Annotated in this window: 203 protein-coding genes, 7 tRNA genes, 1 other RNA gene, 2 pseudogenes and 1 riboswitch (1 of these 214 running past the window's edge); of the genes and pseudogenes, 110 read left to right on the top strand and 103 right to left on the bottom strand. The window is 71.0% G+C overall.

Annotation, left to right across the window (positions count from 1 at the left end):
* Positions 1–13 precede the first annotated feature (13 nt).
* From NAMU_RS08300 to NAMU_RS08310, 3 genes are read left to right on the top strand one after another with little or no spacing between them, the layout of a single operon-like run.
* Positions 14–1,114 carry an iron ABC transporter substrate-binding protein gene (locus NAMU_RS08300; protein ID WP_015746957.1) on the top strand — a complete coding sequence of 367 codons (1,101 nt, stop codon included), beginning with the start codon at positions 14–16 and terminating at the stop codon, positions 1,112–1,114.
* Positions 1,114–2,661, top strand: a complete 1,548-nt coding sequence (locus NAMU_RS08305; RefSeq protein ID WP_015746958.1) for an ABC transporter permease — start codon at positions 1,114–1,116, stop codon at positions 2,659–2,661. The genes NAMU_RS08300 and NAMU_RS08305 overlap by 1 nt, the downstream gene beginning before the upstream one ends.
* On the top strand, positions 2,642–3,766 hold the full coding sequence (locus tag NAMU_RS08310) for an ABC transporter ATP-binding protein (RefSeq protein ID WP_015746959.1): 1,125 nt from the start codon (positions 2,642–2,644) through the stop codon (positions 3,764–3,766). Before NAMU_RS08305 ends, NAMU_RS08310 begins: the two co-directional genes overlap by 20 nt.
* Here the strand turns inward: NAMU_RS08310 and NAMU_RS08315 are convergent.
* The 6 genes from NAMU_RS08315 to NAMU_RS08340 form a co-directional block, all read right to left on the bottom strand.
* The gene (locus NAMU_RS08315; RefSeq protein WP_015746960.1) at positions 3,739–4,521 is read right to left on the bottom strand and encodes an ABC transporter ATP-binding protein; all 783 of its coding nucleotides are present in this window, start codon (positions 4,519–4,521) and stop codon (positions 3,739–3,741) included. The genes NAMU_RS08310 and NAMU_RS08315 overlap by 28 nt on opposite strands.
* Complete coding sequence (locus NAMU_RS08320) at positions 4,514–5,380, bottom strand: ABC transporter permease (RefSeq protein ID WP_015746961.1); 867 nt, start codon at positions 5,378–5,380, stop codon at positions 4,514–4,516. Before NAMU_RS08320 ends, NAMU_RS08315 begins: the two co-directional genes overlap by 8 nt.
* Positions 5,377–6,459, bottom strand: coding sequence for an ABC transporter substrate-binding protein (locus NAMU_RS08325; protein ID WP_015746962.1), 1,083 nt, complete (start codon positions 6,457–6,459; stop codon positions 5,377–5,379). Before NAMU_RS08325 ends, NAMU_RS08320 begins: the two co-directional genes overlap by 4 nt.
* A riboswitch (TPP riboswitch) is annotated at positions 6,453–6,547 on the bottom strand. Its footprint overlaps the gene before it by 7 nt.
* A gap of 54 nt (positions 6,548–6,601) precedes the next feature.
* Complete coding sequence (gene epsC, locus NAMU_RS08330) at positions 6,602–7,186, bottom strand: serine O-acetyltransferase EpsC (protein ID WP_015746963.1); 585 nt, start codon at positions 7,184–7,186, stop codon at positions 6,602–6,604.
* Entirely contained in the window at positions 7,186–8,121 is a 936-nt protein-coding gene (gene cysK, locus NAMU_RS08335; RefSeq protein WP_015746964.1) for a cysteine synthase A, read from the bottom strand. The genes epsC and cysK overlap by 1 nt, the downstream gene beginning before the upstream one ends.
* An 87-nt stretch (positions 8,122–8,208) precedes the next feature.
* Complete coding sequence (locus tag NAMU_RS08340) at positions 8,209–9,468, bottom strand: CpaF family protein (protein WP_015746965.1); 1,260 nt, start codon at positions 9,466–9,468, stop codon at positions 8,209–8,211.
* Between the two features lie 153 nt (positions 9,469–9,621).
* On the opposite strand from NAMU_RS08340, the gene NAMU_RS08345 reads away from it, so the two are divergent.
* Together NAMU_RS08345 and NAMU_RS08350 are read left to right on the top strand one after the other, a co-directional pair.
* Positions 9,622–11,118 carry a hypothetical protein gene (locus tag NAMU_RS08345; RefSeq protein WP_015746966.1) on the top strand — a complete coding sequence of 499 codons (1,497 nt, stop codon included), beginning with the start codon at positions 9,622–9,624 and terminating at the stop codon, positions 11,116–11,118.
* Between the two features lie 4 nt (positions 11,119–11,122).
* Entirely contained in the window at positions 11,123–12,025 is a 903-nt protein-coding gene (locus tag NAMU_RS08350) for an alpha/beta fold hydrolase (protein ID WP_015746967.1), read from the top strand.
* Positions 12,026–12,070: 45 nt separating this feature from the next.
* On the opposite strand, the gene NAMU_RS08355 is transcribed toward NAMU_RS08350, so the two are convergent.
* Complete coding sequence (locus tag NAMU_RS08355) at positions 12,071–13,069, bottom strand: phosphotransferase family protein (protein ID WP_015746968.1); 999 nt, start codon at positions 13,067–13,069, stop codon at positions 12,071–12,073.
* Positions 13,070–13,170: 101 nt separating this feature from the next.
* Here NAMU_RS08355 and hisN point away from each other — a divergent pair, with 101 nt between their 5' ends.
* The 5 genes from hisN to ssrA all read left to right on the top strand — a co-directional run bounded on the left by hisN (position 13,171) and on the right by ssrA (position 16,826).
* Complete coding sequence (hisN, locus tag NAMU_RS08360) at positions 13,171–13,983, top strand: histidinol-phosphatase (protein WP_015746969.1); 813 nt, start codon at positions 13,171–13,173, stop codon at positions 13,981–13,983.
* Between the two features lie 130 nt (positions 13,984–14,113).
* Positions 14,114–14,803, top strand: coding sequence for a cell division ATP-binding protein FtsE (gene ftsE / locus NAMU_RS08365; protein ID WP_015746970.1), 690 nt, complete (start codon positions 14,114–14,116; stop codon positions 14,801–14,803).
* Positions 14,804–14,908: 105 nt separating this feature from the next.
* Positions 14,909–15,811: a permease-like cell division protein FtsX gene (gene ftsX, locus NAMU_RS08370; RefSeq protein WP_015746971.1), complete on the top strand. Its 903-nt coding sequence runs from the start codon at positions 14,909–14,911 to the stop codon at positions 15,809–15,811.
* A gap of 81 nt (positions 15,812–15,892) precedes the next feature.
* Entirely contained in the window at positions 15,893–16,396 is a 504-nt protein-coding gene (smpB, locus tag NAMU_RS08375; protein WP_015746972.1) for an SsrA-binding protein SmpB, read from the top strand.
* Between the two features lie 58 nt (positions 16,397–16,454).
* Positions 16,455–16,826, top strand: a transfer-messenger RNA (tmRNA) gene (gene ssrA / locus NAMU_RS28130).
* Between the two features lie 77 nt (positions 16,827–16,903).
* On the opposite strand, the gene NAMU_RS08380 is transcribed toward ssrA, so the two are convergent.
* Together NAMU_RS08380 and NAMU_RS08385 are read right to left on the bottom strand one after the other, a co-directional pair.
* Complete coding sequence (locus NAMU_RS08380; RefSeq protein ID WP_015746973.1) at positions 16,904–17,470, bottom strand: DUF1003 domain-containing protein; 567 nt, start codon at positions 17,468–17,470, stop codon at positions 16,904–16,906.
* Positions 17,463–18,758, bottom strand: coding sequence for a magnesium transporter MgtE N-terminal domain-containing protein (locus NAMU_RS08385; RefSeq protein WP_015746974.1), 1,296 nt, complete (start codon positions 18,756–18,758; stop codon positions 17,463–17,465). Before NAMU_RS08385 ends, NAMU_RS08380 begins: the two co-directional genes overlap by 8 nt.
* Before the next feature lie 181 nt (positions 18,759–18,939).
* On the opposite strand from NAMU_RS08385, the gene NAMU_RS28135 reads away from it, so the two are divergent.
* Positions 18,940–20,016, top strand: a complete 1,077-nt coding sequence (locus NAMU_RS28135) for an FKBP-type peptidyl-prolyl cis-trans isomerase (protein ID WP_015746975.1) — start codon at positions 18,940–18,942, stop codon at positions 20,014–20,016.
* Between the two features lie 102 nt (positions 20,017–20,118).
* Here the strand turns inward: NAMU_RS28135 and NAMU_RS08400 are convergent, their stop codons facing one another.
* Together NAMU_RS08400 and NAMU_RS08405 are read right to left on the bottom strand one after the other, a co-directional pair.
* Entirely contained in the window at positions 20,119–20,349 is a 231-nt protein-coding gene (locus NAMU_RS08400) for a hypothetical protein (protein ID WP_015746976.1), read from the bottom strand.
* A gap of 10 nt (positions 20,350–20,359) precedes the next feature.
* Entirely contained in the window at positions 20,360–21,523 is a 1,164-nt protein-coding gene (locus NAMU_RS08405) for an inorganic phosphate transporter (RefSeq protein ID WP_015746977.1), read from the bottom strand.
* Between the two features lie 98 nt (positions 21,524–21,621).
* On the opposite strand from NAMU_RS08405, the gene NAMU_RS08410 reads away from it, so the two are divergent.
* The 6 genes from NAMU_RS08410 (at position 21,622) to NAMU_RS08435 (ending at position 27,296) form a co-directional block, all read left to right on the top strand.
* Positions 21,622–22,122: a MauE/DoxX family redox-associated membrane protein gene (locus tag NAMU_RS08410; protein ID WP_015746978.1), complete on the top strand. Its 501-nt coding sequence runs from the start codon at positions 21,622–21,624 to the stop codon at positions 22,120–22,122.
* 69 nt (positions 22,123–22,191) lie between these two features.
* Complete coding sequence (locus NAMU_RS08415; protein ID WP_015746979.1) at positions 22,192–23,115, top strand: DsbA family protein; 924 nt, start codon at positions 22,192–22,194, stop codon at positions 23,113–23,115.
* Between the two features lie 54 nt (positions 23,116–23,169).
* Positions 23,170–23,242, top strand: a tRNA-Ala gene (locus tag NAMU_RS08420).
* Between the two features lie 211 nt (positions 23,243–23,453).
* On the top strand, positions 23,454–25,226 hold the full coding sequence (gene ctaD / locus NAMU_RS08425) for an aa3-type cytochrome oxidase subunit I (RefSeq protein ID WP_015746980.1): 1,773 nt from the start codon (positions 23,454–23,456) through the stop codon (positions 25,224–25,226).
* Positions 25,227–25,230: 4 nt separating this feature from the next.
* Entirely contained in the window at positions 25,231–26,430 is a 1,200-nt protein-coding gene (gene serB, locus NAMU_RS08430) for a phosphoserine phosphatase SerB (protein WP_041368603.1), read from the top strand.
* A 5-nt stretch (positions 26,431–26,435) separates the two neighbouring features.
* The gene (locus tag NAMU_RS08435; RefSeq protein WP_015746982.1) at positions 26,436–27,296 is read left to right on the top strand and encodes an aminoacyl-tRNA hydrolase; all 861 of its coding nucleotides are present in this window, start codon (positions 26,436–26,438) and stop codon (positions 27,294–27,296) included.
* 10 nt (positions 27,297–27,306) lie between these two features.
* Here the strand turns inward: NAMU_RS08435 and NAMU_RS08440 are convergent, their stop codons facing one another.
* Positions 27,307–29,226 carry an alpha-amylase family protein gene (locus NAMU_RS08440; protein ID WP_015746983.1) on the bottom strand — a complete coding sequence of 640 codons (1,920 nt, stop codon included), beginning with the start codon at positions 29,224–29,226 and terminating at the stop codon, positions 27,307–27,309.
* A 150-nt stretch (positions 29,227–29,376) separates the two neighbouring features.
* Here NAMU_RS08440 and NAMU_RS08445 point away from each other — a divergent pair, with 150 nt between their 5' ends.
* Positions 29,377–30,402 carry a LacI family DNA-binding transcriptional regulator gene (locus NAMU_RS08445; RefSeq protein WP_015746984.1) on the top strand — a complete coding sequence of 342 codons (1,026 nt, stop codon included), beginning with the start codon at positions 29,377–29,379 and terminating at the stop codon, positions 30,400–30,402.
* Between the two features lie 41 nt (positions 30,403–30,443).
* On the opposite strand, the gene NAMU_RS08450 is transcribed toward NAMU_RS08445, so the two are convergent.
* Together NAMU_RS08450 and NAMU_RS08455 are read right to left on the bottom strand one after the other, a co-directional pair.
* Complete coding sequence (locus tag NAMU_RS08450) at positions 30,444–31,079, bottom strand: isochorismatase family protein (RefSeq protein WP_015746985.1); 636 nt, start codon at positions 31,077–31,079, stop codon at positions 30,444–30,446.
* Positions 31,080–31,083: 4 nt separating this feature from the next.
* Positions 31,084–32,400, bottom strand: coding sequence for a nicotinate phosphoribosyltransferase (locus tag NAMU_RS08455; protein ID WP_015746986.1), 1,317 nt, complete (start codon positions 32,398–32,400; stop codon positions 31,084–31,086).
* Positions 32,401–32,520: 120 nt separating this feature from the next.
* On the opposite strand from NAMU_RS08455, the gene clpS reads away from it, so the two are divergent.
* From clpS to rdgB, 9 genes are all read left to right on the top strand, one after another.
* Positions 32,521–32,808, top strand: coding sequence for an ATP-dependent Clp protease adapter ClpS (gene clpS, locus NAMU_RS30890; RefSeq protein WP_041370127.1), 288 nt, complete (start codon positions 32,521–32,523; stop codon positions 32,806–32,808).
* A 4-nt stretch (positions 32,809–32,812) separates the two neighbouring features.
* Positions 32,813–33,358: a DUF2017 domain-containing protein gene (locus NAMU_RS08465; protein WP_015746988.1), complete on the top strand. Its 546-nt coding sequence runs from the start codon at positions 32,813–32,815 to the stop codon at positions 33,356–33,358.
* A gap of 71 nt (positions 33,359–33,429) precedes the next feature.
* Positions 33,430–33,819 carry a Mov34/MPN/PAD-1 family protein gene (locus NAMU_RS08470; RefSeq protein WP_174299019.1) on the top strand — a complete coding sequence of 130 codons (390 nt, stop codon included), beginning with the start codon at positions 33,430–33,432 and terminating at the stop codon, positions 33,817–33,819.
* Positions 33,820–33,923: 104 nt separating this feature from the next.
* On the top strand, positions 33,924–34,229 hold the full coding sequence (locus NAMU_RS08475; RefSeq protein WP_015746990.1) for a MoaD/ThiS family protein: 306 nt from the start codon (positions 33,924–33,926) through the stop codon (positions 34,227–34,229).
* A 16-nt stretch (positions 34,230–34,245) separates the two neighbouring features.
* On the top strand, positions 34,246–35,199 hold the full coding sequence (locus NAMU_RS08480) for a PLP-dependent cysteine synthase family protein (protein WP_015746991.1): 954 nt from the start codon (positions 34,246–34,248) through the stop codon (positions 35,197–35,199).
* 61 nt (positions 35,200–35,260) lie between these two features.
* Positions 35,261–35,977: a rhomboid family intramembrane serine protease gene (locus tag NAMU_RS08485; protein WP_015746992.1), complete on the top strand. Its 717-nt coding sequence runs from the start codon at positions 35,261–35,263 to the stop codon at positions 35,975–35,977.
* 124 nt (positions 35,978–36,101) lie between these two features.
* Positions 36,102–36,905 (top strand): glutamate racemase, encoded by an 804-nt coding sequence (murI, locus tag NAMU_RS08490; RefSeq protein WP_138180647.1) that lies wholly within the window; start codon positions 36,102–36,104, stop codon positions 36,903–36,905.
* A gap of 45 nt (positions 36,906–36,950) precedes the next feature.
* Entirely contained in the window at positions 36,951–37,691 is a 741-nt protein-coding gene (gene rph, locus NAMU_RS08495) for a ribonuclease PH (RefSeq protein WP_015746994.1), read from the top strand.
* On the top strand, positions 37,688–38,302 hold the full coding sequence (gene rdgB, locus NAMU_RS08500; protein WP_015746995.1) for an RdgB/HAM1 family non-canonical purine NTP pyrophosphatase: 615 nt from the start codon (positions 37,688–37,690) through the stop codon (positions 38,300–38,302). Before rph ends, rdgB begins: the two co-directional genes overlap by 4 nt.
* A gap of 13 nt (positions 38,303–38,315) precedes the next feature.
* Here the strand turns inward: rdgB and NAMU_RS08505 are convergent, their stop codons facing one another.
* The 3 genes from NAMU_RS08505 to bcp form a co-directional block, all read right to left on the bottom strand.
* A complete protein-coding gene (locus tag NAMU_RS08505) occupies positions 38,316–39,071 on the bottom strand; it encodes a hypothetical protein (RefSeq protein WP_015746996.1) in 756 nt (251 codons plus the stop codon).
* A 222-nt stretch (positions 39,072–39,293) separates the two neighbouring features.
* A tRNA-Leu gene (locus NAMU_RS08510) sits at positions 39,294–39,367 on the bottom strand.
* A gap of 13 nt (positions 39,368–39,380) precedes the next feature.
* Positions 39,381–39,869, bottom strand: a complete 489-nt coding sequence (bcp, locus tag NAMU_RS08515; protein WP_015746997.1) for a thioredoxin-dependent thiol peroxidase — start codon at positions 39,867–39,869, stop codon at positions 39,381–39,383.
* Between the two features lie 92 nt (positions 39,870–39,961).
* On the opposite strand from bcp, the gene NAMU_RS08520 reads away from it, so the two are divergent.
* The 3 genes from NAMU_RS08520 to NAMU_RS08530 all read left to right on the top strand — a co-directional run bounded on the left by NAMU_RS08520 (position 39,962) and on the right by NAMU_RS08530 (position 42,990).
* Complete coding sequence (locus tag NAMU_RS08520) at positions 39,962–40,183, top strand: DUF3618 domain-containing protein (protein ID WP_015746998.1); 222 nt, start codon at positions 39,962–39,964, stop codon at positions 40,181–40,183.
* A gap of 183 nt (positions 40,184–40,366) precedes the next feature.
* Positions 40,367–41,641 (top strand): L,D-transpeptidase, encoded by a 1,275-nt coding sequence (locus NAMU_RS08525; protein WP_245544873.1) that lies wholly within the window; start codon positions 40,367–40,369, stop codon positions 41,639–41,641.
* 35 nt (positions 41,642–41,676) lie between these two features.
* Positions 41,677–42,990, top strand: a complete 1,314-nt coding sequence (locus NAMU_RS08530) for an amidohydrolase (RefSeq protein WP_138180024.1) — start codon at positions 41,677–41,679, stop codon at positions 42,988–42,990.
* Here NAMU_RS08530 and ppk2 read toward each other — a convergent pair.
* The 5 genes from ppk2 to NAMU_RS08555 all read right to left on the bottom strand — a co-directional run bounded on the left by ppk2 (position 42,987) and on the right by NAMU_RS08555 (position 47,409).
* The gene (gene ppk2, locus NAMU_RS08535; RefSeq protein ID WP_015747001.1) at positions 42,987–43,832 is read right to left on the bottom strand and encodes a polyphosphate kinase 2; all 846 of its coding nucleotides are present in this window, start codon (positions 43,830–43,832) and stop codon (positions 42,987–42,989) included. The genes NAMU_RS08530 and ppk2 overlap by 4 nt on opposite strands.
* A gap of 104 nt (positions 43,833–43,936) precedes the next feature.
* Positions 43,937–44,806 carry a DUF1206 domain-containing protein gene (locus tag NAMU_RS08540; RefSeq protein ID WP_015747002.1) on the bottom strand — a complete coding sequence of 290 codons (870 nt, stop codon included), beginning with the start codon at positions 44,804–44,806 and terminating at the stop codon, positions 43,937–43,939.
* Positions 44,803–45,039, bottom strand: coding sequence for a hypervirulence associated TUDOR domain-containing protein (locus NAMU_RS08545; protein WP_015747003.1), 237 nt, complete (start codon positions 45,037–45,039; stop codon positions 44,803–44,805). Before NAMU_RS08545 ends, NAMU_RS08540 begins: the two co-directional genes overlap by 4 nt.
* 55 nt (positions 45,040–45,094) lie before the next feature.
* A complete protein-coding gene (locus NAMU_RS08550; protein ID WP_217180788.1) occupies positions 45,095–45,781 on the bottom strand; it encodes a hypothetical protein in 687 nt (228 codons plus the stop codon).
* A gap of 26 nt (positions 45,782–45,807) precedes the next feature.
* A complete protein-coding gene (locus NAMU_RS08555) occupies positions 45,808–47,409 on the bottom strand; it encodes a glycoside hydrolase family 31 protein (RefSeq protein WP_015747005.1) in 1,602 nt (533 codons plus the stop codon).
* Positions 47,410–47,523: 114 nt separating this feature from the next.
* Between NAMU_RS08555 and NAMU_RS08560 the strand changes: the two genes are divergently transcribed.
* The gene (locus NAMU_RS08560; protein WP_015747006.1) at positions 47,524–50,127 is read left to right on the top strand and encodes a PEP/pyruvate-binding domain-containing protein; all 2,604 of its coding nucleotides are present in this window, start codon (positions 47,524–47,526) and stop codon (positions 50,125–50,127) included.
* An 8-nt stretch (positions 50,128–50,135) separates the two neighbouring features.
* Complete coding sequence (locus NAMU_RS08565; RefSeq protein WP_217180789.1) at positions 50,136–50,747, top strand: TetR/AcrR family transcriptional regulator; 612 nt, start codon at positions 50,136–50,138, stop codon at positions 50,745–50,747.
* A 10-nt stretch (positions 50,748–50,757) separates the two neighbouring features.
* Here the strand turns inward: NAMU_RS08565 and NAMU_RS08570 are convergent, their stop codons facing one another.
* The 4 genes from NAMU_RS08570 to NAMU_RS08585 form a co-directional block, all read right to left on the bottom strand.
* Positions 50,758–51,837: an NADH:flavin oxidoreductase/NADH oxidase gene (locus NAMU_RS08570; RefSeq protein ID WP_015747008.1), complete on the bottom strand. Its 1,080-nt coding sequence runs from the start codon at positions 51,835–51,837 to the stop codon at positions 50,758–50,760.
* A gap of 120 nt (positions 51,838–51,957) precedes the next feature.
* A complete protein-coding gene (locus NAMU_RS08575; RefSeq protein WP_015747009.1) occupies positions 51,958–53,130 on the bottom strand; it encodes an RtcB family protein in 1,173 nt (390 codons plus the stop codon).
* A gap of 135 nt (positions 53,131–53,265) precedes the next feature.
* Positions 53,266–54,063, bottom strand: a complete 798-nt coding sequence (locus NAMU_RS08580; protein ID WP_015747010.1) for a PIG-L family deacetylase — start codon at positions 54,061–54,063, stop codon at positions 53,266–53,268.
* Between the two features lie 11 nt (positions 54,064–54,074).
* A complete protein-coding gene (locus NAMU_RS08585) occupies positions 54,075–55,028 on the bottom strand; it encodes an NAD(P)/FAD-dependent oxidoreductase (protein ID WP_015747011.1) in 954 nt (317 codons plus the stop codon).
* Positions 55,029–55,095: 67 nt separating this feature from the next.
* Between NAMU_RS08585 and NAMU_RS08590 the strand changes: the two genes are divergently transcribed.
* From NAMU_RS08590 to NAMU_RS30405, 4 genes are all read left to right on the top strand, one after another.
* Entirely contained in the window at positions 55,096–55,710 is a 615-nt protein-coding gene (locus tag NAMU_RS08590; protein WP_015747012.1) for a helix-turn-helix domain-containing protein, read from the top strand.
* Between the two features lie 90 nt (positions 55,711–55,800).
* Positions 55,801–56,364: an HD domain-containing protein gene (locus tag NAMU_RS08595; RefSeq protein ID WP_015747013.1), complete on the top strand. Its 564-nt coding sequence runs from the start codon at positions 55,801–55,803 to the stop codon at positions 56,362–56,364.
* Positions 56,365–56,442: 78 nt separating this feature from the next.
* A complete protein-coding gene (locus tag NAMU_RS08600) occupies positions 56,443–57,429 on the top strand; it encodes a C45 family autoproteolytic acyltransferase/hydolase (RefSeq protein ID WP_015747014.1) in 987 nt (328 codons plus the stop codon).
* 42 nt (positions 57,430–57,471) lie between these two features.
* The gene (locus NAMU_RS30405; RefSeq protein ID WP_217180790.1) at positions 57,472–57,744 is read left to right on the top strand and encodes a hypothetical protein; all 273 of its coding nucleotides are present in this window, start codon (positions 57,472–57,474) and stop codon (positions 57,742–57,744) included.
* Positions 57,745–57,757: 13 nt separating this feature from the next.
* On the opposite strand, the gene NAMU_RS08610 is transcribed toward NAMU_RS30405, so the two are convergent.
* Positions 57,758–58,351: a trimeric intracellular cation channel family protein gene (locus tag NAMU_RS08610; protein ID WP_217180791.1), complete on the bottom strand. Its 594-nt coding sequence runs from the start codon at positions 58,349–58,351 to the stop codon at positions 57,758–57,760.
* Between the two features lie 337 nt (positions 58,352–58,688).
* On the opposite strand from NAMU_RS08610, the gene NAMU_RS08615 reads away from it, so the two are divergent.
* Both NAMU_RS08615 and NAMU_RS08620 read left to right on the top strand, forming a co-directional pair.
* Positions 58,689–59,282: a hypothetical protein gene (locus NAMU_RS08615; RefSeq protein WP_015747018.1), complete on the top strand. Its 594-nt coding sequence runs from the start codon at positions 58,689–58,691 to the stop codon at positions 59,280–59,282.
* A gap of 102 nt (positions 59,283–59,384) precedes the next feature.
* Complete coding sequence (locus tag NAMU_RS08620; protein WP_015747020.1) at positions 59,385–60,803, top strand: flotillin family protein; 1,419 nt, start codon at positions 59,385–59,387, stop codon at positions 60,801–60,803.
* A gap of 28 nt (positions 60,804–60,831) precedes the next feature.
* On the opposite strand, the gene NAMU_RS08625 is transcribed toward NAMU_RS08620, so the two are convergent.
* From NAMU_RS08625 to NAMU_RS08635, 3 genes are read right to left on the bottom strand one after another with little or no spacing between them, the layout of a single operon-like run.
* The gene (locus tag NAMU_RS08625; RefSeq protein WP_015747021.1) at positions 60,832–62,712 is read right to left on the bottom strand and encodes an acetyl/propionyl/methylcrotonyl-CoA carboxylase subunit alpha; all 1,881 of its coding nucleotides are present in this window, start codon (positions 62,710–62,712) and stop codon (positions 60,832–60,834) included.
* Positions 62,713–62,717: 5 nt separating this feature from the next.
* Entirely contained in the window at positions 62,718–64,295 is a 1,578-nt protein-coding gene (locus tag NAMU_RS08630; RefSeq protein WP_041368615.1) for a carboxyl transferase domain-containing protein, read from the bottom strand.
* A gap of 8 nt (positions 64,296–64,303) precedes the next feature.
* A complete protein-coding gene (locus NAMU_RS08635) occupies positions 64,304–65,494 on the bottom strand; it encodes an acyl-CoA dehydrogenase family protein (protein ID WP_015747023.1) in 1,191 nt (396 codons plus the stop codon).
* 101 nt (positions 65,495–65,595) lie between these two features.
* Between NAMU_RS08635 and NAMU_RS08640 the strand changes: the two genes are divergently transcribed.
* Entirely contained in the window at positions 65,596–66,186 is a 591-nt protein-coding gene (locus NAMU_RS08640) for a TetR/AcrR family transcriptional regulator (RefSeq protein ID WP_015747024.1), read from the top strand.
* Between the two features lie 18 nt (positions 66,187–66,204).
* Here NAMU_RS08640 and NAMU_RS08645 read toward each other — a convergent pair whose 3' ends face one another.
* Positions 66,205–67,962, bottom strand: coding sequence for a CocE/NonD family hydrolase (locus NAMU_RS08645; protein ID WP_015747025.1), 1,758 nt, complete (start codon positions 67,960–67,962; stop codon positions 66,205–66,207).
* Between the two features lie 104 nt (positions 67,963–68,066).
* Here NAMU_RS08645 and NAMU_RS08650 point away from each other — a divergent pair, with 104 nt between their 5' ends.
* On the top strand, positions 68,067–68,708 hold the full coding sequence (locus NAMU_RS08650; protein ID WP_015747026.1) for a TetR/AcrR family transcriptional regulator: 642 nt from the start codon (positions 68,067–68,069) through the stop codon (positions 68,706–68,708).
* Positions 68,709–68,711: 3 nt separating this feature from the next.
* Here NAMU_RS08650 and NAMU_RS29145 read toward each other — a convergent pair whose 3' ends face one another.
* The 3 genes from NAMU_RS29145 to NAMU_RS08660 form a co-directional block, all read right to left on the bottom strand.
* Entirely contained in the window at positions 68,712–68,891 is a 180-nt protein-coding gene (locus NAMU_RS29145; protein ID WP_015747027.1) for a hypothetical protein, read from the bottom strand.
* A gap of 55 nt (positions 68,892–68,946) precedes the next feature.
* Positions 68,947–69,417, bottom strand: a complete 471-nt coding sequence (locus tag NAMU_RS08655) for a DUF6325 family protein (protein WP_015747028.1) — start codon at positions 69,415–69,417, stop codon at positions 68,947–68,949.
* 70 nt (positions 69,418–69,487) lie between these two features.
* A complete protein-coding gene (locus NAMU_RS08660; RefSeq protein ID WP_015747029.1) occupies positions 69,488–69,913 on the bottom strand; it encodes a DUF7144 family membrane protein in 426 nt (141 codons plus the stop codon).
* A gap of 179 nt (positions 69,914–70,092) precedes the next feature.
* Between NAMU_RS08660 and NAMU_RS08665 the strand changes: the two genes are divergently transcribed.
* Complete coding sequence (locus NAMU_RS08665) at positions 70,093–70,287, top strand: hypothetical protein (RefSeq protein WP_015747030.1); 195 nt, start codon at positions 70,093–70,095, stop codon at positions 70,285–70,287.
* A 21-nt stretch (positions 70,288–70,308) separates the two neighbouring features.
* Here NAMU_RS08665 and NAMU_RS08670 read toward each other — a convergent pair whose 3' ends face one another.
* Positions 70,309–71,238: a hypothetical protein gene (locus NAMU_RS08670; protein ID WP_015747031.1), complete on the bottom strand. Its 930-nt coding sequence runs from the start codon at positions 71,236–71,238 to the stop codon at positions 70,309–70,311.
* A 254-nt stretch (positions 71,239–71,492) separates the two neighbouring features.
* Between NAMU_RS08670 and NAMU_RS08675 the strand changes: the two genes are divergently transcribed.
* The 10 genes from NAMU_RS08675 (at position 71,493) to NAMU_RS31385 (ending at position 86,583) form a co-directional block, all read left to right on the top strand.
* Complete coding sequence (locus NAMU_RS08675; RefSeq protein ID WP_015747032.1) at positions 71,493–71,804, top strand: metal-sensitive transcriptional regulator; 312 nt, start codon at positions 71,493–71,495, stop codon at positions 71,802–71,804.
* Positions 71,805–71,862: 58 nt separating this feature from the next.
* Entirely contained in the window at positions 71,863–72,837 is a 975-nt protein-coding gene (locus tag NAMU_RS08680) for a hypothetical protein (protein WP_015747033.1), read from the top strand.
* A 59-nt stretch (positions 72,838–72,896) separates the two neighbouring features.
* A complete protein-coding gene (locus tag NAMU_RS08685) occupies positions 72,897–73,118 on the top strand; it encodes a heavy-metal-associated domain-containing protein (RefSeq protein WP_015747034.1) in 222 nt (73 codons plus the stop codon).
* 67 nt (positions 73,119–73,185) lie between these two features.
* On the top strand, positions 73,186–75,468 hold the full coding sequence (locus NAMU_RS08690) for a heavy metal translocating P-type ATPase (protein WP_015747035.1): 2,283 nt from the start codon (positions 73,186–73,188) through the stop codon (positions 75,466–75,468).
* Between the two features lie 52 nt (positions 75,469–75,520).
* A complete protein-coding gene (locus tag NAMU_RS08695; RefSeq protein ID WP_015747036.1) occupies positions 75,521–77,848 on the top strand; it encodes a heavy metal translocating P-type ATPase in 2,328 nt (775 codons plus the stop codon).
* 43 nt (positions 77,849–77,891) lie between these two features.
* Positions 77,892–80,063, top strand: a complete 2,172-nt coding sequence (locus NAMU_RS08700; protein WP_015747037.1) for a sensor histidine kinase — start codon at positions 77,892–77,894, stop codon at positions 80,061–80,063.
* A complete protein-coding gene (locus NAMU_RS08705) occupies positions 80,056–81,300 on the top strand; it encodes a sensor histidine kinase (protein WP_015747038.1) in 1,245 nt (414 codons plus the stop codon). The genes NAMU_RS08700 and NAMU_RS08705 overlap by 8 nt, the downstream gene beginning before the upstream one ends.
* A complete protein-coding gene (locus NAMU_RS08710; protein WP_015747039.1) occupies positions 81,297–81,965 on the top strand; it encodes a response regulator transcription factor in 669 nt (222 codons plus the stop codon). Before NAMU_RS08705 ends, NAMU_RS08710 begins: the two co-directional genes overlap by 4 nt.
* On the top strand, positions 81,962–82,324 hold the full coding sequence (locus NAMU_RS08715) for a response regulator (protein WP_015747040.1): 363 nt from the start codon (positions 81,962–81,964) through the stop codon (positions 82,322–82,324). Before NAMU_RS08710 ends, NAMU_RS08715 begins: the two co-directional genes overlap by 4 nt.
* 215 nt (positions 82,325–82,539) lie before the next feature.
* On the top strand, positions 82,540–86,583 hold the full coding sequence (locus NAMU_RS31385) for an RICIN domain-containing protein (protein WP_015747041.1): 4,044 nt from the start codon (positions 82,540–82,542) through the stop codon (positions 86,581–86,583).
* Positions 86,584–86,673: 90 nt separating this feature from the next.
* Here the strand turns inward: NAMU_RS31385 and NAMU_RS08725 are convergent, their stop codons facing one another.
* On the bottom strand, positions 86,674–88,284 hold the full coding sequence (locus tag NAMU_RS08725; RefSeq protein WP_217180792.1) for a phospholipase C: 1,611 nt from the start codon (positions 88,282–88,284) through the stop codon (positions 86,674–86,676).
* A gap of 204 nt (positions 88,285–88,488) precedes the next feature.
* Here NAMU_RS08725 and NAMU_RS08730 point away from each other — a divergent pair, with 204 nt between their 5' ends.
* From NAMU_RS08730 to NAMU_RS08740, 3 genes are all read left to right on the top strand, one after another.
* Positions 88,489–89,202, top strand: coding sequence for an HAD family hydrolase (locus NAMU_RS08730; RefSeq protein ID WP_015747043.1), 714 nt, complete (start codon positions 88,489–88,491; stop codon positions 89,200–89,202).
* Positions 89,203–89,238: 36 nt separating this feature from the next.
* Entirely contained in the window at positions 89,239–90,108 is an 870-nt protein-coding gene (locus NAMU_RS08735; RefSeq protein WP_015747044.1) for a hypothetical protein, read from the top strand.
* A 143-nt stretch (positions 90,109–90,251) separates the two neighbouring features.
* Entirely contained in the window at positions 90,252–90,515 is a 264-nt protein-coding gene (locus tag NAMU_RS08740) for an SHOCT domain-containing protein (protein ID WP_015747045.1), read from the top strand.
* Position 90,516: 1 nt separating this feature from the next.
* Here NAMU_RS08740 and NAMU_RS08745 read toward each other — a convergent pair whose 3' ends face one another.
* The 6 genes from NAMU_RS08745 to NAMU_RS08770 all read right to left on the bottom strand — a co-directional run bounded on the left by NAMU_RS08745 (position 90,517) and on the right by NAMU_RS08770 (position 97,180).
* Positions 90,517–91,128 (bottom strand): ANTAR domain-containing protein, encoded by a 612-nt coding sequence (locus NAMU_RS08745; RefSeq protein WP_015747046.1) that lies wholly within the window; start codon positions 91,126–91,128, stop codon positions 90,517–90,519.
* A 155-nt stretch (positions 91,129–91,283) separates the two neighbouring features.
* Entirely contained in the window at positions 91,284–92,123 is an 840-nt protein-coding gene (locus tag NAMU_RS08750; RefSeq protein ID WP_015747047.1) for a GAF and ANTAR domain-containing protein, read from the bottom strand.
* A gap of 249 nt (positions 92,124–92,372) precedes the next feature.
* Positions 92,373–93,743: an IS1380-like element ISNml1 family transposase gene (locus NAMU_RS08755; protein WP_015745776.1), complete on the bottom strand. Its 1,371-nt coding sequence runs from the start codon at positions 93,741–93,743 to the stop codon at positions 92,373–92,375.
* Positions 93,744–93,863: 120 nt separating this feature from the next.
* A complete protein-coding gene (locus NAMU_RS08760; protein ID WP_015747049.1) occupies positions 93,864–95,519 on the bottom strand; it encodes an ABC transporter permease in 1,656 nt (551 codons plus the stop codon).
* Entirely contained in the window at positions 95,516–96,436 is a 921-nt protein-coding gene (locus tag NAMU_RS08765) for an ABC transporter ATP-binding protein (RefSeq protein ID WP_015747050.1), read from the bottom strand. Before NAMU_RS08765 ends, NAMU_RS08760 begins: the two co-directional genes overlap by 4 nt.
* 45 nt (positions 96,437–96,481) lie before the next feature.
* Positions 96,482–97,180, bottom strand: a complete 699-nt coding sequence (locus NAMU_RS08770; RefSeq protein ID WP_015747051.1) for a TetR/AcrR family transcriptional regulator — start codon at positions 97,178–97,180, stop codon at positions 96,482–96,484.
* Positions 97,181–97,444: 264 nt separating this feature from the next.
* Here NAMU_RS08770 and NAMU_RS08775 point away from each other — a divergent pair, with 264 nt between their 5' ends.
* Positions 97,445–98,605, top strand: a complete 1,161-nt coding sequence (locus NAMU_RS08775) for a L,D-transpeptidase (protein WP_245544874.1) — start codon at positions 97,445–97,447, stop codon at positions 98,603–98,605.
* Positions 98,606–98,662: 57 nt separating this feature from the next.
* On the opposite strand, the gene NAMU_RS08780 is transcribed toward NAMU_RS08775, so the two are convergent.
* Together NAMU_RS08780 and NAMU_RS08785 are read right to left on the bottom strand one after the other, a co-directional pair.
* Positions 98,663–99,226 carry a Clp protease N-terminal domain-containing protein gene (locus tag NAMU_RS08780; protein ID WP_015747053.1) on the bottom strand — a complete coding sequence of 188 codons (564 nt, stop codon included), beginning with the start codon at positions 99,224–99,226 and terminating at the stop codon, positions 98,663–98,665.
* Position 99,227: 1 nt separating this feature from the next.
* Positions 99,228–99,452: a helix-turn-helix domain-containing protein gene (locus tag NAMU_RS08785; RefSeq protein ID WP_015747054.1), complete on the bottom strand. Its 225-nt coding sequence runs from the start codon at positions 99,450–99,452 to the stop codon at positions 99,228–99,230.
* A 207-nt stretch (positions 99,453–99,659) separates the two neighbouring features.
* Here NAMU_RS08785 and NAMU_RS27165 point away from each other — a divergent pair, with 207 nt between their 5' ends.
* From NAMU_RS27165 to NAMU_RS08805, 4 genes and pseudogenes are all read left to right on the top strand, one after another.
* A complete protein-coding gene (locus tag NAMU_RS27165; RefSeq protein WP_015747055.1) occupies positions 99,660–101,096 on the top strand; it encodes an OmpA family protein in 1,437 nt (478 codons plus the stop codon).
* Between the two features lie 3 nt (positions 101,097–101,099).
* Entirely contained in the window at positions 101,100–101,711 is a 612-nt protein-coding gene (locus tag NAMU_RS08795; RefSeq protein ID WP_015747056.1) for a hypothetical protein, read from the top strand.
* A gap of 204 nt (positions 101,712–101,915) precedes the next feature.
* The gene (locus NAMU_RS29150; protein ID WP_138180033.1) at positions 101,916–102,146 is read left to right on the top strand and encodes a hypothetical protein; all 231 of its coding nucleotides are present in this window, start codon (positions 101,916–101,918) and stop codon (positions 102,144–102,146) included.
* A 591-nt stretch (positions 102,147–102,737) separates the two neighbouring features.
* Positions 102,738–104,119, top strand: a pseudogene (locus NAMU_RS08805) (ISL3 family transposase).
* A gap of 566 nt (positions 104,120–104,685) precedes the next feature.
* Here NAMU_RS08805 and pyk read toward each other — a convergent pair.
* The 12 genes from pyk to NAMU_RS08865 all read right to left on the bottom strand — a co-directional run bounded on the left by pyk (position 104,686) and on the right by NAMU_RS08865 (position 121,893).
* Positions 104,686–106,104, bottom strand: coding sequence for a pyruvate kinase (gene pyk, locus NAMU_RS08810; protein WP_015747058.1), 1,419 nt, complete (start codon positions 106,102–106,104; stop codon positions 104,686–104,688).
* Between the two features lie 94 nt (positions 106,105–106,198).
* Positions 106,199–107,581, bottom strand: a complete 1,383-nt coding sequence (locus tag NAMU_RS08815) for a UTP--glucose-1-phosphate uridylyltransferase (protein WP_015747059.1) — start codon at positions 107,579–107,581, stop codon at positions 106,199–106,201.
* A 92-nt stretch (positions 107,582–107,673) separates the two neighbouring features.
* Positions 107,674–108,831, bottom strand: coding sequence for a galactokinase (gene galK / locus NAMU_RS08820; protein ID WP_015747060.1), 1,158 nt, complete (start codon positions 108,829–108,831; stop codon positions 107,674–107,676).
* A complete protein-coding gene (gene galE, locus NAMU_RS08825; protein ID WP_015747061.1) occupies positions 108,828–109,790 on the bottom strand; it encodes a UDP-glucose 4-epimerase GalE in 963 nt (320 codons plus the stop codon). The genes galK and galE overlap by 4 nt, the downstream gene beginning before the upstream one ends.
* A 226-nt stretch (positions 109,791–110,016) precedes the next feature.
* The gene (locus NAMU_RS08830; protein ID WP_015747062.1) at positions 110,017–111,564 is read right to left on the bottom strand and encodes a glycoside hydrolase family 31 protein; all 1,548 of its coding nucleotides are present in this window, start codon (positions 111,562–111,564) and stop codon (positions 110,017–110,019) included.
* A complete protein-coding gene (locus tag NAMU_RS08835; protein ID WP_015747063.1) occupies positions 111,561–113,804 on the bottom strand; it encodes an alpha-galactosidase in 2,244 nt (747 codons plus the stop codon). Before NAMU_RS08835 ends, NAMU_RS08830 begins: the two co-directional genes overlap by 4 nt.
* 90 nt (positions 113,805–113,894) lie before the next feature.
* Positions 113,895–115,094: an ROK family transcriptional regulator gene (locus tag NAMU_RS08840; RefSeq protein ID WP_138180035.1), complete on the bottom strand. Its 1,200-nt coding sequence runs from the start codon at positions 115,092–115,094 to the stop codon at positions 113,895–113,897.
* Between the two features lie 114 nt (positions 115,095–115,208).
* Entirely contained in the window at positions 115,209–116,606 is a 1,398-nt protein-coding gene (locus NAMU_RS08845; RefSeq protein WP_015747065.1) for an ABC transporter substrate-binding protein, read from the bottom strand.
* Positions 116,607–116,755: 149 nt separating this feature from the next.
* Positions 116,756–117,721: a carbohydrate ABC transporter permease gene (locus tag NAMU_RS08850; RefSeq protein WP_015747066.1), complete on the bottom strand. Its 966-nt coding sequence runs from the start codon at positions 117,719–117,721 to the stop codon at positions 116,756–116,758.
* A gap of 9 nt (positions 117,722–117,730) precedes the next feature.
* Positions 117,731–118,660: a carbohydrate ABC transporter permease gene (locus tag NAMU_RS08855; protein ID WP_015747067.1), complete on the bottom strand. Its 930-nt coding sequence runs from the start codon at positions 118,658–118,660 to the stop codon at positions 117,731–117,733.
* 89 nt (positions 118,661–118,749) lie between these two features.
* Positions 118,750–120,906, bottom strand: a complete 2,157-nt coding sequence (locus NAMU_RS08860) for an alpha-galactosidase (RefSeq protein WP_015747068.1) — start codon at positions 120,904–120,906, stop codon at positions 118,750–118,752.
* A gap of 914 nt (positions 120,907–121,820) precedes the next feature.
* Positions 121,821–121,893, bottom strand: a tRNA-Lys gene (locus tag NAMU_RS08865).
* Positions 121,894–122,141: 248 nt separating this feature from the next.
* Between NAMU_RS08865 and NAMU_RS08870 the strand changes: the two genes are divergently transcribed.
* From NAMU_RS08870 to trpS, 5 genes are all read left to right on the top strand, one after another.
* Entirely contained in the window at positions 122,142–123,524 is a 1,383-nt protein-coding gene (locus tag NAMU_RS08870; protein WP_015747069.1) for a GAF domain-containing protein, read from the top strand.
* Positions 123,525–123,865: 341 nt separating this feature from the next.
* On the top strand, positions 123,866–125,155 hold the full coding sequence (locus tag NAMU_RS27170) for a glycoside hydrolase family 26 protein (RefSeq protein ID WP_015747070.1): 1,290 nt from the start codon (positions 123,866–123,868) through the stop codon (positions 125,153–125,155).
* Between the two features lie 146 nt (positions 125,156–125,301).
* Positions 125,302–126,825 (top strand): acetaldehyde dehydrogenase ExaC, encoded by a 1,524-nt coding sequence (gene exaC / locus NAMU_RS08880; protein WP_015747071.1) that lies wholly within the window; start codon positions 125,302–125,304, stop codon positions 126,823–126,825.
* A gap of 11 nt (positions 126,826–126,836) precedes the next feature.
* Complete coding sequence (locus tag NAMU_RS08885; protein ID WP_052307867.1) at positions 126,837–127,271, top strand: DUF779 domain-containing protein; 435 nt, start codon at positions 126,837–126,839, stop codon at positions 127,269–127,271.
* A gap of 298 nt (positions 127,272–127,569) precedes the next feature.
* A complete protein-coding gene (gene trpS, locus NAMU_RS08890) occupies positions 127,570–128,625 on the top strand; it encodes a tryptophan--tRNA ligase (protein ID WP_015747073.1) in 1,056 nt (351 codons plus the stop codon).
* 88 nt (positions 128,626–128,713) lie between these two features.
* Here the strand turns inward: trpS and NAMU_RS08895 are convergent.
* Together NAMU_RS08895 and orn are read right to left on the bottom strand one after the other, a co-directional pair.
* Positions 128,714–128,786: transfer RNA gene (locus tag NAMU_RS08895), tRNA-His, on the bottom strand.
* A 44-nt stretch (positions 128,787–128,830) separates the two neighbouring features.
* Positions 128,831–129,469 (bottom strand): oligoribonuclease, encoded by a 639-nt coding sequence (orn, locus tag NAMU_RS08900; protein ID WP_015747074.1) that lies wholly within the window; start codon positions 129,467–129,469, stop codon positions 128,831–128,833.
* A gap of 71 nt (positions 129,470–129,540) precedes the next feature.
* Between orn and NAMU_RS08905 the strand changes: the two genes are divergently transcribed.
* The 3 genes from NAMU_RS08905 (at position 129,541) to NAMU_RS08915 (ending at position 133,364) form a co-directional block, all read left to right on the top strand.
* Positions 129,541–131,208: a helicase HerA-like domain-containing protein gene (locus NAMU_RS08905; protein ID WP_015747075.1), complete on the top strand. Its 1,668-nt coding sequence runs from the start codon at positions 129,541–129,543 to the stop codon at positions 131,206–131,208.
* Positions 131,209–131,299: 91 nt separating this feature from the next.
* On the top strand, positions 131,300–132,073 hold the full coding sequence (locus tag NAMU_RS08910; RefSeq protein WP_015747076.1) for a hypothetical protein: 774 nt from the start codon (positions 131,300–131,302) through the stop codon (positions 132,071–132,073).
* Between the two features lie 91 nt (positions 132,074–132,164).
* Positions 132,165–133,364, top strand: coding sequence for a low temperature requirement protein A (locus tag NAMU_RS08915; RefSeq protein ID WP_015747077.1), 1,200 nt, complete (start codon positions 132,165–132,167; stop codon positions 133,362–133,364).
* 45 nt (positions 133,365–133,409) lie between these two features.
* Here NAMU_RS08915 and NAMU_RS08920 read toward each other — a convergent pair whose 3' ends face one another.
* A complete protein-coding gene (locus tag NAMU_RS08920; protein ID WP_015747078.1) occupies positions 133,410–133,709 on the bottom strand; it encodes a DUF3040 domain-containing protein in 300 nt (99 codons plus the stop codon).
* Between the two features lie 161 nt (positions 133,710–133,870).
* Here NAMU_RS08920 and NAMU_RS08925 point away from each other — a divergent pair, with 161 nt between their 5' ends.
* Positions 133,871–134,848, top strand: a complete 978-nt coding sequence (locus tag NAMU_RS08925; RefSeq protein WP_015747079.1) for a siderophore-interacting protein — start codon at positions 133,871–133,873, stop codon at positions 134,846–134,848.
* Here NAMU_RS08925 and NAMU_RS08930 read toward each other — a convergent pair.
* On the bottom strand, positions 134,808–137,588 hold the full coding sequence (locus tag NAMU_RS08930; protein ID WP_052307868.1) for a hypothetical protein: 2,781 nt from the start codon (positions 137,586–137,588) through the stop codon (positions 134,808–134,810). The genes NAMU_RS08925 and NAMU_RS08930 overlap by 41 nt on opposite strands.
* Before the next feature lie 345 nt (positions 137,589–137,933).
* Here NAMU_RS08930 and NAMU_RS08935 point away from each other — a divergent pair.
* Positions 137,934–138,007, top strand: a tRNA-Arg gene (locus NAMU_RS08935).
* 7 nt (positions 138,008–138,014) lie between these two features.
* Here the strand turns inward: NAMU_RS08935 and NAMU_RS08940 are convergent.
* Positions 138,015–139,046: a helix-turn-helix transcriptional regulator gene (locus NAMU_RS08940; RefSeq protein WP_086008569.1), complete on the bottom strand. Its 1,032-nt coding sequence runs from the start codon at positions 139,044–139,046 to the stop codon at positions 138,015–138,017.
* A gap of 90 nt (positions 139,047–139,136) precedes the next feature.
* Between NAMU_RS08940 and NAMU_RS08945 the strand changes: the two genes are divergently transcribed.
* Positions 139,137–139,538, top strand: a complete 402-nt coding sequence (locus NAMU_RS08945; RefSeq protein ID WP_015747082.1) for a VOC family protein — start codon at positions 139,137–139,139, stop codon at positions 139,536–139,538.
* 429 nt (positions 139,539–139,967) lie between these two features.
* On the opposite strand, the gene NAMU_RS08950 is transcribed toward NAMU_RS08945, so the two are convergent.
* The gene (locus NAMU_RS08950) at positions 139,968–140,507 is read right to left on the bottom strand and encodes a hypothetical protein (RefSeq protein WP_138180041.1); all 540 of its coding nucleotides are present in this window, start codon (positions 140,505–140,507) and stop codon (positions 139,968–139,970) included.
* Between the two features lie 109 nt (positions 140,508–140,616).
* Here NAMU_RS08950 and NAMU_RS29155 point away from each other — a divergent pair, with 109 nt between their 5' ends.
* Positions 140,617–140,907, top strand: a complete 291-nt coding sequence (locus NAMU_RS29155) for a hypothetical protein (protein WP_015747084.1) — start codon at positions 140,617–140,619, stop codon at positions 140,905–140,907.
* 94 nt (positions 140,908–141,001) lie between these two features.
* Here the strand turns inward: NAMU_RS29155 and NAMU_RS08955 are convergent, their stop codons facing one another.
* Entirely contained in the window at positions 141,002–141,832 is an 831-nt protein-coding gene (locus tag NAMU_RS08955) for a class F sortase (RefSeq protein WP_015747085.1), read from the bottom strand.
* Complete coding sequence (locus tag NAMU_RS08960; protein WP_217180794.1) at positions 141,832–142,611, bottom strand: LPXTG cell wall anchor domain-containing protein; 780 nt, start codon at positions 142,609–142,611, stop codon at positions 141,832–141,834. The genes NAMU_RS08955 and NAMU_RS08960 overlap by 1 nt, the downstream gene beginning before the upstream one ends.
* Before the next feature lie 508 nt (positions 142,612–143,119).
* On the opposite strand from NAMU_RS08960, the gene NAMU_RS08970 reads away from it, so the two are divergent.
* The gene (locus NAMU_RS08970) at positions 143,120–143,716 is read left to right on the top strand and encodes a hypothetical protein (protein ID WP_015747087.1); all 597 of its coding nucleotides are present in this window, start codon (positions 143,120–143,122) and stop codon (positions 143,714–143,716) included.
* Positions 143,717–143,818: 102 nt separating this feature from the next.
* Positions 143,819–144,292 (top strand): Hsp20/alpha crystallin family protein, encoded by a 474-nt coding sequence (locus NAMU_RS08975; RefSeq protein ID WP_015747088.1) that lies wholly within the window; start codon positions 143,819–143,821, stop codon positions 144,290–144,292.
* Between the two features lie 75 nt (positions 144,293–144,367).
* Here the strand turns inward: NAMU_RS08975 and NAMU_RS08980 are convergent, their stop codons facing one another.
* Together NAMU_RS08980 and NAMU_RS08985 are read right to left on the bottom strand one after the other, a co-directional pair.
* Positions 144,368–144,841 carry a PNPOx family protein gene (locus NAMU_RS08980; protein ID WP_015747089.1) on the bottom strand — a complete coding sequence of 158 codons (474 nt, stop codon included), beginning with the start codon at positions 144,839–144,841 and terminating at the stop codon, positions 144,368–144,370.
* 37 nt (positions 144,842–144,878) lie between these two features.
* Positions 144,879–145,358, bottom strand: a complete 480-nt coding sequence (locus NAMU_RS08985; RefSeq protein ID WP_015747090.1) for a universal stress protein — start codon at positions 145,356–145,358, stop codon at positions 144,879–144,881.
* 209 nt (positions 145,359–145,567) lie between these two features.
* Between NAMU_RS08985 and NAMU_RS08990 the strand changes: the two genes are divergently transcribed.
* Complete coding sequence (locus NAMU_RS08990) at positions 145,568–146,176, top strand: CBS domain-containing protein (protein WP_015747091.1); 609 nt, start codon at positions 145,568–145,570, stop codon at positions 146,174–146,176.
* 92 nt (positions 146,177–146,268) lie between these two features.
* Here the strand turns inward: NAMU_RS08990 and NAMU_RS08995 are convergent, their stop codons facing one another.
* A complete protein-coding gene (locus NAMU_RS08995) occupies positions 146,269–147,162 on the bottom strand; it encodes a universal stress protein (protein WP_041370161.1) in 894 nt (297 codons plus the stop codon).
* Positions 147,163–147,385: 223 nt separating this feature from the next.
* On the opposite strand from NAMU_RS08995, the gene NAMU_RS09000 reads away from it, so the two are divergent.
* Together NAMU_RS09000 and NAMU_RS09005 are read left to right on the top strand one after the other, a co-directional pair.
* Positions 147,386–148,507 carry a universal stress protein gene (locus NAMU_RS09000; protein ID WP_015747093.1) on the top strand — a complete coding sequence of 374 codons (1,122 nt, stop codon included), beginning with the start codon at positions 147,386–147,388 and terminating at the stop codon, positions 148,505–148,507.
* Positions 148,508–148,574: 67 nt separating this feature from the next.
* Positions 148,575–149,615: a DUF2157 domain-containing protein gene (locus NAMU_RS09005; protein WP_015747094.1), complete on the top strand. Its 1,041-nt coding sequence runs from the start codon at positions 148,575–148,577 to the stop codon at positions 149,613–149,615.
* On the opposite strand, the gene NAMU_RS09010 is transcribed toward NAMU_RS09005, so the two are convergent.
* A complete protein-coding gene (locus tag NAMU_RS09010; protein ID WP_015747095.1) occupies positions 149,604–150,041 on the bottom strand; it encodes a hypothetical protein in 438 nt (145 codons plus the stop codon). The genes NAMU_RS09005 and NAMU_RS09010 overlap by 12 nt on opposite strands.
* Positions 150,042–150,133: 92 nt before the next feature.
* On the opposite strand from NAMU_RS09010, the gene NAMU_RS09015 reads away from it, so the two are divergent.
* Positions 150,134–151,675, top strand: a complete 1,542-nt coding sequence (locus NAMU_RS09015) for a hypothetical protein (RefSeq protein WP_041368636.1) — start codon at positions 150,134–150,136, stop codon at positions 151,673–151,675.
* Between the two features lie 14 nt (positions 151,676–151,689).
* Here the strand turns inward: NAMU_RS09015 and NAMU_RS09020 are convergent, their stop codons facing one another.
* The 4 genes from NAMU_RS09020 to NAMU_RS09035 all read right to left on the bottom strand — a co-directional run bounded on the left by NAMU_RS09020 (position 151,690) and on the right by NAMU_RS09035 (position 155,185).
* Positions 151,690–152,688 (bottom strand): zinc-dependent alcohol dehydrogenase family protein, encoded by a 999-nt coding sequence (locus NAMU_RS09020; protein WP_015747097.1) that lies wholly within the window; start codon positions 152,686–152,688, stop codon positions 151,690–151,692.
* 97 nt (positions 152,689–152,785) lie between these two features.
* Positions 152,786–153,922 carry a universal stress protein gene (locus NAMU_RS09025; protein WP_138180045.1) on the bottom strand — a complete coding sequence of 379 codons (1,137 nt, stop codon included), beginning with the start codon at positions 153,920–153,922 and terminating at the stop codon, positions 152,786–152,788.
* A 91-nt stretch (positions 153,923–154,013) separates the two neighbouring features.
* Positions 154,014–154,274: a hypothetical protein gene (locus NAMU_RS09030; protein ID WP_015747099.1), complete on the bottom strand. Its 261-nt coding sequence runs from the start codon at positions 154,272–154,274 to the stop codon at positions 154,014–154,016.
* Positions 154,271–155,185 (bottom strand): universal stress protein, encoded by a 915-nt coding sequence (locus NAMU_RS09035; protein WP_015747100.1) that lies wholly within the window; start codon positions 155,183–155,185, stop codon positions 154,271–154,273. Before NAMU_RS09035 ends, NAMU_RS09030 begins: the two co-directional genes overlap by 4 nt.
* 160 nt (positions 155,186–155,345) lie before the next feature.
* Between NAMU_RS09035 and NAMU_RS09040 the strand changes: the two genes are divergently transcribed.
* From NAMU_RS09040 to NAMU_RS27175, 3 genes are all read left to right on the top strand, one after another.
* Positions 155,346–157,511, top strand: coding sequence for a cytochrome c oxidase assembly protein (locus NAMU_RS09040; RefSeq protein ID WP_138180047.1), 2,166 nt, complete (start codon positions 155,346–155,348; stop codon positions 157,509–157,511).
* On the top strand, positions 157,508–158,044 hold the full coding sequence (locus NAMU_RS09045; RefSeq protein ID WP_015747102.1) for a GNAT family N-acetyltransferase: 537 nt from the start codon (positions 157,508–157,510) through the stop codon (positions 158,042–158,044). Before NAMU_RS09040 ends, NAMU_RS09045 begins: the two co-directional genes overlap by 4 nt.
* A 272-nt stretch (positions 158,045–158,316) precedes the next feature.
* Positions 158,317–158,883, top strand: coding sequence for a single-stranded DNA-binding protein (locus NAMU_RS27175; RefSeq protein WP_015747103.1), 567 nt, complete (start codon positions 158,317–158,319; stop codon positions 158,881–158,883).
* Between the two features lie 94 nt (positions 158,884–158,977).
* On the opposite strand, the gene NAMU_RS09055 is transcribed toward NAMU_RS27175, so the two are convergent.
* The 3 genes from NAMU_RS09055 to NAMU_RS09065 all read right to left on the bottom strand — a co-directional run bounded on the left by NAMU_RS09055 (position 158,978) and on the right by NAMU_RS09065 (position 162,287).
* Complete coding sequence (locus NAMU_RS09055; RefSeq protein WP_015747104.1) at positions 158,978–159,724, bottom strand: GntR family transcriptional regulator; 747 nt, start codon at positions 159,722–159,724, stop codon at positions 158,978–158,980.
* A gap of 156 nt (positions 159,725–159,880) precedes the next feature.
* Positions 159,881–160,618: an aspartate/glutamate racemase family protein gene (locus NAMU_RS09060; protein ID WP_015747105.1), complete on the bottom strand. Its 738-nt coding sequence runs from the start codon at positions 160,616–160,618 to the stop codon at positions 159,881–159,883.
* A 166-nt stretch (positions 160,619–160,784) separates the two neighbouring features.
* The gene (locus NAMU_RS09065) at positions 160,785–162,287 is read right to left on the bottom strand and encodes an NCS1 family nucleobase:cation symporter-1 (RefSeq protein ID WP_052308162.1); all 1,503 of its coding nucleotides are present in this window, start codon (positions 162,285–162,287) and stop codon (positions 160,785–160,787) included.
* Positions 162,288–162,403: 116 nt separating this feature from the next.
* Between NAMU_RS09065 and NAMU_RS29160 the strand changes: the two genes are divergently transcribed.
* Positions 162,404–162,730, top strand: a complete 327-nt coding sequence (locus tag NAMU_RS29160; RefSeq protein WP_138180049.1) for a hypothetical protein — start codon at positions 162,404–162,406, stop codon at positions 162,728–162,730.
* 125 nt (positions 162,731–162,855) lie between these two features.
* Here the strand turns inward: NAMU_RS29160 and NAMU_RS09070 are convergent, their stop codons facing one another.
* Positions 162,856–164,145: an alpha/beta fold hydrolase gene (locus NAMU_RS09070; protein WP_015747107.1), complete on the bottom strand. Its 1,290-nt coding sequence runs from the start codon at positions 164,143–164,145 to the stop codon at positions 162,856–162,858.
* A gap of 228 nt (positions 164,146–164,373) precedes the next feature.
* Here NAMU_RS09070 and ettA point away from each other — a divergent pair, with 228 nt between their 5' ends.
* On the top strand, positions 164,374–166,053 hold the full coding sequence (ettA, locus tag NAMU_RS09075; RefSeq protein WP_015747108.1) for an energy-dependent translational throttle protein EttA: 1,680 nt from the start codon (positions 164,374–164,376) through the stop codon (positions 166,051–166,053).
* A 64-nt stretch (positions 166,054–166,117) separates the two neighbouring features.
* Here the strand turns inward: ettA and NAMU_RS09080 are convergent, their stop codons facing one another.
* Positions 166,118–166,321, bottom strand: a complete 204-nt coding sequence (locus tag NAMU_RS09080) for a hypothetical protein (RefSeq protein WP_041368642.1) — start codon at positions 166,319–166,321, stop codon at positions 166,118–166,120.
* Between the two features lie 59 nt (positions 166,322–166,380).
* Here NAMU_RS09080 and NAMU_RS09085 point away from each other — a divergent pair, with 59 nt between their 5' ends.
* The 4 genes from NAMU_RS09085 to NAMU_RS09100 all read left to right on the top strand — a co-directional run bounded on the left by NAMU_RS09085 (position 166,381) and on the right by NAMU_RS09100 (position 173,372).
* Positions 166,381–167,118: a (2Fe-2S)-binding protein gene (locus NAMU_RS09085; protein ID WP_015747110.1), complete on the top strand. Its 738-nt coding sequence runs from the start codon at positions 166,381–166,383 to the stop codon at positions 167,116–167,118.
* A 179-nt stretch (positions 167,119–167,297) separates the two neighbouring features.
* Positions 167,298–172,223, top strand: coding sequence for an NAD-glutamate dehydrogenase (locus tag NAMU_RS09090; protein ID WP_015747111.1), 4,926 nt, complete (start codon positions 167,298–167,300; stop codon positions 172,221–172,223).
* Positions 172,224–172,302: 79 nt separating this feature from the next.
* Positions 172,303–172,755: an acyl-CoA thioesterase gene (locus NAMU_RS09095; protein WP_015747112.1), complete on the top strand. Its 453-nt coding sequence runs from the start codon at positions 172,303–172,305 to the stop codon at positions 172,753–172,755.
* Entirely contained in the window at positions 172,743–173,372 is a 630-nt protein-coding gene (locus tag NAMU_RS09100; RefSeq protein ID WP_015747113.1) for a hypothetical protein, read from the top strand. The genes NAMU_RS09095 and NAMU_RS09100 overlap by 13 nt, the downstream gene beginning before the upstream one ends.
* A gap of 28 nt (positions 173,373–173,400) precedes the next feature.
* On the opposite strand, the gene NAMU_RS09105 is transcribed toward NAMU_RS09100, so the two are convergent.
* The 3 genes from NAMU_RS09105 to NAMU_RS09115 are packed head-to-tail and all read right to left on the bottom strand — an operon-like array spanning position 173,401 to position 175,940.
* On the bottom strand, positions 173,401–174,462 hold the full coding sequence (locus NAMU_RS09105) for a polysaccharide deacetylase family protein (RefSeq protein ID WP_015747114.1): 1,062 nt from the start codon (positions 174,460–174,462) through the stop codon (positions 173,401–173,403).
* A gap of 51 nt (positions 174,463–174,513) precedes the next feature.
* The gene (locus NAMU_RS09110) at positions 174,514–174,909 is read right to left on the bottom strand and encodes a globin (RefSeq protein ID WP_041370173.1); all 396 of its coding nucleotides are present in this window, start codon (positions 174,907–174,909) and stop codon (positions 174,514–174,516) included.
* A 38-nt stretch (positions 174,910–174,947) separates the two neighbouring features.
* A complete protein-coding gene (locus tag NAMU_RS09115) occupies positions 174,948–175,940 on the bottom strand; it encodes a mechanosensitive ion channel family protein (RefSeq protein WP_015747116.1) in 993 nt (330 codons plus the stop codon).
* Positions 175,941–176,192: 252 nt separating this feature from the next.
* Here NAMU_RS09115 and NAMU_RS09120 point away from each other — a divergent pair, with 252 nt between their 5' ends.
* The 3 genes from NAMU_RS09120 to NAMU_RS09130 all read left to right on the top strand — a co-directional run bounded on the left by NAMU_RS09120 (position 176,193) and on the right by NAMU_RS09130 (position 177,565).
* Positions 176,193–176,795: an HNH endonuclease gene (locus tag NAMU_RS09120; protein WP_015747117.1), complete on the top strand. Its 603-nt coding sequence runs from the start codon at positions 176,193–176,195 to the stop codon at positions 176,793–176,795.
* Positions 176,796–176,886: 91 nt separating this feature from the next.
* Complete coding sequence (gene ctaJ / locus NAMU_RS09125) at positions 176,887–177,120, top strand: aa3-type cytochrome oxidase subunit CtaJ (RefSeq protein ID WP_015747118.1); 234 nt, start codon at positions 176,887–176,889, stop codon at positions 177,118–177,120.
* Between the two features lie 25 nt (positions 177,121–177,145).
* Positions 177,146–177,565, top strand: coding sequence for a DUF5130 family protein (locus NAMU_RS09130; protein WP_041368644.1), 420 nt, complete (start codon positions 177,146–177,148; stop codon positions 177,563–177,565).
* A 75-nt stretch (positions 177,566–177,640) separates the two neighbouring features.
* Here NAMU_RS09130 and pepN read toward each other — a convergent pair whose 3' ends face one another.
* On the bottom strand, positions 177,641–180,202 hold the full coding sequence (gene pepN, locus NAMU_RS09135) for an aminopeptidase N (RefSeq protein ID WP_015747120.1): 2,562 nt from the start codon (positions 180,200–180,202) through the stop codon (positions 177,641–177,643).
* Positions 180,203–180,363: 161 nt separating this feature from the next.
* Here pepN and NAMU_RS09140 point away from each other — a divergent pair, with 161 nt between their 5' ends.
* Together NAMU_RS09140 and NAMU_RS09145 are read left to right on the top strand one after the other, a co-directional pair.
* Positions 180,364–181,029, top strand: coding sequence for a mycothiol-dependent nitroreductase Rv2466c family protein (locus tag NAMU_RS09140; RefSeq protein WP_015747121.1), 666 nt, complete (start codon positions 180,364–180,366; stop codon positions 181,027–181,029).
* Between the two features lie 119 nt (positions 181,030–181,148).
* Positions 181,149–181,712, top strand: a complete 564-nt coding sequence (locus NAMU_RS09145; RefSeq protein WP_015747122.1) for a universal stress protein — start codon at positions 181,149–181,151, stop codon at positions 181,710–181,712.
* Between the two features lie 68 nt (positions 181,713–181,780).
* On the opposite strand, the gene NAMU_RS27180 is transcribed toward NAMU_RS09145, so the two are convergent.
* Both NAMU_RS27180 and NAMU_RS09155 read right to left on the bottom strand, forming a co-directional pair.
* On the bottom strand, positions 181,781–182,284 hold the full coding sequence (locus NAMU_RS27180) for a hypothetical protein (RefSeq protein WP_015747123.1): 504 nt from the start codon (positions 182,282–182,284) through the stop codon (positions 181,781–181,783).
* Between the two features lie 211 nt (positions 182,285–182,495).
* Positions 182,496–183,716: a pyrophosphate--fructose-6-phosphate 1-phosphotransferase gene (locus tag NAMU_RS09155; protein ID WP_041370177.1), complete on the bottom strand. Its 1,221-nt coding sequence runs from the start codon at positions 183,714–183,716 to the stop codon at positions 182,496–182,498.
* 602 nt (positions 183,717–184,318) lie between these two features.
* Here NAMU_RS09155 and NAMU_RS09160 point away from each other — a divergent pair.
* The 3 genes from NAMU_RS09160 to NAMU_RS09170 all read left to right on the top strand — a co-directional run bounded on the left by NAMU_RS09160 (position 184,319) and on the right by NAMU_RS09170 (position 189,209).
* Positions 184,319–186,094, top strand: coding sequence for a glycosyltransferase family 2 protein (locus NAMU_RS09160; RefSeq protein WP_015747126.1), 1,776 nt, complete (start codon positions 184,319–184,321; stop codon positions 186,092–186,094).
* Between the two features lie 180 nt (positions 186,095–186,274).
* Entirely contained in the window at positions 186,275–186,997 is a 723-nt protein-coding gene (locus tag NAMU_RS09165; RefSeq protein WP_015747127.1) for an HlyD family efflux transporter periplasmic adaptor subunit, read from the top strand.
* A 112-nt stretch (positions 186,998–187,109) separates the two neighbouring features.
* Positions 187,110–189,209 (top strand): glycosyl hydrolase, encoded by a 2,100-nt coding sequence (locus NAMU_RS09170; RefSeq protein WP_015747128.1) that lies wholly within the window; start codon positions 187,110–187,112, stop codon positions 189,207–189,209.
* A 273-nt stretch (positions 189,210–189,482) separates the two neighbouring features.
* Here the strand turns inward: NAMU_RS09170 and NAMU_RS09175 are convergent, their stop codons facing one another.
* The 7 genes from NAMU_RS09175 to NAMU_RS09205 form a co-directional block, all read right to left on the bottom strand.
* The gene (locus NAMU_RS09175; RefSeq protein ID WP_015747129.1) at positions 189,483–190,259 is read right to left on the bottom strand and encodes an SDR family NAD(P)-dependent oxidoreductase; all 777 of its coding nucleotides are present in this window, start codon (positions 190,257–190,259) and stop codon (positions 189,483–189,485) included.
* Positions 190,260–190,328: 69 nt separating this feature from the next.
* Positions 190,329–193,010, bottom strand: a complete 2,682-nt coding sequence (locus NAMU_RS09180; protein WP_015747130.1) for an MGH1-like glycoside hydrolase domain-containing protein — start codon at positions 193,008–193,010, stop codon at positions 190,329–190,331.
* A 2-nt stretch (positions 193,011–193,012) separates the two neighbouring features.
* Positions 193,013–194,260 carry an MFS transporter gene (locus tag NAMU_RS09185; RefSeq protein WP_015747131.1) on the bottom strand — a complete coding sequence of 416 codons (1,248 nt, stop codon included), beginning with the start codon at positions 194,258–194,260 and terminating at the stop codon, positions 193,013–193,015.
* Between the two features lie 5 nt (positions 194,261–194,265).
* Positions 194,266–195,870, bottom strand: a complete 1,605-nt coding sequence (locus tag NAMU_RS09190; RefSeq protein WP_015747132.1) for a GMC oxidoreductase — start codon at positions 195,868–195,870, stop codon at positions 194,266–194,268.
* A 106-nt stretch (positions 195,871–195,976) separates the two neighbouring features.
* Positions 195,977–197,272 (bottom strand): NAD(P)/FAD-dependent oxidoreductase, encoded by a 1,296-nt coding sequence (locus NAMU_RS09195; protein WP_015747133.1) that lies wholly within the window; start codon positions 197,270–197,272, stop codon positions 195,977–195,979.
* A gap of 109 nt (positions 197,273–197,381) precedes the next feature.
* Positions 197,382–198,398 carry a cytochrome d ubiquinol oxidase subunit II gene (gene cydB / locus NAMU_RS09200; protein WP_015747134.1) on the bottom strand — a complete coding sequence of 339 codons (1,017 nt, stop codon included), beginning with the start codon at positions 198,396–198,398 and terminating at the stop codon, positions 197,382–197,384.
* An 11-nt stretch (positions 198,399–198,409) separates the two neighbouring features.
* Positions 198,410–199,825: a cytochrome ubiquinol oxidase subunit I gene (locus NAMU_RS09205; RefSeq protein WP_015747135.1), complete on the bottom strand. Its 1,416-nt coding sequence runs from the start codon at positions 199,823–199,825 to the stop codon at positions 198,410–198,412.
* Positions 199,826–200,079: 254 nt separating this feature from the next.
* Between NAMU_RS09205 and NAMU_RS09210 the strand changes: the two genes are divergently transcribed.
* The gene (locus NAMU_RS09210) at positions 200,080–201,366 is read left to right on the top strand and encodes an alpha-amylase family glycosyl hydrolase (protein WP_083785773.1); all 1,287 of its coding nucleotides are present in this window, start codon (positions 200,080–200,082) and stop codon (positions 201,364–201,366) included.
* 108 nt (positions 201,367–201,474) lie between these two features.
* On the opposite strand, the gene NAMU_RS09215 is transcribed toward NAMU_RS09210, so the two are convergent.
* Positions 201,475–201,948 carry a MarR family winged helix-turn-helix transcriptional regulator gene (locus NAMU_RS09215; protein WP_015747137.1) on the bottom strand — a complete coding sequence of 158 codons (474 nt, stop codon included), beginning with the start codon at positions 201,946–201,948 and terminating at the stop codon, positions 201,475–201,477.
* 84 nt (positions 201,949–202,032) lie between these two features.
* On the opposite strand from NAMU_RS09215, the gene NAMU_RS09220 reads away from it, so the two are divergent.
* Positions 202,033–202,659 (top strand): FMN-dependent NADH-azoreductase, encoded by a 627-nt coding sequence (locus NAMU_RS09220; protein ID WP_015747138.1) that lies wholly within the window; start codon positions 202,033–202,035, stop codon positions 202,657–202,659.
* A gap of 17 nt (positions 202,660–202,676) precedes the next feature.
* Here the strand turns inward: NAMU_RS09220 and NAMU_RS09225 are convergent, their stop codons facing one another.
* Positions 202,677–203,693 carry a LacI family DNA-binding transcriptional regulator gene (locus NAMU_RS09225; protein WP_015747139.1) on the bottom strand — a complete coding sequence of 339 codons (1,017 nt, stop codon included), beginning with the start codon at positions 203,691–203,693 and terminating at the stop codon, positions 202,677–202,679.
* Positions 203,694–203,830: 137 nt separating this feature from the next.
* On the opposite strand from NAMU_RS09225, the gene NAMU_RS09230 reads away from it, so the two are divergent.
* A complete protein-coding gene (locus NAMU_RS09230) occupies positions 203,831–204,853 on the top strand; it encodes a Gfo/Idh/MocA family oxidoreductase (protein WP_015747140.1) in 1,023 nt (340 codons plus the stop codon).
* A 47-nt stretch (positions 204,854–204,900) separates the two neighbouring features.
* A pseudogene (locus NAMU_RS09235) lies at positions 204,901–205,658 on the top strand (TIM barrel protein).
* Between the two features lie 7 nt (positions 205,659–205,665).
* Here the strand turns inward: NAMU_RS09235 and NAMU_RS09240 are convergent.
* A tRNA-Gly gene (locus NAMU_RS09240) sits at positions 205,666–205,739 on the bottom strand.
* A 120-nt stretch (positions 205,740–205,859) separates the two neighbouring features.
* Here NAMU_RS09240 and NAMU_RS09245 point away from each other — a divergent pair.
* From NAMU_RS09245 to clpX, 5 genes are all read left to right on the top strand, one after another.
* A tRNA-Pro gene (locus NAMU_RS09245) sits at positions 205,860–205,936 on the top strand.
* 264 nt (positions 205,937–206,200) lie between these two features.
* Positions 206,201–207,742, top strand: a complete 1,542-nt coding sequence (tig, locus tag NAMU_RS09250; RefSeq protein ID WP_015747141.1) for a trigger factor — start codon at positions 206,201–206,203, stop codon at positions 207,740–207,742.
* A 317-nt stretch (positions 207,743–208,059) separates the two neighbouring features.
* On the top strand, positions 208,060–208,662 hold the full coding sequence (locus tag NAMU_RS09255; protein ID WP_041370185.1) for an ATP-dependent Clp protease proteolytic subunit: 603 nt from the start codon (positions 208,060–208,062) through the stop codon (positions 208,660–208,662).
* Positions 208,663–208,729: 67 nt separating this feature from the next.
* Positions 208,730–209,371 (top strand): ATP-dependent Clp protease proteolytic subunit, encoded by a 642-nt coding sequence (locus NAMU_RS09260; protein ID WP_041370187.1) that lies wholly within the window; start codon positions 208,730–208,732, stop codon positions 209,369–209,371.
* A gap of 253 nt (positions 209,372–209,624) precedes the next feature.
* Positions 209,625–210,893: an ATP-dependent Clp protease ATP-binding subunit ClpX gene (gene clpX / locus NAMU_RS09265; RefSeq protein ID WP_015747144.1), complete on the top strand. Its 1,269-nt coding sequence runs from the start codon at positions 209,625–209,627 to the stop codon at positions 210,891–210,893.
* 102 nt (positions 210,894–210,995) lie between these two features.
* Here clpX and NAMU_RS09270 read toward each other — a convergent pair whose 3' ends face one another.
* From NAMU_RS09270 to NAMU_RS09280, 3 genes are all read right to left on the bottom strand, one after another.
* Entirely contained in the window at positions 210,996–211,604 is a 609-nt protein-coding gene (locus NAMU_RS09270; protein ID WP_015747145.1) for a hypothetical protein, read from the bottom strand.
* 139 nt (positions 211,605–211,743) lie between these two features.
* A complete protein-coding gene (gene fdhD, locus NAMU_RS09275) occupies positions 211,744–212,571 on the bottom strand; it encodes a formate dehydrogenase accessory sulfurtransferase FdhD (protein ID WP_015747146.1) in 828 nt (275 codons plus the stop codon).
* Positions 212,572–212,603: 32 nt separating this feature from the next.
* Positions 212,604–213,086 carry a GNAT family N-acetyltransferase gene (locus tag NAMU_RS09280; RefSeq protein ID WP_015747147.1) on the bottom strand — a complete coding sequence of 161 codons (483 nt, stop codon included), beginning with the start codon at positions 213,084–213,086 and terminating at the stop codon, positions 212,604–212,606.
* Between the two features lie 278 nt (positions 213,087–213,364).
* On the opposite strand from NAMU_RS09280, the gene recO reads away from it, so the two are divergent.
* The 4 genes from recO to NAMU_RS09300 are packed head-to-tail and all read left to right on the top strand — an operon-like array spanning position 213,365 to position 216,967.
* Positions 213,365–214,111: a DNA repair protein RecO gene (gene recO / locus NAMU_RS09285; protein WP_015747148.1), complete on the top strand. Its 747-nt coding sequence runs from the start codon at positions 213,365–213,367 to the stop codon at positions 214,109–214,111.
* Complete coding sequence (locus NAMU_RS09290; RefSeq protein ID WP_015747149.1) at positions 214,108–214,929, top strand: isoprenyl transferase; 822 nt, start codon at positions 214,108–214,110, stop codon at positions 214,927–214,929. The genes recO and NAMU_RS09290 overlap by 4 nt, the downstream gene beginning before the upstream one ends.
* The gene (locus NAMU_RS09295; RefSeq protein ID WP_015747150.1) at positions 214,926–215,954 is read left to right on the top strand and encodes a permease; all 1,029 of its coding nucleotides are present in this window, start codon (positions 214,926–214,928) and stop codon (positions 215,952–215,954) included. The genes NAMU_RS09290 and NAMU_RS09295 overlap by 4 nt, the downstream gene beginning before the upstream one ends.
* A gap of 32 nt (positions 215,955–215,986) precedes the next feature.
* Positions 215,987–216,967 carry a TIGR03943 family putative permease subunit gene (locus NAMU_RS09300; protein WP_015747151.1) on the top strand — a complete coding sequence of 327 codons (981 nt, stop codon included), beginning with the start codon at positions 215,987–215,989 and terminating at the stop codon, positions 216,965–216,967.
* 9 nt (positions 216,968–216,976) lie between these two features.
* On the opposite strand, the gene NAMU_RS09305 is transcribed toward NAMU_RS09300, so the two are convergent.
* The 5 genes from NAMU_RS09305 to lpdA form a co-directional block, all read right to left on the bottom strand.
* Positions 216,977–217,369: a type II toxin-antitoxin system death-on-curing family toxin gene (locus NAMU_RS09305; RefSeq protein WP_015747152.1), complete on the bottom strand. Its 393-nt coding sequence runs from the start codon at positions 217,367–217,369 to the stop codon at positions 216,977–216,979.
* The gene (locus NAMU_RS09310) at positions 217,366–217,569 is read right to left on the bottom strand and encodes a ribbon-helix-helix protein, CopG family (RefSeq protein ID WP_015747153.1); all 204 of its coding nucleotides are present in this window, start codon (positions 217,567–217,569) and stop codon (positions 217,366–217,368) included. Before NAMU_RS09310 ends, NAMU_RS09305 begins: the two co-directional genes overlap by 4 nt.
* A 41-nt stretch (positions 217,570–217,610) precedes the next feature.
* Positions 217,611–218,492 carry a TIGR01777 family oxidoreductase gene (locus tag NAMU_RS09315; protein ID WP_015747154.1) on the bottom strand — a complete coding sequence of 294 codons (882 nt, stop codon included), beginning with the start codon at positions 218,490–218,492 and terminating at the stop codon, positions 217,611–217,613.
* Between the two features lie 102 nt (positions 218,493–218,594).
* Entirely contained in the window at positions 218,595–220,337 is a 1,743-nt protein-coding gene (sucB, locus tag NAMU_RS09320; RefSeq protein ID WP_015747155.1) for a 2-oxoglutarate dehydrogenase, E2 component, dihydrolipoamide succinyltransferase, read from the bottom strand.
* 128 nt (positions 220,338–220,465) lie between these two features.
* Positions 220,466–221,842, bottom strand: a complete 1,377-nt coding sequence (gene lpdA / locus NAMU_RS09325; protein ID WP_015747156.1) for a dihydrolipoyl dehydrogenase — start codon at positions 221,840–221,842, stop codon at positions 220,466–220,468.
* Positions 221,843–222,120: 278 nt separating this feature from the next.
* Here lpdA and NAMU_RS09330 point away from each other — a divergent pair, with 278 nt between their 5' ends.
* Positions 222,121–222,504, top strand: coding sequence for a hypothetical protein (locus NAMU_RS09330; RefSeq protein WP_015747157.1), 384 nt, complete (start codon positions 222,121–222,123; stop codon positions 222,502–222,504).
* A 58-nt stretch (positions 222,505–222,562) separates the two neighbouring features.
* Here NAMU_RS09330 and NAMU_RS09335 read toward each other — a convergent pair whose 3' ends face one another.
* A complete protein-coding gene (locus tag NAMU_RS09335) occupies positions 222,563–224,080 on the bottom strand; it encodes a leucyl aminopeptidase (RefSeq protein WP_015747158.1) in 1,518 nt (505 codons plus the stop codon).
* A gap of 193 nt (positions 224,081–224,273) precedes the next feature.
* Here NAMU_RS09335 and gcvT point away from each other — a divergent pair, with 193 nt between their 5' ends.
* Positions 224,274–225,380 (top strand): glycine cleavage system aminomethyltransferase GcvT, encoded by a 1,107-nt coding sequence (gcvT, locus tag NAMU_RS09340; RefSeq protein ID WP_015747159.1) that lies wholly within the window; start codon positions 224,274–224,276, stop codon positions 225,378–225,380.
* A gap of 89 nt (positions 225,381–225,469) precedes the next feature.
* A complete protein-coding gene (locus tag NAMU_RS09345) occupies positions 225,470–226,591 on the top strand; it encodes a branched-chain amino acid aminotransferase (RefSeq protein ID WP_041368654.1) in 1,122 nt (373 codons plus the stop codon).
* Positions 226,592–226,715: 124 nt separating this feature from the next.
* Here the strand turns inward: NAMU_RS09345 and rpmB are convergent, their stop codons facing one another.
* A protein-coding gene (gene rpmB / locus NAMU_RS28145; protein WP_015747161.1) for a 50S ribosomal protein L28 crosses the window boundary here: on the bottom strand, positions 226,716–226,724 show its end. Its footprint extends 183 nt past the window's final position; only the last 9 of its 192 coding nucleotides appear in the window; the start codon falls outside the window, past its right edge; its stop codon occupies positions 226,716–226,718.

A 226,724-nucleotide genomic window follows, 5' to 3' on the forward strand; every position in this document is an offset into this window, starting at 1 on the left:
GACGGGGAGTGCGATGCGCGTCTTGACCCACCGCCCACGAGGACGCCGGCTGCTGCAGGCGGCCGGCGCGATCGGCCTGGCCGCCCTCCTGGCCGGTTGCGCCTCCAGCTCGACCGGGGCGGCCGGATCGGGCACGGCCAGCTCCACCGCCGGGTCGGCGTCCGCCGCACCGAGCGAGACCGGCGGCACGCTGGTGGTCTACTCCGGCCGGAACAAGGACCTGATCGGCCCGCTGTTGGATCAATTCAGCGCGCAGACCGGGGTCGCGGTCGAGTTCCGCGCCGGTGATTCCGGCGAGCTGGCCGCCCAGCTGCTGACCGAGGGCGACGCCTCCCCGGCGGATGTCTTCTTCTCCCAGGACGCCGGCGCCCTGGGCGCGGTCGCGCAGGCCGGCCTGTTCACCTCCCTGCCGGCGGCGACGGTCGAGGCGGTTCCCGCGGCCTACGCCGCGACCGACGGCAGCTGGGTGGGCGTGTCCGGGCGGGCCCGGGTGATCGTCTACAACCCGACGCTGGCGCCGAACCCGCCGGACACCATCGACGGGTTGCTGGACCCGCAGTGGAAGGGCCAGATCGGGTTCGCCCCAACCAACGCGTCCTGGCAGGCGTTCGTCACCGGGCTGCGGGTGCTGCGCGGGGAGGACGGGGCCCGGCAGTGGCTGACCGCGTTCGCCGCCCAGGAGCCCAAGGCCTACGAGCGCAACGGGGCGGTGCGCGACGCGGTGAACAGCGGCGAGATCGCCCTGGGCCTGGTCAACCACTACTACCTGTACGAGAAGATCGCCGCCGACGGGGCGGACGCCGTGGTCGCCCAGAACCAGTACCTGGCCGCGGGCGACCCGGGTGGGCTGCTGAACGTGGCCGGGGTCGGCGTCCTGGCCTCCGCGCCGCACGCCGAGCAGGCCCAGGTCTTCGTGGACTACCTGCTCTCGCCGGCCGGCCAGGAGTACTTCGCAGCCAAGACCAAGGAGTTCCCGCTGGTGCCGGGCACCGCCGCGGCCGCCGAGGTGCCGCCGCTGAGCGAGCTGAGCCCGCCGCAGATCGACCTGTCGCAGCTCAGCTCGCTGGAGCAGACCCAGCAGCTGCTGTCCGAGGTGGGGTTGCTGACCCGGTGATGCGCACCGCGGTGGGCCGGCGGCCACCCTGGCCGCTGGTCACCGCCGCCGGCCTGATCACCCTGATCACCCTGGTGCCGGTGCTCTACCTGGGCGAACGGGCCGTCGACCGGGGCTGGGCGTTCGTCATCGACGAGCTCGTCCAGGCCCGGACGGCGGCCCTGGTCGGCCGCAGCCTGGCCCTGGTCGGCGTGGTCACCGCAGCCTGTGGCCTGCTCGGCACCGCCCTGGCGGTGCTGGTCACCCGGACCGACCTGCCCGGCCGCCGGCACTGGTCGGTGCTGCTGGCCCTGCCGCTGGCCGTGCCCAGCTACGTGGCCGCCTACATCTGGATCTCCGAGTTCCCCGGGCTGGCCGGCTTCTGGGGGGCCGCGATCGTGCTGACCATCGTGTCCTACCCCTACGTCTTCCTGCCGGCGGTCGCCGCGCTCTCCCGGCTGGACCCGGCGCAGGAGGAGGTGGCCCGCTCGCTGGGTCGTTCCGGGGCGGCCGTGCTGTTCGGGGTGACGCTGCGCCGGGCCCGCGCGGCCATCGCCGCCGGCTGCCTGCTGGTCGCCCTGTACGTGCTCAGCGACTTCGGGGCCGTGGCCACCATGCGCTACGAGGCCTTCACCTGGGTGATCTATGGCGCCTACCGGGCCGGGTTCAACCCCTCCCGGGCGGCCATCCTGGCCATGGTGCTGCTGTTCTTCGCGGTGCTGCTCATCATCGCCGAGGCCCTGGCCCGCGGCCGGGCCTCGGCCTACCGGGTCGGCGCCGGCGTGGCCCGGCCGGCCCCCTTGATCCGCCTGGGCCGGGCCGGCCGCGGGGTCGCGTTCGCCACGGTCGGCGTGGTGCTGGCCGCCGGCCTGCTCTTCCCGCTGGGCACCCTGCTGCTGTGGGTGTCCCGCTCGGTGCGGGCCTCGATCGACCTGGCCGAGCTGGCCGCCGCGTTGAGCGCCTCGATCGGCTACTCGCTGGCCGCCGCGGCCGTCACCCTGGCGATGGCCGTGCCGGTCGCGCTGCTCGCGGCGCGCTACCGTGGGCCGGCGGTCAGCGTGATCGAGCGCACGACGTTCCTGACCCATGCCTTGCCCGGCATCGTGGTGGCCGTCGCCGGCGTGTACCTGGGAGCGCGGGTGCTGCGGCCGTTGTACCAGAGCTCGCCGATGCTGGTGCTGGCCTACGTGGTGCTGTTCCTGCCGCTGGCCGTCGGATCGATCCGGGCGGCGGTGGAATCGTCCCCGGCGCGGTTGGAGGAGGTGGCGGTGTCGTTGGGTCGCTCGTCCCCCCGGGCGTTCTTCGCGGTGACCGCGCCGCTGGCCGCCTCCGGCATGGCCGCCGGCGCCGCGCTGGTGTTCCTGGCCACCATGAAGGAGCTGCCGGCCACCCTGCTGTTGCACCCGACCGGGACGCAGACGCTCGCCACCGGACTGTGGCAGTACACGACGGTCAGCGACTACGGCCGAGCCGCGCCCTACGCGGCCGCGCTGGTGCTTTTCGCCGCCGTGCCGACCGCGATCCTGGGTCGCTGGAGTGGACGGGCGGGTGAGATCCGTGGTCATTGAGCAGTTCTCGGCCCGAGCGCGCGGGCGAGGGGCGCTGCCGCATCCGGTGGTCGCCGGGGCCGACGGCGGCCTGGTCGTGCAGGGGTTGAGCAAGTCGTTCGGCCGGCAGCGAGTGCTCACCGACGTCGCCCTGACCGTGCCGCCCCGATCGATCACCGCCGTCCTGGGCCCGTCCGGCTGCGGCAAGACGACGATGCTGCGGATCCTGGCCGGATTCGAGACGGCCGACGCCGGGGTGGTCCGGCTGGCCGGCCGGGAGCTGCTCGGGCCGGGCGCCTGGGTGCCGCCCCAGCAGCGCCGGATCGGCCTGCTGCCCCAGGAGGGCGCGTTGTTCCCGCATCTGACGGTCGGCGGCAATGTCGGCTTCGGCCTGCCGGCCGGCCGGGACCGGGCCGCCGCCGTCGCCCGGTGGCTGGAGCTGGTCGGGTTGCCGGGCACCGAGTCCCGGCGGCCGGAGGAACTCTCCGGGGGGATGCAGCAGCGGGTCGCGCTGGCCCGGGCACTGGCCGCCGACCCGGCGCTGATCCTGCTCGACGAGCCGTTCTCGTCGCTGGACGCGGCGCTGCGGGCCAGCGTGCGCGAGGAGATCGCCTGGGTGCTGCGCGACGCCGGCACGACGGCGGTGCTGGTCACCCACGACCAGGGCGAGGCGCTCTCGTTGGCCGACACCGTGGTGCTGCTGCTGGACGGGCGGGTGGCGCAGATCGGCCCGCCGGCCCAGCTCTACCACCGGCCGGCCACGCTGGCCGCGGCCGCGTTCGTGGGGGAGATCGTGGAGCTGGCCGGTACCGCGCGGGCCGGCCGGATCGACTCGGCCCTGGGTCACCGCCCGGCCCGGCTGCCGGTGCCGGACGGGCCCGTCGTGGTGGCCCTGCGGCCCGAGCAGGTCACCCTGCACGACGCGGCGACCGAGGGCGGCATCCGCGCCCAGGTGATCGAGCACCGCTACTTCGGACCGGACACGGTCATCCGGGCCCGGCTGGCCTCCGGCGAGGTGGTCGCCGTGCGCAGCCCCGGCTACCAGCCGGTGGCGGCCGGGACCGCGGTCGAGCTGGCCGTCCGGGGGGACCTGCTGGCCTACCCGGCGCCGCGGGCCGGGGAGTGAAGCAGGTCGACCAGTTCTGCCTCCAGCGCGACGAACTCCGGGGCGGCGAGCAGGCCGACCTCGCGGGGACGGGGCAGCGGGACGGGCAGGTCGCGCACGATGCGGGCCGGTCGGGGGGAGAGCACCAGCACCCGGTCGGCCAGGTAGACCGCCTCCCGGATGTCGTGGGTGATCATCAGCACCGTCCAGTCGTGCTGCGCCCACACCCGCTGCAGCCAACCCTGTAGCTCGGTCCGGGTCAGCGAGTCCAGCGCGCCGAACGGCTCGTCCAGGGCGACGATGTCCCGGCCCTGTACGACGGTGCGCAGTAGGGCGGCCCGCTGCCGCATCCCGCCGGACAGCTCGGCCGGGTAGGCGTTCTCGAACCCGGTCAGGCCGAACTGGGCGAACAGCTCGGCCGCGCGCCGGCGGCCCTGGGCCCGCGGCACGCCCTGCACGTCCAGGCCGAGCACCGTGTTGTCCAGGATGGTGCGCCAGGGCATCAGCAGGTCGCGCTGCGGCATGAAGGCGCAATGGCCGACCGTGCCGGTGATGTCCTCGCCATCCAGTCCGACCCGGCCGGCGTCCGGCCGTTCCAACCCGGTCAGCACCGAGAACAGGGTGCTCTTGCCGCAGCCGCTGGGCCCGATGACGGCAACGAACTCCCCGCGGCGCACCGTGGCGGTGACCTCGTCCAGGACGGGCAACGGGCCGCTCGGGGTGGCGAAGCTCTTGGTCAGCCCGGTGAATCGCAGGCTGCCGGTCGGGTCAGCCACCGCCGGTCTCCCGGTGCGGACGGGACGCCCGCTGCCAGGGGCAGACCAGGCGCTCGAGAAGGAAGGTCAACGCGAACAGGGTGATCGAGATGATCGCCGTGACGCCGACCGCGGCGAGCACCAGGTCGGTGCGGAAGGAGTTCTTCTGCATGCTCATGTAGATGCCCAGACCGCTGGTGGCGCCGACGTACTCGGCGAAGATCGCGGCCACCACCGCGTAGGTGATGCCGATCCGCAGCGCGGTGAAGAACCGGGGCATGGCGCCGGGCAGCCGCAGGTACCGGAACTGCTGACCGCGGGAGGCGCCCATCGAGGCCAGCAGCCGCCCGGTCTCCCGGTCCGCGCTGGAGAAGCCCTCGATCAGCCCGATGGCCACCGGGAAGAAGGTGGTCAGGATGATCACCAGCACCTTGGGCAGCAGTCCGAAGCCGAACCAGATGATCATCAGCGGGGCGATCGCGATGATCGGCAGGGTCTGCGACCCGACCAGCAGCGGCACCAGGGCCCGGCGCAGCCACGGCACGAAGTCGACCGTGATGGCGACGGCCCAGCTCACCGCGAGCGAGACGGTGAACCCGACCAGGGTGACGCCCAGGGTGGCCAGGCCGTGCCGGGTCAGGTCGTCGCGGTTGAGCCAGCCCTGCTGCACCACCCGCAACGGCGAGGGCAGGATCTGCGGCCGGGCGTCGGTCAGCACCACCGCGAGCTGCCAGCCGACCAGCAGCAGCGCGACGATCAGGGCGGCCGGGCCGACCGTGGCCAGTAGCCGCCGGCCGCGGGACCGGGCGACCGGCCCGACCGGCGCCGCCCCCGCGGCGGCGACGCCGGCGCGGGGCAGCGATTCGGACCGAGCGGTCATGACGAGAGGTACTCGTCGGTGAACAGGGTCGAGTAATCCGGCTCGGCGGTCAGCGGGGCGCCGTCCGGGCCGATCAGCAGCCCGTTGTCGTAGAGGAACGAGCCGTAGGCCGCCCACTGGGCCTGCGTCTGCGGCCCGACCGTGCCGGTGTCGTTCTTCATGTATTTCGTGGCCAGCAGCTGCTGGCTCTCGGTGACCAGCGACTCGTCCGGGAAGGCCCCCGGGTTGGCCGCAATGAGCAGCGCGGCCGCCTCGTCCGGCTGGTCGGCGGCGAACTGGTAGCCGCGCTGCAGCGTCTGCACGAAGGCCTTGGCCACGTCCGGGTGCTCGGCCAGCCAGCTGCGGTTGCCGATGATCACCACCGAGTACGCGTCCGGGAAGCCGTAATCGGTGTACTTGAAGTACTTCATCGGCGTGCCGTTGTGCTCGGCCTCGATGCCCTCCCAGGCCAGGAAGGGGATGGTGAAGTCGACGTTGCCCGAGTACAGCGCCTCGTAGGCCGAGGTGCCCAGGGTGACGGTGGTGAACTCGCCCGTGCCGCCGTCGTCGCGGATGACCGTCTTGAGCAGCGGCTCCTCGGTCGGGCCGCCGAATCCGGCGTAGGTCTTGCCGTCCAGGTCCTTGGGCGAGTTCAGGTCGGTGCGGTCGGCCCGCACGCCGATCCCGGTGGCCCAGTGCTGTAGCACGGCCAGCACCGAGACGATGTCCGCGCCGGCGGCCTGGGCGACGGTAGTGCTGTCCTGGAAGCTGACGCCGAACTCGGCATTACCGGCGTCGACCAGGGTCTCGGGCAGGGCGGTGTTGTACGGCAGGATCTGCAGGTCGATGCCGGCCTGCTCGAACCAGCCCTGCTGCTGGGCCACGTACAGGCCGGTGTGGTTGGTGTTGGGGGTCCAGTCCAGCGCGAAACGGACCGCGGTCCGCTCGCCGGCCGGAGCCGATCCCGACCCGGACGCGGCCGCCGATGATGGCGTGCCGGTCCCGGATCCGGCGGACGCGCCCGAGGAGCAGGCGACGAGCGCGGTGAGCAGGACGAGCAGGGGTGCAACGAGCGATGCTCGCCGCAGGGGCGTGCGCATGGAAGCGACAATCCCTTCGCTAGTACGAACTAGATCAGGTTCAACGGGTTTTCTCTCAGCCCCGGTGGGGGCACCCCGTGTCGAGAGCCCACCCTACTCCAGCTCGTACCGCGCTCGATCCGGCTCGATCCGGCTCGCCTCCTCAGATGTAGATGGCCGGGTCGTCGGCGTAGGCGAGAGGGCTCACGGTGCCCGGGAGGGGCCGCAGCTTGGCCGGGATGCCGACGGCCAGGAACTCGGCGGGCACGTCGGTGATGACCACCGCGTTCGCGCCGACCTGGGCCCCGTCACCGATGGACACCGGGCCCAGGATCTTGGCCCCGGCGCCGACGGTCACCCGGTCGCCCAGCGTCGGATGCCGCTTGCCCGGCCGCATGGACCGGCCGCCCAGGGTCACCCCGTGGAACAGCAGCACGTCGTCGCCGACCTCCGCGGTCTCGCCAATCACCACGCCCATGCCGTGATCGATGAACAGCCGCCGGCCCAGCCGGGCCCCGGGGTGGATCTCGATCCCGGTGATCGCCCGCGCCAGCTGCGAGAGCAGCCGGGCCGGCAGCCGCAGGCCCGGGGTGTGCCACATCCGGTGCACCAGCCGGTGGCACCAGACGGCGTGCAGACCGGGGTAGCCCAGGGCGATCTCCACCAGCGAGCGTGCCGACGGGTCGCGTTCCCGGGCGGCCTGCAGATCCTCGCGGAGCAGGCCGACCGCGTCGGACAAACCGCCCATCAGTCCATCAAGTCTGAGTACAGCACCGAGGTGAGGTACCGCTCGCCGAAGGACGGGATGATCACCACGATCAGCTTGCCGGCGTTCTCCGGGCGGCCGGCGACCTGGATCGCCGCGTGGATCGCGGCGCCGGAGGAGATGCCGACCAGCAGTCCCTCCCGCTTGGCGGCGTCCCGGGCCACGGCCACGGCGGTCTCGGCGTCGACGTCGATGATCTCGTCGTAGACGGTCCGGTCCAGGATCTCGGGCACGAAGTTGGCGCCGATGCCCTGGATCTTGTGCGGGCCGGGGGCGCCGCCGTTGAGGATGGGCGACTCGGCCGGCTCGACGCCGATGATCTGCACCCCGGGCTTGCGCGCCTTGAGCACCTGTCCGACGCCGGTGATGGTGCCGCCGGTGCCGATGCCGGCGATTAGGATGTCGACCGCGCCGTCGGTGTCGTTCCAGATCTCCTCGGCCGTGGTGCGCCGGTGGATCTCGGGGTTGGCCGCGTTGGCGAACTGGCGGGCCAGGATCGCGCCGGGCCGCTCCGCGGCGATCTCCTGGGCCTTGTCGACGGCGCCCTTCATGCCCAGCGCGCCCGGGGTCAGGATCAGCTCCGCGCCGTAGGCCCGCAGCAGCGCCCGCCGCTCCTTGGACATCGTCTCGGGCATGGTCAGCACGACGTTGTAGCCGCGGGCCGCGCCGACGAAGGCCAGGGCGATGCCGGTGTTGCCACTGGTCGCCTCGACGATCGTGCCGCCGGGCGGCAGCTCGCCGGACTGCTCGGCCGCGTCCACGATGGCGACGCCGATGCGGTCCTTGACCGAGCTGGCCGGGTTGTAGAACTCCAGCTTGGCCACGACGGTGGCCCCGACCCCCTCGGTCAGCTTGTTGATCCGGACGAGCGGGGTGTTGCCGATCAACGCGGTGACGTCGTCGTAGATCTTTGCCATGAATCCTCCTGCGCCGCGCCGGCGGGGTGAGTGAGGCTGAGTGGAGCGGGGGGCCCGGTCAGGGCCCTGACCAATTTACGTGAATGGTCAATTGACCGATCGCGCGGCTGCGCGGGCCGGCGGGTCGCCGGCCAGCAGCGCGACCAGGTCGATGTCGTGCCGGGCGAACCGGTCCGGGTGCGGCGGGAAACCCTGGGCCCGGACCAGCGCGCCGGCGCGGGTGGTGAAGATGTCCTCGGTCTCCACCACGCCGCCCTCGACCCGGCCGGGCAGGGCGACGATCTCCCGGATCCGGCGCGAGCCGTCCGGCTCGACCCCGACCTGGACGACCAGATCGATGCAGGCGGCCACGGTCGGTACGACGAACGCGTCGGTGACGTTCTCGCCGGCCAGCAGCGGCAGCGTGCACAGCTTGACCACCGCCTCCCGGGCCGAGTTGGCGTGCACCGAGCACATCCCCGGCAGCCCCGAGTTCAGCGCGATCAGCAGATCGAGGGACTCCTCCTGGCGGACCTCGCCGACGATCAGCCGGCTGGGCCGCATCCGCAGCGCCTCCTTGACCAGCCGGCGCAGCCGGATCTCGCCGTGCCCCTCCAGGTTGGGCTGGCGGGTCTGCATGGCCACCACGTCGGGCAGATTGGGGCGCAGCTCGAACACCTCTTCACAGGTGATCACCCGCTCCCGGGCCGGGATCGAGTTGATCAGGGTGTTGAGCAGGGTCGTCTTCCCGGCCTGGGTGCCGCCGGCGACGATGATGTTGAGCCCGGCAGCAACCGCGCCCTCCAGGAACCGGGCCGCGTGCGGGGTGATGGTGCCCAGCGCGACCAGGTCCTCCAGGCCGTTGGCGGCGACCACGAACTTGCGGATGTTCAGACTCAGGTGCTCGCGGGTGATGTCCGGGATGACCGCGTGCAGCCGGCTGCCGTCGGGAAGCAGGGCATCGACGAACGGCGAGGACAGGTCCAGCCGGCGGCCCGAGGGCTTGAGCATGCGCTCGACCAGGTCGCGGACGTCCTGGGCGGAGAGCACGACGGTGGTCAGCTCGGAGCGGCCGTGCCGGGCGATGAACACCCGGCCGGGCTGGTTGATCCAGATCTCCTCGATCGCCGGGTCGTCGAGGAACTTCTGCAGCGGGCCGAGCCCGGCCAGGGCGTCGAACACGTGCCGCATGGTGCCGCTGCGGTCCAGCAGCGGCGGCAGCGCCGAGACCGGGACGCGTTCCTCGTAGTGGGCGACCACCTCGTCGATCAGCAGCCGGGTGGCCCGGTGGTCGGTGACCGGGTCGATGCCGCGGCGCCGGATCAGCTCGCGCACCTCGTCCTGGATGTGGTCGGTGGCGGTCAGCACGGCCGTGACGTCCCTTCCCCGGTGGATGCGCGACGCGCACGACGGTAGCCGGTACCGGCCGGGCCCGGCTCGAGTTGTCCACACCGAGTTGTCGCTACCGAGTTGTCCACACCGGGCCGGGCACCCGGGAGGCCGGCATGCCAAGGTGCTGCCATGACGCTGGCCGAACTTCCGGACGGGCTGGACCGGCTAGCCCGTGCGCTGCACCACTCCTATGTGCGCCGGCACGCCCGCGGGGCGGTGCGCCGGGGCCGGTGGGCCGTGCTGACCCGCAGCGCGGTGGGCCTGCTGATCGTGGGGCTGCTGGTGGTCGGGCTGGCCCAGGATCCGCCCGAGCAGTGCGCCCCGGTGCAGCTGGAGGTGCAGGCCGGCGACGATCAGAGCGCGGCCGCGGCGGCCGGGTCGGTGGTCCTGGTGCTGCTGTGGTGGGTGGCGGCGATCGTCGTCGCGTTCCTGGCGATCCGCCGGGTGGTGCGCAGCGGCCAACGACGATCGCTGTGGACGTCGGCGAACTGGCACCGGCGAATCCAGGGCGCGGTCGCCTCGATTGTCGGCAAGACGCTGCTGATCGGTGTGCTGGTTGCGGTGCTGGGGGTCACCGCCGCCGGCCGCTGCGAGGTGCCGGACTGGTTCGGGGTCATCCTGTCCGGCGCGATGTTCGTGGGTCTGCTGCTGGCCGTGCTCGGCTCGGCGGTGGCCACCGAGGCCGGCTGGGTCGGCTTCGCGCTGGTGGTGGTCGTCGACCTGCTCAGTGCCGCGTTGCTGGCCGGGTACGCGGTGCTCGACCCGGACGGGGCCGGCCTAGCGCTGGTCGGGGCGGTGGCCTTCACCATCCACGCCAGCTGCACCGCGGTCGCCACCCGGTGGTCGTTCGTCGTGGCCACTACCCCGGGGGCGCGGGTCGACGACCGGGCCAAGGCCGGCGAGACCGGCCGCTCGCTGTGCGCGTTGTGGGTGCTGCTGCTGATCGCCACGCTGGTCGTCATCGTCAACGAGTCGCTGCTGGATCGGGCACTGTCCTTCCTGACCAGCCCGGTGATCGTCGCGCTCACCCTGGGCGCGCTGGCGGTGACCCTGGGCGGCGGTCACACCAAGTTCGTCGAGGGCCGCGAGGCGGCCCGCCGGCGGGCCCGGGATCGGCGGGCGTCGGCGTGCACGCCGGACCGCCGGGAGGATCTGATCCCGCGGATTGCCGCCCGGATGATCGCCGCCTGCGGCCCGTTGCCGACCCGCGAGCTGGCCGCCGGGATCAACCGGGTGGCCGATTTCCGGTTGGGCGACCGGCAGCTGCGCCGTGAGCTGGCCAGCGACCTTCTCGCCCGCGGGCACGCCGACGGGCCGGCCGACCGGCCCGCCGACAGCTGGACGTTGCGCCCGGAGACCGACCCGGCCGCGGTCGGCTGGCCGACCGACCGGGCGCTGCTCGCGCTGGTCGAGCGGGCCGGCCGGCCGAGATTCGGCCGGGCCGAGCTGGCCGGGTTACTGGAACGGGCCGGCTACCGCGGCCTGGACGACGGCGACTACGCGGTGGACACCCATCCGCTGGTCCGGCCGCACGGCCGGCGGTGGCGTCGCACCTACTCGGTGCTCGACGTCACAGACCGCGGGCCGGCCGGCGCGGGCGGACCGCCGGCCGGGTTGATTCACTGACCGGGTGGACGAGAGCCGCGACACGATCGGCCGGGCCTCGGTGAACGGAATCACCCTGGCCCACCAGAGCTTCGGCGATCCCGGGGACGTGCCGATCCTGCTGGTCATGGGCCTGGGCACGCAGATGCTCGGCTGGCCGGACGAGTTCTGTGCGCTGCTGGCCGCGGCCGGGCATCACGTCACCCGGTTCGACAACCGCGACGTCGGGCTGTCCACCCATCTGGACGAGCTGCCGCCCGGCCAGCCGGTCTCCGCGTTCCTGGGCCGGCGCCCGCCCTACCGGCTGACGGACATGGCCCAGGACGCGGCCGAGCTGATCGGCGCGCTCGGGCACGCGAGCATGCACGTGGTCGGGCTGTCCATGGGTGGCTGCATCAGCCAGGTGCTCACCCTGGAACACCCGCACCGGGTGCGCAGCCTGACCTCGATGTCTTCGACCACCGGGTCCCGGCGGGTGGGTCGCCCCCGGTTGGACATCGCCCGCCGGATGGTCGCCCAGAAGCCGGCGGCGACCCGGGCGGAGGTGATCGAGCTGGCCCTGACCAACTGGCGGCAGACGGGATCACCCGGGTACCCGTTCGACGAGCACCGGCAGCGCCGCCGGGCCGCGCTGTCCTACGACCGCTGCTACGACCCGGCCGGCGGGGCCCGTCAGTTCGCGGCGTTGCTGGCCGCGCCCGACCGGACCGCGGCGCTGGCCGGGGTCGGCGTGCCCACCCTGGTGCTGCACGGCGAGGCGGACCCGCTGATCGGCGTCTCCGGCGGCCGGGCCACGGCCGCGGCGGTGCCGGGAGCGCGCCTGGTCACCTTCCCCGGGATGGGCCACGACCTGCCCGAGGCGTTGTGGCCGGAGTTCGTCGCGCAGATCGGCCGGACCGTCGCGCAGGGTGAGGCGGACCGGGCCTGAGCGGCGTCGGCCAGGGAGCTCAGCCGGCCAGCTCAGTCGGCCAGCTCACTCGGCCAGGTAGTGCTGCGCGTCCAGCGCCTCGTGCTCCCACCAGGCCAGCTCGTCGTCGTACCCGCCGAGCGCCTTCTCCCATCCGAACTGGACCAGGGCGCCGAGCAGGCACAGCCCCAGCTGCCGGTCCCACCACGGTTCGGTGTCCACCCCGTGGGCGGTCAGGGCGGCCCGGTAGTCGCCGATCGCGGCCCGCTTGGACTGCGGCAGGCGGCGGCAGTTGATGGCCAGGTACCAGGCCAGATCGCTGCAGGCGGCGCCGATCCCGGGCAGCTCCCAGTCCAGCAGCACGGTCCGGCCCCGGTCGTCGAGCCCGAGGTTGTCCAGCTTCCAGTTGCCGTGCACGAAGGTGCGCGGGGTCCGGGCCAGGGCGGCGACCAACGGTCCGGGGTCCAGGGCCAGCGGGCCCACGATCGCCGCCGCTCGCGGGGCGACCTGGGGCAGCGCCCGCCACCCCCGCTCGATCAGCCGCGGCACGAGCGCGTCGGCGCCGATCGCGGCCTGCGCCTGCGCCGTCCACGGTGACAGCTCCAGGTACCGGTGCAGCTCGGGCACGATGGCGAACTCCGGGCCGGGCGCCCACAGCGAGGCGTGCAGGGCGGCCAGGTGGGTCAGTTGCCGTTGGTGCACGCTCAGCGGGATCGGGCTGTCCACCGCCGGCACCAGCCACCGCCCGACGTCGTGCATCAGCACCGCGGTTCGCCACCGGCCCCAGGTTCCTTCGTGGGCGACCCCGACGATGGGCTGGTTGAGGCAGTCGGGCAGCCGGTCCAGGATCCCGCGCCGCCACAGCGGCACCACCGGGCCGCCGAGCACCCCGGAGGCCTGCTGGGTCCAGTCGGAACGCTCGTCGATGATCTTGACGACGTACGGCACGCCGTCGCGGGTGCCCCGGCTCAACCGCGCCCCGGACTTGCCGGGGGCGTCGGCCAGGGGCTCCAGGTCGTGCAGGCCCTGGAGCAGCTCGGCGATGCGAGTCAGGACGACGGGCATGACCGGCCTCCGGCAGACTGGACCGCGCGCTGGGGAAAACGGCTAAACGGACAAATTTTGTGGTTTCAGACTAGCCCGAGCGGCACCTTTACAGTGACCCGGTGCCCGTGACTGACGATGTGGACCGCGATCTGGCCCTGGCCCTGGACCTGGCCGATCTGGCCGACGAGATCAGCCTGCCCCGCTTCGGGGCGGCCGACCTGCAGGTCACCGCCAAGCCGGACCTGACCCCGGTCTCGGACGCGGATCTGGCGGTGGAGACCGCGCTGCGCGAGCGGATCGCGCGGGAGCGGCCCGACGACGTCGTCGTCGGCGAGGAGTTCGGCGGAGCCGACCGCCCGGCCACCGGGCGCCGCTGGATCATCGACCCGATCGACGGGACCAAGAACTTCGTCCGCGGGGTGCCGGTGTGGGCGACGCTGATCGCCCTGATCGACCCGGCCGTGCACGCGGACCGGCCGGCGGTGGGTGTCGTGTCCGCGCCGGCGCTGGCCCGGCGCTGGTGGGCGGCCGCCGGCGGGGGTGCGCACGCCCGGTTCGCCGGCGGGCCGGCCCGGCGCTGCCGGGTGTCCGGGGTGAGCCGTCTGGCGGACGCGTCGCTGTCGTATTCCGAGCCGGGGGAGTGGCAGGCCGCGGGCCGGCTGCGGCCCTTCCAGACCCTGGTGCAACGCTGCTGGCGGACCCGCGCCTACGGCGATTTCTGGTCCTACCTGCTGGTCGCCGAGGGAGCGGTGGACATCGCCGCCGAACCCGACCTGAGCCTGTGGGACGTGGCCGCGCTGATCCCGATCGTGGTCGAGGCCGGGGGTCGATTCACGGCAATCGACGGTCAGCCATCCGGCGGCAGCGGCGGGAGCGCCTTGGCCACGAATGGCCTCCTGCATCCGGAGGTCATCTCGCTGCTGACCGGGTGAACCACACCCGGGTGGGTGATGCGGCGAGGCGAAGAAATCGTCGCAACGGCGGATCGACGACGAAAGTCACTTGTCGTTTTGGTGGTGCGATCACAGACCGATAACTCTTTTGCCTTTAGACTCCGTCGTTGTGATTCATGCGTCCAAGGTCAGCAAGCAGTACAAGGCCTCGACCCGGCCTGCGCTCGACGAGATCAACATCGACGTCGACAAGGGTGAGTTCGCCTTCGTCATCGGCCCGTCCGGCTCGGGCAAGTCGACGCTGCTGCGCCTTCTGATCAGGGAGGACGTGCCCACCGGGGGCGAACTCGAGGTCAACGGCGAGGACCTGGTGCACATGCGCCGGGGCAAGGTCGCCGCGCACCGGCGCAAGCTCGGCTGTGTCTTCCAGGACTTCCGGTTGCTGACGAACCGGACGGTCGAGCAGAACGTCGGGTTCGCGCTGGAGGTGATCGGCCGGTCCCGGGCCTCCATCAAGCAGACGGTGCCCGAGGTGCTGGAGATGGTCGGGCTGGAGGGCAAGGCCAACCGCATGCCCAACGAGCTCTCCGGCGGCGAGCAGCAGCGGGTGGCGATCGCCCGGGCGTTCGCCAACCGGCCCATCCTGCTGCTGGCCGACGAGCCGACCGGCAACCTGGACCCGGACACCAGCGCCGACATCATGCTGTTGCTGGAGCGGATCAACCGGACCGGCACGACGGTGCTGATGGCCACCCACGACAACACCATCGTGGACTCGATGCGCCGGCGGGTGATCGAACTGCAGCTGGGCAAGGTCGTGCGGGACGAGGCCCGCGGCGTGTACGGCGTCGGCCGCTAGGCCCGCCCACCGCCGCCCCGCCCCCCGCCCCCCGCCCACCTGGCCCCGCCTCACCGAACCGCCAGCACCCAGCCTGCAGCACTGCGCCGCAGACGAGAGGAACCCATGCGCGCCGGATTTGTCGTCACCGAAGTCCTCGTCGGATTTCGGCGCAACATCACCATGACCATCGCGATGATCCTGACCACCGCGATCTCCCTCGGCCTGCTCGGCGGCGGCCTGATCATCGCGCGGATGACCGACCAGATGCGCGACATCTACGGTGACAAGGTCGAGGTGACGATCTACCTCACCCCCGACATCTCCGCGCAGGACCCGGATTGCCGGCAGTCGCCCTGCCAGGACATCAGCCAGGCGCTGCAGGCCAACAGCGACGTCGAGACCGTCGACTTCGAGAGCCAGGCCGCCGCCTACGAGCGGTACAAGCAGCAGTTCGCCGGCCAGCCCGAGCTACTGGAGATCGGCTCGCCCGAGGCGCTGTCCGCGTCCTTCCACGTCAAGCTCTACGACCCGCAGCGCTACCGGGTCATCTCCGAACAGTTCTCCGGCCAGCCCGGCGTGCAGTCGGTGGCCGACCAGAGCGCGTTCCTGGACCGGCTGTTCAGCCTGCTCAACGGCGTGCGCAACGCGACCATCATCGTCGCCCTGATCCAGGCGCTGGCCGCCCTGCTGCTGATCTCCAACATGGTTCAGGTCGCCGCCTACACCCGCCGGACCGAGACCTCGATCATGCGGTTGGTCGGGGCGTCCCGCTGGCGCACCCAGCTGCCGTTCATGCTCGAGGCGGTCATCGCCGGTGTGGTCGGCGCGGCTTTGGCCATCGGCGGGTTGGTGGCCGCGAAGTTCCTGTTCGTGGACCAGGCCCTCGGGCCGGTGATCCGGTCGGGGATCCTGCCGGAGATCGACACCGCCACCCTGGTCTGGGTCTCGCCGATCCTGCTGGCCGCCGGTGGCGGTCTGGCCGCCATCTCCGCGTACGTCACCCTGCGGCTGTACGTGCGGTTGTAGCGACCGGGGAGCGGGGCGAGGTGCGCTGTGGGCTAATCCGGTGTCCGCCCGGGCCCCGGTCCGCCTACTGTTGACGGCGCCATGAACAAGATCGCCAAGACCCAGAGCAGCAACCGGCCGACCGGCCGGCAGATCATCGCGTCCAATCGCAAGGCCCGGCACGACTACGAGATCCTGGACACCTACGAGGCCGGGATCTCGTTGACCGGCACCGAGGTCAAGTCCTGCCGGGCCGGCCGGGCGACCCTGGTCGACGGCTACGCCACGATCAGCGAGGACGAGGTGTGGCTGCGCGGGGTGCACATCGCCGAGTACGCCGAGGGCACCTGGACCAACCATGCGCCGCGCCGGGCCCGCAAGCTGCTGCTGCACCGCTCCGAGATCCTCAAGCTGACCAGCAAGATGCGCGAGAGCGGAACCGCGTTGATCCCGCTGTCGCTGTACTTCAGCAACGGCCGGGTCAAGGTCGAGCTGGGCCTGGCCCGCGGCAAGCGCGAGTACGACAAGCGGCAGAGCATCGCCAAGCGGGACGCCGACCGGGAGCTGGAGCGTTACGCCGGCCGCCGGGCCAAGGGCCGCGTCTGAAATCGAGCCGCCGCCGGCCCGGCCACCAGGTAGACTGGAGCACGCTGTTCCTCCCCTCGGGGGTGATCGGTTTCGACAGCGTGAGTCGAGTGAGGTGAAGCGGGCCGAGGAAGGCAACGATGATCTCGTTAACCATCCGTTGCAAAAAAATCAAGTGCCGATTCCAAGCGCACTGAGTTCGCCCTCGCCGCCTGAGCGAGTAAGAACTCCGTCAGACCGGGAGTCCTCCGACCCGGAGCCTGACGTCAGCTAGGAGGATCACCGAGAGGCCCGGTCGCGGGGCCTTGAGGGACATCAAACAGCGACTGGGCCCGTCACACCGTGGTGTCCGTGACAGCGGTGGGGTCAAGTAGAGACATAACGGACTGCGCCCGGAGAAGCCCTCGCAAGGCCACGGTGGACGCGGGTTCAATTCCCGCCACCTCCACGTGTGATGCACGTGACGACAAGGGCCCCGCCTGATCAGGCGGGGCCCTTGTCGCGTTCCGGGATCAGTTCGGCTCGGGGTCAGGCCGGCGGCTCGGCCCGCTCCCCAGGGGGCTTGGGCCGGCTCTTGCGCTTGTCCGGCCGCTTGCCGGTCTTGTCCCGCGGCGGATCGCCGCGCTCGGGCTCCTCCAGGTCCTCCCGGAGCCGTTCCAGCTCGCCGCGCAGGTAATCCCGGGTGGCGACCTCACCGATGGCCACCCGCAGGGCGGCCAGCTCACGGGCGATGAACTCGGTGTCCTCCTTGGTCTGCGCGGCGCGCGAGCGGTCCTCCTCCAGCGAGATCCGGTCCCGGTCGTCCTGCCGGTTCTGGGCCAGCAGGATCAGCGGCGCCGCGTAGGCGGCCTGCGTGGAAAAGGCCAGGTTGAGCAGGATGAACGGGTAGGGGTCCCACTGGTAGCTGACCGCGAACAGGTTCAGCGCGATCCAGATGATCACCACCAGGGTCTGCCAGAACAGGAACGTGCCGGTGCCCAGGAACCGGGCCAGCCGTTCGGAGAGCCGGCCGAAGGTCTCCGGGTCGATCTCCATGGAGAACCGGCGGCTGCTGCGCGGCTGGTCCAACCGGCGCCGGGTCGGTGATTCAGCCATTGCCCACCCCGCGCGCGGCCGGCGCCGGCTCGTCCTCGTCCAGCCCGTCGTCGCGCCAGTTGTCCGGCAGCAGGTGATCGAGCACGTCGTCCACGGTGACCGCGCCGAGCAGGTGTTCCTCGTCGTCGACCACCGGCGCGCAGACCAGGTTGTAGGAGGCGAAGAACCGGGTCACGTCGGCCAGCGAGGCGTCGGGGCGCAGCCGCGACATCTCCGCGTCCAGGGCGCCGGCAACCAGTTCGAACGGTGGCTCGCGCAGCAGCCGCTGGGTGTGCACGCAGCCCAGGTACCGGCCGGTGGGGGTGGCCTGCGGGGGGCGGGCGACGAAGACCATCGAGGCCAGCGCGGGGGTCAGGTCGGGGGAGCGGACCCGGGCCAGCGCCTCGGCGATCGTGGCGTCGGGGGTGAGCACCACCGGTTCGGGGGTCATCAGACCACCGGCCGACTCGGAGGAGTACTGCAGCAGCCGGCGCACCGGGGCCGACTCCTCGGGCTCCATCAGGCCCAGCAGTCGCTCCTGGATCCCGGCGGGCAGTTCGGAGAGCAGGTCGGCGGCGTCGTCGGGTTCCATCGCCTCCAGGATGTCCGCGGCCCTGGCCTCGTCCAGGTGGGCCAGGATCTCCTTCTGGTCGTCCTCGGACAGCTCCTGGATGATGTCGGCGAGCCGGTCGTCGTCCATCGCGTCGGCGACCTCGTAGCGCAGCGCCGCGTCCAGCTCGCGCAGGATCACCGCGGCGTCGGCGGCCCGCAGGCCGTCCATCTGGGCCAGCACCTGCTGGGAGCCGCGGATCGCCTGCCCGGTCAGCTCGGCCGGCCCGAGCCCGCGCAGATCCTGCCAGCCGACCACCTGGATGGGGGCGCGCCGCACGATCCGCCGGGTCTTCTCGCGCACCGCGACCCGGGAGACTACCCAGTCCCGGCTCCGGGTGCGTTCCATCGCCGCGTCGACCACGACGGCCGCGCTGGCGGTCGTGGTCAGCTGGACCGGGACGCCGAGCAGCTGGCCGATCAACCGCAGCTCCAGCGGCCGCTGCTCGAACCGGCGCATGCTCACCGATCCGCTGGACAGGGCCACCGCGTGCGACTCCAGGCTGCCCACCCGCAACATCGGCACGAAGATCGGGCGGCGGGTGAGCAGCTCGACGACCAGGCCGAGCACCCGGGGCGGCTTGCGGTCCAGGCGCAGCGCCACCACGATGTCGCGCACCTTGCCGATCGATTCGCCGCCCGGCCCGAATACCGGCAGTCCGGCCAGCTGGGCGACGAAGACTCTGGTGGAGGGTGGCACGTGCTCAGGTTAGGGGCCGCCGCGGCCGACGCCGCACGGCCCCTGAATCCACGGCGGTGCCGCGGCGATTCCCAGCGTCCTCACATGGCGGGCCCACGCCGGGCGGACAGCTCAGATCAGTAGGGTGGCCTGTTGCCGCCTGCGGCTCGATTCCCTGACTCCTGACCTGAGGAAGACCCCGATGCGCCTCCGCGTCCTTGTCCTTGCCCTGCCCCTGGCGGTCGGCGTCCTGCTCGCCGGCTGTGGTTCCGGGTCGGACACGACGTCGTCGCCCAGCGCGTCGGCCTCGACCACGGCGGCCACTCTCGGCCCGACGGTGCCGGCGGCCACGGCCGTGGCCGCGGCCGTGCCGGCCGATCAGCTGCCCACCGCCAGCGGCGCGTTCGGTGAGAAGCCGACCATCACCTTCCCGTCCTCCTACCCGCCGCCGAGCCTGCAGCGGGTCATCCTGTCCGAAGGCACCGGCCCGGTCACCCAGAGCGGTGACTGGCTGATCACCAACTACCTGGGTCAGGTGTGGGGCGGGTCGGTCTTCGACAACTCCTACGACCGCGGGGCCACCTCGGCCTTCCAGATCGGCGTCGGCAAGGTGGTGCCCGGGTGGGACGTCGGCCTGGTCGGCGTTCCGGTGGGCAGCCGGGTGATGCTGTCCCTGCCGCCGGCCGACGGCTACGGCAGCAAGGGCAACAGCAGCGCCGGCATCACCGGCACCGACACCCTGGTCTTCGTCGTTGACATCGTCGACGCGGTCGGCGCCGCGGCCTCCGGGCAGGCCGACGCCGAGGTCCAGCCGGCCCCGGCGAACGCGCCGCAGGTCAGCGGCGATCTGGGCGGTCCGGCCACGGTGAGCGTGCCGGCCGGCACCCCGGAGCCGACGACGCCGACGGTGACCGTGCTGGCCAAGGGCACCGGGGCGCCGATCCAGCTCGGCCAGGTGCTGGTCCAGTACTCCGCGGTGACCTGGACCGGTGAGGACGCCGGGTCGACCTGGACCACCGGGGCCGCCGCCGGCGGTGGGCCGCAGGAGCTGCCGGTCGCCACCGGGGGACCGTTCGAGGGGCTGACCGGCGTGCCGCTGGGCAGCCGGGTGCTCGTGCAGATCCCGGGCCAGACCGACGCCTCCACCGGTCAGGCCCAGCCGGCCATCGCCGCGGTGGTCGACGTGCTGGTGCAGACCACGGTGACCCCGGCCACGGCGACCTCCGGATCGGCCGCGCCCAGTAGCGCGGCGAGCGGCAGCGTGGCCCCGACCAGCTGACCCGCGCCGGACCGGCCTCGGCCCCGGCCCCGACCGGGGTCGGGGCCGGCCCGGGGCTCGGCGGCGCGGCCGGGACTCACTGCCGGGCCTCACTGCCGGGACTCAGTGGAAGATCGGCACGATCAGGTAGATGCCGTACAGCGCGATCAGCCCGGCCACGCCCAGACAGGCGTAGCCGGCGACCCGGGCCAGGCCGGCGGACCGGCCCGCGCCGGTGGTGGTCTGGGCGTGGGTGAGCGCGGCCACGCCGAGTGCGAAGATGCCGACGATGGACACCGCGGCCACCACGGTGGTGACGGCGACCAGGGCCAGGGACGACCAGTCGATCTTCATGCCGCCGCCCTCATCCGATGACCTCCGGGGAGCGCGGCGTGGACTCGCCCTCGCCCGGGTTGATCACCACGTCCCGGGCGTCGTTGACGTTGTCGGCCGAGACCGGGGCCCGGCGGGAGATCGCGTAGATGGCGGCCGAGCCGGCGACCAAGCCGGCGAAGACGATGACCAGGCCCAGGGTGCCGGTGCCGGCGATCGCCGCGGAGGCGCCCCCGGCCAGCGCGGCCGCCGGCAGCGTCAGCAACCAGCCGTAGACCATCCGGCGGGCGGTGCCCCAGCGGACGTCGGCGAGCTTGCGACCCACTCCGGAACCGAGGATCGAGCCGGCACACACCTGCGTGGTGGACAGCCCGAAGCCCATGTGCGACGAGGCCAGGATCGCCGCCGCCGAGGTGGTCTCCGCGGCCAGGCCCTGCGGCGACTTGATCTCCACGATGCCCTTGCCCATCGTGCGCATGATGCGCCAGCCGCCCGAGTAGGTGCCCAGGCCGATGGCCAGGCCGGCGGTGACGATCACCCAGAACTGGGGTCCGGTGCCCGACTCCTGGTACCCGGCGGTGATCAGCACCAGGGTGATCACGCCCATCGTCTTCTGGCCGTCGGAGGTGCCGTGGGCCAGCGCGATCATCGAGCCGGACACGGTCTGCCCGCGGCGGAACCAGCCGGCGGCCGGCTCCTGATCGGCCCGGTGCAGCCACTTGTAGACCAGGAACGTGGCCAGGCCGGCGGCCAGCCCGGCCACCAGCGGCGCCATCAGCGCGGGCAGCACGATCTTGGACACGATGACCGAGAAGTTCACCCCGGCGGTGCCGGCGCCGACCAGGACCGCCCCGATCAGGCCGCCGAACAGGGCGTGCGAGGAACTCGACGGCATGCCGAACAGCCAGGTGGTCAGGTTCCACAGGATGGCGCCGACCAGCCCGGCGAAGATCATCGTCGGGGTGACCACGGCATCGTTGACGATGCCGCCCGAGATGGTCTTGGCCACCTCGGTGGACAGGAATGCGCCGATCACGTTGAGCACGGCGGCCAGCAGGACCGCGACCCGGGGGCGCAGCGCGCCGGTGGCCACCGAGGTGGCCATCGCGTTGGCGCTGTCGTGGAAGCCGTTGGTGAAGTCGAAGACGAGCGCGGTCACCACGACCAGCGTCACCACGAACAGCGTCGTCGTCATTCCCATCTTTCCTGTGTGGGGGGCGGGTGATCCATGCGCAAAGCGCGGGAAGCTTTCCGGAACGGGAGGTGTTCAAACGGGGTCGTTAGGGTGAACAGGTGACCACGCGGACAGTATCTCGGCCCGAGCGAATCCGCGACGCCGTCGGTGTCCTGGCCCGGCTGATCCTGGCCGGCGTCTTCCTGGTCTCCGGCGGGCTCAAGGCCTGGGACGCCCGGGAGACCATCGTCGCGGTCCGGGCCTATCAACTGCTGCCCGAGTCGCTGGTGGGTCCAGTGGCCGCGATCCTGCCCTATTTCGAGCTGGCCCTTGGCCTGTTGTTGCTGATCGGGCTGGCCACCCGGCTGGCCGCGGTGCTGGCCGCCGTGGTGATGGTGATGTTCATCGCGGCGGTGGCCTCGGCGGCGGCCCGGGGCTTGTCCATCGACTGCGGGTGCTTCGGCGGCGGGGGTCAGGTCGAGCCCGGCCAGACCGCCTACACGGCGGAAATCCTGCGCGACGCGGGCCTGCTGGCGCTGGCGGTGTACCTCGCGATCAGGCCGGACACCCCCTGGTCGGTGGACCGGTTCGCCCATCGGCGGGCAGCGCACGCGGCATAGTGGTGACGCAGAGTCGCGCCGGTCGGCGCCGGCGGACGGTCGGGGACCGGGCGATCGGGGGACCGGCCGATGAATGGATACGGAGAGGACAGCGCAGTGGCGCAATCGGGCAGTAAGAGTCCGGGCAAGGGTTCGACCAGCGGCGGCAAGGCCGCCAACGGCAAGTCCACCACCGGCAAGGCCGGCGGCGGCTCGGCCGGCTCGGCGGGCAAGAGCGGCCGGACGACGGCGCCGGCGGGCAAGTCGCGCCAGTCGGTGGCCGCGGCCCGCCGATCGAGCCCGAGCAACAACCGCACCCAGCTGATCATCGGTGGCATCGCCATCGTGGTCATCATCGGCATCGTGGTGTTCGGTGTCGTGCTGAACCGGCAGCAGACGGCCACCCAGGCCGAGGGCTACGGCGCCTCCACCCAGTCGGTGGCCACCGCCTCGGCCGACGGGGTGGTGACCGTGAGCAAACCGGGCAGCACCCCCAAGGCCACGATCGACGTCTACGAGGACGCGATGTGCCCGGCCTGCGCCGAGCTGGAGCGTCAGTACGGTCAGCAGATCAACCAGCAGCTGGACAACGGCAACCTGACCGTGAACTACCACATGGTCAACTTCCTCAACCCGCGCTCGCCGTCGGGCGACTACTCGACGCGGGCGGCCGGCGCGCTGCTGTGCGTCGCCCAGAACTCCGGCAGCCAGCCCGGGGTGTACATGGCCTACCACTCCGCCCTGTTCTCCCCGGACCACCAGCCCGAGGAGGGCGGCTCGTCCGACCTGACCAACCAGCAACTGGCCGACCTGGCCACCTCGGTCGGGGCCAACGAGGCGGCGGCCGGGTGCATCTCCCTGGGTCAGCAGACCCAGGCCGCGGCCACCGCGGCGACCGCCTTCCTGGCCACCTTGAACCAGGTCACGGGCGGTCAGGCGCAGACCCCGACGGTGGTGCACAACGGGGCTCCGCTCTCGCTCACCACCAACTGGCTGAGCACCCTGGTGAGCTGACAACGGGCCGATTAGGTCTGGCCGTGGTCCCTTGGTAACCTGTTCCGGCAGCTTGGGGCTGTGGCGCAGCTGGTAGCGCACCACACTGGCAGTGTGGGGGTCAGGGGTTCGAGTCCCCTCAGCTCCACCGACAAGGGCCGGTCGTTCCACTAGGAACGACCGGCCCTTTTGGCGTTCCGGGGCTGGTTCGAACGGCCCGATCACGGCTTCCGGGACGGCTCGGCCAACAAACCCACCCCCTCGCGCGGTGTTCTACGCCTCGTCGGATTAAGCTCCTGTGGTCACGGCATGTGCGTGACGTGTGTAGCGAGCGCGCCGAAACCGCTGGAGGCTCAACTGTGACCGCAGTAGCACCCCGTCCCGTGGTGTCCCGGCCGTACCCGGTACAGCGGGCCCCGCGTGGGGCGAAGTTCCTGCAGTACCTGCACACCACCGACCCCAAGGTGCTCGGGGTCATGTACATCGCCACCTCGTTCGCCTGGTTCATGCTCGGCGGGCTGATGGCGTTGTTCATGCGGGCCGAGCTGGCTCAGCCGGGCATGCAGTTCCTCTCGCCCGAGCAGTACAACCAGCTGTTCACCATGCACGGCACGATCATGCTGCTGTTCTACGCAACGGCCGTGGTGTTCGGCTTCGCCAACTTCGTGCTGCCGCTGCAGATCGGCGCGCCCGACGTCGCCTTCCCGCGGCTGAACGCGCTGTCCTACTGGCTGTACTTCTTCGGCGCCCTGATCGCCGCCTCCGGCTTCTTCACCCCGGGCGGCGCGGCCGCGTTCGGCTGGACCGCCTACACCCCGCTGTCGCTGGCCGAGAACTCGCCGGGCGTCGGTGGTGACCTGTGGATCATGGGCCTGGCCGTGTCCGGTCTGGGCACCATCCTGGGCGGCGTCAACATGATCACCACGGTGATCTGCATGCGCGCCCCGGGCATGACCATGTGGCGGCTGCCCATGTTCACCTGGGCCATCTTCATCACCTCGATCCTGATCCTGATCGCGTTCCCGATCCTGACCGCGGCGCTGATGGGCATGGCCTCGGACCGACATTTCGGGTCCCACGTGCTCGACCCGGCCAGCGGCGGCGCGATCCTGTACCAGCATCTGTTCTGGTTCTTCGGACATCCCGAGGTCTACATCATCGCCTTGCCCTTCTTCGGGATCATCTCCGAGGTGATCCCGGTGTTCAGCCGCAAGCCGCTGTTCGGCTACCGGGGCATGGTCTACGCGCTGATGGGCATCGCCGCGCTGTCCGTGGCCGTGTGGGCGCACCACATGTTCGCCACCGGTGCCGTGCTGCTGCCGTTCTTCAGCTTCATGACGTTCCTGATCGCCATCCCGACCGGTCTGAAGTTCTTCAACTGGATCGGCACCATGTGGCGCGGTCAGGTGAGCTTCGAGACGCCGATGCTGTTCGCGGCCGGCTTCCTGGTCACCTTCCTGTTCGGCGGGCTGACCGGCGTCATCCTGGCCGCGCCGGCGCTGGACTTCCACGTCTCCGACTCGTACTTCGTGGTCGCGCACTTCCACTACGTGCTCTTCGGCACCATCGTGTTCGCCACCTACTCGGGCATCTACTTCTGGTTCCCGAAGATGACCGGACGGTTCCTGGACGAACGGTTGGGCCGGCTGCACTTCTGGACGACCTTCATCGGCTTCCACACCACGTTCCTGGTCCAGCACTGGCTGGGCGACATGGGCATGCCCCGCCGGTACCCGGACTACCTGCCGACCGACGGCTTCACCACGCTGAACACCGTCTCCACCATCGGCGCGTTCGTGCTCGGGTTCTCCACCATCCCGTTCATCTGGAACGTCATCCGGTCCTGGCGGTACGGCGAGATCACCACCGCCGACGACCCCTGGGGTTACGGCAACTCGCTGGAGTGGGCGACCAGCTCGCCGCCGCCGCGGCACAACTTCACCTCGCTGCCGCGCATCCGTTCCGAGCGGCCGGCGTTCGAGCTGCACCACCCGTACATGATCGAGCGGATGCGTTCGGAGGCCCACCCCAAGCGGGGCTGGAAGCCGCTGGACGAGGCCGAGGCCAGCCCGCACCTGAAGATCCCGCAGGGCGACGGCTCCGGCTCCGCCACCGCGCCGTTCGGAGAGTGACCGGCTGTCCACAGTTCTGGTCACCGTCACCGGGCAGGATCGGCCCGGGGTCACCGGTGAGTTGTTCGCCGCGCTGGGCGCCCATCGGGTCGAGGTCCTGGACATCGACCAGGCGGTCATCCGGGGTCAGCTGACCCTGGGCGTGCTGGTCCGGACCACCGAGGACCCGCAGCCGATCCGGGCCGACGTCGAACGGGCCATGCAGGCCAAGGGGATGGCCGTCGGGGTCGGGATCGACCAACCCGGGGACGATCGCCGGCGGTCCTCCACGCACGTGGTGGTCATGCTCGGCCGCCCGCTGCAGGCCGCCGCCATCGGCGAGCTGGCCCTGCGGCTGGGCGACCTGGGCGTCAACATCGACACCATCCACCGGATCGCCGACTACCCGGTGACCGGCCTGGAACTGTCGGTCAACGCCCCCGACGACGACGCCCTGCGATCGGCCGTGGTGGATGTGGCCGCCGCCGCCGGGGTGGACATCGCGGTCGAGCGGATCGGCATCGCCCGCCGGGCCAAACGGCTCATCGTGTTCGACGTCGACTCCACCCTGATCACCGGCGAGGTGATCGAGATGCTCGCCGACCACACCGGCACCCGGTCTCGGGTCGAGGAGATCACCGCCGCGGCCATGCGCGGCGAGCTGGACTTCGCCGAGTCCCTGCGGGCCCGGGTGGCCATGCTCGAGGGACTGGACGCGGCCGTGCTCGACGAGGTCGGCGCCGCGCTGGTGCTCACCCCCGGCGCCCGCACCACCATCCGCACGCTCAAGCGGCTCGGCTATCGCTGCGGCGTGGTCTCCGGCGGGTTCACCCAGGTCACCCGGCACCTGGTCGAGGAGTTGGATCTGGACTTCGCCGCCGCCAACACCCTGGAGGTGGTGGACGGCCGGCTGACCGGACGGGTCGTCGGTGACATCGTCGACCGCGCCGGCAAGGCCACCGCGCTGGCCCGGTTCGCCGGTCAGTTCGGCGTTGACATGGCCCAGACGGTCGCCGTCGGCGACGGTGCCAACGACATCGACATGCTCTCCGCGGCCGGGTTGGGCATCGCCTTCAACGCCAAGCCGGTGGTGGCCGGCTTCGCCGACACCACACTGAACCAGCCGTTCCTGGACCCGGTGCTGTTCATCCTGGGCATCTCCCGGGACGAGATCGAGGCCGCCGACGCCGCCGACGGCACGCTGCGCCGCGTCCCGCTGGACTGACCGGCATGAGTGAGGCCGGCCGGTCGAACCATCAACGCATGCACGAGGGCGCGGTGCTCGCGCCGCTGGCCGACCGGTACGCGCGCTGGTTGGGCATGGACGCCGCCCAGGTGCTGGCCGACCGGGACGAGGCCGCCCACGACATCCGGGCCATGCAGCTGATCCTGCGCATGGAACGAGCCACCCCGCCGTCCTGGCACCGGGCCGTCGCGCTGGCCGCGGCCGGCGCCACCGCACTGTGCCTGGACGAGCGCAGCGCGCCGGGCGGCGAATGGCACGACGCGGTCGCCGCCTACGTCCGCGGCCACATCCGCAAGGTCACACGCCGCGCCCGCGGCGCGCACTGGGCCGCCGCGCAGGAGCTGCCCGGCCTGACCCTGGAGGCCGACGGCACCCAGGTGCGGGTGCTCGTGCCCGGTCCGGTGGTCGAGCTGGATCCGCGCATCGGCCGGTTGCAGGTGGGCGGCACGGACGTGCCGCCGGACGTGCCGCCGGACGAGCCCGGGGCGGCGTCGGGCGCGCTGCGGCTCTGGATTCCCGAGGCCTTGCCGATGACGGTGGGCAAGGCGATGGCCCAGGCCGGCCACGCCGGGATGATCTGCGCGGCCCTGCTGGCCCGTGACGACGCCCCGCCGGCCGACCGGGAGCGGTTGGCCGGCTGGCGGGAGGCCGGTTTCCCGGTGACGGTGCGCCGGGTCGACGCGGCCCAGTGGGCCCGGCTGGCGCAGCCGGTGGCCCGCGACCAGGACCTCGCCTGGCGGTCCGAGGGCCGGCTGGCCGTGCGCGACGCCGGATTCACCGAGGTCGAGCCGGGCGCCATCACGATCATCGCGACCCGGCCCGACCCGTCGCCCCGGTCGAGCTAACGGGCCCGGCTCACTCCGGCACCAGCCAGAGCACCCCGTACGGGTGCAGCCAGACGTTGCCGTCGCTGCCCGGGTAGATGTGCTCGCCGGACAGCGCGTCCCGGGCGCCGGTCAGGCCGTACTCGGCCAGCCGCCAGCCCGGGAACGGGCGCCAGTCGGCGGTCACGTTGAACAGCTCCAGCAACGGGCCCAGCGGGTGCCGGCGCAGCACCGGCAGCACCCCGGGGTCGGACAGCAACGGCACTTCGGCGGCCACCGAGGCCTGCAGGTGCGGCAGCGCCGACCGGGTGCGCACCAGGTGCCGCAGGCCGGCGAACACCCGGCCCGGCACCGTCGAGGAGTCGCCGCGCTGCTGGGCCCGGTCCCAATCCATCCGCGGCCGGTGCGCCCACCGGTTGTCGTCGCCGTGCCCGGGCTCCTCGGCCCAGTGCGGGTCGTTGGACATCGCGATCTCGTCGCCCATCCAGACCACCGGGATGCCGCCCCAGCCCATGATGATCGCGTGGGCCAGGAACAGCCGGCCGACCACCAGGTCCGCGTCGGCCGGTGCGGTCATGGCGTCCAACCCGGACAGGCTGGCCGCGGTGCCGCTGATCCGGCGGTCCCCGGTGTCCGGGTTCTCCTGGAAGACCAGGCCGCGGGCCGGAGAACCCGGATACAGGCCCGAGTAGTAGTCGGACAGGAACCGCTGGTGCTCGAACCCGTTCAGGCCGACCGCGGCGGCGTCGGCCGCGTCGATGGCCCAGCCGATGTCGTCGTGGCACCGGGCGTAGGTGACCCAGGTGGTGGTCGCCGGCACCGGCGGGATGGCCCGCAGCGCGTGCGCGGCCAGGGTGGCGTCCTGGGCGGCCAGCATCGACCAGATCTGCACCATCAGGCTGTTGTGGTAGGCGATGTCGCTGACCTTGCCGTGGTGGGCGCCCTGACCCAGGTAGTGCACCAGATCCTGCGGGGCGACGATCGCCTCGGCCTTGAACAGCACGGCCGGGCAGGCGATCCGGGCGACCGCCCGCAATGCCTGGGTGATGGCGTGCACCTCGGGCTGGTTCTGGCAGTTGGTGCCCATGCGTTTGAACACGAACGCGATCGCGTCCAGCCGCAGCACCTGCACGCCCTGGTTGGCCAGGAACAGCACGATGTCGGCGTACTCGGCGAAGACGTCCGGGTTGGTCCAGTTGACGTCCCACTGCCAGGAGTTGAAGGTCGTCCACACCCAGCCGTCCAGCTCGGGGGAGTGGGTGAAGCTGCCGGGGGCGAAGTCCGGGAAGACCTCGGGCAGCGTCTGCTCGTACCGGTCGGGCTCGGTCCGGTCGGGGAAGACGTAGAAGTAGTCGCGGTAGTGCGGGTCGCCGTCGCGGGCGGCCTGGGCCCAGGCGTGCTCGGCGGCCACATGATTGAGCACCAGGTCCATCACCAGGCTGATGCCGGCCTTGCGCAGCTCGGCGGCCAGGGCCTGCAGGTCGTCCATGGTGCCCAGATCGGTGCGGACCCGGCGGTAATCGGCCACCGCGTAGCCGCCATCGTTGTCACCGTCACGCGGCTGCAGCAGCGGCATCAGGTGCAGGTAGGTGACGCCGAGCTCGCGCAGGTAGTCGATCTTGCCGGCGACGGCGGTCAGGTCGCCGGCGAAGCGGTCGGCGAAGCAGGCGTACCCGAGCATCGACTCGTCCTGGAACCAGCCCGGGTCCAGCGTGCGCTGCAGGTCCAACCGGTGCAGGTCGGGGCTGCGCTCGGCGAACGCGGTGGCCGCCATCCGCACCAGCCGCCGCTCCAGATCGGCGGCCGCGGGGCCGTAGACCGCGGTCAGCGCGTCGTCCAGGTCCTGCCACCATCGATCGAGCCGCAGCTCGAACAGCTCCACCTGGTGGCGGGGTTGGTCACGGAGAACGTGGTGGGCTTCGGCGTGCAGCTCGGGCGGCGCGGGTCGCATGGCGCATGATTCTGCCTGACTGTGGCTGAGCCCACATCGGACCGCACCCGCACCCTGCTGAACCGGTTTGGCCGGTCCCCGGGCCGCCCCGCCCGGTGGCCGACCACGCGGGAGGATGCGAGAGTCATTTCGTGGACAGGACCCCGCGCGATGGCTGAACGGTTGCGTCGGCCGACCATGAACGATGTGGCCCGGGCCGCCGGCGTCAGCCTCAAATCCGTGTCCAGGGTGATCAACGATGAAGTAGGGGCGTCCCCGGAAACCCGCGAACGGGTGCTGGCCGCCGCCAACCGTCTGGGCTACCGGCGCAACGACGCCGCGCACGCCCTGCGTCGCTTCGACGGCCGGTCCGCGTCGGTCGGCCTGGTCCTGGAAGACGTCAGCAACCCGTTCGCCGCGGTGCTCAACCGGTCGGTCGAGCGGGTGGCCGGCCAGGAGGGCAGCCTGGTGCTGGCCGTGAGCACCAACGCCGACCCCGACCGGGAGGAATACCTGATCCACCGGCTGCTGGCCCGGGCGGTCGACGGCCTGGTGATCATGTCCTGCCGCCGGGATCATGCGTTCCTGGCCCCGGAGGTGGAACGGGGCCTGCCCGTGGTGTTCGTGGACCGGCCGCCGCGGCGGCTGGCCGGCCCGACGGTCCGGGTCGCCAACGGCAAGGGCGCCCGGGACGCGACCTGCCACCTGATCGAACGCGGGCACCGCCGGATCGCCTTCCTCGGCGACCGGCTCGGGCTGTACACGGCCGAGGAGCGGCAGCGCGGCTGGTCCCGGGCGCTGCGCGAGGCCGGGCTGGCCGCGGACCCCGAGCTGGTCTGGCGGGGTCAGGCGGACCCGCAGCAGGCCGAGTTGGCGATGGCGGCGATGCTGGACCTGCCCGACCCGCCGACCGCGGTCTTCGCCGCGCAGAACCTGCTCACGGTCGGGGTGGTCGCCGCGTTGCGCCATCGGGGCGCCGGGCAGCGGATCGCGGTGGTCGGGTTCGACGACCTGGATCTGGCCGCGGTGGTCGACCCGCCGCTGACCGTGGTGGCCCAGGACCCGGAGGCGATCGGCCGGATCGCCGCCGAGGCCGTCTTCGCCGGACTGGCCGGCACGCCGATGACCAAGGACGTGGTGCTGCCGGTGCGGCTGGTCGCCCGCGGGTCGGGGGAGATCCCGGGCCCGCTGGCCTGACCGGGACCGGTCCGACCGGCCCCGCGCCCCGTCGTCCCGGATCAGTCGGCCTCGATCACCTGCACGCCGGCTTGCCGCATGGCCTCGATCGCGGCCTCGGTGTCACCCGGGTTGAGCTCGACGAACCGGGTCAGGGCCAGCGGCACGAGGGTGCGGTAGCCCAGCCGGACCGCGTCGATGGCGGTGGACTTGACGCACCAGTCGCCGGCCAGTCCGACGACCGTCACGGCCATGACGCCGTTCTCGTCCAGGATCGCCGACAGGTCGGTCTCCCGGTTCTGCCCGGTCGGCAGGTGCAGCACGCTGAACCCGCTGTAGCCGTCCTCCGGGCCGGAGCCCTTGTGCACGACCGGCCCGTCGACCGTGATCCCGGGCAGGAACTCGGCCCCGGCCGATTCGATGACGCAGTGCGCCGGCCACAGCCCGCCGTGCTCGGCAAAGTGCGGGGTCACCTCCGGGTGCCAGTCCCGGGTGTAGACCACCAGGTGGCCGGCGGCCAGGGCCTGTTCGATGGCCCGGTTGATCGGCTCGACGATGTCCGGGGCGCCCTGGACGAACAGCGAGCCCTCCGGGTGACCGAAGTCGTGCTGCATGTCGACCACCAGCAGCGCGTGGTCGGGTCCGTGGGTCCAGGTCGGGGTGCTGGTCGGGGCATCGGGCGTCGGTGAATGGGTCATGGGATCAGTCTTTCGCGGCGGGTGGCTGGGTCAGTTGGGTGCTGGGGATGGCCGGTTCGCCCTCGGACAGGGTCAGGCCCTCCCACGGCAGGGTGGTCAGCGCGTGGCGCAGGTGGTCCCGGCTGGCGCTCAGGTCGGGTCCGTCGGCCAGCCGCCGGCCCGCGCGCACCAGCGGCACCGGCACGATCCGGTCGTGCGGCCCGGCCGCCGCCCGGGCGTCGTCCGCGGTGCCGCGGAAGATGACCTCCTCGGTGATGGTGCCGCTGTCCTTGGCCCGGCGGATCACCGCCTTGCGGCCGCCCAGGGAGACCTTGTCCTTGCTGCGCTTTTCCACCGGCCGGCCGTCCACCTCGACGAGCTTGTAGACCATGCCGGCGGTGGGCGCCCCGGATCCGGTGACCAGCGAGGTGCCGACGCCGTAGACGTCGACCGGGTCGGCCCGCAGCGCGGCGATGGCGTACTCGTCCAGGTCGCCGGAGAGCACGATCTTGGTGTTCGCGGCACCGAGCTCATCGAGCTGGCGGCGGGCCGCCCGGGTCAGCGCGGCCAGGTCACCGGAGTCGATGCGGACCGCGCCCAGGTCGGGACCGGCGACCTTGACCGCCGTCTCGATGCCCTGGGTGATGTCGTAGGTGTCCACCAGCAGGGTGGTGCCCACCCCCAGGGCGGCGACCTGCGAGGCGAACGCCGCCTCCTCGGTGTCGTGCAGCAGGGTGAAGGCGTGCGCGGCGGTGCCGGCGGTCGGGATGCCGTACCGGCGGCCCGCCTCCAGGTTCGAGGTGGCCGAGAACCCGGCCAGCCAGGCGGCGCGGGACGCGGCGACCGCCGCCTCCTCGTGCGCGCGCCGGGTGCCCATCTCGATGAGCGGGCGGTCGCCGGCGGCGGTGGCCATCCGGGCGGCCGCGGCGGCGATCGCGCAGTCGTGGTTGAGGATCGACAGGATCAGCGTCTCCAGGATGACGGCATTGCCGAAGGTGCCGGTGACGGTCATCACCGGCGAACCGGGGAAGAACAGCTCGCCTTCGGGGTAGCCGTCGATGTCGCCGGTGAACCGGTAGGCGGCCAGGTACTCCAGGGTCGGCGGGTCCAGGAACGGCTCCAGCTGGGCCAGTTCGGACTCGCCGAAGGTGAAGTCGGCCAGGGCGTCCAGCACCCGGCCGACGCCGGCGACCACGCCGTAGCGGCGCCCCGGGGGCAACCGGCGGGCGAAGGTTTCGAAGACGCAGTGCCGGTCGGCCGTGCCGTCCGCGATGGACGCGGACAACATGGTCAGCTCGTACCGGTCGGTGAACAGGGCGGTCGACCCAGTGGTGGTGGCCATCACAGGAGCCTATGCAGACGGGCCCGGCGACCCGCACCGGTGTCGAGCGTTGGCCGGGCCGCGGATCGGTGCGAAAATGGACTCGTGGGTGGTGTGGTGAAGGTTTCGGCAGTGCGCGCGGTGACGGCTCCGGCCCCGGAGAAGACCGGGTCGACCGAGACCGTGACGACCCCCGAGGCGCCCTGGGTCACCATCGTCTGGAACGACCCGGTCAATCTCATGTCCTACGTCACGCTGGTCTTCCAGAAGCTGCTCGGCCATCCGCGGCCCAAGGCCGAGGCGCTGATGCTTGATGTTCACCACAAGGGTCGGGCCACCGTGTCCAGCGGACCGCGGGAAAAGATGGAGGCCGACGTCGCCAAACTGCAGGCGGCCGGCCTGTGGGCGACCATGGCCAAGGACAGCTGAGCTGATGCGCCCGTTCCACCGCCGCTTCGGCAAGTACAGCGCGTCCTTCGAACCGGCCGAGGCGACGCTGATCGCCGACCTGGTCGATCAGGTCCGGCAGTTGCTCGCCGGGCGCCGGGCCGAGGCCCCCAGCGACCCGTTGGCCCAGCTCACCGGGATGACGATGGGCCCGGCCAGCAAACCGCAGGACCCGGCGGTGGCCCGGTTGCTGCCCGACTTCCACGCGCAGGACGAGCAGCTCTCGTCCGGCCTGCGGGTGTTGCACGAGCCGGAGCTGATCGCCACCAAGGATGCGGCCGCCGTCGCGCTGCTGGACACCCTGCCCCGGGGCGGCGGACCGGTCCGCCTGGACGACGACGCGGCCGCGGCGTGGAGTTCCGCGCTCAATGACGTCCGGCTGGCCCTGGGGGTGCGGCTGCAGATCACCGAGGACGACAGCCCGCCGCCGGGTGTCGACGATCCGGACAGCCCGCAGGCGGCCATGTATGCGACCTACCGGTGGCTCTCGGCGGTCCAGGATTCGCTGGTCAGTGCCATGCTCGACGCCTGAGCGCAACCCATCGGGGCGGCGGCGCCGACCCGGACCATTAGGCTGTTCGGGTGCTGCGTATTCCCGCCGCGATGATCGACGAGATCGTCGCCCACGCCCGGGCCGATCACCCCGACGAGGCCTGCGGCATCATCGCCGGCCCGATCGGCGCCGACACCCCCACCCGGCTGGTCCGGATGCTCAACGCCGAGCGGTCGCCCACCTTCTACCGGTTCGACTCCGGCGAGCAGCTGCGGCTGTACCGCCAGCTGGACGCCGCCGACGAGGAGGTCGTCGTCGTCTATCACTCGCACACCGGCACCGAGGCCTACCCGAGCCGCACCGATATCGCCTACGCCGGCGAGCCCCAGGCCCACTACCTGCTCGTCTCCACCCGGGAACCGGACACCGAGGAGATCCGTTCCTACCGGATCCTCGACGGCGTGGTGACCGAGGAGCCGGTGGAAATCATTTCGGCCTGACTCGGCGTTGCACGAGTGGGCGCACATGTCCGTCACAATGACCCAGTCACGTCGAACAACGACGCCTGCGCGGGGACGCGCAGGACAGCTATGAGGAGCTTTCGATGAGCGTTTCGGTGTCCGTGCCGACGATCCTGCGACCGGTCACCAAGGGGGAGAAGACCGTCTCCGCCGAGGGTGCCACCCTGGCCGAGGTGATCTCCGACCTGGACAGCCGGTACACCGGCCTCGGCGATCGGCTGATCAAGAACGGATCGCTGCACCGGTTCGTCAACATCTACGTCAACGACGAGGACGTGCGGTTCACCGGTGGCCTGGAGACCGCGGTGGCCGAGGGTGACAACGTGACGATTCTGCCCGCCGTCGCCGGAGGCGACAATCGGGCGACCGTCGCCGGCGGGGCGTCCTGATCGGTCGTTCGAGGTCATGACGCGGTACTCGAGCCTGGTCGACGCGGTCGGCGGCACGCCTCTGGTGGGTCTGCCGCGGTTGTCGCCGTCCCCGTCGGTCCGCCTGTGGGCCAAGCTCGAAGACCGCAATCCGACCGGTTCGATCAAGGACCGGCCCGCGCTGGCGATGGTGGCCAAGGCCGAGACCGACGGCCTGCTCCGGCCCGGCTGCACGGTCATCGAGCCGACCAGTGGCAACACCGGCATCTCGCTGGCCATGGTCTGCCGGGTCAAGGGCTACCGGCTGATCTGCGTGATGCCGGAGAACACCTCCGAGGAGCGCCGGCTGCTGCTGCGCGCCTACGGAGCGCAGATCATCTCCTCGCCGGCCGCCGGCGGCTCCAACGCCGCGGTCGCGATGGCCAAGGAACTGGCCGCCGACCACCCGGACTGGGTCATGCTCTACCAGTACGGCAACCCGGACAACGCGCGGGCGCACTACGAGACGACCGGCCCGGAGCTGCTGGCCGACCTCCCGACGATTACCCACTTCGTGGCCGGCTTGGGCACCACCGGCACGCTGATGGGAGTGGGTCGCTACCTGCGGGAAAAGGTGCCCGACGTCGGCATCGTGGCCGCCGAACCCCGGTACGGCGAGCTGGTCTACGGGCTGCGCAACCTGGACGAGGGTTTCGTGCCCGAGCTGTACGACGCGTCCGTGCTGACCTCCCGGTTCTCGGTCGGGCCCGACGACGCGGTCCGCCGCACCCGCGAGCTGCTGGAGGTCGAGGGCATCTTCGCCGGCATCTCCACCGGGGCGATCCTGCACGCGGCGCTGGGCATCGCGGCCCGAGCCGTCCGGGACGGCATCGAGGCCGACATCGCCTTCGTGGTCTGTGACGGTGGCTGGAAGTACCTGTCCACTGGCGTGTACGACGCCGGTGACGACGCGCTCGCCGCGACCGGGCTGGAGGGCCAGCTCTGGGCCTGAGCGCGCGCTCAGGGTTTTCCCCCGATCCCCGGCGGCGAGTGTCGTCGGTAGCCTCGAGGTCATGAGCACGCCGTCGCAGTTCGGCTCGTCCGATTACGGCTCGTACACGCCGCCCGGGTACGGCCTCACGCCGTCCGGATCCGCGGCCCCGGCCAAGAAGTCGGTGCTGCCGGAGAACCTGAAGACCGCCATCATCGTCGTCGGCTCGCTGGCCGCGGTGATGGTGATCGTGCAGGTCGTGAACTGGGCGATGGACTACCGCCTCGACCAGTTCGGCATCGAGCCGCGTACCTGGTCGGGCCTGTGGGGGGTGCTGGCCGCCCCGTTCATCCACGGCTCCTGGGCCCACCTGTGGTCCAACCTGATCCCGCTGGTGGTCATGGGCGTGCTGATCACCGTCGGCGGCCTGCGCCAGTTCTTCGCGGTCACCGTGCTGGTCTGGCTGGTCTCCGGGCTCGGGGTCTGGCTGGTCGCGCCGTCGGCCAGCGTCACCGTCGGCGCCTCCGGTGTGGTCTTCGGCTGGCTGACCTTCCTGATCGTGCGCGGCATCTGGACCCGCACCTGGCAGCACATCCTGCTCGGCCTGGTGCTGCTGGTGCTCTACGGCAGCCTGTTCTGGACCGGCATCGTGCGGGTGGCGGCGTCGGATGTCACAGCCATCACCTCCATCCAGACCGTGTCCTGGCAGGCTCATCTGTTCGGCGCGCTCGGTGGCCTGCTGGCCGCCTTCCTGGTCGGCCGGGCCGACGCGGGCCGCCGCCGCGCGGTCACCGCCTGAGCCGGGCGGTAGCGTCGAGGGCGTGAGTGCGTCCCTCGTCCCCGGGTCGGTCAATACCGCTTCGATCAACGCCGCTTCGATCAACGCCGCTTCGATCAACGCCGCTTCGATCAATACCGCGTCGATCAACACCGCGCCGATCGGCATCTTCGACTCCGGAGTCGGCGGCCTGACCGTCGCCCGCGCGATCATCGATCAGCTGCCCGGCGAGCGGGTCCGCTACGTCGGGGACACCGCGAACGGGCCGTACGGCCCGTTGCCGATCGCCGAGGTCCGCCGGCACGCCCTGGCCGTCGGTGACCGATTGGTCGACAGCGGTGTGAAGATCCTGGTCATCGCCTGCAACACCGCCTCGGCGGCCTGCCTGGCCGACGCCCGCGAGCGGTACGACGTGCCGGTGGTCGAGGTCATCCGGCCGGCCGTGCGGCGGGCCATCGCGGCCACCCGGACCGGCGAGGTCGGCGTCATCGGCACCTCCGCGACGATCGCCTCCGGTGCCTACCAGGACGCGTTCGACGTCAACCCGGGGGTCCGGGTGCACGCCGTGGCCTGCCCGTCGTTCGTCGACTTCGTCGAACGCGGCATCACCTCCGGCCGCCAGGTGATCGGCCTGGCCCAGGCCTACCTGGGCCCGCTGCAGCGCACCAACCTGGACACCCTGGTGCTGGGCTGCACCCACTACCCGCTGCTGACCGGGGCGCTCTCGCTGGTGATGGGCGATCAGGTCACCCTGGTCTCCAGCGCCGACGAGACCGCCAAGGACGTCTACCGCAAGCTCACCGAGCTGGACCTGCTGGCCCCGGGCACCCGGCCCAGCGCGCCGCACGAGTTCCTGGCCACCGGGGACCCGGCGCCGTTCACCAAGCTGGGCCGCCGGTTCCTCGGCCCGGAGATCGGCTCCGTGGTCGAGCTCGGCGCCCCGGTCTGACCCGGGTTCGTTCGCCCCACCCGGCGGCCAACTAGCCTGCAGGGCATGAACCGAGCAGACGGCCGCGCCGACCACGAACTTCGCCCCGTGACCTTCACCCGGGGTTTCCAGCAGCATCCGGCCGGGTCGGTCTTGGTCGAGTTCGGTGGCACCAAGGTGCTGTGCGCGGCGTCGGTGACCACCGGCGTGCCGCGCTGGCGCAAGGGTTCGGGCCTGGGCTGGCTGACCGCGGAGTACGCGATGTTGCCGTCGGCCACGCACGAGCGCAGCGACCGCGAATCGGTCAAGGGCCGGGTCGGCGGGCGCACGCACGAGATCTCCCGGCTGATCGGCCGGTCGCTGCGGGCCTGCCTGGACCTGCGCTCGCTGGGGGAGAACACCATCGCGGTCGACTGCGATGTGCTGCAGGCCGACGGCGGCACCCGCACCGCGGCCATCACCGGCGCGTATGTCGCGCTCGCCGACGCGGTGGCCTACCTGCGCGAACGTGGCCAGCTGGCCGACCCGCAGCCGCTGTCCTGCCAGATCGCGGCGGTCTCGGTGGGAGTCGTCGGCGGCCGGGTCCGGCTGGACCTGCCGTACGAGGAGGACGCGCGGGCCGAGGTGGACATGAACGTGGTCGCCACCGACGTGGGCACCCTGGTCGAGGTGCAGGGCACCGCGGAGGGGGCCACCTATTCCCGGTCCACCCTGGACGCGATGCTGGACAGCGCGCTGGCCGGGATCGCCACGCTGACCGAGATGCAGCGGGCCGCGCTGGCCGGGCCGTCGGGCCGGTCGGCATGAGCCGGGTGGTGCTGGCCACCCGCAACGCCAAGAAGCTGGGGGAGCTGGCCCGGATCCTGGGCGGCGATGTGCAGGTGCTCGGGCTGGCCGACGTGCCGCCGTTCCCGGAGCTGCCGGAGACCGGCGCCACCTTCGAGGAGAACGCGACCGACAAGGCGCGGCAGGCGGCCACCGAGACCGGCGAGATCGCGCTGGCCGACGACTCGGGGCTGGCGGTGGATGCGCTCAACGGGATGCCGGGCGTGCTGTCCGCGCGCTGGTCGGGCCGGCACGGCGACGACCCGGCCAATACCGCGTTGCTGCTGGGTCAGCTGGCCGATGTGCCGGACGAGCGGCGGGGCGCGGCGTTCGTCTGCGCGCTGGCCCTGGCCACCCCGGACGGCCGGGTGCAGGTGGTGCGGGGGGAGTGGCGCGGGCGGATCGACCGGGCCGGGCGGGGGACCAACGGGTTCGGCTACGACCCGGTCTTCGTCCCGCAGGAGAGCGACGCGGCCGGTGACGGCCGGAGCTCGGCCGAATTGAGCCCGGCCGAGAAGGACGCACTGTCCCATCGCGGCCGGGCCATTCGGTTGATGCTGCCGGTCCTGCAGGAGTTGCTGGGCCGGTCCTGACGGACGGTCGAGGTCAGGCCAGCGGGCGGCGGCGGCCGGCGGCGCGGGAGATCACGACGGCGAAGCTGGCGCCGAGCAGCACCAGGCCGAGCACCAGCAGCCAGCCGGTGATGCCCCAGACGACCATCTCCGGACGGGCGAAGAGCTGATCGAGGAAGCTGGCGACCCGGTCGGCGCCGTCGTACCAGGCCAGCGACCAGATGCCGGCGGCGGTCAGGACAGCCCCCGGGATCAGGGTCGCCCACGGCGACCAGCCGTTGAGCACCACGGCGACGAAGATCAGGGCAGCGCCGACCGAGGTCCAGGTGATGTCCCAGCCGGAGGGCTGCCCGCCGCCGTTGAGCATGGCCTGGAAGATCCCCATGCCGAACTCGCCGATCAGGTACAGGCCGGACCCGACGAGCAGGGTGCCCAGGATAGCGCTGAACAGGCCGGCGATGGCCCGCTGCTTGGTCTGCCGGCCACCGGTGGCCCGCTCGTCCCGGTCGGCCGTGGCCGAGGGCGGCGGCGGCACGTAGGTGGGGCTGGCCGTGTCGGAGGCACCGTAGGCGGACGGGTAGGAGTTGAGCGAGGTCTCCGAGTCCAGGGGCTCGTAGGGGCTGCCGCTCCAGGCCGAGCCGGACGACTTGGACGACCCGTACGGGCTGTCGGGGGAGTCGTCCGAGAACGGCGAGGCGGCCGAGTACGCCGACGACACCGTGGTCACCCCTCCCGAGGATTCCGTGTGCTCGGCACTGCTGTCGGACTTGGAGTTCTCCGGTCCACTCATCGATCTCGCCCCTCTGTAGAGCATCTAGAACCACTGGCTAGCACGACTGGCGCAAGCATCCGGCTGGGGCACCTGGCGGCCCCGGCACCGCTCGCGATGCCGGCTCGTTCATCGTCCTTGTTCTGCGACGTCGGGTGTGGTACTTCGCGCCGCGTGTCGCCAGACGGCAAGAGCCACGTCGGTGACCGTCACGGTCGCCGACGTGGCTCTTGTTCTCACCCGTAGGGCCGATGGGACTCGAACCCACACTGGCACGGACCTAAACCGTGTGCCTCTGCCAATTGGGCTACGGCCCCAGGATCGCCGGGGTCAGCTTGCCAGACCCAGTTCCTTGAGCACGCGGGCGACATGGCCGGTGGCCTTGACGTTGCGCCAGGCCTGCTCGATCCGCCCGTCGGCGCCGATCACGAAGGTCGACCGGATGACGCCCTGGACCGTCTTGCCGTACTGCTTCTTCTCGCCGTAGGCGCCGTAGGCGTTCATCACCGAACGGTCGGCGTCCGAGAGCAGGACGATCGAGAGGTCTTCCTTCTCGCGGAACCGGGCCAGCTTGTCCGGCTGGTCGGGGGAGATGCCCAGCACCGTGTACCCGCCGCCGTCGAACGACCCGCGGGCGGAGGTGAAGTCGCAGGCCTGGGTGGTGCAGCCGGGGGTCATCGCGGCCGGATAGAAGTAGAGGATGACCGGCCGGCCGGCGAAATCGGACAGCGAGACCGGGTTGCCGTCGGCGTCGGGCAGGGTGAACCCGGGCGCGGGATCGCCGGTAGCGACAGGTGGGCCGAATTGGGTACTGGTCATACGGCTAGGGTAAACACCCGCGGGACCGCTTCCGGCCCCGCGGGCCCAGCCGGCCAGACACCAGACCCTTCGGAGCAGGAACGGGAGGCGCCGTGGTCCGCGACGCGGAGACCATCCAGGCGGAAATCGAACGCGCGCGGGACTCCTTGGCCGCCGCGGTCGACGAACTGACGACCCGGGCCAACCCCAAGCGCGTCGTCGATCAGGGCCGGCAGACGCTGACCGCCACCCTGGCCGAGCCGAAGGTCAAGTACTCGCTCATCGCGGTCGGGGCCCTGGTCGGCCTGGTCGTGCTGCGCCGGCTGCTGCGCTAGTCGCCCGGGCCGGGCGAGCCCGAACCGTCCCGATGTGAGGACCGACTCCAAGGTCACTGCGCGCGCTTCACACCGGACGCACCGTGCTGATCGTTACCCTGGGGGGCAGCCGTGCGTGATCGGCTGCCGTGGCGGGGGAAGGTGCCTGCCCGTGGAATCCGGGAGTGGACGAATTTGACCAGGTTGAACCCTGCACGGCGGACGACGATCGGCGCGTTGGTGATGGCGTTGATCGGCCTGCTGGTGCTGTCGGCGTGTAGCAGCGGGACGCTCGGGGCCGAGACGGTCACCTCGACCGTCGGCGCCACCGGCGGGGTGTCCGGCTCCAGCTCCAGCTCGGACTCCTCCTCCAGCCAGGCCAGCACCACGCGCGAGGTGCCGCCGGTCGCCACGGTGGCCGCGACCCCGGCGTTCGGCACGCAGGGGCTGTCCCCGATCGAGCCGCTGACCCTGGTCGTGGACAAGGGCACCATCGACGACGTGTCGATGACCAACCCGGACGGCAAGGTCGTCGCCGCGACGATCGCGGCCGACCGCAAGAGCTGGACGGTCGCCGAGCCGCTGGGCTTCGGCAAGACCTATACGGTCACCGGAACGGCCACCGGCACCGACGGCAAGCAGGTGCCGATCCAGGGCACCTGGGACACGGTCAGCGCCGACACCCAGACCCGCAACACCATCAACCCGGGGGACAACGTCGAGGTCGGCGTGGCCGCCCCGATCAGCGTGAGCTTCGGGGCCGAGCCGCAGGACCGCGAGGCGGTGGCCAAGCGGATCTCCATCACCACCACCCCGGCGGTCGAGGGGGCGTGGGCCTGGGTCAAGCACGACGACAGCCGCTGGGCCCTGGACTTCCGGACCAAGGACTACTGGCCGGCCGGCACCAAGGTGCACGTCGACGCCAAGCTGTACGGGGTCAAGCTGGACGACACCTCCTACGGCGCGGCCGACATCACCAGTGACTTCACCATCGGGCGCAACCAGGTGGTCGTCGCCGACGTGAACTCGCACGAGCTGGTGGTCAAGCAGAACGACCAGGTCGTGGCCAGCTACCCGGCGTCGTTCGGCCGGGGCAGCGACAACGGCGACCCGGAGCTGGTGACCCGCTCGGGCATCCATGTGGTGACCGAGAAGGCCCAGGACTACCTGATGAACAACCCGCGCTACGGCTATACCAACAGCCTGCAGCACTGGACGGTCCGGATCAGCAACAACGGCGAGTTCATCCACGCCAACCCGGCCAGCGCCGACGCGCAGGGCAACAGCAACGTCACCCACGGCTGCGTGAACCTGTCCATGGCCGACGCCGAGACTTACTACAACTCGGCGATCTGGGGCGACCCGGTCGAGGTCAGTGGCACCAACGTGCAGTTGAGCGCGATGGACGGCGACATCTACATCTGGGGCCTGAGCTGGGACGAGTGGAAGGCCATGTCGGTGCCGGTCGGCACCGCCTGATCGGCGGACCGACCCGGCTGGGCGAAGATGCCCGGATGAGTCAGGAACGACGGGTGGTCGGCGCGACGATCGTGGCCGACCCGACCACTGTGCACCGCGAGGCCGAGCTGGCCTGGTCGGGCGTCACCGGCCGGATCAGCTACCTCGGCCCGGTGCGTGGCCCGGCCCGCCCGGGCGACCTGGTCGGGGCCGGGCGGCTGGTGCTGCCCGGGCTGGTCAACGCGCACACCCACGCCGGCATGTCGCTGCTGCGCGGCTACAGCAACGAGGAGCCGCTGCACCGCTGGCTCGAGCGGGTCCGCGCGTTCGAGGTGCGGATGACCCGGGCCGACATCCGGGCCGGCCTGCGGCTCTCGCTGGTCGAGATGATCCGCTCCGGCACGGTCGCCTTCGCCGACATGTACCTGTGGGATTCAGGTTTGCTGGCCGACGTGCACGACGCCGGGTTGCGCGTGCTGGCCGCGACCGCGGTCTTCGGCTACGACGCCGTCGCCTACCCGGCGGCCAGCCCGCAGACGGGGGCGCAGGTGCTGGACGGCACCCCGGCGCTGGCCGCCGAGTTCGCCGGGGACGAGCTGGTGCAGGTCACCTTCGGGCCGCACGCGCCCTACACCTGCGGGGCGCAGCTGATGGCCGACGTCGCCGGTCGGGCCGCCCGGCACGATCTGGCCGTGCACATCCACCTGTCCGAAACAGCCCGCGAGCTGGCCGAAAGCCGGGAGCGGCACGGCTGCTCACCGATCGAGCTGGCCGCCTGGACCGGGCTGCTCGCCGGGCCGGTGCACATCGCGCACGCGGTGCATCCGGACGATGACGACACCGCCCGGCTGGCCGCCCGCGGGGTCACGGTGGCGCACTGCCCGGTCTCCAACCTCAAGCTCGGCGCCGGCATCGCGCCCGTCCCGCAGTACCTGACCCGGGGCGTCACCGTCGGCCTGGGCACCGACTCGATGGCCTCCAACAACACCGCCGACCTGTTCGAGGAGATCAAGACGGCCGCACTGGTGGCCCGCGGGGTGGCCCAGGACCCGACCGCGGTCGGGGCGGCGGACGCGCTGCGGATGGCGACGCAGGGCGGCGCGCGGGCCTTCGGTGGCCGGTTGTCCGGACGCCTGGCGGTCGGGGAGCCGGCCGACCTGGTGCTGCTGGACGTGACCGCCGCGCACGCCACCCCGATGCCGGACCCGGTGGCCCACCTGGCCTACGGGGCGCGCGGCGCCGACGTCACCGACGTGGTGGTCGCCGGCCGGCCCCTGCTGGTGCAGGGCCGGCTGACCACCCTGGACGAGGACGGGATCCGGGACGAGGCGAACCAGCGGGTCGCCCGGATCCTGGGTCAGGCGGACTAGATCGCCGGCTTGACCAACGACGCCGCGTGATCCTTGACGTACTTGAATTCCTCCCGCGGCGGGCGGACGTAGGTGCGCGACGGCGGCCGCTCCGGGATGGTGACCTTCTCCGGTTCCAGGTGCTCGTAAGGCACCTGGGACAGGATGTGCGAGATCACGTTGATCCGGGAGCGCTTCTTGTCCTCGCTCTCCACGGTGTACCAGGGCGCCTCGGGAATGTCGGTGTGGATGAACATCTCGTCCTTGGCCCGGGAGTAGTCCTCCCAGCGGCTGATGGACTGCACGTCCATCGGGGACAGCTTCCACCGGCGCATCGGGTCGGTCAGCCGGGAATGGAAACGGCGTTCCTGCTCCACGTCCGAGACCGAGAACCAGAACTTGAACAGCAGGATCCCGTCCTCGACCAGCAGCCGCTCGAAGATGGGCGCCTGGTGCAGGAATCGCCGGTACTCATCGGTGGTGCAAAAGCCCATGACCCGTTCGACACCGGCCCGGTTGTACCAGGAGCGGTCCATTAGCACGATCTCGCCGGCCGCCGGCAGGTGTTCGATGTAGCGCTGGAAGTACCACTGGGTGCGTTGCCGTTCAGTGGGCGCGGGCAGCGCCACGATGCGGGCGGTGCGCGGGTTGAGGAATTCGGTGATCCGTTTGATCGCCGAGCCCTTGCCGGCGGCGTCGCGGCCCTCGAAAATCGCGACGATGCGGGTGCCCGATTCCCGGACCCACTGCTGCATGGTGACCAGCTCGGTCTGCAGGCGTCGGAGTTCGGCCTCGTAGACCGCCTTCTTGATCTTGGGCGGACGTTCCGGATTGGCCGGCGCCGACTTGTGCTTCTCACTCACGGCGGTGCTCCTCGACATGACTGGGATCCCGGCGCGGCGGGCGCCGCCGCGTCGGGATAGCTTGTCATGCCCTCAGCGCCGTCGCAGCGGCACCCTCGGAACGCTCAGCGGTCGGCGGTATTCGGGCTCGCCGCGATCTTCGGGTGCCGAGCCCAGAAGAAGCAAAAGACGCCGAAGCAGACCAGACCCAGGGCCACCACGGTGAGCAGCACCGAACCCAGCGGCGCGGAATTGATGGTGCGCAGGGCATCGTCCAGGCCGCCGGCCTTGCTGGCGTCGTAGGTCAGGGCCGCCCAGCCGAACAGGCCGCCGATGACGACCATCGCGACCCCCTTGCTGATGTAACCGATCTGGCCGAGCCGCTGCACCCCGGCGGACACGCCGCCGGACAGATCCTCGGTGAACTTGCGTTTGACGCCCTTGATCACCTGGCGCACCGCCAGGACGATGATCACCACGCCCACCAGGGCGACCAGGATCCGACCGAACGGCATCCCGAGCAGCCGGGCCGTCCAGCCCTCCTGCTTCTGATCGCCGGACTGGGACGCCCCGCGCAGGGCGGAGATGGCGGCCAGCGCGATGGCCGCGTAGGTCAGTGCCCGCCCCACCGACGCCAGCCGTTTGCGGATCCGTTTGAATCCTTCCGGCCTGTCCCGGTGACCCCAGGCCGCTTCGGCCGCCTGCCATGCCGTCATCGCGAACAGGCCGAGGACGGTCAGCCACAGGATCACCACGCCGACGGGCTGCTGGGCCAGCTCGGCCAGCGCCCCCTGCTGCGAGGCCTCGCCCGACCCGCCGCCCAGGCCCCAGGCGATCTGCAGCGCGATCCACCCGACCAGGATGTGCACGATGCCGTAGGTGATCAGCCCGACCGTGACCAGGATCCGGAACGGCCGGCTGTTGACGGCGCGGTCGCCGGCCTGCTCGGCCGAGTCCTTGGCCGAACGAGCGGCGCCGGCGGCGTTCGCGGTCATGACCGGGCCTGGCTCTCGTCGGCGTCCAGCGCGTCCGGTTTGTGGACCGCCGTCCGGCCCGACTTGTCGCTGCGGACCAGGTACTGCGGATCGTCCTCGGACGCCCGCACGGTGCGGCCCGCGGCCTCGGTGTCCTTGGTGATCACCTTCTCGACACGGCCGTGGGTGGTCGTCCCGTGGGTCTGCCAGGAGACCTCGTCGCCCGGTTCGAAACTGCCCTCACCCTTGCTCACGGGTCCGCCTTTCATGGTCGCTGCCCGGGTCCGGAGTTCCCGGTCGCCGGGTCGGTCAATCGCCGGTCCGGGCCGGCGGCCGAGTCCGCGTCGAGGGGACCCGGCCGGCCAGCACCAGGGCGGCGTCGTCGATCTGCACCGGGTACCCGGCGGCCAGGGCGGTGACGGTGGCCGGTGGGGTCAGCACGGCGGCCCGGCCGGTGTGCGGGCGGCGCACGGCCCGTCGATAGGTTCCGCCCGCCCACTCGACCAGGGCGTCACCCACCAGCACGGCCGGGCGATCCGGCCAGCGGACGAAGGTGCCGTCCGGCAGCTCGGGCCAGGCCCGCGCGGACCGCTGCGGGTCGTCCGCGGGCACCCGTCGCTGGGCGTGCAGCAGGCGGTCCAGGTTCGGCGCCCGGAGGGCGCCCGGTGGGTCCACGGCCTCGACGAACGCTCGGAAGGCCGGCCGACGGCACAGGGCGCACGGCCGGTGGCCGGCGGCCAGTGCGACCGCCTCGTCGGTGAAGAACAACGGGGTGTAGTGCCCGGGGGCCCACTGCGGGATCCGCCGGCCGCGGAACTCCAGCGCACAGATGATCCAGGCGATCCCAGCCCAGGGCCGCACGATCTCGGTGCCCCGGTGCAGGATGCCGCGATTGCCGGTCCAGGCGCCGCGGGCGGCGATCGCCACGATCCGGCCCTCCGGGTCGACCCGGTTGCGGCGGGGCCGGGCGGTTTCAGCCGGGTGGTCCTCGGGCATGCCGCCCATGATGCGCGGCGCGCCGGTCAGACCCGGCGGAACCAGGGCAGCGTGCTCAGGTCCACCGGCACGGTGATCCGGGTCGGCCCGGCCAGCACGGTGCGATCGGCGCCGTCCCATTGCGCCTGCCAACGACCCGGCGGCAGCCGGATGCTGCGGGTCTGACCGCGGGTCGGAACCGAATGCGGCGACGCGGGTTCGAGCACCGGGGCGACGAGCAGGTCGGAACCGAGCAGGAACTGATCGGCCGGACCGGGATCGTCCGGATCCAGCCAGGCCAGTGACCGCAGGATCGGCTCGCCGGTGCGGGCCGCGTGGTCGACCAGGGCCAGCAGGTCGGGCAGCAGCCGCTCGCGCAGGGCGACGGCGGCCCGGACGATGGCCAGGTGCTCGGCGTCGAGCACGCGCTGGGGGGCCCGGGAGAACTGCATCATCGGGTGCAGCGCGGCGACCTGGGCGTAGCGGACGAACAGCTCCTGGTCGACCTCGTCCTCGGCCCCCCACAGATCGCCGCCGCCGATCATGTCCGGGCAGCTGAAGGGATGGCCGATCAGGCCCTGGGCGATCGACTCGGGGATGAGCGAGCCCAGCCCCCGCTCGTCCCAGGTGGCCGGCTTGTCGTGCAGCCGCTGGGCCAGCGGGGCACCGCCGGAGCGCCAGCAGGCCCGGAACTCGTTGTAGGCGTAGCGCTGTCCCAGTTCGGCCCAGGCCTGGCACAGGTCGACCGGCTCGGCTCCACCGAGGGTGACGTCGTCGCTGCGGTAGTCGCGCACGTCGCCCGCGTCGAACTTGAACCCGTCGATGCCGTGCTCGTCGCGCAGCGTGTCCAGCTCCCCGCACAACCAGTCCACGGCCGCCGGGTTGGTCAGGTCGAGCATCGCGCTGAACCCGTTCCACCACTCGCGGATGGCGATCCGGCCGCTCCGCCGCCGGATGAGCAGGCCGCGCGGCCGCACCGCCCGGAAGGCGCGGCTGTCCGGGCTGATGAACGGGACCACCCAGAGCAGCACCGGGCAGCCCCAGTCGTGCAGCTGGGCAACCATCGCGGTGGGGTCGGGGAAGGCGCTCCGGTCGAACTGCCAGCTGCCGTAGTCCTGCGCCCACAGGTCGTCGATCATCACCGGACCGGGCGGCAGTCCGGCATCGAGCATGCCGCGGACATAGTCGAGCACCTTGCGCTGGGTGGGCGCGAACGGCATCTCGATCCAGGTGTTGTACTGCGGACCGGTGAACATCGCCCGGGCCGGGGCCCGGCCGGCGGGCGGGAAGTGGGCCGCCGACGCCGCCCGGAAGGCCGCGGCCAGGGTCGGCTCCGCGCCCTGTCCGACCACCAGATCGGGGCCCTGCACCTGCAGCCGGCCGCCGGTCACGGTGAAGGCGAACGGCCGGTCGGACCAGACGTAACGACCGCGGTTGGACAGCAGCAGGGGAGCGGACTGGTTGGCCCCGCCGGTCGGGTCGTCGAGCAGGCCCGCGTTCACCGCCAGATCGCGGTGGTGCGGCCGATCGCCGAACGGCATGACGCCGCCGTCCGGCACGGCGCCGCCCCACCAGCGTTCCCCGGCCGGCAGCTCCAGGGACAGCACTCCAAGGGACAGGGCCGGCGGGCGGGCGGTGCGCTCGGTCATGACGCCAGAGCGTGCCCGATCCGCCGCTGCCGGTGCGAATCGGTCTTGCGCGAATCGGACAGTGGTGCCATGCTGGAAAGAACTCCACACCCGTAGAATTAGTCAAGGGATCCGATGACGACCACCACCTCCGTCGTGCTCGACCTGTCCGACCTGTCCGGGGCGCGGCTGGCCGACGTCGGCGGCAAGGCTGCCAATCTCGGCGACCTGCTGGCCGCCGGGTTCCGGGTGCCCGACGGCTTCTGCGTGACGACGGCCGCCTACCGGTCGGCCACCGCCGGCCGGTTGCCCGCGCTGCACCCGGCGGACGGGGGCGCCGACGGTGGGCCGGTGCGTCCGGCGGCGCTCCGGGCGGCCGTGCTGGCCGCGCCGATGCCCCGGGCGGTGGCCGACGCGGTCCGAGATGCCTACGCGCGGCTGGGATCCGACGTTCCCGTCGCGGTGCGCTCGTCCGCGACCGCCGAGGATCTGCCCGGCGCGAGCTTCGCCGGACAGCAGGACACCTACCTCAACGTCGTGGGAGCCGACCAGGTCTTGGACGCCGTGCACCGGTGCTGGGCCTCGCTGTGGACGGACCGGGCGGTGGCCTACCGCGCCACCCAGGGCATCGACGGTGACCTGGCGCTGGCGGTCGTGGTCCAGCGGATGGTCGACGCGCGGGCGGCCGGCGTGCTGTTCACCGCGGACCCGATCACCGGCCGCCGGCGGCAGGCCGTGGTGGACGCCGCCCCCGGCCTGGGGGAGGCGGTGGTCTCGGGCACCGTCGACCCCGACCACGTCGTGGTGGACACGGCCACCGGCCGGATCCGGCAGCGCTCGACCGGCGGGGCCGGACCGTTCTGCCTCAGTGACGACCAGGTGCGGGAGCTGGCCGCGCTGGGGGATCGGGTCGAGCGGGCCTTCGGCGCCCCGCAGGACATCGAGTGGGCGTTCGACCATTCGAACACGTTGTGGCTCACCCAGTCCCGGCCGATCACCACCCTGTTCCCGGTGCCGGTCCGAGCCCGGCCGGTCGACCCGGACGGGCTCCGGGCGTACTTCTGCGTCAGCCTGGCCCAGGGTCTGCACCGGCCGATCACCCCGCTGGGCATCGCCACCGTGCGGGTGATCGGCAGTGGCTTTCTGGCCGTCGCCGGGTACCCGCCGGCCCGGATCACCGATGGACCGGCCGGTTTCGCGGTGGCCGCGGAGCGGATCTTCGTGGACGCCACCCCGGCCGTGCGGTCCCGGGTGGGCCGGGCGATCGCGCCCCGGATGCTCGCGGTGATGGAGGCGCGGTCCGCGGTGGTCTTCGGGCAGCTGTTCGACGATCCGCGTTTCGCGGTGCTGCCCGGCTCGGGCCGCGTCGGCGTGCGCACCGTGGCGCACGTGCTGGCCGGCACCCGGGCCCCGCTGGTCGCCGCCCGGGCGCTGATCCGGCCGGCCGCGGCGCACCGGTCGGTCCAGGCGTCCCTGGCCCGGATCCAGGCGCAGCCGCTGGCCGACTCCGGCGCGTCGGTCGCCGAACGGGTCGACGCCGTGGTCGAGCTGTTGCACCGCTCGGTGCCCCTGGCCCCTCGCCTGCTGCCCGCGGCCGCCGCCGGATTCGCCACCTTGGGCCTGGTCTGGCGGCTGCTGCGCGGCCAGGTCACCGCGGGTGAGCTGGAGACCGTGCTGCGGGGCTTGCCGCACAACGTGACCACCGAGATGGATCTGGAGCTTTGGGATCTCGCGGTGAGGCTGCGCGCCGATGGGGCCGTCGCCGAGCTGCTGGCGACGGCCGACCCGGCCGCGCTGGCCGCCCGGTACCGGGCCGGCGCGCTGCCTCCGGTGCTGCAGCAGGGGATGGCCGCGTTCCTGCGCCGGTGGGGGCAGCGCGCGGTGGCCGAGATCGACCTGGGCATGCCGCGCTGGCGCGACGACCCGGCCCACCTGTTCGGCGTGCTGGCCGGCTACCTGCGGCTGGACCCCGCCGCAGCCACCCCCGAGCAACGCTTCACGGCCGGCGCCCGGGAGGCCGAGGCGATGGTCCGCACGCTGGTCGACCGGGCCCGGCGGCGGGGCCGAATCCGCGGCGCGGTGGTCTCGTTCGGTCTGCGCCGGACCCGGGAGCTGGCCGGCCTGCGGGAGATGCCCAAGTTCCTGATGATCACGGCGATCGCCCGGGCCCGGGCCGAGCTCGGCCGGATCGGCGTCGAACTGGCCGCCGCCGGCCGGCTCGAGGACCCCGACGACGTCTTCTTCCTCGACTTCGACGAGCTCCGAAGGGCCTCGACGGCACCGGATCTGCCGGCCCTGGTGGCCCAGCGTCGGGCGCGCTACGAGCGTGAGCTGACCCGCCGGCACGTGCCCCGGGTGGTGCTCTCGGACGGGACCGAACCGGAAGCGGTCGCCACGCCCTCGGTCCGGCCCGAGCCGGGGACGTTGATCGGCTCGCCCGCCTCGGCCGGCACGGTGACCGGGATCGCCCGCGTCATCACCGATCCGGTCGGCGCCCGGCTAGAACCGGGGGAGATCCTCGTCGCGCCGTCCACCGATCCCGGCTGGACGCCGCTGTTCCTGACCGCCGGCGGGCTGGTGATGGAGATGGGTGGCTCCAACAGTCACGGCGCGGTGGTGGCCCGGGAGTACGGGATCCCGGCCGTCGTGGGAGTGTCCGGTGCGACCGAGCAGATCACCTCGGGGATGCAGGTGAGCGTGGACGGAGCGGCCGGGGTGGTGCGATGGGCGACGCGGTGAATCAGCCGGTGAATCAGCCGGTGAATCAGCCGGTGCGCCGGCCGGGCCGGCCGGCCGGTGAGCGCACCACCCGGGCGGACGTGCTGGCCGCCGCCCGCCGGGCCTTCACCGAGCGCGGCTACGGCGGTGCGTCGTTCCGGTCGATCGCGGTGGAGGCCGGTGTCGACCCGGGGATGATCCGGCACTGGTTCGGGGACAAGGCCGGCCTGTTCCGGGCGTCGATGGAACCGATGGTCGACCCGGACCTGGTGCTGGCCGGGGTGCTCGACGCCGGAGCGGACGGGTTGGGCGAGCGGCTGCTGCGCCGGCTGCTCACCGCGTGGGACCGCCCCGGCGAGCCCAACCCGATGGTCATCCTGGTGCGGTCGGCGGTCTCGCACGAGGAATCAACGGTGCTGCTGCGCCGGTTCGTCACCGATCAGCTGCTCGGCCGGCTGGTCGGTGAGATCGCGGCCCCGGACCCGGAGCTGCGGGCCAGCCTGGTCGGCAGCCAGTTGATCGGGCTGGTGATGGCCCGGTTCATCGTGCGGGTGGAGCCCCTGGCCTCGGCGCCGGTCGAGCAGGTGGTGACGGCGATCGCGCCGACCCTGCAGCGGTACCTGACCGGCCCGATCGGCTGAGCCGGCTCGGCTACCGCCAGGCGCCCCGGACGTACTGCGGCGGGTAGGGCGCCTCATCCCGGGGCACCCCCAGTTCGTGGGCGGCCCGCAGCGGCCAGGCCGGCTCGCGCAGCGCCGCCCGGGCCAGCAGCACGACGTCGGCCGAGCCCTCGTCCAGGATGGCCTGGGCCTGCGCGGGTTCGGTGATCAGCCCGACCGCGCCGGTGGCGACGGCGCCCTTGGTGCGCACGTCCCGCGCGAACGAGACCTGGTAACCGGGGCCGACGGCGATCTCCTGGGCCGGGTCGAGTCCGCCGGAGGAGGTGTCGATCAGATCGACCCCGTGCTCGCGCAGCCGGCCGGCCAGCTCGGTGCTCTCGGCCACGCTCCAGCCGCCGTCGATCCAGTCGGTCGCCGAGATCCGGACCAGCAGCGGCTTGCCGGCCGGCCAGGCGGCGCGCACCGCGTCGACGACGGCCAGCAACAGCCGCACCCGGTTGTCGAACGAGCCGCCGTACTGGTCGGTTCGGGTGTTGGCCAGGGGCGAGAGGAACTGGTGCAGCAGATACCCGTGCGCCGCGTGCACCTCGACCACGTCGAAGCCGGCCTGGTCGGCCCGCCGGGCGGCGTCGGCGAAACTGCCGACCAGGTCGGCGATCTGCGCCTGGGTCAGCGCGGTCGGCCGGGCGTAGTCGCCGAACGCCACCGCGGACGGGGCCACGGTCGGCCAGCCGCCCTCCGGCGCGGGCACCGAGTTCTGGCCGAGCCACGGCGCGTAGGTGGAGGCCTTGCGGCCGGCGTGGGCCAGCTGGACCCCGATCGCCGTGCCCTGGCCGTGCACGAAGTCGACGATCCGGCGCCAGGCCGAAACCTGTTCGTCGTTCCAGAGGCCCGTGTCCTGGGGACTGATCCGGCCCTCCGGGGTGACCGCGGTGGCCTCGGTCAGGATGAGGCCGTAGCCCAGCGCCGCCCGTGACCCCAGATGCACCAGATGCCAGTCCGTCGGCACCCCGTCCTGCCGCTCCACGCTGTACTGGCACATCGGCGAGAGCCAGATCCGGTTGCCCAGCGTCAGCTCCTGCAGGGTGATGGGATCGAACAGCGAAGTCATCGGGCGGCGTCTCCTCGGATCGGAAACGCCGGGGCACGGAGCCCCGGCGCGGTCACCCAGGGCAACCGCGCCGGAGCGCGCACTATTCCACCGGTCGCCGGCCGCCGGTGGAGTCCCGGGTCAGTCGCCCTTGACGTTGACCAGCTGGCGCAGCGTGTGCCGGATCTCGACCAGATCGGCCGCATCCGTCATGACGACATCGATCGACTTGTAGGCGTCGGGGATCTCGTCGATGAACGCGTCCGTGTCCCGGTACTCGATGCCAGCCATCCGGGCCCGGAGCTGGTCCCGGGTGAACAGCCGGCGGGCCGCCGACCGGGAATGCTCCCGTCCGGCGCCGTGCGGCGAGGAGTGCAGGGCCACCGGGTTGCCCTTGCCCCGCACCACGTAGGAGGCAGTGCCCATCGACCCCGGGATCAGCCCGTCCACGCCCGCGTGGGCGTCGATGGCGCCCTTGCGGGAGACCCACACCGGCTTGCCCCAGTGGGTTTCCCGCGCGGTGTAGTTGTGGTGGCAGGCGATGGTCTCCACCGGCTCGACGGGCGTGCCCAGGTGCTCGCCGAAGGCCAGCTCGACCCGGTCCATCATCTCCCGACGGTTGAGCCAGGCGAACCGCTGGGCCCAGGTGAGTTCCTCGATGTACTGGTCGAACTCGGCGGTGCCCTCCACCAGGTAGGCCAGATCCCGGTCGGGGAGCTGGATCCAGTGCTTCTCGGTGTAGCGCTGGGCGACACCGATGTGGTGCTGGGCGATCCGGTTGCCCACGCCCCGGGATCCGGAGTGCAGGAACAGCCAGACGGTCTGCGCCTCGTCGGCGGTGACCTCGATGAAGTGGTTGCCCGAGCCGAGCGAACCCAGCTGCTGGGCCCAACTTTTCGCATGCCGCGCGGGATCGAAGGTGGCCAGGTCGGTCAGCTCGTCCAGGTAGCCGCGGGTGTTCGGGCCGACGTCCAGGCTGCGGTTGTGGTGGCCGGCGGACAGCGGGATGAGCTGTTCGATCCGGGTCCGCAGCCGGGCCAGCGGTCCGGCGTCGCGCACCTGGTCGACGGTGAACGCGGTCTTGACCGCGATCATGCCGCAGCCGATGTCGACCCCGACCGCGGCCGGGATGATCGCGCCCAGGGTCGGAATCACCGATCCGACGGTGGCGCCCTTGCCCAGATGGGCGTCCGGCATCAGGGCCAGGTGCGGGAAGACGAACGGCATCGAGCTGGTGCGGACGGCCTGCTCCCGGGCATTCTCGTCGAGAATCGATGCCCACGAGATGCATTTGGGGGCAAGCTTTGTCGGCATTGTGTCACCACCTTCGGGATTGTCGGGCCGCGTGGTCGGCCGCGCGGCCGAGTCAGCATGGCCGATCCCGGCAGCCAGTGCAGCGCATTTTCCGGCCGGTCCGGCGGATGGTGCGCCGGCGGCGACCGGCGACGGTCAGAGGCCGGCCATCGGGTCGGTCTCGGTGATGCCCGGACCCTGCCCGTCCCGGATCGCCCACTCGGTGCCGAAGACGTAGCCGAACGCCTCGTCGGGCATCGTGAGGAAGAACGAGTTGTCGGCGATCTGGCTGGCGTGCGCGCGCATCGAGGCGCGTTTGGTCTCGACCAGGTCGGACACGTCGAAGGCGGCGGTGATCTCGCTTTCCGGCTTGCCCATCTCGGCGGGAGCCGAGCTGACGTCGGGCAGTTCGATGCCGGCCGCCGCCGCCTGCGCCTGGAACATGTCGAAGCCCCGCAGCATGTGCTCGCGGTTGCTGGTCAGTTGGTACACCCGCGCGGTGCCGGCCAGTTCGGCGGCGCGCACCCCGACCCGGTGCACCTGGATGTGGTCGGGGTGCCCGTAACCGCCGTTGTCGTCGTACACGGTCAGCACGTCGGCCGACTCCTGCACCAGCAGGTCGGCGAGCTGGCGTGCGGCGTCCTCGACGGGCGCCTGCCAGAAGCAGGCGGGGTCCTCGTTGCTGGGCTCGCCCATCATCCCGGAGTCGATGTAGGGCAGGAACTCGACGCGGGCCGCGCCCAGGATCTCGGCCGAGGCCAGCGTCTCGGCCACCCGCCGCTGCCAGAGCGGCTCACCATCGGCCAGGAACCCGTCCTGCACCTCGCCCATCTCGCCGCGGGTGCCGAACACCAGCACCACCCGGTGCCCCTGGTCGGCGGCCCGGCGCACGATCCCGGCCGCGGAGATCGATTCGTCGTCGGGGTGGGCGTGGAACGAGACCAGGGTTGCCATGGACCAGGACTTTAGTGGTGGGCGGGCTCGGTCCGGGCGGCCGCGACGGCGAGCCGGGTCTGTTCGAAGACCAGATCCGCGTTGATCTGCGCCGCGGCGAACGCGCCGGCCGCCGCGTCCGCGCCGACCTGGGCGAACGGTTCGGTCACGTTGCCGGCCGCCCACACCCCGGCGGCCTCGGTGCGTCCCATCCCATCCACCGGCAGGTGCTGGCCGGCGCCCGACGGGTGCTCGACCAGCTCCAAGCCCAGCCCACGCAGGAAGTCGGCCCGGGCCACCGGGCGGCTGGCCACCACCAGGTGCTTCCGGGCCACCACGGTGCCGTCGCCGAGCCGGACGCCGCTCACTCGGCCGTCCGCCGCCTCGACCGCAGCGACCGTCCCGTCGACGACGCCGATCCCGACCGCCGCCAGGGTGTCCCGGCTTTCCGGTGTCGGGTCGGACCCATGGGTGAAGAACACCACGTCGTCGCTGAGCTGGCGGAACAGCAGGGCCTGATGGATCGACATCGGGCCGGTGGCCAGCACGCCGATGGCCTGGTCCCGCGCCTCCCAGCCGTGGCAGTACGGGCAGTGCAGCACTCCGGTGCCCCACTGCGCACGCAGACCGTCGATCTCGGGCAGCTCGTCCACGACCCCGGTGGTGATCAGCAGCCGGCGGGCCGCCACCGAGCGGGCATCGCTGCATCGGACCACGAAGCCCTCATGCTCCCGGCTGATGTCGGTCACCGACCCGGTGGCCAAGGTGACGCCGTATCCAGCCACCTCGGCCCGGCCGCGGGCCAGCAGGTCGGCCGGGGCCATCCCCTCCCGGCCGAGCAGGCCGTGGATGGCCGCCGCCGGTGCGTTGCGGGGTTCACCGGCGTCGACCACCAGCACCGATCGCCGGGACCGACCCAGCATCAGGGCACCGTTCAGGCCGGCGGCGCCCCCGCCGACCACCACTACGTCATATCGCTCGTCCATGTCACCCACCATGACCGCCCGGGCCGGAGATTGACAAACATGTTTGCTGTAGTGGCAAAGTGGAGGGATGAGTAATGCCGACCCCGCAGACGACACCGAACAGGCACTGCAGGCGGTCGGACCGCGGTTGCGGGCGCTCCGGCGGGAGCGCGAGACCACCCTGGTCGCCCTGGCCGAGGCCACTGGGATCTCGGTGAGCACGCTGTCCCGCCTGGAGTCGGGCTCGCGCAAGCCGACGCTGGAGCTGATGCTGCCGCTGGCCAAGGCCTACGGGGTCAGCCTGGACGAACTGGTCGACGCCCCGCCCACCGGCGACCCGCGCATCCATCTGCGCCCGGTCACCCGGCACGGGATGACGATGGTGCCGCTCACCCGCCGGCCGGGTGGCATCCAAGCCTACAAGCTGGTCATCCCGGCCAGTGCCCGCCGCCCGCCCGACCCGCAGACCCACGAGGGCTACGAATGGCTCTACGTGCTCAACGGGCGCCTGCGGCTCGTGCTCGGCGAGCACGACCTGATCCTGACGCCGGGGGAGGCCGCCGAGTTCGACACCCGGGTGCCGCACTGGTTCGAGCCGGCCGGCAACCAGGCGGTGGAGATCCTGAGCCTGTTCGGCACGCAGGGCGAGCGGGCGCATCTGCGGGCCTCCGCGCGCCGGCCCGGCCGGCCGGATCCCCGGTGACCGGTCCGCGTTCGCCGGGCGGTCCGCGCCCGGCGACGAGCTCATCGTGAGTTTGCCCGGCGTTCATCCGGCTGAGCCAGGCTGGCCGGCGTGACGCCGAATGACCGTGAACTCGTGTCGGCGGCCCGCCGGCTGGCCAAAAGGCTGCTCCGCAAACCCTTCCTGGAGCGGTGGTTGCACACGCAGGGGGTGGCGCACCGGGCCGAGGAGATCGCCCCGGTGGTACCGCGGGGCGATCGGCCGCTGCTGGTGTCGGCCGCCTGGTTGCACGACATCGGCTATTCGCCGATCATCCGGCGGACCGGGTTCCATCCGTTGGACGGGGCCCTGTACCTGCGCGACAAGGGGTGGGACCCAAGGCTGGTGGCGTTGGTGGCGCACCATTCCGGGGCGCGGTTCGTGCCGGTCGAACGGGGTTTCGCCGATCAGATGGCCGAGTTCGTGTTCGAGGACTCACCGTTGTCGGACGCGCTGACCTACGCCGACCAGACGGTGGGGCCGGGCGGGCGGCGGATGACGGTGCCGTACCGGATCGCCGAGGCGATCGCCCGGCACGGGCCGGACTCGCCGAACGCCCGGGCTCGGGTGGATCGGGTGCCGTACCTGCTGGCCGTGGCCGACCGGGTGGAGCAGCGGCTGGTCAAGGGTGACTGACCCACTGGCAAGGCTCAACCGGTGACCGGCTGTCAGGGTGAACTTGACAGGAGGCAGGTGTCAGGGCAGCCTTGACGCATGCCCGAACTGACGCACTACCTGATTCGCGAGGATCGGCCCGGCCCGCGCTGGCGCCACCTCTTCGACGCCCTGTGGCCCGGGTACCGGGCCTGGTACCTGCAGGACGGGGACGCGGCCCGGCCGAGTCTGCCGGCCGCCCGGGCCGCGCTGGAGCGGTTCATGCCCGAGCTGGTTCCCACCTGGTCGGCACTGGTCGACCTGACCGGCGACGACCCGACCGCGGCCCGCATGCTCACCCTCTGGGACCCGCCCGCGTTCGCGCCCGCCTGCTCCCAGGTGGCCGTCCCCGGGCCCGATCCGGTCCTCGTCCGCAATTACGACTACCACCCGAACCTGTCCGAAAGGACCATCTATTCCAGCTGTTTCGACGACCGCCGGGTGATCGGCACGAGTGATTGCCTGTGGGGCCTTCTGGACGGGATGAACCAGGACGGCCTGGCCGTCTCGCTCACCTTCGCCGGCCAACGGGGGTCCGGATCCGGCTTCGGGATCCCGCTGGTCGTCCGCTACCTGCTGCAGACGGCAGGCTCGGTGGCCGAGGCGGTGTCGATGCTGGACCGGGTGCCGGTGCACATGGCCTACAACCTGCTGCTGATGGACCGGCACGAGGCGGTCACCGTGCTGGTGCAGCCCGGCCGGCCGCCCGAGCGGTTCGACCTGCGGGCGAGCACCAACCACCGGGGCACCGTCCCGCTCGATCCCGAGCATGCGGCTCGTTTCCGCAGCGTCGAGCGGCAGGAGGCGCTGTTCGACCTGCTCGGCCGGCGGCCGAGTCACCCGGACACGGTGAGGGCGTTCCTGCGGCCGCCGCTGTACAACACCCGGTTCGACGAGGCGTTCGGCACCCTCTACACGGCGGCCTACCGGCCGGCGTCCGGCGTGGTCGACTTCGTCTGGCCGGGCTCGCGGTGGCGGCTGGACTTCGACTCGCCCGGCGGCACCCACCAGGCGGTCTATCGGGACCGGTTCGACGCGGCGGCTTGAGCCGGGCCCGCTGGTGCGGCATGGTCGAACCGATCGATCGGCATGCACCAGGAAGGGGGCGCGGTGATCGACCGGCCCGACCTCACCCAGGCCACCCCGGACGAGCTGGCCGAGCTGGCCGAGGCGGTGGTGGCCGAGCTCGCCCGGCGGGCCGACCCGGATGCGTTCGCGCACCTGCTGCGGATGACCGGGGTGGTCGGGCAGGGGGTCGGCGTGGCCGCGCGGTCGATCGCCGAACGGGGCTCCTGGGCCGGGGTCGCCGACCTCGCCGGGACGTCCCGGCAGGCGGCCTGGGAGCGCTGGCGCAGCCCCTGACTCAGCCCCTGACTCACAGCCGGGGCAGGTGCCAGCCCTGCCAGACGCTGACGATGCGCAGCAGGAAACAGACGGCCAAGCCGATGCTCATGGCGGCCGCGCGGGGCATGCGCCAGCGCAGGGCCAGTACGGTCACCGCGGCTCCGGCCAGGGCGGCGACCGCGTAGATGTCCTGGCGCAGGATGCCCGGCACCACGTTGAGCAGCAGGTCCCGCACCACCCCGCCGCCGACCGCGGAGACCGCGCCGAGCAGGGTGGCCACGAAGCCGTTGATCTTGAAGTCGACCGCCTTGGTCGCCCCGACGACGGCGAACAGGGCCAGCCCGGCGGCGTCGGTGAACTGCAACAGGGCCACCGGCACCCGCTCGACGAACTGGTCCAGGGCGATCACGGCGCCCGCCCCGACGAAGGCGGTCAGCGGGTAGATCGCGCTGCGCAGGGAGGCCGGCGGGGTGTAGCCGATCAGCACGTCCCGGATGATCCCGCCGACCAGGGCGCTGACGAAGCCGATCACCAGGATGCCGAAGACGTCCAGGTCGGCGTAGCGGGCGACGATCGCCCCTTCGATGGCGAACAGGCAGGTGGCCGCCAGGTCGGCGGCCGTCAACAGTCGTCCCGCGGTCACTCGCACGCCGCACGCTAACAAAGTGTGGATGGCGGCGCGGTGGGGTACAGCTCGGCCAGTCAGGTGACCGGGGGAGGGGCCAGGCATGCGGCAGGGCGGGGACCGATGTGGAAACTATTGCGGCGCGGGTCATTCGGGCCCGATCGTGGCCGGTCAGGCCGGACGGATCGATTCGTATGATAAAGTAAAAGACGAATCACACATGGTCGCCGCGTTCATGGGGATGCTACGCCGACCGGTTTTGTTGTGGTGAGTCGCGGACATTGATCGGCCGAATTCAATCGGCATCGCTGTCGGGTACCGCTGAAAGGGAGGTCGGATGGACCCACTTTCCGCGGTCTACCTGGGGGTGTTGCTGGTCAGCGTGCTGTTGCTGATCGCCGCCCTGGTCTTCGGACTCTTTGGCGCCGGCGACCTCTCGCACGACGTCGGGCCGGCGCACGACGCCGAATCGGCGCACGATAGTCCGGCCGGGCACGTCGAGACGGATGGCCCGTCGTGGCTGTCGACCCGGGTGATCCTCGGTGCCGCAGCGGGTTTCGGTGCCTTCGGGCTGGGCGCGCAGGCCGTCGGGCTGACCGGCTGGGTCAGCGTGCCGGTGGCCGTCGGCGGGTTCCTGATCATGGCGGTGGTCGTCCGGCAGGTCGTGCTCGTCCCGATGTGGCGCCAGCAGTCCAACTCGTTGCTCAGCCGGGCCCAGTACCTGGGCAGCCGCGGTCACGTCACCCTCGGAATCCGTTCCGGGGAAACCGGTCTGGTCCGGTTTCTGGATCCCAACGGCACCCCGGTGACCGACTTCGCGGTGGCCGCCGATGGTGGCGAGCTGCCCGCGGGCACCGCCGTGCTGGTCGTCGACGTCACCGCCGAGCACGTGGTGGTCGATCCCGATCCGCTGAACCCGAAAGGAAAGTGAGGGGACATGGAGTTTTTCTCCGGTTGGGGCACGGTGCTGATCCTGGCGGTGGTGCTGGTGCTGGTCATTCTGGCCATCACCACCATTTTCGCCAGAAATTAAGTGAAGGTGCCGAAGAACAAGGTGGCGGTGTTCACCGGTCGCGGTGAGGCCAAAATCATCAATGGCGGCGCCCGCTTCCGGATGCCGTTGTTGGAGCAGGTCAACATCATGTCCATCGAGCCGTTCAACCTCGAGGCCAAGGTGGTCGACGTCTACTCCAAGGACAACGTGCCGGTCAGCGTCACCGCGGTGGGCCAGGTCAAGTTCTCCTCCAGCCGGGAGGCGTTCGCGCTGTCCACCGAGCGGTACCTGGACACTCCGCGGGACACCCTGCGGCCGCAACTCACCGAGATCGTCTCCGGCACCATGCGCAACATCGTCTCCCAGCTGACCGTCGAGGAGCTCAACGGCAACCGGGAGGAGTTCATGCGGCGGGTCAAGGACGAGGCCGCGCAGTCGTTCCAGCCGATCGGCATGCAGCTGGACGTGTTCAACATCCAGAACATCTCCGACAACAACGGCTACCTGGACGCCCTGGGCCAGCGCCGGATCGCCGAGGTCAAGCGGGACGCGGTGATCGGCCGGGCCAACGCCGAACGGGACGCGGCGATCCAGTCGGCCTCGGCCGAGCAGGAGGGCAAGGTCGCCCGCGCCCAGGCCGACACCAAGATCGCCGAGGCCGACCAGGCCCGGGACCTGCGGCTGGCCGCCATCGCCACCGAAGTGGACGCGGCCAAGGCGCGGGCCAGCCAGGCCGGTCCGCTGGCCGAGGCTCAGGCGCAGCGTGCCGTGGTGCTGGCCGGCGTGCAGACCGACCGGGAGCGGACCGAGGCCCAGATCGGGGTCGAGGCCCAGCGGGCGCTGCAGAAGGAGAAGGCGGTCCAGGCCGACATCGTCATCCCGGCCGAGGCCGAGCGTCGCGCGGCGGTCGCCCGGGCCGAGGGCCAGCGCGACGCCGACATCGCGGCGGCCACCGCCGCCGCCCGCCGTCGGGAATTGCAGGGCAAGGCCGACGCCGACGCCCGCAGCATCCTGGCCGGCGCGTCGCAGACCGAGAAGGAGGCCGAGGCGGCCGGCACCAAGGCGCTGCGGCTGGCCGAGGCCGACGGTATCCGCGCGGTGATGAGTGCCGAGGCGGAGGGCCAGGCCAAGCGGGCCGAGGCGCTCAACCAGCTCTCCGACCAGGCGGCCCGGCAGAACGTGCTGCCGCAGTTGATCGAGATCCTGCCGCAACTGGCCGAGGCCATCGCCAAGGGCGTGAACATCGAGAAGATGGTGGTGGTCGACTCCGGGTCCGGCGGGGCCACCGGCTCCGGCGCGATCCAGCGGGCGATCGCGGTCACCCCGGCCATGCTCAACCAGGTGTTCGAGGTGTCCAAGGGCCTCGGGCTGGACCTGTCCGGCCTGTTCGGCAAGGCCGGCATCACCGCGGACGACGCCGCCCCGACCGACGGCGCGGTCGTCCGGACCGATCGATGAGTCCGGCCCGGTCGCGCAGACCGAGCGGTCAGACCGGCTGATCGGGGCTGCGCACCTCCAGTAGCCGGCTGCCCAGGGCGACCTGGGCGCCGGCCGCGGCGGTCAGGCCGGCGACGATTCCGGCGAACGGTGCCTTGAGCGCGAGTTCCATCTTCATCGCCTCGAGCACGACCAGCACCTGCCCGGTCTGCACCTGATCGCCGGGACCGACCCGGACCTCCAGCACGGTGCCGGGCATCGGTGCGGTGATCGTGCCGTCGCCGATGGCCACGGCCTGGTCACCGAAGATGTCGGGCCGCTCGAACACGTGCCGTTGGCCTTGGAAGGACACCTCGGCCCGGTGCGGGCCGAGCTCCACCACGGCGTCGTGCCGCCGGCCGTCGATCTCCAGGCTGAGCGTGCCGGCCGGCCCGGCCAGTTCGCGGACGTCGTGGTCGTCGACCCGGCCCCGGGTGACGTCGACGACGACGGGTCGGTCGAGCTCGACGACGATCGGGGCCGGGTCGCCGCCGGAGCGCCAGCCGTCGGCCTGGAACGGGTGGCCCCGATCGGTGCCCGCGGCCAGCCGGGCACCGGCCCAGGCGGCCAGCACCCGAGGTCGGTCCCGGTCGGGTTCGGGGACGGTGGTGCGGTCCAGCCAGGCGGTGTCGATGGCGGCGTCGCGGAACTCGTCGCTGGCGACCAGGGCCCGCAGGAATCCGGTGTTGGTGGTCAGCCCGAGGATGGCGGTGCCGTCCAGGGCCTCGATCAGCCGCCGGCGGGCCGCCTCCCGGTCGGCGCCGTAGGCGATGATCTTGCCCAGCATTGGGTCGTAGGCGGTGCTGACGACTTGGCCCGATTCCAGGGCGTGGTCGACCCGCACGCCGGCCGGCCAGCGCACGATCGTGGTGGCGCCGGCCTGGGGGAGGAACCCGTGGAAGGAGTCCTCGGCGTAGACCCGGGCCTCGATGGCATGGCCGGTGGCGGTCACCTCGGCCTGGGTCAGCGGCAGCGGCTGGCCGGCGGCGACCTGCAGCTGCAGTTCGACCAGATCCAGCCCGGTGATCGCCTCGGTGACCGGGTGCTCGACCTGCAGCCGGGTGTTCATCTCCAGGAAGTACGCCTCCCCGGTTGCGTCGTCGACGAGAAACTCGACCGTGCCGGCGTTCTGGTAGCCAACGTGCCGGGCCAGGGCGACCGCGCTGGAGGTGACCAGCTCCCGCAGGGCCGGGCTGATGGTCGGCGCGGGGGCCTCCTCCAGCACCTTCTGGTGCCGGCGCTGAGTGGAACAGTCCCGTTCGTACAAGTGCAGCACCCGGCCGTGCCCGTCGGCGATGATCTGCACCTCGATGTGCCGGCCGCGCTCGACGTACTTCTCGACCAGGATCGTGTCGTCGCCGAAGGCCGAGCGGGCCTCGCGGCGGGCGGCGGCGACCGCCTCGTCGTACTCACCGGCCGACCGGACGATCCGCATCCCCTTGCCGCCGCCCCCGGCGGCCGCCTTGACCAGGATCGGGAACCCGGCGTCCTCACCCCGGGGCACGACGGGAACCCCGGCGGCGACGGCGATCTCGCGGGCGGCGTCCTTGCGGCCCATGGCGTCCATCACCTGTGCCGACGGCCCGACCAGGGTCAGCCCGGCCTGCTCGACGGCCCGGGCGAAGGCGGCCCGTTCGGACAGGAAGCCGTAGCCGGGGTGGACGGCGTCGGCCCCGCCGGCTCGCGCGGCCGCCACGACCGCGTCGATGTCCAGATAGCTGGACACCCGGCAGGCCTCGTCCGCGGCCCGGACGTGCGGGGCCTGGCCGTCGGTCTCGGTGTAGATGGCGACGGTACGGATGCCCAGGCGCCGGGCGGTCCGCATGACCCGCAGCGCGATCTCGCCGCGGTTGGCGATCAGCAGCGTGCGCAGGGTTCTCGGGGTGGTCATCGCGCTCACATCCGGAAGACGCCGTAGGACGGCGCGGGGGTGGGGGCGTTGGCCGCGGCGGCCAGGCCCAGGCCGAGCACCCGGCGGGTGTCGGCCGGGTCGATGATGCCGTCGTCCCACAGCCGGGCGGTGGAGTAGTAGGGCGAGCCCTGCTGCTCGTACTGGGCCCGGATCGGCGCCTTGAAGGCCTCCTCCTCCTGCGGGTCGTCGAAGCCGCGCACGGTGGCCAGCACGGACGCGGCCTGCTCGCCGCCCATCACCGAGATCCGGGCGTTCGGCCACATCCACAGGAACCGGGGATCGTAGGCGCGCCCGCACATGCCGTAGTTGCCGGCGCCGAACGACCCGCCGATGACGACGGTGAACTTGGGCACCACCGAACAGGCCACCGCGGTGACCAGTTTGGCGCCGTCCTTGGCGATGCCGCCGTTCTCGTACTGCCGGCCGACCATGAACCCGGTGATGTTCTGCAGGAACACCAACGGGATGCCGCGCTGGTTGCACAGTTCGATGAAATGCGCTCCCTTGAGCGAGGATTCGCTGAACAGGATGCCGTTGTTGGCCACGATGCCGACCGGATGCCCCCAGATGTGGGCGAACCCGCAGACCAGGGTCTGGCCGTAGAGCTTCTTGAACTCGTGCAGCCGGCTGCCGTCGACGATGCGCCGGATCACCTCGCGCACGTCGTAGGGGGTGCGGGTGTCGGCCGGCACCACGTCGTGGAGCGAGGCCGGGTCCTCGTGCGGTTCCTCCACCGGCGCCAGGTCGTAGGCCGGGGTCACGACCGGCCGGTGCAGGGTGCCCACGATGCTGCGGACGATGGCCAGCGCGTGCGCGTCGTCCTGCGCGAGATGGTCGACGACCCCGGAGATCCGGGCGTGCACGTCGCCGCCGCCCAGGTCCTCGGCGGTGACGATCTCGCCGGTCGCCGCCTTCACCAGCGGCGGCCCGCCGAGGAAGATGGTGCCCTGGTTGCGGACGATGACCGTCTCGTCGGACATGGCCGGCATGTAGGCGCCGCCGGCCGTGCACGACCCCATCACGCTGGCGATCTGCGGGATGCCGCGGGCGGACAGCGTGGCCTGGTTGTAGAAGATCCGCCCGAAGTGCTCGCGGTCGGGGAAGACCTCGTCCTGCATCGGCAGGAAGGCGCCGCCGGAGTCGACCAGATAGATGCAGGGCAAATGATTCTCGCCGGCTACGGTCTGCGCGCGCAGGTGCTTCTTGACCGTCATCGGGTAGTAGGTGCCGCCCTTGACCGTGGCGTCGTTGGCGACCACGACGACCTCGCGGCCGCTGACCCGGCCGATGCCGGTGACGATGCCGGCACTGGGGACGGCGCCGCCGTACATCTCGTAGGCCGCCAACGCGCCCAGTTCCAGGAACGGGCTGCCCGGGTCGAGCAACCGGTCGACCCGGTCGCGGGCCAGCAGCTTGCCGCGGTCGGTGTGCTTGCGCCGGGCGGCTTCGCTGCCACCCTGACGCACGACCGCCAGCCGGGTGCGCAGTTCGTCGACCAGTTCGGGCAGGGACGCCACCGGGGCCGGGCCGCCGTCCGCGGTGGGGGTCGGGGTATCGGTCATGGCGCCCGTCATTCCACCGGCAGGCCGAGGCCGCGGGCAATGAGCAACCGCTGCACCTCGGAGGTGCCCTCGCCGATCTCCAGGATCTTGGCGTCGCGGTAGAAGCGGGCCACCGGGTACTCCTCCATGAAGCCGTAGCCGCCGAAGACCTGGGTGGCGATCCGGGTGGCGGTCACGGCCGATTCGGAGCTGTACAGCTTGGCCACCGCCGCCGCGTGCTTGAACCGGGCCACCGTCGGCGCCCCCGGATGCCCGGCCAGCATCGCGTCCTTCATGGCCGCCGCCCGGTAGGTCAGTGCGCGGGAGGCGTGCAGCATCACCTCGAGGTCGGCGATCGGGAACGCGACCCCCTGCTTGCGCCCGATCGGGCCGCCCATGGTGTGCCGGTCGGTGGCGTACTGGACGCACAGGTCGACGCAGGCCTGGATCAGCCCGACGGCCAGCGCGGCGATCGCCACCCGGCCGTCGTCCAGGATGGACAGGAACTGGGCGTACCCGCGACCGCGCTCGCCGAGCAGATTGCTTTCCGGGACGCGGCAGTCGATGAAGGTCAGCGGATGGGTGTCCGAGATGTGCCAGCCGAGCTTGTGATAGGCCGGTTCGACGAGGAAACCCGGGGTGCCGGCGGGCACGATGACGGTGCTGATCTCCGGACGGCCCCCGGTGCGTTCGCCGGTGCGGGCGGTCACCGTCACCAGGCTGGTGATCGAGGAGCCGGAGTTGGTGATGAACTGCTTGGCCCCGTTGATGATCCATTCGCCGTCGACGAGATCGGCCTTGGTGCGGGTGGCCCCGGCGTCCGACCCCGCGCCCGGCTCGGTCAGGCCGAAGCCGGCGAGCGTGCGGCCGGCGACCAGGTCGGGCAGCCAGAGCTGCTGCTGCTCGGGGGTGCCGAAGGTCAGGATCGGGTTGATGCCCAGGCCGACCCCGGCCTCCAGGGTGACCCCCAGCGACTGGTCGACCCGGCCGAGTTCCTCGATCGCGACACACAGTGCGGTGAAATCGCCGTCGGCTCCGGCGCCGCCGAACTCCTCGGGTGCGGTCAGGCCGAACAGGCCCAGCTCGCCCATGCTGCGGACCACGTCGACCGGGAAGTAGTGGTCCCGGTCCCATTGCGCGACGTGCGGGGCGATCTGTTTCTCGGCGAAGTCGCGCACGGACGCGCGGAATGCTTCGTGCTCCGGGGAGAGCTCGATCATCGTGCTCCTTGCGGTTGCTGACGGCGGCTCGGGGTTAATGTTCATTAACCGGCCCGACCGCAGGTTAACACTTGATAACCCCGGGCGTCTAGACTCCGGGGATGCCGGGTCCCTCGAAGGCGGTCGCGCCACCCACCTCGCGGCGCGCCCAAATCGTTGCCGTGGCCGCCGAACTGTTCGCCGAACGCGGCTTCCATGGCGTCTCGGTCTACGAGTTGGGGGCGGCGGTGGGCACCTCGGGCGCGGCTTTGTACAAGCACTTCGCGAACAAGGAGGCGTTGCTGGGGGAGATGCTGGTGGGCATCAGCGAACGGCTGCTGTCCGAGGGGCAGCGCCGCGCGCGGGCCGCCACCCCCGACGGACCCGAGGCGGTCCTGGCCGGCCTGGTCGACTGGCACGTCGAGTTCGCCCTGGCCCACCCGGCGTTGATCACCGTGCAGCTGCGTGACCTGGCCAGCCTGTCCGAGGACGACCGGCAGACCGTGCGCCGGCTGCAGCGCGAGTACGTCCAGCTCTGGATCAGTGCGATCCGGGCCGCGCTGGGCGGCGACGAGGCGCGCGCCCGTTCGGCCGCCCATGCCACCTTCGGGCTGATCAACTCGACCCCGCACAGCGCCCGCCTGCGCCCCGAGCAGATGGCCGAATTGCTGCACGCCATGGCCATCGGGGCCCTGCAGGCCTCGATGCGCTGACCGTTCGGGCCGGTGGGGCTAGGACGAGCGGGTCAGCACCGGCAGCAGCAGCTGCGAGTCGGCGAAGATCTCGTTGATCGCGCTGGTGCCCACCGGGGTGTGCCGGAAGTTCATGATCGCCGGGCGGTCCGCCGGCTGGTCGTCACTGGTCAGCACGAGCCGGATGCGGTGGCCGGCTTGGAAGCGGCGGGCGTTGGGCACCAGCGGGATTCGGTAGTCGACCGGGGTCCCGATCGGCACCGCCCGGGGGTCCCGGCAGGGCAGCACCGGCGCCCCTGGCCGGCTGGCCGGCTCGTCCACGGCGCGCAGGCTGGCCCGCAGGTAGCCGGCGGTGACGTCGGTGGCGGAGCCGTCGGCGGCGACGTCCTGCAGGGTGGCGATCCAGGCGGTGTCGGTCGCGGTGCTGCTCGCCCGCAGCCGCAGTTCGATCTCGCCGACCACGTCGGTGTCCTGATCCAACGGTGCCGAGTCCCAGCTCAGCAGGCCCGGCAGCGGGAACGGGTTGGCGTTGCGCAGCCGGTTCAGCCCGCCTCCGTCGCACAGGTAGCGCCGCGAACCCGATGTGCCCGGCCCGGCCCCGAGCTGCCCGTTCGCGCCGAGCGCGAAGGTGCGGTGCTCCGCCGGGGGCGGCCACGTGGACGCGGTGCGCCATTCGTCGAGCCCGGGCAGGAAGTAGCGGACCGGCGGACCGTCCATGATGCCGGTGTCCCGGCCCTTGAGCCAGTGGTCGAACCAGGCCAGGGCCTCGACGTGCAGGCTCTCCCAGGGCCAGGTGAGGCCGAACTCGCCGAGCATGCCCATCCGCACGTTCGGGTTGTGCTGCAACGCCTCCCAAGTCGTGAAGGTGCCGGGCAGGTGCAGCGGCACGTTCTGCCAGTCGCAGCCCAGGTAGACCGGGATGTCGACCTCGGCCAGCCCGGGCAGCACGTTGCGGTCGTCCCAGAACGCGTCCCGAACCTGGTGTTCGATGGCGATCTGGGTGAACAGCTCGTCCCAGGGCACCGCGTCGTAGTGCAGCCGCATCACCTTCTTGAGCCCGGTGACGGCCGCCTCACCGTTCATGTGCGCCAACCGGGCATGGATCGGCGGCTCGGTCAGGATGTGCCGGACGGCGGCCAGCAGCTTGCCCCGCCAGAAGGCGTCGCTGCGACCGGAGGTCACGCCCATGGCGGACATGAAGGGGGCGTCGAAGCTGGCGTTGAGCAGGCCGTGGTGGTATGCCGCGTCGTACAGGTCGGGGGTGACGGCGACGGGGAAGATGGCTTTGAGGTGCGGCGGCTTTTCCACCGCGGCTTCCAGCTGGGCCATCGCGAAGTAGCTGATGCCGATCATGCCCACCGCGCCGTCGCACCAGGGTTGGGCGGCGGCCCACTCCACGATGTCGTGCAGGTCGCGCCGCTCCTGCCCGTCGAAGAACCCGAAGGTGCCATCCGAGCCACCGGTGGACCGCAGGTTCACGATGACCTGAACGTAGCCGCGCGGTACGAAGAAATCGCTCGCCCCGGCCTCGATGAAACCCAAGGGGGCGCCGAGGTTCTGGATCTGACGGGGGTAGGGGGAGGCGGAGATCAGGGCCGGGAAGCGGCCCTGCCCGTCCGGTCGGTGCACGTCGGCGAACAGCCGGGACCCGTCCCGCACGCGGATCTCGACGTCCTCGTCGGTGGTCATCGGGAAGCGCGGTTCGGACAACTGCCGGTAGTCCCGACCGGTCGTCTGCGGGCCGTTGAGCCGGCGCTCGCCGGGACCGATTCCGGCTGACTTGACCGTGGTGCCCATCCGACCCCCCAGGTGCGTGGTGGCTGGCTAAATTTCCTCGCCTGGGGAAGTATGGACGACCCAGGACGCACCGGCAACCGGTTGGATCGAATTTCGGAGGGATCATGTCGACGGCCGGCCGCCGCGGCCCCAGTCAGGAACGAGGAGTCCTGCTGGACCGCATCGTCACCGTGGCGCGGGCATCGTTTGCCGAGCACGGGTGGGCGGGTACGACGCTCCGGGCGGTCGCCCGGGAGGCCGGCGTCGATTCCCGGCTGGTGTCGTACTACTTCCGGGACAAGACGGCGCTGCTGCAAGCTTGCCTGCAACCGCCGCCCGGGTACCTCGAACGCATCGCCGTGGTCGCCGCCTCGCCGCTGCCGCAGCGCGGATCGGCGCTGGTGCAGACGTTGCTGGACGCCTGGAACGACCCGGCCACGGCCGCCGTGCTGCGCTCGATCATCCTGACCGCCGCGCACGAACCGGTGGCCCTGGACCGGCTCGGCCTCATCTTTCGCGAGAGCATGATCGGGGTGGTCGCCCGCGAACTCGATGACGACGAGCGCCTGTTGCGGGCCGGGCTGGTGGCCAGTCAACTCGTCGGGCTGGCCATGACCCGCTACCTCTGGCGGCTCCAGCCGATCGCCGACCTGCCCGACGACGCGGTGGTCCGCCTGATCGGGCCCGCCGTGGCCGCCTTCCTCGTCGGACCGCTGCCGCGGCCCGAGCCGGCTTCGGGCTCGACCGACGACGGTCCGGCCGCCTAAGGGTCAGAAGCGGCGGTCGCGGCGATCCTCCCGGCGGTCGCCCCGGTCGTCCCGGCGGTCCTCCCGCCGATCCCCGCGGCGGCGGACGCCGTGCGCGACCACGGCGGTGGTGGCCACCGCGGCCGTGGTGCGACCGACCGGGCCCAGGACACCACGCCGGCCTACTCGTCCTGCTCGAAGCATCGTTCTCTCCTTGGTGACAGCGGTGGGCCCACCTGGGGGGGTCAGATCTGTGGGCTCAACTCTGTGGGCCGTCGTCGTCCAGGTCCTCCTCGATCGCGGCGAGCAGGGCTTGGACGGGAATCCGGCCGTTGGCCACCAACTGCCCGCCGGCCCGGCGAACGGCGCTGGCGAACGTTGCCGCCCAGAGGTTCTCGTACACCAGCAGGCCGGCGGCACTGCCCGGCTCGAGCGCCTCGGCCACGGCGGTGACGTCATCGGCACTGAGCAGCTCCGCCAGTTCGGCTTCCAGGCCGCGGATCTCGCCGAGTTCGCCGACCTCGGCGCTGTCGAACTCGAACGCCTCGTAGCTGCCGTCCGGATCCTTGACGATGATCAGCGCATCCAGCACCCGCACGATGCCGCGCTGGACGAGATCGGCGAGCTCGCCGAGGATCTCGCCCTTGAAGTCACTGCCCGGGAACTCGACCACCAGGTAGTCGACCGGTCCCAGCTCATCGACCGCTGCTTGCTCGACCACTTCGGTCATGGCCCATCCTTCCGACGTTCGGTTCCTGCGGGAAAAGTGATGGCGGCGCGGGTGCACCGCTCCGCGTTGCCTACCTCGCGATCTCGCGGCCGTGCGCGATCAGGGCCCAGATGACCAGCACATCAAGAGCGATGACCACGACGCTGTAGACCGGGTAGTAGGGCAACCAGACGAAGTTCAGCAGGGCGCTCAGGACGGCCATGATGACGCCGACCGTCCTGGCCCACACGGCGCCGGTGAGCACGAAGTAGCCGGCGAGCGCGACGATCAGGCCGACGACGAGATGGATCCAGCCCCAGGTGGTCAGATCGAAGGCGAAGACCCACTTCTCGCCCACCGCGTACAGGGTGTCGTTGAACAGGGCGATGAGCCCCTCGAGGGCCTGGAACAGGCCGACGACCATCAGGGCGATGGCCGCGAACATGGTCATGCCGACCGCGAAACCGCTCGAACCCCGGTCCGGGTCGGACCTCCTGGTCGAGTCGTCGTGGCTCATCGTGGACTCCCTTCTGCGGGCTCCCCTTCTGCCGAACCGTAGCTTTCGGGCCTAGCCGGCAAAAGGGTCTAAGGGCCTTCAGGCGGACAAATACCCCATCGGTCTAGTCACTCGCGACGATGACCAGGTCGGGTCCAAGGACCCGGGTGCGGCTGTTCTGACGAGTCCACCATCGACTCATGGCCGTTCCCCACGTCGAAGCGCCGCGCTGGATCGAGCGATCGGCGGTCATTGTCGCGCTGGTGCTGGTGCTGGTTGTCTATGTCCGGGCGGACGTGATCACTCCGGCGTTGGTCGGCCTGGCCCTGTTGACCGCCGGCGAGGTGGCCATCGGTCGCGGACTGCGCCACCGCGGGGGCACCCACTCGTCCTGAATGCCGCGCCGGCCACCTGATTCAGCAGGCCAGCAACTCGATCGTCCAACCCGCGGAGGCGGTGGAGACGGCCCGGAACCGCACCCCGTTCACCCGCCCATCGGTGGGCGCAAGCTCCGGTTCGCCGAATGATTCGGTGACCCACTCGATCGGAAGCGGCTCGGTGGCAATGAACCCGCCCATGGTGCCGCAGCCCATGTTGGCCTTGTTGATGTACTCGACGCGCAGCAGCACCTCGGCGGCGGCGCGCGAGTCCGGGCTCGCGGCGGCGAACGGCGAGGACTCGGCGGCGGCCCGAGCCGCGGCGATGTCACCGGCCATGCGGGCCTTGGGTTCGTGACCGCGGACGAAGCAGTCGGCGTTCAGGGTCGACCGCGGCACCGTGCCGACCTGCAGGCAGTCGCCACCGCGCAGCGCTCCGAACCGGGAGGCCAGGTTGCTGTAGACCAGCAGAACGGCCTGCTCGGTGGCCGCATCGAGTCCGGCCGGAATGGCCCGGGCCGCCGCCCAGGGGGCCGCGGCGTCGACCGTGTCGATGGTCTGCTGATCGAAAGTGGCCTCCTCGGCGGTCAATCCCGCGTTGATGGCGTCCGCCGCGGCGCTGAGCCTGGCGTCGATGTCGTCGACCTCGGCGAAGAACGGGGCCAGCGCCTCGGCCGCGGTACCCGACGCCGGTCCGGGCGCCGCGGTGGTGCTGCCCGGCGGTTCGCGGCCGGTGGACGTGTCCGACGAGGTGGCGGCGGAGGGCGCCGCGGCCGACGAGGAGGGGGTGGGCGGCGTCGACCGGGTGGTGGACGGTGCGGACGTGCTCGGTGAACTCGGCGTGGTGGGGGTGAGGGTGGCCGTTCCGGCGACCGGAGATCCGGCACACGCCGCCAGTGTGGCCAGCACCACGACGGTGCCGATCGACCGCGACCAGCCCACGAACCGACGACCCCTGCGCACCATCATGATCGGGCACCCTCCGTGTCAGCCCCGACCGTCCTCGATGGTGCCCGGCCGGGTCGGCCGGCGGCCAGGGTCGTTCGGCCCTGTGGGCCGGACGCGCTCGGCTGTGCCTCGCCGCTCGGGTCCCGGTCACCGGCTGTCCTGCCCTGGCCGTTTGCGGTAGATACCCTAGGGGGGTACGCTATCGGTCAATGGCGCGGATACCGGTCCGGGGTATAGGACGGGGCGCCGGGATGCCGGGCGAGAGGGAGGCCATGATGACCGCAGCGTCGTCGGAACACGCAGGTCCGCACGGGTACATCAGTCGCAAGGACGACTACCTGAAGCGGTTGCGCCGCATCGAGGGGCAGGCCCGGGGTCTGCAGAAGATGGTCGAGGACGAGAAGTACTGCATTGACATCCTGACTCAGGTCTCCGCGATGACCAAGGCGTTGCAGTCGGTCGCCCTTGGCCTGCTGGACGAGCACCTGAGCCACTGTGTGGTGCACGCGGCCCAGGCCGGCGGCCCGGAGGCGGACGAGAAGATCCGCGAGGCCTCCGAGGCGATCGCCCGGCTGGTCCGGTCCTGACCCGCCCCCAAGGCGTTGCCCGTACTGCCACCGCCCACCCGACCGGACAGGAGTCACCATGAAGACCGCCCTCACGGTCGCCGGGTACACCCTGGGCCTGATTGCCGTGTTCGGCGCGGCCGCCGGCCTGGGTGCGCTGGTCTCGCCGTCGGTGACCGGCGCCGCGACCACCGGGCCGTCCGCGACGGCGCACGGAGAGATGTCCGACTCCACCGCCCCGGTGCCGGCCGGCGCGGCGGCGTGGCCGGGTGGGCTGATGGTGGCCCAGGACGGGTACACCCTGAGCCTGGCCGACCGGTCGCTCCCGGCCGACGCGCACGCGCAGCTGCGGTTCCAGATCCTGGGCCCGGACGGCGCCCCGGTGATCGGTTATGAGACCGAGCACGACAAGCAACTGCACCTGATCCTGGTCCGGCGGGATCTGGACCAGTTCCAGCACGTGCATCCGGTGCTGGATCCGGCCGGCACGTGGTCGGTCCCGGTGGATCTGTCCGCGGCGGGGGAGTATCGGGTGTTCGCGGACTTCACCCCGACCGGTCATGACGGCGGACTCGTCCTCGGCGCGGACCTCGCGGTGCCCGGGTCCTACGAGCCACGGCCGGTCCCCGCGCCGGCGGCGACCGCCTCGGTCGCCGGCGGTTACCAGGTCACGCTGAGCGGCGACCTGGTGCCCGATCGCTCGTCCGAGCTCACCCTCACGGTCAGCCGGGACGGGGTGCCGGTGACCGACCTGGAGCCCTACCTGGCCGCGTACGGGCACCTGGTCGCCCTGCGGGCCGGGGATCTGGCCTACCTGCACGTGCACCCGGCCGGCGCCCCGGGCGACGGGGTCACGCCGGCCGGCCCCGGCATCACCTTCGCCGCCACCGCGCCGTCCGCCGGTGAGTACCGGTTGTTCCTGGACTTCAAGCACGCCGGGGTCGTGCGGACCGCCGGGTTCACCGTCACGGCCCGGCCCGACCCCGCCACCACCCCTATTGCCACCCCTGTTGCCACCCCGATTGCCACTGAATCCGGCGATCACGGCCATTGAGACCGGCGCCGATCACCCCGCACGAACCAACCATGAACGTCACTTCCCAGGAGGACCTGATGAGCACCACGACAGCCACCTACGCGGTCTCCGGCATGACCTGCTCGCACTGCGTCACCGCGGTCACCGAGGAGGTGTCGCAGCTGGACGGCGTGAGCGCCGTCGAGGTCGACCTGCACGCCGGCGGGGATTCCCGGGTCACGGTGACCAGCAGGGCGCCGCTGCCGCTGGACGCGGTGCGCGCGGCCATCGACGAGGCCGGTTACTCGCTGGCCTCCTGACGGCCGTCACCACAAGACATTTCATCCCGCGTCGGGCACGACGCGTTCGCGGCAAGGAGGTAGGGGCATGACGCAACAAGCGGTCGATCTGCAGATCGGTGGCATGACGTGCGCGTCCTGCGCCGCGCGGATCGAGAAGAAGCTCAATCGGATGCCCGGGGTGCAGGCCTCGGTGAACTACGCCACCGAGAAGGCCCATGTGGTGTTGCCGGAGGGCACCGAGGTGGCCGCGGCGATCGCCACCGTGGAGGCCACCGGCTACACCGCCACCCTGCCGCGCCCGATCCTCGAGCCGGCCCGCCCGCCGGACACCGACCCGGCGGCGGGCGGTGCGGGCGAGCCCGCGCTGGACCCGGAGGTGGCCTCGCTGCGCCGCCGGCTCGTCATCTCCGCGGCGCTGACCCTGCCGGTGCTGGTGCTGGCCATGGTCGCCCCGCTGCAGTTCGACAACTGGCAGTGGCTGAGCCTGACGCTGGCCGCGCCGGTCGTGGTCTGGGGCGCATGGCCGTTCCATCGCGCCGCCTGGACGAACCTGCGGCACGGGGCCGCGACCATGGACACGTTGATCAGTCTCGGCGTGCTGGCCGCGTTCGGGTGGTCGCTGTACGCCCTGTTCTTCGGTGGCGCCGGGATGCCGGACATGCGGATGACGTTCCGGTTGCTGCCCGAGCCCGGAGCCGGGGCGGACGAGATCTACCTGGAGGTGGCCGCCGCGGTCACCGTCTTCATCCTGGCCGGCCGGTACTTCGAGGCCCGGGCCAAGAAGCGCTCCGGCGCCGCCCTGCGGGCGCTGATGGACATGGGCGCCAAGGACGTGTCCGTGCTGCGCGAGGGCCGGGAGCAGCGGGTGCCGGTGGATCAGCTCGTGGTCGGCGACCGGTTCGTGGTCCGGCCGGGAGAGAAGATCGCCACCGACGGCCAGGTGATCGAGGGCGCGTCGGCGGTCGACGCGAGCCTGCTCACCGGCGAGCCGGTGCCGATCGAGGTCGGCCCCGGTGACGCCGTGACCGGGGCCACGGTGAACGCCGGTGGCCGGTTGGTGGTGCGGGCCACCCGGATCGGCACCGACACCCAGCTGGCCCAGATGGCCCGGCTGGTGGAGGCGGCGCAATCCGGCAAGGCGCCGGTGCAGCGGCTGGCCGACCGGGTCTCCGCGGTGTTCGTGCCCGTCGTGATCGCCCTGGCCGTCGGCACTCTGGGCTTCTGGCTGGGCGCCGGGGCCGGGGCCGAGGCCGCCTTCACCGCCGCGGTGGCGGTGCTGATCATCGCCTGCCCCTGTGCCCTGGGGCTGGCCACGCCGACCGCGTTGCTGGTCGGCACCGGCCGCGGCGCGCAGCTGGGCATCCTGATCAAGGGTCCCGAGGTCCTGGAATCGACCCGCCGGGTCGACACCATCGTGCTGGACAAGACCGGCACCATCACCACCGGGCGGATGACCCTGGTGGAGGTGATCCCGGGCGCCGGGACGGACGAGGCGGAGCTGCTCCGGCTGGCCGGCGCGCTCGAGCACGCCTCCGAACACCCGGTCGCCGCGGCGATCGTCGACGGTGCCCGCGACCGGGTCGGTGACCTGCCGGCGGTCGAATCGTTCGTCTCCACCCAGGGTCTGGGTGTGCACGCGGTAGTGGACGGGCACGCGGTGGCCGCCGGCCGAGCGTCCTGGCTGGCGCAGGAGTGGGCCCAGCCGCTGGACGCCGAGCTGGATCGGGCCCGTCGGGACGCCGAGTCGGCCGGTCGCACCGTGATCGCCGTCGGCTGGGACGGTGCCGCCCGGGGCCTGCTGGTGGTCGCCGACACGGTGAAACCGACCAGCGCGCAGGCGATTGCCGAGCTGCGCGGCCTGGGCCTGCGACCGGTGCTGCTGACCGGGGACAACGCAGCCGCCGCCCGGGCGGTCGCCGCCGAGGTCGGCATCGACCCGGCCGACGTCATCGCCGAGGTGCTGCCCGCCGACAAGGTCCGGACGGTCGCCGATTTCCAACATCGCCACGCCATCGTCGCGATGGTCGGCGACGGCGTCAACGACGCCGCGGCCCTGGCCCAGGCCGACCTGGGGCTGGCCATGGGCACGGGCACCGACGTGGCCATCGAGGCCTCGGACCTGACGCTGGTCCGCGGTGACCTGCGGGCGGCGGTGGACGCGATCCGGCTCTCCCGCCGGACCCTGGGCACCATCAAGGGCAACCTGTTCTGGGCGTTCGCCTACAACGTGGCCGCGCTGCCGCTGGCCATGGCCGGCCTGCTCAACCCGCTCATCGCGGGCGCCGCGATGGCCTTCTCCTCGGTGTTCGTGGTGTCCAACAGCCTGCGGCTGCGCCGGTTCAAGGCCGTCTCCGGTAGGACCGCCTGACCGCATCCGCGCACGGTCCCGGCTCCACCGGGCACCGGCGAAAGGAACTGACATGAGCAATCACGCCGCCACGGCGGTGGTCGAGGTGTCCGGGGTGCACTGGGCGTCGTCCCCGGCCGTCACCGAAGCGGTGCTGGGCCGGCGGCCGGGGGTGCTTACCGTGGACGCGAACCCGGTGTCGCAGACCGCGACCGTCACCTACGACCCGGCCCGCACCAGCGTTGCCGACCTGACCGGATGGGTGCGCGACTGCGGGTACCACTGCGCCGGACAGTCGGTGCCCGAGCACCTGTGCGACCCGATGGCCGAACCCGCCGGCTCGGCGCAGCCTGACCACGGACCCGCCCGGACCGACGTCGCAGATCATCAGCACGCCCATCCCGGCGGCATGTCGATGGATTCGATGGTCCGGGACATGCGCAACCGGTTCCTGGTCGCCGCCGGGCTCTCGGTGCCGGTGCTGCTGTGGTCCCCGATCGGCCGGGAGGTCCTCGGGTTCACCGCGCCGGCGCCGTTCGGCCTGAGCGACGGTGTGTTCTCGCTGCTGCTGTCCCTGCCGGTCATCTTCTACTCGGCGTCGATCTTCTTCGCCGGCGCCTACCGGGCGCTGCGGGCGCGGACGCTGGACATGATGGTGCTGGTCGCCGTCGGGGTCGGCGCCGGTTGGCTCTACAGCGTCGGGGTCACCCTGACTGGCTTGTTCACCGGCGAGAGCGGTGAGGTCTTCTACGAGGCGGCCACCGTGCTCACCGCTTTCGTGCTGCTGGGGCATTGGTTCGAGATGCGCGCCCGCGGGGGTGCCAACGACGCCATCCGGGCCCTGCTGGAGCTCGCCCCGCCGAAGGCGGTGGTGCTGCGGGACGGGCAGGAGGTCGAGGTGGCCACCGCCGACGTCGCGGTGGGCGAGCTGCTGCTGGTCCGCCCGGGGGCCAAGATTCCCGTCGACGGCGAGGTCGAGGCGGGTGACTCCGAGGTCGATGAGTCGATGGTCACCGGCGAGAGCCTGCCCGTGCCCAAGGCACCGGGCACGCCGGTGATCGGGGCGTCGGTGAACATTTCCGGCACGCTGCGGGTACGGGCGACCAAGGTGGGCGCGGACACCGCCCTGGCTCAGATCGTCACCCTGGTGCAGGAAGCGCAGAACTCCAAGGCGCCCGGGCAACGGCTGGCCGACCGGGCCGCGTTCTGGCTGGTGCTGGTCGCGCTGGTCGGCGGCACCGTGACCTTTGCCGTCTGGCTGGCCGTGGGCGCCGGAGTGCAGACGGCGCTGCTGTTCGCCATCACCGTCGTGGTGATCACCTGCCCGGACGCGCTGGGCCTGGCCACCCCGACGGCGATCATGGTGGGCACCGGCCTCGGTGCGCAGCGGGGGGTGCTGTTCAAGAACGCCACCGCGCTGGAGACCGCGGCCCGGATCGACACCGTGGTCATGGACAAGACCGGCACCCTGACCAAGGGTGAACCCGAGGTCACCGACCTGGTCGCCGACGGCATGGACGAACAGGAACTGGTGGCCCTGGCCGCCGCGGTGGAACGCGAGTCCGAGCACCCGTTGGCCGCCGCGATCGTCCGGCACGCCGACGACCGGGGCGCCCCACGCCGGCCGGCGACCGGGTTTCGATCCATCGCCGGCCACGGCGCCGCGGCCACGGTCGACGGGCGCCGGGTCCTGGTCGGGAACCGCCGGCTGATGGCGCAGGAGCACGTCGACCTGGGTGCGCTCGCCGCGCACCGGGACGAGTTGGCCGTGACCGGCCGGACCGCGGTTTTCGTCGCGGTCGACGGCCGGGCCGTCGGGGTGATCGCCCTGGCCGACGCCGCCCGGGACACCGCGGCCGCCGCCGCCGCCGCGCTGCGGGAAGCGGGGGTTCGGGTGGTCATGCTCACCGGTGACAACGAAGCCACCGCCCGCCGGATCGCCGACCAGCTCGGCATCGACGAGGTCGTCGCCGAGGTGCTCCCGTCCGAGAAGGCCTCCACCGTGGTGTCTTTGCAGGACAAGGGCCGGCGGGTGGCCATGGTCGGCGACGGGGTGAACGACGCCCCGGCCCTGGCCCGGGCCGATGTCGGGATCGCGATCGGCGCCGGTACCGACGTCGCGATCGAGACCGCGGACGTCGTGCTGATGCGGTCCGATCCGCTGGACGTGCCGGTCGCCCTGCAGATCGGACGCGGCACCCGGCGCACGATGCGGCAGAACCTGGGCTGGGCCATCGGGTACAACGCGCTGGCGCTGCCCATCGCCGCCGGGGTCTTCGAACCGGCCTTCGGCGTGGTGCTGCGGCCCGAGATCGCGGCCCTGACGATGTCCGGCTCGAGCCTCATCGTGGCCGTCAACGCCCTGCTGCTCAAACGACTGCGGCTGCCCACCCGGGCGTGAGTGTCTGCGCGGTCTGCGCCGATAAGTCCGATAATGCGCACTTGTGAGGCTGCGTTCCGGATCGTCGATCCTGCGGGTCCTGGCCTGGGTGTACGCGGTCGGGCTGGTGGTCTGGCTGACGCTTGGTCTGCTGCCCGTCGTCGTGACCGGTATCGGTCCGGCGGCGGACGCGGCGCGCAGCATCGCCGGGTCGGGCGGTCCGCTGGCCGGACCGGCCGCCGAACTGTTGGCCCCGGCCATGCCGATGACCGGGCTCACCGGGGTGACCCTGCTGCAGTACGCGTTCAGCGCGCTGAACCTGGTGCTGGGCGTCGTCCTGCTGGTGCGGTGCTGGGACGAGCGGGTGGCCCGGTTGCTCGCCGTCGGCCTGCTGGGCACCGCCGCGACGTTCAACCTGCCCAGCCATGAGGCATTCCGGCTGATCGGCAGCCCGTGGCCGATCTCGCTGCTGCACTTCAGCTTTCACATCGCCTCGGGGGTCTGCTACCTGTGGGCGGTGATGCTGTTCCCGGACGGCCGGCTGCCCCGCCGGGTCGGGGTGTCCGGGCGGCCGCTGTTCGCGGTGGCCCTGGCGGTCACCGTGGTGGTCGCCGCCATCTGCTGGTGGAGCGATTTCCTGCTGCACCCCCAGTTCTTCGTGATCTTCTTCGGCGTGTTGATCCCGGTGGCCGGCGTGACCATGCAGACCTGGCGGCTGCGGGAGCCGGTGGCGTCCGCGCAGGACCGCCGCAATGCCCGGCTGCTGGTCGGCGCCCTGCTCCCGGCGCTGGCCGTCGCCGCGCTCTGGGCGGTGGCCGAGGCGCTGACCCTGGTCGGGGTGGGCGGAGTGCCGGTAGCCAACCTGGCGGCCGAACTACCCGACCTGTTCCCGGCGGTGTTCGCGATCGTGCCCGTCGTGCTGTTCGTGGCCTTGGTGCGCTACCGGATCTTCGGACTGGACCGGTTGCTCAGCCGGGTCCTGGTGGCCACCGTCCTGCTGGCGGCGACGGGCCTGGTCTACCTGGCGGCGGTCGTCACCGGGGGCGTGCTGGCGGCCGATGGTCCCTGGTGGACGGTGCTGGTGATGGCCGCCGCAGCGACGGCGCTGAGCTGGGGATGGGGACTGGTCCGCCGGCAGGTCAACCGGATCGTGTTCGGACAGGACCTGGACCCGACCGCGGCGATGGGCACGCTGATCAGCGGGCTCGACCTGCTCAGCCGGGCGGACGAACTCGACCAGGTGGTGGACGTCGTCGTGCGGGCCACCCGAGCGCGGCGGGCCCAACTGTTCCAGGCCCGCGACGGCGGCTGGTCCCGGCTCGCCGGCCGGCCGCCCGGCGGCCCGGCGGACCCCGATCCGACCCCCGGCCGGTGCTGGCCGATCAGCTACGACGGCCAGCCGATCGGCGTGCTGACGATCGAACTGGGCCCCGGGGAACGGCTGCCCGGCGCCCAGGCGGCCTTGCTCGCCGACCTGGCCGATCATGCCGGCCTGCTCCTGCACAACGCGACGCTGGCCGATCACCTGCAGCGGCAGGTTCGCCGGCTGGCGGATCGGGCCGACCAATTGCGCACGATCCGGCGCCGGATGGTGCGGGCGCAGGATCGGGAGCGGTTCCGGCTGGAACGCAACCTGCACGACGGCGCTCAGCAGACGCTGGTCGCCGCGATGATCGAACTGCGGATGGCCGCCGGTCTCGCCGTGCCGGCCGGGGCGCGCACGCTGACCGCGATCCGCGAGTCGCTTCGGGATGCCGGCCGGGAGTTGCACGAACTGGCCGCCGGCGGCCTGCCGGCCGGGCTGGCCGACGGCGACCTGCGCCGGGGGCTGGCGGTCATCGCCCGGTCCGCCGAGCAGGCCGGCTTCGCGGTCACGGTGTCCACGGATCTGCCCGCCACCGGTACGGGTGTCGGGTGGTCGGACGCCGCCGTCGGGATCTGGTTCTGTTGCTCGGAGGCGGTGCAGAACGCAATCAAACACTCCGGTGGGCAGCGGATCTCGATCCGGGTGAGCGTCCAGGACGGCGGCATCGCCGGCACCGTCGCCGACGACGGTCGCGGCATGGAATCGGCCCCCGGCAGCTTCGGCGGGATCCGGGGGCTGGACGACCGGGTGGCCGCCCTGGGCGGGACCATCACCGTGCGGTCGGCGCCGGACACGGGCACCACGGTGCACGGCTTCATTCCCCTGGGCGGGGACGCCGGGGCGGACCGGGCGGTGATCGGCCATGCCTGATCGTCGCCGGGTCACGGCGCTGGTGCTCGCCCTGCGATTCGTGGTGGCCCTGCTCGCGTTCGCCGGCGCCGCGGCCTGGTCGGCCCGATCCCGGCCGGGTGGCATGCCGGTCTGGGTCGTCGTGCTGACCATGGCGGCGGTCGGTGCCGTGTTCGCGCTCACCGCAGGTCCGCTCACCCGGGTGGCCGAGCGGGCGGTCCTGCGCGACCGGGCCGACGGCTACCAGGCCGGCCACGCCCTGCTGCGCCGGATGTCCACCGCATTGCCGGTCGAGGACGTGCTCCCGTCCCTGGCCGAAACCACCGGACGCACCCTGCAGGTCGACCGGTCCGAGGTGCGGGTCCTGCTCGACGGTGGTCAGACGCTGTCCCAGGTGTGGCCGGAACGGGCCGGGGCCCAGGGTGCGCCGGTCGTGGTCCAGGTGCGGCACGACGGGGACACGGTCGGCGAGATCGAGGCCGACGTGACCCGCACGGCGGGCGGCCGCCGGGAGGCCGCGCTGCTGCGGCAACTGGCCGGCCCGGCCGGTCTGGCCATGTCGACGGTCCGGCTGACCGCCGAGCTGCAGCGCCGGGCCGCGTCGTTGGCGCGGCTGAACGACCAGATCGCCGCGTCGAACCGGCGCATCGGCCAGGCCCGCCAGCATGAGTCGGATGCGATCACGGCCGAGATCCGGGCCCGGGTCGATCCTTGCCTGGACGCGGCGGCCGACCTCATCGAGTCTGCGTTGCTGACGCCGGCGGACGCACCGGTCCTGATCGACCAGGCGCGCGAGCAGGTGGCGCAGGGATTGGCGGAGCTGCGCAACCTGGCCCGGCGCATCTACCCGCCCCGGCTGGCGGACGGTGGTCTGGCCGCCGCCCTGGAGGGCTGGCAATTGCGGGCCGGTGTCGGCGTCGAGCTGGCGATCGAGGACGATTCGCGGCTGCGGGCCGACCCGGCCGTCGAGTCCTGCGTGTACTTTCTTCTCGTCGCTGCCCTCGAGCACCGTCCGGCCGCTGGTCGGCGGCAATCGGTGACGGTGGCCGTCAACGCCGATCGGGTCGAGGTGCAGGTGGACGTCCCGATGCCAGATCCCGCTCGGCAGAACGCCAACCGGTCGATCGACCAGGCCACGGTGGCCGCCGTCACCGACCGCGTCGAGGCCTTCGGTGGGTCCATCACGGTCACGGTGGCCGACGGTCGCCGCACCCTGCGGGCGTGGCTGCCCCTGGGGCAGGAAGGCAGGCCGGAATGAGCCATCGGGTGGTGCTCGCCGAGGACAACTTCCTGCTCCGGGAGGGGCTGCGGGGCATGTTGGCCACGGTTGCGGGCATCGAGGTGGTGGCCGGGTGTGCCGACCTGCCGCAGACCCTGTCGGCCATCGCCGAGCTGGCCCCGGATGTGGTGCTCACCGACATCCGGATGCCCCCGGACCGCCGTGACGAGGGCATCCGGGTGGCCGATCACTGCCGCCGGGTCCACCCTCGGATCGGCGTCATCCTGCTCAGCCAGTACGCCGAACCGGGTTATGTGCGTGCGCTTCTCGGCCAGGGCACGCAGCGCCGGGGGTACCTGCTCAAGGAGCGGGTGAGTGACCTGGACGAGCTGGTGCGGGCCATCGACACGGTCGCCGGCGGCGGCTCGGTGATCGACCCCAAGGTGGTCGAAACGCTCATCGACGCCCGCACGCTGGCCGGCGACGGCGAGGTGGGCCGGCTCACCCGTCGGGAACGGCAGGTCCTGGAAGGCATCGCCCAGGGCCGGACGAACGCGGCCATCGCCGAGGCCCTGGTGCTCACGTCGCACGCGGTGGAAAAGCACATCAACTCGATCTTCACCAAACTTGGCCTGTCCGGTGATCGGGTGAACCATCCCCGAGTGCGGGCGGCGTTGCTCTATCTGGCGGAGGGACGACGGTGACCGGCGCTCCGGTGGGCGAGACCCGGATCCTGCTGGTGGACGATCAGCCGCAGTTCCGACGCGCCGCCGCCGCCCTGATCGGGGCCACGGCGGGCCTTCGGCTGGTCGGGCAGGCCGGCTCGGGCGAGGAGGCCGTCGAGCTGGCCGACCGGTTGCGACCCGACCTGATCGTCATGGACGTGCGGCTGCCGGGGATCGATGGGACCGAGGCCTGCCGGCGCATCCGGCATCGCCGGCCCGACATCCGGGTGATCCTGGTATCCACCTACGAGCGAGCGGATCTCCCGGGAATCGACGACTGCGGGGCCACGCGCTTTGTGCGCAAGCAGGATTTCGACGTACCGTCGCTCACCGTCTGACCGGCCGCAGCGATCCGGCCGCAGCCGAGCCGGAGTGACGACAGTGGTTTGACAACAGGTGCTGTCGCCACTGATACAAAATTTAAGTGACAATGTGGAATCTTTTTCGGGGTGCCTGCACCCCCCTGTGAAAATGGTGGCGCGCACCATCGAGTTCCGCGGGCGAAAAGCCGACTCTTGACCGGTCCGCAATTCACCCGACCTGAGGAAGCCCGATGTCCCGACGAACCACCGGTGATGGCCCCACCGCCCTGCGCGCCCTCGCCCGCCGCGGCCTGCTCAGCCTGGTCGCGGCCTCCACCGCCGCCACCATCGCACTGGTGCCGGTGGCCCCGGCGACGGCCACGCCCGTCATCGTGGTCCCGGCGGCTGCGGTCGCGTCGGCGCCGATCGCCGATCCGGGGGCCGCCGCGCCCTCGGCGGCCCCAACCACCGACCCGGCCCCCACGCCCGCCCCGACCCCGGCCTCGACGCCCGCGCCGGCCTCGACGCCCGCGCCGGCCCCGACACCCGCGCCGGCGCCGGCCGCGGCGGTGGCTCCGGCTCCCGCCGCCGCCACGGCCACGACGACCGACCCGGCCCCGACCGGCAGCCCGGCTCCGGCTCCGGCCGCGGGGTCGCCGTCCGCCTCCACCCCCGCCTCCACCGCACCCTCGACAGTGGTTCCCAGCAGCACCTTCTCGCTGTCCCCGGCGGCCCGGTCGTTCCTGTCCGCCCTGAACCTGAACCTGGGATCCGGGCCGGTCACCGGCACCCTGGACGGCTCGGTGCTCACCGTCGCCGTCGGCGCCCCCGCCGTGGCGTTCCCGCTGCCCACCCCCGGCCAGACGGTCTCCTTCACCGGCGCCACCTTGACCATCGACGAGTCCACCCGGACGCTGACCCTCACCGCCGCGGTCACGACCGGCAACGGTCTCGGCGGTTCGCTGTCGGTGAGCATCGCCAACGCCGATGCCACCGATCTGACCGGAGCCGACCTGACCGCCACCCTCGACATCACCGGGATCTCCGTGCTGGGGACCACGGTGGAGGTCTCCGGCTCGCTGTCCGCCACCGGCGGCCGGCTCGCCGCCTCCCTGACCGGCAGGCTGAGCAGCGACGGCGTCGTCGCCGACGGGGTGCTGACCGTCAAGTCCGGGAGCACCATCACCCTGGCCACCGACACCGGCCTGAGCGTCAACGGCACCGCCGTCCTCGGTTCCGGCCCGACGGCTTTCACCGTGATCGTGTCCGGTGCGATCAAGGACGGCCGGAACTGGTCGCTGAGCGTGGACAACACCGCCGAGACGCCACAGTTCAGCCCGGTCGACGGCCTGAGCATCAGTCCGGCGTTCGCCGGAACGATCACCGACGCCAACGGGACCGTCACCTTCGATGTCGCCGGGGACGACACCGGGAGCTGGCAAACCGGCCCGGCCACGTTGTCCCTGACGCACGTGGAGGTGTCCAACGCCGCTCCCCGGGACGGATTGGCCTGTCCCGCGGTCGATCCCGGCCAGGTCTGGTTCGACATCCAGGGCGGCGTGGCCGATCCGGCGGCCGGGATCGCCGGTTCCGCGCAGGCCTGCGTGGTACCGGCGGCCAAGGCGTTCCAGATCACCGCGAGTGCGCCGAGCATCACCCTGCCCAACGCGGCCCACTTCTCGCTGGACCAGCCATCGGTGTCGATCACCGGCAGCGGCGTCGGGACGGCGCAGGCCAAGGTCGCGGTGTCGGCCGCCGCCACCCTGACGGTGGCGCCGGACGCCGACCACACGGTCCACACTCCGGTCACCCTGAGTTTCGCCGACGATGGCAGCTTCACCGCTTCGGCCGGGATCGATCTAGGCGCGCTCGGCGTCGGCTCGGGCCAGGGCACCCTGGTGCTGGCCAGCAAGCAGATCGCCCAGTTCGACCCGACGACCGTGGGGGCGACCGGTCAAAAGTTCGATCTGCCGGCCGGCGTCACGCTGCTGTTCGCCTACCAGCCCTCGGGTGCGGTGAGCGCGGCGCTCAAGAACCTGCAGTTGCCCGCCCCGAAATCCATCGCCGCCCGGGCCACCCTGTCCGACAACGGGTTCGAGGCGACCGCTCAGCTGCAGTTCGGCGACCGGGACCAGGGCGCCAAGCTGTTCGCGCAGAACACCCCCGGTGGCGCCGCGGCCTACATCAACTCCCTGGGTCTGGATTTCCAACTGGGTTCGGCCAGCGGCACGGTGACCGTGTCCGGGTCGGCCTTCCTCGTGTTGTCCAAGCTGTATGCCAGCGGCACGGCCTCCCGGGTCCAGGTCACGCTCGGCGGCAGCCTGGGGGTCAGCGCGCAGGGGGCGGTGTCGGTCTCCTTGCAGTTCGACATCAAGGGTCTGGGCGGGCCGTGGACCGACGCGTTCGGCATCCCCGGTCTGTCGGTCAGTGAGGTCGCCGGCCGGATCGGGGTGAAGGACAGTCCGGAAACCGCCGGCATCCCCCTACCCACGCTGGCCTTCAAGGTCGACAACGTGCAGCTGCCCAAGGCCTGGAACGATGCCATCGGCATCCAGGCCGGCGCCACCACCTCGTTGAATCTGGTGCTGGACGTGAACAACCCGGTGCTCGGCTTCTCGATCGCCGGCCAGACCCCGGATGCGGTCGCGCTCAAGCCCTTCACCATCATCAAGTCGGTGGCCGGGAAGTCGATCCCGTCGTCCTTGCCGGATTCGGTGCAGGTCAAGACCGCGCAGCTGCTGTTCGCCCCGCTGGGCGGCACCGACGCCGCGGGCAAGGCGATCAACCCCGGGGCGACCCTGGTCTTCGACAGCGCCGTGGCCGGTGTACCCGTGCACGTGGATGGCAACGTCGCCGTGCTGCCTTACCCGAGCCTGACCGCCGACGCGAGCGTCGGCAACTTCGCGGTCGGGCCGGTCACCCTGGCCAACACCGACCTGAAGATCACGCTGTCCGCGGATCCGTCGAACCCGCAGGCGGACTTCAGCTTCCACGGCGGATTCACCGACAAGACCAGCGGCATCTCGTTCCTGGCCGGCATCGACGAGGGCGCCTCCGCCTCCCTGGCCAGCGCCGCGGTGTCGCTGCACATCGCCGGTGGCCAGCCGCAGTACCTGCAGGCGGCGGCGGACCTGACCGGTTCGGTCTCGATCTCGCCCAGGGACGGCAGCGTCTCCTTTGCGGCCTCGGGCAATGCCGCGGTCGCGGTGAACGGGCTGAACCTGGCGTCCGTGCCGTTCAGCTACTCGACCACCAGCGGCGCGCTCTGGCAGCAGCTGCAGGGCAGCGCGGGCCAGGTGGCCCAGGCGTTCAAGAGCGCCTACGGATGGACCGATGCCCAGGCCGCGGCCGCGCTGAACACCCTGCGGGCCACGCCGGCCCAGATTGCCGGGGCCCTGCAATCGGCCTACGGCGACGGCTCTGACGCGGTGATGAAGGTCCTGCTCAAGACCGGATTCAGCGTCGACACCAGCATCGCGACGGTGAAGTCGATCCTCGGGGCGGCGGACAACCAGATTGCCAGCACCCTTGCTCAGCTGGGCTACCAGCAAACCCAGATCGCGACCCTGCTGAACCGCTTCTACGGCGACGCCGACGCCCGGATCGCTTCCGTCCTGCTCGGTCTGGGCAACACCGCGACCAGCGTCGCCGGGACCCTGCACACCGTGTTCGGTGACACCGACCGGCAGGTCGCCGTGGCCTTCCAGCAGATCGGGGTGCCCGCCCAGACGATCGAGGCCGCACTGACCAATGCCTTCGGCGACGGGCAGGCGGCGATCTACAACCTGATGACCTCGATCGGCTCCGCCGGCACCGGCACCCTGGACGCGCTGGCCGGGGTGTTCAACTCCGGGGCCTACTCGCCGTCGGCGCACCCGTGGTGGTCGGTGCCGCTGCTGTGGGACGTGTCCAACGCCAGCACCGCCGAGGGTGCGCCGGTCCTGCAGTGGAGCTGGAACGGCGGGCACAACCAGCAGTGGTACGTGCTGCCGACCGACGGCGGGTTCGCCGAGCTGGTCAACCGCAACAGCGGCAAGTGCCTGGCCGCGCCGGGCTACAACGCAGGCCAGCAACTCATCCAGGTGGCCTGCACCGGCAACCCGGGGCAGCAGTGGTACCTGGGCGTGTACCCCGGGCAGAGCCTGACCGGCCAGACCAAGACCGTCTGGAACCGCGCGACCGGGCTGTACGCGGACGTCAGTGGGGCCAGCACCGCGGCCGGTGCGGCCATCGACCAGTGGTACTACAACGGCAACTGGAACCAGCAGTGGTACTTCGGTCCCGCGGTCGGATGAGCTGACCGGGGCCCCTCAGGTGCCCGACCACCCACCGTTCGGCCCGGGACGCACCAGCGTCCCGGGCCGAACGGCGTGCCGCCGCCGGGGTCAGTGCCGGGTGCCGGTCCGGATCGCGGCGGTCAGATCGGTCACCTGGGCGTCCCGCGTCGCCACCGGGGGCAGATTGAGCGCGTGCTCGAGAGTGGCCATGATGGAGGTGGTGTCGTAGGAGTGATGGTCGACGCCGGAGCGGTGGAAGCCGGTGCTGATCAGCAGGGCGGGGATCCGGGTGCCCGGACCGAACTGGTCGGACGGGCCGTCGGTGTTGCCCAACCCGGGTGGCGACACGTGGTCCCACTGCCCGCCGAACTCGTCATAGGTGACGACGATCAGAGTGTCCCGGGCCTGCGGGCCGGAGGTGATGGCCTTGATCAGATCGACCAGATGATCTGAGCCGTCGGGTTCGCTGGCGTAGCCGGGATGTTCGTTCTCCGCCCCGTAGTGCTTGACGAAACTCACCGTCGGCAGCTGGCCCCGCCGGGCGGCCTGGATGAACTCGGTCTCGTCCCGCAGGTGGCTGCGTCCGGGCTGGCCCGGGGCGTACGCGGCGAAGTAGTTCAGGGGCTGATGGTGGTACTGGAACAGCGGCCCGGGATGCCCGGCGTCCGCGTCGCTCCAGCCGCCGGAGTACCAGTTCCAGCTGATCTTGGCCTCGGTGAGCCGGTCACCGATGTTCGGATAGACGGCATCGTCGATCAACGGCAGCTTCGAGCCGCCACCGAACGGCGGGCTGGTCGGCTGCATGGTGTTGACCGCATAGTCGCCGCAGGCCAGGTTGGGGAGCGCGGACGGGCAGGCCTGGGTCAGTTGCGCATCCTTGACCGAGGCACCGGCCGTGGGCGTGTACAGGGGGTAGCTGCTGTTGGGGAAGCCGGCGCCGTCCACGACCGAGTGCAGGTTGGCGGCGCCGCCGGTGTGGGTCGGGTCGGTGTCGACCGGGGCACGGGCGGCGACCAGGTAATGATGGTTGAGGAACGATCCGCCGAAGGCCGCCTGGAAGAAGTGGTCGGCGATCACGTAATTGGGTGCGCCGCGGCGGTGCAGGTACTGGTAGATCGGCAGTGTCGTGGTGTCGTAGACACCCATCGTCAGACCGACGGCGTCGCTGCCGGTGACGTAGCGATTCTGCCGACCACCGTTGAGCTGATACTGCTCCTGGTAGAAGCGGTGGACCAGATCCCGGGTACAGCCACCTCGCGTCGCGCCGTCGCTGCCCTTGAGGACCCCGTTCGGGGCGGAGGTGCCCGGGGCCGGGCAGGTCTTGTCCTTCGGCCGGATGAAGTCGTCGATCGTGAAGTGGGTGTTGGCGAATCCGCTGGCCGGCACGTGGTGGGCCTGATCGACGCAGGTGGTGGGCACCGGGCTGGGGGAGGACAGGTTGACGTCGTCCTGCAGCAGGCAGCCGTAGGCGTCGCCGTCCTGGGTGATCTGGGTGGTGTTGACCTGCCGGGCATCGGCCAGCCCGGTGACCGGTTCGCCGTTGACCGGACCCCAGGATCCGTAGAGGTTGTCGAAGCTGTGGTTCTCCTCGTAGATCACCACCACGTTCTTGAACCCGTTGATGGTGGGTGCGCGGCCGCCGTGACCGGACCACGACGAGGGGTCGGCGGCGGCCGGGGCGGCGCTGACGACCACCAGCAGCAGTCCCGCAGACAGCACTGGTAGCAGCATTTTTCGACGTCGGAGCATGACACCCTCCCAGGGAAGCCGGCCGTGTGGCTGTGAGCAGCCTGTACCTGCGCCCAGCCGCCGACAATCCGCCTGATGACGGACCCTTGATGAACGCTGAGTGACCGATCACCTGCCCGGCGCTAAGAACGGCCCACCGGGGTACTGCCGGGTGGGGTAATGCTGGAGGCAACCATGGTCACATTCGATTCATCTGATTTATTCGATTCACCCGATTCCAGGGCATTCGAAGTGGACACCGCGATCTTCGACGTCGACGGCACGCTGGTGGACACCAACTACCAGCACGCGCTGGCCTGGTACCGCGCCTTTCGCCGGTACGACCTGACCATTCCGTTGTGGCACATCCACCGGGCCATCGGAATGGGCGGCGATCAGCTCATCCCGCACGTGGCCGGCGAGGACGTCGCCCGGCGGCACGCCGAGGACCTCGATCAGGCGTGGACCGAGGAATTCCGCGCGATGGTGGACGAGGTGCAGCCGTTCGAGGGGGCCCGGGAATTGCTGGCCGAGGTGAAGGAGCGCGGCTTTCGCCTGGTGCTGGCCAGCTCGGGCAAACAGGAGTTCGTCACCCGCTTCCTCGAGCTGATCGACGGCCGGTCGATCGCCGACGCCTGGACCACCTCCGAGGACGCCGAGGAGAGCAAACCGGCGCCCGACCTGTTGCAGGTGGCGCTGGCCAAGGTGTCCGGGGCGCGCGGGCTGATGATCGGCGACTCGACCTGGGACTGCGCCGCCGCGAACAGATTGTCGGTGCCCACGCTGGCGGTGCGGACGGGCGGCTTCTCCACCGAAGAACTCCGGGCGGCCGGAGCGATCGGTGTCTTCGACTCGCTGGTGGATCTGCGGCGGTCGCTGGACCGAACGCCGTTGGCGCGTCCGCGCTGACCCTCGTGCAGACGGTGGCCTGGGCATACTCGTGCGATGGCGGACGGCGGGCAGGCTCCTCGGATCGTGATCGACCTCGACCACGGCGGCTTCGACGTCGCAGATCCGGCCGGCAGCCTGCCCTCCTTTCGGTCCGCGTCGGCCTTCGCGCCCTGGCGTGCGCTGTGGCTCTTCCACGGCGTCACCGCGCCGCTGATTCGCGGCTTCTACTACCCGATCTCCGCCTCGGAGCGGTACGGCCTGAGCCGAGGGCAGGGGCCACGCTGCGTGCTGCTCGACGCGCGGGGCGATCAGCTGTGGCTCAGCGGGGTGGCCTGCGGCGGCACCGGGGCTCCGGTCGAGGCCGCCCGCCGCCTACTCGACGCCTTGTCATGGACGGCCCCGGACCTGGCCGGGCCCGACGAGATGCTTTTTGTCGACGGAGATCTCGTGCAGTCCCGGCCATTGTCCGCGCCCCGGCCGCAGGCCGCCCCGGGCAAGACCTTTGTCCGCGACGGCCGCCTGGCGTGTCGGATGGAGTTCGACACGCCCGCCACCACGCCGGACGATCTGCAGGAGATCTGGGCGTTGTCGATCGGCCCATCCGGATGGTTGGGCCGGCCGAGGGCACTGACGCTGTATGCGGATCGGGCCCGGTCACAGCAGGCCGGCCACGAAGGCTGCCAGCTCATCGCCCGGGGCGCGACCGGCCGGGAATTGTGGCTGCAACTACCGGAGCCGGACACCTACGAACGGCTCGCCTTCACCCCTCGGGCCGGTTACGCCGGTGCGTTCACCCAGTACGAGGCGTTCAAGGTGGCCGTCTTCCGCTCCGTGGGCGTGGATCTCACCGCCACCGGCCGGACCTGGCGGGACGTCCTGCGGGGCCACCACCCTGAACCCGCACCCATCATCAGCTGGCCCTGACCGTCGGCCGGCCCCGCACCCAGGTCGGGACCATCGGCCCTGCCGGCAGCGGCATGGGGTGCCGATGATCGATGGTGGCGCGACCGGCCACTTCGGGCCGGGCCGGTCCGAGTTCGTGACGTGGATCGAGGTGTGTGGCCGTGATGTACGGAAACGACGACTACGGCATGTCGGGCTGGATGTGGTGGTGGTCCGCGGCCCTGGTGGTGGGGGTGCTGGTGTTGTTGGGCGGCCTGGTGTGGGCCATCGTGGTGACCACTCGCCGGCCGGCCGGGCCGGGCCAGCCCGTTCCGTCGGCGGTCGGACCATCGGCGGCGAGGCAGATACTCGATCAGCGATATGCACGAGGGGAACTGGACACGCCGGAGTACCAGGAACGGGTGCATACGTTGGGCGGCGCCGCCTGAATCACCCGTCGGGTTCGGTCGGCGGATCGTCGGCACCGAGCACGGAGTGCACGATGCCCTCGGCGACGGCGGTTTCGGAGGTGCGCCGTTGCCCGGCGGCCCGCCGCAGGTGGTCCCGGGCCTGCTCGGGGGTGTCGCCGCGGGCGATCAGGATGCCGACGGCCCGGTTGACCACGCTGAGCCGGTGCAGGTCGTCCGGAGCCGGGTCGGGCGGGTCGTCATCGGCGGGACTGCTCCAGGCCCGCAGATGCTGGTCGAGGTGGACCTGGCCGTCCAGGCCCCAGGCCTGGTGCGCGTCGGCCGCGAGCTCCTTGAAGGCGCCCGGATGGGCGGCGTAGAACAGGACCGTGCTGCCGGGTCCGGTGCCGGCCAGCGGGTCCAACGGCAGCTGCAACGTCGACCGGGCGGCCTCCGCGTCACCGTCGGCCATCGTGGTCAGGGTGAACGGCCGGTCGTGCAGTTTCAAGGTCATCTGCAGGCCCAGGAAGCTGGGTACCGCCTCGGTCAGATCGTCGATCAGCACGCTGAGAATCCCCGAGAGATCGGTTCCTGGGTCGTCCAGAGCGTCGGTGAGGGCGCTGAGCTGCGCACTGAGCGAACGTGACACGTCCATGCCGGGCTCCGGCGTCCCGACCGCGGTCAGATACTCAGCGAAGTCGGGAGATGCCGGTTTGCCTGTCCCGATGCCCCATCGCGCAGTCCGGTCGGGACCGCCCTGCTCACAATGATGCAAGGCCTCACGCTACCGCGCGATCAGGCTACGGCCGGTCATGGGTGCTGGTGGCGATCCCGCGCGCGTTGGACGGCGGACTGCACCACCCCGGTGGCGACCTCGGTGAGCTTGACGTGATCGCGTTGACTGATGCCCCGCAGCCGGTCGAACGCCTCGTCCGCGGTGACGCCGCTGCGGCTCATCACGATGCCGATGGCCTGGTCGATGACCGCCCGGTTGGACAGGGCAGCCTGCAGGTTGGTGGCCAGCCGTTTGGTCTGCGCGAGGATCTGCGCGTTCTGCACGGCGATCGCGGCCGGCGCGGCGAACAGCTGGCCCAGGTACTCGGCGCGTTCGTCGAAGGCGTCCTTCATGTGCGCGTAGATGTTCATCGCCCCGACCACGCCGTCGGTGGCTCGCAATGGGAGGGACAGGACGCTGTGCACGCCCAGCCGGCCCACCCGGGCCCCGAACTGCGGCCAGCGCTGGTCGGCGCCGATGGACCCGGAGCGCATCGGGCGGCCGGTGGCGGCCGCGCTGATGCACGGGCCTTCACCGATTCCGTACTGGATGTCGTCCACCTCGCGGACGAACGGTGCGGTCTTGACGATGACGTCCGCCCGGTCGCGCTCGATGAGGGTCAGCCCGGCCCCGTCGGCGCCGGGCACGGCGCGCACGGCGTAGGTGGCGACCTCGGTGAGCAGCTCCTCCAGGTCGAGCGCGGAGGACGACAGCCGCGACAGGGCGGTGACACTGCCGGCCAGGTTGTGTTCCTCGGCGGCTCGTTGGGCCGCGGCGTCGACCGGCTCGGTGCCGGGGTCGCCGGAAGGATGCGCATCCGGAGGGGGGACGGATTCGTCGCCCGGGGCGCCCGCGCCCGCAGAGCTGCTGGTCAAGAGGGGACTTCCTTCGTATGAACCGCCGCAACGACCTTACGTTAACCCGTCTGCGCCGTGCGGGCAGCCGCGTGCCGTCGACTGTGGTCTGCCCCCGCCTCAGCCTGAATCCACCGATTGCGTTGGTGGGTCGGTCGGCTCGGGTGGATCTTGGGGCGGGGTGTCCGATTTCGAGGTTGGGCAGGGTTGAGTTGCCGGTCGGTCCGGCTTCTCCTGGTTCCTGAGTGTGGGGTCGTGGTCCTGGCTGGGTTATCCGGTCGCCGCGGGTAGGTCGCGGAGCCGTTTGATGGCGGTGATGATGGCGTGGGCCCAGGGCCAGCGACTGGGTAGCCGCAGGGTGGTGCGTCGGCCGGTGCGGACCAGCCGGCCGGCGAGGTTGAACACGCGGCGGCGGATGTTCTTGGTCATCCGGTGGCCTTGGTCAAAGCCGAGGCGGGTGATCCAGCGGGTGAGGTTGTGGGCGATGGTGTTCAAGATCAGCCAGGCGGCGTTCCCGCCGAAGCTTTTGGTCGGCAAGTGCGCCAGACCCATGCCGTGTTTGAGGTCCCGGATGGTGAGCTCGACCTCGGCGTGCCGGCGATGGTCGGCCTCCAGGTCGCGCAGGTCGCCGTCCCGGTCGGTGATGATCGGGTGGTAGTCGTAGACCGGGAACAACGCTGCCTGGTCGGTGTCCTGGCCGCGGTTGCGGACCTGGGCCTGGGTGGGTGGGGTGCGCCGCACCATCAGTCGTAGCGGGACGGTGTCGGTCCGGTCGCGGCCGTGGGTGTCCTGGGCGAACGGGGTGTACGGGATCTCGGCGACCCCGGCGCCGGGCAGGAAGTACTCGATCGGCTGCCATTGCTCGTCCGGGATCGCCTCGATCTGTCCTCGTAGGTGCCCGATCATCCGGGCGCCGATCGAGAACCGCACATCGGCGGCCCGGCAGGCCGCGACGACGTCGTGCAGATAGAAGCCGGAGTCGGCGCGCAGCACGATCTGCCCGGTGGCGCCGGCCTGACGCAGCCGGGAGATCGTTTCGTTGATGAACAGCGGTGCCGCGGTGGCGTCGTTGGAACGGCCCCGCCGGAGCCGGGCATGCGCGATATCGCCGGTCCCGGAGATCACTGCCAGCAGCGGGTGGTAGCCGCGGCGCCCGGTCCGCATGACTTCCCGGGCACCGTCCTTGGCCAGCCCGAACGTCTCACACAGGGTCGAGTCGATATCGACGGTGACCGACCGACCGAACTGTGGATGTGCGCCGGCGGTCACAGCTCGGGTCAGCAGGCGGCGGGTCACCACGTCCAGTTGGCGGGCGTGTCCGAAGCCGAAAGCGCGGAGGAACGTGCCGACCGTGGACGGCGCCGCGACCCGGTGTCCCAGCACTGCGCTGGTCGAGCCCGCCCGCAAAGCGTTCACGTCATCGATGCAGTCACCGCCGGCCAGCAGCGAATGGACGACGGTCAGGCACTTGCGGTCCGGGTGGGCGCCCACGCTCCCGGGCACCGTGACGTGCTCACGCAACAAACCGGCCAGATCCAGCCGTTGGGCCAAAGTTGCCGCGACCAGCAACCCGGCATCGGACACGACACTGTCCTCGTCAGCGCGTACGGACAAGCGGTCCAGTGTGCAAGACTTCGTCACCAAGAGGGTGCTCCCTGGGCTTGCGTGATCTTTGGTGTGGTAACCGTGATCGTGCAGGTCAGGAGCACCCTCTTGCGTTAAACGCGCCGCGCCGGCTCCACCCCACCGGTGAATCCAGGCTCAGGCCGGCTGGATGTCCCGGCGAGCGAACCGGTCGAGACCGATCCAGGTCAGCGCGAGCGCGACGAGGGTCATGATGCCCAACGGGGCCCAGGCCATCGGCTCGAGCGGGGCGTAGGGGGTCGCGGACAGCGGCAGCAGGTCCAGGAACCACTGGGGGAGGCGGAACACCTCGCCGAACATGGTGATGAACCACATCGCGGCCATGACGCCCCAGGCGATGGGAGTCGCCACCCGCGGCAGGTAACCCCAGAGCAGGACCGCGAGCCCGACGAACACCATGACCGCGGGCCAGTAGGCCAGCGCAGCCAGCGCCAGCCGCCCGCCCTGCGTCGAGTCATGGATGGCGGCGCCGTACACCTCGCCGATGACGAACCCGCCGAGGGCGAGCAACACCGCCGACCAGACCGTCGGAATGGCCAGCCGCTCCAGCGCCCACCGCCGGCGCGACAGTGCCCCGGCAAGCTGCGGCTCGATGATTCCGGACGCCTCGTCGGCCCGCAGCGACACCGTGGTCTGCAGGGCAAAGACGACCGTGATCAGCGCCATCATGCTGACCAGCAAAGCCAGCAGGGCGGTGACACCGGTTCCGCGCAAGAGGTTCTCGGCACCGGGTCCGGCGTCGGCGAGCAGATCGGTCATCGCCTCCACGACCGAACCCATGAGCGCGCCGCCGAGCACGATGGCGATCGTCCAGCCGATGATCGGATTGCGTTGCAGTCGCAGGGCCAACCCGAACGGCGTGCCGTAGCGGGCCGGTGCCCCGGCCCGGCCGGGTCGCTGGGGCAGCAGCCCCGCGCCGATGTCGCGCCGGGCCTCAAGCTGGCTCGCCGCCACCAGCAGCACCGCGGTGAGCCCGAGCAGCAACAGCAGTGGCCACCATCGATTGCCGCCGTAGGGCTGCATCTGCTGGCCCCAGCCGATCGGCGAGAACCACGACAGCACGCCGTTGCCCATGTCGCCGATCATGCGGAACACGTACGCGGCGATGATCACGCCGGCGCCCAGCGAGTTGGCCCCCCGCGAGGTCGTCGACACCTGCCCGGCGACCGCGCCGACGCCCAGGCCGACGAGCCCGATGCCGGCCACCGAGCCGCCCAGAATCAGGGACCCGGTGATGCCCGTGCCGGCCGGATCCAGCGACCCGCCGATGGAGACCACCGCGAGCAGCACGCCGATCACCACGCACAGGGCCCCGGTGACCAGCCAGGCGGCCATCGAGTAGGCGTGCACCCCCAGGACCCGCGAGCGCAGCAGTTCGGTGCGCCCGGCTTCCTCGTCGGCCCGGCCGGTGCGGGTGACCAGGAAGACCACGCCGATCGCCAGCGCGAGGACCACGGTCATCCAGCCCTTGGTCCAGACCGCGCCCCCCATAGTGCTGGCCGCCGGCGAAAGCCCGGTGAGCGCCTTGATTCCCGGAGTGTTGGACAGCGTGGCGAAGGCGTCGAGGGCCCGCTGATCGGGAAAGACGGTCTTGTAGTAGCTGACGATGTACTGGTACATCCCGACCAGCACGACCACCCAGACGATCAGTCGCACCCGGTTGCGGCGCAGGACCAGGCGGATCATCGCGCCGAGGCCGTGATAACCGTCCGCCGGGGTCCGGCCCCGGGCCGGCGACCGTTCGGTCCGGGGGCCGGACACGGTGGCGGTCATCGCCCGCTCCCGGCGCCCAGGCCGGCCAGCTCGTCGCCGTAGTGGCGCAGGAACAGCTCCTCCAGCGAGGGCGGGTTCGCCACCAGCGAGCGCGGCCGGCGGGCCGCCACCGCCGCCAGCACACCGGGCAGTTCGGTCTCGTCGACGGCGAAGGTGACGTGCCCGTCGGTGTTCGCGAAGTCGTGGACGCCGGGCAGGGCGGCCAGGTCGTCCGCACCCCGGTCCAGCACCACGGTCACCTGGGTGCGGGTCAGATGGCGCAGCTGCGCCATGGTGCCCGCCTCGACGGTGACGCCCTCGCGGATGATGGCCACCCGGTCGGCCAGCTTCTCCACCTCGGCGAAGATGTGGCTGGACAGCAGGACCGATCGACCCTGGGCCTTGACCTCACGGATCGACTCGGTGAAGGCGGTCTCCATGATCGGATCCAGTCCGCTGGTCGGCTCGTCGAGCAGCAGCAGCTCCGCGTCCGAGGCCAGCGCGGCCACGAGTGCGACCTTCTGCCGGTTGCCCTTCGAATAGGTGCGGGCCTTCTTTGTCGGATCGAGCTCGAACCGTTCGAGCATCGCGCGGCGACGCTGCGGGTCGAGCGAACCGGACAGCCGGCCCAGGATGTCGATCGCCTCACCTCCGGTGAGATTGGGCCAGAGCGTGACATCGCCGGGCACATAGGCGATGTGCCGGTGCAGACGCACCGCGTCCGACCACGGATCGCCGCCGAGCATCGACACCCGACCACCGTCGGCCTTGAGCAGGCCGAGCAGGATGCGGATGGTGGTCGTTTTCCCGGAGCCGTTGGGCCCCAGGAAGCCGGTGACCTGTCCGGTGGGGACCTGCAGGTCGAGGCCGCGCAACGCTTGGGCATGGCCGAAAGACTTTGTCAGTCCTTGGATCTCGACCGCCATTGGAGTGCTCATGCTGTGTCCTTGGGTGAGTGGGCCAATAGGCGTCAGGCGGTGCCGTCAGGCGGTCCGGGAGTCGGGATCGCCTGCGGCGGTGGCGGTGTCGGGGGCGCGCTCGAGATAGCCCAGGTAGTCCTCGAGCATGCTGCGATCGACCAGCAGTCCGTCGGTGAACAGTTCCAGCGTGGGCAGAATCTGGTTCTGCCGGCTGTTGCGGATCGATTCCACGAACGCCTCGGGCGACGGGTCGGGCATGGTCAGGAACTGGATGAGCATCGCCCCCATCGTCTGGAAGGCCAGATAGCGGGTGCGGGCCTCCTCATCGCGCGAGGGCCGGACCAGTCCGGCCGCCACGCTGGCCGCCATCACCTCGCGGGCGCCGTCGATCAGGTGCTCCAGGAAATCCTGGGCCGGCCGCCCGCCGGCATGGATGGCCCGCAGCATGTACACCGTCAGCTGGGCCGCCGGCCCCGGCTCGGCCAGGTGCTGGAACAGGTAGCCGCTCGGGTTGGCGATACTGCTGGACTTCAGCGCCCGGTACTGGCGGAGCACCTCGGCGTCGCACTCCGCGCGCAACTGCTCCTTCGAGCCGAAGTGATGGGTGATCAGGCCGGGGGAGACCCCGGCCCGCGCGGCGATGACCCGGAACGAGGCATCGAAGCCCTGTTCGGCGAACGCGGCGATGGCGGCATCACGCACCTTGGCCCGAGCCGTCAGGTCCGCCGCCGGTCGGTCGTGGGAGCCGGGGACTATACGCACGACCAATACGCTATACGCGTGACCAGCCATTCGGTAGGGGTCAAAGGTCCCGGGTTCGCCGTCACCGGACGGGAGGGGGGTCGCCGCAGCGGGTACGCGCGTCGACGGGTGCCGGCAGTGGGCTTGGTCACCGCGGGGCGGGCCAACGCATTCCCATCGGCGACGTCTCTTGGTCGGCGTGAATCCTCGTTATTGGCCGGGGTCCGCCGAATTCGACGAGGTGGAGGACAGCGAATGATGCACCCGAGGCGCCCGGTCCGGGTCGTGGCCGCAGTGGTTGCCGCGGCCGTCCTGGCCGTGACCGGTGCCTGTGCCGGGCCGCTGGGCGGTCAGGCCGTGCCGGCGGCGGAGGCCACCCCGGTCGCGGCGGTGACGTCGTCGCCCGCGCTGGATGCGACCGACCTGTCACCGGTGCAGCCGGTCACCCTCTCCGTCGCCCAGGGGACCATCAGCGCGCTCACGCTGACCAGCCCCACCGGGGCCGAGGTGAAGGGAACGCTGTCGGCGGACCGGACGTCCTGGACGCTCGCCGAACCTCTGGGTTACGGCAAGACGTACACCGTGACCGGGACGGCGATGGGCTCGGACGGCAAGGCGGTCCCGATCCAGGGCAGCTACAGCACCGTGAGCCCGGCCGAGAAGATGACCAGCAAGATCTCCCCCGGGGATGACGCGGTGGTGGGGGTGGCGGCTCCGGTCATCATCCGGTTCGGCTCCGAACCGGTGGACCGCTCGCTGATCCAGCAGCACGTCACGATCACCACCACCCCGCAGGTCGAGGGTGCCTGGGCGTGGGTGACCCACGACGGCGACAGCTGGCCATCGCTGGACTGGCGGCCCAAGCAGTACTGGCCCGCCGGCACCACGGTGCACGTCTCCTCCGATCTGTACGGCCTGGACCTGGGTGGCGGCACCTTCGGTGGGGACACCGTGACCAGCGACTTCACCATCGGGCGCAATCAGGTGGTCAAGGCCGACGCCAACGCCCACACCATGGTGGTCCAGCAGGACGGGGTCACGGTCGCGACCTATGACGCGTCGTACGGCAGCGGTGACGTCATCGGCGACCCGAACCGGGTCACCCGTTCCGGCACCCACATCGTGATGGACAAGAAGGAAACCACCACGATGAGCAACCCCGCCTACGGCTACACCGACGTCACCGAGCACTGGGCGGTGCGGATCAGCGACAACGGCGAGTTCATCCACCAGAACCAGGCCACCGTCGCCGATCAAGGGGTGGACAACGTCAGCCACGGGTGCATCAACCTGTCCGCGCAGGACGCGCAGGCCTACTTCCAAACGGCCATCTACGGCGATCCGGTCGAGGTCACCGGCACCAGCGTCCAGCTGTCCCCGGCCGACGGCGACATCTTCGACTGGGCCATCCCGTGGAGTGAATGGACCGCGCTGGCCGACAACTGACCGCCGGCCGACCCACCGGGTCGCCACCACGGTGACCGCACCGGGCCGGGCCGGCCATCAGGCCGCGTGGCCGCGGCGGCTTTCGGTCGCCTGGCGCAGCGCCGCGACGTCCACGCCGGATTCCGCCAGCAGCTGCCGGATCTCCAGGTCGTCCGACCGGAGGATGCCGAGCAACACCATCTCGGTGTCGATCGCCCCGTGATCGAGTCGAATCGCCTCCCGGAGGGCGAGTTCGAGCGATTTCTTGGCGCCGGCGGTGAACGGCAGGTGCCCCGCGAACAACCGGCGTCGGCCCGGCCCGCGGCGTCGCGACCGCGGATCGGCGTCCAGCGCCCCCGGGCCGAAGGTCGACTCGACACTGGACCGGATGGCCGTCAGATCGATGCCGAGTGCGGACAGGGCCGACTCGTCCAGCCCGCCGCGGTGTCGCCCGGCGACCCGGCGCAGGATGCGGTCGCGATCCAGACCGTGCTCGGCGAGCAGGGCGGCGGTGCGCTGTTCGGGTTGGGTCAGGCCGAGCAGCAGGTGGGTGGCCCGGATCTCGGAGTCCGCCAGCGACCGCGCCGTTTCCTGGGCCGCGACCACGACGGTGCGCGCGTCCCGGGTGAACCGTTCGAACATGTCAGATCCTCCGATGATGCTTGCGGTGGACGGTTTGTTTGGTGACGCCGAGCTGATCGGCGATCTCCTGCCAGGACCAGCCGCGGGCGCGGGCGCCGGCGACGTGCAGCGCCTCCAGGCGCTCCAGCAGGATCCGGAGGGAAGCCACGGCGCGCAACCCGACGGCCGGGTCGGCGCTGTCCAGCGCGCCGGCCAATTCGGTGGCGGCGTGATCGGTCTCGGTCATGGTGTCAGCATAAGCTGACGCGTCGCCATCGTCAACAAATGCTGACAAATTCGGGCCGGCACCGATCCAGGCGGCCCAGTCACCTGCGGCCGTCAGTCGATGGGTGGCCCGCGCAGGCCTTTGTCCGGTTTTTCCCTTTGGGGCAGAGTTCCGGCCGTCTTCCGGCCGTCGCTCCGAATTGCCGGTCAGACTGCGGATACTCGATTCATGAGGGCACACGAGCGGTTCTCCGCGGTCCCGGATCACCGCTCGGAGCGCGCGGCCGGTCGGCCGGCCTCGGCGGTGCTGCGGTGGCAACGTTCCGCGGGCAACGCCGCGGTGGCCGGCGTCCTGCAACGCGCCGCCGGGCGCGAGGTGGTGAGCCGGGACGCGGCGGGCGCGGTCGCCGCGTCCCCCGTCGAGGGGTTGGCCACCAAGGCCGGCAGCCCGGCCGGCCTGCGCGCCATGCTGGCCGCCAACCCGGGGTTGGCTCAGCAGGTCGTCAGCTGGTTCGCCGCCGGGAACGTCGACGAGTCGCTCAACGCGATGCTGGGTGAGGCGTTCTCGCCCGCCGCCGCCCGGCAACAGCAGCAAGCACCCGGCGGCGCATCCGGAACGGGGCCGACCGCCCCGACCGATCCCAGCGGCGCCGGTGCGCCGGAGAAGGCGCCCAAGGACCCCACCCTGCCGTTACCGCCGGCGCTGACGGGGACCAAGACCCTGCTCAAGGGTGACCTCACCTGGACGCTGGCCCCGGCCAATCACCAGAGCGCGCGGATCGACCTGGACTTCAAGCCCGACGCGACCAAGGTCGACGCGAAGACGGTCAGCTACGGGCAGACGGTGATCAACAAGATCGGCTCCGACCTGGCCTATGCCGGTGGGACCGAGGCCGACCCGGCCCGCAACAAGGCCAAGTTCCAGCCGTTCGAGGATCCGACCTCCAAGCACCGTATCGATCACCTCGTCGACACCGAGAACGACCCCTTCTACGGAGCGGAATGGGACCAGGCGACCAAGTCCTGGGCCAACGAGTCGCCCGGGCGGCGGGTCGGGGCATCGTCGACCAAGACCGGGGTGTCGACCTCGGCGACGATGGACGACACCCCGGAGGCGCCCGCGCCCCGCGCCGGAAAGGGCGACTCGGAGCTGTCGTTCGAATCGGTGCCGATGGTGCTCGAGACGCGCGAGCCGTTGGGCGCGATCCTGTGGGGCTTCAAGATCGAGGACAAGGAGAACGCGCCGATCGTGCTCACGGGCGCCAAGGACGCGGACGTGACCGATACGCCGTCGGCGGCCTGGGGCGCCACGATGGATCAGTACTACGCCGCGAAGTACGCTGAGATCCTCGACGACTTCGACATCGGCAAGGCCGATCTCAAGGACGCGCACAAGACCCAGCTGGACTCCGTGGTGACCAAGCTGCAGGGCAACGCCGCGCTGCGCGCCCAACTCGGGGGAGCGGCGGATCTCACCGGCGGGGCGAAGGTGAACATGGCGCTGAGTCTGAAGCGGGCCGAGAATGCCCGGGATTACCTGGTCTCCAAGGGCATCGACGCCGCGCGCCTGGAGGTGCAGAGCTACGGCGCCGACTGGGCCCGGGTCGCGACCACGACCGGTACCAATGAAAGCAAGAATCGCCGGGTCCAGGTGTGGGTGCACTGACCGATGGACGATGCCCTGCGCCGCGCGTTGGCGGCCGAAATCGAGGCGATCCGCGCCGATCCGGTGGCGGCGGTGGGCTTCGGCGAGAAGGCCTACCTGCCGTACACGACGACCGCGGGCCAGGGCTTGGTGTCCGCACCGGATCCGGCCGTCACGCCGATGGTGGCCAAGGCTATCGACGAGGCGATCGACCAGGCCGGCCCGGCCGATCCGGTGGCCGCGCTGGCCCTGCTGCACGTGGTCGGGCAACGCGCCGACGACCACGTCGACGAGGTGCTGATGCGCGCCCTGAACTCGCCGGCGCTGATGCCGACCGCGGCCTACCTGCTGGGCCGGGCCGGCTATCGCGGCTATCCGGCCCGGTCCCGGGACGAGGCGGCGGTGACGCGCGCGCTGCGCGCACACCTTGGCGACCCCGGAGAATTCGTCGACCCCTTCCTGGGCAAGACCTTTGCGCGCCGCGACTTCGTGATCGCCGCCCTGGTCCGGCTGCTGGGGATCGAGCGGTTCACCGGGATCGACGACCGGCAGGCGCCGATGGTCGGCCTGGCGCTACCCGACTTCTCCGACGGGCAACGCACCGAGCTGGTCGCCCAGCTCACCCGGCCCGGCTGAGTCGCTGGTGATCGGCACCCTGCGGTCGGTGCCGGTCCGGATTGCTCGGGCGGCCATCGGCCGATCGGGGCAGGGGATTGTCGACCCGTCCAACGGGGAACTGCCCAGGCACATGCGCGTCACCGCCGTGGGAGCGGCCGTCGTTCCGCACCTTCGCGCATGGTTCACCCGATTCCGAGACCCGATGCCGAGAAAGGCCACACCATGACCCCTGCCGACGCTGCGCACGCTGATGGAACCGGGTACCCGCCCGCCCAGGGCGCAACGGCCCCGTCGAAGGCCGCTCCGCCCGCTGACATCGAGGTCGCTTTCGGCGACGACGCGGCCGGCGCGGTTGGCGCGGTTGGCAGTGCCGAACCGCTGGAGAGTGCCGCCGCCACAGAGATCGGCGACGGCGATCACGAGCCCACTTCGCCCGATTCCGAACAACGGTAGTCCGCGAGCGCACGCGGTCCGGGGGAGTTCGCGGCGGGGCGGTGGACTTTCATGACCACGGGAGCGGCTGGGGGCCCCAGTTCAGCAGGCTGTGTTGCATCGTGCGGCCGCTTGAGGTGTTGATCTCGCAGTTGCGTGTGCCGAGGGCCCGGTCTCGCTCGATCCGCACGTCGAGCTGGCCGCCCGCGGTCGGATCGGGCATATCGGTGACCGAGGACAGCAGGGCGGTGCAGGACGCGACAAGCGTGTCGTGGTCGGTACTGCCGCCCAGGGCGGTTCCGAAGATCTCGATCTGGTGTGGCTGGTTGCAGGAGACTGGCTGCGCCTCGGTGAGGCCCGTCGATCGGCACTGGCCGTAGGCGTCGGCGGCGGAGTGGCTCGATCCGCCACGAATGGAACCCGTGTATCCGTCCTACACCGGAAGGATCGCGCAGGCCAGCCATTGCTGCCCGGTCAGATATTGCGCTGCGTCGGGACCCATCAGCACGATATTCCGGGTCGACGCCGGCGCCCACGACCGGTCGGGCCATTCCGGGTCTTCGGACTTGATAGGGCTCCGGGCCTCCGACCTGCGGCGGCGTGTCGGGTGAGATGAGGGCTCGTGGCCTTCGAAACTGGTTGTTCTCTACGCAACCTGCCGAAGGACCACGAGCATGGACCAGAGTAGTTCGCTGCTGTTGGACATCGACGGGCTGGTCGTCGACCAGGTCGTCCGCGACGACGTCGGCCGACGGGTCGTGCACTGCTCGACCGACCCGCAGCTGGCCGGCTGGTGCCCGGAGTGCGGTGAGCAGTCGAGGTCGCCGAAGGCGTGGGTGACGACCCGCCCGCGGGACGTCCGGCTGGGCGAGGATCGGCCGATCCTGTTGTGGCGCAAACGCAAATGGCGCTGCCAGGTCGACGGCTGCGAGCGGAAGGTGTTCACCGAGTGCCTGCCCGAGCAGATCCCCGCCCGGGCCCGGATCACCACCCGGGCCCGCCGACTGGCGGCCGAGGCGATCGGCGACCACACCCGGCCGGTGTCCGGTGTGGCGGCCGAATTCGGCATGGACTGGCGCGTTGCGCACGACGCGTTCGTCGCGCACGCCGCGCAGGTGTTGCCCGAGCAGCCGCCGCCGGTGACCGTGCTGGGCGTCGACGAGACCCGCCGCGGCAAGGCCCACTACGAGACCGACCCCACCACCGGGGCGAAGACCTGGGTGGACCGCTTCGACACCGGCCTGGTCGATCTGAGCGGCAACGGCGGGCTGTTCGCGCAGGTCAACGGCCGCACCAGCAAGGTCCTCATCGAGTGGCTGCAGGCGCAGGACCCGGACTGGCTCGCCAACATCACCCACATCTCGATGGACACCAGCGCGACCTACGCCCGGGCCGCCCGGCTGGCCCTGCCCGATGCTGTCGTGGTCGTGGACCGGTTCCATCTGTCCGCCCTGGCCAACAAGGCGGTCACCGACTACCGGCGGGAGTTGGCCTGGGCGCTGCGTGGCCGGCGGGGCCGCAAGAGCGACCCGGAGTGGGCGCAACGGAACCGGCTGCTGCGGGCCGCGGAGTCCCTGACCGACGACGAGCTGGCCAAGGTGCAGGATGCGATGCGTCGGGCGGACCCGTCCGGCGGCCTTGAGAAGTGCTGGCAGGGCAAGGAACTGCTCCGCAAGCTGCTCAAGCTGGCTGGCACGAACCCGGACCGCGGACGGATCTTCAACGCGCTGACCGCGTTCTATCTGCATTGCGCCGACTCCGGGGTCGCGCAGCTGCGGCGGCTGGCGTGGACGGTGCACGCCTGGCAGAACTCGATCATCGCCGGGCTGCACACCGGGATCAGCAACGGCCGCACCGAGGGCTACAACCGGATCGTCAAACACATCGGCCGGATCGCCTTCGGCTTCCGCAACCAGGACAACCAGAAGCGCCGGGTACGCTACGCCTGCACCCGGAAATCCCGGGCGTCAACCAGCCACGCGAAGCCCTGCTAACTCTGAAGAGCCGCCATTCCACGTAGTCGGCGGCGGCCGCCTGGCATGTCCGCGGATCCGGTGATTCCGTCGCGGTCGACCCGATGCGGGGGAAGGCCCGCCGATCCGGAGTGATCGAGACAATCTCGCCGGCGTTGATCGGCTGGTCGTTCTGGCTGGCGCATGTACCGATCCAGGCCGTCGCGATGGTGCCCACCATGAACTGTAAGGCGGATCCGGCGGGCTCGATCGCAGACAGGACGCAGTCACCGGTGTGGGGAATTGGTGTAATCGGTTGTCGAATGACTTGGCCGACCGTGTGCCTGGCGATGCCGAGAGCGACCGGGGCCGTGATCGCGACGACCACGGTGACTGCCAGGACCAGGACGCCCCAGCCGCGGCGGCCAATGCCTCCTGGGTGGGTCAGCGCCGCTCGTGCCGGCGGAATCGTCACCGCGGCTGCCATTCGATCATGGGTGACTGATTTCCATCAATCGGTCTCGACCGGGCCTGACCGGACATTCTCCCGCACCACCGGGGATCGGGTCTGACGAAATGCTGGTCGGTGCGGTCGAGCAGTCGTCGGCTCAGTCGTGATGCCCCAGCCGGTGCACCCGAATGAGCTTGGTGGAACCGGAGGTGTTCGGCGGCGCGCCGGCCACGATGACCACGGTGTCGCCGGGCTCGAACCCGGGGATCTCCAACATGGCCTGGTCGACCTGCTCGACCATCTCGTCGGTGGTGTCCACCGGCGGGGTGACGAAGGTCCGCACGCCCCAGGTCAACGCGAGCTGGTTGCGCACCTCTTCCTTCGGGGTGAACGCGATGACCGGCAGCCCGGTGTGCAGGCGGGCCATCCGGCGCACGGTGTCACCGGTGAAGGTGAACGCGATGACAGCCTTGGCGTCGATCCGCTCGGCGATGTCGCGGGCCGCGAAAGACAGCACGCCACCACGGGTTCGCGGGGTGTGGGTCAGCGCGGGGGCGGCGACCGACTCGGTCTCGACGGCCTCGATGATCCGGGCCATGGTCTTGACGGCGATGATCGGGTACTTGCCGACGGAGGTCTCCCCGGACAGCATGACCGCGTCGGCCCCGTCCAGGATGGCGTTGGCGACGTCCGAGGCCTCGGCCCGGGTCGGGCGAGAGTGCTCGATCATCGAGTCGAGCATCTGGGTGGCGACGATGACCGGGCGGGCGTTCTCCCGGGCCACCTGCACGGCGCGCTTCTGGACCAGCGGCACCTGCTGCAGCGGCAGCTCGACGCCCAGATCGCCGCGGGCGACCATGATTCCGTCGAACGCGCGCACGATCGCTTCGAGATTGGCGACGGCCTCGGGCTTTTCCAGCTTGGCGATGACCGGGCGGCGATCGGCCCCGACCTCGTCCATCACGTTGCGGACCAGGTCGACGTCGGTCGGCGAGCGGACGAAGGACAGCGCGATCACGTCGACACCCAGGGACAGCGCGAACTTCAGGTCGGCGATGTCCTTCTCGGACATGGCCGGCACCGAGACGTTCATGCCGGGCAGCGAGATGCCCTTTTTGTTGGAGACGGGGCCGCCCTCGGTGACCGAGCAGGTCACGTCGTCGCCGTCGACGGCGGTGACGACCAGGCCGACCTTGCCGTCGTCGATCAGCAGACGGTCACCCGGGCGGGCGTCCCGGGCCAGGCCCTTGTAGGTGGTGGACACCCGGTCCTTGGAGCCGACGACATCCTGCACCGTGATGGTCACCGTGTCGCCGGTGTTCCAGTCGTGCGGGCCGTCGGCGAACCGGCCGAGGCGGATCTTGGGGCCCTGCAGGTCGGCCATGATGGCCAACGCCTTGCCGGAAGACCTGGCCGCATCCCGCAGCCGGTGGTAGATCACTTCGTGGTCCGCGTAATCACCGTGCGAGAAATTCATCCGGGCCACGTTCATCCCGGCGTCCAGCAGAGCGGCGATCGCCTCCTCCGACGAGGTGGCCGGACCCAAGGTGCAGACGATCTTCGCGCGGCGTGTCATGAAGGTTGCTCCATGTCGATCGGAGGAAGAGGGAGGGCGGCGGTGGGAAGTGGGTCGGTGACCGCCACCCGCGGGGGAGCAGGGTGAGGGCTCATCACTGCAGGATCGTGCCGTCGGCAATCGTGCCCGGGGCGTGGTCGGCGGGCACGGTGACCGATCCTCGGACGATGACGTCCCGGCCGAAGGTCCAGGCGCCGTGCACGGCGAGCCGATCGCAGGAGACCAGTGACGGGGCCCCGTGCGGGAACAGCCGGTCGAAGTCGCCGACCAGCTTGTAGGCCGGATCCAGGTCGACCAAGGGTGCGCTCGTTCGGCTTTCGGCCAACCGGAGTTCGATGTCCTCGGTGATCCGGTAGGCGTCCGAGCGGAGCACCAGCAGGTCGCTGGTGGTCTTGACGGGCAGGAACCGGTCCCGTGGCACTTCGATGGCCACCGCGCCGGGGAAGACGCCCACGGCGGCGCCCATCGCGGTCTCGATCTGGATGACCTCGGGCGAGGTGGGGTCGGTCGGATCGACGGTCTTGACGTTGCGGATGATCGGCAGTCCCATGACCCCGTCGCTGCGACGGAGGGTCTGGTCGAGTGCGCGCAGGTCCATCCACAGGTTGTTGGTGTGGAAGAACGGGTGTCGGGTCGCGTCGAGCGAGACCGCAAGGTCTTCCGGTCGGGTCTGCGCGGTTTCCCGCTGGATCAGCTGGCCGTCGGACCGGCGCCGCACCAGCTGGCCACCCTTACGGTCGGCGTCGGTCTTGCGACTCAGCTCGGCGGCGTACGGCGCACCGGACCCGGCGAACCAGGCCGCCAACCGCGGGTCCGGGCGGGCGCCCAGGTTGTCCGCGTTGGATACGAACAGGTATCGGAACCCCTGGTCCAACAGCAGGTGCAGCAGTCCGCTCCCGTACAGGGCGGTGTAGATGTCGCCGTGCCCGGGCGGGCACCACTCCAGGTCCGGGTCGGCCGGCCAGTGCACCGGGGTCAAGTCGTCCGCCCGCAGCTTGGGTTCACGGTTCTGCCGGAACTCCAACGGAATTCCGTCGACGGCCAGGTCCGGGTACCGGGCCAGTGCCCGCATGGTGTCGGCCGATGTCCGGAAGCTGTTCATGAACGTGATCGGCAACGGCACCGCGAACCGATGGCGCAGCTCGAGCACCTGCTCGGCGATGATGTCCAGGAAGGTGCGGTCCGGTCGGACCGGGAGCAAGGACTTTGCTCGGTCCATGCCCATCGAGGTGCCCAGGCCGCCGTTGAGCTTGACCACCACGGTCGCCGCCAGGGCAGTTCGAGCCAGCTCCGGGTCGATGTCCAGGTCGTCGAGTCGCGGCAGGTCGATGACCGGCTCGAGATCGTCCTCCCGGAGCAGGCCGGTCTCCCCTCGGGCCAGTTGCCGGTAGGAATGGGCGAACGCGGCGATCGCGGCCGAGCCGACGCCGGCCTTTTGCATCAGCGCGCGCGACTGCTCGAGGCCGTCGACCACCATGCGCGAACTCCTTGTCTACGAACGTGTTGATCAACAGCGTGTGATGGTGGCCGCCGGCCGGACCCGTCCCGGCCGGAAGCTTCGGTTTCCGTTCAGTTCTCCCGCCGGGCACCCTGCGCGGGGCTGACCCGGCGTAGGACCGGCGGTCGAAAGCCGTGCCCGGCGAAGGCGGAGACGACCGCGGCACCGACGTGGTCGGTCAGATCGGTCGGGACGAGCGCGATGACCGACCCACCGAACCCTCCGCCGGTCATCCGAGCGCCGAGGGCGCCGGCCGTCAGTGCCGTGTCCACAGCAGCGTCGAGTTCGGCACAGGAGACGTCGTAGTCGTCGCGCAGGGAGGCGTGCGAGGCGGTGAGCAACGGGCCGATGTCGGTGATCCGACCGGCCCGCAGCAGCTCGACGGTGCTTTCCACCCGGTCGTTCTCGGTGACGACGTGCCGGAGCCGGCGGCGCAGCTCGTCGTCGGGGAGCTTGCTCAGCGCGGCGGGCAGGTCGTCGACGGTGACCTCCCGAAGTTGGGTGACGCCCAGGATCTCGGCGGCCAACTCGCAGGAGGTGCGCCGCTTGCCGTACTCGCCGTCGGCGAGGGAGTGAGCGACCTGGGTGTCGACGACCAGCACCGTGAGGTCGTGCGCGGCGGGATCGAACGAGATGTTCTCGGTGCTACCTGATCGGGTGTCGAACAGCAGTACCGAGCCTTCGGCGCAGGCGGCGGACGCGGTCTGGTCCATCGGGCCGCAGGGCACCCCGACGAAGTCGTTCTCGGCCCGTTGCGCGATGCGGGCGATGGTGAGCGGGTCCATCGAGTAGCCGGACAGCGCGGAAACTGCCAGCACGGTGGCGCATTCCACCGCGGCCGAGGATGACAGACCAGCTCCGGCGGGTATCTGGGAGTCCAGGACCAGGTCGACCGATTCGATCGGGCGACCGGTCTGCTGCAGCGACCAAATGGCCCCCAGCAGGTAGCCGGGCCACCCGGCGACGGCCGGGGAGCCAGGCCGAACATCGTCAAGGTGGACCTGGCTGAACTCACCCGGTTTCTGCGCGGACATGATTCGGATGGCCCCGGAGTCGGCCCGGCCGGCGGCGAGGTGAGCGCGGGCGTCGATGGCGAACGGCAGCACCAGGCCGCCGTTGTAGTCGGTGTGCTCGCCGATCAGGTTGACCCGGCCGGGCGCGGAGAACACCCCGTCAGGTTTCCGGCCGTAACTGCGACGGAACAGGTCGGACACGGTCGTGGTGTTCATCGGGTGGTTGTCCCATCGGAGGCGAACTGCCATGCGTCGGTGACCATGTCGGCCAAGGTCAGCTGCGGTGCCCAACCGAGCCGTTGCCGGGCCCGGTCGTTGGAGGCGACGAGTCGGGTCGGGTCGCCGGCCCGGCGGGGGCCGACCGAGTGCGGAACGGGTGTGCCGGTGACCTGTTCGATGGTGGTCAGGACCTCGCGGACGGAGTAGCCGTCGCCGCTGCCCAGGTTGCAGATCAGGTGCTCGCCGGGCGCGGCCCCGGTCAGGGCCTGGACGTGGGCCCGGGCCAGGTCCAGCACGTGGACGTAGTCACGGATCGGGGTGCCGTCCGGGGTGGGCCAGTCGTCGCCGAACACGGTCAGCGGGTCCTTGGTGCCGGCGACGGCACCAAGCGCGTTGGGGATCAGATGGGTCTCCACCGCGTGCCGCTCGCCGGCACCGAGCGCGGCCCCGGCGACGTTGAAGTAGCGCAGGGACACCGCGGCCAGCTCAGTGGCCGCGCATTCGCCGGTGATCATCATGTCGACCGCGAGCTTGGTCGCGCCATAGGTGTTGGTGGGCCGGGTGGGGGCGTCCTCGGTGATGGGCACGGCGTCCGGTTCGCCGTAGGTGGCCGCCGTGGAGGAGAACACCAGGGTCGGCACTCGATGCTCGGTGATCGCGTCGAGCAGGGCGCGGGTGCCGGACACGTTGGTGCGCCAGTACAGCGAGGGATGACCCACCGATTCCCCGACCAGCGACTTCGCCGCGAAGTGCAGGACCGCGTCGAACCCGGCGCCGGCGAGAACGCCTCCTGCTGTTGTGATGTCGGCCTCGATAAAGTCGACACCGGCGGGGATCGAGTCGGCATGGCCAGTGGAGCAGTCATCCAGCACGACCACCTGGTGGCCCTGCGCGAGCAGGAGCCGGGTGACCACCGAGCCGACATAGCCCGCCCCGCCGACGACCAGCGCCTTCATTGGTGACCGCCCAGGTTCAGGTGCTGCCGGGCGGAGCCGAGCGGCTGGCGACCGAGGCGGATCGGCCGGCCTGGGCGGACGGGTATTGACGTCACTGTCACTGGGGGGCACGTGAAACTCACCGTCCTATTGTCGGCTGCACTTCCCGATAAGTCAACAGATACGAACAGAAAGCGTGGTTGCGGATGTTTGAATATGTTGGGCTGACTGGCAGCCTGCGTGGTGATCATGCGCGCCGGTACCAGGGAACTGAGGTCAGCGTGACGGGGATGGACCGCACGTCCGGACCATCGAATCGGGCTCGGTCCGGGGCCACCCAGCACCCGGCGGGAAATCGGACCCGCCGGGTCGTCGCACCAGGCTCCAGAACCGGCGCGACCAGGATGTCGCCGCCGAGGGTGTACTGGTCGGTGGTGCCGGGGTCGTCGGGATCGTCGTAGGCCAGCGACCGCAGGATGGGCTCACCGGTGCGGGCGGCGTCGTGGACCATTGCGGTCAGCTCGGCCAGCAGCGTTTGGCGCAGGTCGACGGCCTGTCGCACCGCCATCAGATGATCGGCGTCCAGCACCCGGTGCGGGGCCAGAGAGAACTGCATCATCGGATGCAGTGCGGCGAGCTGGGCGTAGCGGACGAACAGTTCCTGATCGACGCCGGCCGCGGCGGCGGCCAGGTCGCCGCCGCCGATCATGTCCGGGCAGACGAACGGGTGGCCGATCAGACCTTGGGCGATCGACTCGGGGATGAGCGAGGCCAGCCCGTGGCCGTCCCAGGTCGGCGGTTTGTCGTGCAGACGTTGCGCGAGTGGGGAGCCACCCATCTTCCAGCCGGCGCGGTATTCGTTGAACGAGTACCGCAGCCCGACGCGCGCCCAGGCTTCGCAGAGCTCGGTGGGGGTCGCACTTTTCGCCGTCACGTCGTCGAGCCGGTAGTCGCGCAGGTCGCCCGCGTCGAACTTGAAGCCGTCCACCCCATACCGCTCGCGGAGTTCGTCCAGCTCGCCGGTGAACCAGGCGATCGCGTCGGGTGTGGTCAGGTCGAGCATCGCGCTGTACCCGTTCCACCACTGCCGGACGGCGATCTCACCGTGCGGTCGGCGAATGAGCAGCCCCCGGCCGGCCAGGTCCCGGAACGTCGCACTATCCGGGCTGATGAAGGGCACCACCCACAGCATCACCGGGCAGCCCCAATCATGCAGGGTCGAGATCATGCCGGACGGGTCCGGGAACGCGGCCGGATCGAAGCGCCAGACTCCGTAGTCGACGCTCCAGCGATCGTCGATCATCACCACCCCGGGCGGGAACCCGGCGTCCAGCAGCCCCCGGACGTAGGCCAGCACACCGTCCTGGGTGGGCCGGTACGGCAGCTCCATCCACGTGTTGTACTGCGGCCCGGCGAATAGCGGGGCCGCCGGGGCCCGGCCCAGCGCGGGGAAGTTCACCCGGGCGGCGCGGAAAGCCCCCGCCAGCGTTGGGGTATCACCCTCGCCCACCACGACATCGGTGCCGGAAACGGCAAGTTGACCGTCGGCGAAGCCGAACGCGAACGCCTGAGCCGACCACACGTACCGCCCCCGGCTCGAGACCAGCAATGGCGCAGACTGGTTCGCTCCCGCGGCGGGATCACCGACAAACCCCGCGTTGGTCGACAGGTCCCGGTGGTGCCGGGAGCCGACACCGAACGGCATGACGGTCCCGTCGGCGACCGCGCCGCCCCACCACAACTCGCCATCCAGCAGCGGCATGGTCCGGCCCGCTGGCTCCTCGGCGGAGGTCATACCCGGGTGACGCGCAGCAGCAGCAGCTGCTCGGGAAGCAGATCGGGCAGCTGCACCCCGGCGTAGGTCAGCGCCGCGCCGGTCAGGTCGGTCCCGGTGACGAGCCACGGTGGCAGGTGCTTGTTGTTGCCGTTGCGGCGCTCGGCGTCCTCGCCCTGGATGACATCGCCGGGCGGCAGCAGCTCCAGGTGATAGGGCGCGTCCGGATCCAGGCCGGGAATGACGAGCCGGCCGATCGGGGCGCTGTCGGCGGTCGCGATCGCGGCGATGCTGATCACGGCTTGGGAAAGGTCGGCCGCGTAGACACCCTGCACCATCAGCGAGGGGTCGACGTCGTCGAAACGGACCACCCGGCCGGTGTGCAGGAGCGGCCGCAGCTTCTTGTGCAGGGCAACCCATTCGCCCAGTTCAGCTCGCTCGGCGGCCGACATGCTGGTCAGGTTGGCCTCGATTCCCATGTGGCCGAACAGGGCGGTGCCGGCCCGGAAGGACAGGTTGTGCCGGCGTCCGGTGGTGTGCGCCTGGCCGGTGCCGATGTGGGCGCCGAGCATCTCCGGCGGCACCAGCAGCCCGGTGTAGCGCTGGATCGTCTGCCGTTCCAGGGCGTCGATGCAGTCGCTGGTCCAAACCCGATCGGTGCGCTGCAGCACCTCCAGATCGACTCGGGCGCCGCCGGAGGAGCATGACTCGATCTCGACCCCGGGGTGGCGGCGGCGCAGTTCGTCAATCAGCCGGTACACGGCCAGGGTCTGGTCGTGCACGGCCGGCTGACCGTCCGGACTGTGCCCGGCGTCGATCAGATCCCGGTTGTGGTCCCACTTGAGGTAACTGATGTCGTGCTTCTTGAGCAGGTCGTCCAGGCTGCCCAGGATGTAGTCGAACGCGCCCGGATTGGCCAGATCCAGCACCTGCTGGTGCCGTGATTCGATGGGCAGCCGGTGCCCGGTGGACAGCATCCATTCCGGGTGCGCGCGGGCGAGATTGGAGTCGGGATTGATCATCTCGGGTTCAATCCAGATGCCGAACTGCATGCCGAGCTTGGTGACCCGATCCACCAAGGGCTTGAGGCCATTGGGCCAGACGTCGCGGTCGACCTGCCAGTCGCCCAGCCCGGCGGTGTCGTCGCGGCGGCCGGTGAACCAGCCATCGTCCAGCACGTACCGTTCGACACCCACCTCGGCGCCGGCCTCGGCCAGCGCGATCAGCGTCGGCAAGTCCATGTCGAAGTACACCGATTCCCAGGTGTTCAGGATGACCGGACGCGGGCTGCGGGGATGCTGCGGCCGCCCCCGCAGGAAGGCGTGGAAGCGGTCGGCCACGGCGTTCAGGCCGGCACCGCCGTAGGAACCGTAGATCCATGGCGTGGTGTACGACTCGCTCGGCCCCAGGGTGATCTCGCCAGGCAGCAACAGTTCCCCGCCGGACAGCACGGCGTGTCCGTTCGGACTGCGCTCGGCGATCGTGCGGTGATTGCCGCTCCAGGCGGTGTGCACCGACCAGACCTCACCGTGGCCGAAGCCGAAACCGGGCGTGCCAGCGGCCAACAGCATCGTGGCGTCGGCTCCGGTGCGGCCGCGGCGGTTGTCGCGGACCCAACTGCCGACATCGAACCGGCGGCGCTGCGGATGCCGTTCCCGCAGGTGCCGGCCGGTGAAATCGAGCAGTTCGGTGGCACGGGTCGGGACCGGAAGCGACAGGGCCAGCCCGTCGACGGTGTAGGGCGCGCCGGCCTGGTCGGCGATCGACGTCAGGGTGGCTCGGGTGCGAAGCACCCCGGCCGGCAACAGCTCCAGGGTCAGCACGAGGCGCAGGCCGGCGTCCGGATCCGCTGCGTCGACGACGACGCGTCGGGTTCCGTCCCGGTCGTTGCTCGAGCTGACGGTCGTCACGTCGAACAGGGTCGACCACTGATGGCCGGCACGGTGTCCGAGCAGGCCGGGCAGTCCCAACCAGCCGGTCGAGTGTTCGGCGAGCAGTCCAGGGCTGATCGGTTGGTCGGGAACATTGCTGACCACGGCCTGCACATCGGCTCGAACCAGGTTGTCCAGCGTGGTCCGGTCGAGATCGCCCAGGTCGGCGCCCCAGTGCACGATGCGCGGTAGACGCGGCCCGCGGCAGTCGATCACCACGCTGACCCCGGCGGCTCGCAGGTGCCGGACCGCCGAACCGGGGTGGTTCAATCCGAGGTCGGCCGGCCTCGCGGCCTCATTGACGGTGGAAGTCGTGGCGGGTGAAGTCATGAAGGGTTCTCACATCCGTTGATGCGTAGGGGTAGTCGAGTACATGCCGCCCGGGTCACGGGAGGCCTGGCGATGTGCCGTTGCGGTCGATCAGGCGGGGCTAATGGCCGCTTCCAGTAGTTGCTGCAGGGCAATGACGGCAGCGCCGCGGGCCCATTCCACGAAGCCGAATTCGGCAATCTCGATGGGAACATCGGGCACGGCCCAGTGTTCGACCTCGCTGGCCCGCTCCTGCACGACGTCCATGACCAGCGGGACCATCGTGACCCCCTCACCGGAGATGATCACCTTGCTGGGCGCGGTGATCGCGGTCACCAGTCCGATCAGGGTGCCCAACGCGTAGCCGGCATCCCGCACGACCCGGCTGGCGACCCGCTCGCCCTGGTGGGCCAACGACACGAGTTCGGCATAGGTGAGATCGGGCCGGTGCAGGGCCATGGACGCCTGTCCGACCATCGCCGAGGACGCCAAGTACGACCGGGCGCAGCCGCGATGACCACGTTCGCACAACGGCCCGGACGGGGTGATCGGCAGGTGCCCGATCTGGCCTGCGCCACCGGTGTTGCCGTCAACCAACCGGTCACCGATCACGACCCCGCAGCCGATGCCCGCGCCGATGGTGACCAAGACGAAATCGGTTGCGCCCGCGGCTGCGCCGAACCAATGCTCGGCGGCGGTCAGCGCCCGCACGTCATTTTCGATCACGGTGGGCAATCCCGTTCGCTCGCTGACCAAGCGAGCCAGGGGTACGTCCTCCCAGCCGAGAAAAGGGGAGTGGGTGACCATGTCCGAACTGGGATCCACCGGCCCGGCCAGGCTGATCCCCACTGCTCCGACGGCCGGATCGACCGCCACCTCGGCCAGGATGGCTTCGGTGATCCGGTCGATGGCCGGATCCAGCGGGACGGTCTGCAGAGGGATGGTCCGGTGGCCGAGCACCGTGCTGCGCATGTCGGTGCGAACCAGATTGATCTCGCCGGCCAGGAGCTTGATGCCGACGAGGTGGACGGCGTCAACGTTGACTTCCATCGCCTGGGACGGGCGACCCATCCGCTGCGGCACGGTGGTCTCGGACTCCACCACGAGGCCGCTGTCCTCCAGCGTGCGCACGATCCGGGTCAGGCTCGCGGGTGAGAGACGAAGCCGCCGGGCCAGATCGGCCCGGGACGCCGGGCCATGGACCAGCAGCCGGACGAGCGCGGCCCGGGAGCCCTCGGACAGGGCTGGAAAGGACTCGGTCCGCTCGGACATGTCCAGTACTTTAACTGGTGGAACCAAGTTGGTGGACAAGCTCCGACCCCCGTGATCATCGGTCACACTTGGCGCCGAACGGCATGCCTGCGGACGGCGCCGCGTCCGGCCCGCCGGTGCCCCGGCGGGTCCTCCCGCCGGGGCAACCTTGTGCTACTGGAACAGGGCGTTGACCTGGTCGTTGGCGTCCTTGAAGGAGCTGACGTCGGCCTGGCCGCTCATGAAGCCCTGCAGGGCCGGGGCCATGATCGCGGTGACGTCGGCGGCGTGGTCGGTGATCGGGAACAGGAACGTGGTGCCGTCCTTGACCTGCACCAGGAAGCCGGACATGTCCACGCCCTTGGCCTTGAACGCGGCCTCCGCCTTGTCGGTCGAGGCCGGGATGGCCGGGAACACGACGGCCTTGGCGGCGACGAGGTCCTGGCATTCCTGGGACCCGGTGAACTCGACCCACTTGACCGCCGCGGCCTGGTTCTTGGTGCCGGCGTTGACCGAGTCGGCCAGGCCGTTGAACATCGAGGCGCGCTCGCCGCTCGGGCCGATCGGGGTCGGCGCGATCTTCAGGTTCACGCCCTTGCCCAGGTAGCTGCTGGTGTTCCAGTCCCCCTCGAAGATGGTGGCGTAGGTGCCGGCGGCGAGCTGAGTTCCGGTGTCCACGCCGACGGTCTTGTCGATGGTCGGGGAGTAGCCCTTCTCGGACAGCGACTTGTAGAAGGTCATCGTTTCGTTGAACTTGTCGTCGCCGTAGTTGAATTGGGTGCCCCACGGGTTCTTGTCGGTGTAGGTCCAGCCGTTACTGCCGGTGAACGGGCTCCACTGGGTCTGGCCGTTACCGTCGGTCAGGTTCTCCTGGCCGAATCCGTAGGTCTTGATGTTGGTCTTGTCGAACCCGGGCTCGTCACCGCGGACCCCGTTGGCATCGATGGTCATGTGGGCGATGAACTTCTCGAACGTGCCGCCGTCGGTGGTGTTCCAGGTCAAGTTCTGCAGGTCCGCGTCGGTGTAGCCGGCCGCGGTGATCATGTCCTCGTTGTAGAACAAGCCGATGGTGTCGAAGTCCTTGGGCAGGCCGTAGATTCCGCCGTCCTGGGCGGTCCACAGCGACAGCAGGCCCTTCTGGTAGATGTCCTTGTCGGCGCCGTCGGCCTTGAGCGCGTCGGACAGGTTGAGGATGTACTGCTTGTTCACGAACTCCGGGTACTTGGACAGGTGGTTGGTGAACACGTCCGGTCCGGTGCCGGAGGTGAACCCGTTGTTGATCTTGGCCCAGTAGTCGTCCCAGCCGTACTGGGTGATGTTGACCTTGGCGTTCGGGTACTTCTTGCTGAAGGCGTCGGCACACTCCTGGTAGGCGGGCAGCTGGTTGGAGTCCCACAACCAGTAGTCGATGCTTCCCGAGACGTCACCGGTCACCGCGGTCGCGGCGGCGCCACCGCCGACCGACACGCTCGCGCTGCTGCTGTCACTGCTGCTCCCGCAGGCCGTCAGGATCATGGCCAGGGCAGCGGTACCGGCGATCCACGCCGACCGCACCGCACGGGTTCTCTTCATCGAGATTCTTTCCTTTCTTGGGCCTCTCGGCCGAGACGGGTCGAGTGACCCCGGGGTTGACGGCCACGTGGCCGATGTCGGTGCAGTCGCGGTGACCGCCCCGGAAGGCCAAGGCCGTCCGGTGATGAAAACGCTTGCTGGCGAGGCGGTTACTTGATGCCCGAGAACTGGATGGAGTTCACGACGCGCCGCCCGAAGATGATGAACAGGATGATGATGGGCAGGGCCGCGAGCAGGGTCATGGCCATCAGGCCGGGCCAGTCCGGTGACCCACCCGGGGTCTGGGAGCGGAAGATGCCCAGCGCCAGGATGAGGGTCTGGGCCGACTCGTCCCGGGCGATCAGCAACGGCCACAGGTAGTCGTTCCAGGTGTTGATGAAGGTCAGGATCGCCAGGGTGGTGATCGGTGCCGCGCTCATCGGCACGATCAGCCGGAAGAAGATCCGGAAGTTCCCGGCGCCGTCGATCTTCGCCGCTTCCTCCACCTCCCGACTCAGGCCGAGGAAGAACTGCCGCAGGAAGAACACAGCGAACGGGGTCATGAACAGAGTCGGCAGGATGATGCCGGGCAGGGTATTCAACAGGCCGAGGTTGTTCATTAGGATGAAGTTGGGCAGGCTGGTGAAGATCGGTGGCACGAACAGGGCGGCCAGGAACACTCCGAACACCACGTCGCGTCCCGGCCACTGCAGGCGCGAGAAGGCGTAGGCGGACATCGCGCAGAACAGGGTCTGGCCGATTGTCACGGTGGTGGCGATGATGATCGAGTTCCGCAGGGCGAGCCAGAAGTTCACCGATGCGCCGGAACCACCCTCGGCTTGCGCCTGTTCGATCGTGCCCAGACCAAGGACCCGTTTGAACGCACCCAGGGTCGGGTCGACCGGCAGCAGACTTCCCGGTTCGGTGGCCAGCAGCGCGCCGTTGGAGAACGCAGTCCGCGCCATCCAGTAGAACGGGAACAGGGTTACAAACATGAATCCGATCGCAACCACCCAGACGAACAGCCGTCCCCAGGAGAACCGTCGGCCCTCCTTCGGTTCGGGGTGGCTCCCGTGCTGGATGTCGTCGTGCGCGTCCAGCGCCTCGATCGACACCGGCGGATTGTGTGAAGTCATCGAGTTCTCCTAGGCCAGGTCCGACTCGCGGCCGCGCAGCGCCTTGAACTGGATCAGCGCAACGACCACCAGGATGACGAACAAGAGCACGGAAATGGCTGACCCGTAACCGAAGTGGCTGCGGTTGAACGCCTGGTCGACGATGTAGTATTGGATGACGTTCGACGAGTTGGCCGGTCCGCCCTTACTGGTCACGGCCACCGTGTCGAAGACCTGGAACGACCCGGTCACGGAGGTGATCAGCACCAGCACGATCACCGGTCGAAGCAGCGGCAGGGTGATCTTGAAGAACTGCTTCACTTCGCCGGCGCCGTCCAGGGATGCGGCCTCGTAGACGCTGGTTGGGATGGTCTGCAGGCCGGCGAAGATGAGCAGGGCGGTATAACCCATGTACTTCCACACGTTGACCAAGGCGATGGTTGGAATCACCCAGGTACTGCTCCCGAAGAACGAGATGCTGCCGATACCCAACTTCTCCAACATCACGTTCACGATGCCCAGGTTGGGATCGAGCATCCAGAACCACACCAAGGCAGCGATCACCGGGGCGATGAAGTAGGGAGTCAACAACGTCCCACGGGAAAGAGTCGACGTGACCACCCGCTGCATCAACAACGCGATCATCAACGCGAGAATGGTCTGGACGACGATGTTGATCACCACGTACTCGACCGTCACCAACAGGGACTTGGCCAGCACCGGGTCGTGCAGCATCTGCTGGTAGTTGGCCAGGCCGACCCATTTGCCGGGCTTGTTGCCGCCGTCGTAGTTGGTGAAGCTCAGGTAGAAGCCCCGGATGGTCGGCCAGAGGAAGAACAGCCCGAAGCCGATCAGGCACGGGAGGATGAAGACAAGGGCAATCTTCAGATCGCCGATGTCCCGTCGTTTCTTAACCGGGGCGGCAGGACGGGTCGAAGCCGATGCGCTGCTGACGCTCATGTCGTGCCTCCGTTCTCGAGCAGGGCGGTCGTGGGCACTTCACTCACTCCTTTGTGGCCGGCGGGGTCGCCGCGGACCTCCGACGGGTCTCACGCCGACACGGCGCGGGCGCGGAGGATATGGGTGTACTCGGGGAACATCGCGGGGATCTGCACGCCGACTTCGCGCAGGGTTCGACCCGACAGGACGACGCCTTCGTCCCACCAACCGGGATACTGGTTGGTGCCGGGGTAGTGGTCGGACGGTGGAAGGGGCTGCACCCGATAGCGTTTGACCGGATCCAGGCCGGGAAGACTGACCCGGCCCGGCGGGAAGGTGACCGATCGACCGACGGTGGTGATGCCAAAGACGGCGTCGGACTGGTCCACCGCGACCACACCGTTGATCCATACGGCCGGATCGGGATGGTCGCCGACGACAACGTCCCCGGAATGGAGCAGAGGGCGCAACTGCTTGTGCAACTCGACCCAGCGACGCACTTGGTCCAGCTTGCCGGGACTGGTCGAGGTCAGGTCCCACTCGATGCCCATGTGCCCCCAGATGGCGGCCGCCGCCCGGAATCCGAGGTGGTGCCGACGCCGGGTCGAGTGGGCCTCCGCGTCACCCAAGTGCGTGCCCACCAGCTCCGGCGGGAGGAGGAGCTGGGTGTACCGCTGGATCTGTTGGCGCTCAAGGGCATCGATGCAGTCGCTGGGCCAGACCCGGTCGGTCCGGTTGAGGATCTCCAGGTCGATCCGGCCGCCGCCGCCCGCGCACGACTCGATCTCCAGACCGGGATGAGCCGCTCGGAGTTCGTCCATCAACCGATAGACCGCCAAGGTATGGCGATGCACGCCCGGAACGCCGGTGGGCCAATGACCCGCCTCGACCACCATCCGGTTGTGGTCCCACTTCAGGTAGCCGATGTTGTACTCGTTCAACAGTGCGTGCAGGCACCCCGCGATATGTGCGTAGGCCTCCGGGTGACCCAGATCAAGCACATGCTGTTGCCGAGTGGCGATGCCCTCCCGTCCACCGGCGCGGAAGATCCACTCCGGATGTTCACGAGCGAGCTCGGAATCAAGGTTGATCATCTCCGGCTCGACCCACAGGCCGAACTGCATGCCTAGCTCTTCGACACGATGAATCAGCGGTTTGAGGCCGTTGGGCCAGACGGTGGGGTCGACCTGCCAGTCGCCCAGACCGGCCGAGTCATGCCGACGGCCGAGGAACCAGCCATCGTCGAGCACGAATCGCTCCACCCCGACGTGGGCAGCGCGCTCGGCCAATTCCAGCAGCCGCGGCAGATCGTGGTCGAAGTAGGCCGCTTCCCAGGTGTTGACCAGCACGGGCCGCTCGGTCCGCGGATGCCTGGGCCGCGAGCGCAGGAACCGATGGAACCGCCGACTGACCTCGTTCAGACCGCTGCCGAAGACACCGTAGAGCCAGGGTGATTCGTAACCTTCGCCACGTTCAAGCCGTACCTCGCCCGGCAGGATCAGCTCTCCGCCGCCAATCATCTTCAGCCCGTTGTACATCCGCTCGGCATAGCTGACCTGGTTGCCGGACCAGCCGACGTGCAATCCCCAGAGCTGACCGGACTCCCAACCGAAGCCGGTCGTCCCCGCGGCCAGCAGGAACGGAGAGTCCAATCCGGGCCGTCCCTGCCGGGACTCGCGAGCGTGGGTACCGACCTGGAAGGGTGAGCGCTGCGGCGACCGCTCCCGGGTATGCCGACCGGTGAAGTCGAACAGCTCATCGGCCCGGGTCGGCACCGGCAGTGCCAGCACCAGGCCGTCCAGCTGATAGGTCGATGACCCCTGATTGATCAACGCGGCCCGCAGCCGCACCAGTCCGGAGTGGGTCAACTCGACGTCCAGGGCCAGGTCCAGCTCGGCCGTCGGGTCGGCGGCGTGATAGCGAAAACCGGTCGCCACCGTCTCGCTCCGTTCGACAATCTCGGTCACAAGAAGTCGGAACAGCGGTGAGAATGCCTGTCCATTCGAGCTTCCGGCGATTCCCGGGCGGCCGACCCACCCTTCGGCGGGGGTGGGAAGCACACTCACCCGTTCGGGGACGTCGATGCGGCTATCGCCGAACGGAGCCTGAGTTGCTCGCCGGAGCTCGACCAGATCTGCCGACGACAGTTCACTCAAAGCGGGTCCCCAGTACAGGACCGTCGGGAGACCGCCTCCCGCTGTATCCAGGACGACGCTGACACCGCCGGCACAGAGGTGCGCCAGATCGTCATGGACCAGCTCGGGCATCGTCTCTCCAGTGAGTGTGCTCATACTTTCAGCGAGTTACTAACGAGATACAACCATAGAGCAAGCTAGTCGTCAAGAGGTCTCAGTTCGCCTCAATACGCAGAATTGGGCCTGGGCCTGGACTCCGCCGGTCGCATGACTGGCCGCCGGGCGGTCATGCTGGCTACCCGCCTCCGTGGAGACATGTTCAGGAGTCACGAGAAGTATTGTGGGAAACCATGTTTGGCGACGGTTCGGGAGATCCTGCAGAGGCCGACGGGCAACCCGCGTGGCCGGGTCTCGCGCTCTTGGCGTGCCCGGGCCTGACCTGAGGCCCCAATCGGCTGGCCGCGACGACCGGCGGAGGTAGGGCATTGGTTAGTGCATGCAACTCACGAAGAGGGGAGTCACAGCCGGTGATGCTCACCACAGGATGGCGGACGTGCTCGGTCATCATCCTGTTGGTAGTGACGCCGGTCACTCTCTACCGCGGATCGGCTTGCATAACGAAATAAACTGAACCATCCGTGTCGCCAACGGCAGGAAGCTGGGGATGGAGGCGGCCCGGACAACCCCTCGCCGGGCGGGAGTCGTCGTCAGGGGGTCATCGAGCCGACATCCGATCCCGAAGGTCTCGAGACGGCCCGGCCCGGCAGGCGGCCTGAGCGGCTGGATCCGGTGATCCGACGGGGGCCGGCCGACAACGGTACGGGCGTCGAGCATGAGGCCGTCACCGAGATCTTGCTCTGGCCCGCAGGGCAACTCAACTGACCGCCCGGTCCACCATCGCGTGACGGACGGGATCGGTGCGCCGGGCCTGGGACGTGCCGTGAGGCTGCGTGGCCTCGACCGGTACCAATCAACCGTGCGATGAATCCACAGGACGAGGAGCCGGACACCGGCCAAGACCCGGTGAGGGTCTTGATCTGCGGAAGTGCGCCATCAGGGACTCGAACCCCGAACCCGCTGATTAAGAGTCAGCTGCTCTGCCAATTGAGCTAATGGCGCGTGACCCCGGATGTGCTCCAGGACCGGCGATGACTCTACATGCTCACCCCCGCGGAACACGAAACGCCTGGTCAGCGGCCATGCCCGGGGGGTCAGGGGGGCGGACCGGCCCGGCTGGTGCGGCCGCCCGGACGGCGCGGCGACCGCTGCGGCCGATTGCGCAGCTCGGGGCGGCTTGCCCGGGCCGGGTAACCTGGGCGGACATGCTGCGGACCAGCGACGATGCTGCCCGCCATCCGGAGGAACCTATGGCTTCAGCGAGCGGCCGCTCGGCGGGCTCCCGGGAGGGCGTCACCCGGCCGGCCCCCGCCTCGTTCCTCGCGCTGCCCAAGGGGTCGAACGCGGTCAGTGAGCGCAACCGGCTCGAACGGGCCTACGACGCCTTCCTGAGCACCGGTGAGGTCGGCTCCGTCCGCCCGGTGGTGGCCGATTCCTGGCGCCTGTCCCGGGCCAGCGGGGTCAGCCCGGACGGGGTGCTGCCCGAGGTCGACCTGCTGGACCGGGAACTGGAGGCCTACCGATCGGCGCACCCGCTGGCGTCGGTGATGCCGTTGCTGCGGCGGCTCCTGATCGACGAGGCCGAGGAGGCCGGCGCGATCGTCGTCGTCGCCGACGCCGACGCCCGGCTGCTGTGGGTGGAGGGCGATGCCCAGCTGCGTCGTCACGCCGAAGCCATGAACTGGGTGGCCGGAGCTCGCTGGGACGAGCGGGTGGCCGGCACGAATGCGCCGGCGGCGGCCATGCGACTCGATCATGCCCTGCAGGTCTTCGCCCGCGAGCACTTCGCCAGCAACGTGGCCGGCTGGTCGTGCACGGCCGCTCCCATCCACGACCCGCTCACCGGTGAGGTGCTGGGTGCGCTGGACATCACCGGACGGGACGAGGTCGCCGCTCCGGCCGTCCTCGGTCTGGTCCGGGCGGCGGCCGCGGCGGCCGAGACCGAACTGCGGATGTTGGCCCTGACCCGGCCGCCCGCCAAGTCGTCCCGACGCTCCACCGCCCGGCCGACACTGCTGACGGCGGCCGGAACGCAACGGCTGTCGGTGCTGGGTCGGGACCGGGCCTTGCTCGGCGCGGAGAACGACCCCGCCGGCGGAACGGAGCTGTCCATGCGGCACTCCGAGTTGCTCTTCCTGCTCGCCCGGCACCGGGCCGGGTACAGCGCCGACCAGCTGGCCATCGCCCTGCACGAGCGCGATGTCGCCGCCGTGACCGTGCGGGCCGAGCTGAGCCGGCTGCGTTCGTTGGTGCCCGGGCTCGGGCTCTCCGGCCGCCCGTACCGGCTGACCTCGGCGCTGACGACCGACGTCGACACGGTGCGCGCCTGCCTGTTGCGCGGCGATGTCGCCGCCGCGGTCGAGGCCTACCCCGGTCCGGTGCTGCCGTCCTCGGAATCACCCGAGGTGCAGGCCGCCCGGGACGAGGTGCACCGCGAGATCCGTTCGGCGGTCCTGGGTTCGGCCCATGCGCCGGCGGTGCTGCGATTCGCCAACCGGCCGTGCAGCCGCGATGACGTGCTGATCTGGCGGCACGCCGTCCGGCTCGCGCCGCCCTCGACCAAGCCGGTGCTGGTCGAGCACCTGTTGCGCATCGAGCGGGAACTGGGCGCGGCCCCGGTCCGCTCCCGCTGACCGACCCCGTCGCCCGGCCCGGCCTCTTCGGGCGGCCCGCAGGCCGGATTTCGCTCGTTCCGGGCGGAGTTCACGCCGTCGGGTTCATCCGTCACTGATCGGCACCGCAGTGGGCGGACCGGCCGACCCTGATGACGTCGGGTTCCCGGCCTTGCGGGCCACCGCGGAGTTCCGCTCGCGCCGTTCGGGGCGAGTCGCCCGATTACTATCCGCAACAATAGGACGGATAGTGGTCGCTCTCCGTCACTGATGGACCAATGCCAGCGCTACCCGCGGGGTAAACCTCATGGTGACGCCGCGGGGATCGGCGCCATCCATCCGCCGGGCGGGAGGACAGCGCGATGCGCAAGATCTGGATGGTTCTGGGCGCCACGGTGGTCAGCGTCCTGCTCATCGGTTCGGTGGCCAGCGCATCGGCCCGCAAAGACCCCTGCGACGACTCGGCCGACGACCGAAGCTATCTGGCCTGCCGGCTGGACCGCATCGACGCGTCGCTGCCCAGCGGATCGACGGTGACGGTCACCCGGACCTCGGTGCGCACGGTGACGGTGACCGCGACCCGTCCGGCCTCCACCGCGGGTAGCGCCACCCCGACCAGCCGCACCTCCACCCCGTCGACCACCAACTCACCCACCACCGCATCGCCCACTGGGTCACCGACTCCGCGCTCCACGACCACCGGCGCCGGTTCGGTCGGCACCTGGTGGTCGGGGCAGTCCGACGCGAGCACGACCAAGGACGGCAGCTTCGCCGCCTGGCGCGGCCGGGACGTGGAGATCGTCGGGCTGTGGGCGGCGACGGACAGCGCGCAGGATGCGATCGACACGCCGCGCTGGAACGTGGCCAGCCCCAGCCAATATCCGCAGTTCGCGGCCTACGTCAACGCCACGCGGCTGGACTACGCCTTCGGTGCGTTGCTCGACGGGGAGAGTTGGGCCAAGGCGGCGGCCGGGGCCTACGACTCGCGGTGGATCGACCAGCTCGATGTGCTGCGGTCGTCCTGGGGCAATCGGCCGGCCGGCGCTGTGTACCTACGGTTCGCGCACGAGTTCAACGGCTCGTGGTACCCCTGGCGGGTCACCCCGGCCGACACCGCGAACTTCAAAGCGGCCTGGGTCCGCTGGGCCGGTCTGGCCCGGCAGCATTTCCCGGGCGCGCGAATCGTCTGGTGCCCCAACGCCGGGTCCAGTTACGAGTACGACGTACGCACGCTCTACCCGGGCGACCCGGTCGTCGACGTGATCGGCGTGGACCAGTACAACTTCTGGCCGTGGGCCAACACCGCGCAAGAGCTGCAGGCGAAATGGGAAGCGACCGACCGGGGTGGGCCCAGGGGGCCGGAGACCTTCCGCCGGTTCGCCGCCGAACACGGCAAGCCGATGGCCCTGCCGGAATGGGGCAACGACAGCAGGGCCGGCGACGCCTCCGGCGGGGGTGACTCACCCGCGTTCATCGCCTTCGTGCACGACTGGTTGCTGGCCAACGGGTCTCGCACCCCCGCCGCCGGCAAGGTCGAGTACGAGATCTACTTCAACGTCCCGGGCTACGGGGACTCGCTGTTCAGCCTGTACCCCGAGGACCGGGAACCGGGGAACACGCAGGCCGCCGCGACCTACCGCCAACTCTGGTAATTCGCGGTCGTCCACGGCCCCCCGCGGGTGAGCGCGATCACGTGATCGCGCTCACCCGCGCGCAACGTTGGCGCAACGATGCCGTTTCTACGGTTCCTCCATCGCACGGCCCAGGTGGGCCGTGGGGAAGCGACAAGGAGGTCGATGTGACGGTCTATGCAGCTCCGGGGCAGCCGGGCAGCAAGGTCAGCTTCAAGCCCCGCTACGAGAACTACATCGGTGGCGAGTGGACGCCGCCGGTCAAGGGCCAGTACTTCGAGAACGTCACCCCGGTAACCGGCCAGGTGTTCACCGAGGTCGCGCGGTCCACCGCGGAAGATGTCGAGCTGGCGCTGGATGCCGCGCACAACGCCGCTCCCTCATGGGGCAAGACGTCGGTGGCCGAGCGCTCGGTCATCCTGAACAAGATCGCCGACCGCATCGAGGCCAACCTGGAGACCATCGCGGTCGCCGAGACCTGGGACAACGGCAAGCCGGTCCGCGAGACCCTGGCCGCCGACATCCCGCTGGCCATCGATCATTTCCGCTACTTCGCGGGCGCCATCCGGGCCCAGGAAGGCTCGATCTCGCAGATCGACGCGGACACCGTGGCCTATCACTTCCAGGAGCCGTTGGGCGTTGTCGGCCAGATCATCCCCTGGAACTTTCCGATCCTGATGGCCGTCTGGAAGCTGGCGCCCGCGCTGGCCGCCGGTAACGCGGTCGTGCTCAAGCCGGCCGAGCAGACCCCCGCCTCGATCCTGGTGCTGCTGGAGATCATCGGGGACCTGCTGCCGCCCGGCGTGGTCAACGTCGTCAACGGGTTCGGTGTGGAGGCCGGCAAGCCGCTGGCGTCCTCCAAGCGGATCCGCAAGATCGCCTTCACCGGTGAGACCACCACCGGCCGGCTGATCATGCAGTACGCGTCCGAGAACCTGATCCCGGTCACCCTGGAGTTGGGCGGCAAGTCGCCCAACATCTTCTTCGAGGACGTCGCCGCGCAGCGGGACGCGTTCTACGACAAGGCGCTCGAGGGCTTCACCATGTTCGCGCTGAACCAGGGTGAGGTGTGCACGTGCCCGTCCCGGGCGCTGATCCAGTCCTCGATCTACACCGACTTCCTGGCCGACGCGGTGGCCCGGACCGAGAAGGTCATCCAGGGCAACCCGCTGGACACCACGACGATGATCGGCGCGCAGGCCTCCAACGATCAGCTGGAGAAGATCCTGTCCTACATCGAGATCGGCAAGGCCGAGGGGGCCAAGGTCCTGACCGGCGGCGAGCGCACCATCCTCGAAGGCGATCTGGCCGGGGGCTTCTACGTCCAGCCGACGATCTTCGAGGGCGACAACTCGATGCGGGTCTTCCAGGAGGAGATCTTCGGTCCGGTCGTGGCCGTGACCTCGTTCGCCGATCCCGACGACGCCCTCAAGATCGCCAACGACACCCTGTACGGGCTGGGCGCCGGGGTGTGGACCCGCAGCGGGGCCCAGGCCTACGCGACCGGTCGTGGCATCGAGGCCGGCCGGGTGTGGACGAACTGCTACCACCAGTACCCCGCGCACGCGGCGTTCGGCGGTTACAAGCAGTCCGGCATCGGCCGGGAGAACCACCACATGATGCTCGACCACTACCAGCAGACCAAGAACCTGCTCGTGTCCTACGCCCAGAGCGCGGTCGGATTCTTCTGATGCCGCAGCGCATGTCGGCGGACTCGGGTCAACCGGCGGCCGGTGCCACGGCGCCGGAGCCGGTGGCCCGGGTCGCGCTGACGCCCAAGGCGGTGGCCCTGCTGTCCGAGCTCACCCAGCTGCACGGACCGCTGATGTTCCACCAGTCCGGCGGGTGCTGCGACGGGTCGGCGCCGATGTGCTACCCGCTGGGCGAGTTCCGGGTCGGTGGCGCCGACGTCCGTCTGGCCGAGCTGGATGCCGGCCTGGCGCAGGCCATCCCGTTCTGGATGTCGCAGTCCCAGTTCGAGTACTGGAGCCACACCCACCTGACCGTGGACGTGGTGCCCGGTCGGGGGAGTGGCTTCAGCGTGGAATCGCCGACGGGACAACGATTCCTGATTCGATCCCGGTTGTTCACCGACGAGGAGTCCGCGCGGCTCCCGGCGGTGGTCAGCGGCGGCTAGGTCAGCGAGGCCGCCGCCACGCAGTCTTCCGGTCGCCGTGCCGGGCAGCCACGGCACGGCGACCGGAGTCCAGCGACGGACCCTGGTGCACCCGGGGCAGCACCTGCTACCGTCGCGGGCATGACCTCCGAGTTCTCCTCGCACCAGTCCTGGTGGCGGAACGCCTGACGGCGTTCCGTGATGTCCCCGACCTCCGGCCGCCGCAGCGCGGCCGTCGTGGACCTGCTCCACATCGCATCCCCTCTTTCGGTGAATGCGGGCGACCGTCGCGGTGGCCCTGCCCCGAAGGAGCCCCGGCATGACTGCCGTCCTCACCCCCACCGACGTCCACCGCGCACCCGAACCGCTTGAGCAACGAATCCGCCGTCACCCGCACACGTTTCGCGTGCTCTCGGGCGATCGACCCACCGGTGCGCTGCATCTGGGCCACTATCTGGGCACTTTGCGCAACCGGGTCCAGCTGCAGAACCTCGGCGTGCCCGTCGTCGTCGTCATCGCCGACTATCAGGTCATCACGGACCGCTCGGATCTCGGGCCGGTCCGCGACCGGGTGCGCACCCTGGTCGCCGAATACCTGGCCGCCGGGCTCGATCCGGCCCGCAGCGTGATCTTTCCGCACTCCGCGGTCGCGGCCCTGAACCAGCTGATGCTGCCATTTCTGTCGCTGGTCACCGACGCCGAACTGCGCCGCAACCCCACCGTCAAGGCCGAGGCACTGGCATCCCGGCGGCCGTTGGGCGGGCTGCTGCTGACCTACCCGGTGCATCAGGCGGCCGACATCCTGGGGGTGGGCGGCACGGTCGTGCCGGTGGGGCGTGACCAGCTCCCGCACCTGGAGCTGACCCGGGTCATCGCCCGGCGGTTCAACGAGCGCTACGGGCCGGTGTTCGCCCTGCCCGAGCCGTTGCTGAGCGGCACGCCGAACCTGCTGGGTACCGACGGCGCGAAGATGTCCAAGACCCGCGGCAACACGATCGCCCTGGGTGACACCGCGGACCGGACCGCAGCGATCGTCCGGGCCGCGCAGACCGACTCGACCCGCCGGATCACCTTCGAACCGACCAGTCGACCCCAGGTTGCCAACCTGCTGGCGATCATCGGCGAGATCACCGGTCGCGACCCGGCAGCGGTCGCCGACGAGATCGGGGACGGGGGAGCGGCCGAGCTCAAACGGCAGGCCATCGAGACCATCAACGAGGAGCTGGCACCGCTGCGGCGCCGCCGCGCCGAGCTGCTCGCCGATCCGGTCCAGTTGGACGGGGTGCTGCTCGACGGCATCGCGGCGGCGACCGCCGTGGCCGGGGACACCCTGGCTCGGGTGCGCAGTGCGATGGGGATGGACTACCTGCGATGACGACCATGACGGGCGGGAGGAAAAAGGGCGAGGTCCGTACCGGACCAGAGGAGATCCTCTGGTCGAGGTACGAACCTCGCCCCATCAGGGTGAGCGACGGGACTTGAACCCGCGACCACCGGCACCACAAGCCGGGGCTCTACCAACTGAGCTACGCTCACCACGACCTGCGCACCGCACCAGCGGCACGCGGACCCGGAGGAGTCTACAGGCTCTCCGGGGGTGGCATGACCACAGTCCCGGCGTACCGCGCCGAGACCTCGGTGGCCGCGGTCAGCACCTGTTCGCCGGTCGGGCCGGGCGCGGGGACGAACGCCGTGCCCCGGTAGTAGGCCAGTTCCCGGATCGACTCGGTGATGTCGGTCAACGCCCGATGGGACATGACCTTGGCCGGCTGGCCGAAATAGATCCGCGGATACCAGCGCCGGCACAGCTCCTTGATGCTGGACACATCGACCATCCGGTAGTGCAGGTAGTCGTCCAGCAGCGGCATGTCGCGGGCAATGAAGCCGCGGTCGGTGGCGATCGAGTTGCCGGCCAACGGCGCCGACTTCGGCTCCGGGACGAACTCCCGGATGTAGTCCAGCACGAGCTGCTCGGCCTGCGCCATGGTCACCGTCGACTCCCGCACCCGGTCGGTGAGCCCCGACTTGGCGTGCATCTCGGTGACCACCTGGGGCATGGCGGCCAGGGCCGCGTCATCGGCGTGGATGACCACGTCGACGCCCTCGCCCAGGATGTTCAGGTCGCTGTCGGTCACCAGGGCGGCAATCTCGATGAGTTTGTCGGTGCCCAGATCCAGGCCCGTCATCTCGCAGTCCACCCACACCAGTCGATCATTCACGGTTGCTGACAGTAGACCCGTGGTCCGACAGGACCGTTAGGCTCCGGGTCGACACCGGATCGGGGGCGCCAGTGACGACACCAGCAGCGGCGGCGGAGCAGGCCGCCCAGCGCATCGCACACGGATATGACACGACAGCGCCGGCCGTCGTGGTCGGGTCGGTGGTCATCGACCAGACGGCCGAACCCACCGCCCTGGTCCGGATCCCGCTGTCCATGTTCAACCGGCACGGCCTGGTCGCCGGCGCGACCGGCACCGGCAAGACCAAGACCCTGCAGGTGCTCGCCGAGCAGCTGTCCGCGGCCGGCGTCCCGGTCTTCATGCCTGACATCAAAGGCGACCTGACCGGGTTGGCCGTTTCCGGCGAACCCAACGCCAAGATCCAGCAGCGGGCCCGGGACACCGGCGACGACTGGGCGCCGGCCACCGTTCCGGTCGAGTTCCTCAGCCTGAACGGTCAGGGCACGGCCATCCCGGTGCGGGCCACGATCGACTCGTTCGGACCCATCCTGCTGTCCAAGGTGCTGGGCCTGAACGAGACCCAGGAGTCCACCCTCGGGTTGATCGTGCACTGGGCCGACCAACGCAACCTGCCGCTGCTGGACCTGAAGGACCTGCGCGCGGTGATCATGCACCTGACCAGCGACGAGGGGAAGGAGGACCTGCGCGGGCTGGGTGGGGTGTCCAAGGCCACCGCCGGAGTCATCCTGCGGGCGGTCACCAACCTCGACGCCCAGGGCGGCGACCGCTTCTTCGGTGAACCCGAGCTGCAGGTCGAGGACCTGCTGCGGGTGGGCGCCGACGGCCGCGGGATCGTCACCCTGTTCGAGGCCTCCGGGCTGCAGACCAACCCGGCCCTGTTCTCCACCTTCCTGATGTGGCTGCTGGCCGAGTTGTTCGAGCAGCTGCCCGAGGTCGGCGACGTCGACAAGCCCAAGCTGGTGTTCCTGTTCGACGAGGCGCATCTGCTGTTCGCCGACGCATCCAAGGCGTTCCTGCAGGCCGTGCAGCAGACGGTCAAACTCATCCGGTCCAAGGGTGTCGGGGTGTTCTTCTGCACCCAGCTGCCCACCGACGTGCCCGCCGCCGTGCTCTCCCAACTGGGCGCGCGGATCCAGCACGCCCTGCGCGCATTCACCCCGGACGACCAGAAGGCGCTCAAGGCCACGGTCAAGACGTACCCGATCACCCAGGACTACGACCTGTCGGCGGCGTTGACCTCGCTGGGCACCGGCGAGGCGATCGTCACCGTGCTGTCCGAAAAAGGCTCGCCCACCCCGGTCGCCTGGACCCGGGTGCGCGCCCCGCGGACATTGATGGCGCCGGCGCCGCCGGCGACCGTCGCCGCCGCGGTGGCCGCCTCACCACTGTTCGCCCGGTACGGATCGGACGTCGACCGCGAGTCGGCCTACGAGATGCTCACCGCGCGGCTCGCCCCGCCCGCCCCGACCCCGAGCGCGCCGGCCCCGAGCGCGCCGGCACCCTCGGGGTCCGCCGCGCCGCCGGCGCCCTCGCTCGGGCCCGACGGCTGGCCGAGCCTGACCCCGGAGCCGTACAACCCCTACCTGGACGAGCCGGCGCCGCCAACCACCCGGTCGCAGCCCTCGCCCGGATCGGGCAGCGGTCTGGGGGAGGTGCTGAGCAACCCGGCGGTCACCTCCTTCATGAAATCGCTGGGCAGTTCGCTCGGCGGGGCACTGGGCCGGTCGGTCTTCGGCACCCGCAAACGGCGCCGCTGACGGAACGAATCGTCCCGCCGGGACGTTCACCCGAAGGCGCGGCCGCGGCCACCACCGGCCGCCCATCGACAGCCGAAAGGGACTGACAAACGTGGACTCGCTCCTGTGGATCGTGATCATCGCGGCGATCGTCGTCGCCGGTGTGTGGTACATGCGCCAGCGGACAGTGACCGCCACCCGGTCGCTGGAGGACGCCCAGGCCGAGGCCCGCCGCTGGGTCGAGCGGCTCGGCGGGCAGGTCTACGCGCTGGACCCCCGCGACGATCCCGCCGCCAAGCAGGCCCTGGCCGACGCCTCCGAGCGCTACACGGCCGCGGGCTCCCAGGTCGAGCAGGCCAAGTCGGTGCAGCAGTACCGGCTCGCCCAGCAGACCGCCTACGAAGGCCTCTACTACGTCCGGGCTGCGCGCACCTCGCTGGGCCTGGACCCCGGCCCCGAGCTGCCGGCGATCCCCGGCCAGGAGCGGGCCGGCGCGGTCACCGAGGCGCGCGCGGTCACCGTCGAGGGCCATGAGTACGAGGCGTCGCCGACGCCGGGTCGGGGCACCCAGCACTACTACCCGGGTGGCATGGTCGCCGGCCGGCCGGTGCCCCGCGGCTGGTACTCCGAACCCTGGTGGAAGCCGGCCCTGGTCGCCGGCGCCTGGGGGGTGGGCACCTACCTCGTGGCCTCGACCCTGTTCGCCGGCATGGCCGGGGCGAACTTCGACGCCGGGTACGACGCCGGGTACGCCGACGCCGCCGGAGACGGTGGGGACATGGGCGGGGACAACGGTGGCGACATGGGCGGGGACGCCGGTGGCTACGACTCGGGTGGCTACGACTCGGGTGGTTTTGACGGCGGGGGCTTCGACGGCGGGTTCTGAGTCGGGCACCCGGTCGCGGAGGAGCTGACCACCGCCCGCCACCGGGTGATTAGGGTCTACGCATGCACGGGCAGCATGCGCAGGCGGCGAGATGAGCCATCCAGTGATCCGGCGGGCCTGGTACGTCCCGATGCGGGCACGGCCGGCGGAGGAGAGCCACCGGGTCTCCACCCCGCTGGAGCTGCTGTTCGACCTGTGTTTCGTGGTCGCCGTCGCCCAGGCGGCGGCCGGGCTGGACCACGGGTTCATCGAGAACCACGTCGGATCGGCGATTCTGGCCTACCTGATGACGTTCTTCGCCATCTGGTGGGCGTGGATGAACTTCACCTGGTTCGCCTCGGCGTACGACACCGACGACGTGCCGTACCGGCTGCTCGTGCTCGTGCAGATCGCCGGCTCGCTGGTCATCGCGGCCGGCGTGCCTCGGGTCTTCGCCGACAACGACTTCACCGTCATCGTCATCGGGTACGTGATCATGCGACTGGCCACGGTCAGCCAATGGTTGCGGGCGGCGGCCGCCGATCCGCCCCGGCGACGGACGGCCACCCGGTACGCGGTCGGAGTGGCCGCGGTGCAGGTGTTCTGGGTGGCCTTGCTGCTGGTGCCGTCGAGCTGGGTCCTGGCCGGGTTCGCCGTCGGCGTGCTGCTCGAGCTGTCGGTGCCGATCGTCGCCGAGCGGCCGACCCCGACCACGTACCACCCGCACCACATCGCCGAGCGCTACGGGCTGTTCACGGTGATCGTGCTCGGCGAGTCGGTCACCGCGGCCACCCTGGCCTTCCAGTCGGCGATGGACCGGTCGGGTCATTCGGCGACCATCATCGGCATGGCCGCGGCGGCCGTGATCACCATGTTCTGCCTGTGGTGGGTCTACTTCGACCACGAATCGGTCCCCGAGATCAACGCGGCCCGGGCGGCGTTCCTGTGGGGCTACGGCCACTACCTGCTGTTCGCCGCGGCTGCAGCCGTAGGGGCCGGGCTGGTCGTGGCGGTGGCCTACGAGGAGCAGGAGACCCACGGCATCAGCTACGTCGTGTCCGCGGCGGCGACCACCGTGCCGGTGACGATCTTCCTGCTGGTGATCACGGCATTGCGGGCGCAGCCCGGGCGGCCGCGGATCATCCCGGTGGCCACCTCGATCGCCGCCGCGGTGGTGCTGGCCGACACCTTCGTGCCGGCCCCGCTCTACCTGACCGCCGGTGTGTTGGTGGCGCTGGTGGCCGTGCTGACCGCGGCGACCCGCACGCGGGCCGGGGCATCGCCCGATGCTCCGCCGGCGGCCGACTCCTGATCAGCGGACGCCTGATCAGCGGACTCCTGATCAGCGGACGCCTAGTCAGCCGATGCCGGGTTGCGGCGGGTTCAGCTCACGGGCCATCAGCAGGGCCCGCACCATCAGCCCGACACCGGCGGCGGCCACGGCCATCCCGACCGATTCGCTTCCGCTGACGGCGGCGGCGCCCATCACCATGACGGCGGTGCCGGCCAGCAGCATCAGCAAGCAGCGGACGATGCCGCGCCGCCGGGCCCGCTCGGCCGCGGGCCCGTCGAGGCGGGCCGACCAGGACGGATCGGCGGCGCGGACGTGGGCCTCGATCTCGTCCAGGCGGACCTGCTCGTCGGGTGACAGCGGCATCGAACTCACATCCTCACGGCCGGGCGCGGATCGGCCCGATCACCTCTTTCATGGTGCCGCCGCCCGCGGCCGCCGCGGCGGCCCCGACCGGGCGAACCGCTGCGATCTTCGCCACGCGGGGCCAGGCTGGCGATTCCGGTCAGGCCCGTCATACTTAGGTAATGCAAACCTTAGATAATGTCGAGGCCACGGTGGCGGTCGAGCCGGGTCGACCGGCCTACCGACCGTTCCTGGTGCGGGTCAGCCGGGTCTGCCGGCTCAGCCCGTCCTTTCGCCAGGTGACCTTCGCCGCGCCGGAGTTGCGTGAGTTCGGTGACGACGGTCTGGACCAGCGGATCAAGCTGATCCTGCCGGAGGGGGCGCGCGGGTTGGACGGCCTGGGCATCGGAGCGGGGTCCTCCGCCGACGCCCAGTGGTACGGGCGATGGCGCGCCTTGCCCGACGAGCGCCGCCCGGCGCTGCGCACCTACACCGTGCGCCGCGCCCGGCCTCGCGACGCCGAGGTCGACGTCGTGCTGGTCGATCACGAGTCGGCGCCGGGGACGGCAGGTCCGGCGATCCGTTGGCTGCGGGCGGCGGTGCCCGGCGACCAGGTGGTGCTGGTCGGCCCGGATGCCCGCAGCCCGGACCGGCACCAGGGCATCGACTGGCGCCCCGGCGCGGCGACCCGGCTGCTCCTGGCCGGTGACGAGACGGCCGCACCGGCGATCGTGGGGATTCTGGAGAGTCTGGCCGGCCGCCCGGACGTGAGCGCCCGAGCGTTCGTCGAGGTGCCCGACGGCCGCGATCGGCTGCCCGCGGAGGTGCCGGCCACTGCCCGTATCCAGTGGCTGGCCCGCGGACCCCGGGCGACCGGCGCGCTGCTCGGGCCGGCGGTCACCGACTGGCTGGACGGTCACGCCCGCTGGGTGGACGCGGTCCGGGTGGCCGGCGAGCAGCCCCTGGAGGACGTCGACGTCGACCGGGAACTGTTGTGGGACAGCCCGGATCCGGCCGGCCAGGGGTTCTACGCGTGGATGGCCGGGGAGGCCGCCGCGGTCAAGGCGCTGCGCCGGGCGATCGTCACCGACCGGGGCGTCGACCGGCGGCAGGTCGCGTTCATGGGGTACTGGCGGCGGGGGCAGGCCGAGCGCAACTGAGCCGGATCTTTTCGGCGCCGGCGGGTGGGGTGACCGCGGGATCGTCGACGCGGGCGGTCAGAGCGGCGGCGGCCGCTGCGCCCAGGGCTCGTCCGAGCGCGGTGTAGGCGCCGTACTGGCCGTCGTCGAACCACTGGTCGGCGGTGCTGTCGTGCGGAAAGACCGGGTTGTCCACCGCATACGCCTGCAGCTGGTACGGAAGGCTGGGCCAGAGCAGCGCTTTGGCCACCACCAGGGTGCCGGTGCGCCGGTCCGCGGGCAGCCCCGACTCCGGCGGGTAGGTGAATCGCACCCTCATCACGCCGGTTTCGGACATCCGTTGGTCCAGGCCGGGCAGGCTCGGCCGGTCGGTGGGCGGCTTGCCGGACCCGGGGGTGGTGGCGAAGGGCGCGTCGTCCAGGTGGACCCGCACCCCCAGCTCCTGGTAGGCCAGGCCGACCACCTGGGCGACGGTGGCGGCCACGGGTGGGCTGTCGGCGCTGGCGTCGATGCAGCAGATGGTGGTGCACCGGCGGCGGAACAGTTCGATCAGGCCGAGGTTGTCGTAGAAGCCGCCATCACTGACCTGGACCAGCGGCGCCCCGGCGGGGTGGGCGCCGAACAGTTCGCGCAGCAGGTAGCTCATGCGCCGGACCCGGGGCAGCCCCGGTTCGTACCAGGCGCGGCCCCCGCGCCCGGTCTGACCGGTGAGGAAGCCCGGGTTGGGCATCCACGCGCCCAGCCGCAGACCACTGACGGCGAACAGTGCCTCATACCACTTGGCGTTCTGGGTGCCGACCGAGGCGGCCAGGGCGGCGCCGCTCAGAGCGACCGCACCCTGCACGGTGAGGTCGCGTTGCAGCCGCGGGGACAGCTGCCGCTCCAACTTGCTGGTCGGCACATAACCGACTTCCGGCCCACCGACGAACTCGCTGCTGAAGGTGTAGGAGACCCGGTTGGCGCCGGCCGGGGTGCGACCGTCGCCGACCGTGGCCGAGGCGGCGAAGATGACCTCGGGAAACTGCCGGGCCACGGCCGGCGCGACGACGCCGTAGCGGGACAGCGTGGTGCGCTCGGCCGGTGCCAACGGCACCGCCAGAGCGGGCTCGCCGGGCCGCCGGACCGACCGGACGGCGAACGTCCGGGCCAGTCGCCGGCGGTAGAACGGGTGCAGGCTCAACGTGGTCTCGTCGACGAAACCACCCAGGAACACGACGACGAGCAACACCAGGACGGCGCCGACCCAGTCGCCCGTGTGGTCGGCGCCCAGGACCGTCGTCGCCGCGCCGCCGAACAACAGCAGCCAGCATGCCGCCAATGCGCCCAAAGCCAGGATGACCAGCAGGATCTGGCCGACGCCGCGGGGCACGGCCTGCGGGATCTGCGGCGAATCATCGGTGAGGTACTTGCGATGTCGCCAGAGCAGGGCGGCCAGGCTCGCGCCGTAGGTGATGAGCACGGCTCCGACCGAGCCGCCCAGGGCGGCCGTCCGATCGCCCAGGCTCAGGATCCAGGCCGCCGCCCAGATCACCGCGGGCAGGCCCAGAGTGAGCGCAACGACGGACCAGAACACCAGGCCGATGGCGGGAGTCGCCCAGTTCAGCGCGTGACGCAGCCGGTGGGCAAGGCCGGGTCGGCCGGACGGATCGCAGTGGGCGGCCGCCCACTGCGCACCCAGCCAGCTCAGCACAACGAGCAGCGCGACGGCGGCGATCGCGATCCAGGTGGTGCGGGCCTCCGCGGCGAACTCCAGGCGCGTGGTCGTCCCGTCCGCGGCGACCCGCAGTGAGGTGAGGGGGACCCGGTTGAGGAAGCAGCCGGCCAGGACACCGAGCGCGATCGCCGGGCCGAACAGCAGCACCAGATTCAGCAGCAGGTGCCGCATCAGCAGCCCGAGGGCGACCAGCACCTCGACCGGGTTGGCCGCGAGATAGCTTGCGTGCCTGCGGATATGGTCCTCCTCGGGGCTACCCTCGACGAAGGCCAGACGAGGATCTCGCAGGACCGTCTCGTCGCCGGTGGGGGCCGGCCCGGCCGCGGTCAGCGCCTGCTGAAAGGCCCCCGCGACGAATCCGCCGCCGGAGACGGCCACCAGGTACCGCGCGCGGTTGAGCACCTTCTCGCGCATGTCCGGGTCCTGGAAGGCGCCGAGCATGACGCTGGCGGCGCGGATCCCGCCCCCGGACAGGCCGACGCCGATCCGGTCGCCGACGGCGGCGTCCAGGGCCTGCAGGTCCGGGCCCCGGCCGGTGTCGTACCCGCGGCGCCACCGGGTCCGGGGACCGGCCTCGGCCGGGCCCGTCGGGACGGTCGGTCCCGGTTCCGCGGCCAGCCCCGGGCCGTCCGTCCTGACGTGCGCGCCCAGCCGCACCGCCGTCAACCCGAGTCCGGTGATCGCCACCAGACTGGCCGGTAGGGCCGCGCCGACGGTGAGGACGCTGGCCACCGCGGCGGCGACCGGCTGGTCGAGCCCCGAGGCGAGGATGCCGGCGCACTCGCCGACGACCGCGAGGACGGCCGCCAGCCGGGCGAAGCCGGCGATCGCGCGGCAGTGCGGGTCGAAGACGACCTGTGTGGCCAGCACCGTGCCCAGGACCAGCGTGAGACCGAACCCCACGATGACGATCCAGTCGGCGGCGACCGCGGTCCGGGGATGTCCGGCCAACGTGTCGATGTCACGGCCCAGCGAGCCGCCGGCGAGCAGCGCGCCGATCGCGGACCCGCTCGCGACGACCGCCGCCACCAGCAGGCTCAGGGCCACGCCGGGGTGAGCCAGTCCGCGGCCGGGCCGACGACCGGGGTGCCTCCGGCGCGCGGTGGCCGGGGCACCCCGATCGACCGGCGCAGGGTTGCGTTGCAGCATCACGGTTCCATCCAGTCGACGATGACTGTCACCCAGCGGACGGTCGGATGTCCCCGAAAGATACAAAAACGGCCAAATCAGACAACCAGAGGTGAGCAGCCCCACCGCCGGTCGGATCGGATGGGGGATGTCGGTGGGCGGGCGTCACTCGCGGGCAGGGCCGACGCCATCGAGGCCGTGGCCCAGCCGTGACCGGCGCAGTGGACCCCCGCACCCTTCGCAGCCGTTAGGCTCATCGTTCATGCGCTCGTAGCTCAGCTGGATAGAGCAGGAGACTTCTAATCTCCCGGTCGCAGGTTCGAATCCTGCCGGGCGCGCTGGGCATCACGACGGGGTGGGCCGCTCCTGGTCGCAGCCGGCCATGGCCGCGAGGCTCGAGGCGGCGGCCCGGACGACGTCGCGCAATTCGGCCGGTTCATCGATGACGACCGGACACTCGAGAGCCAGCAACTTCGGGGGCAGCCAGTCGAGTCGTTGGGCGTGGATCGTCACCCGCCACCAACGGATCTCACTGTCCGCGCCGTCACCGAGCGGCTCGATGATCGCGAGGCCGGCGGGCAGGCGATCCCGGATGTGCTGGTAGCCGGCGCGCACGCGAAGGTCGATGCGGTACCGATAGTCGGCGCGGGCAAAACCCGCTAGCAGATCCTCGAGCGGTCGATGCTCGGCTGGCGCCGGGAAGGTGCCGCTCAGCGGGCGCAGCGCCCGCACCCGGTCGAGTCGAAAGGTGCGGCGCTGCCGGGACGATGAGTCCAGACCGACCAGGTACCAACGTCCCCGGTGCGCCACGAGATCATGGGGTTGCAGCGTGCGCCGGGTGAGGACGTCCTCGCCGGATCGGTAGTCCAGGGTCAGCGGGCGCCGCATCCGGACCGCATCGGCGGCGGTCAGCAGGATCTCGGGATCGGTGGCGGGCGCCGCATCGGGGCTGCCGACGACCGCCGCGGCGAGGAGGGCATCGGCGCGCGCGGCCAGACGCGCCGGCAGGCTCCGGCGGATTTTGGCGATCGCGGTGGCCGTCGCCGTGGCCGTGTGGCCGGTCGGGACGGTGCCGGAACCCGGTACGGCCAGCAGGCCGGCGAGCACGGCGACGGTCTCGTTCTCGTCGAGCATCAGCGGTGGCATCCGCCAGCCCGCCGCGATGCGATAACCGCCATAGCGGCCCGGCCGTGCCTCGATCGGGATGCCCAGATCGCGCAGCCGGTCGACCGTGCGGCGGATGGTCCGCTCGTCGACGTCGAAGCGTTCGGCGAGTTCCGTGGCCGTGCGGACCCCCGCGGATTGCAGAAGTTCGAGCACCTCGAGGGTGCGGGCGACGGGTGTCATGAGGGCGATTCTGCCGTCGAACCCGGACATGTTCTGCCCGGGTTCCTCCCTACCGTCGGCGGCGTCCCCGACCAGGGGCGACCCGCACCATGAACCCGCACCATGAAGGAGCCAGAACCCATGACCGCACTCGCCGCGACCCGCATCTTCACCGACGACGTGGACGCTCTGATCACGTTCTACGAGCGGATCACCGGCCTGACCGCGAACCGGCTTCATCCGCTGTTCGGTGAGATCACCACGCCCCGTGGGACGCTGGCCATCGCCAGCACCGACACGGTGCCGCTGCTCGGTCCGGGGTGCGCCCACGCCGGCGCGAACCGGAGCGTGTGCCTCGATTTCCTGGTCGACGATGTCGACGCGCTGCTCCCGGCGCTGCGGGAGGTCGTCAGCGACTTCGTCAGCGAGCCGACCGACCTGCCCTGGGGGAACCGGTCGGTGCTGTTCCGCGACCCCGATGGCAACCTGGTCAATTTCTTCACGCCCACGACACCGGCTGCGCGGCAGCGCTTCGGCCGGTGAGGGACCGCTCAGCCGCTGGCCGTTCCGGCGTGATCGACCCGTCTGGCTTCCGACTTCTGAGCCGGGGCAGGCGCCAGGCTTCCGGGGCCCGGTGATAGGTCTCGGCACTGGCAGATTCCCCCCGGGGTTGGCCGTGCGAGGCCGTCCGTCCACCGTGATCCGATCGCAAGGTCTGCACGTCGCTCTGACTGACGTGCCGGCGGCAAGGGAGTAATACCGGCCATGCCGGAACCGATCGTTCTTGATGAGCGGGCGTGCCAGGCCGAGCCGCCCCAGGACGCGGCAGGAAGGACGCGGGCCGACACGGTCCTCCGGCGCCCGGTGCGAGCCGTTGCCGATGCTACGACCAAGGCGGTACTCGCCCGGCGCGGAAGCCGGCACGGGTCACGCCCCCGGGTAGGGGGCGTGACCGGGATGCTGTCGTCCGGCTCAGGCCAGGGCGCCCAGCAGCTGATTCAGGAGGGCGACGATCTGGCTCAGGACCGTGCTGAGCGGCAGGGGGCCGTCCAGCAGTCCGGCGATCGCGCAGAGCAGGTTGCCAACCAGGTTGCCGGCTCCGGCCTGGGCGGTGAGGTTCAGGTGCACCGTGTCCAGATGCACCTGCAGGCCGAGCAGGTCAAGATTGAGCGGGCCAAGAACGAGGTCGAGAATCTGGCAGGAGCCGCTGCTCTGGGCCAGGTCGACCGGGATCGCCAGGTCCTGCGTGCCCTGGGTGACGGCGCCGCTGCCATCGGTGATGGTGCCGGTGAAGGAACCGACAGCCTGTGCGGTCCCGTCCGGTGCGGTGATGAACCTTTGTACGGCAAACGTGCCCTGGACAGCGCCGGAGCCGTCGGACAAGGTGCCGGTGAGCGGCGTCGTGGTGGGGTCGATGGTTGCCGGCTGGGTGGTTTGGTCGGCGGTGGCCGGGCCAGCGAGACCGATCGACAGCAGTGCCGCGACGGACAGTCCGATCAACACGGCCAGCATCTTCTTGATCATTGTGCATTCCTTCCCAGATGGACTGAAGAATCCAAGCGGTTCGTCTTGAGGCAATCTCCCTTCTCGCTCCGGCACCCGGCAGGAGCAGCTGTCCAGGTTGGACCAACTGGAACGGGAGATCGCGGTCGAGCGTGAACGGCTGAATCGGGCCAGCGGCGGAGAGTCGCGGAACGACAGCGGTCAACAGACGGACTCGGCGGTCGGTCACACAGATCGCGGCGATCGGCAGGCAGGGTCTGTTGCGCACGTCGACCTGCCGGAGCTGGAGGAGCGGGTGACCGAGAGCCAACGCGAGGCGTGGGCGCTTAATTACCAAGCGGGGGTCGCCGACGCACAGACCCGCACTGGCGAGCGGACCCTGAACCCGTTTCACCCACTGCGCGGCTGAGGGCACGCCCGCGCAGGTCGTCAGCGGCAGGACGGTCCGCGTTCGACCGCCCTGTGGTCTTCGATCTCGCTGGTGATGCTCGCGGGGACGCTGGTCAGCCTTCGTTCTGGTGGGCGTAGACGACGGTGTTGTTGAGGTAGCTGCCGGCACCGGAGTCGAAGTCGCCGCCGCAGGTGATAAGCCGGAGCTCCGGGCCGCTGGTGTTGCGGTACACCTGCAACGTGGGGAAGTCGCTCTTGGGGTAGGAAGCGACGGTGTCGACCGTGAAGGACACGGTGCTGCCGTCGGCTCGATCGACGAACACCTGGTCGCCGGCGGTGAGCGCGGCTAACTCGAAGAACACCGACGGCCCGTTGGCCGCGCTGTCGATGTGCCCTTCCAGGACGGCCGGGCCGACGTCGCCGGGGGCCGGAGATCCGTTGAACCAGGCGGCCTTGTCGTAGTCCGGGCCGGGTGCGGGCACGGCCAGCGACCCGTCCGGGGCCAGCCCCAGCTCGATGAGTTCGGTGTCGACCTCGATCGCCGGGATTCGCAGATGGATCGGGCGGGCCGCGGCCGGCGCCGAGGGGGCCGGTGCGGCGGCCGACTGTTCCGGGGGCTGCGAGGGTTGGGCGGTGGCCGTGGGGATGCCCGACACGGTCGTCGGCGGCGCGGTGTTTGCCGAGCCCGATCCCGGCGATCCGACCACGGTGCTCGGGACGGCGGAAGGGGAGCTGGTGGTCGGCGCCGGTGACCGCGTCGGGCTGGGTGCCGGCGCGGACGCCGCGGGGTTCGGGGCGCTCTGTTGGCTCAGCAGGCCGACGGTGAGCGCGGCGCCGCCGCCGAGCAACAGAACGATCCCGACGACGGCGATGAGGATGCTGCGGGGTGCTGGGCGGCGCCGGGCGATGGGGCCCTGACCCGACCGCCCGGCGTCGCCGGCCATCAGCTGTCGCTGCCGTGCGCGCGGCGCCGGTAGGTGAGCAGTCCGGCTCCACCGATCAGGGCGAGCCCGCCGACGGCCAGCAGCCCGGCATGCTCGACCCCGGCGGTGGACCCGCCACCGGTCTCCACGCCACCGGCGGGAATCCCGCTCATCTGCGACGCGGCCAGCACACCGCACAGGGCGGGGTCGGTGGCCTCGGTCGGCAGGGACGGGTCGAGGTCGGACGTGGTGTCGCCGCTGTACTTGCCGTCGCCGTTGTAGTCGACGCCGTGGATCACCACGACCGCTTCACCGCTGAGCACCTCATCGGCGACGGTGCTGGTGACCTCGATGGAACCCCGCTCGTACTGCAGGGTTCCACCCGGTGCGGTGTCGAACCGATCGACCGCGAGAGCGGAATTCGGTGAGGTGTCCCCGGTCTTGGTCAACGAGACCACGATCTCGCCGTAGGCGGGGCCACCTTCGCTGGTGTTGAGGTGCCCGTCGGCGTTGGCGTCGTCGCCGAGCGTGGGGCATTCATGCCGGGCATCGGCGCCGAAATGGATATGGGCGGCATGCGGCTGGTCGGCCAGCAGGCCGGTGGCGCCCATGTCGACCGTCAGCATCGTGCCGTCGACGGTGACCATGGCGGTGCCGTCGCCGTTCACCCCGTTGCCGGCGACCGGTTGCAGGTCGGCCTGCACCGACCCGGTGGCCGCGGCGGCCGGGATGGCGAACAGCACCATCGCCGCCATTCCGACAGCCGCACCCGTTGCTGCTCGGCGATACATCGATGTCATAGCCACTCCTTTGACGACCGGCGGCGAAGCCCGCGTGGCCCCGTCGAACTGCATCCGTGCTTGATACGGGTGGGCATTCGCAGCGGCGGCGGTCCCGGATTGGTGGGCCGCGGCGCGGATCCGAGTTCCGTCCGCGGCGGTGTGCGCCCAGCGACGCAAGCCCAACTCGCTGTTGATCATGGGAGGAGTGCTGTTGTGGCGCCGGGATACCGGCCTTCTACCCATGATCAACAGCGAGTTTGGTGGCGCCGTGGCGCTCAGAACAGGGAGCGTTCGACGCGTTCCTCGATGGACGGAGGGCCCAAGTTGGTCGGGTTCAGGTTCAGATGACCGGATCCCGGCCGCTGCGTAGCGATCTCGTCGAACCAGCATTGCGGCAACCCGTTCCAGCCTGGCGGGCACAGGGCGGCCCCGGTCGCCGGTGGGCAGGTCGGGCCCATCGACCCTGCCCGGAGCCTCGACGATCCGCTTGGCTGGAACAGGTGGTCCGGCGGCGACAGGGGGCGCGATGGCGAACGAATTCGACGGCCAGGACGACGTGCACCCGCTCGCTCTGCCGGCGGCCCTCCGGCGCCTGGTGCGGTGCGTGGTGGTGACGATGGGGCTGCTGGTGCGGGGACGGCTGCACCAGCCACCGGCCCGGGTCGGGGATCGGCTGACCTTCGCCGACGGGACCTGTGGCCGGGTCTACCGTGAGACGGCGGTGGATCGACCGCCGTCGCTGGATCCGACGGTGCTCGTGGTGACGTTCCGGATGCGGTGGTTGAACGGCCGCGGCGGACAGGCCTACTTCCGCCTCGTCAGCCGGCTGAACACGGTTCTGTTCGCCGGGTTTCCCGGTTTCGTCACCAAACTGTGGGTGGCTGCCGACGAGCAGGACAGGTACCGCGGGCTCTACGAATGGGACGGGTCCGGCCCGGCTCGGGAGTACGTCCGGGCGTTGTGGTGGCCGCTGGCCCTGATCAGCCACCGGGACTCGATCCGCGCCCACGTGCGGCCCGGCCGCCGGCGGGACGACGTGGTCCCCGATTCGCCTCCGGCGGATGACTCCTGGTGGGCGGTGAAACGGGTAGGGAAGCCCTCGGCTACTCACGGAAGCGATTGACGGACAGAGGGTTTCGATGGACCAGGACCAAGTGCTCTACCACCCGGGTCTTCGGCGGAATACGGTCGGATCGACGGTCGGCACGCGGACAAGGAGGTCGCCATGACGACAGTGGACACCCGTCAGGTCGACGCGGTCCCCACCCAGTTCAACTGGCTGGACCGGATGTTCGACGAATGGATCAAGGCATTCCCGGCGGCCCGGAACTTCGGGCTGCACTGGCCCTTCCAGCTGGACGACGTGATCCGGGTGGACGAGTTCCAGGACGACAAGACCCAGGTGATCCGGGCCGAACTTCCCGGCATCGATCCGGACAAGGACCTCGAGATCACGGTGGCGAACGGGCTCCTGCACATCAACGCCGAACGCACGGTCGAGCACGAGACCACGGGCCAGGGATTCACCCGCCACGAACTGCGCTGTGGAAGTCTGACTCGAACCTTGCCGTTGCCGGGCGGCGCCACCGAGTCCGACATCACGGCCACCTACCAGGACGGCATCCTGGAGATCCGGATTCCCGTCGCCGCGCCGGCGGCAACCCGCGAGCCCACCAAGATCGCCGTCAGCAAGTCCTGATCCTCCGGGATCGGCCCCTCGGGCCCGGCCGGTGACGGCCGGGCCCGAGCCATGACGGGCGGACGCCGAAGCCGCTCACCGCGCGGTCAGCGTGATGATGCCCAGATCGAACGAGCGGGCGGCCGCGGACAGCTCGTCGTGGGTGGGCGCGGTGTCGCCGGCGATCACGATGCCGAGGCGCCGTTTGGTCCCCGCCGCACCGAAGCGCCCGAGGAACTCGGCGATCGTGTCGGCCACGGTGGCGGGATCATCGTCCAGAGTGGCTCGCATCCACCGCCGGTGGCCGAAACGGGTGACCTGCACGTCGCGACCGCCGCGCAGGTTGCGCCGCCAGCGGTGCTGGGTGATCACCACCAGCCGGTCGCCCAGCTCGGTGAAGCCGACAGGAATGTCGTACCGGTGACCGGTGCGCCGACCCAGCACGTGCAGGATGAGCACGGAGCCGTCCAGCCACCGGTGCAAGGGTGACCGCAGCGCCCACCGAACCAGCGGATTCACCGCAGTGATCAGCCGCTGGGGTGGCACCACCCGGTCGATCGTGGTGGTCACGCAGATCCTCCCGTCCCGCCGTTGCCGCTACGAGGAGTCAGGCCGCGAGCGTGGACTGCGGCCGATCCGGCGCAGTCCGCCGGATCACGCTCTCGTGCCCGTCGACGACGACCCGGCACCGGGCATGCCGCAGGCAGCTCGGGGCAACCTCCCCGAGAAGCAGGTCAGTGGCCGTGGTGTGTTCGTGGGCGCCCAGAACCAACATCTGGGCGTCGGCGGCAATCCGGCACAGCTCCCGGGCCGGCCGGCCATGGGTGCTGGTCTGGCGCACGGTGGGCTTGACCGGCAGCTCGGCCAGGGCGGCCGAGACCTCGTTGTGCACCATGCACACCGATCCGCGGTGCAGCTCCGGCGACGGCCCGAAAAGCAGTTCGGCCAGGTGCGATTCGCGGCAGTGCACGACCTCGACGGGCGCATGCACGCTGACCGCCTCCCGCAGGGCCCAGCGCAGAGCGGCCAGACTGCTCGGCGACCCGTCAAGACCGACCACGATGCGCCGTGGAGTGGTGGAAGCCATGCCGGTGCACCCCTTTTCCCTCGTCACCCGGGCCCGACCCGGACCGGTGTTCCTGCCCCGACGGTAACCATCGGCGCCGCCCGGAGGCAGGGACGAAGGTCCCTGGGTGGGGCGCCGGTAGCGCGGGGCCGGACACGGGACCTTTGACCGTTGACCGGACCTCGGCCGGGCCACCAGGCTGGATGGGGCAGACCCGGGCGGAGGAGTCCATGATGCAAGCACGAGATGTGATGTCCCGCCCGGTGGTCACCGTGACCCCGGCGACGACGGCCGCGGACGCGGCCAGGCTGCTGTGTGCCCACGGTTTCACGGCCCTGCCGGTGGTCGAGGGGGACGGTCTGGTCGGGATCGTCACCGAGGCCGATCTGATCGACGACCCGGGTGGGTCGCTGCACCCCCGCCCGGGCCGGCACGAGGCGGCATCCTCGGAACTACTGGTCCGGGACGTGATGAGCGCGCCCGTGCGGTCGTTGACCAAGACCGCCGACGTGGCCGACACCGCGGCGATGATGGTTCGGGACCGGATCCGGAGCCTGCCGGTGGTCGACGGTGGGCGCGTGATCGGGATCGTCACCCGCCGCGACCTGCTGCGCGCGGGGCTGGCCCACATCGACCAGGATCTGGCCGACGAGATCAGCCGGCAGCTGGCCCAGGTGGACACGCCGAACCGGTGGCGGGTCACCGTCGAGGACGGCGTGGCCGATATCGAGGACTACGGCAGCGATGTCGAGGACCGTGAACGGGCCGCCCGACTCGCGGCCGAGGTCCCCGGAGTGGCCGCCGTGCGTGCGCGGCATCAGACGCCGGATCCGTTCTGACCCGAGCGGCCGAGCATCACAGTCAATTCGAGCAGCAGTCTATCCGAGCAGGAGAAGGGCCGGGGCCGTCACCGGCCCCGGCCTTCGCCGGTTCACTCGGCGGGCGCGGACCGGACCACCACGACCGGGGCCTGGCTGTGCAGGATCAGCGAATGGCTGGTCGAACCGAGCAGCATCCCGGTGAAGCCGCCACGACCATGGCTGCCGACCACCAGCAGCTGAGCCTGCTCGGCCTCCTGCAACAGTCGCGGAACGGCCCGGCCGCTGGTCAGGACCTGGCGAACCGGAACGTCGGGGTACTTGTCGGCCCAGCCGGCCAGGCGTTCGGACAGGACCTCACGCTCCTCCTGCTCGATCCGGGCCGGGTCCACCAATGGATTCTGGAACCGGTGGGTACCGGGCACCACCACGTCATGCCAGGTGTGCACGGCCACCAGTTCCGCGCCCCGGAAGGACGCGGCCTGGAAGGCGAAGGCGATCGCGCCCTCACTGGTACCGGCCCCGTCGACGCCGACCACCACCGGTCCGCTCGTCCGTCCGTGATGGCCCCGGTGGATGACCGCCACCGGCGCCGGGTTGGTCGACGCCACGGCCAACGCCACCGAGCCCAGGAGGACGCCGTAGACGCGGTTCTCATCGCCCGAACCGACGACCGTCAGCAACGCGCGGGCCGACTCGGCGGGCAGGGCGACCGAAGCCCGTTCGTAGATGACCTTGGTGACGATGCCCAGATCCGGGTGCTCGCCCTGCAGGTCGGCCGCGACGCGACGCAGCATCTTTTCGCAGTCGTGACGCAGCCCGGACTGCAGATCGTCGGAATAGGTGGTGAATTCGGGATACCCGGCGATCGCGGGCAGGGTGAAGGCGTGCACCAGGCGCAGCTCGCAGTGCCGCCGGGACGCCTCATCGGCCGCCCAGCGGGCGGCGTCGAGCGCGACATCCGATTCGTCCACACCGACCACGATGAATTCATTGGCGATGGTCATCGTCACGCCTTTCTCCTCAGCCGACAGCGACAGGTCCTGGTTCCAGCGTGCGGCCGTCTCGGCCCCGGCCCCAGGGGCCAAGGTCCTGATCGGTGGTCGGGCGGACCCGAACTGCGCCGTCGTCCGGAATGCCTGCCGGGACGGGGCCATAAGGCCCTGGCCGGGTTCTCGGTGGTCGGGCACCGTCAGGACATCGCCAGCCTGTCGAGGGGAAGGACCCGCCATGAACCCGCTCGAGGAATCCCGGGCCGTCCACGAGGCGCAGCGTGGGGTGGTCACCCGAGCCGGTGGGGTGACCAGCCATGAGCATGCGCTGCAGCAGTACCTGGTCGCCGCGCAGTACGGCGTGACCCGCGGCGATCGCCCGCAGCCGGACGCCGCCGCCCCGCCCGCGGCACCGCCGGCCGCCCAGACCGTCGCCGACGAGAGTTCGGACCGGACCGACCGGCGGTCCGAGTACCCGGCGGGTGCCGTGGTGGTCGGCGTCGACGACTCGGCCGGCGCCCGGGCGGCGGCTGCGTGGGGCGCCGACGAGGCGGTGCGGCGACACGCCCCGCTGGTGCTCGTGCACGCCTACCGGTTGCCGGCGACCGGCGGTTTCCCCGGCTACAACCCGGTCCCGGACGATCTGCTCGAACAGCTGCGGGCCGCGGGCGACCACCTGCTCCGGCGCATCGGCGAGGAGGTGGCGGGCCGCCACCCGGACCTGCCGGTCGTCCGCTCGTTGGTCCACGGCCGCGCCGAGGTGGCGTTGCGGGAGGCCTCCGGGCAGGCGCGATTGACGGTCGTCGGCAACGCGCCGTCGTCCCGGGTGGCCGGTGCGTTGCTCGGTTCGGTGGCCCTGGCCGTGACGTCGTCGAATCCGGTTCCCGTCGCGGTGGTCCATGCCGGGCACCAGGTGGCCGACGGACCGATCGTCGTCGGCGTCGACGGGTCCCCGCTCAGCGAGGCGGCGGTGGCGTTCGCGTTCGACGAGGCCGCCCTGCGCGGCGTCGAACTGGTTGCCGTCCATGCCTGGAACGATGTCTACCTGGACTCCCGACGGTTGGAGCCGCTGCTGATCGATCCGCAGACCCTGCTGGAGCAGGAGCGGGCTCTGCTCGGTGAACGCCTCGCCGGGTGGGGGGAGAAGTACCCGGACGTCCCGGTGCGGCAGGTCCTGCTGCATCAGCGACCCGTGCAGGCGTTGCTGGGCTACGCCGACTCCGCGGGCGCGATGGTCGTGGGCAGCCACGGCCGCGGCGGGTTCGCCGGGATGCTGCTCGGGTCCACCGGACACGCGTTGGCCACCCACGGCCAGTGCCCGGTGATCGTCGTCCGGAACGCCGTCGACCGGGCCCGCTGACCCACGGCGGACCGTCCGGGACCATTTGCCCTACCGCCCGCGGGGTCGGTGGCGAGAGGGTGAGCGGGTGACTGGTCCCGGTCTGCGCACTCCGGATGTCGAACGGCTCGAGGCCGTGCTCGAGCGGTTGGTGGCGGCCGGTCGGCTGTCCGCCGACCAGGCCGTCGAGGTCCGGACCGACTATGCGGACGCCGCCCCGGCCACGCTGCCTCCGACCGAGCGAGGCGCGGCGGCCTGGCGGGCGGTGCTGCCCGAGGTGGGCGGCTATGTCGGTGGGGCCTTCGTGGTCGCGGCGGTGCTGGTCCTGCTGGGTCCGCGCTGGGACAGTCTGACTGCGGCGCTGCAGGTTTCGCTCCTGCTCGGCCCGGGGCTGCTGCTGGTGCTCGCCGCCGGGGCTCTATCGGTGACCACCCCCGGGGGCTGGCGACCGCGCGCGGCCGGGAACCCCTCTCCGCGCCGCCGGGTCGTCGCGGTGTTCCTGGTGGTTGCCGCGGTGCTCGTCGCGGGCGCCGCGGCCGTGATCGCCGGCCCGGACCTGGCCGACCGCGTCATGTCGGCCACCGCCACCGTGCTGCTGATCGGCGCCTACGCCTGGTGCCCGGCGGTGCTGACCCAGCTGGCCCTGTTGCTCTCCGCGGTGCTGACCGTCGGCACCTGGACGGCGTGGGCGGCGCACCAGCTGACCGCCACCGAGAATCCCTCCGTCGCCATCGGTGTCGCGCTGACCGTGCTGGCCGGGGGATGGCTGGCCGGTTCCGTCGGCGGGCTGGTGGCCGAACGGGCGGTCGGGGTGTTCGGCGCGTGCGCGGTGGCCTTCCTGGCCGCCGAGATCCTCGCGGTGGGCGGCGAGTCGACCGCTGCGGCCGTCGCCGGCTACCTGCTGCTGGCGGTGCTGGCCGCGGGCGGGCTCGTCGGATACGTGCGGACCCGGCTGATCGGCCTGCTGGTGGTGGGCGTGGTGGCGCTGGCGGTGGTCGTTCCGCAGGCGGTCCTGGATCTCACCGACGGGGCGATCGGTGCCGGCGGGGCCCTGTTGCTGGTCGGGATGTCCGTCATCGGGGCCAGCGTGCTGGGGTTCCGGCTGCGCCGCGGCGGCTCACCGGGATGAGCCGCTGGTCTCCGGTCGCGTGAGTTGCCAGGAACCGTCGGCGATCTCGCGATAGGGGCAGGGGTCCACATCGGCCAGGTAGGGCGTCCACCGGCGGTTGAGCACCCCACCGGGCCGCCCGGTGGGGTAGGAGTAAAAGGCCTTCTCGGCCATGATCAACTCGAATTGCCGGGGGGCCGGGACGGATCCGGGCCGGGTCAGCTGCTCGCGGACCGCTTGGGCCAGCGCCAGATCCGGAGTGATCGAGCCGGCTGTCGTCCGGATCTCCCCGGGTGGCTTGAGGTTCGGCGTCGTGCGGTCCGGCGATGGGGTGACCGATGCGACGGCGGGCGATCGCCGGGCCGAGGTGGTTCGACCGTGGTGCGCCGCGGTGACGAACCTGATCACCGCCCCCACCAGGCCGGGCGTCACCGCTGTCAGGGCCATACCACCATTTCACCTGAATCGGCAGGAAGCGCCCAGGGAACAAGGTCCTGCTCCGCGGCGCGCGGCGGCCGGGAATGTGGCTCAATGGTCAGGTGATCAGCCCGGTCCCGGACCAGTCCCCGAGCCACCGTCACCGGCGCGCGGACCGGGCGGAGGCGCCGGACCTGGCCGCGGCCGACAGCGAGCCGCTGCCGCCGTTCGCGCCGGCCCCGGTGCCCGGGCTCGTCGGGCCTATCCGGCGCAAGGTGGGTTTCGAGCTTGAACTCGGCCTGGATCTGGCCAAGGGGCGGGTCCTGAGCGCGCCGACGACTTCGGCGAAGTCGAAGCAGCCCAGCAAGGAATATGCGTCGTCGGGGCGTCCGCTGCGGGCCGAAACCGACTGGCTCCTGGAGAGCAGCGAGGAGGACGAACCGCAGTCAGGAATGCAGCGGTCGAAGGATCAGACGATCACCAAGGGCGAGACGATCCGGTCCGGGGCGGGGTGGCGGCTCACGCCGGACGGCGGGGACGGCAATTGGTACCCGGAGTTCATCACGGATCCGGTCGACGAGGACAAGCAGCCCGATCGTCTGCCGCAGATCATGCAGCAACTCGGCACCACGGTGACCAAGGAATGGAGTGACCTGCGGCCCGGGCAGTACCTCGACCAGGGCCGAGGATTCGTGATCGGCTGGGCTCCTCAACAGAGGCGCAAGGGCCTGGCCGCCAACATCCATATCACGGTCGGGGTTCGCCCGGACCGCCTGATCGACCTGATGGGCACGCTGGTCCAGCTGGCCGGCGGAACCAAGGGCAAGAAGAAGAAGCTGCAGCCGTCTCTGGACGAGAATGCGGACGACGGCGCGCCTTCGCTGGCGATCGACCGGTCGACGCTCCAGATCCTGGACCGGGCGGTTCAGCAAGGACAATCGGCCCCGGGCGATCCGGTGTACCAGGGGCTGGTGGCATTGATGGGCACCTACGTCGCCGGGGAGTTGCGCATCCTCGATCGGCTCGACGACGTCATCTACGAATTGAAGCCCTACGGCTTTCACCGGCTCATCGACGCCGCCGACCTACGGGAGTTCCTGCTCACCGGCACGATCACCAACGCCGAATCGCTCGGCTTCATCGTGAAGTCTCACCGGACTTTCGACGCCTTCGCCAAGGAATTGCGCGAGCACCTGGCGGAGATGGGGCCGGCCGCGGCCAAGCTCAATGTGCCGATCCTGAGCCGGTCGAGTCTGGCCGAGCTGCGCAAGGCCACGACGATCGCCGCGTTCGGTCCGTTCCTCGATCACGTGCTGGCGGCCGCCGGTCGGACCAGTCAAGAATCCACGCTGCCGCTGTTCCCACTGGGCATCGCCAACCCCAAGAGGACCCGCACCATCGAGGCCCAGCCGACGATCACGATCGAACAATGGGTGAAGTCGGTCTTCGACGGACGGAATCTGACGTTCACCGACGAGACGAAATCGTTCGAGTCCGTCGGGCCGGTGTTGGGCACATGCTTGTGTTTCTGGGAGACCCGGGCCGACGGCGCGGTCATCGAGATCCGGGCCCTCGACGGGGACCGGCCGGTGGAGCCGGCGAGGTGGGATGGGCTGGCCAAGGACGTCGTCGGCATGATGCGCAGCCTCAACGACACCAGCTGATCGGAGCGGGCCGGTCAGTGGTACAGCACCGCCGCCCCGCCGAACCGCCCGTGGGCCAGATCGGCCAGCGCGGCCGGGGCCTGGGCCATTGGATACCGGTGGGTGGTGGCCGTGATCCCGAAGCGGGCGCTGAGCCGGAGGAACTCCTCACCGTCGCGTCGAGTGTTGGCCGTGACGCTGCGCAGTCGCCGTTCCCGGAACAGCTCCCGCTGATAGTTCAGGGCGGGAATGTCGGACAACCAGATGCCGGCGACGGCCAGGGTCGCCCCGGAGTCCAAGGCGCGCAGGGCCACCGGGACCAGGTCACCGGCCGGCGCGAACAGGATCGCCCCGTCCAGCGGCTCCGGCGGCTCGTCGGTCGCGTCTGCCACGGAGTCGGCGCCCAGCTCGCGGGCCAGGGCCCGGTTGTGCTCGCCCCGGGTCAGCACGTGCACCCGCAGGCCCAGCTGCAGGGCGATCTGCGCGGTTAAATGGGCACTTCCGCCGAAACCGTAGATGCCCAGACGTCCACCGACCGGGACCTGTGCGACCCGCAGGGCGCGGTAGCCGATGATGCCGGCGCACAGCAGGGGAGCGGCCTGCTCGTCCGAGACCTGCTCGGGCAAGCGGTAGGCGAACCGCTCGTCGACCAGACACTGGTCGGCGTAGCCACCGTCGACGTCCCAGCCGGTGAAGGTCGGCTCCGCGCAGAGGTTCTCATCACCCCGGCGGCAGTAGCGACAGGTCTGATCGGTCCGGGCGAGCCAGGCCACGCCCACCCGCTCGCCGACGGCGAATCGGGTGGCTCCGGGGCCGAGCGCGTCCACCCGGCCGACGACCTCATGGCCGGGAGTGACCTCGGGTCGCCGGGGCGGCAGATCGCCTTCGGCCAGGTGCAGGTCGGTGCGACACACCCCGCAGCACGACACGGCTACCCGGACCTGACCGGGTCCGGGTACCGGGGCCGGCCGCTCGATCCGCCGCAGCGGCCCCTGGTCGATCGGCGCGCACTGTTGCACCACCCACGCCTGCATGGCCCACCGACCCCTTCGCTCGCCCGGCCCCGGATCCATTGTCCCGGCATCATTCCGATCCGGGCGGGCTCCGGACGGTGAACGGTCGCCCGGGCGCTCAGGCGGAGGGCCGACGGATGACGATCACCGGACAGTGCGCGTGGGAGGCTAGGGCGTGGCTGGTCGAACCGAGCAACATGCCGGAGAACCCGCCTCGGCCGCGGCTGCCGACAACCACCAGCTGCGCGGTGCGGCTGTGTTCGAGCAGCGCGGTCGTGGGCCGCTGGTGGCGAAGCTCCCGGTGCACCACCACATCGGGATACTTCTCGGCCCAGCCGGCCAGTCGCTCGCTGAGCAGCGCCCGCTCCTGGTCCTCCAGCGTGCGCGGGTCGACCAGCAGCGGCTGCAGACCCTGGTTGTCCAGATACACGTCGTTCCAGGCATGCACGGCGATCAGGTCCACGCCCCGCAGGGCGGCTTCGTCGAAGGCGAACCCGACCGCGGCCTCGCTCAGCGGCGAACCGTCGACCCCGACCACGATCGGGCCGCGGGCCGGCGCCGACCCGCTGGGAATGACGGCCACCGGGACCGGATTGCTGGACGTGACGGCCAGGGCGACCGAGCCGAGCAGCACGCCGGTGAAGCGGGACGGTGGAGCGTTGCCGACGACGGTGAGCTGCGCGTGCTCGGACGCCTCGCGCAGCGCGACCACCGCGGACCCGTGATGCAGGGAGGTCATGACGGTCATCGACGGGTGGACGACCCGCAGATGGTCCGCGGTGTCGGCCAGCAGCCGGGCTCCGGCCGCCCGCAGCTGATCCAGGTAGTCGGTGGGCACGAAGTCGTAACCGGGGTAGGCGCCGACCGTGGGCAGGTGGTAAGCGTGCACCAGCAGCAGCGGGGCCAGGCGCCGTGCCGCCTCGTCGGCCGCCCAGCCGGCGGCCGCATCGGCGCCGGCCGACCCGTCGAGACCGACCACGATCGCGTCCCGGGGAAAGCGCTGGTCGGGCAGCCGCGGCGCGGGTTCGGTCGACGCCGAGGGCGGATCGCCCGCCTTGGCATCCTCCGGTACGGTTGCCGCCCGGCCGGTGGGCCCGGTGGGCCCGGTGGTGGTGGCGATGGGGTGGCCGGCCCGGATCTGGGCAGCGATGAGGTACCGCTCGACGGCCCGATCGTGCGGTGACACGCCGCCCGAGCGGGCGGCCACATCGCTGATTGCCTCGCGGTTGGCCCGGTAGTTCTCCGACGAAGTCATGATGCCGTCCCTTCCGCGCAACCCCGCTGCCTGCGAATTCAGCATGACGTCGGGTCCATTCGGTGAGCAGAGGCGAAGGTCCTCCGGCAGTTCAGGAGCCCTCGCCGGTCCCGACGGCGTCCTGTGCGGTCTGCTCCCGTAGCCGCCGGATGCGTTCCTTCAGACCGGTCGCCGTCGCACCGGTGCGCCCGACGAGCTCCTCGGCCAGCACGTCCAGCGTGTCCAGCCGCTCCTCCGGATCGATGTCGTCGGCGGCCAGCGCGTCCAGCCGCGCCGCGATCGCGCTGTCGTCCACCGGTCGTTCCCAGTCGACCGCCTGGGCGCGCGTCGGGTGGTGGGGGTGCTCGCTCATCGCGCCTCGGCGAAGCGGCGGGCGGAGGCCGGCACCACCAGCACCGGGCCGGTGCCCGCGGCGATGATGTCGTGGCTGGTCGACCCCAGGATCAGGCCGGCCATCGAGCCATGGCCACGATTGCCGACCACGGTCAGCTGGGGTTGGGGGTGGCCGGTCAGGTCGGCGAAGCGGGCCAGGCAGTCGGCCACCCGGCCATTCATCAGCATCGGCGTCACCCGCACCTCCGGGTACTTCTCGCGCCATCCACACAGCTGCTCGGCCAGCACCGCCTGCTCGCTTTCGATCTCCACCGGCAACGGCTGGACCGGGCGGCGCGCGAACCCCTGATGGCCGACGACCCGGTCACCGGCCAGCACGGCCACCAGCTCGGCGTCGCGCCGGGCGGCCTCGTCGAAGGCCAGGTCGATCGCCGGTTGGTTCCCGCCGCGCGGATCGACCCCGACCAGCACCGGGCCGGTCGCCGGGACGGCGCGGTGCGGGATGACCGCGACGGGGGACCGGGCCTGCGAGGCCAGGTGCAGGGCGACCGACCCGACCAGCACCGCGTGCAGGCGCCCGGTGCCGCGGGTACCGACCACGGTCAGCACCGCCGACTCGCTGGCCGCGACCAGGGCCGTCCGCGGATCCCGGGCCAGAAAGCGGCCGGTGACCACCAATCCGGGGTGTCGCGCCTGGAGGCGATGGGTGGAGCCGCTGACCATCTCGACCCCGGCCCGCTCGGAACGAACAAGGTATTCGCCGGCGTCGGGAACTCCGGGGAGCCCGGCCGGGTACGGCGCGCACGCGGTCAGCACGACCAGCTCGGCGTGTCGCCGGTCGGCCTCGGTGGCCGCCCACTCCGACGCCACGGCGGACTCGGGAGAGCCGTCGACGCCGACCACGATCGTCGATGACACGGTTGCGGACATCGGTGTCCTCCTGCGGGTTGGCCGGACACGGCGCTTCGCCGCCTCCTGTCCCCAGGCTCGCCGTCGCGCCGAAGGATTCACCAGGGTCCTTGGTCACTCGTCGCGGGCCTGGGGAAGGCGGCGGGTCGGGTCGGCCGCATCGGCGACGTATCGTGATCTCGTGCCGAAGTGGACGTCGCCCGACGCCGGTGACGTGACACCGGAGGAGCTGACCGAGGGTCAGCGCCCGGTGACCGACCCCACCCCGCCGTCGACCACGGAACCGGTGCCGATCTCGAAGACCCCGATCCCGAACGCGACACCGACCGCGGACCCGACGGTCACGGACCCGGGTCGCGACCGGAGCGACCCGTGGTCGGTGACCGCGGTGGTGCTGGCCGCCGCGGCCATCGCCCTGTGCGTCGCCGCCGGACTGGCCGCCATCGCCCCACCCCGGGTACAGGTGGCCGGGCTGCCGACCGCCGGGGAGTTCACCGATCTGGCGCTGCCGGCGGTGAAGGCGATCGTCGACTTCGCGGCGGCGGTCACCGTGGGCTGGCTGCTCGCGGCGGCCTGGCTGGCGCCGGCTCAGCGCAACGGCTTCCTGGACGTCGGCGGCTACCGGGCGATCAAGGCCGCGTCGCTGTCCGCGACGGTGTGGGCGGTCGGCTCGTTCGCGCTGATCCCGCTGATCCTGTCGGACACCCTCGGGCGGCCGGTCAACCAGTCGTTGTCCGCGGACTGGGTGATCAGTGGCATCTCCGCGCTCAACAGCGTCCGGGCCGCGCTCATCGCGGGGATCGCCGCACTGCTGATCGCCATCCTGGCCCGGGCCGTGCTGCACCCCGGGTGGGCGGCCGTATTGCTGGTGCTGGCCCTGGTCGCGCTGGTGCCGCAGGCCGACTCGGGTCATTCGGCCTCGTCCGGCGATCACGACGTCGCCGTGGACAGCATGATCTACCACCTGGTCGGGATCAGCCTGTGGGTCGGCGGGCTGGTCGCCTTCCTGGGCCTGGCCCGGCAACGCGTCGCCCATCTCGACGTCGTGGCCCGGCGGTACTCCAGCATCGCGCTGGTTGCCTTCATCGCCGTTGCGGCCTCCGGATTCGGCAACGCCTGGCTGCGGATCACCTACCTGTCCGACCTGTGGACGACGCCCTACGGCCGGCTCGTGCTGCTCAAGGCCGGTCTGCTGACCGTGCTCGGAATCATCGGCTACCTGCACCGGCGGCACACCCTGCCGGCCGTCGCTCGCGGCGAGCGGCGCCCGCTGATCCGGTTGGCCGTGGTCGAGGTGTTGATCATGGCGGCCACCATCGGGGTCGCGTCCGCGCTGGCCCGCACGGCCACGCCGCCACCGAGCGGCGCCGCCCCGTCCGACCTGGAACTGGCGCTGGGGTTCTCGCTGGACGGTCCGCCGACGCCACTGAGCCTGGCCCTGGGCTGGCGGTTCGACTGGTTGCTGGGCACCGCCTCGGTCGTCGCCGCCGTGCTGTACCTGATCGGGGTGCGCCGGCTGCGCCGCAACGGCGTGTACTGGCCGCCGGGACGCACGGCCGCCTGGCTGGTCGGCTGCGCGATGCTGCTGATCGCCACCTCCTCCGGCCTGGCCCGGTACGGCATCGCCGAGTTCTCGATGCACATGATCGAGCACATGGTGCTGGGCATGGTCGCGCCGATCCTGCTGGTGCTCGGAGGCCCGGTCACGCTGACGCTGCGGGCGCTGCCGGCGGCCGGCCGGGACCAGGTGCCGGGCTTGCGGGAGGGCATCGTGTCGGCGATGCACAGCCGCTTCGTCCGGTTCGTGACCCACCCGATCGTGGTGTTCGTGCTGTTCGTGGTGTCGTTCTACCTGCTCTACTTCACCCCGCTGTTCGAGATCATGATCACCTCGCACGTGGGCCACGTGCTGATGAGCGTGCATTTCCTGGTCGTCGGGTACCTGTACTACTGGGTGATCATCGGGGTGGACCCGGCGCCGCGGCAGCTGTCGCCGTTCGTCAAGCTGGCCATGCTGCTGGGGGCGCTGCCGTTCCACGCGTTCTTCGGCCTGGCCCTGATGAACTCGCACACCGCGATGGCGGCCGACTACTACACCGGACTGGGCCTGCCCTGGGTGACCGATCTGGTCGCCGAGCAGCGTCTGGGCGGGGCGATCGCCTGGGGGGCCACCGAGATCCCGATCATCATCGTGATGATCGCGTTGCTCTCGCAGTGGGCCCGCAGCGACGAGAAGGAAGCGCGCCGGTCCGACCGCAAGGGTGACCGGGGCGCCGACGAGGAGCTCGACGCCTACAACCGGATGCTGGCCCAGCTCGCCGAGCGGGACACGCCCGGACGCTCATGACGGTGCGAGTCCGTCCGGAAACCCCGGCCGACGCGGCCGCCGTGCAGGCGATCATCGGTGCGGCCTTCCCGGCGGTGGACGGCCGGGTGCTGGAGGTCGGACTTAACGACGAGCTGCGCACCGATCCCGACCGGATCCCCGACCTGTGCCTGGTCGCCGACCGGGACGGGGTCGTCGTCGGCCAGCTGACCTGCAGCTACGGGACGCTGACCGACCCGGCGCCGGCCGGCGCCACCCGCCGGTTGGTCGGGGTGGGCCCGGTGGCCGTGCGCCCGGCCGATCAGGGCACCGGCGTCGGCCGGGCCCTGCTGGCCGACTTGATCGACCGGGCGGCCCACCGGGCAGAGCTTGCCCTGGTGCTGCTCGGCGACCCGGCCTTCTACGGCCGTTTCGGCTTCCGGCCGGCGGCCGAGGCGGGCATCACCGCGCCGGACCCCGCCTGGGGCGAGCATTTCCAGGCCCTGGTCCTGGCGCCGGGGCGCCCGCGGCTGACCGGCACCTTCCGCTACGCGGCGCCCTTCGAGCGGCTCTGACCTCGGCGCTCGGCTGCACCCCGCGCCGCACCCCGCACTGCGGTCCACGCGGCGGTGTCGGGCGTTGGGGTGATGTGCGTCGGGCTATGCGCCTGGGGCTATGTGCGTGGGGTTGGTGGCGCAGGGGCGGCCGGACCCCGCCGGTCGGGTTGTCCACATGTCCGAATCTCATCCACATTGCCGTCTCGACACTCGCCGGCGCCCCGGCCGGCTGGCAGCGTCGGGACCGACACCGGGCGACCGGCCCGGCTCGAGAGTCGAGGGGCGAACACATGAGTCATGCAGCGTCGATCACGCTGGTCGGACGGGCCGGCACGGACCCGCAACTGTCCTCCGGTCCCACCGGTGACCGGGTCAGCCTGCGGGTGGTGGCCACCGAGCGCCGGTTCGACCGGGGGATCCAGGAATGGGTCGATGGTGACGAGTTCGGGGTCAGCGTGGTCTGTTGGAAGGCCCTGGCCACGGCGGTGCTGGGTACCGTCCGCCGGGGTGACCCGGTGATCGTGTGCGGGCGCATCGCCACCCGCCGGTTCGACAAGGACGGCGTCACCCAGTACTTCACCGAGATCAAGGCGGACGCGATCGGCCTGGACGTGGCCAAGGTCGGCGGTCGCATCGCCCGCCGGAGCACCGACAGCTGGACGACCGGCGGCGCGGCCGCGGAATCCCGCGAGGAGGCGGCCACCGACCAGGAGGCGGCCAACCGCGGCGCCCCGGAGGCGGCCCCGGCCGATTCCGATGAGACGCTGCCGCCCGAGCGGTATGCCGACGAGGATCCGTGGGGCCTGCGCGACACCGCGTCGGTCGAGCGGGGCGGCGAACTGGTGGGCAGCGGCTGAGCGGCGGCCCGGGTCCGGCCCGAATCAGCATCAGTTCGTGCCCGGTCCGAATCGGCGCCGGTCCGTGCCCGGTCCGTGCCCGGTCCGCGTCCGGTCAGCCGGCGGGTGAGTCGAACAGGTCGGTGGCGGACAGGTCGGAGACGGTCGTCTCGAGTTCGTCCAGGTGCTGGCGGGTGATGCGCAGCAGTCGCGCCCGGTCCCGGGCGACGAACGCGTCGAGCATGTCGCGGTGCTCGCCGTGCAGCTCGTCCCGGTCCCGCTGGCGGATGTGGGCCATCGGCTGGATCGGCTCGGTGATGTTCCAGACCAGCTCGATCATGTGCATCAGCCGGGGCATCCGGCACGGCGTGGCCAGCGCGAAGTGGAATCGGCGGCTGTCGCGCTGGTAGGCGCGGTAGTCCCGGTTCTGCATCGCTCGGTCCAGGGCGTGCAGGGCCTCGGCCGCCTCCCGGTCGTCATCGGGTCCGGCCGAGTCGATCGCGGCCGACAACGCGGCGATCCCCAGCACCCCACGGACGATGTAGAGCTCGCGGAACTCCTGGGGGGTGAGCCGGGCGACGGTGTACCCGGCTCGTGGCTGGTGGTCGACCAGGCCCTCGCCGATCAGAGTCTTGAGCGATTCGCGGATCGGGATCCGGCTCACCCCGAACAGCTCGGCGACCTCGTCCATCGGGACCTGAGTGCCGGGGGCGACATCACCGGACAGGATCGCCCGTCGCAGCTCGGTGAGGATGGCCTGCTGGGACAGTCCGGCCCGCTCGGCTCGCAGGATGCCCATCAGCGGGGAGTGGGTGGATGCGCGCGCATTCACATCGGGGCCGTTCGGCGGGGCAGCAACCATCCGGTCATTGTCCGCCCGAACCGGACCGGCGGCGCCCCAACCCCGCCCCGGCGGGTCCGGCGGTGTGGTTCGGGCCGTGTGGTTCGGGCGGTGGCGTTCGGGCGGTGGGGTCTGGTTCGGTTGCGCGGTGCGAAGGGTCTCGGCGACCGGGGCCGGTCAGCGCTCGACGGTGAAACCGTCGAGCAGGCCGACGTACTGCTTGACCGGCGGGGCCGCGTACTCCGAGCGGGTACTGGTGGCCAGGCCCATGGCCACCAGCGACTCGACGGTGCGGGTGGCGGCGGCGACGCCGTCGACGACCGGGACCCCGACCTGGTCGGTGATGTACCGGCACAGGTCGGCCATGCCGGCGCAGCCGAGCACGATGACGTCGGCCTGGTCGTCCTCGACGGCTCGCTTGCACTCCTGGGTGATGGTCTCCCGGGCGGAGGATCCGGGGATCTCCAGGTCCAGCACCGGGATCTCGCAGGCGCGGACGTTCTTGCAGAAGCCGGCCATGCCGTAGCGGTGGGCCAGTTCCCAGGCTCGCCCGGCGGTCCGGCCCAACGTGGTGACCACGCTGAACCCGCGGCCCAGGAAGCTCGCGGTGTGCATCGCCGCCTCGGCGATGCCGATCACCGGACCCCGGGCCAGCTCGCGGGCCGCGTCCAGGCCGGGATCGCCGAAACAGGCGATGACGTACCCGTCGACACCCTCGGCCTCACCGAGGGCGATCTGCTCCAGCAGCCCGGGCACGGCCAGCGCCTCGTCGTAGTGGCTCTCGATGGAGGCCGGGCCCATCGTCGGGTTGACCGCCTGGATGACGGTGCCGGGCGCGGCCACCGCGGTGGCGCAGGCGCCGATCTTCTCGGTCATCGAGGCCGTGGTATTCGGGTTGATCACCTTGATGAGCACAGCGGGGTCCTTGTTCGTCGAGGGGCGGGGCGTCGCACGGGAGGAAGAGCGGCGGAACGGAAGGAAGAAAGGCAGCGGAGAAGGAAGGGGAGCGAACCGGCTCGCCGCCGGCCGGATGGTCCGGCCAGCGGCGAGCCACCCCCGAGCGGGCGGGTCGGCCCAGCGGTCAGGCGGCGGTGCCCATCTGCTCGGCCGTCGGGTAGTTGGCCTGCACCGAGAACAGCTTGCTGCCGACCATGTAGAGGACGAAGCCCAGCCCGGCGCCGATGAACCAGGTGTAGGTCGCGGCCTCGGTGGAGGCGAAGAAGACGACCAGCACACCGGCCAGGGCGGCGACCGCGGTGGCCACGACGGCGACCGGGTTGTAGCCCTTGCGGTAGTGGTAGGTGCCGTTCGGGCTCAGGGTGTACAGCGCGTCCACGTTCACCCGACGCCGCTTGACCAGGTAGTAGTCGGCGATCAGGACGCCGTACAGCGGGCCGATGAAGGCGCCCAGGATGTCCAGCGTGTAGTGGATGGTCTGCGGCGAGTTGTACAGGTTCCACGGGGTGATCAGCACGGAGCCGATCGCGGCGATCATGCCGCCCATCCGCCAGGAGATCTTCTGCGGGTTGACGTTGGAGAAGTCGAAGGCGGGGGAGACGAAGTTGGCCACGATGTTGATGCCGACGGTGGCGATCATGAAGGTCAGCGCGCCCAGGATGACGGCGTAGACGTTGTCCAGCCGGGCCACGGTGTGCACCGGATCGATGATCAGCTCGCCGAACACCGGCCGGGTGGCCGCCGCGGTCACCACGACCAGCAGCGAGAAGACCAGGAAGTTGACCGGCAGACCCAGGAAGTTGCCCTTCTTGACCGCGCCGAACGACTTGCCGTAGCGGGCGAAGTCGCCGTAGTTCAGCATCGGGCCCGAGAAGTAGGAGACGACGAGGGCGATCGCGGACAGCAGCACGGGGATGACGGCCCAGCCGGTCAGGGTCAAGCCGCCCTCGGCCAGGTTGAAGTCGATGTTCTCCCAGCCGGCCGCGGCGACCAGGTAGATGGCCAGCGCGAACATGACCACGTACACGGCGGGTCCGCAGAAGTCGATGAACTTGCGGATGGCCTCCATGCCCCGCCAGAAGACGACGGCCTGGGCGACCCACATGATCATGAAGCCGATCCAGCCCAGCAGCGACAACCCGGCAAAACCGTGCTGCGCGGTCTCGGCGTAGGGCGCGAGCCCGGGCCAGAGCTTGATCGCCAGCAGGACCAGCGCCACCGAGGCCAGGTAGGTCTGGATGCCGTACCAGGCCACCGCGATGAGGCCGCGGATAATCGCGGGGATGTTCGCCCCGAGCACGCCGAAGGAGATCCGGGAGGCGACCGGGTAGGGAGTGCCGGTGGCCTGCGAGGGCCGGGCCACCAGGTTGCACAGGAAATACACGATGGTGATGCCGACCAGCAGGGCGACCAGCACCTGCCAGGCGGCCAGGCCCAGGGCGAACAGGCTGCCCGCGGTGACGTACCCGCCGACGCTGTGCACGTCGGACATCCAGAAAGCGAAGAAGTTGTAGGAACCCCAGGTCTGCTTGCGCAGCGGGGCCAGGTCCTCGTTGGTGAGCCGGTCGTCGTAACCGGGCTTGATCACCCCCGCGCCGGCGGGATGGTCCGGGGTGATGTCGTGCATGGACAGATGATGGTGCTCGGCGACTGCTCCCGCGACGGGGGTGTCGGTCACCTGCTTGTCGGTCATGCTCTGCTCCTACGGATCGACAACGGGCCGGGCGCGACTACGGGCACCGGATGACGGGAATGGTGTGCGACATCGACGAAATGTTCTCGAATTGCCTGGTTCATTTTCGCCAGGCGGCTTTCGAGGCGTCCGGGATTTCGTTGGGATCAGCATCCAACGGCCCGGCCATTCAGGCAAGATATATCCGCCGGGGCGGTCCAGATATATCCCCCGAGTGCCGGTCGGCGGCGCCGGCGCGGCCGACCGGTCCCTGCGGACCGGCCGGCGGCGGCGCCAGAGATCCGGTGTTTCCCCAGTTCAATGGGTTCGATCGCGGGGACGGGGTGGTGGTGGCCGCGCCGCGGCGGGGCCGGGCGATCGGGTCGGTGGCCACGTGACGCGAACGTTTCCAATCCGTTTCCAATTCTCGTTCGCGTCCGAACAAATCCGATTTCGCCCCGGCGTCATATGCTCCGAATGATTCGGTAACAATTCGGAAACACCCGGGCCCGCTCGCGCCCGATCAGCTGCCGCGGACGGTTCGCAACGATTCGAGAACGTCCAGATAGGCCGAGGTGTTGCTCTCCGCGCTGGCGTGGTGCCCGCCGGGGATCAGGGCGATCTGCACCATCAGGCCATGCTCGTCGGCCAGCCGGCGCAGGGTCTGCTCGGCCGCGGACACCCGGACGACCCGGTCGTCGGTGGCCTTTTCCGGGCGCAGGTAGACGATGCGGGTGCCGGCCCCCAGATCGGCGGCGATGGCGTCGATGTCGGTGCGGCGGATGACTCCGTACTGATCCTTGATCAGCTGGGTGGAGACGCCGGGGCCGTCGATCTTGTCCCGCCACACCTGGACGACCTTGTCGGTCAGCTCGGCCCAGCGCACGTCCACGAAGGGGAACCGGCCGGCGGACCACTGCCGTTGCTGCGCCAGCACTTCGGCGGTCAACCGCAGTCCGACCCCGCCGTCGGTCTGCAGTGCCTCGGACAGGCCGGTCAGTGCGTCCGCCTGGGTCCGGCCGGAATCCCGCACGTCGGCGACGGACAAGGGCGTGCAGTCCAGGTAGATGGTGCCCAGCTGGGGCGGAGCGGGCGGTTGCCCCGACGTCGAGCCGTCGGTGTCGGTGTCGGTGCGGGTGGCGGCGTCGGGTCCGGCGGCCCGGCCGGCGAAGGTGGTGACGGGGATCGGACCGGTGGACCCGGACCTGACCTGGGCCGGGATCGGTCGGGCGTCCGGGGTGGGCTCCGCCGCCCGGGACGAGCGCCAGTCGTGTTGGCTCTGACGCAGGTGCCGGGCCAGGGCGAGCACGACGTCGCCGCCCATGCTGCTGCCGAAGAAGTCGACCCGGTCCGGCTGGGTCCGGCTGATCAGCGCGTCGAACTTGTCCTGGATGTCCCGGTCGTTGATGCCGCTGCCGTACACCAGGCTGAACACCCGGGTCGGGCTCTGGCCGTCCCGGTCGGAGCCGGCGGTCAGGGCCGGCCGCAGGGCCAGGGCCGGTCCGGTGCCGCTCTTGCGGTTCAGGCCGCCGGCCACCACCACGATCGGGCCGCCGGTCTCGTCGGCCCGGTCCGGGTCCGGTCCGACCGGCACGAACTGGGCACCGGCCGACGGCCAGAAGAGTTGGTCGGCCAGGTACTGGTCGGTCTTGAGCAGGCCCCAGAGGCCGGCCAGCAGGCAGCCGATGATCATCGGCGAGTACCACCAGGCGGCTCGCCGGCGCGCCCGCCGGCGGGCGCGATCCAACCGGCGTTGGGCGCGCACCGCGGGCGAGTCGTACTCGCTGGGCGGCACCGGGGACAGCGGCGCCATGACCCTCCTTGACCATCTCTTTACCTTTGAGACAGTGTGCCCGCTGTCGGGGTCCTCGACACAGGGGTCCGGCGGTGACGCCGCTCTCCCGCGCGGCGCGACCACCCCATCGGGTCCGGCACACTGTAGGGCGGCGCCGCACCGCCGACCGCGAATCCTGCGGCCGGGGGATTGCGCTGCGGGCCGACGCTGGATCGCCGGCGGACATGTGTGTGAGAGGAATCCGAATTGCCCGAATTTATTTACACGATGAAGAAGGCCCGCAAGGCCGTGGGCGACAAGGTCATCCTCGATGACGTCACCATGTCGTTCTACCCGGGCGCCAAGATCGGCGTCGTCGGCCCGAACGGCGCCGGCAAGTCGACGATCCTGCGCATCATGGCCGGCCTGGACACCCCGAGCAACGGCGAGGCGTTCCTGACCCCGGGCTTCACCGTCGGCATCCTGCAGCAGGAGCCGCCGCTGGACGAGACCAAGACCGTGCTGGAGAACATCCAGTCGGCCTTCGGCGAACTCAACCTCAAGATGGCTCGGTACGAAGAGGTCGCCAAGCTCGCCGAGACCGACTATGAGAACGAACAGCTCATGGCCGAGATGGGCGACCTGATCGAGGAGCTGGACCATGCGGGCGCCTGGGACCTGGACGCCAAGATCGACCAGGCCATGGACGCGCTGCGCTGCCCGCCCGGCGACTCGGCGGTCGACTACCTCTCCGGCGGTGAGCGGCGCCGGGTCGCGCTGTGCAAGCTGCTGCTGCAGGCCCCGGACCTGCTGCTGCTCGACGAGCCCACCAACCACCTGGACGCCGAGTCGGTGCAGTGGCTGGAGCAGTTCCTGAGCTCCTACGAGGGCGCCGTGCTGGCCGTCACCCACGACCGGTACTTCCTGGACAACGTCGCCCAGTGGATCGCCGAGGTGGACCGCGGCCGGCTGATCCCGTACGAGGGCAACTACTCCACCTACCTGGAGAAGAAGGGCGAGCGGCTGCAGGTCGAGGGCCGCAAGGACGCCAAGCTGGCCAAGCGGCTCAAGGAGGAACTGGCCTGGGTCCGCTCCGGCGCCAAGGCCCGCCAGGCCAAGTCCCGGGCCCGTCTGCAGCGGTATGAGGAGATGGCCGCCGAGGCCGAGCGCACCCGCAAGCTCGACTTCGAGGAGATCCAGATCCCGCCGGGCCCGCGCCTGGGCTCGATCGTGGTCGACGTCAACGGCCTGCGGAAGGGCTTCGACGACCGGGTGCTGATCGACGGGCTGTCCTTCACCCTGCCCCGCAACGGCATCGTCGGGGTGATCGGCCCGAACGGGGTCGGCAAGACCACCCTGTTCAAGACCATCGTCGGGCTGGAGGAGCCGGACGACGGCACGGTCAAGGTGGGCGAGACGGTCAAGCTGTCCTACGTCGACCAGAGCCGCGGCGGGCTGGATCCCAAGAAGAACGTCTGGCAGGTCGTCTCCGACGGGCTGGACTACATCAAGGTCGGCAACGTCGAGATGCCCTCGCGGGCGTACGTCTCGGCGTTCGGCTTCAAGGGTCCGGATCAGCAGAAGCCGGCCGGGGTGCTCTCCGGCGGCGAGCGGAACCGGCTGAACCTGGCGCTGACCCTCAAGGTCGGCGGCAACGTGCTGCTGCTCGACGAGCCGACCAACGACCTGGACGTGGAGACCCTGGGTTCGCTGGAGAACGCGCTCGAGCAGTTCCCCGGCTGCGCGGTGGTCATCTCCCACGATCGCTGGTTCCTGGACCGCACCTGCACGCACATCCTGGCCTGGGAGGGCACCGACGACGACCCGTCGAAGTGGTTCTTCTTCGAGGGCAACTTCTCCGACTACGAGAAGAACAAGATCTCCCGGATGGGCGCCGAGGCGGCCCGGCCCCATCGGGTCACCCATCGCAAGCTCACCCGGGACTGACCCCGGCATGACGAAGGCGCCGCCGGAGCAGATCCGGCGGCGCCTTCGCGGTGGTCGGGCGGGTTCAGCTGGCGAACACGCACCGGGCGTTGGTGCAGCGCCAGCCGGCCCGCTCGGTGGGCTCGGTGAACGAGCCGCAGGTCGGGCAGGCGATCGGCGCCCCGATCTTGAGCAGGGCGGTCGCGTAGGCGGAATCGTTGGAGGCCACCCGCCGGGGGTGGCGCTCGTCATGGTCGGTCATCGGTTCGTACTCCGATCGGTCGGTCATCGCGGGGGCATAGGTCAGACGTGTCATCGGCCGCGGCGTTGGTTGCGGTGAGTGAGGTCATGAACGATTCACAGGCCGACCTGGCCGCCCTCGGGCCGTTCTTCGCGCTCGCCGTGCACCCCGCGGGCGCGGCCCCGGCCCGCCCCTGGCGTCCCCTGGACGAGCTCGTGGGTCCCGGCCCGGCCCTGCCGGATCGAATCCGCGCCGTCCGGGTGGCGCTGGCCGCCGCCGGCGGTCGCGAGCCGGGGCAGATCGAGGAGCGGGTCGCCGTCTCCGTCGCCCACCTGGGACTGGTCGCCCGGCTGATCGCGCCGGCGGTGGGGGCGGCCGCCCTGGGCCGCCCGCTCGGTGTGCTGGCCGCCGGCCGGATCTGGTGGCAGGACCAGCTCGGCCGCCCGTACGCCGTGTCGCTCGCCCCGGACGCCCTCCGGGAGGCGGGAACGCCCCCGGCCGGCCCGCCGGAACTGGCCGGAACGGCCGTCGAGCAGCTCACCCTGGCCTGCCATCGGCGGTTCTCGGTGAGCCCGAGGGTGCTGTGGGGCAACGTCGCGTCCGCGGCCAACACCGCCGCCGGCCTGATCGGACGCGGCCGGCCCGATCTCGCCGCGGCCGCCCGGGCGGCGGCTGCGGGGATCCTGCGCGACGCCCGGGTCGACGGCGGCGACCGGATCGCCGGGCCCGGGTTCCGCCGCCGCAGCTGCTGCCTGATCTACCGGCTGGCCGGTTCCACCGCCACGGTCTGCGGCGATTGCGTCCGGCAACCGGCCGCCGCGGTCCGGGTCGCGCGGGACGTCTGAGCCCGAGCGGGGTTGCCCGGCGAGGAGAAGTCTCACCTTGACCTGCGCGAACCTGTCTCGTCCCGGCGATCAAGGCATAGGCTCGGCCCCCACAGAACAGGTCGCACAGGCGCGCCCGGCCGGGCAGCGCGTGCGTCCGGAACTGGGGAGAAGAAGTCAACGATGATTCGGGTTCACCGATGACACAGACACAGTCGCGTCCGCTTGCCCACCACCTGAGCGCACCGACCGCCCACGGCATCGACTCGTCGAGTGCCGCCGCCCGCGCGATCACCGAACGGCCCGACCGGGCCTCGATGATCGAGGCCTACTTCCGGCACGTGCCGGTGGAAGACCAACCCAAGACCGCCGAGGACGTCATCGGCATCGTCGACGGGCACTGGCGGGTCGGCCAGCGGCGCCGCCAGGGCGAGGTGCGGATCCGGGTGTTCAACCCGGCGCCGAGCGCCGCATCGGCGGACGCCGCCGGGCCGGGCTGGACCGACACCAAGACCGTCATCGACATCGTCACCGACGACATGCCGTCCCTGGTCGACGCCGTCATCGGCGCGCTGACCAGCCGCGGCGTCGTGGTGCACCGGGTGCTGCACCCGATCCTGATCGCCTGCCGGGACGCCGACGGCGCCCTGGTCACGGTGGTCGACGAGGCGGCGCCGGCCGAGCAGGCCGCGTTCAGCCTGCGCGAGTCGTGGATGCACATCCTGATCGACCGCCTGTCCGACGCGCAGCGCGCCGAGGCCATCGAGGACGCGCTGCGGGTCGCGCTGGACTCGGTGCGGGCCGTGGTCGGGGACAGCGGGGCGCTGACCGCGGCGGTGGCCACCGCCGCCGGCGAGCTGCGTGGCACCTTCTCCCCGCGGTCGGCCCAGGAGGTCGCCGAGGCGGCGGACTTCCTGTACTGGCTGATCAGCGGGCACATGACGTTCCTGGGCTACCGGCGCTACGACCGCACCCCGGCGGCGCCCCGGCTGGAGCCGGTCACCGGCACCGGGCTGGGCATCCTGCGCGAGTCGGTCGCCGGGGCGGACGCCGACGACCTGACGGGGCTGAGCCCGGCCGGCGAGACCCGGCACCTGCTGCTCACCCAGGCGTCCGTGCGCTCGGCCCTGACCCGGGACGTGCCGCCCTTCGAGGTCCGCGTCCGCATCCTGGGCGCCGACGGCGAGGTCACCCGCGAACATCAGTTCCTGGGCGTGCTCAACGCCCGCGCGCTCAACGCCGAGATCACCACCACGCCGGTGCTGCGGCTGACCGTGCAGGCGGTGCTGTCCACCCTGGGCGCCGCGCCCGACACCTACACCGGGCAGCGGGCGCTGGACCTGCTGGCCACCTACCCGCGGGCCGAACTGTTCTGGGCCGACCCGGACCTGATCGTCGAGGTGGTCAGCAGCGTGCTGCAGCTGGCCAGCCGCCGCCGGCTGCGGGCCTTCCTGCAGCCCGACCCGTTCGGCCGGTTCGTCTCGGTCATGGTCTACCTGCCCCGCGACCGCTACACCACGGCGTGCCGGCTGGCCATGCAGCAGATCCTGGTCGACGCGTTCCACGGCTCCGGCATCCGTTACACCGCCCGGGTCGGCGATAGCTTGCTCGCCGCCGTGCATTTCACCGTCAGCACCGATCCGGCCGACCGGGTCGAGCCGGACCTGACGCTGCTGACCAAGGCGCTGCGCGGCACCATCCGCACCTGGGAGGACCGGCTGGTCGCGGCCGTCGTCGGCGGCGGTGACGAGGACCTGGACACCGCCGGGGCCCTGTCCCGGTACGCCGAGGCCTTCGACGAGGGCTACAAGGAGACCTACGAGGTCGACGAGGCCGTGGCCGACCTGCGCCGGCTGGACCAGCTCACCGGCCCGGACGACCTCGCGCTGAAGATGACGCCCAGCGGCCCGGACCAGGTCGGCGACTGGCGGCTCAAGCTCTACGTGACCCAAGGGGCGGTGACCCTGTCCCGGGCGTTGCCGGTGCTGCAGACCCTGGGCGCCGAGGTGCTGGACGAGCGGCCGTTCGAGGTCCGCCGGGGCGACGGCGAGCCGTCGCGCATCTACGACTTCGGGTTGGCCTTCCCGGCCGAGGCGGCCGCCCGCGGCGCCGACGACGACGAGCTGCGCACCCGCATGTCCGAGGCGTTCATCGCGTCCTGGTCCGGCCAGGCCGAGGTCGACGGGTTCAACCAGTTGGTGCTGGCCGCGGGCCTGACCTGGCGCGAGGTGGCGATCCTGCGGGCCTACGCGCACTACCTGCGCCAGATCGGAACCCCTTACACCGAGCGGTATGTCGAGCAGGTGCTGAGCAGCCATCCGGCGATCACCGCGGACCTGGCGGCCCTGTTCGGGGTGCAGTTCGATCCCGATCGGTTCCCGGACGACGCGGACGGCCGCGACGCGCGGCAGGCGCAGGGACGTCGGATCCAGGAGTCGGTGACCGCCGCGCTGGACGCGGTGACCAGCCTGGACGCCGACCGGATCCTGCGCACCCTGCTGTCGGTGATCACCGCGACCACCCGGACCAACGAGTACGTCACCGATTCCACCGACGGCTCGCCGGGCCGGCGGCGGGACTTCCTGAGCTTCAAGCTGGCCCCGAACAAGATCCCCGGCATGCCCAAACCGGTTCCCGCGCATGAGATCTGGGTGTACTCGCCGCGCCTGGAGGGAGTGCACCTGCGGTTCGGTGACGTCGCCCGTGGCGGGCTGCGTTGGTCGGACCGGCCGGAGGACTTCCGCACCGAGATCCTGGGCCTGGTCAAGGCCCAGGAGGTCAAGAACGCGGTCATCGTGCCGGTGGGCGCCAAGGGCGGCTTCGTGGTCAAGCGGCCGCCGACGCCGACCGGCGACCCGCAGGTCGACCGGGAGCAGCACCAGGCCGAGGGCGTGGCCTGCTACCGGATGTTCATCGCCGGGCTGCTGGACCTGACCGACAACCGGCACGTCGGGTCGATCATCCCGCCCCGCCGGGTGGTCCGCCGCGACGGCGACGACTCCTACCTGGTGGTCGCCGCGGACAAGGGCACGGCCACCTTCTCCGACATCGCCAACGGGGTCGCGCACGACTACGGCTTCTGGCTGGACGACGCGTTCGCCTCCGGCGGCAGCGTCGGCTACGACCACAAGGCGATGGGCATCACCGCCCGCGGGGCCTGGGAGTCGGTCAAGCACCACTTCCGCGAGCTGGGGGTGGACACCCAGACGCAGGACTTCAGCTGCGTGGGCGTGGGGGACATGTCCGGCGACGTGTTCGGCAACGGCATGCTGCTGTCCCAGCACATCAAGCTGGTCGCCGCCTTCGATCACCGGCACATCTTCATCGACCCGACGCCGGACGTGGCCGAGTCGTTCGTGGAGCGGCTGCGGCTGTTCGAGTTGCCCCGGTCCTCCTGGGCCGACTACAACACCGACCTGATCTCCGCCGGCGGCGGGGTGTTCCCGCGCACCGCCAAGTCGATCACGATCACCGAGCCGATGCGCGCGGTGCTCGGCCTGGCCGACGAGGTCACCGCGCTGACCCCGACCGACCTGATCAAGGCGATCCTGCTGGCCCCGGCCGACCTGCTGTGGAACGGCGGCATCGGCACCTACATCAAGGCCTCCACCGAGCAGAACCTGGCGGTGGGGGACAAGGCCAACGACGCGGTCCGGGTGGACGGCGCCGACCTGCGGGTCAAGGTGGTAGGCGAGGGCGGCAACCTCGGGGTCACCCAGCTGGGCCGGATCGAGTTCGCCCGCGCCGGTGGCCGGATCAACACCGACGCCATCGACAATTCCGCCGGGGTGGACACCTCCGACCACGAGGTCAACATCAAGATCGCCCTGCAGTACCGGATGGAGCGCGGCGACCTGGACGAGGCCGGCCGCCTGGATCTGCTCTCGTCCATGACCGACGAGGTCGCCGACCTGGTGCTGGCCGACAACCGCGGGCAGAACCGGGTGCTGGGTGCGTCCCGGCTGCACGCCCCGGTGATGCTCTCGGTGCACGCCCGGTTGATCGACGCGCTGGTCGAGTCCGGCCGGCTGGACCGGGCCCTGGAGTTCCTGCCGACCCACGCCCAGATCAACGCCCGGTTGGCCGCCGGCGAGGGGCTGGCCAGCCCCGAGCTGTGCGTGCTGCTGGCCTACGTCAAGGCCGGGCTGTCCACGGCCATGCTGGGCGGCCGGCTGCCCGACGACCCGGCCTTCGCGCACCGGCTGCCCGACTACTTCCCGCGGGCCATGCGGGAGGGGTCGGCGGTGGCCCGGGCGGCGATCACCGAGCACCCGCTGGCCCGGGAGATCATCACCACCGAGACCGTCAACGAGCTGGTGAACCGGGCCGGGCTGACCTTCGCCTTCCGCCTCGAGGAGGAGATGGCGGCCACCCCGAACGACGCCATCCGTGCCTACACGATCGCCAGCACGGTCTTCCACCTGCCATCGGTGTGGCGGCAGGTGGCCGAGCTGAACAACAAGGCCTCCGCGATCACCCAGGACACGATCATCCTGCGGGTGCGCCGGCTACTGGACCGGGCCGCCCGCTGGCTGCTCACCCAACGGCCGCAGCCGCTGGACGTGCGAGCCGAGATCGACCGCTACGCCGGGCCGATCGAGCAGATGCGGCCGGCCCTGGACACCCTGGTCCAGGGCGCCGACATGCGCTCGGTGCAGGCCGAGATCGCCGAACTCACCGAGGCCGGCGCCCCGCCGGCCCTGGCCGAGACGGTGGCCTACGGGCTGCACGCGTTCAGCCTGCTGGACGCGGTCGACGTGGCCGCCGACAGCGGCCGCGACCTGCACGAGAGCGCGCAGCTGCTGTACGCGTTGTCCGCGCACCTGGACTTCGATCACCTGTTGACCGCGGTCAGTGCCCTGGAACGCGGCGACCGGTGGCACGCGCTGGCCCGGCAGGCCCTGCGCGACGACCTGTACCGGTCGTTGCGGCTGCTCACCTCGGACGTGCTCTCGACCACCTCGGCCGAGCAGGACGCGCAGGCCAAGATCGAGCAGTGGGAGAAGGAGAACAAGTCGCGGCTGGCCCGGGCCCGGCGCACCCTCGGCGAGATCAGCCGGGTCTCGGTGACCGACCTGGCCGAGCTGTCCGTCGCGGCCCGGGAGATCCGATCGATGATCCGCTGACCGGAGCCCACCCGCCCGTGCGGCAGACTGCACGGGCGGTTGGAGGCCCCGAGCAACGATGAAGCGGACGTGAGCAGGCATGAGTAGGTACGTCACCCAGGTGCGGGTCCGGTGGTCGGATCTGGACGCGTTCCGGCACGTGAACAACGCCAAGACGGTGACGCTGCTGGAAGAGGCCCGGGTGGACTGGCTGTTCTCCGAGGCGGCCCGGCACGGCGTGAACCGGTTGACCGAGGGGATCGTGGTCGCCAAGCTGGAGATCGACTACCGGCGCCCCATCGGGATGGAGCTGCCGGTCACCGTCTCGATGGGCGTGACCAAGCTCGGCAACGCCTCGTTCACCATCGACTACGTGCTCAGTCAGGCCGGCGCCACTGCCGCCTGCGCCTCGACCGTGCTCGTCCCGGTCGACCCGGTGACCTTCCGGCCGCGGCGGATGGACGATCACGAACGCGGCTTCCTGAGCCGCTACCTCAACCCGGTGCCGGCCGCCGCGGGCCAGCCGGACGGCGGAGCCGCATGGCCCGGCTGATCCCCGCCGGCCGGGAGGACCGGGAGGACGCCACCGCCTTCACCGGCCGGGTCGCCCGCTGGGACTCCGCCGGCCCGATCCGGCTGCGCGCGGACGGCGAGCTGGTGCGGATGTGGGCGACCACCCCGTTCGACACATTGGTCACCCGGGCCGTCCGCGGAACTGTTCAGCCCTCCGACGTGACCGTGCACGCCGGCAACCTGCTGGCCGCGCTGGCCGTGGCCCGCGACGACGAGGTGGACCCGGGTCCGGCGATCGACGCCGCCTGGCGTTCCCAGCTGCCGCCGCCGCAGGGCTGGGTGACCGTGGACGCGGTGCCGGCGACCGTGCTGGCCGGACTGGCCGAGGAGGGCGCCACCGGGGCCCGGGACCGGCCCGGACCGTCCGGCGCGGCCTCCACCGCCCTGCTGGACACCGAGGTGCTCACCGTCAGCGGGGCCGGCATGCGGGTGGTGATCAACCTGCGGATGGTGTTCGCGCTGTCCGGCATGGGGTTCGCGCCGGCGCTGCCCGGCGAGGAGGTCCGGGTCAGCGCCACCGACGCATGGGTCCGGATCGACGCCCGGTACGGCGCCGTCGTCCGTCGGCGGCACGCCCTGCTGCCGCTGCTCGTCTGACCGGGCCCGGCGGACCGGTCCGGCTCGGTCAGCCGGCCGGGTCCGGCGGCAACGGCAGCAAGGTGTAGCCGGCGGCCTGCAGGCCGTCGATCACCCCGGGCAACGCCGCGATGGTCTGCTGCCGGTCGGTACCGCCGGCGTCGTGCATCAGGATGATGGCGCCCGGGCTGACCGCGCCGACGACGGTGCTGACGATGGTGCCGGGGCCCGGCTTGGTCCAGTCCTTGGAGTCGACCGCCCAGCCCAGCAGCAGGGTGCGGGCCTGCTGCGCGGCCTGGTGGACCGAGCCGCCCGGGTCGCCAAAGCTGCCCTCCGGGGCGCGCAGGTACCGCGGACCGACCCCGGTGGCCGCGACGATCGCGTCCTGGGTCCGGCCGATCTGCCCGGCCAGCACGTCGGGGGCGAGCGCGGCGAAACCCGTCGGATGGTCCCAGCTGTGATTGCACAGGGTGTGCCCCTCGGCGACGATCCGGCGCACCAGGTCAGGGTTCTCGGCCACCCGCTGGCCGACGACGCAGAAGGTGGCCTTGACGCCCTTGGCGGCCAGGATGTCCAGGATCTGCCCGGTGGCCGGGCCGGGCCCGTCGTCGAAGGTCAGATAGGCGACCGTGCCCTCGCCCGTCCAGCCCAGCACGGTGGTGTACGGGGGCCCGACGACGACCGGTGCGGGCGCCGGGGCCGGGGCGGGCGCCGGCTCAGCGGTGGTCGGCGGTGCGGCCGGCTCCGGGCCGGCGGTCGCCGTGGCTGTCGGGGTGGCCGTTGGGGTGGCCGTCGGGTCGGTCGTGGGGTCGGCGCCGGCGGTAGTGGGGGGTGGCCCGGTCGGCGGGACGGTGACCACCGGTGCGGCCAGGTTGGCGATCGTGCCGGCCACGGTCAGCTCGGGCACGGTCACCTGGATCGCGGTCGGGGCCGGCGCGGGCGAGCTGGCCAGCACCCCGGCGGGGCTCGGGGAGCCGGACCCGACGATCGCGGCCAGCCCACCGGGCCGGCCGGGGTTCGCCGCGGGATCGGCCGCCGCGCACGCGACGACCGCCGCGGCCAGTGCGGCAAGGACGCCGACCAGCGCGACCCGGCCGGCCCGGCGCTGCATGGACCAATGGGATCATTCGCGCTGCGACGATTCGCGGCGCGCCACGCCGGGTCAGTGCAGGGAGTTCACCAGGCTGTCGGCGGCCATCTCCAGATACGCCCACAGCCGCTCGCGATGCTCGTCGTCCAGCCCGGCGCCGTCCACCCCGACCTTCATCGCGGCCAGCCAGTGGTCCCGCTCGCGCAGGCCGATCACGAACGGCGCGTGTCGCATCCGCAGCCGGGGATGGCCGCGCTGCTCGGAGTAGGTTCGCGGGCCGCCCCAGTACTGCTCCAGGAACATCCGCAGCCGCACCTCGGCCGGCCCCAGATCCTCCTCCGGGTACAGCGGGCGCAGCACCGGGTCGGCCGCCACCTGCTGGTAGAACCGGTGCACGATGCCGACGAAGACCTCGTGTCCGCCGATCTCGTCGTAGAACGTGGTCGCGCTCGATCCAGGGGCCGTCACCGGCTCATTCTTGCCTACCGGACTGACACCGAGCCCGCTCACGGTCGGGGGCTCCCCGGCGCCGGCTCGCCGGCCAGCAACGGCGGCCGGAAGTCGGCCGTCGGGTCGTCCTTGCGGGCCTGCTCGAACGAGCGGCGGATCGCCGAGCGCACGGCGCGGATGTAGGCGTCCTTGTCGCCGGTGACCACGGTGGCCTGCAGGCCCAGGGTGACGGTCCCGGGGGCGACGTCGGTGATGCCCAGCAGCGTGGGTTCGACCAGCACCGAGGACTCGAACTGCGGGGTCTGGGCCACCGCCGTGGCCTGCTCCAGGGCGATCGTCGCGGCCCGGTCGGTGTCGCTGTCGTAGGGCACGGTGATCGGGATGGTGACCACGGCCTGACCTTGGCTGGAGTTGCCGACCCGCAGCACCTCACCGTTGCGCACGTGCCAGATCGTGCCGTCGCCGGCCCGCAGGGTGGTCGTGCGCAGGCTGACCGCGACCACGGTGCCGCTGGCCGAGCCCAGGTCGACGGTGTCGCCGACGCCGTACTGGTCCTCCAGGGTCATGAAGATCCCGGCCAGGAAGTCCCGGACCAGGTTCTGCGCGCCGAAGGCGAGCGCGACGCCGGCGATGCCGGCCGAGGTCAGGATCGGCGCCACGTCGAAGCCCAGTTCGGCCAGGATCAGCACCACGGCGATGCAGATCACCGCGAACGAGGTCACCGACTTGAGCAGCGAGCCGACGGCCTGCGTGCGCTGGGCCCGCCGATCCGCGGCCAACCCGCCGGCCAGGGCGAACCGGGCGCCGGCCCGCAACGGCCGCAGGGCCGCCGAGGTGCCGTCCTCGGTGGACAGCCGGGTGAGCCGGTTGATCGCCCGGTAGGCCAGGAACCGCACGACGACGGCAATCAACACGATCGCGGCGATGTGCAGGGTGGACGAGGCCACCTGGTCGCTGTTGCGGGCGAGAAAATCGGCCCCGGTGTTGTCCCAGACCCACTGGCACAGCGATCCGGGATCGGACGCGCACTCCGGCGCGGTGATCTCCATGGTTGGTCAGGTCCTATCGGTCATGGATGGGTATCGGTATCGGCGTCCTGGGCACGCGCTGCGGCGGCCCGACGGGCGCCGGGCCGCTCCTGAGGCAGACGCATCGCCGGCCGACCAGGATGCCCGGGCCCCGCCGGTTATTCTCGTGGTGCTTGTTGTCGTGGTGTTTATTCTCGGGTGTCGGGCCCGCAGCAGTGCGGACCCCGGTCGTTCCTTGCTGTTCCTCCGGTCACCACACCGCGGGAGGTACGGATGAAACCAGCCGGTCACGCCGGCCGTGGTCCCGCGCCCGTGCGCCCGCTGCCCGGACCGAGCCTGCACCGTGAACCCGAGCCGGGTCGGCCGGTCGCGGTGCTGCGGGTGCTGCTGCTCAACGCCAGCCACGAACCGCTGGCCGTGGTGACCGGCCGGCGCGCCCTGGTGCTGGTGGTGGCCGGCAAGGCCGAGTGCGTGGTGGAACGGCCCAGCGGTCTGGTCCGCTCGCCCTCGGTGGCGTTGGCCGTGCCGGCGGTGGTCCGCCTTCGACGATACGTGCGGGTGCCCTACCCGGCGCCGCCGGCGGTGACCCGGGCCGGGGTGCTCAAGCGTGACGGCCGACGCTGCGCCTACTGCCAGGCCCGCGCGGACACGGTCGATCATGTGCTGCCGCGTAGCCGGGGCGGCGGCCACACCTGGGAGAACTGCGTGGCCTGCTGTGCCCGCTGCAACGCGCGCAAGGCCGACCGGCTGCTGGAGGAACTGGGCTGGGCGTTGTCGATCACCCCCGGTCCGCCGCGCCGGGGTGTCCTGGGCCGGATGTGGGGCAACGAGGAGTCGGACCCGGCCTGGGAGCCCTGGCTGCCGTCGGCCGCCTGACCTGCAGTTCCCGTGTTCCGGCGGGGCCGAACGGGCGTGGTCGCGGCCACGGCCGGGTCGCAGGGCCGGGCACCGGGGCGTCGGCTACCGTATGCGGGTGAGCATCATCCAGACCATCGCGGTGTTCGTCGGGATCCCCGTGTTGATCTACGGAATCATCGCGTTGTTGACGATGGTTCCGGGACGGCACAAGCGGCAGCGGTACCGCCCGGGCCAGGCCTGGGACTACCCGCCGCAGTGGTGGGCCGGCGATCAGCCGACCGTGGCCTCCGCGACCTCGGACAACCGGCTGGCCCAGGGGGGTGGCGCACATGGTTCATGGTGACCTCGTCGGGCCCGACAGCCCCGGAGTGACGAGCCTGGATCGTCCCGTCGGCCCCACCGGCGGCGACGATCAGCCGCTGACCACCACCCAGCTCGAACTGCTCGACGACGTGATCCGCGAGGCCGAACGGGTCACCGGGCTGCGCTTTTCCGCCTACCTGGGTGATCTGGGCGCGAACACCGCGGCCTCCGCGGAGAGCCTGCTGGACGGGTTGGGCGCGGATGCTCCCTACGCCGTGCTGCTGGCGGTCTCGCCCGGCCAGCGGGTCGTCGAGGTCGTCACCGGGCCGGAAGCCGCCCGCCGGGTCAGCGACCGGGCCGCCCGGTTGGCCGTGCTGGGCGTCGTGTCCTCCTGCACCGACGGTGACATCGGCGGTGCGCTGATCACCGGCATCCGCATCCTGGCCGATCAGGCCGGCACCCTGCCCGAGCGTTCGACCTGGTGAGCTGAGCCACCGCGTTCGGATCGTCTGACGGAACCGCCCCCGAGCCTCGGCTCGGGGGCGGTTCCGTTTCTTCCTTCAGCTCGCGTCGGCCGCCCGGGCCCGCAGCGCCCGCTCCACCCCGGACCGGCCTTCGGAGACCAGGCGCTTGAGCGCGGTCGGATGGTCGTGCTCGGCCCAGGCCAGGGCCTGATCCACGGTCGACTGCTCGATCGCCCAGCGCGGGAACAGGCCCACCGCCACCTTCTGCGCCACCTCGCTGGAGCGGCGCTCCCAGACCTGCCCGACCACCTGGAAATACGGCTCGACGAACGGCTGCAGCAGGTGGGTCTGCGCCGGGTGGGTGAACCCGGCGATCGCCGCGTCCTGCAGCGCGTTGGCCATGGTGTCGTCGTGGATCAGCCGATCCCAGACCGCGGCCTTGTTCTGCGCCGTCGGGATCAACGCCCGCACCTGGGTCGCCTTGCGCTGGCCGGACGCGGTCGGGTCGGCCTGCTCGGCCGCCTCGATCTCGGCGACCCCGGCGGCGCCGTGCGCGACCAGCGCGCCCAGCAGCGTCCAGGACAGATCGGTGTCCACGGTGAGCCCGGGCAGCGGCGCCGACCCGTCCCGCCATCCGGCGATCTCGGCCAGCAGGGCGTCGTCGAGCCGGGCCGAGCACAGCGCCTGGACCGCGGACAGCTGGGTGTCGCTGCCGGCCGGCGCCGAGCCGGCCAGCTCGCGCAGGGTCGCAGTGACCGACGGCCAGCCGGTGGCGGCGGCCCAGCCGGGCTCGGCGTAGGAACCGACGGCCACCTGCAGTTGCATCAGCACCCGCTGCAGCACGCCGACCTGGTCTTCGGTGACCAGGCCGCGCGAGGCCAGCGCGATGAAGTCGCGGGCCCGCATCAGCGCGTCCCGGGTCATCTCCCAGACCGCCGACCACAGCAACGTCCGCGGCAGCGATTCGGCGACCTGCCCGATCGCGGCGATGGCCGTCTCCAGCGACGCCGGATCCAGCCGCGCCTTGCAGTAGGTCAGGTCGTCGTCGTTGACCAGGACCAGGGCGCCGCACGCGCGGCCGACCAGGTCGGGCACCGGGGTCCGCTCGCCGGTGACGTCCAGTTCGACCCGGTGCACCCGGCTCAACCGGCCGGCTTCGTCCCGGTCGTAGAGCCCGACCGCCAGCCGGTGCGGGCGGCGTTCCCCGGCGCCCGGCTCGGCACCGGACTGCACCAGCTCGAACCGGGTGAAGACCTCGTGGCCGTCCACGCGCTCGACATCGAAATCGGCGCTAATCGTGTTCAGGCCGGTGGTCTGCAGCCAGGCCTGGGCCCAGGTCCGCAGGTCCCGCCCGGAGGTCCGCTCCAGCGCATCCAGCAGATCGGTGAGGGTTGCGTTGCCGAAGGCGTGCGCGGCGAAGTAGTCCCGCAACCCGGCCAGGAACTCCTCGAATCCGACGTAGGCGGCCAGCTGCTTGAGCACGCTGGCGCCCTTGGCGTAGGTGATGCCGTCGAAGTTGACCTCGACCGCGGCCAAGTCGACCATGTCAGCGGCGATCGGGTGGGTGGAGGGCAGCTGGTCCTGGACGTACGCCCAGGACTTCTCCACATTGGCGAAGGTGGTCCAGGCCGAGGAGTATTCGGTCGCCGAGACTTGGGCGACCACCGAGGCCCAGGTGGCGAAGGACTCGTTGAGCCACAGGTCGTCCCACCAGCGCATGGTGACCAGATCGCCGAACCACATGTGGGCCATCTCGTGCAGCACGGTCTCGCAGCGCCGCTCGTACAGGTACCGGGTCACCCGGGACCGGAACACGTACTCCTCGCGGAAGGTGACCGCCCCCGCGTTCTCCATCGCGCCGGCGTTGAACTCCGGCACGAACAGCTGGTCGTACTTGCCGAACGGGTACCGCACCCCGAAGGCCTGGTGGTAGAAGTCGAATCCCTGCTTGGTCTGGGTGAACAGCCGCTCGGCGTCCAGGTGCTCGGCCAACGTGGACCGGCAGAACAGGCCCAGGTCGATGCCGTCGTGGTGATCGCGGACCACGTGGTAGGGGCCGGCCACCAGCGCGGTGACGTAGGTGCTCATCGGCTCGGTGGTGGCGAACGCATGCCGCGTGCCGCCGCCCGGGGCGGGCTCGGTAGAGACGGTCGCTCCGTTGGAGATGACCTGCCAGTCGGCGGGTGCGGTGACCGTGAAGGTGAACCGGGCCTTGAGGTCGGGCTGGTCGAAGCAGGGGTAGAGCCGCTTGGCGTCCGCCGTCTCGAACTGCGAGTAGAGGTAGACCGCACCGTCGACCGGGTCGACGAACCGGTGCAGGCCCTCCCCGGTGTTGGTGTACAGGCCCACCCCGCTGACCCGCAGCTCGTTGTCGGCGGCCAGGTCGTCCAGGACCAGGCCGGTCGAGCTGCTCCAGCCGGACACGTCCAGCGCGCGGCCGTTGAGGGTGGCCGAGGTCAGCGCCTCGCCGACGAAGTCCAGGAAGGTGCTCGCCCCCCGGGTCGCCGTGAAGGTGATGACGGCCTCGGTCGGGTAGTTCTTCTCGCTGGGTCCGCCCGCCCCGTCGGTGAGGTCGATCGTCACCTCGTAGGCGGCGGTGGCGATCGTGGCCGACCGCTCCCGGGCCTGGTCACGGGTCAGATTCGGGCTCTGGGCCATGCGGTTCCCTTCCACGCAATGTGATCGGCCGATCACCAGTGCCGGAGTGTAGTGGCGGCCTCCGACAGCGATCGGGGGAATAGCCCCCGCACGCCCGTGGTTACCTTGGCGAACGGCCGATTCGGGTCGTCTTACGTATGCGCATCAAGGAGATAGCACGGATGAGCCAGGCCACGGTGAACGCGCCCGTCAGCGATTCCTCGACCGATCCCACCGCCGAGGCGAGCACCGACCGGGTCGACTTCTGGTTCGACCCGGCCTGCCCGTTCGCCTGGGTGACCTCGCGCTGGATCCTGGAGGCCGAGCAGGTGCGGCCCATCGACGTGCACTTCCACGTGATGAGCCTGGCCGTGCTCAACGAGAACCGGGCGATCAGCGAGAACTACCGCGCGATGCTGGCGAAGGCCTGGGGTCCGGTCCGGGTGGCCATCGCCGCCCAGCAGCAGCACGGCGACGAGGTTCTGGCGCCGCTCTACACGGCAATGGGCCGGCGCATCCACAACGAGAAAATCGACGACCGCGGTGAGGTCATCGCGCAGGCTCTGGCCGAGCTGGGTCTGCCCGCCGAGCTGGCCGACGCGGCCACCTCCACCGAGTACGACGACGCGCTGCGGGTCAGCCACCACGCCGGCATGGACGCCGTCGGCGAGGACGTGGGCACCCCGACCATCCACGTCAACGGGGTCGCGTTCTTCGGCCCGGTCATCACCCGCATCCCGCGGGGTGAGGAGGCCGGCAAGCTCTGGGACGCCACCGTGGCTCTGGCGTCGTTCCCGTACTTCTTCGAGCTCAAGCGCAGCCGCACCGAGAACCCGCAGTTCGACTGAGGCTGATCGAGCCGGCCCGGTCCGGGTCAGAGTGCCGGGCCCGGGTGGGACGCGCGATACTGGTGGGACCAGCCGCCGGGTCCGGTATGCCCGGGTGACGGTTTCTGCGGGAGGACGCCATGACCGCCACCGATCCATCGATCGACCCCGCTCCGGCGACCCGCTCGGGGCCTGCGACACCACCGGCGCCGGCCGACCGGGCGATGTCTCCGCACGGCATTCCGCTGCCCCCGGACCTGCGCGGCGGGCCGATTGTGGCCGGCGTGGACGACGCCACCGCCTGCGGCCGGCCGCTGCGGGCGGCCGCCTTCCTGGCCCTGGCCACCGGCCGCCCCCTGCTGCTCGTGCACGTCCGGCGCCGGGCCATGCCCATGGTCGAGGGCTACGTGCCCATCCCCGAAGAGGTCGGCATCAGCGACGAGGCCGAGGACGCCGTCGAGGCCGAGCTGGTCCGCGCGCTGACCGAGTCCGGTGATCTGACCGGGGTGAGCTGGGAGCTGCTGTCCACCACGGGCGAGGCCGGGTCCGAGCTGGTCCGGATCGCCGAGGACCGGGACGCCGCCTGCGTGGTCGTCGGGAAGCGGCACAGCGGGTTCGGCGAGTTCCTGCACCGGATCGCCTCCGGGTCGGTGTCTCGCGCGGTCGTGGCCCGGCAGAAGTTCCCCGTACTCGTGGTGCCCTGACCCGTCGTGGCCGGTGTTCCGGCCCGCCCGGCGGGTGAAAGTCACGCTCAGCCGGCCGGGGACTCCGGTCACCCCGGCGGGTTCCGGCGGTCCGGCCGCCGGTTGGCCGTCAGCGACGTGGGCGGGACGTAGTGCCGGCGCACGATGACCAGCTCCGCCTCGGCCGCGGCCAGCTCGGCCGCATCCGGCAGGGCGACCTCCCGCGCGCGCATCGCGGCGGTGGAGGAGACCTGGGTGGACCGGGTGGTGACCAGAGAGCGCAGTGACCGCTCGGCGCTGTCGGAACCGGCTGCGCGGCGGCGTCCGGTCTCGCCGGCCGGGCGGCGCTCGGCCGGGGGCCGGGGCGGATGGCCGCCCGGCGATCCGGGCGGCGCCGGGGACGGTCCGACCGCGCCCGCCGGACTCGGCGCGGGCCGGGTGTCGGTGCCGCTGCCGGTGCCGCTGCCGCTGCCGGTCGCCGGGTCGGGCTCGCCGGCGGCGGGTGCGTTCTCGGGGGCCGGCCCGTCGGTCGGCGGCCCGGACGCGCGACGGGCCGCCCGGCGACGGCGGCGAGGCGGCGGGGTCGGCTCCATCCCGCCAGCATGGCAGGTCGGCCGGGCCGGCGGCGGGGGAGCCCGCCACCGCAGGACCGCCGGCCCGGTTCCCGACCAGCCGCCGAAGCGTGCCCGGCTCAGTGCCCGACCAGCCGCCGAAGCGTGCCCGGCTCAGTGCCCGACCAGCCGCCGAAGCGTGCCCGGCTCAGTGCCCGACCAGCCGCCGAAGCGTGCCCGGCTCAGGGCCTGGTCAGTGCTGGGACCCGCTGGCCGGGGTCCGTGGCTGGCCGATCTTGGCCAGGAGCTGCACGAACTGCGGGTCGTCGATGTCGTAGGGCTTGCCGCCCTTGATCCGGTCGAACTCGACCGCCCGGAGCTGGTCGCCCTGCTCCTCGTCATGCCCGACGACGCCGGAGATGCCGCGCAGCGCGCAGCCGACCGCGTAGTCGGTCATCGACTTGATCAGCAGCAGGTCGGTCTCGTCGGCCCGGGCGGACCGGGCGAAGTAGCCGGACTTCTGGACCAGGACCTTCTCCGCGCCCAACCGGCCGGCGAACTGCTTGGCGAACCACTGGCCGGGGTTGATCTGGTCGAGCTTGACGTGGCCGAACGGGTCGCGGGGGATCGGCTCGCCGGCCGCTTCCATCTCGGCCACAATGCTGTCCACGCCCGCGCCCTCGGACAGGAAGATGGTCACGTTGCCCACGGTGTCCATCACCTGGCGCAGCCGGGTGGCCTCGGCCTCCAGGTCGAAGGTGGCCTCGGGCACGTACACGGCGTGCATGTTCCAGGCGTCCCGGGACAGGCCGAACTCGGGCAGCCAGCGCTGGGTGTCCAGCCAGCGGTCGTAGGCCTGGGCAGTGGCGGCGGTCAGCCAGCCGCAGTGCCGGCCCATGATCTCGTGCACGATCAGCATGCGGGAGTTCGCGTTGTGCTCGGCGACCACGTTGCGGGCGAACAGCGCGCCCTGCTCGGCCGCCGTCCACGCGCCCAGCGAGTGCTTGATCGGCACGATGTCGTTGTCGATGGTCTTGGGCAGGCCGACCACGGTCAGGTCGTAGCCGTTGTCCTTGAGGTAACGGGCCAGGTCGGCCGCGGTGGTCGCGGTGTCGTCGCCGCCGATGGTGTGCAGGACGTCCACGCCGTCCTCGACCAGCCGGTTCGCGGCGACCTCGAGCGGGTTCTGACCCTCGGTGATCAGCCCTCGCTTGAGCAGATCCTTGGTGTTGGTCAGCTTGACCCGGGAGTTGCCCAGCGGGGAGCCGCCGAACTCGTGCAGCAGGGCTGCCCGGGCCCGTACCGCGGGGGTGACGTCCAGGAAGTCCTTGGCCAGCAGCCCCTGGTACCCGTGCCGGTACCCGATGATGTCCACCTCGGGGACCAGCTGGGTGTAGCGGTTGATCAGTCCACCGACCGCCGCGGACAGGCACGGGGCGAAACCGCCGGCGGTGAGCAGCGCGACCTTGCGCATGGTGACGAGGCCTTTCTGTCGGTACTGGTTGGCCACTGGTGTCGCTCAGCCTAGGACCTGCCCGGGACCGGGTCGCGCACCGTCCATCCGGTCGTCGCGGGGGCCGAATGGGCCGGTCGGGCGGCCGGGAGCGCAAGGACGCCGCCCGCCGGGCCCGGTTGCGATCGTGCCGCAGTGGCGAGGGTCACACGGTCGGTTCTGGGGGTCCGAACGTCCGGGGACTGGACACGGGAGAGGTGCTGTTTGCCCTGTTGAGGGCGCTACGGTGACGGAAAGCTTGCTTGGGAAACCACGCACCTGGCGTCGAAGCGTGAACTCAAGCACGTTGACCTGGACTTGATCGATACAGCACACTCGTTTCAGACAGCAGGACATGCATTGACGGTCATGTCCCGCAGTCACACACAGTGATCATCACGAGCGTTCGTCGAAGAACGCCGGATCGGGAGCGCGGCATTCGCCGAGGCAACGCAGCCACATTGGGGCGCACCGATCATCCAGACCCTCCGCGGGCTGACCAAGGCCCACCGCCGGAGCGCACGCAAATCCCCGCTCACCCTGTCGAGCCGTCCCGATCTCTTCCGTTGGAGGAGTGCCGAACCATGTCCCTGAACCAAGAGAACGCTGATCTGATCCCGATGGAACCCGACACCGGCGTGCGCGAGTCCGATGACCGCCGCCGCGGTGCCCGGGATTCACCCTCCCTGATGATGCTGGTGCTCGTCGCCACCATCGGTGTGCTGCTGTACACCACGTTCCTGTTCGACTTCTCGAACCGGGGCAACTGGCTTCCGTACCTGATGGTGCTGTCCGCCGAGTCGGTCATCATCTTCCAGGCCCTGATCGCGCTGTGGACCATCCTGTCCAGCGGTCACAACCCGCGGGGCTACCGCTTCCACAACGCGCAGAACCGGATCTACGGACCGAATCACAAGACTCTGGATCCGGATCTGGACCTGACCACGCTGCCGATGCACCTGCACGATTCGCCGGTCGAGCTGGACGTCTACATCACCACCTACGGTGAGGACCTCGCGACCATCCGCCGGACGATTACCGCTGCGCTGGCCATGCACGGCAAGCACACCACCTACGTGCTCGATGACGGCAAGTCCGACGACGTCCGGGCGCTGGCCGCCGAGCTGGGCGCCGAGTACATCGTCCGTGAGGGCAACGCCGGCGCGAAGGCCGGCAACATCAACAACGCGCTGAGCGTCACCACCGGCGAGTTCTACGTCGTGCTGGACGCCGATTTCGTGCCCAAGGAAGACTTCCTGTACCAGACCGTGCCCTTCTTCGCGGAGACCAATGTGGCCTTCGTGCAGACCCCGCAGGCCTACGGCAACCTGGACAACCTGATCTCCCGTGGCGCCGGCTACATGCAGTCCGTGTTCTACCGGTTCATCCAGCCGGGCAAGAACCGCTTCAACGCCGCGTTCTGCGTGGGCACCAACGTGATCTTCCGCCGCAAGGCGATCGAGTCCATCGGTGGCATGTACACCGAGTCCAAGTCCGAGGACGTGTGGACCTCGCTCAAGCTGCACGAGAACGGCTGGAAGTCGGTCTACATCTCCACCGTGCTGGCCGTCGGCGACACCCCCGAGACCATCGAGGCCTACACCAAGCAGCAGCAGCGCTGGGCGACCGGCGGGTTCGAGATCCTGCTCAAGGCCAACCCGTTCTCCCGCAAGCGCAAGCTGACCCTGGACCAGCGCCTGCAGTACTTCGGCACCGCCACGTTCTACCTGATCGGCATCGCCCCCGGCGTCCTGTTGCTGGTGCCGCCGCTGCAGATCTACTTCGGTCTGGCCCCGATCAACACCGGCGTCAGCTTCGGCCAGTGGCTGCTGTACTACGCGGGCTTCTACTTCATGCAGATCATCGTCGCGCTGTACACCATCGGGTCCTTCCGCTGGGAAACCCTGATGCTGGCCACCGCCTCGTTCCCGATCTACGGCAAGGCCCTGGTCAACGCGGTGTTCAAGAAGGACACCAAGTGGCACGTGACCGGTGCCCAGCGGCGCAAGGCCTCCCCGTTCAACTTCATCACCCAGCAGCTGATGGCCTTCGTCTTCCTGGCCATCACCTCCGTGGTCGGCATCTGGCAGGCCATGACGGTCAGCGCCTTCACCCTGGCGCTGTTCTGGAACCTGCTGAACACCTTCATCCTCGGCGCGTTCGTGATCACCGCGTTCCGCGAGAGCCGGCACAACCGCCGCGAGGAGAAGGGCCTGCCGCCCAAGGGCAGCGCGAAGGTGGCCGCCGAGGCCGCTGCGGCCCGGGCCCTGGCCCAGGACAAGATCGGTTCCGGCCTGTCTGAGCGGACCTACGAGGGACTGCCCCCGGTGCGGATCGACACCGCCGCCGGCGCCCGCTGACCCACGTCGAGCACCACCCGCACGACCGTCAGGCCGAGGACGTCCTGAGCCGCCGGTGACGGCCGGCAGCCAGCACCGCACCACCCACCGCAATGTCCCTGGCGGACCCGGAAACGGGCCGCTCGGGTTCGCCCCCGGAGCGATCCGGACCGGACCCACCCATATACAGGAGTCATCCACATGTCTTGGCGCAAGCGAATCGGCCTGGCCCTCGGACTGTTGTCCGTGATCGTTCTGGCCGCCGGCCTGACCATGGTCGTCAACTACAACAGCGGGAAGGTGGAGAGCAAGTCCGCCTCCCTGGCCGCTGAGGATTACCCGGTCGGTACCGACTACTCCGGCACCGTCACCGCGCAGTACGTGCACGTCGGCGATCAGGTCGAGGCCGGACAGCCGCTGTTCGAGATCGAGTCCGCCAACCTGCAGCGCGACCTGGCCCAGGGCCTGGTCAACAAGGACAACCTGACCCACGACGTCAAGGACGACAAGACCCTGGTCATCACGGCCACCAACGCCGGCCAGGTCAACGAGATCAACTACGCCCAGGGCGCCTTCGTCCCGGCCAACTCCACGATCGCCACCGTCCAGGAGTCCGGCACCATGTACGTCGAGGCGGACTTCCTGCTCTCGGCCAAGGACTACTCGCGGATCCCGTCCGGTGCGACCGTGGACGTGGTGCTGCCGAACAACCAGCAGATCTCGGCCACCGTGCAGCGCCTGCAGGTGCACACCGAGGACGGCCAGGCCCGCACCACCGTCCGCGCCTACAGCGATGACCTGGCCAGCGGCACCGGCCTGTTCGCGGTCGGCACCCCGGTGCAGGTGACCCTGCACCTGACCAACGACGGCGTCATCACCGACGTCACCAAGACCGTCACCGGCTGGTTCGGCCAGAGCGTCTGAGCCATCCGCGCCCCGATGGCGGGCCACCGGCCCGCCATCGGGTAGCGCTGACCCGGACTGATGTCCGAAGACCGATGACCGCTGCACAGCGATACGACACGTATTGGATGAGATGACTATCAACGACACCGACCGAACCTCGATCTCAGCTCGCACTTCCCCCTTCACCAAGTACCGCGTCCTGACCAAGCCCCTGCTGCTGGTCGCCGGCGCCGCCCTGATCGCCGGGTGCACCGCCACCGGCGGCAGCGGCTCCGCGACGAGCACCACGGCCACCGGCTCGGGCTCGGGCGCCGCCGCGACGGCCGCCCCGGCCCCGGACATCACCGCCGACCTGGCCAGCATCACCACCAAGGACGTGGCCAAGATCAGCCCGACCCGGCTGGCCGACGGCCTCGTGGCCCCGACCAACCGCTGGTTCTCCGGCCTGGTCTTCGGCGACAAGCCGCAGCCGGTCTTCCCGCTGCCGCTGTCCGCGGCGCTGACCGATCAGGGCTTCGCGCTCGGCCTGCCGACCATCACCGACTCGGCCAAGACGATCATGGGCGGGACCAACCCGCAGATCCAGGTGCCGCTGGGCGCCTCGTCGATGAAGGTCACCGGCTACGACACGCTGACCGTCACCTCGACCTACTACGACGGTTCCGGTTCCGAGCTGGGCTCGGTGCTGCTGGCCCAGGGCTCGCCCTTCGTCACCTACACCGCGGCCAGCGACCAGACCCTGGCCATCGAGCCGATCTTCAAGGCCGGCAGCACCGCCGGTCTGTACACCACCAACGTGGCCGGGCACGACTACGGCCTGGTCGTCGGTGGCGGGGCGAGCGTCGATGACGCCGGCAAGGTCACCCTGACTTCCGGTTCGACCATCACCCTGTACGGCGTGCCGGACGGTGCGGATGCCGCGTCGCTGGCCACCGCCGCGGCCGACCCGGTGACCGGCGGCAGCGTCGACTACTCGGTGGACGGTGACCAGGTCACCACCACCCTGAAGTACACGACCAAGAACGGCGGCGACACCGCGATCATGCCGATGGCCGGTCAGACCGTGGCCACCGGCACCAAGGGTGCCGGCAGCTACCAGACCATCTACGGCACCGCCGACGTCTACACCGGTACCTCGCTGACCACGTCGGCGCCGTTGACCGAGCCGTCCTACCAGCTCGACGTGTCCAACCTGTCCGACGAGGACAAGGCGGCGCTGGTCGAGCAGGTCAAGACCGACGCCGCGGCGATCGACTTCACCGCGACCGACACCTACTTCGGCGGCAAGTACCTCTACCGCGGCGCCAACCTGATGACGTTGGCGGAGCAGCTGGGCGTCGACGACGTGGCCAAGGACCTGCGGACCAAGCTGACCGCGGAACTGACGATGTGGTTCGACCCGAAGCGCTGCGCCACCGAGGCGACCAAGTGCTTCGTCTACGACGACCAGATCAAGTCCCTGATCGGCCAGGAGGCCTCCTTCGGCTCCGACGAGCTCAACGATCACCACTTCCACTACGGCTACCTGATCTACGCGGCCGCCGTGGTCTCGGCGAACGACTCGGCCCTGGCCGACAAGATCGCGCCGGTGGTCGACCTGGCGGTGGCCGACATCGCGTCCGCCCGGGCCAGCTCGGCGTTCCCGCAGTACCGCAACTTTGATCCGTACTCGGGTCACGCCTGGGCGTCGGGTTCCAGCCCGTTCGCCGACGGCAACAACCAGGAGTCCTCCAGCGAGGCGGTCAACGCGTGGAACGCGGTGGCCCTGTGGGCCAAGGTCCGCGGCAACACCGAGCTGCAGAACCAGGCCACCTGGATGATGAGCACCGAGGCGAACGCGGCCAAGCTGTACTGGACCAACACGGACACCAGCGAGTTCCCGGCGTTCACCGGTTCGATCGCGGCCCTGAACTGGGGCGGCAAGCGCGACTACGCCACCTGGTTCAGTGCCGAGCCGGGCGCCATGCTGGGCATCCAGCTGCTCCCGATGGGCTCGTACTCGACCTACCTGGCCGGCGATGCCGACCGGATCAAGGCCAACCTCGAGCAGGGTGCCGCCGGCGGTTACGGCGTGCAGTTCGGCGAGTACATGGCGCAGTACCTGGCCCTGGCCGACCCGGCCGCGGCCCGATCCGAGCTGGCCAACCTGCCGGCCGAGATCGACAACGCGACGACGAAGTCCTACGTGATGGCCTACGTCTTCTCGCGGAGCGACTCCTCGGGCTCGTAACTGCGCCCCACAAGGCCTCACCCCCCGGCGACTGGACCGTCAACCCGCCGGCCGGGAGGTGAGTGAGGGAGCCTCGGTCGCCCCGGTCTCTAGGGACAGGGCCGGGGCGGCCGACGGTGAAGCTCCCGATCGAGGATGCTACCCACCGGCGCTCTTCGGAGCGCGAACAGACTTCCTCACCGACAGCAACGGCCCGGACCTGGTTCGCCAGGTCCGGGCCGTTCGGCGTGCCCGGCCGGCGATCTGGGGGACCGCCGGCCGGTGCCCGCGTGACTACAGGCCGGGGCTGGAGTGCATGAGGCCGCCGTCGACGATCACCGTGGTCGCGTTGAGGTAGGCCCCGCCGTCGGAGGCCAGGAAGGCCACCACGGAGGCGATCTCCTCGGGCTGGGCCATCCGGCCGAGCGGGATCGCCGCGTCCAGCACCTTCATCTTCGCCGGGTCGGCCATGGTCGAGGTGTTGATCGGCGTGGCCACCGCGCCCGGGCCGACGTTGACCAGCCGGATCCCGTGTGGTCCCAGCTCCTGGCCGGCGGTGCGGGTGAGCATCTTGGACCCGCCCTTGGACAGGCAGTAGGCGGTGTTGCCGGGCATCGGCCAGTCTTCGTGCACCGAGCTGATGGTGATGATGGCGCCACCGTCACCCTGCTTGATCATCTGCTTGGCCGCGAGCTGGGTGCCGAAGAACGCGCTCTTGAGGTTCACGTTCATCACGAACTCGTACTGCTCCTCGGCCGTGGACAGCACGTCGGTGCGGGTCTCCACGCCGGCGTTGTTGACCATGACGTCCAGCCGGCCGAACGCGGAGACGGCCTTGTCCACGAGCAGCTGCAGGTCGGCGACCTTGCTGACGTCGGCGTCCACGCCGACCACCTGGTCCTCGCCGAGGGCGGCGAGCTGCTGCTCGAGGGCCTCGGTGGCCTCGGGGTGCGAGACGTAGTCGATGACGACGCTGGCGCCCTGGGCGGCCAGCGCGATGACGATGGCCTTGCCGATGCCGCTGTTGCCGCCGGTGACGACGGCGACCTTGCCGGCCAGGGGTGCACTCATCTGGGTTCTCCTTGACGGTGGTGGGGTTCGGTGGTGGGGATCGATGGTGGGGATCGGGGGGAGGGTGGTCTACTGCGCGGGCGGGGTGGTCAGGATCAGGTGGGCGACCAGGGCGGTCCACCCGGTCTGGTGCTCGGCGCCCAGGCCCATCCCGGTGTCGCCGTGGAAGTACTCGTGGAACGGCAGGTTGTCCTTCCACCGCGGGTCGGTGGCCAGCAGGTCGTACCAGCCGTGCACCGGGCGCCGGCCGTCCGGGCCGGGCAGGAAGATCGATACCAGCCGGCGGGCGATGTCGTCGGCGGCCTGGCCCACGGTGGCCGTGCTCCCCGAGCCGGTCGGGTACTCCACCGTCAGCGCGCCCGGGGTGAGCCGCTCGTAATCGCGCAGCGCCTCGACCAGCAGCACGTTCAGCGGCATCCAGATCGGGCCGCGCCAGTTGGAGTTGCCGCCGAACAGGTTGGTGGTCGATTCGGCCGGCTCGTAGTCCACCGACGCCTCCTGATCGCCGATCCGGATCGAGAACGGATGCTCGCGATGCCAGGCCGAGACCGACCTGATGCCGTAGTCACCGAGCAGCCCGCTGGGCTCGAACACGTTGCCCAGCAACCGGATCAGCCGGTCCGGTGGCACCAGGGCGAGCATCCGGTGCCGCACGCCGTCGGCGTCGTGGGTGTGGAACAGGCTCAGCGCCTCCGGGTGGTTGGCCAGGTACCAGACGGCCCGGGCGGTGAAGTCGGGCAGGTTGGCATCGCCCACCGAGCCGTCGTAGGTCAGGGCGGCCCGCAGCGGGACCAGGCCGACCAGCGACTTGACCTTGATCGGCACGTCCACGCCGCCGACCAGGTGCAGCACGTCGTAGAAGTAGGCGTCCTGGTCGTCCCACATCACCCCGCCGTTGGCCGCGCCGGCGATGGTCAGGAAGTGCTCGAAGAACTTGGTGGCCACGTCCTCGTAGGACCGGTTGTGCCGGGCCAGCCGCAACGCGATGTCCAGCAGGTCCAGGGCGTACATGGCCATCCAGGCGGTCGAGTCCGCCTGTTCCAGGAACCCGACGTCGGGGGGCAGCGAGGACCGGTCGAGCGGGGAGATGTTGTCCAGCCCCATGAATCCGCCCTCGAACAGGTTGTCCTGCTCGCGGTCCTTGCTGTTGACCCACCAGGTGAAGTTGATCAGCAGCTTGTGGAAGATGCGGGCCAGGAACTCGAAGTCGGTGCGCGCGTCGATCTCGAACACCCGGATCGCGGCCCACCCGTGCACCGGCGGGTTGACGTCGGAGAAGTTCCACTCGTAGGCCGGCAACTGCCCGTTGGGGTGCATGTACCACTCGCGCAGCAGCAGGATCAGCTGGTCCTTGGCGAACTGCGGGTCGATGTGGGCCAGCGTGACGCAGTGGAAGGCCAGGTCCCAGGCGGCGAACCAGGGATATTCCCACGGGTCCGGCATGAGGATCACTTCGTGGTTGTTCAGGTGTCGCCAACTGCCGTTGCGGATCAACCCGCGGCCCGGCGGGGGCACCGGCTGACCGGGATCGCCGTCCAGCCAACGGTTCACGTCGTAGTGGTAGAACTGCTTGCCCCACAGCAGCCCGGCGAACGCCTGCCGGGCCACCCGGTACTCCTCCTGTTCCCGGGCCACCGGGATGGCGGCGTCGTAGAACGCGTCGGCCTCGGCCCGCCGGTCGGCCAGCGTCGCGTCGAACCCGTCGGCGACGTCGATCGGGTGCGTGGTCAGCGCGGCCGAGTCCGCGTCCAGCGCCGGGTGCGGCACGCCGACGAGCCGGACCCGGACCCGGGCCTGCCCGCCGGCCGGCACGGTCAGCGTGTAGTGCAGGGCCGCCTTGGTGCCGTGGTGGTCGGGGTTGACCGTGTCCGCCCCGTGCAGGACGTGGTCGTTGATGCCGTCCTTGGGGTAGTGGGTGGTGTTCTGCCCGCCGAACAGGCGGGCGGCGTTGGTCTCGTTCTCGCAGAACAGGTACTCCGGATCGCCCTCGCCGACCAGCACCAGCGGCCCGGAGCGGGAGTGGTCGCCGACGACGCGTCCGGCGGCCAGCCGCATGCTCGGCTTGGGATGGTCGGAGTACCCCCACGACCAGGTGTTGCGGAACCACAACGTCGGCAGCACATGGATCGTCGCCTCGTCCGGGCCGGCGTTGTCCACCGTGATGTTCATCAGCAGGTCGCGCGGGCCGGCCTTGGCGTAGTCGACGGTGACCACCCAGTACCGGCTCTGGTCGAAGATGCCGGTGTCGACCAGCTCGTACTCGGGCTCGAGCTTGCCCCGCCGGGCGTTCTCGGCAATCAGGTCGCCGTAGGGAAACTCGCGCTGCGGGTAGTGGTAGCGCCAGGTGTTCCAGGAGTGGGTCGGGGTGGCATCCAGGTACCACCAGTACTCCTTGACGTCCTCACCGTGGTTGCCCTGCGGGCCGGTCAGGCCGAACATCCGCTCCTTGAGGATCGGGTCCACGCCGTTCCACAGCCCCAGCGACAGGCACCAGTTCTGCGTGGCGTCGCAGAACCCGGCCATGCCGTCCTCGTTCCACCGGTAGACCCGGGATCGGGCGTGATCGTGCGGGAAGAAGTCCCAGGCGTTGCCGTCGGCGCTGTAGTCCTCGCGCACCGAACCCCAGGCCCGCTCGGACAGGTACGGTCCCCAGTCCCGCCAGGGCGTGGTGCCGGCGTCGGCCTCGGCGAGCCGTTCGCCTTCGGCCATGCGGGGCGCGGCGCCGGTGCCGCGCGAGCGAGAGGTTGCCATGGTCAGGGCCTTTCCGGAACGTCAGAACGGGTGGCGGTGGTGACAGGGGGAGTAGCGGGCACCGAAGGGTCGGGTCGCCGCCCGCTCCGGGTGATGACGGCGGCGACGGCGGCCAGGACGGCGGCGACCGCGGCCCCGACCAGGTAGACCCCGGACAGGGCCAGCCCGGTGGCCGCCATCAGCGGCGCGACCCCGAAAGCGGCGACGCCGTAGCCGATCTGGTAGCCGGCGATCAGCTCGCCGGCCGACGTGGCGCCCAGCCTCGGGAACTCGCGGCCGGCGAAACTGATCGACAGCGGCAGCATCGCCGAACAGGCCAGCCCGGCCGCCGCGTAGGCCAGCACGGCGGTGGCCGCGGTGCTGGCCCCGGAGACGGCCACGTTGGCGCCGACGATCAGCACGGGCAGCAGCAGGTAGACCGCGGTCGCCGGGATCCGGGCCGGCAGCACGGCCACGATCACCCGGCCGACCGTGACGCAGGCCCAGAACGCGGCCAGGGCGGCCGACGCCGTGGCCACACCCAGCCCGCGCTGACCCGACAGGTACAGGCTGGACCAGTTGCCGAACAGGGTCTCGGTGATGCCGTAGAGCACGACCGCCGCCGCGTACCACCAGAACCGGCCCGGCAGAACGGCTTTCGGGGTTCCGGCGGTGGGTCCGGCCGCCGGCCCGGGGTCGAGCCGGACCCGCCAGGCCACCGCGATGGCCAGCACCAGGCCGACGCAGACCCCGACCGGCAACAGCCACCAGCGGGGCAGCAGCACCGCGATGAGCATCGGGGCCAGCGCGGTGCCCAGCCCGAGCAGCACGTTCAGGGTCAGCACGCTGCGGTCCTCGCGCCCGGGCACCAACGCGGCGGCGAACGTGTTCAGCGCCGAGACACAGCTGCCGAAGCCGAAACCGAGGGCGCCGGTGGCGGCCAGCAGCAGCAGGTAGGCGCCGCCGGACGGGGCCGGGGCCTGGCTGAGCACCAGCAGCACCATGGCCAGCAGGTTGGCCACCAGCCCGGCCACCAGCACCCGCTGCAGGGTCCACCGGCGGGCCAGCACCGGGGTCAGGGCGGCGGCGGTGATGGCCAGGACCACCTGCGGGGCGAACATCAACCCGTACCGGGACGGCGACAGGTCGTACCCGGTCGGCGCGGTCAGGATCGACGACGCGGCCGGGAAGCAGACCAGGGCCAGTCCCTGGGCCAGGCCCGTCCCGTAGACCAGGGCCGCGCCGGCCCCGGTCCCACCCCCCGTGCGCACCGAGTTCAGCCCAGCCGGTCCAGCAGGTGGTCGCCCACCCGCAACGCGTTGGCCGCCGCGGTCAGCGCCGGGTTCACCGCACCGATCGAGGGAAAGAAGCTGGTGTCCACCACGTACAGGTTGTCCAGCTCGTGGGCCTTGCAGTCGGTGTCCAGCACCGAGTCGGCCGGATCGCTGCCGAAACGGCAGGTACCGGCCTGGTGGGCCACCCCGGCGATCGGGATGTCGTTCTTCATGTAGGCCGAACGCGGGATCAGGTGATGCGGGTTCAGCCCGAGATGGCTCAGCCGGCGCTTGATCCGGTGGTAGAGCTCGTCCAGCGGCTTGGTGTTGTTCGGCGTGTAGGACAGGGTGATGTTCCCGTCGGCGGCCAGCGTGACCCGGTTCTCCGGCCGAGGCAGATCCTCGGTGGACAGCCAGAAATCCACCGCGTGCACGGCCACGTCGGACAGGGCGAAGGAGGGGGCCAGGGCGGTCTCCAGTGGCTTCTCGCCCCGGTACATCGGCGCCGAGCTCTTGCCGACCATCTGGATGTTGCCCATCGGGTAGTCGAACTCGTCGTCGCCGAAGTAGAAGTCGTTGACCCCCAGGGTCTTCTGGAAGCGGGTGTCGTTGCGCTCGGTCGACACGGCCAGGAACGCCCGGCTGTTGTGGAAGACGTAGTTGCGCCCGACCTGGTCCGAACCGTTGGCCAGCCCGTTCGGATGCCGGTCGGAGGCGCTGCGCAGCAACAGCTTGGCCGAGTTGGCCGCGCCGGCGCTGACCACCACGATCGAACCGTGGAAGCGGTGCCGCTCGCCGCCGATCATGGCCACCACGTCGGTGACCGAGCGTCCGGTCAGGTCGGTGTCCAGCCGGATCACCTCGGCGCCGCGGATCAGCGTGACGTTAGGGTGCGTCAGGGCCGGGCGGACCGCGACCACCTCGGCGTCGGACTTGGCGTGCACCAGGCACGGGAAACCGTCGCAGGTGGCGCAGCGGATGCACCGGCTGTAGGCCATGTCCGCCTCGTTGAGCATGATGCCGGCCGGGGCGTGGAACGGATGCAGCCCGCTGGCCCGCAGATCGTCGTACAGCTGCTGGATCCGCGCCTCGTGCGAGACCGCCGGAAAAAGATACGGTCCCGAACTCGGTGGTTCGGTGGGATCCTCGCCCCGCTGCCCGTGCACCTGGTAGAGCTGCTCGGCCTGCGCGTAGTACGGCTCGAAGTCGGCGTAGCTCACCGGCCACGCGGGGGAGATCCCGTCGAAGTGGATGAGTTCGCCGAAGTCCTTCTCCCGCAACCGGTACAGCGCCGCGCCGTAAAGCTTGGTGGCGCCGCCGACGTTGTAGTGGATCTGCGGCTGGAAGGACTTACCGTCGGCGTCGTACCAGGTGTCGGCCGAGACGTACCGGTTGTCGACGAAGACCGCGGTGGCATCCCAGTTCTGCACCTCCCGGGGCAGCCAGTCACCCCGCTCCAGGATCAGGATCCGCTTGCCGGAGGGCGCCAGCCGGTGGGCGAGCGTGCCGCCCCCGGCGCCGGAACCGATGATGACAACGTCGTAATCGGTGGAGTCGTAATCGGTGGAGTCGTAGTCGGTGGAGCCGTGGTCGGTGGATTCGGGCACGCTGCCTCCAGGGTCGGTGGGTCCGGGCGGCGGCGGTCGCGCCGGACGGGGTGCAGGGTGGCGGTGCTCGGCGCAGCGTCGGGCCGAGCACCCCGGGGTGGTGCGACTAGAGCGTGGGCTCGTCGGCCTTGCTGTCGGCCCAGGCGATCCGGCCGACCGAGTCCGCCAGTTCCAGGTCGGGCGCCCGGTCGTGGTGGAAGTAGTCGTCGGCCCAGTTCAGGAAGGCGTCGACCTGGCTGTGGATGCCGGACAGCAGCACGGCGTGCAGGCCCAACCAGGCCACGTAGGCCATCGGGCCCTCGAGATGGTGCCGGTGCTTGCCGATCTCGGACACGGCCGCATTGCGACCGATCATCGCCATGATGCCCTTGTCGTGGTAGTGGAACGGGGTCACCGGCGCGCCCTTGCGGTGCGCGACGATGTTCTTGCCGGCCCACTTGCCCGACTGCTGGGCGACCGAACCCAGCTGGGGCAGCGCGTGTCCCGAGCCGTCCGGGATGTTCGCGACGTCGCCGACGGCGAACACGCCGGGATTCCCGGGCACGGTCAGGTCGGCGGCGACGTCGATCCGGCCGCCGTGGCCCAGGGACAGGCCGGTGGTGGACACGATCGGCGGACCGGAGATGCCGCCGGCCCAGATCACCGTGTCGGTGGCCACGGTGGAACCGTCGGACAGGGTGGCGGTGTCGGCCTGCACGGCCGCCACGGCGACCCCGAAGGTGATCTGCACGCCCTTCTCGATCAGCTTGGCCCGGGCGTACTCGTGCGTCTTGTCGGTGAACGGCTTGAGCAGCGCGTGCCCGTGGTCGACCAGCCGGACGGTGGCCTCGGCGTGCAGCGTGCCCTGGTCCTTGAGGGCGCCGAACAGCTCGGCCAGCGCCCCGGCGGTCTCCACGCCGGTCGGCCCGCCGCCGCAGACGATCACGGTGTACGGCTCGGCGGTGGCCGGATCGCTCAGCCGGCGCAGCCGGTCCCGCAGGTGTTGGCGCAACCGCCGGGCGTCCTCGACGGTGTACAGCGGGTAGGAGTGCTCGGCCGCCCCCGGGACGCCGAAGAAGTTGGCCTGCGAGCCGGCCGCGATCACCAGGTAGTCGGCCGTGTAATCGACGGTGCTCTCGCCCGCGTTCTCGCCGTCCTTGGTCACCACCGTCCGGGTGGCCGGGTCGATGCCGGTGACCTCGGCGGTCACCGTGACCACCCGCCGCTGGTCGGCGAACGCGGTGCTCAGCGGGCGGGCGATGTCCTCGGCCGGCAGCTGGGAGCTGGCGACCTGGTAGAGCAGCGGCTGGAATTGCGTGTAGTCGTGTCGGTCGAACAACGTCACGTCCACGTCGTGGTCGGCCAGCTCGGAGGCGCAGGCCACGCCGGCCATCCCGCCGCCGATGATGATCGCCGTGGTCATCTCGCCGCCCCGGCCGATCGCGTCGCCGGACGGTGGTCCGGACGGTGGTGAGGCGCTCGCTGGCGCTGGCTCATTCGGGTCCTCCTGTGGTCTCGATCCATGGGCACGATCATGCGGCGGCGCTCGCCGGGGCCGCGGGTTCGGTGCGCAGCCGTCGGCGGAACACCCAGTACGTCCAGCCCTGGTACAGCAGCACGAGCGGGGTCAGCACCGCTGCGGCCACCGTCATCACCTGCAGCGAGTAGGGGCTGGATGCCGAGTTGGTGACGGTCAACGAGTACGCCGGGTCGGTCGTCGACACCAGCAGGGTGGGGTACAGGCAGACGAACAGCGCGGCCACCAGGGCGCCGATGCTGATCGCGGTGGCCACGAAGGTGGCCGGCCCGGCCCGCCCCGGCAACGCGGTGACCGCCGCGGCGATGACGGCGACGGCCGGCACGGCCACGGCCAGGTAGCCCCACCCGCCGGGCGCGGCCAGCACCACCATCCACACCGCGGCCACCAGCACCAACGCGACCGCGGGCAGGGCCAGCCGGCGGACCAGCGCGCGGGAGCGCTCCAGGACCGGGCCGGTGGTGCGCAGGGTCAGGAAGGCGGCGCCGTGCAGCAGGCTCAGAGTCAGCAGGGTCAGCCCGAGCAGCAGCCCGAACGGGGTCAGCAGGTCCAGGAAGCTGCCGGTGAAATCGCCGGCCGCGTCGATCGGCAGGCCGGCGAGCAGGTCGCCCAGGCCGATCCCGATCAGCAGCGGGGCCAGCACCGAGCCCACGGTCAGCGTCCAGCCCCAGGTGTGCCGCCAGGCCGGCGCGGCGAACTTGCCGCGGAACTCGAAGGACACCCCGCGCACGATCAGCGCGGCCAGCAGCAGCCACAGGGCCAGGTACAGCGCAGAGAACCAGCTGGCGTACCAGTTGGGGAAGGCGGCGAACATCGACGCCCCGGCCACGATCAGCCAGACCTCGTTGCCGTCCCAGAACGGGCCGATCGAGTTGATGGCGACCCGGCGTTCGGTGTCGGTGCGGCCGACCACCTTGTGCAGGGCGCCGACTCCGAAGTCGAATCCTTCCAGGACGAAGAAACCGGTCCAGAAGAACGCCACGATCACGAACCAGACGGTGGGCAGGGTCATCGGTCCCGTCCTCAGTACGTCAGCGAGGGGGTCGGTTCGGCAGCGTCCGCGGGCCGGTCCGGGGTGAGCGGTTCGGCCGGCAGCGGCTGCCGGGCGTGCCGGAGCATCAGGATCGCGGCGATCACCCCGATCGTGGTGTACAGCACGACCACGATGCTCAGGCTGACCACGATCTGGCCGGCGCTGCCGGAGCCGGACAGCCCGTCCTTGGTCAGCATCAGTCCCTGCACGACCCAGGGTTGGCGCCCGCTCTCGGTCAGGAACCAGCCCGCGGTGGACATCAGGAACGGGGTGATCATGATCCAGCTGGCGATCCACAGAAAGACCCGGGCGGTGGCCAGCTTCTTGCGCCACCACAACCAGATGCCCCACACGCCGAACAGGGCGACCAGGGTGGCCAGGTAGGCCATCACGCGCATCGACCAGTACTGGATGAACACGTTCGGCACGTACTCGCCCGGTCCGTACTGCTGCTGGTACTGCTCGTTGAGCGGAGTCAGTCCCTGGACCTCGCCGTTCCAGGTGCCGGTGGCCAGCAGGGACAGCAGGTGCGGGATCTCGATGATCTTGGTCGGCGGGTCGTCGGCGGTCCAGCCGCCGATCTGCAGCATGGAGAACGAGCAGGGCTGGCAGGTCTGCCAGTTGGCCTCGGCCGCGGCGATCTTCATCGGCTGGTAGGAGGTCTCGTTGATGCCCAGCTGGCCGCCGACGTGGAACTGCAGCACGGTGCCGATCAGCAGCGCGGTCAGCCCGAGTTTGGCCGTGCCGGTGAACTCGGCCACCGTGCCGTCGGTGGTGGCCCGCCGCCGCAGCTGCCAGGCCGAGACGGCCAGCAGCATCCCGCCGCCGAAGATCAGGGCTACCAGCAGCACGTGCAGGTAGCCCCAGATGAAGACCGGGTTGGTGAACACGTCGCCGATCGAGGTCAGCTGGGCCCGGCCGGTGTCCGGGTTGATGGTGTAGCCGCGCGGGTTCTGCATCCACGAGTTCGCGGCGATGATGAACAGGGCCGACAGGCACGCGCCCAGCGCCACCATCCAGGCCGTGAGCAGGTGCACCCGGCGCGGCAGCACGTTGAAGCCGAACAACCACAGGCCCAGGAACGTGGACTCGAGGAAGAAGGCGGCCAGTCCCTCCATGGCCAGGGGGGCGCCGAAGACGTCGCCGACGAAGCGTGAGTAGGCCGACCAGTTGAGCCCGAACTGGAACTCCTGGACCAGGCCGGTGACGACGCCGACGCTGATCGAGATCAGCATCAGCCCGCCGAAGAAGCGCAGCACTCGCTTGAGCTCGGGGGTGCCCCGGCGGAACCACCGGGTGTGCAGCACGGCGACCAGGATGGCCATGCCCATCGTGATCGGGACGAAGAAGAAGTGGTACACGCTGGTGGTGGCGAACTGCAGGCGGGCCAGGTCCAACTGATCCATATGACGTGCTCCGGCTGACGCGGCGACAGGATGGGGACGATGACGAACGGGACGGCGGGGTCTACTGCACGTGACATCGGGGGCCCGGCGACGCCGGCGGGCGCGACCTGAATTCGCCAGGCCCCCCAACCCTGACGCAGACCAACCTTGACGCAGACGATCTTCGCTGGGCATCACCCTGACGGGGTGGATGCCCGGTTTTACCCTAGATTACGCAGCGACAACACGCCTCACGGACTGTAACTTTTGGCGCCGTGGGTGCACAGGTCCGTCCCGGCCGTCCGTTTCCGCTCGGCGTGCATCTGCGCGACGGCGGCGCCAACGTCGCGGTCTACTCCTCGGTCGCCGAATCCGTCGAGCTGTGCCTGTTCGACGGCCCGGACGAGACGCGGCTGAGCCTGCCCGGCCGGGACGACGGCATCTGGCATGCCTTCGTCCCCGGGATGGCGGCCGGGCAGCAGTACGGGTTCCGGGTGCACGGGCCGTGGAACCCGGCCACCGGGCACCGGGTCAACCCGGCCAAGTTGCTGCTCGATCCTTACGCCCGCGCGATCACCGGGTCGGTGACGTTCGACCCGGCCGCCTACGGGCACGACCTGGCCGACCCGAGCCGGCCCAGCACCTTGGACTCGGCCCCGGTGATGCCCCGCAGCGTGCTGGTGCCGCCGTTCGATCCGGTCGACCCGAGCTCCCGGCCGCGGCATCACCTCAGCGACTCGGTGATCTACGAGATCCACGTCAAGGGCTTCACCGCGCGGCACCCGGACATCCCCCCGGAGGTGCGCGGCACCTACGCCGGGCTGGCCCACCCGGCCGCGATCGCGCACCTGCGCGGTCTGGGGGTGACCGCGGTCGAGTTGCTGCCGGTGCACCAGCACGTGCCCGAGGCGTTCCTGGTGCAGCGCGGGCTGACCAACTACTGGGGCTACAACTCCATCGGCTACTTCGCCCCGCATCCGGACTACTCGGCCGCGGTCCGGGCCGGGCGGCCCGGCGGCGAGGTGGCCGAGTTCCGGGACATGGTCCGCGAGCTGCACGCGGCCGGCATCGAGGTGATCCTGGACGTCGTCTACAACCACACCGCCGAGGGCGACGCGGGTGGGCCGACCGTCTGCTTCCGCGGGCTGGACAACGCCGCCTACTACCGGCTGGACCGGGCCGACCCGTCCCGCTACGTGGACACCTCGGGCTGCGGGAACGCCCTGAACGTGGGCAGCCCGACCGGCCTGCGGCTGATCATGGACTCGCTGCGGTACTGGGTCAGCGAGATGGGGGTGGACGGCTTCCGGTTCGACCTGGCGCCCAGCCTGGCCCGGCAGGACGGTGCGTTCAGCTCGATGGCCGCCTTCTTCGACCTGGTCTGGCTGGTCAACGCCTGGTGGGAGCCGGAGAAGTTCGTCCTCGGCGGGCCCGACGTGGTCGGCGGGCGCACCCTGGCCGTGGCCTGCGACAGCTTCGACCCGGCCCGGGCCGGGGCCACCGTCGACCCGGGCTCGGTGACGGTGGGACCGCGGTCGGTCGTGCTGCTGCGCCGGAGCTGAACCCGGCCGCGGGCCGGGGCTCGGTGTCACGTCCGGGCTCAGTGTCGTGTCCGGCGCGTCACCGATCGAGCAGCGTAGACCGGCGGGGTAGGGGATCCCGGTCCCGGGTCAGTGCGGGGCGGGGCCGGCGACGCGCCGCACGACCTTGCCCAGACCGTCGCGCACCGCGGTCAGCTCGGCGGGCGTCATCGCCTGCCCGAACTGCCGCTCGATGCCGGCCAGGTAGGTGGGCGCCGCCTGCCGGAGCGCCGTGCGGCCCTTGACCGTCAGCACCGCGTAGGCCGACCGCCGGTCGTCGGGGTTGGCCTCCCGCCGGACCAGCCCGGCCTGCGTCATCTCGTCGATCAGCCGGCTCACCCGGGTCCGGCTCAGGGTGACTCGCTCGCCGAGTTCGCTCATCCGCAGTCGTCGGTCCGGACCGGAGTTGAGTTCGAGCAGCACGTCGTACCAGACGAGTGGCAGGTGGTGCCGGGCCTGCAGTTCCCGGTCCAACAGCGGGACCAGCATCGCGTGGACGCGCAGCAACGCCCCCCAGGCGTCCGCCGCGGCGGGGTGGGTCGTCGGTCCGTCCGGCTCCGGCATGTCGCCATCCTACCCATTGTGTGCGTGCGCACGCACCTGTTAGTGTGTGCGCACGCACGTACACCCGAGTCTGGGAGGCCGACCATGACCACACTGCTGCACATCAGCGCATCGCCACGGGGCGAGCAGTCCGAATCGCTGGCGATCGCCGCCACCTTCCTGGCGGCCTACCGGCAGACCCATCCGGACAACGACATTCAGACCTGGGATCTGTGGGACGGCTCGCTGCCGGCATTCGGACCGGCGGCGGCCGCGGCCAAAATGGCGGTGTTCGCGGGGGTGGAGCCGGCGGGGGAGCCGGCGGCCGCCTGGCGCGCGGCCGGCGCCGCGTTCGAGCGCTTCGCCGCCGCCGACGAGTACCTGTTCAGCGTGCCGATGTGGAACGCCGGCATTCCGTACATCCTCAAGCAGTTCATCGACGTGGTCAGCCAACCGGGTCTGGTCTTCGGATTCGATCCCGAGCTCGGGTACACCGGCCTGCTGGCCGGCCGCAAGGCCGCGGTCATCTACACCAGCGCCGTCTACGGCCGGGGCCGGCCGCCGTCCTTCGGGTCGGACTTCCAGTCCCCGTACGTCCGGGACTGGTTGAACTGGGCCGGCGTGGCGGACGTCTGCGAGATCGAGTTCCGACCTGACCTGGCCGTCGCCGACGCCGCCTCCGGGCGGCAGGCCGCGCACGCCGCGGCCCGGGACGCCGGCAAGGCGTTCTGAGCAGCGGCCGAACCGCCTCAGTCGCGGGGTGGACCGGTGGTCCCGCGGACCTTCAGGGTCGGCCGCACCAGCTGATCCAGCCGGCCGCCGGCCCCGTGGTCGAGCCGGTCGATCACCCGGTCGACGGCCATCCGGGCCAGCTGGGCCGGGTGCTGGCCGACCGTGGTCAGGTTGCGGTAGGAGATCCGGGAGAGCCGGCTGTCGTCGTACCCGACGATCGAGAAGTCCTGCGGCACGGATACTCCCGCCTGCAGGAAGGTGTCGAGCAGACCGGTGGCGCAGCGGTCGTTGAAGGCGATCGCGGCGGTGAGCTCGCCGAGCCGGGGCCGCAGCAGTTCCGCGGCCGCCGCCCCGTCCTCCTCGGTGGGGCCGCCGGGCAGCACCACCCCGCCACCGGGCAGCGCGTGGCGGGCCGCGGCGGCCCGGAAGGCCCGCAGCCGCTCCCGCGCGCCCGGCGTGGTGCCGCCGTCCAGGTAGGCGACCCGGCGATGCCCCAGACCGGCCAGGTGCGCCACGGCCAGGTCCATCCCGATCCCGTCGTCGACCCGGACGCAGTCGACGGCCGGCGACCGTACGGCCCGGGCCAGCACGACGATCGGCTGCCGGCGGGCGAGCTCGGTCAACCGGGCGGTGGGGGTGCGCGGGCCGAGCAGGATCAGCGCCTCGCAACGGTCGTCCTGCAGGGCGGCGATGGCCCGGGCCTCGGGGCGGCCGGGGGAGATGCCGGACAGAGTGACCGCGTAGCCGGCCGGTTCGGCGGCCGCATAGATGCCCTCGATCAGGTCGCCGTGAAAGGCCTGCGGCACTTCGAAGCTCACCCCGATCAAGCGTGAACGATTTTGCCGCAACAGCTTTGCCCGCTGATCGGGGCGATATCCCAGATCGTCGGCGATGGCCTTGACCCGGCTGCGGGTGGCCTGGCTCGCGCCCGGCGCCTCGCGCATCACGATCGAGGCCAGGGCGACCGAGATCCCCGCGGCGGCCGCCAGATCGGTCAGCGTGGGGCGCCGCGGCGGGTCCGCCGATCCGGCCACCGTCGCCTCCTTCCGGCCTCCGCGGGGGGTCACGGCACCTAGAACGTTCCAGAGTAGAGCACGAGTTTGTCTTGACAAGTGCGGGGATCGGACCTATCGTTCCCGGCATTCCTAGAACGTTCTAGAAGGGTGGGGCGATGACGCGGAGCGGACCGGTGCGGGTCGGCCTGATCGGCGCGGGCTGGATGGGCCGGTTCCACGGGCAGACCCTGGCCCGGCGGATCCCCGAGGCCGAGTTGGTCGCGGTGGCCGACCCGGCGCCGGGGGCGGCCCGGCAGGCGGCCGACGAGCTCGGCGCCCGGCAGGCCTACCAGGATCCGGCCGACCTGATCGGCGACCCGGCCGTGGCGGCGGTCGTCATCGCCTCGCCGGCCCACTTCCACACCGACCTGGTGGTGGCCGCCGCGGCCGCCGGCCAGGCGATCTTCGTGGAAAAGCCGATGGCGTTGACCGTCGCCGACGCCGACCGGGCGATCGCCGCCGCGGCCGCCGCCGGCGTGCCCCTGCAGGTCGGGTTCAACCGGCGGTTCGCCGCCGGCTTCGCCGCCGCCCGGCGCGTCATCGACGACGGGGGAATCGGCACCCCGCAGCTGCTGCGCTCGCTGACCCGCGACCCGGGCGGGTTCGACCCGGCCGCGGTCAAGCCGGGCGCGATCTTCCTGGAGACCCTGATCCACGACTTCGACACGCTGCGCTGGTTCAACCCCGGGGCGCGGGTGCTGGACGTCTACGCCGTCGCCGATGCCCTGGTCCATCCCGAGTTCGCCGACCGCGGGCTGCTGGACACCGCCGTGGTCACCCTGCGGTTCGACAACGGGGCGATCGCGGTGGCCGAGGCCAACTTCTCCGCCGCGTACGGGTACGACGTGCGCGGCGAGGTGTTCGGCTCGGCCGGCCTGGTGACCGCCGGTGACGTGCACGCCACCGAGATGCGGCACCTGCACGCCGGGGGATCCAGCGGATCGACCGTCCGGCGCAACATCGACCTGTTCCGCGACGCCTACACCCAGGAACTGGCGGACTTCGTCGCCAACCTCCGGGGCGCGAACCGGCCGGTACCGACCGGGCCGGACGCCCGGGCCGCGCTGGCGATCGCGCTGGCCGCCATCGACTCCGTCGCCGCCGGCGCCCGGGTCGCGCTGCCCCCGGACGCGGCGTGACCGGGGCGGTGCCCGGCGCCGGCTACCGGCTGGCCGCCTGCGCCGAGATGCTGTTCGTGGACCGGCCGTTCCTGGAGCGGGTCCGGCGGATCGCCGACGCCGGGTTCCTGGTCGAGATCTGGGACTGGACGAGCAAGGACATCGAGGCGCTGGCCGCCAGCGGGGCCACGATCGTCTCGATGACCGGGTACGTCACCGGCAACCTGACCCAGCCGGACGGCGCCGCGCAGCTGCTGGCCGGTGCCGCCCGGTCGGTGGCGGTCGCCGAGCGGCTGAACTGCCCGGCGCTGAACCTGCACGGCACCGGCCTGGGCGAGGGGGGCAAGCCGGTGCGCCCGGTCGAGGTCGTCACCGGGACGGACTGGGTCGCCGCGGTGCGCACCCTGGAGCGGGTCGCGGCGCTGGGCGAGCGGGCCGGCCGGGTGTTCCACCTGGAGAACCTGAACACCGCGGTCGACCATCCGGGCACCCCGTTCGCCCGGGCGGCGGACACGCTGGCCCTGGTCGAGGCGGTCGGCAGCCCGTTCCTGCGGATGAATCTGGACCTGTACCACGCGCAGATCGGCGAGGGGAACCTGATCGAGCTGGTGCAGCGGGCCGGCGACGCGATCGGCGAGATTCAGGTGGCCGACGTGCCCGGACGGTGTGAACGGGCACGGGAGAGATCCACTACCCGGCGATCGCGGCCGCGCTGCGGGCGATGGGCTACGGCGGGGTGATCGGCCTGGAGGGCTGGGCCGCGGGCGATCCGAATCAGGCGCTGGCGGCGTTCCGGGCGGCGTTCACGCCACCGACGATGCGGTGAGAACGGCTGGAGCGGGCGACGAGAATCGAACTCGCATCATCAGTTTGGAAGACTGAGGCTTTACCACTAAGCTACGCCCGCCGTGCACCGGCCGTCGGCTGGTGCACGAGAATGCTAGCGCACTGGCGACCCGGCGTTGGGCGTAGTCTCGGTCGGTCAAAGTCTCGGTCGGTCACCCCGGCCGATCGAGACGGTGCGTGGCGGGGTGTAGCGCAGCTTGGTAGCGCGCCTGCTTTGGGAGCAGGATGTCGCAGGTTCAAATCCTGTCACCCCGACCAGTTGGCCGCCCCGGCCCGGGTCGACCGGCCATCGGGCGGTCAATGGGACCCCGGTGGGCCCGGACCGGTGCCGACCTGGCCTAGAATCGGCTGCGGCTCTGCCTGCAGCACGGCCGTGATGCGGCCGGCGTGCCGCCGCGGCTCCGGCAGCCCGTCTTTCGGACATACTTCGACGTCGGCGCCGGGCCTGTGCCGCCGGCACCGCCACGGCGTCCGCCCACCCCGGACGGCGCCGGTCACCCGTCCGCCCGAGGAGTACCGCACGTGAAGAGCACTGTCGAAAACCTGAACCCGACCCGGGTGAAGCTCACCGTCGAGGTTCCGTTCGACGAGCTCAAGCCTCACTTCGATCGCGCCTACCGCGCGCTGGCCGGCCAGGTGAACATCCCGGGCTTCCGCCGCGGCAAGGTCCCGGCCAAGATCCTGGACGCCCGGCTCGGCCGCGGCACCATCCTGACCGAGGTGGTCAACGAGGCCGTCCCGGCCAAGTACACCGAGGCGATCGGCGAGGCCAACCTGCTGGTCCTGGGCCAGCCGGACATCGAGGTCACCCGGATCGACGACGGCGACGCCCTGGCCTTCACCGCCGAGGTCGACATCCGGCCGGAGATCACCCTGCCCGACGTCGAGGCCATCGCGGTCACCGTCGATGACGTCGAGGTGACCGAGGCCGACATCGACGAGCAGGTGGAGGCGCTGCGGGACCGCTTCGCCACCACCACCCCGGCCGAGCGGGCCGCCGCCGACGGCGACCTGGTCAGCATCGACCTGACCGCCGAGGTCGGCGGCGAGACCCTGGACGAGGCCGCCACCGAGGGCCTGTCCTACCGGGTCGGCGCCGGCGACCTGGTCGACGGCATCGACGAGGCGATCATCGGGCTGTCCGCCGGGGAGAGCAAGACCTTCTCCACCACGCTGGTCGCCGGCCCCTACGCCGGCCAGGAGGCGGCCGTCACCGTCACCGTGCAGTCCGTGCAGGACCGCACCCTGCCCGAGGTCGACGACGACTTCGCCCAGCTGGCCAGCGAGTTCGACACGGTCGAGGAGCTGCGCGCCGATCTGGCCGAGAAGATCCGCCGGGTCAAGAACCGTGAGCAGGGCGTCGCCGCCCGCGACAAGGTGCTCGAGGCGCTGCTCGAGGCCACCGAGGTGCCGGCCCCCGAGGGCATCGTCAACGCCGAGTTCGAGTCCCGCGCGCACGACGCGGTGCACGCCTTCGACCACAACGAGGACGCGCTGAACGCGCACCTGGAGCGCGAGGGACAGACCCGCGAGGAGTTCGACGCCGAGCTGCGTGAGAGCGCGGTCCAGGCCGTGCGCACCCAGCTGCTGCTCGACGCGCTGGCCGAGGCCAACCAGGTCGGCGTGGACCAGAACGAGTTCACCGAGCGGGTGCTGTTCAACGCCCAGCGGCTGGGCATCTCGCCCGACGAGTACTTCCAGCGGCTGCAGGAGGGCAACCAGCTCGCCGCCATCTTCGCCGAGGTGCGCCGGGGCAAGGCGCTGGCCGGCGTCGTGGAGAAGGCCACCGTCACCAATGCCTCCGGCGAGGTGCTCGACGTGGCCGAGCTGTTCGGCCTGGAGAAGGTCGCCGAAGAGGACGAGGCGATCGAACTGGCCGACGAGGCCGCCGACCTGGCGCAGGACGAGGTGGAGTCCCAGCTGATCACCGAGGCGGTCGAGGAAGAGCTGATCGAAGAGATCGCCGAGGAGATCGCCGAGGAACTGGTGGTCGAGGAGATCGCCGAGGAGATCGCCGAGGTCGAGGCCGAGCTGGCCGACGAGCAGGACACCCCCAAGGCCTGAGGCGCCGCGGGGTGCGCCGGTTCGCCGGCCCACCCCGATCGCTGGCGGCCAGCAGGCGCGGGTCACGCCGTCAGCGAACAACCCCCGCACCGGGCCCCGGTCGGTCGGCGGGGGTCGTTACTGTCGGTGTCGTCGTCCATGTCGGCGGATCGCCTCCGGGATGGGATCGACGACCACAGTTTCGTGACCACCCACCGCAGCCGGCCGGGCAGTCGACAAAGGAGCATTCCGTGACCGATCGTCATCCTCCCGCCTCTCGGGCCCTGCAGGCCGTGCAGCGCCTGGAAGCCATCGCTCCCGGGTTGGTCGACCCGATGATGCGGGCCGGCACCCCGATGTCGCTGTCGGACTCGGTGTCCGAGCGCCTGCTGCGCGAGCGGATCATCCTGCTCGGCTCCGAGGTCCGCGACACCAACGCCAACGAGCTCACCGCCCAGCTGCTGCTGCTGGCCGCGGAGGACCCCGAGCGGGACATCACCCTGTACATCAACTCGCCGGGCGGCAGCGTCACCGCCGGCATGGCGATCTACGACACCATGATGTGGATCGAGCCGGACGTCGCGACGACCGCGATGGGCCTGGCCGCCTCCATGGGCCAGTTCCTGCTGACGGCCGGGGCCAAGGGCAAGCGCGCCGCGCTGCCGCACACCCGCATCCTGATGCATCAGCCCAGCGCCGGCGTCGGCGGCACCGCGGCCGACATCGCCATCCAGGCCGACATGCTGACCAAGTCCAAGCGCGAACTGACCGAGCTTCAGTCGCTGCACACCGGCCAGCCCATCGAGCGCATCGAGGTCGACCAGGACCGCGACCGCTGGTTCACCGCGCAGGAAGCGTTGGAGTACGGGTTCATCGACAAGGTGGTCAGCCGGGCCAACCCGCAGGCCCAGGCCGCCGCCGAGCAGTCCGCCAAGAAGTGACCGGGTCCGGCAGCACGAGCAGGACATCGAGAAGGAGATCACGATCGTGAACAAGCCCGGCCACCAGATGCCCCTGGGCGTCGCCCACGGCGAGGCGTTGTCCCTGCCGCAGGCCCGCTACATCCTGCCGTCGTTCGTCGAGCGCACCAGCTACGGCGTCAAGGAGTCCAACCCCTACAACAAGCTCTTCGAGGAACGCATCATCTTCCTCGGCGTGCAGATCGACGACGCGTCCGCCAACGACGTGATGGCCCAGCTGCTCACGCTGGAGTCCACCGACCCGGACCGCGAGATCATCATGTACATCAACTCGCCCGGTGGCTCGTTCACCTCGATGACGGCGATCTACGACACGATGCAGTTCGTGCGGCCGCACATCCAGACCGTCTGCCTGGGCCAGGCCGCGTCCGCCGCGGCCGTACTGCTGGCCGCGGGCAGCCCCGGCCGCCGGCTGGCCCTGCCGAACTCGCGGATCCTGATCCACCAGCCGGCCACCGAGGGCGTCTACGGCCAGGTGTCCGACCTGGAGATCCAGGCCAAGGAGATCGGCCGGATGCGGGCGGCGCTGGAGGAGATCCTGTCCCGCCACTCCACCAAGACCCCGGAGGAGGTCCGCAAGGACATCGACCGGGACAAGATCCTGACGGCGGCCGAGGCCAAGGACTACGGGCTCATCGACGAGGTCCTGCAGTACCGCAAGCTCTCCTGACCGCGGCCGGTCGAGCACCCGGCGCCCGGGGACGAATGTCCCACCTGGTGATATTCACCCTGGGCGCCGCCGGTGCCGACGGATACTCTGATGGTGGTGCCTGGCCGAACCGGCCGAGGCCGTGTCGTGACCGGTAAACCGGGGAGCGGCACGTGTCCGGCAGGTAACGTCAACGCGGTCGCGGCAGCGGTGCTGAACCGGGGGTCCTTCCGGATCATTCAAGGGCTTGGCACATTACGGATCGAGAGGGCTCATGGCGCGAATCGGTGACGGGGGCGATCTGCTCAAGTGCTCCTTCTGCGGAAAGAGCCAGAAGCAGGTGCGCAAGCTGATCGCCGGTCCCGGCGTGTACATCTGCGACGAGTGCATCGACCTGTGCAACGAGATCATCGAGGAAGAGCTCGCCGAGACCAGTGAGGTCAAGCTCGACGAGCTGCCCAAGCCGACGGCCATCCGCGAGTACCTCGACCAGTACGTCATCGGTCAGGACACCGCGAAGAAGGCCCTGTCGGTGGCGGTCTACAACCACTACAAGCGCATCCAGGCCGGACCCGATCGCGGCCCGGAGCCGGTCGAGCTGGCCAAGTCCAACATCTTGATGCTCGGGCCCACCGGCTGCGGCAAGACCTACCTGGCCCAGACCCTGGCCAAGATGCTCAACGTTCCGTTCGCCATCGCCGACGCCACCGCGTTGACCGAGGCCGGGTACGTGGGCGAGGACGTCGAGAACATCCTGCTCAAGCTGATCCAGGCGGCCGACTACGACGTCAAGCGGGCCGAGACCGGCATCGTCTACATCGACGAGGTCGACAAGATCGCCCGCAAGTCCGAGAACCCCTCGATCACCCGGGACGTCTCCGGCGAGGGCGTGCAGCAGGCGCTGCTCAAGATCCTCGAGGGCACGCAGGCCTCGGTGCCGCCGCAGGGCGGCCGCAAGCACCCGCACCAGGAATTCATCCAGATCGACACCACGAACGTGCTGTTCATCGTGGCCGGTGCGTTCGCCGGGCTGGAGAAGATCGTCGGCGAGCGGGTCGGCCGCCGCGGCTTGGGCTTCGGGGCCGAGGTGCGCAGCAAGTTCGACATCGACGGCTCGGACGTGTTCTCCGACGTCATGCCCGAGGACCTGATCAAGTTCGGGTTGATCCCGGAGTTCATCGGCCGGCTCCCGGTCGTGGCCTCGGTGACCAACCTGGACAAAGAATCGCTGGTCAAGATCCTCACCGAGCCGCGGGACGCACTGTCCAAGCAGTACCAGCGGCTGTTCGAGATGGACGGCGTCGCGCTGGAGTTCGAACCGGACGCGCTGGAGGCGATCGCCGACGAGGCGATCCTGCGCGGCACCGGCGCCCGCGGCCTGCGGGCGATCATGGAGGAAGTGCTGTTGCCGGCCATGTACGAGGTGCCCGGCCGCGACGACGTCGAGCGGGTGGTGGTCAGCGCCGAGACCGTCCGGTCGAACGTCTACCCGACGATCGTGCCGCGGGCGCCCAAGCGGACCCCGCGCGAGAAGTCGGCCTGATCGCCGACCGGCCGCGGCCGGTCGCGACCCGTTGGTGCGAAAAGCCCCGGACCCTGAACAGGGTGCCGGGGCTTTCGCTTGGTCGCTACCGGGCGGGCCGGGTCAGCCGCCGCTGCAGTTGGTGTCCAGCCAGGCCGAAATGTGGTCGCTGGCGGTGACGAAGTCCGGGCTCTGGAACAGCTGCGCGGCGTCCGACAGGCTCCCGGAGCCGGACTGGTCGGCCAGCTGGGCCAGCGTGTCGATGTCGGGCGCGATCTCCGGCGGGATCTCGCCGGAGTTGCGCAGATCTTCCAGCGCCTTCTTCAGCTCGGACGCGTCGTACTGGGACGACCCACCGGCCAGGGTGGACAACGGGGCCAGGGTGACCGACAGGTAGGCCAGCGAGACCGAGATGCAGGCGTTGCTGTAGCCGGGGATGTTCAGGTCGCTGAAGTCGGTCGGGAAGGTCAGGTCGGTCGGGAAGTCGGTGGGCACCGACACCGTGGACAGGTCGTTGAGCATCGAACTCAGGTCGGACAGCTCGGTGTCCTCCACCGTGGGCCGGGTGGTCCGGGCGGACGAGGTGGTGCTGGACTCGGCGCTGGTCATGGTCTCGGCGGCGGCGGAATTCACCTGGGCCGCACCCTGGACCGACGACCCGCAGGCCGCGACGGTCAAGATGGTGACCACGCTGAGAGCCAGCGCGGCGGTGAGGGCGTGACGAGACCTCATGTGTTCACTCCTACGGGCGCGAGCCGGGTCGGCAAATGGATCCTAGCCGCAGGAGTGGGCGCCGCGACGCCTGATACACGGCCGATCAGGTCGTCGCCGCCCGTTCGCCCGAAGGGGTCGCGCGGCCCGGCGCTGACGGTTACCGCTGGGTGGCGCCGTGGACCCGCCAGCCACCCGTATAGATGTTGAACCCGGCGGGGGAGACGAACCCGATCAGGGTCAGCCCGGCCTGCCCGGCCAGTTGCACCGCCAGCGAGGACGGGGCGGAGACGGCGACCAGGATCCCGACGCCGGCCAGCACCGCCTTCTGCACCAGCTCGAACGAGGCCCGGGACGAGGTGACCAGGGCCCGGTCGGCCAGCGGCAGGCGGTCGGCGAGCAGCGCGGCCCCGATCACCTTGTCCATCGCGTTGTGCCGGCCGACGTCCTCACGGACGTCCTCGATCAGGCCGTCGGCGGTGGCCAGGGCGCAGGCGTGGATGCCGCCGGTGCTGCGGAACGTGCGCTGCTGCGCCCGCAGCCGCTCGGGCAGGGCGCGGATCGTGTCCGGGGCCATCGTGAGCTGGCCGGGCACGTAGCGGCTGCTGCGGGTGATCGCCTCGATCGACTCCGATCCGCAGACCCCGCACGCCGAGCTGGTCACCAGGGACCGTGGCCACAGCTGCGCGGTCGCCGCGGAGTCGGCCAGGCTGACCTCGAGCACGTTGTAGGTCTTCAGGCCGTCCGGACCGACGCCGGAGCAGTAGCGAGCGGCCCGGACGTCCGCCGGGCCGGTGATGACGCCCTCGGCATGCAGCAGGCCATGGGCCAGCTCGATGTCGGCCCCCGGGGTCCGCATGGTCGTGGAGAAGGGCTGGCCGTCGACCCGGATCTCCAGCGGCTCCTCGCCGGCCACGGTGTCCGGCCGGCTGGAGAAGGCGCCGTCGCGGTACCGCACGATCGGCGTGCGCACGGTGACCCGAGACATGCCCGTCCCCTTCCTTCAGGCGGACCGGACGGTCAGCGGCGGACCATCCGGATTTCCAGGATGCCTTCCGAGTCGGTGCGCTCGGCGCCGTTGGGGATGAAGTCGTGGTGGACGTAGAAGGCGCTGGCCCGGGCGTTGTCCCGGTAGGTCCACAGCGACGCCGGGCCGGTGCCGATGGCCGCGCGCATCAGGTCGTCGGCCATGCCGGTGCCCTGGTGCGCCTCGCGGACGTAGATCGCGTAGAGCTCGCGCTCGGCCTGGGGGTCCTCGTCACGGGTGGGGCCGGCGATGGCGATGCCGGCGACCTCGCCGTCGGCCTCGACCAGGTAGTGGTCGGCGACGCCGGCTTCGATCTCCTTGCGGCGACGGGCGGCCAACCGGGTCACGTCCATGCCGTCGAACCGTTCGGCCCCCCAGAGGCTGCCGTAGGCCTCCCGCCAGCAGGCGAGGTGGCAGGCGGCAAAAGCCTCGGCGTCCTCCGGCGTCGCGGGCCGGACGGGGGAGGTTGGGGCCATGCCTGCACCTTTCGAGCTGTGAGAACGACGGTCGACCAGGCGGCCGGGTCTGCCGTGTCGGCCGGCACATCAGCGCCCTTGCCCGACAGCATCCAGGCTAGTCCACGCGGGATTCGCTCCGGCGCCACCCGGCGACGATCGGCCGCTGCGCGACCAGGCTCACACCCCGGCCGGGGTGGCCCGGGCCGCGTGAAGGCGCCGTGAGTCACCCGTTCGCCGGCGGTGTGGGCCGCGCGCGGTTGCCCCATCGGGGGCGCCGCGGGTGGCACCATGACCAGGTGCCCGTCTACCGTGACTCCGCCGTCGTGCTGCGGGTCACCAAACTCGGCGAGGCGGATCGGATCGTGTCCCTGCTGACCCGGCGCACCGGCAAGGTGCGGGCGGTGGCCAAGGGCGTGCGGCGCACCAAGAGCAAGTTCGGCGGCCGGTTGGAGCCGTTCAGCCACGTGGACCTGCAGCTGTACGCCGGACGCAACCTGGACATCGTGACCCAGGCCGAGACCCTCGACCCGTTCGGCGCGACCCTGGCCGCCGACTACTCCCGCTACACCTGCGCGACGGCGATCGCCGAGACGGCCGAGCGGCTCACCGCCGAGGAGCGCGAACCCTCCCTGCGGCTGTACCTGCTGGTGGTCTCGGCGCTGCGCGCGCTCACCGAGTCCGGGCGGGGCCCCAGCCTGATCCTGGATGCCTTCCTGCTGCGGGCCATGGTGCTGGCCGGCTGGGCGCCCGCGCTGCGCGAGTGCGCCCGGTGCGGCAGCCCGGGCCCGCATTCGGCCTTCCACGTGCCCTCCGGCGGGGCGCTGTGCCCGGACTGCCGGTCGGGCTCGTCGGGGTCGGTGCGCCCGGCGCCGGCCACCATCGACCTGATGGCGGCGCTGACCGACGGTGTCTGGGCCGTGGCCGACGCGTCCGCGGTCAGCCATCAGCGGGAGGCCTCGGGTCTGGTCGCCGCGCTGCTGCAGTGGCACCTGGAGCGCGGGCTGCGATCCCTGCCGATGGTCGATCGGGAGGTCGGCGCGTGAGCCGCAGCTCGATCACGCCCCGCCCGCCCGCCCCGCACCCGAGCGGCGCCCGGCCGCCGGCCCTGCCCGCCGGCGCGGTCCCCAGGCACGTCGCGCTGGTGATGGACGGCAACGGCCGGTGGGCCAAGCAACGCGGGCTGCCCCGCACCGAGGGTCACAAGCGCGGCGAGGCGGCGCTGTTCGACGTGGTCGAGGGGGCCATCGAGATCGGCGTCACCCACCTGTCGGCCTATGCGTTCTCCACCGAGAACTGGAAGCGCTCGCCGGACGAGGTGCGCTTCCTGATGGGCTTCAACCGAGACGTCATCCGCCGCCGCCGCGACGACATGCATGCGCTCGGGGTGCGGGTTCGCTGGGCCGGCCGCCGGCCCCGGCTGTGGCGCAGTGTGATCAAGGAGCTCGAGGTCGCCGAGCAACTCACCGCCGGCAACCGCGTCCTGACCCTGACCATGTGTGTGAACTACGGCGGCCGGGCCGAGATCGCCGACGCCGCCAAGGCGATCGCGATCGAGGCGGCGGCCGGACGGCTGGACCCGAACAAGGTGGACGAGCGGCTGTTCGCCCGTTACCTGGACGAGCCGGACATGCCCGACGTGGACATGTTCCTGCGCCCGTCGGGGGAGTTGCGGACCAGCAACTTCCTGCTCTGGCAGTCGGCCTACGCGGAGTTGGTGTTCCAGGACACCCTGTACCCCGACTTCGACCGCCGGGATCTGTGGCGGGCCTGCCAGGAGTACGCGTCCCGGCAACGCCGCTTCGGCGGGGTGATCGACACCGCGGTCCCGGAACCGAACGACCAGCAGGGGAGAACCGGATGACCGCGAGCCGGACACCGACCACCGAACCGGCTTCCCCGGCGCCACCCAAGCCGGATCGGGTGCGGTATCGCCCCGGCTCGCTGGAGATCTTCGGCGTCGTCCTGCTGCTGGCCATCCTGCTGCGCGGGCCGCTGGCCTCGCTGCTGGGCCAGCCCGCCCTGCAGAGCTGGGCCACCGTCTTCATCGCCATCTGCGTGCAGGCCACCCCGTTCCTGGTGCTGGGCGTGGTCGTCTCCGGCGCGATCGCCGCGTTCGTCCCGGCGTCCTGGTTCAGCAAGGTTCTGCCCGACCGCCCGGTGCTGGCCGTGCCGGTCGCCACCGCCTGCGGGGCCGCGTTGCCCGGGTGCGAATGCGGGTCGGTGCCGATCTCCAACCGGCTGATGGACCGTGGGGTGCGGCCGTCGGCGTCGCTGGCGTTCATGCTCTCGGCCCCGGCGATCAATCCGATCGTGCTGGTGGCCACCGCGGTGGCGTTCACCGGCTACCCCTCGATGGTGTGGGCGCGGCTGATCTCCGGTCTGCTGACCGCGCTGATCGTCGGCTGGATCTGGGAGCGGATCGGCCGGCCCGAGTGGATGCGGCCCAAGAACCCGGCGAAGTCGGAGCCGGGGCAGCCGAATTGGCGGGTGTTCCTGTCCACCATCCTGGGCGACTTCACCCAGGCCGCGGGGTTCCTGGTGATCGGCGCGGCCGCGGCCGCCACCTTCAAGACGATCGTGCCGGCCCACGTGATGGAAGGCATCGGCGCGTCGCTGCTGCTCTCGGTCCTGCTGATGGCCGGCCTGGCCTTCATCCTGGCCTTGTGCTCGGAGGCCGACGCGTTCGTCGCCGCCTCCTTCTCCACCATCCCGATGGTCGGCAAGCTGGTGTTCCTCACCGTCGGGCCGGCCGTGGACGTCAAGCTGTTCGCGATGCAGGCCGGCATCTTCGGCCGCAAGTTCGCGGTCCGGTTCGCCCCGCTGACCTTCGGCGTCGCCATCGTGGTCGCCACCACGGTCGGCCTGATCTTCTGGGGCTGGCAGTGACGGCCCGGCCCGGCCGCCGCCGGCTGGGCGGCATGAGCGTGGAGACCCAGTCGATCGTGGTCACCCTGCTCGGTGGCCTGCTCATCTCGATCACCGTCTCCGGCCGGTTCACCTCCTACGTGCGGCCCGGCTTCAAATGGCTGCTGCTCACCTCCGGGGCGATCCTGGTGATCGTCGGCATCATCTCGCTGGTGCTGGCCGTCCGGGCGGAGATGAAGGCCGGCCGGCGCAAGGCCGAGGCACCGGCCGCGGTCGGCGCCGGGGGTACCGAGGACGGCGCCGGGCCGGCACCCGATCACGACCGGCCCGACGAGCACGATGCGCACGACGACGAAGGGCCCGACGCCCACGGTCACGACCACTCGGCCGCCAAGGCCCCCTGGCTGATCCTGGCGCCGGTGCTGGTGTTGCTGCTGGTCGCCCCGCCGGCGCTGGGGGCCGACGCGGTGGCCCGCAACGCCGGGTCCCAGGGCCTGGCCGGCTACGACGTCGCCACGGTGTCGGGACCGACGGTCAGCGACGGGTCGGCGGCCGGGGGCGGCGGTACCGAGAGCAAGGACGGGACGGGCGCGCCGATCGGCGGATATGCCTACAACGACGGCAGCGGATCGGTCACCGACAGCAGCGGCAGCCGCCGGACCATGCATTTCCCGGCCTTGGACGGCACCGACCCGCAGATGGGCATCAAGGAGTTCGTGCTGCGCTCGCTCTACGACGCGGACAACTCCGTCGACGGGGTTCCGGTGACGGTGGTCGGCTTCCTGGCCCCCGCCGGGGAGGGGTACAGCGGCGGCTACACGATCGCCCGGATGGTGATCAGCTGCTGCGCGGCCGACGCCAACCCGATGCAGTTGCACGTCGATGGCGACGCCCCCTACCCGTCCAACACCTGGGTGCAGGCGGTGGTCACCGTGGTGCCCAACACCGCGGTGATGGACAACAACTACGTGCCGACGGTGACCGTCAGCTCGGTGCAGACCATCGACCAACCCGACGACCCGTACGAGCACTGACCGTCGGTCTCAGCTTGGTCGGTTGACCATCGCGGCGAGGCGATCGGCGATGTCGTTGACGTCTCGTAACTCGCCGGCGGCAAGAGCGAGAACCAGGTCGGTGATCTGGCCGTCGTAGGCGTCCGGTGCGACGACGGTCGCGCCGTTGTCGCGGAGAAACACCACTGTGGCCAGCCATGCCGTTCTCTTGTTGCCGTCGACGAACGGATGGTTGGCTGTCAACGAGTGCAGGAGCGCTGCCGCCTTGAGCGTGAGCGTGGGGTAAGCATCCTCGCCGAAGACGGTGCTTGACGGTCGATGGCAGGCGGAATCGAGCAGACCCAGATCGCGAACAGCCGGATCGCCGCCGATGGCGACTCGTGCGATCGCGAGAACATCTTCGGCGGACAGAAAACGAGTCACTCGCCGAGACGCCGGAGAACCTCGGGATAGTCCGCCGCGGCCTGTTCGGCCAACACGGCGATGCGTTGGCTGCGGCGGTGCCGCGCGAGATACTCATCGATGGCCACGAGCACGGTCTGGTGGACCGACCGTCCGTCCGCCTGTGCTTGCTCGCGCAGGGCTTCACTGGTCGACTCGTCGAGTCGGAGAGTCATGGCCATTCGCCAATGATACCAATGTGATACCACACGTGGCGAGCGGTTCACCGCAGTTCGGCGGCCAGCGCCTCGGGCAGGGTGCGGTGGGCGAACTGGAAACCGGCGTCGTGCAGGGCGGCCGGGACCGCCCGCCGGCCGTCGACGAGCTCGTCGGCGAACTCGCCGACCAGGGCGCGGATGGCGAATTCCGGCACGACCCACGGGGTGGGCCGGTGCAGCGCCCGCCCGAGCTCCTTGGTGAACTCCGCATTGGTCACCGGGTAGGGCGCGGTCAGGTTGGCCGGCCCGTGCACGGGGTGGGTGAGCAGGAACAGCATGGCGGCCAAGTGATCGGTCGCCGAGATCCACGGGTAGTACTGCTCGCCCGATCCCAGCCGGGCGCCGGCCCACAGGCGGGTCAGCAGCGACATGATCTTGAGCAGGTCGCCGTCCATGCCCAGCACCAGCCCGGTGCGCAGGTGCACCACCCGCACGTCGGCCGCCTCCGCCGCGGCGGTGGCCGCCTCCCACTGCACGCACAGGTCGGCCAGGAAGGAATCGCCTGGGCCGGTGTGCTCGGTGACGATCTCGGTACCTCGGGCGCCGTAGTAGCCCACCGCGGACGCGTTGAGCAGGACCGGGACGCCCAGCCGCGCGCACTCGGCGGCCAGCACGCGGGTCGGGTTGACCCGGGAGGTCAGCAGCAGGTGCTTGTAGTCCTGGGTCCAGCGATGGAAGGCGGTCGGAGCTCCACAGAGGTTGACCACCGCGTCGGCTCCGTCGAACACGGAGCTGTCCAGATCACCCGAGTGCGGGTTCCACAGACTCTCGTGCGGACCGGTGGGCTCGGAGCGCACCAGACGGACCACGGTGTGGCCGGCCTCGGTCAACGCGTTGGTCAGCCGGGTCCCCAGGAACCCACTCACCCCGGCGGCGACAACCTTCACTGTGGCCCCTCCATGCGAACCTCCTGGTTGGGCGTGACCTGCGGGGCCCACCCTCTGTACGGCCGCGGGCGGCCCGCTGGATGCAGGCCGCCCGCGCGCACGTTACAGGCCCAGGTCGCCCTCGAACTCGCCGGCCTCGATCCGCTTCTTGACCGCGGACAGGAACCGGGAGGCGTCGGCCCCGTCGATGTTGCGGTGGTCGTAGGACAGCGCCAGGTAGCACATCGAGCGAATGGCGATGACCTCGTTGCCGTCGGCGTCCTTTGCCACCACCGGGCGCTTGACGATCGCCCCGGTGCCCAGGATCGCCGACTGCGGCGGCACGAAGATCGGCGTGTCGAACAGCGCGCCCACCGACCCGGTGTTGGTGATGGTGAAGGTGCCGCCGGACAGCTCGTCCGGACCGACCTTGTTGTCCCGGGTCTTGGCGGCCAGCTCGCCGATCTTGCGGGCCAGCCCGGCGATGTTCAGATCGTCCGCGCCCTTGATCACCGGCACGATCAGGCCCCGCGGAGTGTCCACCGCGATGCCCAGGTTGACCGAGCCGTGGTAGGTGATCTCCTTCAGATCGTCCGCCAGCGTCGAGTTGATCACCGGGTAGGCCTTGAGGGCCTCCAGCGCCGCCTTGACGAAGAACGGCAGGAAGGACAGGTTGACGCCCTCGCGGGCGGCGAACGAGTTCTTCGCCTTGGCCCGCAGCGCGGCGATCCGGGTGCAGTCCACCTCGAACACCGTGGTCAGCTGGGCCGCGGTGTCCAGGCCGTGCTTCATGTTCTTGGCGATCGACTGCCGGATCCGGGGCAGCTTGACCGTCGTGCCGATCAGCGCGCTGGCCTTCTCGTCCGGCTTGGGCACGCTGGACCCGGCCGCCGGGGCGGCGGCCGGCGCGGCGGCGGCGGGAGCCGCGGCCGGAGCCGGGGCGGCGGCCTGAGCCTTGGCCGCCTCGGCCGCGGCCACGACGTCCTCGCGACGGATGCGACCGCCCACGCCGGTGCCCTTGACCGAGGCCAGGTCGACGCCGGCGTCCGCGGCGAGCTTGCGGATCACCGGGGTGACGTAGGTGCCCTCGGGCACCCGCTCCGGCGGCAGCGCCGAGACGGGCTTGGCCGGAGCGGCCGGGGCGGCGGGCGCGGCGGGTGCAGCAGCGGCGGCCGGCTTCGGGGCCTCGGGCTTGGCTTCGGCCTTCGGGGCCGGTTCGGGCTCGGGCGCCGCCGCGGGAGCGGCGGCGGCGTCACCGATGACGCCCAGTTGGCCGCCGACCTCGATCGTCTCGTCCTCGCCGACGCTGATCTCCAGCAGGGTGCCGGCCACGGGGGACGGGACCTCGGTGTCGACCTTGTCGGTGGAGACCTCGACCAGCGGCTCGTCGACCGCGACCTCGTCACCGACCGCCTTGAGCCAGCGGGTGACGGTGCCCTCGGTGACCGACTCGCCCATCTCGGGCAGCTTGACCGACGTGCCGCCGGCGGCGCTGCCGGTGGCCGCCTTCGGCTTCTCGGCGGGGGCCTCGGCCTCGGTGGAGGGCGCCTCGGCGGGCGCGGCCTGGGCGGCCGGGGCCGCCTCCGGCTCCGCGGCCGGGGCGCTGGCGGGCTCGGCCGACGCGCCGGAGCCGTCGCCGATGATCGCCAGATCGGCGCCCACATCAGCGGTTTCGTCCTCGGCGACGAGGATCTTCTCCAGCACGCCGCTGTACGGGGCGGGAATTTCGGTGTCGACCTTGTCGGTCGAGACCTCCAGCAGGGGCTCGTCGACCTCGACCTGGTCGCCCACGTTCTTGAGCCATCGGGTGACGGTGCCCTCGGTGACGCTCTCCCCGAGCGCGGGCATCTGAACGGAGTGGGACATGGGTGTTGCTCTCCTCGCTGGAAACCGGTCTGGAATCCGGGCTGAAAACCGGGGTGGGCGGGTTCTGTCGGCTGGTGGACGCCGTCCCGGGGTCGCGCGGTCAACCCGCGCGACCCCCGGGCAGCGGCTCAGTCGTGGACGTGCAGCGGCTTGCCGGCCATGGCGAGCATCGCCTCGCCGAAGGCCTCGTACTGCGACGGGTGGCCGTGCACCATCGGGGCGACGTCCTCGGGGTGGGCCTCCCAGCCGACGACCAGCTGGGCCTCACCGATCAGCTCGCCGATGCGGGCCCCGACCATGTGCACGCCGACCACGGGGCCGTCCTTGACCCGCACGACCTTGATGCCGCCGGCGGTCTTGAGGATCTGCGACTTGCCGTTGCCGCCCAGGTCGTAGACGTAGGACTCGACGTTGTCCTTGCCGTACCGCTCCTGCGCGACCGCCTCGGTGGCGCCCACCGAGGCGACGTTGGGGTCGCAGTAGGTGATCTTCGGGATCTTCTCGTCGGGGATGACCACCGGGTTCAGGCCGGCGATCTCCTCGGCCACGAAGATGCCCTGCTGGAACCCGCGGTGGGCCAGCTGCAGGCCGGGGACGATGTCGCCGACGGCGTAGACGTGCGGCAGGTTGGTGTGCAGGCGCTCGTCGGTGATGACGAACCCGCGGTCCATGGTGATGCCGGCTTCCTCATACCCGCACCCGGCGGTGTACGGGCCGCGGCCGACCGCGACCAGCAGCAGGTCGGCCTTGAGCTCGGTGCCGTCCTCGAGCAGGACGGTGACGCCGGAGTCGTCCTGGGTCACGCTCTTGAACCGGACGCCCGTCTTGAAGTTGATCTTGCGCTTGCGGAACGCGCGCTCGACCAGCTTGGCCGCCCACGGGTCCTCCAGCGGGACCAGGGTGGGCAGGGCCTCGACGATGGTGACGTTGGTGCCGAAGGAGGCCCAGGTGGAGGCGAACTCGACGCCGATGACGCCGCCGCCCAGCACGATCGCGGTCTCGGGGACCCACTCCAGGCTCAGCGCCTGGGTCGAGGTGATGACCCGGCCCTCGATGGTCAGGCCCGGCAGGGTGCGGGAGAAGGAACCGGTGGCCAGGATGACGTCCTTGCCGATGTACCGGTCGCCGCCGACGACGACGGTGTTCGGGCCGACGAACTTGCCCTCACCCTCGACCAGCTGGATCTTGCGGGACTTGACCAGTCCCTGCAGGCCCTTGTAGAGCCGGTTGATGATCCCGTCCTTGTACTTGAGCAGCGCCGGGACGTCGATGCCGTCGAAGGTGGACTTCACCCCGATGGACGCACCCTCACGGGCCTCGTCGGCCACCTCGGCGGCGTGCAGCAGGGTCTTGGCCGGGACACAGCCCCAGTGCAGACAGGTCCCGCCGAGCTTTTCCTTCTCGATCAGTGCCACCGACATACCCAGTTCGGCGGCCCGCAGGGCGGCGGCATAGCCGCCCGACCCTCCGCCCAGGACGACCAGATCGACATTGGTGTCGGTCATCGCTACGCGCTCCTCTTCCCAGCTCAGACGGTCTATCCGACTCGCTGAATATGAAATTCATTACCAATGAACGCAACGCCTGCACGCCCAGGGGGATTCCTGGTCGTGACCCGAGGACCGGCTCATGATCAGCTCCCCAGTCGGGTGCGCTGTCCATCTTGGCATCCCCGTAGATTCGGCGCCCTGTCAACCGATTGCCGGTGATCGGGAACACTGGTAGGGCAGCGCAGGCCGGGCCAGGGGGCTCCGCCGAGGTCAGGACGGAGATCGTTGCGGCGATGGGTGTGTTTTCGTGGTGGCGGCGATCCGGCTCCTCCGACTCGGATGCGGGGGACGGGCCGGCGGGAGACGGCAAGGGCCGGCGCGCTCGCACCAAGGTGGCCGACGACCTGGCCGAATGGGCCGGCCGCCGGCGCGGGGTGGAGGTCTACGTCGAACCCAAGACCGCGGTGACCGAGACCAGCGTGGTGCTGGTCGCGCACGACGGGGAGTTCACCCGTCGGCGGATCTCCTCGCCCAAGGCGGCCCAGAAGTTCGCCCACGCGCACCAGCTGCCGATCTACGACGCGATGATCGTCGGCTACCCGCAACGGATGCGTGACTACTCCCGCCGGCAGACCATCCTGCGCGAACGCGAGCAGCGCAAGGCGCTGGGCGACTGACTGCGGGCCGGATGCGCCGCCCGATCGGACTCGACCGGCCGGCGCATCCGGCCCGCAGTCAGCGCGCGCCCAGGTCGGCCAGCAGGGCCAGCAACGTGCGCACCGGCACTCCGGTGCCGCCGGTGGTGGTGTAGCCGTAGGCCTTGCTGTCGTTGAAGGACGGCCCGGCGATGTCCAGGTGGGCCCAGGGGAGGCCGTCGGCGACGAACTGGGCCAGATAGTGCCCGGCCACCAGCATCCCGCCGGACGGTTCGCCGGAGATGTTCTGCAGATCGGCCAGCGGCGAGTCCAGGCCCTCGCGCAGGTGCTCGGACAGCGGCATCGCCCAGCCCCCCTCGCCGACCTCGCGGGCGGTGGCGGCGATCCGGTCCCGCAGCTCGGGGGTGCCCATCACGCCCATCGTCCGCTTGCCCAGGGCGACCACCTGCGCCCCGGTCAGGGTCGAGGTCTCCACCAAGTAGTCGGGGTTGTCCTCGCAGGCCCGCACGATCGCGTCGGCCAGCACTAGACGTCCCTCGGCGTCGGTGTTGAGCACGTGCACGGTCTTGCCGGCCGGGGCCGGCTTGCCCCGGCTGGCGGCGCCACCGTAGTGCCGCAGCACGTCGCCGGGCCGGTAGGCGGTGCCCGATGGCATGTTCTCGGCCAGCGCCGCGTAGGCGATGACGGTGACCGGCAGGGCCAGCCGGGCCGCGCCCAGTACGGTGGCCACGACCGCGGCGGCGCCGGCCATATCGCTGGTCATCTGGTCCATCTTGGGACCGGGCTTGATGGAGATGCCGCCGGTGTCGAAGGTGATGCCCTTGCCGACCAGGGCCACGGTCGCCGCCGACTTGGCCGGGGTGTAGCTGACCCGGACCAGGCGCGGCGGGCGGCTCGAGCCGGCTCCGACCCCCAGGATGCCGCCGTAACCGCCCTTGGCCAGCGCCTTCTCGTCCAAGACCTCGACGGCCAGGCCGGCCGACTTGGCCGCGGCCGAGGCCCGGTTGGCGAACTCGGCCGGGAACAGGTCGTTGGGCGCGGAGTTGACCAGGCTGCGGGCGAAGGCCACCGATTCGGCCACGATCGTGGCCCGCTCGAGTGTCTGCTTGGCCTGCTTGTTGGCCGACGGCACGGTCAGCACGATCGCCTGCACCGGCTCCGAGCCGGGCTTTTTGTAAGTGTCGAAGACATAGGCGCCCAACAGGTGCCCCTCGGCCGCGGCACTCGGGTCGATCAGCGAGAGGGTGGAGACGGCCTTGCTGTGGCCGGCCAGGGCCCGCGAGGCCGCGCCGGCCGCCCGCCGGACCCGGTCGGCCAGCGCACCCGGCTCGGCCTGATCGTCCGTCGCCGGAGCGGCGCCGATCCCCACGACCACCACCCGATCGGCGGCGACCACGCCGCCACCCGCGCTGCCCCCGGGGATCGTCGTCACCGAGCCGGGTTTGCCGGTGCCGCCGGCCAGCGTGGCCGCCGCGACCAGCGCGGCGAATCGATCGTCGGCGGCGACCGGGTCGTCGGCGCCCTGGTAGGCGGCCACCACCAGGGCGTCGGCCTTGACCGTCAACGGGTCGGCGGTGGTCAGGGTCAGTCGAGTCATCGGGGCGGGCTCCTCGGCGGGGGTGCGGGTCGGTCGTCCGGCAGGGGTGACGGCCCGGGTACGGACCGCCCCCGACCGTAGTCGGGCCGTTCTGCACCACGGGTGCGGGTGCGTCCGGCCGCACGCTACGGTCGGCGCCATGGCCGATCACGACTTGCCCGGTGCTGATCAGGACGTCGATCAGGAAGCCGACATGCCCGGACCGCTGCGTCACTCGCCCCTCGATGCCCGGCACCGAGCCCTCGGGGCCACCATGGGCGAGTTCGGCGGGTGGGACATGCCCATCTCCTACGCCGGCGCCGGAGTGGTCGCCGAGCACACCGCCGTGCGCACCGCGGCCGGTGTCTTCGACGTCTCCCACCTGGGCAAGGCCACGGTCACCGGACCCGGCGCGGCCGCGTTCGTCAACGACTGCCTGTCCAACGACCTGAACCGGATCGGCCCGGGACAGGCCCAGTACACGCTGTGCTGCACCGGCGACGGTGGCGTGCTCGACGACCTGATCGCCTACCTGGTCTCGCCCGACGAGGTGTTCCTGATCCCGAACGCGGCCAACACTGCCGCGGTGGTCGCCGCGCTGGCCGCGGCCGCGCCGCCGCAGGTGCAGATCGTCGACCGGCACACCGATTTCGCGGTGCTGGCGGTGCAGGGACCGGCCTCGGCCGAGGTGCTGGCGGCGGTCGGGCTGCCCACCGAGCTGGACTACATGTCCTGGCGGGACGGCGTCCTGGACGGCGCGCCGGTCCGCGTGTGCCGCACCGGCTACACCGGCGAACACGGCTACGAACTCGTCCCCGCCTGGGCCGACGCCGAGAAGGTCTGGGACGCGATCGTGCACGAGGCCGGACGCCGCGGCGGCCGACCGGCCGGCCTGGGCGCGCGGGACACCCTGCGCACCGAGATGGGCTACGCCCTGCACGGGCAGGACCTGGGCCCGCAGATCACCCCGGTGCAGGCCCGGGTGGGGTGGGCGGTGGGCTGGCGCAAGCCGAGCTTCTTCGGGCGGGACGCGCTGCTCACCGAACGGGAGAACGGGCCGCACCGCGTGGCGTGGGGCCTGCTGGCTCTGGACCGCGGCGTACTGCGCGGCCACCTGTCGGTCGTGGACGCGGCCGGCACCACCATCGGCGAGACGACCTCGGGCACCTTCTCACCGACCCTCGGGGTGGGGATCGCGCTGGCCCTGATCGACACCGTGGCCGGCGTCGTGGAGGGCGACGAGATCGCCGTCGACGTGCGCGGCCGGCGGATGCGGGTCCGGGTGGTCAAGCCCCCGTTCGTGCCCTCCCACGTGCGCTGAGGTGTCCAATCGGGTAGAACTGGCCTGAATCGCGCGGGCCGGGCCGGAAGATACTCGGACGTCCTACTAACTGCGATATTCTGGCCGGTATGACGACCTCCACCGCCGGAGCGACCCCAGTGCCGCAGTTCCGGCGCGAACAGCACCCCTCGCCGGTGAGCGTGAGCCGCCGGGACGAAATTCACGCCGCTCCCGGCTTCGGCCGCTACTTCACCGATCACATGGTGCTGATCGACTACGACCAGGGGCAGGGCTGGCACGACCCGCGCGTCGTGCCTTACGGGCCGTTCAGCCTGGATCCGGCGACCATGGTGCTGCACTACGGCCAGGAGATCTTCGAGGGGCTCAAGGTCTTCGCGCAGGCCGACGGCACCCTCGCGGCGTTCCGGCCGGAGGCGAACGCGGCCCGGTTCAACCGCTCGGCCGTGCGCCTGGCCGTCCCCGAACTGCCCGAAGAACTGTTCCTGGCCAGCATCCGCGAGCTGCTCGCCGTCGACGGGGCGTGGGTGCCCTCGGGCGGCGAGTCGTCGCTGTACCTGCGGCCGTTCATCATCGCCACCGAGGTCGGCCTGGGGGTGCGGCCCTCGGCCAGCTACCTGTTCTGCCTGATCGCCTCGCCGGTGGGGGGCTATTTCGCCCGCGGCGTGCAGCCGGTCAGCGTCTGGTGGTCGACCGAGTACGTCCGCGCGGTGCCCGGCGGCACCGGGGCGGCCAAGTTCGGCGGGAACTACGCCGCCTCCCTGGCCGCGCAGGCGCAAGCCGCGGAGAAGGGCTGCGACCAGGTCGTCTGGCTGGACGCCGTCGAGCGGCGCTGGGTCGAGGAGATGGGCGGGATGAACCTGTTCTTCGTGATGGGCTCGGGGCCCACCGCGGAGCTGGTGACCCCTGAGCTGTCCGGCTCGCTGCTGCCCGGCATCACCCGCGATTCACTGCTGACCATGGCTCGCGAGCTGGGCTACGGCGCGGTCGAGCGGCGGATCTCCACCGACGAGTGGGCCAAGAAGGTCGAGAGCGGCGAGCTGACCGAGGTCTTCGCCTGCGGCACGGCGGCCGTGATCACCCCGGTCGGCTCGGTGCTGCACGCCGAGGGCGGCTTCGAGATCAACGGCGGGCAGCCGGGGCCGATCACCATGCAGCTGCGGGAGAAGCTCACCGACATCCAGTACGGCCGGGCCGCCGACACCCACCGGTGGATCACCAAGCTGGGCTGAGCGGATTCTAAGCAGAGTCTGCGGCCCCTGGCCGCAGACGCAACAAACGGCGCCGATCGGAATCGATCGGCGCCGTTTGCCGGTGCGCTGAGGTCGGCGGCCCCGCAGGGCGCGCCGACCGGGCTCAGCCGCG

This window comes from Nakamurella multipartita DSM 44233 (assembly GCF_000024365.1).
Taxonomy (GTDB): domain Bacteria; phylum Actinomycetota; class Actinomycetes; order Mycobacteriales; family Nakamurellaceae; genus Nakamurella; species Nakamurella multipartita.

Coding starts and splice junctions, on each gene's coding strand:
- sucB (WP_015747155.1), bottom strand. CDS start 220,337: ATGTCCCACTCCGTTCAGATGCCCGCGCTCGGGGAGAGCGTCACCGAG.
- NAMU_RS08765 (WP_015747050.1), bottom strand. CDS start 96,436: ATGAGCACTCCAATGGCGGTCGAGATCCAAGGACTGACAAAGTCTTTC.
- NAMU_RS08470 (WP_174299019.1), top strand. CDS start 33,430: ATGATCGACGAGATCGTCGCCCACGCCCGGGCCGATCACCCCGACGAG.
- epsC (WP_015746963.1), bottom strand. CDS start 7,186: ATGGGCGGTTTGTCCGACGCGGTCGGCCTGCTCCGCGAGGATCTGCAG.
- NAMU_RS08655 (WP_015747028.1), bottom strand. CDS start 69,417: ATGACCGAAGTGGTCGAGCAAGCAGCGGTCGATGAGCTGGGACCGGTC.
- NAMU_RS08440 (WP_015746983.1), bottom strand. CDS start 29,226: ATGCGACCCGCGCCGCCCGAGCTGCACGCCGAAGCCCACCACGTTCTC.
- NAMU_RS08580 (WP_015747010.1), bottom strand. CDS start 54,063: ATGGCAACCCTGGTCTCGTTCCACGCCCACCCCGACGACGAATCGATC.
- NAMU_RS08780 (WP_015747053.1), bottom strand. CDS start 99,226: ATGTTCGAACGGTTCACCCGGGACGCGCGCACCGTCGTGGTCGCGGCC.
- NAMU_RS08635 (WP_015747023.1), bottom strand. CDS start 65,494: ATGATCGAGCTCTCCCCGGAGCACGAAGCATTCCGCGCGTCCGTGCGC.
- NAMU_RS08870 (WP_015747069.1), top strand. CDS start 122,142: ATGGCTTCAGCGAGCGGCCGCTCGGCGGGCTCCCGGGAGGGCGTCACC.
- NAMU_RS08530 (WP_138180024.1), top strand. CDS start 41,677: ATGAGTCAGGAACGACGGGTGGTCGGCGCGACGATCGTGGCCGACCCG.
- NAMU_RS08850 (WP_015747066.1), bottom strand. CDS start 117,721: ATGACTTCACACAATCCGCCGGTGTCGATCGAGGCGCTGGACGCGCAC.
- NAMU_RS09055 (WP_015747104.1), bottom strand. CDS start 159,724: ATGGTTGCTGCCCCGCCGAACGGCCCCGATGTGAATGCGCGCGCATCC.
- NAMU_RS29150 (WP_138180033.1), top strand. CDS start 101,916: ATGACCCCTGCCGACGCTGCGCACGCTGATGGAACCGGGTACCCGCCC.
- NAMU_RS31385 (WP_015747041.1), top strand. CDS start 82,540: ATGTCCCGACGAACCACCGGTGATGGCCCCACCGCCCTGCGCGCCCTC.
- NAMU_RS08380 (WP_015746973.1), bottom strand. CDS start 17,470: ATGGCTGAATCACCGACCCGGCGCCGGTTGGACCAGCCGCGCAGCAGC.
- NAMU_RS08745 (WP_015747046.1), bottom strand. CDS start 91,128: ATGGACGTGTCACGTTCGCTCAGTGCGCAGCTCAGCGCCCTCACCGAC.
- lpdA (WP_015747156.1), bottom strand. CDS start 221,842: ATGACCGACACCAATGTCGATCTGGTCGTCCTGGGCGGAGGGTCGGGC.
- NAMU_RS08990 (WP_015747091.1), top strand. CDS start 145,568: ATGATGCAAGCACGAGATGTGATGTCCCGCCCGGTGGTCACCGTGACC.
- NAMU_RS30405 (WP_217180790.1), top strand. CDS start 57,472: ATGCACCAGGAAGGGGGCGCGGTGATCGACCGGCCCGACCTCACCCAG.
- NAMU_RS09085 (WP_015747110.1), top strand. CDS start 166,381: ATGAACGATTCACAGGCCGACCTGGCCGCCCTCGGGCCGTTCTTCGCG.
- NAMU_RS09095 (WP_015747112.1), top strand. CDS start 172,303: ATGAGTAGGTACGTCACCCAGGTGCGGGTCCGGTGGTCGGATCTGGAC.
- NAMU_RS09140 (WP_015747121.1), top strand. CDS start 180,364: ATGAGCCAGGCCACGGTGAACGCGCCCGTCAGCGATTCCTCGACCGAT.
- NAMU_RS08835 (WP_015747063.1), bottom strand. CDS start 113,804: ATGACTTCACCCGCCACGACTTCCACCGTCAATGAGGCCGCGAGGCCG.
- NAMU_RS08995 (WP_041370161.1), bottom strand. CDS start 147,162: ATGACCATCGCCAATGAATTCATCGTGGTCGGTGTGGACGAATCGGAT.
- NAMU_RS08485 (WP_015746992.1), top strand. CDS start 35,261: ATGAGCACGCCGTCGCAGTTCGGCTCGTCCGATTACGGCTCGTACACG.
- galE (WP_015747061.1), bottom strand. CDS start 109,790: ATGAAGGCGCTGGTCGTCGGCGGGGCGGGCTATGTCGGCTCGGTGGTC.
- NAMU_RS08915 (WP_015747077.1), top strand. CDS start 132,165: ATGAGCCATCCAGTGATCCGGCGGGCCTGGTACGTCCCGATGCGGGCA.
- NAMU_RS09025 (WP_138180045.1), bottom strand. CDS start 153,922: ATGACTTCGTCGGAGAACTACCGGGCCAACCGCGAGGCAATCAGCGAT.
- NAMU_RS28135 (WP_015746975.1), top strand. CDS start 18,940: ATGCGCCTCCGCGTCCTTGTCCTTGCCCTGCCCCTGGCGGTCGGCGTC.
- ctaJ (WP_015747118.1), top strand. CDS start 176,887: ATGCGGGTGAGCATCATCCAGACCATCGCGGTGTTCGTCGGGATCCCC.
- NAMU_RS08760 (WP_015747049.1), bottom strand. CDS start 95,519: ATGACCGCCACCGTGTCCGGCCCCCGGACCGAACGGTCGCCGGCCCGG.
- NAMU_RS09065 (WP_052308162.1), bottom strand. CDS start 162,287: ATGCACGACATCACCCCGGACCATCCCGCCGGCGCGGGGGTGATCAAG.
- NAMU_RS08405 (WP_015746977.1), bottom strand. CDS start 21,523: ATGACGACGACGCTGTTCGTGGTGACGCTGGTCGTGGTGACCGCGCTC.
- ftsX (WP_015746971.1), top strand. CDS start 14,909: ATGCGCGCCGGATTTGTCGTCACCGAAGTCCTCGTCGGATTTCGGCGC.
- NAMU_RS09145 (WP_015747122.1), top strand. CDS start 181,149: ATGACCGCCACCGATCCATCGATCGACCCCGCTCCGGCGACCCGCTCG.
- NAMU_RS08345 (WP_015746966.1), top strand. CDS start 9,622: ATGACGCTGGCCGAACTTCCGGACGGGCTGGACCGGCTAGCCCGTGCG.
- NAMU_RS08625 (WP_015747021.1), bottom strand. CDS start 62,712: ATGACCACCCCGAGAACCCTGCGCACGCTGCTGATCGCCAACCGCGGC.
- fdhD (WP_015747146.1), bottom strand. CDS start 212,571: ATGTCTCGGGTCACCGTGCGCACGCCGATCGTGCGGTACCGCGACGGC.
- NAMU_RS08950 (WP_138180041.1), bottom strand. CDS start 140,507: ATGCTGGCCGTGTTGATCGGACTGTCCGTCGCGGCACTGCTGTCGATC.
- NAMU_RS08925 (WP_015747079.1), top strand. CDS start 133,871: ATGCAAACCTTAGATAATGTCGAGGCCACGGTGGCGGTCGAGCCGGGT.
- NAMU_RS09080 (WP_041368642.1), bottom strand. CDS start 166,321: ATGACCGACCGATCGGAGTACGAACCGATGACCGACCATGACGAGCGC.
- gcvT (WP_015747159.1), top strand. CDS start 224,274: ATGCCCGGACCGCTGCGTCACTCGCCCCTCGATGCCCGGCACCGAGCC.
- NAMU_RS08585 (WP_015747011.1), bottom strand. CDS start 55,028: ATGGACGAGCGATATGACGTAGTGGTGGTCGGCGGGGGCGCCGCCGGC.
- NAMU_RS08600 (WP_015747014.1), top strand. CDS start 56,443: ATGCCCGAACTGACGCACTACCTGATTCGCGAGGATCGGCCCGGCCCG.
- trpS (WP_015747073.1), top strand. CDS start 127,570: ATGACTGCCGTCCTCACCCCCACCGACGTCCACCGCGCACCCGAACCG.
- NAMU_RS08645 (WP_015747025.1), bottom strand. CDS start 67,962: ATGGGCACCACGGTCAAGTCAGCCGGAATCGGTCCCGGCGAGCGCCGG.
- NAMU_RS09070 (WP_015747107.1), bottom strand. CDS start 164,145: ATGGCGCCGCTGTCCCCGGTGCCGCCCAGCGAGTACGACTCGCCCGCG.
- NAMU_RS08575 (WP_015747009.1), bottom strand. CDS start 53,130: ATGCCGACAAAGCTTGCCCCCAAATGCATCTCGTGGGCATCGATTCTC.
- NAMU_RS08960 (WP_217180794.1), bottom strand. CDS start 142,611: ATGACATCGATGTATCGCCGAGCAGCAACGGGTGCGGCTGTCGGAATG.
- NAMU_RS09345 (WP_041368654.1), top strand. CDS start 225,470: ATGACGACCTCCACCGCCGGAGCGACCCCAGTGCCGCAGTTCCGGCGC.
- NAMU_RS27180 (WP_015747123.1), bottom strand. CDS start 182,284: ATGGAGCCGACCCCGCCGCCTCGCCGCCGTCGCCGGGCGGCCCGTCGC.
- NAMU_RS09310 (WP_015747153.1), bottom strand. CDS start 217,569: ATGGCCATGACTCTCCGACTCGACGAGTCGACCAGTGAAGCCCTGCGC.
- NAMU_RS08970 (WP_015747087.1), top strand. CDS start 143,120: ATGGCGAACGAATTCGACGGCCAGGACGACGTGCACCCGCTCGCTCTG.
- NAMU_RS08570 (WP_015747008.1), bottom strand. CDS start 51,837: ATGACTTCGCTGTTCGATCCCATCACCCTGCAGGAGCTGACGCTGGGC.
- NAMU_RS08560 (WP_015747006.1), top strand. CDS start 47,524: ATGACGACCACCACCTCCGTCGTGCTCGACCTGTCCGACCTGTCCGGG.
- NAMU_RS29145 (WP_015747027.1), bottom strand. CDS start 68,891: ATGCTTCGAGCAGGACGAGTAGGCCGGCGTGGTGTCCTGGGCCCGGTC.
- NAMU_RS08630 (WP_041368615.1), bottom strand. CDS start 64,295: ATGACCGATACCCCGACCCCCACCGCGGACGGCGGCCCGGCCCCGGTG.
- NAMU_RS09230 (WP_015747140.1), top strand. CDS start 203,831: ATGACGCGGAGCGGACCGGTGCGGGTCGGCCTGATCGGCGCGGGCTGG.
- NAMU_RS08940 (WP_086008569.1), bottom strand. CDS start 139,046: ATGTCCGGGTTCGACGGCAGAATCGCCCTCATGACACCCGTCGCCCGC.
- NAMU_RS09100 (WP_015747113.1), top strand. CDS start 172,743: ATGGCCCGGCTGATCCCCGCCGGCCGGGAGGACCGGGAGGACGCCACC.
- NAMU_RS27170 (WP_015747070.1), top strand. CDS start 123,866: ATGCGCAAGATCTGGATGGTTCTGGGCGCCACGGTGGTCAGCGTCCTG.
- pyk (WP_015747058.1), bottom strand. CDS start 106,104: ATGACACGCCGCGCGAAGATCGTCTGCACCTTGGGTCCGGCCACCTCG.
- NAMU_RS27175 (WP_015747103.1), top strand. CDS start 158,317: ATGAGTCATGCAGCGTCGATCACGCTGGTCGGACGGGCCGGCACGGAC.
- NAMU_RS09165 (WP_015747127.1), top strand. CDS start 186,275: ATGTCTTGGCGCAAGCGAATCGGCCTGGCCCTCGGACTGTTGTCCGTG.
- clpX (WP_015747144.1), top strand. CDS start 209,625: ATGGCGCGAATCGGTGACGGGGGCGATCTGCTCAAGTGCTCCTTCTGC.
- NAMU_RS08795 (WP_015747056.1), top strand. CDS start 101,100: ATGGACGATGCCCTGCGCCGCGCGTTGGCGGCCGAAATCGAGGCGATC.
- NAMU_RS08650 (WP_015747026.1), top strand. CDS start 68,067: ATGTCGACGGCCGGCCGCCGCGGCCCCAGTCAGGAACGAGGAGTCCTG.
- NAMU_RS08945 (WP_015747082.1), top strand. CDS start 139,137: ATGACCGCACTCGCCGCGACCCGCATCTTCACCGACGACGTGGACGCT.
- rph (WP_015746994.1), top strand. CDS start 36,951: ATGAACCGAGCAGACGGCCGCGCCGACCACGAACTTCGCCCCGTGACC.
- cysK (WP_015746964.1), bottom strand. CDS start 8,121: ATGGCAAAGATCTACGACGACGTCACCGCGTTGATCGGCAACACCCCG.
- NAMU_RS09175 (WP_015747129.1), bottom strand. CDS start 190,259: ATGAGTGCACCCCTGGCCGGCAAGGTCGCCGTCGTCACCGGCGGCAAC.
- NAMU_RS09000 (WP_015747093.1), top strand. CDS start 147,386: ATGAACCCGCTCGAGGAATCCCGGGCCGTCCACGAGGCGCAGCGTGGG.
- NAMU_RS09255 (WP_041370185.1), top strand. CDS start 208,060: ATGCGGGCCGGCACCCCGATGTCGCTGTCGGACTCGGTGTCCGAGCGC.
- NAMU_RS08450 (WP_015746985.1), bottom strand. CDS start 31,079: ATGACCCATTCACCGACGCCCGATGCCCCGACCAGCACCCCGACCTGG.
- NAMU_RS08590 (WP_015747012.1), top strand. CDS start 55,096: ATGAGTAATGCCGACCCCGCAGACGACACCGAACAGGCACTGCAGGCG.
- NAMU_RS08680 (WP_015747033.1), top strand. CDS start 71,863: ATGAAGACCGCCCTCACGGTCGCCGGGTACACCCTGGGCCTGATTGCC.
- NAMU_RS09170 (WP_015747128.1), top strand. CDS start 187,110: ATGACTATCAACGACACCGACCGAACCTCGATCTCAGCTCGCACTTCC.
- NAMU_RS09215 (WP_015747137.1), bottom strand. CDS start 201,948: ATGCCGGAGCCGGACGGACCGACGACCCACCCCGCCGCGGCGGACGCC.
- NAMU_RS09120 (WP_015747117.1), top strand. CDS start 176,193: ATGAAACCAGCCGGTCACGCCGGCCGTGGTCCCGCGCCCGTGCGCCCG.
- NAMU_RS08985 (WP_015747090.1), bottom strand. CDS start 145,358: ATGGCTTCCACCACTCCACGGCGCATCGTGGTCGGTCTTGACGGGTCG.
- galK (WP_015747060.1), bottom strand. CDS start 108,831: ATGAACACCACGACCGTGTCCGACCTGTTCCGTCGCAGTTACGGCCGG.
- NAMU_RS09020 (WP_015747097.1), bottom strand. CDS start 152,688: ATGCAGGCGTGGGTGGTGCAACAGTGCGCGCCGATCGACCAGGGGCCG.
- NAMU_RS09180 (WP_015747130.1), bottom strand. CDS start 193,010: ATGGCAACCTCTCGCTCGCGCGGCACCGGCGCCGCGCCCCGCATGGCC.
- NAMU_RS08435 (WP_015746982.1), top strand. CDS start 26,436: ATGAGTGAGGCCGGCCGGTCGAACCATCAACGCATGCACGAGGGCGCG.
- NAMU_RS09035 (WP_015747100.1), bottom strand. CDS start 155,185: ATGTCCGCAACCGTGTCATCGACGATCGTGGTCGGCGTCGACGGCTCT.
- smpB (WP_015746972.1), top strand. CDS start 15,893: ATGAACAAGATCGCCAAGACCCAGAGCAGCAACCGGCCGACCGGCCGG.
- NAMU_RS08400 (WP_015746976.1), bottom strand. CDS start 20,349: ATGAAGATCGACTGGTCGTCCCTGGCCCTGGTCGCCGTCACCACCGTG.
- NAMU_RS27165 (WP_015747055.1), top strand. CDS start 99,660: ATGAGGGCACACGAGCGGTTCTCCGCGGTCCCGGATCACCGCTCGGAG.
- NAMU_RS08550 (WP_217180788.1), bottom strand. CDS start 45,781: ATGCCCGAGGACCACCCGGCTGAAACCGCCCGGCCCCGCCGCAACCGG.
- NAMU_RS09195 (WP_015747133.1), bottom strand. CDS start 197,272: ATGACCACGGCGATCATCATCGGCGGCGGGATGGCCGGCGTGGCCTGC.
- NAMU_RS09270 (WP_015747145.1), bottom strand. CDS start 211,604: ATGAGGTCTCGTCACGCCCTCACCGCCGCGCTGGCTCTCAGCGTGGTC.
- NAMU_RS08300 (WP_015746957.1), top strand. CDS start 14: ATGCGCGTCTTGACCCACCGCCCACGAGGACGCCGGCTGCTGCAGGCG.
- NAMU_RS08615 (WP_015747018.1), top strand. CDS start 58,689: ATGGACCCACTTTCCGCGGTCTACCTGGGGGTGTTGCTGGTCAGCGTG.
- bcp (WP_015746997.1), bottom strand. CDS start 39,869: ATGACCAGTACCCAATTCGGCCCACCTGTCGCTACCGGCGATCCCGCG.
- NAMU_RS08845 (WP_015747065.1), bottom strand. CDS start 116,606: ATGAAGAGAACCCGTGCGGTGCGGTCGGCGTGGATCGCCGGTACCGCT.
- NAMU_RS08675 (WP_015747032.1), top strand. CDS start 71,493: ATGACCGCAGCGTCGTCGGAACACGCAGGTCCGCACGGGTACATCAGT.
- NAMU_RS08355 (WP_015746968.1), bottom strand. CDS start 13,069: ATGCCCGTCGTCCTGACTCGCATCGCCGAGCTGCTCCAGGGCCTGCAC.
- NAMU_RS09295 (WP_015747150.1), top strand. CDS start 214,926: ATGACCGCGAGCCGGACACCGACCACCGAACCGGCTTCCCCGGCGCCA.
- NAMU_RS08555 (WP_015747005.1), bottom strand. CDS start 47,409: ATGACCGAGCGCACCGCCCGCCCGCCGGCCCTGTCCCTTGGAGTGCTG.
- pepN (WP_015747120.1), bottom strand. CDS start 180,202: ATGGCCCAGAGCCCGAATCTGACCCGTGACCAGGCCCGGGAGCGGTCG.
- NAMU_RS09010 (WP_015747095.1), bottom strand. CDS start 150,041: ATGGCCCTGACAGCGGTGACGCCCGGCCTGGTGGGGGCGGTGATCAGG.
- NAMU_RS08785 (WP_015747054.1), bottom strand. CDS start 99,452: ATGACCGAGACCGATCACGCCGCCACCGAATTGGCCGGCGCGCTGGAC.
- NAMU_RS08665 (WP_015747030.1), top strand. CDS start 70,093: ATGGCCGTTCCCCACGTCGAAGCGCCGCGCTGGATCGAGCGATCGGCG.
- NAMU_RS08660 (WP_015747029.1), bottom strand. CDS start 69,913: ATGAGCCACGACGACTCGACCAGGAGGTCCGACCCGGACCGGGGTTCG.
- NAMU_RS29160 (WP_138180049.1), top strand. CDS start 162,404: ATGACGGGAATGGTGTGCGACATCGACGAAATGTTCTCGAATTGCCTG.
- NAMU_RS09300 (WP_015747151.1), top strand. CDS start 215,987: ATGAGCGTGGAGACCCAGTCGATCGTGGTCACCCTGCTCGGTGGCCTG.
- NAMU_RS08830 (WP_015747062.1), bottom strand. CDS start 111,564: ATGACCTCCGCCGAGGAGCCAGCGGGCCGGACCATGCCGCTGCTGGAT.
- NAMU_RS08740 (WP_015747045.1), top strand. CDS start 90,252: ATGTACGGAAACGACGACTACGGCATGTCGGGCTGGATGTGGTGGTGG.
- NAMU_RS08885 (WP_052307867.1), top strand. CDS start 126,837: ATGTCGGCGGACTCGGGTCAACCGGCGGCCGGTGCCACGGCGCCGGAG.
- NAMU_RS08975 (WP_015747088.1), top strand. CDS start 143,819: ATGACGACAGTGGACACCCGTCAGGTCGACGCGGTCCCCACCCAGTTC.
- NAMU_RS09280 (WP_015747147.1), bottom strand. CDS start 213,086: ATGGCCCCAACCTCCCCCGTCCGGCCCGCGACGCCGGAGGACGCCGAG.
- NAMU_RS09105 (WP_015747114.1), bottom strand. CDS start 174,462: ATGCAGCGCCGGGCCGGCCGGGTCGCGCTGGTCGGCGTCCTTGCCGCA.
- cydB (WP_015747134.1), bottom strand. CDS start 198,398: ATGACCCTGCCCACCGTCTGGTTCGTGATCGTGGCGTTCTTCTGGACC.
- NAMU_RS08670 (WP_015747031.1), bottom strand. CDS start 71,238: ATGATGGTGCGCAGGGGTCGTCGGTTCGTGGGCTGGTCGCGGTCGATC.
- NAMU_RS08320 (WP_015746961.1), bottom strand. CDS start 5,380: ATGACCGCTCGGTCCGAATCGCTGCCCCGCGCCGGCGTCGCCGCCGCG.
- NAMU_RS08855 (WP_015747067.1), bottom strand. CDS start 118,660: ATGAGCGTCAGCAGCGCATCGGCTTCGACCCGTCCTGCCGCCCCGGTT.
- NAMU_RS08860 (WP_015747068.1), bottom strand. CDS start 120,906: ATGCCCGAGCTGGTCCATGACGATCTGGCGCACCTCTGTGCCGGCGGT.
- NAMU_RS09160 (WP_015747126.1), top strand. CDS start 184,319: ATGTCCCTGAACCAAGAGAACGCTGATCTGATCCCGATGGAACCCGAC.
- NAMU_RS09115 (WP_015747116.1), bottom strand. CDS start 175,940: ATGGAGATCACCGCGCCGGAGTGCGCGTCCGATCCCGGATCGCTGTGC.
- NAMU_RS09335 (WP_015747158.1), bottom strand. CDS start 224,080: ATGACTCGACTGACCCTGACCACCGCCGACCCGTTGACGGTCAAGGCC.
- rdgB (WP_015746995.1), top strand. CDS start 37,688: ATGAGCCGGGTGGTGCTGGCCACCCGCAACGCCAAGAAGCTGGGGGAG.
- NAMU_RS08505 (WP_015746996.1), bottom strand. CDS start 39,071: ATGAGTGGACCGGAGAACTCCAAGTCCGACAGCAGTGCCGAGCACACG.
- NAMU_RS08685 (WP_015747034.1), top strand. CDS start 72,897: ATGAGCACCACGACAGCCACCTACGCGGTCTCCGGCATGACCTGCTCG.
- NAMU_RS08540 (WP_015747002.1), bottom strand. CDS start 44,806: ATGACCGCGAACGCCGCCGGCGCCGCTCGTTCGGCCAAGGACTCGGCC.
- NAMU_RS09220 (WP_015747138.1), top strand. CDS start 202,033: ATGACCACACTGCTGCACATCAGCGCATCGCCACGGGGCGAGCAGTCC.
- NAMU_RS08640 (WP_015747024.1), top strand. CDS start 65,596: ATGCCGGGTCCCTCGAAGGCGGTCGCGCCACCCACCTCGCGGCGCGCC.
- NAMU_RS08305 (WP_015746958.1), top strand. CDS start 1,114: ATGCGCACCGCGGTGGGCCGGCGGCCACCCTGGCCGCTGGTCACCGCC.
- NAMU_RS08480 (WP_015746991.1), top strand. CDS start 34,246: ATGACGCGGTACTCGAGCCTGGTCGACGCGGTCGGCGGCACGCCTCTG.
- NAMU_RS08475 (WP_015746990.1), top strand. CDS start 33,924: ATGAGCGTTTCGGTGTCCGTGCCGACGATCCTGCGACCGGTCACCAAG.
- NAMU_RS08710 (WP_015747039.1), top strand. CDS start 81,297: ATGAGCCATCGGGTGGTGCTCGCCGAGGACAACTTCCTGCTCCGGGAG.
- NAMU_RS09030 (WP_015747099.1), bottom strand. CDS start 154,274: ATGAGCGAGCACCCCCACCACCCGACGCGCGCCCAGGCGGTCGACTGG.
- NAMU_RS08955 (WP_015747085.1), bottom strand. CDS start 141,832: ATGGCCGGCGACGCCGGGCGGTCGGGTCAGGGCCCCATCGCCCGGCGC.
- NAMU_RS08735 (WP_015747044.1), top strand. CDS start 89,239: ATGGCGGACGGCGGGCAGGCTCCTCGGATCGTGATCGACCTCGACCAC.
- NAMU_RS08695 (WP_015747036.1), top strand. CDS start 75,521: ATGAGCAATCACGCCGCCACGGCGGTGGTCGAGGTGTCCGGGGTGCAC.
- NAMU_RS08690 (WP_015747035.1), top strand. CDS start 73,186: ATGACGCAACAAGCGGTCGATCTGCAGATCGGTGGCATGACGTGCGCG.
- NAMU_RS08415 (WP_015746979.1), top strand. CDS start 22,192: ATGAATGGATACGGAGAGGACAGCGCAGTGGCGCAATCGGGCAGTAAG.
- NAMU_RS09155 (WP_041370177.1), bottom strand. CDS start 183,716: ATGCGCAAGGTCGCGCTGCTCACCGCCGGCGGTTTCGCCCCGTGCCTG.
- NAMU_RS08920 (WP_015747078.1), bottom strand. CDS start 133,709: ATGCCGCTGTCACCCGACGAGCAGGTCCGCCTGGACGAGATCGAGGCC.
- NAMU_RS08465 (WP_015746988.1), top strand. CDS start 32,813: ATGCGCCCGTTCCACCGCCGCTTCGGCAAGTACAGCGCGTCCTTCGAA.
- NAMU_RS08730 (WP_015747043.1), top strand. CDS start 88,489: ATGGTCACATTCGATTCATCTGATTTATTCGATTCACCCGATTCCAGG.
- NAMU_RS09330 (WP_015747157.1), top strand. CDS start 222,121: ATGGGTGTGTTTTCGTGGTGGCGGCGATCCGGCTCCTCCGACTCGGAT.
- NAMU_RS09090 (WP_015747111.1), top strand. CDS start 167,298: ATGACACAGACACAGTCGCGTCCGCTTGCCCACCACCTGAGCGCACCG.
- NAMU_RS09045 (WP_015747102.1), top strand. CDS start 157,508: ATGACGGTGCGAGTCCGTCCGGAAACCCCGGCCGACGCGGCCGCCGTG.
- NAMU_RS08325 (WP_015746962.1), bottom strand. CDS start 6,459: ATGCGCACGCCCCTGCGGCGAGCATCGCTCGTTGCACCCCTGCTCGTC.
- NAMU_RS08705 (WP_015747038.1), top strand. CDS start 80,056: ATGCCTGATCGTCGCCGGGTCACGGCGCTGGTGCTCGCCCTGCGATTC.
- NAMU_RS08445 (WP_015746984.1), top strand. CDS start 29,377: ATGGCTGAACGGTTGCGTCGGCCGACCATGAACGATGTGGCCCGGGCC.
- NAMU_RS08815 (WP_015747059.1), bottom strand. CDS start 107,581: ATGGTGGTCGACGGCCTCGAGCAGTCGCGCGCGCTGATGCAAAAGGCC.
- NAMU_RS08455 (WP_015746986.1), bottom strand. CDS start 32,400: ATGGCCACCACCACTGGGTCGACCGCCCTGTTCACCGACCGGTACGAG.
- NAMU_RS09205 (WP_015747135.1), bottom strand. CDS start 199,825: ATGGATCAGTTGGACCTGGCCCGCCTGCAGTTCGCCACCACCAGCGTG.
- NAMU_RS09260 (WP_041370187.1), top strand. CDS start 208,730: ATGCCCCTGGGCGTCGCCCACGGCGAGGCGTTGTCCCTGCCGCAGGCC.